The sequence below is a fragment of the Ornithinibacillus bavariensis genome (assembly GCF_050433565.1).
GTDB classification, from domain to species: Bacteria; Bacillota; Bacilli; order Bacillales; family Amphibacillaceae; genus Ornithinibacillus; species Ornithinibacillus bavariensis.
Map to the genome: position 1 here is coordinate 1 of NZ_JBNPWZ010000007.1, position 171,259 is coordinate 171,259.

Below are 171,259 nucleotides of genomic sequence, written 5' to 3' on the forward strand. Positions count from 1 at the left end.
AGGTGTCCTTTTTGTGTGCATAAAAAGAGTGGTATTCACCTGTTTAGGTAAGTACCACTCTTTTTTTATTTACTGGGGTTTTGTCCCAGCCTCTTTTAGTTGCATGAAAACATAGGTTTTTCACACATTTATTACATGCTGTTCATATAGTTACCATATATAATAGCCAAGAGAGGTGAAAAAATGTACTATTCATCTAGTCCAGCAAATCCATTCTTTCCAGCTCGGCAACGTGAACATAAAGTAAAGCTGTTCGGAGAGGGTTATGTTCTTGCCACTCCTGACAAAGCAACAATTTTAATAGGTGTCGTAACGGAAAGCAAAAATTTACAGGAAGCTCAGCAAACAAATGCCACAAAGACCAATACGGTCATAAATGCTTTACTAGAAAATGGAGTTCCACGCCAAAACATCCAAACCTCTGATTATCAAATTGAAATAGATTACGACTTCCAAAACGGTGTACAGGTTTTTCGTGGATACCGGATAACTAATTTACTTCAAATTACTATTGATAGCATCGAAAATGTGGGGAAGCTAGTGGACATTGCAGTAGAAAATGGTGCTAACACGGTCCGGAATATCCAAATGTCCGTCTCTAATCATGAGGAACTTTATAACCTAGCACTTGCAAATGCAATTAAAAACTCCCAGGAAAAAGCAGCAATTGTTGGTGAAACACTTGGTGTCACTATTAATCAAACACCTTTTAAAGTAAAGGAAATAACTGCTAGACGCCCTGAAATTCCACGACCAATGGTGCTAGGACTTTCCACGGAAAGCGCGACTACTCCTATTGAAGCAGGACAATTTAAAATAACTGCTATGATCGAGGCTGATTATCAATTTTCATAACACATAAAGAGGACTGTTCCTTAAAGCTTAGGTGGAATAATCCTCTTTCTATTCGTTCTTAATCCTGCATATGGTGCTCTAGAAAGAATTTATCCTTATTGTCTTCAAATGGGAAAATCTTTAATTCCTTTGCTTCACTTGCATATTTTTCGAAGATTTCACTTAATATATCATTTGGCTTTCTGCCTTCTGTATCTATGCCTAATTTTTCAGCAGAGTCATATATCTTTGCCTCGTGAATTTCCATGACAATCTCATGATGTTTCTTACCCTCTGTCTCTACACCATATTCTTTTGCTTCTTTTATCAGGATAGACCGGTTAATCTCCTTTAAAAGAGAACTTCTATTTTTACCTTCCGTTTTGATTCCTAATTCATTTGCTTTATTTTTAAGCTTGGCATCGATTACTTCCTCAGCTAAGGCGTCCATTTCCTTACCGTTTGAATCGATTCCCAGTTCTTCTGCTTCCTTTTTCACCTTAGCCTGATGAATCTCAGCAGAAAGTTCCTTTGGATTTTTTCCTTCTGTCTTAATACCCAACTCCTCTGCCTTTTTCAGCAGCTTTTTTTCCCTTACTTCCTTTGCTAGCTTAGCAAGATCCTTTCCTTCTGTATCAATTCCCAGCTCTTTTGCGTTGTACTTAATCCATGCCTCATGCCTTTTATGTACACCCTTTTGTGGTTCCTGGCTTTGCTCTTGCTCCTCCTTCTCCTTTTTAATAAAGTCAAACCAACCTTCGTCCATATTTTTCTGGCCAAATACGGTGGAAATTGGCCAGGAGCTGGCAAAGATAAGTGTCACAACCAATAATAATTTTCCTTTCATTACACTCGTTCCTTTCCTTATTTAGTCCAGTAATGCTATCTGTTACTATTTCCTAAAATAAAAAAAGCATGAATACTATTTTTGATAATTTTCTACAAAAAATTATCTTCATATTCCCCCTAGTCGTACTGTCAATTCTTTGTTACTCTTAATGAGAGAAGAAATCGAGAACGTTTTCAAAACGTATCCCAAAACGAACAATCTAGATTTCTACCAGGGGATGGGGGTAATAATGATGAAAAACTTAGTGATACTCGGTGGCGGATATGGGGGAATCAAAGTTGCCTTAGGTGTTCTTGATAAGGATTTACCGTCAGATGTAACACTCACCATTGTCGATCGGAATCCGTACCAATCCTTAAAAACTGAGTTCTACACAATTGCTGCCGGTACAGTAGCTGATCGAGAAGTTCGAAATGATTTTCCCAAGGATGATAGAATAAATTATGTGTATGGAGAAATTGTAAAAATTGATACAGATCACCAATTAATTTTATTCCAGGATCGCTCTGAGCCTTTAGCATATGACTACTTAGTTGTAGCATTAGGTTGCGAAGATAATTATCATGGGATCCCTGGGGCAGATGTGTACACAGAGAGTGTACAAACCTTTTCTAGAGCACGAAAGACTGGTCTTGAGGTAGGAAACCTAAAAGCAAATGGAAAGGTCACCATTGTTGGGGCTGGTCTCAGTGGTGTTGAAGTTGCCTCCGAGATACGTGAGAGTAGAGAAGATCTAAATATTCGAATTTTAGACCGTGGGGGATCTGTATTAAGAGCATTTAATCCAAGAATTCAAGGCTATGTTGCAGATTGGTTTAACAAGAATGATGTCGAGGTGCTTCATCACGCAAATGTAGAGTACGTTGAAAAAGACGGTGTTTGTAATAACGGTGTTTGTTATGTGAATGATGTCACGATATGGACAGCAGGAGTTCGTCCTAATAAGGTCGTTCGAGAACTCCCTTTCCAGAAGGATAATCAAGAGAAGATTATTGTTAATGATTATTTCCAGGTTCCTGAACAAACCAATGTTTATATCATTGGAGATTGTGCGTCATCTATCTTTTCACCGAGTGCTCAGTTAGCTGGTATTCAAGGTGAACAGGTAGCGATAATTCTAAATGCAATCCTTCGTAATCAAGAACCGAAACAGCCGAAGGAAATTCGCCTAAGGGGAACCCTTGGCTCCCTTGGGAAAAATGATGGCTTTGGTAATATGATGAATCAAGCATTAACAGGGATTGTACCAAGACTTGTAAAATCTGGCGTTTTATGGTTGAATAAGCGGCATTAGGGACGGAAGACTTGTAGCAAGGACTACAAGTCTTCTGCTCTTCTACTCGTCCCTTTTCTTAACCCCATCTCTTTTATGATTCATGAACATAATCTCTAATGGTTTATCTGAGCCTGATAAGAACTTATATAAAATAGATGAAGTCAATCGATAGCTTTCCTCAATTTTCTCAGCAACAAAGCTTGTTCTCTCATAAAGAATGGATCTTAAATTGCTAAGCTGACGGTACGACTTTTCCATCATGGCCTCCTGTTTTTCTAAATTATCAATGACCGTATCCTGCTTTTCATTTTGTTCTGTTATTTTGGTTGACATAGAATCATAAAGTTCCACCAGTTCATCCATCTTACCTACTAATTGTTCATTTAAATTTTCATATGCAGCAAGCTGGCCCACGATATCACGATTAGATTGATGGATTCGCGAAATTTCCTCCTTCATATCCTCTTTGACAATGGAATCATGTTGTATTATTTTTTGAAGCTCCAAGTTATTCTTTTCTAACATACCTAACCACTCCCTTGCCTGAGTCATGAAGGAATCCTGTCTTTCACTTGATTGGCTTAGTTCCTGAATCTGTTTGTTTATGCTACCCCACCGCTTATCTTCAGAATACTGATGCTTTTGAAAGGTGATTTTAAAAGACTTTAATGCACGCTCCAATGACTCATGTAATTCCTTTTGATTCGTTAAAAGCTCCCTCATATAGTCGGAATGGAAATAATCCTGATTTTGAGCTTCAATTGGCTTACTGTTCTGAAATAAATTAGGGTGAGAATTTCGATTGATATATACTCCCATAACCAATACATCTCCTATGAATAAGTTCTAAATTTCTTTTAAAAATACATATACCATCATATGAAATAAACTTAGTATACGGGACAGTTATCTATAATCCTTACTTCACAATAGATGCACATTCATTTCAAGTGGAGGGTTTGAATAGCCAACTATATCGTGTGATAGGTGGCTGAGTGATTCGATTTAATAAGGAGCAGAAAAATTTTAAGCCGATAGGAATGATACCCACCGGCCTTCACCTTCTAATCCTTTTGATTTAAATACTCATCCAGCTTCTCACCGTGAACAGAGCTATTCTTAAACTGACTTTTTCGACCATTCCTATGCTCACCATGTGTCTTATTTTCTTTAAACATATTATTAAATTCCTTACCTTTATTGACCATTTTCTTCCCTCCTTTAAAATCACCTTAGTTTTTGAGTAACCTAATAACTTATTCACATTTGCCACCATTAGAAACTATACTCCTTGCATTATTTATGTATAGTATCTCGCTTTACTTACGACAGCCCAAGATTTAACTAATCAATGACCCATCCCATTTCTCGTTCATATGATATGTAGACGAATGAAACTTAAGGGAGAAGTGTATATGGTTAATGAATTATGGGGTGTTAATTCTGCAGCAAGGGTTACACAAGACTTATATAACTGTGTGATTGAAAATCTTGGAAAACCACTATTTTGGGGACGCTTCTTAAATACGGTTCAAAATGTGTCAGATAGATTGACTGAGAGCGAAATACGTTTTCTTCGTCAGAATGGGGTTCGGATTATACCAATTTACAATGACTTCGCTTCCGCTTCTGGATACCGTAATGGAAGAGTGGCAGCTGCTAATGCTATTTTCCATGCACGCCGATTAGGCTATCCAGAAGGGAATATTATTTTTGTCAATACAGAGCGGTCATTTGAAATTGACGAAGCGTGGATACGTGGTTGGGTAGATGCCATTCGTCCAAGTGGATTCCGTCCTGGGATTTATGGCGATCCAAGCTCTGTCACATTTAATGAGGCTTACTGTACTGCGGCATCCAACAATGAAGCTGTTAGTAGACAGCTCATTTTATGGAGTCATGAACCGAAACATGGAACGACAAAAAAGAAGGATGCACCAGCATATAAACCGATAGTTCCGCCATGTATTGCCAATGTTTGGGCATGGCAGTATGGAGAAAATGCACAAGAATGTGCTGTTGATACAAATCTAATTGAACCGAAGTTGTATGAGGCCATTTGGTAAGATGTACAAAGGAAGCCTAACCATTTAACTAGGCTTCCTTCCATCGGCTAATCGTACTCTCTATTCGCTCTACCTAACCAAGCTCCTTCACTACGCTCTTTCCAGCAATACGCCCGGAAAATAGACAGCCACCTAAAAAGGTCCCCTCCAATGAACGATAACCATGCACTCCACCGCCTCCAAAACCAGCTACCTCCCCAGCTGCGAATAAGCCAGGAATTGGATTCCCATGAGAATCCAGTACTCTTGAGGATAAATCGGTTTGTAAGCCCCCTAGTGTTTTTCTACTCAATATATTTAGACGGACTGCAATTAAAGGTCCTTTTTTCGAGTCGAGGATCTTATGTGGAGTTGCTACACGAATCAGCTTATCCCCACGATACTTGCGGGCACCCCGTAGTGCTGTAACCTGTAAATCTTTTGTAAAAGGATTATCCATTTCTCGGTCTCGAGCAACAATTTGCCTCTCCACTTCCACTACATCCAATAAGCTTTCGCCTGTTAACTCATTCATTCTATTGACTAAATCATGTAGATTATCCGCTACAATAAAATCCTCACCCTTGTCCATAAATGCTTTGACCGGAGCAGGTGGTCCGGGCAATATTCTATTTAGCAGCTTACGAATATTTTTTTCCGTTAAATCCGGATTTTGTTCCGAGCCAGATAGAGCAAATTCCTTTTCAATTATTTTTTCTGTTAAAATAAACCAGGAATAATTATAGCCTGTTTTCATGATTGCCTCGAGTGTACCCAACGTATCAAATCCAGGGAAATTTGGTGCAGGAAATCTTCTTCCCCTTGCATCTAGCCAGATAGAAGATGGTCCTGGCAAAATACGAATCCCGTGTTCTGGCCAGATGGAATTCCAGTTCTTAATCCCCTCTGTGTAATGCCACATCCGGTCTCGATTTACAATCCTGCCTCCTGCCCCCTCGGTAATCTCTAGCATTCTCCCATCTACATGGGCAGGTACGCCAGATATCATATGGTTAGGTGGACTACCTAACCGCTTCGGCCAGTTCTTACGAATAAGCTCAAAGTTCGCTCCAATACCACCACTCGCTACAACGACTGCCTCTGCATAATATTCGAAATCACCTTCCACCTCACGTGAGCTCTCCTCTCCACGCTTTACATCGCTTGGAACAAGAACTGCACCACGAACACCAACCACTCGATCATTATCTTGAATGAAATGGTCAACACGGTGTCTTGGAAGATAATTTACAATACCAGTTTTTATATAGTCTCTAAGTTTATTCTCAAATGGAGTGACCACACCTGGACCTGTTCCCCACACGATATGGAATCGGGGCACAGAGTTTCCATGACCATCTGCTATATATCCTCCACGTTCTGCCCATCCTACAACTGGGAAGAATCGAATACCTAAGCTATGTAACCAAGCTCTTTTTTCACCAGCGGCAAAATTCACATATGCCTCCGCCCATTTTCTCCCCCAATAGTCCTCATCTTCTTCACGATCAAAGCCTGCCGTCCCTAGCCAGTCCTGCCACGCTAATTCCTTAGAGTCCTTTATCCCCATTCTCCGTTGTTCAGGGGAATCAACCAGAAATAGTCCTCCAAACGACCACCATGCTTGCCCCCCAAGCGAGCTTTCTGGTTCCTGGTCTACCAACAATACTCTTTTACCTGCATCAGCGATTTCGACGGTGGCAACCAAACCCGCAAGCCCTGCACCAACAACAATTGCATCATACTTCATCTTGTTTTGCCCCCAATTCACCTATCTCGTTATAATGCCTATCTATCATCAGTATAGTATTTCATTCAATAACGAACAATGATATTATTGAAAATTTTTAATATAAAATAAATACCGAATTACTTCTTTATTTTTTTATTTCCAAAGGAATATCTATGGTAAACTTACGATAAATAATTCTTGTATGAAACATCAAAGCAAATTATCACGTCTTATATACGAGATAGAAAGTTAGGAGGAAAAAGAGTGGGCCACTCGAAAGCTTTCCGTCCGACGTACAGTAAGGTAGACCTGGAGATATTACAAGCTAGTCCAAGCCAGGCAATTGAGACTATCATGAATACGTATGGAGATGACATTAAACGACTAGTATTTGCGTACGTCAAAAACGCTGCTGACACAGACGATGTGACACAAGAGGTTTTTGTAACAATTTATCAAAAATTGAGTACTTTTCAAGGTAATTCAACACTAAAAAGCTGGATATACGCGATAGCAATTAATAAATGTAAAGATTACTTACGGAGCTGGCATTCCCGTAATCAACGGTTACGAGAGCGACTGATACAATCCTCGCATACCTCAAAGGAGGAGACCACTACTCCTGAAGAGAAAGCCTTGGAAAAAGATTATGCAAGCGAATTATTTCGTAAGGTTATGGAATTGCCCATTAAGTATCGAGAGGTTATTATACTGTATTATTTTAAAGAGTTTTCCACAAAGGAAATTAGCCAGGTATTAAATATGAATGAAGCAACAGTTCGTACTAGGCTAAATCGGGGACGAGAGAAACTGAAGGAATGCTTTGCTCCTGAAAGAGGTGGTGAAAGCCATGGATAAGCAATTAAAGGATTTAAAATTACAGTTTGAGCAAATACCTACAGCTTTTACAGAAAAGGATAAAGAGGCTATACGTAGTAAAATTGATAAAATCCAACAGAAACCACGGAGAAGAGAAATTCAGCTATTTCCAAAGCTATTAACAGGTTTAGTCGTCACGTTTGCTATTATTATTTTTATCTTGACAATTGATCAACAAGGTCTTTTGAGGAGTGGAAGTAGCCAATTGTCTGATAGCGCTCTCGAAAAATCATCTGATAATAAAGCAGATATGGCACAAACAGAGGCACTGGAAAGTAAAGAGGAAAATTCCATTCACGATAGTTCTACTGAGAATAAATCGTTTGGTAATGATGATAGTGTAAGAGATACGTATCATGAGTCCATTGCATTATCTGAGGAATTAACGAATATTTACCAGGAGTACAAGACAACCTTAGATGACTCCTTATTAGTGGACTTGACCCCGTTTGATGTTTTTAAGCTACACAATTATGCTAATCTACATGATGACTTAGATGTGGTATACGCCTTATATATGAAGGGTAACAATCACTACGTTCCAGACAGGGATACCTTTATGGAAGAAGCGAAAAATGATATCACGGCCAAACAGCAGGTAGAAGAAAACTATAATAAAATGCTTGAGATTAATTCCTATACGGTAGTTTATCTAAACGAGAATGAGGCTCTTGTCGAATACCAACTAGATGATTTGATTGGGTTTAGGCTCTACAAGGACACAGAACTTAACGTATGGAAGGTGTCCTATATGCCAATACAATAATGCTAGAAGCTACTGGCCATTGTCTTCTAACATGCTAGATTAATCCACTTTAATTAAAGAATCCGTAACCCTCATGAATCGAGGATTACGGATTTCTTTATTTTGCACGGGGTGCACTTTCAAAGCCAATTTTCTTATGTGTCCCGTCACAAAATGGTTTATTAGAAGAATGCCCACAGCGACATAGGGAGAAGCTACTTTTAGTTTCAAATACGTTCCCCTCTGCATCTACAAGTTCTACATCACCAGTAATTCGATAAGAGCCATTATCATTTACTTTAATAATTACTTTTTCACTCATTACCTTTCCTCCTTTGTAATCGAATTATAAACAAACTTATATCATAAATACGGGTATAGCTCATACATTAATCTTCAGCTATTACTTGATTATCCATTCGCCCGATATTTTCGATCTCTACAGTTACAATATCGCCATCCTGCAAAAACTTTGGTGACTCCATCCCAAAGGCAACCCCATCAGGAGTTCCCGTCATGATAAGGTCCCCAGGCTGTAAGGTGATTAAATTAGAAATAAATTCAATTAAAAATGGAATATCATAGATTAGCTTTTCTGTATTTGAGGATTGCCTTTCGTCCCCATTCACATAGCAACGTATCGCAAGATTACTAGGGTCGCCAATTTCATCAGGTGTTACCATCCATGGTCCGATTGGGGTGCTACAATCTATCGTTTTACCTTGTAACCATTGTGGTGTTCGCTTCTGTAGGTCACGAGCAGAAATATCATTACCAATGGTATAGCCTGCAATATAATCAAATGCATCCTCTTTTTTTACCCTGGAAGCCGTTTTACCAATAACAATGGTAAGCTCTACTTCATAATCGAGCTTCTCCGTTAATCTCGTCTTATGTATGGCATCATCTGGGCCAATCAACGCATTCGCAAACTTTGCAAATAGCACTGGATACTCAGGAACATCACTATTCATTTCTACAGCGTGATCCACATAGTTCCTACCGACACAAATAATCTTAGATGGTTCTGGAATCAATGTGCCTAAATAAACGATATCACGTGGTAGAATGTCCACACCATCCCAATTATTCGCTAAACAATAGGTATACGCTTCCTGAACACATTCTATCGCCGGATGACCCAACCTAAAAAACGATGTGGGATCCTCTGGTATCAGGATGTCCAGTTCCTCACCATTCTTCTCTTTCCTATACCGATGATATATTTCCTGCACATCTACAATAGTATTTTCTACCACTGCCCCTACTCTTAGTGGAACGTCCTGATTTTTCAATCGATAACTTACTAGTTTCATGCTACACCTCTATCATCCAGTTTCTATACCCGACTCCATTCATACCATTATTATAGGACCACTCCTATAATTTTGCCAATTTTCTTTTTATCATTAATTAAATATGCTTTTTCCTAAAGCAGTAAAGTCCTCTGCTAGTAGCGAGTAAACAATCGTATCATGATACCTTTCTCCATCAAAATCTGTTTGTCTTAGAATGCCTTCCTTTTTAAAACCAAACTTTTCTAATAGCTTTCTAGATCCCTCATTTCCGGCAAAAATATCTCCTACGAGTCTATTAAACTCAAGGGTCTCAAAAACAAATGGAATCATTGTTTTAAGAACCTCTGTCATCACACCTTTTCCTTGAAAATCCTCATGAATGACTGCACCCATCTCTGCTTTCCTATGCCAAAAATCAAGCTTATGTAAGCGAAATTGTCCTATTAGGCTTTGACTATCCTTGTCAATAATCACCCAAGGGATTTCCTGTCTATCAGCGAACTTGGTTAAGGATTTTACAATTGCTTTATGCATTTCCTCTTTGCTTCTAATAGGATTTGCAGTAATAAACCGCATCGTATTTTTATTACTCAAAATAGAAAATAATGCATATGTATCATCTATGGTTACACTTCTCAAAATATAATGGTTGGTTAATAAAGTTGGAATTTCCGTTAAAAGATGTTGATCATGCATAGCTTTTCCTCCATTAATAAAGAGCTTGATGTGATTCAAGCTCTTTACCGTAACTTATTCACCTGCTGTTGAAACCTGCCATAGGACACCGAACTTGTCCTGTACTTGACCATATAGGGGGCTCCAGAAGGTTTGTTGTAAAGGCATTTCTACCTTTCCGCCTTCCTCTAGCTTAGAAAAAACCGCCTTTGTCTTTTCTGTATCGCTGATCATAATCGCTATGGATAGATGATCACCAACCTGATAGGGACTTCCAGGGTGTGTATCTGAAATCATCAATATTGATTTGCCAATTTTTAGGTGGGCATGTAAAAGACGATTCTTTGACTCCTCTGGTATAGGCATGTCCCCTTCTGGTAAATCTCCGAAGGTCTGTAAACTAATTACTTCTGCATCGAGGGCAGCCTTATAGAATTGAACTGCTTCCTGGCCATTTCCGTTTGTAACGAGATATGGATTTATCTCTTGTATCAAAATTACCACTCCTTATTTATATTTCATTCCTCTCTTCATTATATACCAACTTTTGCCAAAATATGTGACTATTTAGTCTATTATTTTTTTATTACACTAACTCTATTATTCATCTATGAAAATAGTACTAAATCCTTTCGTATAATTAGCGCTTTACGAACCGTTACTTTCTTCCTTCCATGGAAATATAGATTAAGTATATTATCTCATTCTTCAGAAAAATAGAGGGTTTTGCCTATTACATCTCGAAAAGATATAAAACTAAAGAGAGGAGGGATTATTATGTGGCAATCGTTAGGACCTGATGTTCAAGACACCTCTTAGAAGAAAGCCTTATAACTGCGTTTCATAAAATAGCTTTTTTCCCACCTAAGAGGTTTCACAAATGCTTTCTATAAAAATTTAGGAGGAGATTTGTTATGAAACTATATTTAGATCCAGGTCATGGTGGTACAGACGGCGGAGCTAGTGGAAACGGGTTGTTAGAAAAAAATGTTAACCTCGATATTGCGTTACGTATTCGCAATACATTATTAAACAGCTATGATAATGTTGAAGTTCGGATGAGTCGAACAAACGACATTACAAAGAGCCTCAAGGCACGCACAGATGAAGCAAATGCTTGGGGAGCTGACTACTATTTATCCATCCATTGCAATTCCTTCAATGGGTCAGCACGAGGATATGAGGATTATATTCACAGTAATTTATCCGATTCATCTTTAACTGCTAGATACCAAGATATTCTCCATACTGAAATTACAAAACTCAATCAATTAACAAACCGCGGGCAGAAGAAGGCAGATTTCCATGTTTTACGTGAGTCTAATATGCCAGCACTGCTTACGGAGAATGGGTTTATCGACAACCCAAATGATGCAAATCTAATGAAGCAGACATCATGGCTTCAAGCAGTAGCACAAGGACATGTAAACGGGTTAGCAATAGCTTTTAACCTCCCTCCAAAACAAAATGGTGGTGGAGAGATTCTGTACAAGGTTATCGCAGGCTCCTTTACTTCAAGGCAAAATGCTGAAGAGCGTGTAGCCTACTTAAGCAGTAAAGGCATCGATTCATTTATCGGTACGGTGAACATTTCTGGAACAACCTGGTACCGAGTTCAAGCTGGAGCATTCTCCAGTCGAGAAAATGCCGAACAACGCTTGCAACAGGTCAAAAATGCAGGAATAACAGATGCCTATATTGTTACAGAACAGAAAACAGCTAGCTTAGAGCCAATTATGAGCGAATAAAACAAATAGATTGGTCATAACTAAAATAACCAACTAAAAGGAAGAATAATTCTGTGTTCAACGGAGGAAATATACGTAGACTCCAGCGGGAGGAAAGGCATCGGTGAGACCTCGCCGTAGGTATAGAGTTTTGAAGGCTAAGAGCGCCACGTTCTCGGACTGCGATTACTCGCCCCACCGAAAATCTTTGTGGCAACGCCTTCGTGACCGACATCCTGTCTGCTCGAGGCTCACCAGCCGCCCGCGGAAAGCCAAGTATATTTCCGGAGCGAGTCTTTACACGAACCTAATTATTTAATTTAATATACTGCACTTTTTCACTGAAATGCTCTAATAGACTGAAACCCAGAAAAAAGCTAAATTCAGTCTAATAGAAATGCTCTATTAGACAGAAACCCAGCAAAAAGTCTCACTCAGTCTAATAGAAGTGCTCTAATAGACTGAAACTCAGAAAAAATCCCAATTCAGTCTAATAGAAGTGCTCTAATAGACTGAAACTCAGAAAAAAGCCCAATTCAGTCTAATAGAATGGCTCTAATAGACAGAAACCCAGAAAAAAGTCTAACTCAGTCTAATAGAAGTGTTCTAATAGACTGAAATTCAGCAAAAAGCCTAATTCAGTCTAATAGAAGTGCTCTAATAGACTGAAACTCAGCAAAAAGCCAAATTCAGTCTAATAGAAATGCTCTAATAGACTGAAACCGAGCAAAAAGCCCAATTCAGTCTAATAGAAATGCTCTAATAGACCGAAACTCAGCAAAAAGCCAAATTCAGTCTAATAGAAGTACCCTAATAGACCGAAACCCAGAAAAAAGCCTTATTCAGTCTATTAGAACTGCTCTAATAGACCATAACTCAGTAAAAAGTCTTATTCAGTCTAATAGAACTGCTCTAATAGACTGAAACTCAGAAAAAAGCCAAACTCAGTCTAATAGAACTGCTCTAATAGACTGAAACCGAGCAAAAAGCCCAATTCAGTCTAATAGAAATGCTCTAATAGACCGAAACTCAGCAAAAAGCCAAATTCAGTCTAATAGAATGGCTCTAATAGACTAAAACTCAGCAAGAAGCCCAATTCTGTCTAATAGAAATGCTCTAATAGACTAAAACCGAGCAAAAAGTCTAACTCAGTCCAATATAGTAGTACCCTGTACTAACCATTTAGAAAAGGCGAGTAAATCTGGAAAGATATAATCTGCTTTACTAGTCACTTTCTCCCTTGTACCGACCAATACCGTCTTTGTCCCCGCTGCCTTCCCTGCTTCAATATCTGGATCACGGTCTCCAACCATATAGCTTCTCTTCAGATCTACATTATGTTTTTCTGCCAAATCAACAAGCATTTTTGGCCCTGGCTTCCGACAGGCACACCCTTCATATGGTTTGTGCGGACAATAGGCAACATCATCAATTCTAGCACCAAATTCAGCTAAATCATCCTTCATCCTTTGATGAACCTCTATAAGTGTCTTCTCTCTCATATACCCTAACCCAACACCACCCTGATTCGTAACTACAAATACCTTAAGACCTTTTTCATTCAATAATCGAATTGCTTCACCAACACCATCTAGCAAAAAGAAATCACGTGGTTTATTCACATATTTTACACGACTTGTTAACACTTCATTAATGACCCCATCACGGTCCAAAAAAATGGCAGATTCCATCAGCTCATCCTCCAACGATTCTCTTTTCTATTATGCCCTAGATTGTTGCATATTTAAAAATTGACAACCTGTCTGAACAAAGGTATTTTCAAACTAACAAATACCTATTAAGGAGAAAAATGCATGACGACATTTACTTATGTTTCCTATATTCATACCTCTGCTGAAGAGCTTTGGAAGGCTTTAACTAGTAGTGCGTATACAGAAAAGTACTTTTTCGGAAGTGCCATCGAATCCGAATGGAAGGTAGGGGCAGAAGTTAAATACCTTCGAGAAGGAGAAACCGTAGACTATGGAAATATCATAACGTACGAGCCATACCATCAGCTTACGTATACATGGACCTCGATCATGGACAAGAATAAAGACAGACAAGAACCAACAAAAGTTACCTTTTTATTAAAACAAATGGGACAAGTTGTAAAGCTTACCTTAAAACACGAAAATTTACTTCCAGAAGATATAGTAGAAGAAGAGGATACATTCCAGGGATTTAATAATGGTTGGCCTGCGATCATCAGTAACCTTAAAACACTTCTAGAAACAGGAGATGTATTAGAACCTGTTCATGTATAGGAAAGAGGAGTCAGCATGTCTATTATTGAAAAGCTAAATATACCAAAATATCGTAATATGGTTGTCATCAATGAACCAGATGACTACCATATATTTAAAGAATATCCAACAACCTTAACAAGGCATCACGATGCCATCTTTATTTTCGTTCTGACACTTGATGAGATGATTGCTCATACAAGATATATTATCGAACATAACGATTTTTTAACCGAGAAAGGCTATCTATTCTTCGCTTATCCGAAAAAGGGCAATAAGCGTTATGAAACTTCCATCCATAGAGATGAGATTTTCCCGGCTTTACATGTCGACGAAGACGGTTATGTCGAAAATAGTGATGTCAAATTCTCACGGATGGTTAGTATGGATGACGTATTTACTGTTGTTGGGTTAAAACGTGAGAAAAGAAAAACAAAGAAATCTACTACAGCCAGTCAATCTGTTGCGGATTATGTTGGACTAGAAACGAATATCGAGGAATTACTTGCTTCCCATCCAGATCAACTCACATTTTATCAAAATCTAACTCCAGGTTATCGCAGGGATTGGGCACGATATATCTTTTCAGCAAAACAACAAAAGACTCGTGATAAACGAACAGAGCAAATGGTAAGCATACTATCCCAAGGCTATAAGACGATTGACTTATATCGGATGAAGAAAAAGTAAAAGCAAATGGCCCCACTGGTAATAAGTAGATCCGTTTTTATGGAGAAGATTAGAACATTGCTATGGGCTTCTGTGGTCGATACAAAATATGTATAACAGATAAGTGTATGTGGAATATTCTTTAACGAACAGAGAGGTTACTTCAAAGAAAGTAACCCTTTTTAATTTTTAAAGTAAAGAATTAAAGTTGCTTTTCAATAATATACATCGTTATAATTGGTACTAGATACTAATACCAACTTATAAAAGAGGTGACTAATTTGGTAGGAGCAAGAATAACAGCAATTGGTACGTATGTACCTGAAAAAAGGCTGACCAATTATGAGCTTGAGCAAATGGTTGAAACAAGCAATGAATGGATTATCGAAAGAACAGGAATTCACGAACGTAGAATTAGCCGTCCCGATGAATTCACAAGTGATTTATGTGAGGCTGCAGTAAAGGATTTAATGCATCGGTATGATAAAAATGTGGAAGATGTTGATATGATCATCGTTGCAACAAGTACCCCAGATTTTCCATTTCCATCTGTTTCAAGTATCGTACAAAACCGCTTAAATATTGCTCAAACAGGGGCCATTGATTTAAGTGCTGCTTGTGCAGGCTTTGTTTATGCATTGCATACAGCCCATAGCCTTATTGCTTCTGGACTTCATAAGAAGATACTTGTAATAGGGGCAGATACTCTCTCCAAAATTACCGATTATACGGATAGAAGTACATGTATTTTATTTGGTGACGGTGCTGGCGCCGTATTGGTAGAAAGGGACGAACAAGCGAAAAGTTTTATTGGATTCCATATGGGAAGTGACGGAAGTGGAGCACAAAATGTATACCGAACTGGTCTGTCTAAAAAAGTTAATGGGATTGAGTTAGTCGATACGCAATATCTCGTACAAAACGGCAGGGAAGTTTTTCGATGGGTTGTAAGAAATATTCCCAAAAGCGTACATCAAATTTTAGAAAAAACACAAACGAGTCTAGAGCAGGTTGATTGGTTTATCCCTCACAGTGCTAACTTACGGCTCATCGAACCGATTTGCGAAAAGCTAGGATATCCAATAGAAAAAACGCTTTATAGCTTGATCAATTTTGGAAATAGCTCTGCTGCAACAATTCCTTTAGCACTTGACCTAGGTATTCGTGATGGAAAAGTAAAAAATGGAGACCGAGTGCTTTTATACGGCTTCGGCTCTGGTTTGGTTCATGCTGGTCAATTGCTAGATATCGATTTAGACGAACAAGTAAATGAGCCAAGACCATTGTAGTAGAAAAAACTTATGAAACCATCTACTTGAGCGAATGGGGCAATAGTAAAAAAAAATGCTCAGATAAATGAATTTTATTTTTTAGAAATTTAATCGAAGCATTATGTTTCTCGTGAACAACCTTGTACGAACAGCTAATTTCAGCGCGTTTATTGAGGATACAGTGGGTTATTGTGTGATTAAAGAGGGAGTACGTATAAGAAACTAACTGTAGTATTAGACAGCTTATCCACGCTGAAGATTATATCCAGCCATTTATATTCCATATTTTTCAACAGGAACCATCATAGCATGATAACTCCTGTTGATTTTTTTATCTTTTGACACAGTCTACCTAAAAAGGAGAGGTGCTCTATGAGGAAATATGTTGCTATTTTAAAGGATAAAAAGAAAGGGGAACTAACAAAGGAATTATTACACAAACACGTTAGCCATTTACAGCGCTTGACTAAGGATAGGAGGCTATTTCTCTGCGGGCCCTTTAAGGATAATGATAGCGCAATGCAAATATTGATTTGTAAAACAATTGATGAGGCAATAAGGCTTGTTGAAAATGACCCATTTATCAAAGAGGGTTATTATGCTACATATGAAGTAAATGAGTTAATGGAAGCAAACGAGGATAATAATTGGTTGATGGATATACCAGTGACTGAAGAAAACGGAACAGTTGGAAATGAAGGTACTCTTCCAACAAACGAGTGAAATGTTAAACACTATTTCCTCTAATTATATTCTTAACCACCTTTTAGGAAAATAAGGTTTCAGAAGGAACAGTTGTAAGACTTCTAACGTCCTATTAGAAAGGGGATGTTAAAGTGAGGATACAAAGACTATTTTTCACTTCAATTGTAGTTGCTTTATTTACTATTAGTGGATGCTCTTTAAAAGGAGAGAAAAACAAAGGAACAGTAACAATAGATAACATTGATGCCGAAGAAGTATTAACATTAGAACCCGATGCTGATATATTTCAGTATGATGGAGTAATTTATAGGACTAACATTGACTGGGTGGAAGAATTATCTTTATCAAAAGGAGAACAAATCGGTGAAATAAAAGTACAAAATGATTCAAATACAGACTTTAAAGATGAAATGGCGAATAAGCTTCCAGTTGGCGCAAAGATTTTTGCCGTAAAGGAAAGAGGAGATATACTAATTGTCGAATCGGAAGGAAAAACACTAAAATACCTTGCGATTGTTGAAGGTTGATAACTTGTCCATTTTATCAAACGAATGCTTTCATTCCATCAAATGATTAACTGTATTACTAAATAAGAAAAGGAAGTCTAAAAGGAAATTTAGTAATACGTCGAATAAAAGGTGTTAGATCTACTTACAAGGTCTTTGAACCATTACTAAAGGAGCTGAAACAGCATGCCGCATGTTAAGAAGCTTTTATTAGATCAGTTTTTAGCAAATGCGAATGACCCAAGCTGGTATCTTCCATTTACCGAAGCAGTTGAAAACCTATCTGAGGAAGAAGCTTTTTGGAAGCCAACTGAAAATAGTCATAGTATTGCTGAGATTATACAGCATCTTATCTACTGGAATGAAACATGGCAAATAAGATTTAAAAAAGCGAATGTCTTAGCAGTAACCCCGATAGAAAATAATGATGAAAGCTTTGTTATCCCAAAGAATAGAAAGTTTACTGAATTAAGAGAGCAATTAGAAGTGGTGCTGTTACAATGGCAGAACCTGCTAACTGAGGAACAACTCGAAAGTGATGTAGTTGGATTCAGCTTATCGGCAAAATGGTATGAGGTACTCGGAAATGCTATTACACATAACGCCTATCATATCGGTCAAATCGTCTATATACGAAAGCTACAAGAAAACAGGGATACCAGGGGCAGATTATAATATTCTTTCATCCATTAAGAATGATGGATTGATAAAAAAACGCTTGGATTTGAACATCCCTAACCTTAGACAGTCCATAAACAGTTGGGTGCCGTTCTTTATCCAAGTGTTTTTGTATGCTATTTCCCACTCTCTTACAGCTTATAATCACCCGATTTTAAAAACACCTGGGAATGATGCAACTTTTTTAAGCATTTAGTACAACCTAAATATGAAATTTGACATATTATTAGAATTATAGTAAATTAGCTAATGTCGAACAATTGATTTTAACATTAAATAAAATATTCGTATTTAGGGGTGTAAGTTATGGAGAATGTATTTGATTACGAAGATATCCAATTAATTCCCGCAAAATGTATCGTTAATAGCCGTTCTGAATGTGATACGTCTGTTACATTCGGTGGGCGTAAATTTAAATTACCAGTCGTACCCGCAAATATGCAGACTATTATAGATGAAAAAATTGCTTTAACCTTAGCAGAAGACGGTTACTTTTATATCATGCATCGTTTTCAACCTGAAAAGCGAATCGATTTCGTTAAGGATATGCAGGAACGTGGATTATACGCGTCCATTAGTGTTGGTGTAAAAGAAGAAGAATATCGTTTTATTGAAGAGCTAAAAGAGCAAAATCTTACTCCAGAATACATCACAATAGACATTGCACACGGACATTCCAATGCAGTCATTAATATGATTCAACATATTAAGAAGCACTTACCTGAAAGCTTTGTTATAGCAGGTAATGTCGGTACTCCTGAAGCAGTACGTGAATTAGAAAATGCTGGGGCTGATGCTACGAAGGTTGGTATTGGACCTGGTAAGGTTTGTATTACAAAAATTAAAACTGGATTTGGTACAGGTGGCTGGCAATTAGCTGCACTTCGTTGGTGTGCAAAAGCTGCAAGCAAGCCAATTATTGCTGACGGTGGTATCCGCACACATGGTGATATTGCAAAATCTGTACGATTCGGGGCTTCCATGGTGATGATCGGTTCACTATTTGCTGGGCACGAGGAATCTCCTGGGGAAACCGTTGAAAAAGAAGGAAAATTATTTAAAGAGTACTTTGGTTCTGCATCTGAATTCCAAAAAGGGGAAAGAAAGAATGTAGAAGGAAAGAAAATGCTTGTTGAGCATCGAGGCTATTTAAAAGACACATTAATCGAAATGGAGCAAGACCTTCAATCATCGATCTCGTATGCAGGTGGAAATAAGCTAGATGCTATCCGCAATGTTGATTATGTAGTTGTGAAAAACTCTATTTTCAATGGCGACAAGGTTTATTAAAATACAAAAAGAAGAGGTGAGCATTTAGGTGCTCACCTCTTCTTTACATTAGTCTACCATTTTTTGAAGCTGGTGTAATTGGAAAGTCCGAACTGATCTTGGTAGGAAACGACGAATTTCATCCTCGTTATACCCAACTTGCAGACGCTTTTCGTCGATAATAATTGGTCTTCTTAACAGTCCTGGATTTTTCTGGATTAATTGATACAACTCTTTCATTGGAAGCTGTTCAATATCAACATCCATCTCCTTGAAAACCTTGGAACGTTCGGAAATGATTTCTTCTGTACCATCTTCTGTTAATCGTAATATACCTTTAATCTCATCGAAGGTTAACGGTTCCGAAAAGATATTACGTTCCTTGTAAGGAATGTTATTTTCTTGAAACCATGCTTTAGCCTTTCTGCAGGATGTACAACTAGGTGTAACGTATAAAGTTACCATGCAATTACTTCCTTTCTCTTTAGAAGAGATTTAAATAATCATCCACAGATAATTTCCTATGGTTCATCCTATGGAGACTTCTCCAATTCCCATATAAATCTATATCACTTTAATTAATTATCTTTAATTCAATATAATTTTATTACAGTTTTAAGGCAGTGTCAACCTGCCTTCCTTTACTCATATCAATTGTTTTCAATTACTATAACAACGAAAAACAAGCATTTGCCCATATTCTTCAGCAACTTCACATTCTCCACTAGTACAGGTCTAACAACTCTTATAGTAAAGCCCTATTGAAAAGTATACCCATAAGGCCCCCAATGTTATGCACGTTTATCTAGAATTGAAGCAAGAAAAATAAATAGTGCTTCATACCATTGTTATTTTATCAGAATAGTACGGAAAAATAATGAGAGGGAAGACCTATTTTATTTCTGAGTTTTTGTCTATTTTTAATGCTTTTATTGGACTTAATTGGGCTTTTTACCGAGTTTCGGTCTATTAGAGCACTTCTATTAGACTGAATTAGGCTTTCTTCTGAGTTTCAGTCTATTAGAGCACTTCTATTAGACTGAATTAGGCTTTCTGCTGGTTTTCGGTCTATTAGAGCAGTTCTATTAGACTGAATTTGGCTTTATTCTGAGTTTCAGTCTATTAGAGCAGTTCTATTAGACTGAATTTGGCTTTCTTCTGGGTTTCAGTCTATTAGAGCAGTTCTATTGGACTGAGTTGGGCTTTTTTGCTGGGTTTCAGTCTATTAGAGCACTTCTATTAGACTGAATTTGGCTTTCTTCTGGTTTTCGGTCTATTAGAGCAGTTCTATTAGACTGAATTAGGCTTTATTCTGAGTTTCAGTCTATTAGAGCAGTTCTATTAGACTGAATTTGGCTTTCTTCTGGGTTTCAGTCTATTAGAGCAGTTCTATTGGACTGAGTTGGGCTTTTTTGCTGGGTTTCAGTCTATTAGAGCACTTCTATTAGACTGAATTAGGCTTTCTTCTGAGTTTTGGTCTATTAGAGCACTTCTATTAGACTGAGTTAGGCTTTATTCTGAGTTTCGGTCTTTTAGAGCAGTTCTATTAGACTGAATTTGGCTTTCTTCTGAGTTTCTGTCTATTAGAGCATTTCTATTAGACTGAATTAGGCTTTCTTCTGAGTTTCTGTCTATTAGAGCATTTCTATTAGACCGAATTAGGCTTTTTGCTGGGTTTCAGTCTATTAGAGCAGTTCTATTAGACTGAATCATGCTCTTTGCTGGGTTTCTGTCTAATAGAAAGTGGAACCAAACATGATTTTCCTTTACTTTCCTGTATTTTCGTGCCTTCCACTTTCAAATATCTCTCATAACCGTTACAATACCAATAGGAATAATTTACTAACGTCTACGTGAGGTGCTTCTAGGGGGATATCATTGTGCGGCTTACAAGAAAAGAAATATTTTCTATACCAAATATCTTATCTTATATAAGACTAATACTCATTCCAATATTCGTGTTTATCTATATCACTGCAGAAAGTGCGCATGATTATTATGTTGCCGCTATTATTATCCTGTTTTCCGGGCTAACGGATATGCTCGATGGATTAATAGCGAGGAGATTCAATCAGATAACTGAGCTGGGCAAAACTGTTGATCCGGTAGCAGATAAACTTACACAAGCTGCCATTGTTGGTTGCTTAATGTTTCGCTACTACTATATGTGGGTATTGGTTGTATTACTAGTTATTAAAGAGCTTTTTATGGGTATTAATGGTCTGATTTTATTAAAGAGAGGCAAAAAATTGGATGGTGCCATGTGGTTTGGTAAAGTGTCAACTGCTGTATTTTATGCGGCTACATTCATCTTAATTGGCTTTCCAGAAATACATCCACATGCTGCTTCTATTCTTATGCTTATTACCGGTATATTTTTAGGGTTGGCATTCATCCTATACATTCCGGAGTTTATGAGACTTTATAGAAGAACATAGGAGGATATTTGATGGATACACACATGAAAAGAGCAATTGAACTAGCTATTCATAATGTTCAGGATGGTGGGCAGCCATTCGGAGCTGTACTAGTAAAAGGTAATGAAGTGATTTCAGAAGGGGTAAATGAGTTACATAAGAATTTCGATATTAGCGGTCATGCGGAATTGCTTGCGATAAGAAGAGCCCAGAAAAAATTAAATACGAACGATTTATCTGAATTCACTATGTATGCTAGTGGAGAACCATGCCCCATGTGCCTAGCTGCTATGTATTTTGTCGGGATTACAAAAATCTTTTACTGTCAATCTGTGGACGACGCTGAAGCTGTAGGATTGGGTAAATCTAAATTTATCTATGCGGAATTGAAGAAGGATAAACAGGAAATTTCGCTTGATATAAAACAAATCCCACTTACAGCGGAGCAACTAAATCCGATGGAGCTATGGAAGGATAAAGAAAACTAAATTTCATAATAGAGTTCGATACGTTTTAAGGGGACAGCATCTGTCCCCTTCCTTTATACCTCTATATCAACCGGTACCGATTCTTTGGCCTGCCTTTCTTTCCATACTGAGTAATTACCTCTACCTCACCTTTTCCCTCTAAATAGTTTAAGTACCGATGAACCGTCTGATAAGCGATTGGTAATGCGTCTTTGACTTCATCAATGGTGACCGCGTCCTCCTGATTTAATAAATGGCCTTTTATGGACATTAGTGTATCTGATTTTATTCCTTTATCAACAAATGCACTATGATGCTCTTTTGTTAGCTTACTTATTCTAAGGTTTAATCGAATTCTTGAGATTAAATCTGGCGCCTTAATTGGCTTTAAGGCAAAGTCGGTAGCCCCGGCCTCCATGAATGAATCAGCCACCTCCTGCCTTTCATCTACGGTTAAGACTATTATCGGTACATGCTGATCTCGCTTTCGGATTGTTTTTGTAGTGCTAATACCATCTCCATGAGGCAAATGATAATCCAGTAACACAAGATCAGGGCGCATTTGTTTAAACAGCTCTACAGCATCCTTGCCTGTTGCCGCTTCTAGTACATTCCACTCTGCATAATGACAAATTTCCTTTAACGTAAACCGAATATTTTCATCGTCATCCACGACTAAGATAGTTATACTCATCTACCTTTTCACCCTTTTCATATAATGGAAGTGTAATGTAAACCTGTGTATAGCTTCCAGGGGAACTATCCACTTGAATTGTTCCTTGATGGTTTTCTACAACTGTTTTCACGAAAGATAGTCCAATGCCAGATGAATTTCTCGTACTAAATCCATCCTCCCATATATCTTGCAGATGGGATGCTTCTATACCTGGACCATTATCAAGAAATTTAAATATAATACTTTCCTCTATTCTCGTAACATCAACAGTAATCTTCCCTGCTTTTCCAGCTAGTGAGGCGATAGCGTTTTCGAGAATGTTCGATACTGCTCTGGAAAATATTATTTTATTTACATAAATATTTGGTATATTATCTTCTATGCTTATATCGATTTCGATATTCTGTTCTGCTAGAATGAGGTGGCTTGTGACATACTCTAATAGCTCTTTTACAGAAATTGGTTGTTTAATATCTTCATATAATATTTCCGAGATCATATCATTCATTTTTTGAATCGATCCACCCATTCGATCTAGGTAGTTATCAATGGATGTTTCCGCCTTATGCTGTAATCGCATTTTGATTAAAGAGGATAAGCCTTCGATTGTCGAGAGTGGAGTCTTCAAATCATGCACCAATGAATTAACCTCTTCATATACCTTCGATTCTACTAACGCAATCCGTGCTGCCTTTAGTGCAGACTCACTTTCCTGTATTTTTTCCATCGCCATAATCTGTTTGTTCAATAAATGAACTAAAAAGGTCAACGTAATTGGAATAACCAAAAAAACAACAAACAGAATAGATGCTAATGTATTTAATAAATAGTTGTTTGATAAGTAGTGGTCAGTAATTTTAAGGCTAACTGCCATATCATCTGTGCCTAGCCCAAGCACTGATAGAGCTGGAATAAGCTGCACCCAGTTCATTGCCATTAAGACAAATAATAGAATGATAGAATAGATGACATAATAGTATTTTTGTTTGGGAATGTAGTTCTGTAAACATAGTAATATAGCTAATGTCAGTAAGTGACCAATATAGGAAAAGTTTTCCAGATGGAGATAGTTGTATATAGCTATCGTTACTAGAACTAAAACAGCGTAGAAATAAAGTCGATATGGATGGTCCTTTTTTACCAGCATGCCATCCGTAACAAGTATTGCCCCAAAAAATATAAAAAAGAAGATAAAGCAGTATTTAGTCATGTAGACAATCGAAGTAATGACCAATTTCCCTCCATCTTTTAGCAAGATACTTGCTTCAATATTTTCAATGACATAGGTTGTCCAGTCTTCTACAATATTTGGAAATAAAATGCCAATAATTAATAGAATTGTTCCAGATAATGTCTTGGTCGATATCTGATTATCATTTAAGCTCATATCATCATCCTTTTTCCACATACCCTTAACGATAAGCTGAATTAAAAGGAACCTCTATATCCATTATCTGATCAATGAGTGTTATTGGTATATGATGCTCCTTTACTATTGCATGTAGTTTATCCATTTTCTTCGTATGAGAGAAACCAATATAGTATGTACAATGGGGAATAACTTCTTCTAGCAGCTTCCAGGTCGTGGAATCATTACGAAGGGAACCAGAAAAATCAACTACGATGACAGAGATCCCATTAGCCTCTGCCTCCTGTACTAAGTGCTTAGAACGTGATAACTCCTCTTGGAAATTCCTCACAGTTTGAGCTAAGCCATTTTTGCTATAGCCAACTACAATGACTACACTCTTATATTCATACAAGTCCGTGTCCAGAGCACGTGGTCGATAATCCGCTTCTAAGTTAAGATTTTCTGCGATGGATTGCATAATCGCCCCTTCTACAGCTTGTCCCGCTGATGTAATCAAGATCCTTTCCTTTGCGATTGGTGCTGGTAAATTCGGGTATGTATTGATTTTAGAAGTGGTGGATCCTATAGAACTAGGAACAAGAATGAGTGCTAGACAAAAGCAAACAAAGGCTGGTAAAAACTTCCTCATGACTGCTCACCTCCAATTGTAATATGTGTTTCTAAGAAGCGTTCCACTGCTCTCTGGAGCATCACCTTACTAATCACAATTCATAGAAAAAAACTCTATTTTGGTAAATGACAAAAGGATAAAGCCATTAACTTTATCCTTAATAATACTATGGAATTACCAGAAATGTTACTATTCTTTCAATTTTGGGTCTAATGCATCACGTAGTCCATCTCCAAATAGGTTAAAGCCTAATACGAATAGAAAGATCGCTAGCCCTGGAAAGGCAACAACCCATGGAGCATGTTGAATAGCTGCACGACCATCACTAAGCATCGCTCCCCATTCTGGTGTCGGTGGTTGTGCACCTAGGCCTAAGAAACTAAGGCCAGCAGCATCTAAAATAGCTGTACCAATCCCTAATGTTGCTTGTACGATAATCGGTGCCATGCTATTAGGCAGTACATGCCCAAACAATATTCTGCCATGCTTTCCACCTATTGCCCTTGCTGCTTCAATGAACTCTGTTTCCTTTACAGATAACACTGCTGATCGTACAATCCTTGCAAATTGGGGTACTCCTACAATACCGACCGCAATCATCGCATTTCGTAAATTTGGACCAAGTACCGCTACTAGAGCTATTGCTAATAGAATACTAGGAAATGCCATCATGATATCAATAAAACGCATAACAATCTGGTCCACCCATTTACCAAAATAGCCAGCAACAGCTCCTAAGAACACACCAACTACCATTGAGATTCCAACAGCGATAAGTCCAATTTGGATTGAAATTCTAGTTCCAAACACGATTCTACTAAAAATATCCCGTCCCAATTCATCCGTTCCTAGTATATGTTCACTGGAGGGTGCTTGATATCGATTGGGAATACTTTGGACTGTTGGATCATGGGTGGCAATTAACGGCGCAAATAAAGCTGTAATCATCAAAATTAGGATAATTATTAAGCCAACAATGGAAGTCTTACTTCTCAAGAGCCGGAACAATGCTTCCATTCCGAGACTTCTTGATTTTGTAGATTTCACTTTTCCCTGCTCAACTTCTACATTTGGAATTGGTTCTATAGACATTGGCTGCACATCCTTTCTTCGTCTTTTACCGAAACAAATTCCATTAATCGTCAAACCTACTCATACTTTATTCTTGGATCTAGATACTTATATAGAATATCCGTAATTAAATTGACGAACACGAAGATAGCTGCAATTACTAAGATCGTACTCTGGACAACTGGATAATCTCGTCCAAGAACTGCTAGATAGACATACCGACCAACTCCCGGCCAGGAAAAAATGGATTCTGTAAGCACTGCACCTCCTAGCAATAACCCAAACTGTAGGCCAACAACTGTTAATACAGGTAAGGAGGCATTTTTTAAGGCATGTTGAAAGATAATAATCGTTTTACGTAAACCCTTTGCATTAGCAGTTCGAATATAATCTTGGCGCATTACTTCTAGCATGCTAGATCTCGTCATCCGAGCAATAATAGCCATCGGAATTGTTGCTAGTGCTATACCAGGCATTAACAAATGCAAAAACGCATCCTTTAAAGCTACCCAGTTTCCAGTAAGGATACTGTCTAATAAATAAAAATTCGTAATGGTGTTTAATTCAACCCCAGTTGTTAGGCGTCCACTTGGAGGGAGAATATTAAACGTAACGGAAAATATCCAAATCATCATTAGTCCTAGCCAAAAAATTGGTAAGGAAACACCGAATAGAGAAACCGTCATACTTATATTGTCAAACCACGAATATTGCTTAACTGCTGCTATAACACCTGCTAATACTCCAATAACAATGGCAATTACCATCGCGAATATCGCTAATTCTATTGTTGCTGGTAGCTTCTGAATCAATTCCACTCCAATACTTTCCTTTGATTGAATGGACTTTCCTAGATCACCTTGCAAAATATGTCCTAAAAACCTACCATATTGCACGACATACGGATCATTTAATCCGAGTTCATTGCGTAATGCTTCTAATTGAGCAGCAGTTGCCTTCTCACCTAATATGCTTCTTGCAGGATCTCCAGGTACTAAGTGAATGAGGGAAAAAGCAAGAATGGAGACTCCGATGAGCACGGGGATTAGCATGAGTAGTCTACTAGTAATGTATTTTAACATCGCTTTATTCCTCCGTTTTCCTTCAATAAAGATGTTGCCTCATAGGGAATATTTACCCTATGAGACAACAATTCTCTAATATCTATTTTTTAATATCTAGTAGATTGAATGGCTCACTTCCTGTTGGGTGTGGCACAAAGTCAACAACACTGCTTTTCGCTGCAAGCGGTGGTGTCGTGTGGGCAATTGGTACCCATGGAGCATCCTCATGGATTATTTCCTGTACCTTTAGATAAAGTTCCGTGCGCTTATCCTGATCCATTTCTACTTGTGCTGCTTTTAAAATGTCATGAACCTCATCACTTTTATAAAAAGCAATATTTCCTGCTGAACCTACAGTCGCATTATCCTTATCTAAAAGAACATATAGGAAGTTATCTGGATCACCGTTATCACCAGTCCAGCCTAAGAATGCCATGTCATGCTCACCGTTTTCTACTGTTGCTAAATGCGTATCCCAATCACTTTCAGTTATTTCCACATTAATATTTACTTCTTTTAGCATTTCTGCAATTGCTTGGGCAGCTAGCTTTGGCTGTGGCATATATGGTCTTGGATTAGAGAATGTGTGAAGGGTAATATCAAAACCATCTGCATAGCCAGCCTCTGCAAGCAAAGCCTTTGCTTTCTCAACATCATAAGCATAAGGCTCAATATCATCATTAAATCCCCACAATGATGGTGGAATTGGATTTTTAGCTTCCTTTCCAACACCCTCATATAATGCAATTAGTTCATCCTTATTAATTGCCATATTGATTGCTTGACGAACCAGTTTGTCTGACATAGGTCCACCTTTATCCATATTCATCGCCATATAGGAAACGTTCATCGAAGGTCTGCGAATAATTTGTAATGCATCATCACCCTCAGCGGTCGCAATATCCTGTGGGTTTAACCCTTCCATGATGTCAATTGTTCCAGCCTGTAATTCCATAAAACGAGCACCATTATCTGGAATCACACGGAATATAACCTTATCAATTTTTGCTACTTCACCAAAATAATCTTCATTTTTTGTAAGGGTAATGCTATCGTCTGGAACCCACTCCTTGAATACAAAAGGTCCTGTTCCAATAGGGTTTTTAAAATAATTATCCCCATGCTCTTCTATTGCATCTGGACTAGCAATTCCAAATGGTGGCATCGCTAATGTCTGTAAGAACGGTGCATTCGGTTCAGATAATGTAATTTGCACTTCATAATCTCCTGTAGCTTCTACCTTTTCAATAATTCCACCCATATCATCCTCAGAAGCCCCAAACATGTAACCGTAGTATGTAAATTCTGCCGAAGTAGTCCAGCGTTCAAAGTTATAAACTACATCCTCTGCGGTGAAGTCAGTGCCATCATGGAACTTAACATCATCTCGTAGCTGGAAGGTCCAAACTAAACCATCATCTGTAACATTCCACTCCGTTGCGAGTGCTGGTTTTACTTCCGTATTTTCTTCAACATAACGAACTAACGTATCATAAATCTGGTTTGTTACATAGATGGATTCACCATCTGTTACCTTTGATGGATCCAACTGAATCGAATCCGCACCACGTCCAAATACGAGTGTTTTTTCCCCGCCACCATTGTCCTTATTGTTTGACTTACTTGTGCTATCTCCACAAGCACTAAGGATCATGGCTACGATTATAAGTAACATAAACAAATATCGTTTCTTCAACTTTATTCCCCCTCATTTGTCATAATAATATTTATGAAACCTAGGATCATTTCATAAAAATCCTAGCTATTTCTAAAAAGCAGCTAGTAACCTATACGATTAAGTAAAATTCCCTTCTGTCACTACCTCTTTAGCAAAGTGACATGCTGCCATCTGACCACCTGTTGACACCAGCTTTAATTCTGGCTCCTGTACTCTACAAATATCCTCTGCAAAAGGGCATCTTGTATGGAATTTACAGCCTGCTGGTGGATTTGCTGGTGAAGGTAAATCTCCCTTTAAAATTATTCGTTCCTTTTCACGATGTGGATTCGTCTCAGGTACTGCTGATAGCAATGCTTGTGTATACGGATGCTTCGGATTACTATACACCTCACCTGCGTCGCCCAGCTCCACTATTTTCCCTAAATACATCACTGCAACCCTATCACTAATGTGATGAACGACACTTAAGTCATGTGCAATGAAGATATAGGTTAAGTTAAATTCAGCCTGTAATTCTTCCATAAGGTTGATAACCTGTGCCTGTATCGATACATCAAGTGCTGAAACTGGTTCATCACAAATGACAAGCTCAGGCTCGAGTGCAAGTGCTCTAGCAATTCCTATTCGTTGACGTTGTCCACCACTAAATTCATGTGGATAGCGCTGTTTATGGTATGAGCTTAGCCCTACAACATCTAATAAATAGTCAATTCGCTGTGTTACTTGCCCTTTTGGCATGCCAAAGATTTTAAGTGGTTCAGCAAGTGTCTGCTCAATCGTTTTTCGTGGATTTAATGAAGCATAGGGATCCTGGAAAATTATTTGCATTTCTCTTCGAAGCTTCCTTAATTGTTCCCCTCGATAATTCGTAATATTTTCTCCCTTAAACCAAATCTCGCCCTCTGTTGGCTCTAACAATTTTAGTGCCATCCTGCCTGCTGTAGACTTTCCACATCCACTTTCTCCTACTAATCCAAGCGTTTCCCCTGAACGAACGGACAGGGATATACCATCCACTGCCTTTAGTAAGGGCTTTTCCTTTGTGAAGAGCTTCTCACTTTTTAATGGAAAATGCTTTTTGATATTTTTCAGTTCTAATAATGCACTCATGTCGTTACCGCCTTCTTTGATTCTTCGTATAATAGACAGCGAACAAAATGGTTTTCGTCAATTTCTTGCAATGTAGGATCAATAGAGAGACAGCTATCCATTACATGCTTACATCTTGGAGCAAAGCTACAGCCCTTCGGTAAGTCACCTAGGTTCGGTGGTAGACCAGTAATTGGTATTAATTTTTCCTTATTTGGAGAAATTTTTGGGATAGAATTCATTAGCCCTAATGTATAGGGATGTTTTCCTTGATCAAAGAGCTTCTTCGTATCTGTAAATTCGGCTGGCTTACCAGCATACATAACCAATACACGATCACAGACCTCTGCTACTACTCCAAGATCATGAGTAATCATGATAATCGCCATATCTAGTTCCTTCTGCATTTTTTTAAAGAGCTCTAATATTTGAGCTTGTATCGTAACATCCAGTGCTGTCGTTGGTTCATCCGCAATTAATAAAGAAGGATTACAAGCAAGTGCCATTGCAATCATTACACGTTGTCTCATCCCACCACTAAATTCATGTGGGTAATTTTTAACACGCTTTGATGGGTCTGGGATACCAACAAGATTCAACAGTTCTATTGCTCGTTCCCTTGCTTGTTTTTTGGTCACCTTCTCGTGCGCTAGAACAGTTTCGACCATCTGTTTTTCCACACTAAATACTGGATTTAATGATGTCATTGGATCTTGAAATACCATCGAAATTTCTTTTCCACGGATTTGTCTCATTTGGTTTTCACTCTTTTTTAATAAGTCCTCTCCCTTAAAGAGGATTTCTCCGTCCACTATTCTTCCTGGTGGACTCGGAATCAACCCCAAAATAGACATCGCAGTAATACTCTTTCCCGATCCCGATTCTCCAACAATCCCTAAGGTTTCTCCTGGCTTCACATCAAAATTTACGCCATCAACAGCTCGGACCACTCCAGTCTTCGTAAAAAAGTGTGTATGTAAGTTTTTAACCTCAAGTAGTGGCTTTACAGATTCCATTTCAGCAACCTCCTTTGATGGCTTTTTCAATAAACTGATAAATCGGAATTATATATATTATACATATCATTTCATCAATTTATGTTTTTTCTCTTTTTTCTCGAAAAAAAAAACAAGCTATCAAAATAAGAAACTTCGATAACTTGTTTTTATCATAATTAGTTTTTAGCAGGAGGCAGCTCTATTCTACTTGTAGCTTTACTTCCTATTCTTTAACAGATAATCGTTTTTTAGCCGTTCGTATATTCGATGTTATCAAGCGATGATTTCTGGCTTTAGCTAGGCCATATATTGGCATATTCCCATACACAGATTCATAATTTCCTTTCGTCACAAAATATGTTTCGTGATAGATGCCAACAGCCTTATTATCACCTACTTTTTTATTAAATTCTCTCCAAGCAGTTACGTGTTTCTGCCCTTTAGCGTAAGCCAGCAAATCCTCAATCGATCTCCAATACGTAATTAAAAAAGTGGTTCGCAGGCCAAAAAAGCTCTCCATCGAAAGGAACCCTAGCTCCTCCTTATTCTCATATAGCTCCCGAATCATCGGTGGCATAGCCTTAAACACAGGGAACCATTTTCGAATGGCTAACCGGTTATTAATTCTCATACCTATAAGAAATACCACTATATCCTCATCATTATCTGTTGTATACCTTCCTGTGTACAGCTTCTTTCCCATCTAGATTCCTCCTCTCATACTAATTTTTTAATTGTATCCTCACACCATGCTATTTCTGCTGCTGTTATCCTTTTTCCATAATCTAATGTAAATAGCCAATACTGTGCATCAGCATTATCAAGTGAATGCTTATGTATGACAGACTCAATACCTCCATATGTGTTTAATTTTTCCTGTAATATCTCGTGATAATGCTGCAAACAGTTAATAGTTCGTTCCTTTTCCTGGTGTCTGCTAAAGAACAGCTTTAATAAAACCTCATTCTTATGAATTGGGATATCCTTCAAAGGTGATTTTAACCATTCTCGAAGCTCCTTCTCACCTTTTGATGTTAGAAGATATTCTTTCTTATCTGGCTTACCATCCTGCTTCGTATCCTGAACAGTTGCCAATCCCTCATCTACAAGTGTCTTTAATGTAGGATAGATTTGGCCATAGCTAATCTTCCAGAAATGGTTTAAGCTTCCATCAATCATTTGCTTAATTTGATATCCCGTTCTGCATTCAGTGGTCAGTAAGCCCAATATCGCGAACCTTGTATGATTATAATTTTTCTTCATCATTACACCTATCCTTTTGATATATATCTATATGATATATTATATAAATATTCCTGATTAGTCAATAATGTTCAAATTATTCATACAAAAATTAACCGCCTTATTTTTATTTACTTTTCTATTATTTGATTGTACTATTGCTTAGGGACACGAAATATTTTTATGGCAAACGACTGGATTTTCAAAGGACGGGGAAACAGCATGGGTGTATTCTTCCAAGAATGGTCTACACAATTTAAAACATATAATCAGAATATTAAGTTAGCAATTTGGGCCAATATCTTTTCACAAATTGGAATGGGCATGTTTATGGTCATTTATAATATCTATATCCAAGAGCTTGGCCTTAGTCACGAGGTTAATGGACAGGTAATTGCTCTTACCTCTCTTGCTACCGCTATTATTCTTGTTCCAGCTGGAATAATGAGTGATAAGCTTGGCAGAAAACGCGTAATGGTTTTTGGGGTACTACTTTCTGGAATGATTTTATTCCTGCGAAGTATCGTGGAGATGCAAACGCTTTTATTAATTACAGGATTTGCAACGGGGATTTTTACAGCCTTCCTACAGGTATCTTCTATCCCCTGGTTAGCAGAAAACTCTAAGCCGAAACAGCGGGTTCACCTATTTAGCCTTCATTCTGCAATTATGACCGCTGCCAATGTTATTGGTAGTTTATTAGGTGGTTTCCTAACTGACTTTTTCCATTTATTTACGACTGAGCTTAGTGCGATACGCTTCACATTAATTATTGGCAGTATCTTTTATATTCTAGCATTCTTCCCAATCGCAAAAATGGTTGAAAACAGAAAGGAAAAATTGCCGAAAAATAAAAAGATACCATTTCGCGAGTTTATACGTGCTAATAAATCGGGCTTCAAGGTCATTATTTTATTTGCAGTTGCGCAATTATTAATTGGTTTTGGTAGTGGACTTGTCATTCCCTATTTAAATCTATACTTTGCGGATCGATTTCTAGCATCTAATTCCATCATTGGGTTAATCATCTCTTTAGGGCAGGCAGCAACTGCTGTCGCAATGTTTATCGGACCTTTAGTGGTAAGAAAGGTAGGAGAGGTTCGAGCAGTTGTTTATCTCCAATTAGCATCACTACCCTTCCTGCTGCTTACCGCTTATACAGAAAGTTTATTGTTAGCTAGTATTGGATTTCTATTTAGGCAGGCTCTCATGAATGCTGGTAACCCAATTCAATCCTCTTTAATGATGTCAAAAGTAAATGACTCTGTTAAAGGGCTGGCTAATTCGATAAATCAAATGGTATTTCAGTTAGGTTGGGCATTTATGGGACCAGTATCTACAGCCATTGTCCTAAAATATGGTACATATTGGGGCTACGCAAATGTCTTTACGATAACTGCAGGGTTATATTTAATTGGATCCTTGTATTTCTTAATCGTATTCCGTTCACTTCAATCAACGGATGAAGAATAGGGACTATAAATCAGTCCCTATTCTTCATAGTTTAATTGTTATTTCAGTCCCATCAGATTCTTTAATATCGATTAGGGTTATCCCACGATAATTTTGAAATTCTTTGATAGTGGTTTTAATTAGTGGTTTAATAAATTGGTTATTTAGCGTGGAAGGTATTCGTGATGAGGTCTTGTCATTGTCACGATGAGTCATCAGTTGCTTCCAAACAAATTTGGAGAAAATGATGGAAACTGCGAAATGTAATGCAAAATAAGGAACTGGAATAATTAGCTTCATAGACCCTTCCGTCTTGATCTTTATTTTTACCATTGTTGCACCTTATTCAACATATACGTCAATTTTGTCGCCATTATTTGTTGAAATATCCACAATACTTCCTTCTAGCTCCTGATCAATTGCTGCTAAAATTAAATCTACATCCAAATCCTTCACATATTTTTCTACTTCTGGAATACTAGAGGCAATACCATGACCGGCTCGAAGCAATACTTGGAAAAGCCTAATCGGCAGGTTTACATTGACCTGATCATTTTCTTCCGATTTAATACGTATTTTTAAGGTTTTATCTAAATAACTAGTAGATTTTGCTGTTGAACCACTTTCTTCCTTTTCTTTTAATAAAGAAATTAACTCTGTTGCCTTTTCTGCGTCAATTTTTCCCTCTTCCATCATTCTAATGACCTTCGCAATTTCTTCTTTCATTTTCCTTTCCCCCTATTCTTTTAATAATTTTATAGCTTCATCAGGAGTAATCTCTCCCTTTTCGAGCATACTGACAATTTTACTTTCATCCATCGCTTTCTTTTGTTCGGAATCATGACCGAGAGCTTTAATGACCTCATTAAGCTTTCCTCTTACTGTTGGATAGGAGATTCCTAGCTCTTTTTCAACTTCCTTTATATTCCCTCTGCTAACTAAAAAAATCTCAATAAATTCAAGTTGTTCCTGTGTTAACAGAGCAAACTTTGGCAGCGAAAACTTATTTTCAATTACTGTATGACAATGGTCACACTGTAATTGAGTAACGGTTAGATGATGTTGACAAATAGGACAGTTCGTTAATACAGGATATGTCATAGTAAATTCCTTTCCTTATTTTAGTTATAATTATATACATTATTTTAAATATGTAAATAAATAAATTAAAAATATTTATTTTTTAATAAAAAATTATTTAATAATTAAACCACAAATCTAAATTTATTAATTTGAAATCAATTCACTTAAACAAATCTCCTCATCATTAATCATTTAGAGATTAATTTCACAATGCCTTAACAATCAATTAATAAATCGTTGGTAAAATTAGCTATATAACATACGCTTGTGGAGGTACGAATTTGATTATTAAAAGGATAAAGAATAATGCCCACAAAGGTAGTAGTTTAAAAAAACGTTTACTAGTACTATTTATCGCTTTACTGACCATTTCTATTATCGTTACGGGCTTAAGCTCCTATTCCATTGCCCGTGATACTACTATTCATTCTATTGAAAGCAGGTTAATACGTGAAACAGAGCTTATGAGTTACATAGCCGACAGTTTAAAGTTCTTGTATATTAGTGATGATGATTATTTTATGCAGCAGCTAGAATTAAACGTCCACAAGCAAAAAGAAAAGCTTGCTATGGACGGGATTACCTCAGATTATTTTTATATCATAGATCAAGAGATTGTTCCCTTCCAAATAAGTAAGAATAACCTACCAACTATACCAGGTTCCTTCATCTCAAAAATAGCAGAGTCGGAAAGGGGAACATTGCATCAGGATATAAATGGAAATGATTACACATTTACCTTTGTAGAAATGGAAGAAATTGGTGGTACATTTGTTTTAATTGTCCCTACAGCATCCTATATGGGGAGCGTTCACACAATGGCCTATCTAATGATTGTCATCATGATAATTAGTATTTTCATTGCAACCATCACTATCTTATTCGTCGTACGCGGCATTTCACAGCCATTACATGTTCTACGAGAAAAAATGCGAGCTGTTCGAGATGGAGACCTTCGGGAAGATTCCAGTTGCATCAAAACGAATATACCAGAGATAGCTTCGTTGCATAAAAGCTATCAAGTTATGATGGAATATTTGCGCTCATTGTTCCATCAGATTACCGAAATTACAACTCATTTAGAAAAAACGGGGCACGAACTGCAATATGCATCAAATGGCACACTAGCTTCTAGCAGAGATTTAATTACTGCCATACATAACGTTAAAATAGGTGCCGAACAAACCGCTAGTAGCTCTGAGGGAAGTGCTAACTCTTTTCAGTTGATGAAGGAAAATATTGTTCAACTAATAGCTCGTATGGAAGCCATTTTTCAAAATGCACAAGATATGACTTCTTCTGCACGTCAAAGTGATAAAAATATGACTGAATTAATACATATGCTTGCTTCCTTTAGGGATGATTTTGCACAGTTAACCACATCCATTAACGATATAGATGATTATTCCAAGTCGATACATCAGTTTGCCGGATTAATTCAAGGTATTGCTGAACAGACAAAGCTCTTATCATTAAATGCAACAATTGAGGCAGCACATGCGGGGGAATCTGGAAAAGGATTTGCAGTGGTTGCTCGTGAAGTAGGAAAACTTGCCGAACAATCATCAATTGCTGCAGACAAGATTACTACTTCCATTAAAAATATGGATGTGATTTCGAAAACTGCGGTAGATGCGTTCCATAAAATCCTCCACAAAACCAATAAGACGATGGATCAGTCAACAGAAGCAAAACAAGAGGTGGACAATCTATTACAAGAGATATATATGCTTAGTGAAGGGCTACAAGATGTACAAGGGGAGTTAAAGCAACTGGAGCTATATTTACCTCCTTTAGAAACGGAGACGTTACGCTTCCAATCCATCTCACAGGAAACCTTAGCAAGCGCTGAGGAAATGCTAGCTAGCAGTAAAAATCAAATAAATCAAGTAGAGAACACACATCGTATTGGTTTACAGCTAATCGACATATCTAAAAAGCTTACCGACAGCACAAAACAATTTACAATCCAATAGAAAAGAGGATGTTTCGTGATGAAACATCCTCTAGCTTATATAGAAAGGGAGATTTAGAGATTCACAAGCTTATCCAAATCGGCCAGATATATAATCCTCTGTACGCTTATCATATGGTTTAGTAAAAATAGTATCCGTATCATTAAATTCTATTACTTCACCATCTAAAAAGAAGGCAGTTCTATCCGAGATTCGTGCAGCCTGTTGCATATTATGCGTAACAATGATAATTGAATAGTTTCTCTTGAGCTCTTGAACAAGGTCCTCAATCTTCAATGTCGACTTCGGATCTAGTGCAGATGTTGGTTCATCCATAAGAATAACGTCCGGCTCGATGGCAAGTGTACGAGCAATACATAAACGCTGCTGTTGTCCACCCGATAGACCATAGGCATTTTCCTTCAATCGATCCTTTACCTCATCCCAAATATATGCACCACGAAGGCTTTTTTCCACTATTTCATCAAGAATTTTTTTATTCCGAATCCCATGGATTCTTGGCCCATAAGCAATATTGTCATAAATGGACTTCGGAAAAGGGTTTGGCTTTTGAAAGACCATACCGACATGTGTCCTTAAATCCTCCACCTTAAAGGCCTTATCCAAAATACTTTTACCCTTATACGTGATAACTCCAGTCGTTCGTACACTAGGAACTAATTCTACCATTCGATTTAATGTCTTTAGATAGGTTGATTTTCCACATCCTGATGGACCTATAATCGCTGTAACCTCTTTTTCATGTATCGTCAGGTTAATCTCCTTTAATGCATGTGTTTCGCCATACCAAAGATTTAAATCCTTCGTATCAAATACAATACCATTAACAGTAGAAGTTGAAATGACTGCATTGGATTGATTTTTTGCCATACTTACATTCTCCTTAACGGTTGCCAGACTCAATTTATGTTCCTCCCTCGTTTAATAACGTTGTTGGAATTTGTTTCGAATAAAAATTGCTACAGAATTTAACAGGAATAATAGAATCAATAAGACTACAATAGTTGCTGCAGCTAAATTTGCGTATTCAGTCACTAATGAAGAGTCAAGTGTCCAATAATAAATTTGCATTGGTAAAGCAGTAAATTTATCAAATATCCCCTCTGGAAAAGGAATAATTAATGCTGGAATTCCAATAACAGTAAGTGGGGCTGTCTCCCCAATTGCTCGTGATAGTGCTAAAATTGCACCGGTTAATATACCAGGTAAAGCGGCTGGCAGGATTATATTTTTTATGGTTTGCCATTTGGTAGCACCCATACCATACGATGCCTCACTAAGATAGCTTGGAACTGCACGAATTGCTTCCTGAGCTGCCACAATAACAATTGGAAGCACTAAAAGAGAAAGGGTTAATCCACCAGCTAATACGATATTTCCCATCTTCATTGCCCGTACAAATATCGTTAATCCCAAGATTCCATAGACAATAGATGGAACACCTGCAAGATTAGCTATATTTGTCTGGATAAAGGATTGTAATCGCCCCTTTCTTGCGTATAGTTCTAAATAAATAGCAGTACCAATACCTAGAATGAGCGTGACAGGGGCAACAACCACCATCATCCATAAGGTACCGAGTATGGCACCCATTATTCCTGCGCGCTCTGGGTCATGAGATTGTCTTCCCGTTAAAAAGCTCCAATCAATCCAGCCGATTCCGTCCACAACAACACGATAAATTAAGACAGCAAGTACAATAAGACCAAATAATGTCGCAAGGAAGAACAAGCCTTTCGCTGACTTATTTTTGACAATCCTTCCATTCATCCTTCTTGATACTTGAGTTGGATCCAAATACCTCATTTTAGTATTCCTCCCTAAATTTACGAGAGACAAATCTTGCAAGTAAATTCATCAAAAGTGTAAATACGAATAGCGTCATTGCTACTGCATATAACGAATAATAAATGGTTGATCCAGCTGCTGCTTCCCCACCCGATACCTCTACAATATAAGCCGTCATAGTTTGCATCGATTCGGCAATATCAAAGGTGAAGTTTTTCGAGCTTCCACTAGCGATCGTAACAATCATTGTTTCACCAATTGCTCGTGAAACGCCAAGTACAAAGGATGCGATAATTCCCGATAAAGCTGCTGGAATGACAACCTTAAAAGTAGTTTCAAGCTTCGTTGCTCCTAAACCTAATGCGCCTTCACGAATCGAATTGGGAACAGAGGTCATTGCATCCTCTGATAACGAAGCAATCATTGGGATAATCATAATTCCCATTACAATACCTGGGCTCAAAATATTAGTAGCCTCTACCTCTGGCCATATGGAACGAATCAATGGGGTAACAAATGTAAAAGCAAAAAAGCCATAGACAATGGTAGGAATACCGGCAAGTAGCTCCAGTAATGGCTTTAACACTCTTCGAACCCTATCTGATGCATATTCGCTCAAATATATTGCTGCCATTATACCAATCGGTCCAGCTACGAGCATGGCAATGATAGATGATATGATTGTGCCATTAATTAGTGGTAATACACCAAATTGAGGATTTTGGCTTAACGGTTTTAACACAGTCCCCGTAAAGAAATCCCATATAGGAACTCGCTTAAAAAATTCAATTGTTTCTGCAAGTAATGTTACTACAATCCCCACAGTTGTCAGAATCGATATAATAGCAAACAAGAAGAGTAGAATTGGAATTACCTTCTCCAATTTTCCTTGAATACTCTTTGATTGTTTATTTTTCTGTATCATTCCTTTAACATCTGCAGCATGGTTAAATTCACTATTAGCTGCCATTGGACAAGGCACTCCTTCCGAGTCTTATAGTCAACAATAAGATGAGAGCCTGTTAGAACTCTCATCTTATTGCATAAGGGGGCTAAACAATATGCCTTATTTTTATTGAAGAGCCTTTAGCTCGTCAACTAGTGAACTAGCTTCTGCCTCAGGGATTGGAGCAAACCCAGTTTCCCCGGCAAATTTATTTGTGTTTTCCATGACATAGATTGCATAGTCTAATACTTCTGGCTTTTCTTTTGCATGATTTACATTTAAATAAGTGAATACTGGTCGAGTAAATCCTGCATAATCGCCATCCTCTGCAATCGTATCGAGAGATGGTTGAACAGCACCTGCGCCAAAGTCAATTCCTACTGCTTTAACTTTGTCTTTATTGCTGTCATAATATCCAAAACCAAAGAAGCCAATTGCATTTTTATCTTCTGAAACTAGTGTTACGAGTGTTGAATATTCTTGTTGTAGATTAATATCGCTAACTAGGTCTTGCTCTTCTAAAATGTTTTCATAAAAGAATTCATACGTACCATGGTTTTCATTTGGACCATACGTTTGAATCTTTTCCTTTGGCCAATCAGCATTAATATCTGACCAATTTGTATACTCACCAAGGAAAATACCTTTGACCTGATCAACGGTTAATTCTTTTGCCCAATCGTTATCCTGGTTTACCACGATAGTTAAACCGTCAAGTGCCACTTTTAATTCCTTAACTTCTATACCAAGCTCATCTGCTTTTGCTTTTTCTTCATCCTTTATTAAACGAGATGCGTCGTTAAAGTTCGTCCCATTCTCTTGTAAGAATTTTTCAAATCCTGCAGAAGTCCCTGCACGACTAACTTCGACTGACACCCCCGGTTGCTCGTTCACCATATATTCCTCTGCTAATCGGGACATTAAAGGAAAAACTGTTCCAGATCCATCAATAACAACACTACCCTCTAATTCTTCTGAACCTTCACTTCCCTTAGAAGTGTTTTCGGATTGATTTTTATTCCCGGAGCTGTTCTCTTCTTTGTCGCTCCCACATGCTGCTAGTATAATGGCTAGCGCTGCTACAAATAGGAACATCACAAACTTTTTGAATCTCATCAAAATTGTCCTCCCCAACGTTCAATTTGTGTTTTTCTGAAGGGCTATCCCTCTTACAGCTTTAAGTATAGGGGAGAATTATTAAGTAAATATGTTGTGATTGTAAAGGGTTTGTAAATAATGTGGATGAATTGAAAAGAGGATAGCCGATCCCTTATAAGTCTATTCTCCTATTCATCGAGATTAAGGTAGACATCCATGGAAAACATGATAAAATTTAAGTAATAATAAAGGGGAAATGTACCATGAACCGTTGGATGAGAAAAATAGCTGTTGCTTTAATTGCCGTATTAACCTTTGGTTTATATACGCCTACTTATTTAATTGCCGACGAAAATAATAATAAGGAAGTAATATCACCAGAAGACTCCAATCGGGGGAACGTCGCTGTCCTTCCGATAAGGCAAGAAGCACAGGAAGAGACAGACATCATTCGTACGTTGACTGAGAAGGCAAAACAACAAAGCTTAAAGAAATTCGGTCCGAAAATTAGTGAAAAAGTAGAAGACGAATTTATGGAAGTAATATTACCAAACATTGAGCTAGCATTAAAGTCAATTGTAAAAGAAGATGAAGCAGCGTACATTTCCATCACAGAACAACCCTCAAACGGCTACGGTGAACGTATCTTCAATCTTCATAATGAACAAACAAATCAAGATATAGCAAAATTTCATGTTCGCAGGGATAATCGCCCACAAGAAGGCTATTGGTTTAATTTTCACTATCATGTTATGGAAGATAACTTTGAACAACATCATGCATTAGGCGAAATATACTATGATAAAAACACACCACCAAAATGGATGGCTTAAAAATCACAAGAACCTCCCAACTTGGGAGGTTCTTTTATACCTTTTCATATAAATTAGTTAGCTGAACATCAAACTCACGCTGTGGCTCATCTAGAGGAAATATTCTAGCCGTTCCATTTTCGTTAACCCGTTGAATGTAGACAGGCTTTCCATTATAGGTAACTTGCTTCATCTCCGGAGATTGAGCAATCTCCTCTGCTCGCATTCGCTGCATAACCTTCCCTCCAAATTAAAGGTGAATTGGCCCCGATTCATTTAGCCCATCCAAATCAACCTCTTGCACATGTTCCATAGAATCAAGCGGAAAAACTTTCGCTGCTTGTTGGTTTACCTCTTGGATAAAAACAGGAATACCGTGATAATTTACATTGACATAAACATCCGCATTCATGATCTCTTGCGCTCTATTTATATCCATTTTTGCCTCTCCTTTTACAGCCTTACACAATTATTGTCAACCACTTTAATGCGTACTATGCAAGGAGAAAATGGGGTTCATTGAGACAATTTACCAATAAAAACTGCGAAGCCATTCTTTTCTTCAGGCATCATTTAAGGGGCACTAGAAAATGTTTCTTTAACCGTAATAGACGGGATTAATTTGGTGACTTTGCAATCCTTAAACTCATCCTCTTCTACTAACCCCAGCTTAAAGGCAGATTCTAATTTTTCTTTGTCCGTTGTTCTTGTTACTATAATAAAATCCTTAAGGTTCATCTCATCTAGTTTCTTCACTGCAATAGCATCATCATAGCTAGTAGATACCCTTATTTGCCTTTGTAATTTGTAATTACCCCGCTGAACTTCCCCTTTTTTCTCTTTTCCATAAGAAGCATCCAAAATGTCATGGAATTTCTTTTTCAAATGATCCATTTCTTGTTTAACTTCCTTTTGCAGCTTATTTAATTCATAATAACGTTTTATTTCCTCTTCCGTAATGGATAACATTCCTTCCATCCCTTATTCCCCCTATCAAAAAATTCTTTCATTCATATCTATGACGACGGAATATGCTTCATGCTAAAAATAGACAAGCCGATGTGATAGAAAGAAAGCATATTTTTTGTTTTAGGGGAATATGAATGGTGAAAAATATGGAGGTGTCATCAATTTGGGACCAAAAATCATAAAAAAAGATTCCTTTCAGCTCATCGGTTATCATCTTTTAACAAACTTACAGAAAATAGGAGAGGAACATATTACTGAAAATATGGTTTCAAGATTAGCTAAAATAAAAGAAAAAATTGAAAATAAAGTTACTGACGATATTTATGTTTTACAACTATATCCGTTTATAGAGGAATTTAACCCCTTTGAAGATTATTATCATATCTTCATCGGCTATGAGGTACAGAAAGTGAGAGGAGTCCCTTCAGAGGCTGATATCTATACGGTTGAAGAAAATATGTATGTCCACACCGAATTTCACGGGAAACGCACCGACACGTATAAGGCCTATGACTTTCTCTATAATAACTGGATGGAAGAAAATCGCTGCATCCCTCTAGGCATGGAACTGGAGATATGGGATAATAATGAAAATCATACAGAAATTTGTATTGCGATTAACAAAATGAAATAATTCTTTTTCTCCTATAAAGCCTTTCTTCCATTGGAAATACTAGCAAAGTGGTCTTTATACCTAGGATAAGCTTCTTATTCTATTCATATAATTTTAAAAAATGGATGAAGGAGTGGAAATAATGAACACGGCCAAGCTTTGGAAGAAAGGCATTCTCCTACTAATGCTAATACTCTTAGCCTTTGCACCATTTACTTCCCTTGAAAAATCACAACCTGTGAATGCCTCAACTGAAACCACCCAGGACCAGTCCCTAGCTGAAAAACTTACTTCCATCTTAACGAACAATTCACTAAATGGCACAACTACAGGAGTTAGCGTGAGAAAAGCGGACACAGGAGAACTACTCTATTCATTTTACGGTGACCATCGCTTACATCCCGCATCTAACATGAAAATACTTACTACCGTAGCTGCCTTAAAAAAGCTCGGACCCGATTATCAGTTTTCTACGGAAGTTTTAACGGATGGCAGAGTACGGGGCAATGTTCTACAGGGCAATCTGTATCTAAAAGGAAAAGGTGATCCCACGCTTCTGAAAGAGGATTTAGATCAAATGGCAGCAAAGCTAAAATCGCTTGGAATTAAGCAGATTAATGGTAATTTAATTGGAGACGACTCTTGGTATGATGATGTTAGACTTTCACAGGATTTGAACTGGTCTGATGAACCATTTTATACTGGGGCTCAGGTTTCTGCTTTAACCCTGTCTCCAAATGAGGATTATGATGCTGGAACTATAATAGTTGACGTACTTCCGGGAAAGAGCGTCGGGGATAAACCAATCGTTACGCTTACACCACAAACAGAATATGTAGAAATTGTGAACAAGGCTGAGACAGTAAAGAAGGATCATTCCAAGACTATTTCAATAGAGAGGGAACACGGTTCCAACCGAATCTTTATCACTGGCGCTATACCTTTAGAAGGGTCTAGTTCAAGATCTTGGGTTTCGATTTGGGAGCCTACAGGATATGCAGTCGATGTGTTTAAAAAATCATTAGAAGAAAATAACATAACCATAATTGGAAGAGGTAGAGCCACTGTGGGTAAAGCACCAGCAAATGCGACCCTACTCACAGAAAGAAAATCAATGCCTTTACATGAATTACTTATTCCATTTATGAAGCTTAGTAACAACGGGCATGGTGAAACACTTGCCAAAGAAATGGGAAGAGCCGTTTATGATGAAGGAAGCTGGGACGAGGGATTACGTGTAATGAAAGAAGTACTTGGAAACTACGGTGTAAATACTAGTACGTTACTACTTCGCGACGGCTCAGGAATGTCACACAAAAATCTGATTCCAAGTAATGAATTATCACAATTATTGTTTGCAATTCAAACTGAGGATTGGTATCCAGCATTTGAGAAGTCATTACCTGTTGCAGGTAATGCAGAACGGCTTGTTGGTGGAACACTTCGCTCTCGAATGCTAAATACAGCAGCAGCCAATAATGTTTTAGCAAAAACGGGATCATTAACAGGTGTTTCCTCCCTATCTGGATATGTGACAACGAAGGACGGTCATAAACTAGCATTCTCCATCATCGTTAATAATTACTTAGGCGCTTCAAGTACGATAACTAAAATTGAAGATCAAATTGCAATAGCACTTGCGGAACACGAGCTGGAATAGGGAATGGTGAGGGCTTAACTCTTTGGGAGTTAGGCCTTTTTTAATTTGGATAAATGACCACTCCTACTAATTAGGACCAAATACCCAAACGACTATAATTTTAATATATAATCATATTGACTAGGTTTTTAATTATATTAATGGAGGTACTTTCATGAGAAAAGGCATCACAAGGCAATTAGGGGTTATTATTATTGGTGTATTTTTAATTTCCTTACTAATAACCTCGGTTTCCAACTATTGGGTTACATATAAGCATACATATGAGGCAGCAGGTATAGAAGCAGTGGGCTGTGCGAATATTACAACTGGTCTAATTAGTCCAGATGATATGGAGGCTCTATTAAATGGTAATATGCAAAAAGCAAAAGAAATACAGGAGAGTATCAACTGGACTGTTGAGCATAAGCATATATTTGAAGACCAGTACATTATTGGACTAGATGGCAAAATTTTAGTAGCAGATAGAAATTTAGAAGACCAAGGTGTTTCTATTGGTGATTCCTTTTATCTAGATAAAAACGTAGTAAAGAAAATTATCGAAACAAAGGAACCAGATTATTCAGAGATATATGAAGAAGCTGGAATGAAACGATTAACTGGTTATGCACCTATTTTTAAAGACAATGACCCCACCCAAGAAGTAATCGCACTTAATGCTATTGACTTTAATGCAAACATTGTTACAGAAAGAACGATTAATTCTGTTAAGAGTAGTGTATTACTTGGACTTATTCCGTTAATTATTGCATGTATTTTTACAATTTTTATCATAGGTAGAAAGACAAAACCACTCTCTACGTTCATTTATTATGCAAAACAAATTGCAGATGGTGACTTAACTGTCGATAAGATAAACGTTAAAAATAAAGATGAGATTGGGCTATTAGCCGAAACCTTAAATCAGATGTCCACAAACCTATCATTAGTCATCCAAGGCTTTAACGAAAGCGCCGATCAAGTGGCAACCTCTTCTAAAGAACTTGTGGAACATGTTAAACAAACAAATGCAACGACCGAGGAAATAGCAGTCACGATGGAAGAATTATCTGTTGGTGTTGAAACACAGGTACGAACAATGGGAGAAACCAGCATAACTATCCGCGAGATGTCAAACGGTATACAGCAAATTGCAGAGAGTGCAAATAATGTATCTAATATCGCACATGAAGCAACTGATAATGCAACAAAAGGAAAGGATTCCGTTATCGTTGCCATTCAGCAAATGAACGAGATTAAACATACTGTAAATGGATTATCACAGATTATTAAAGGGCTGGGAGAACGTTCCAGAGAAATAAACCATATTATTGAAATCATCACCGAAATTTCTGAGCAAACCAATCTTCTTTCCCTTAATGCTTCCATTGAAGCAGCTAGAGCCGGAGAACAAGGACGCAGTTTTGCCGTTGTAGCGAATGAAGTTAAAAACCTTGCCGAACAATCGGAAAAATCATCATCCCAGATTTCAGCTCTAATAAATGCGATTCAGGATGAAGTAGAGACCGCAGTGAATACGATGGATATTGTTACAAATGAAGTTATCGCAGGAATCGGGGTAGTCACTGAGGCTGGAGATTCCTTTGAACAAATAAATAACTATATTCAGGATGTTTCTATAAAGATACATGAGGTTTCATCTGCCGTACAGCAAATGAGTGTTGGAGCTGGTAATATTTCTAACACAATGAATCATATTACTGCTATATCTGAGACAGCTGCGGCCAAGTCCCAAGAAGTCACCTCTAGAACAGAACAGCAAGTTAATCTAATGAATCAGATTAATACTTCTATCCATAATCTCTCTATTGTTGCAGAGCATTCACGTGAGATTATTAGTAAATTTAAAAGCTAAATCCTCAAATTCAGTTCCATGATTAAACCGTTTGAAAAGGTGGTCCCTTCGAAGGTTATATTTTTCAATCTAGCTTTCGGGATATGTACCCCCTTTCATACGGTTATTTCATGTTAGCTATGCATTTTATAATTACTTTTTGTAAGTAAATTATTTATAGTTGCAAAAGGGACAAACACATGATAAGATTACAAATGTTGATAATAAATATATTGAATTAGAGATAATTTATTTCAATATTTTTATCCGTCTTTAATTCAATGATGTACTACATCTAGAGGAGGAATTAATATGTTAAAAATAGCAGTCGTACTAGGTAGTGTGCGTGAAGGAAGAAATGGTGAAGCTGTAGCTAATTGGATGCTTGACTTCGCTTCAAGCCGTAATGATGAAGGTGTGGAATATGAGTTAGTTGACCTTGCTAACTACAGCCTACCATTACTTGGTGCAAAGCTTCCGGAAGCTGGAAAAGAAGAGGCTCAAGCAACTATTAAAGCTTGGTCAGAAAAAATGGCTTCATTTGATGGATATATCTTTGTAACACCTGAATATAATCATGCAGTTGGTGGAGCATTGAAAAATGCATTAGATTACTTAAATGCAGAAGTAAATAACAAAGCTGCAGGTTTTGTTGGTTATGGTAGCCTTGGTGGTACTCGTGCACATGAAAACCTACGTCTAATCTTAGGGGAATTACAGGTTGCAGATGTTCGTACAGCTGTTACTTTCTCACTTCTATCTGATTTTGAAAACTTCAGCGTATTTAAACCTGCTGATTATCATGCAGACAATGCAAATGGTATGCTAGATCAAGTTATCGCTTGGAGCACTGCATTAAAACCATTACGTTCATAATATAAACAACCCCCTCTTAGCATGCTAAGCGGGGGTTTATTACTTATTATTCTAAGCTTTTTTCAAAAACCTGTTCTGCTTTCATTATACATAATGTGCATTATCCTAAAATAAGTCATCAAATAAATCGAACATCTTCTTTTTCTTCTTTTTCTTATAGCCATACGGATTGTACTTTTCATCATACCCATGAGGATGTGTCTTATTTTTATATTCTGGCGTCTCACGAAACTTACGCTCATAGGAATCAAATGTATCCTCATAAAACTGTTGATCCTCTTTCAACCCTGTACTAATCTTTTCTAGTTCACCTCTATCCAGCCATACACCTTTACAACTTGGACAAATATCAATTAAGACATCCCCCTTTTGAACCTCTTTCATTCGTACATTATCACAAATAGGACAGTTCATTTTATCTTCCTCCACATCAGGCTAAATTTTCTTTAATAATTTGTATTTGCTTTAAGGTTCTTCCATCAACCTCTAGTATTTTAAACTTCAAGTTATCTCGTTGCAAAATATCTCCCTGCTGAGGAAAACGAATGAATTCGGTTAGTAAGTATCCTGAAAGTACATCTTCTTCTTCAGGTATCTCCGTATCGAAAATGGAGTTTAGACGGTGTAGCGTGATTTTTCCATCACATATAATTTCTGTATCCGTTAATTTTTCAACCAACTTCTCACTTTCAAGGTCCATTTCATCTTCAATTTCTAACCCGATCATGGCCTCAATAATATCCTCATGTGTAATAATGCCCTCTGTTCCTCCATATTCATCTAAAACAATAGCTAAATGCTTCCGATCCCGTGTCATTTGTCTAAAAATCATCTCAATCGAATGGAATTCAAAGAAAACCATCGGCTCCAAGTCACAAAATGATTCTAGTCTTTTTTCTGGTTCGATAGACCAGGTCAATAAATACTTCGAATGGAACACCCCAATAATATTATCGATGTCCCCTTCATAAACTGGGTATCTTGTATACTGATTTTGAATAACAATATCCCGAACCTCTTCATATGTAGCATCATGAGGAACTGCCACAATATCAATTCGAGGAGTTTTCATAACGTCCTTTACGTTTAAATCCTGGAAATCGAGAACTCCTTTGATACGGTAGGATTCCTCTTGCTTAAATGTCCCTTCTGTACCGGCAATATCTACCATTGCTCGAAGGTCCTCTTTCGATATAGAGACATTGTCGTCGTCATCCTTTGAAAGCCATTTAACTACTAGTCCAGTTAAGCCATTTAATAGAAATGTAAATGGCTTAAATATTATCATAAAAAAGCGAATAATAGGATATACAATATAAGCAATTCGATCTGGAAAAGCAGCAGCTATTGACTTTGGTAGTACCTCTGAGAACACGATAATCGTTACAGTCAAAACAGCTGAAGCAATAGCAATGTTAGCGCCAAGCTCCATCGCTACCATGGTTACTAGAGTAGGTAAAATAATATTAGCAATGTTATTTCCAATCAAAATGGTAGTAATGAATTCACTTGGTTTGGAAACTAGCTCTAACAATTTGGCAGACTTATTGTCATGTTGATTTGCTTTTGTTTGTAGTTTCATCTTATTTGCTGCAGTTAAAGCAGTCTCACTACCTGAAAAGAAAAATGATGCACATAATAAAATGATGATCGCAATGATCACTAGAAAGTTCCCCCTTAGGATTTTCAAACATGAATATAGTAATTAATACTTTTAATATTTCTAATTTAGAACAGAGATCATTCTGGTCCCTATTTACTTATAAATGCTCAATGAACAAACGAATTACATCTGCACCACCTACAAAGGTTCCAATTGAACTCCCAATATTAGCAAAGATGACTACTAAAAGAACACGAGTCACTTTATTGTTCCAAAATCCCTTTAAACTATGAACATCCTCCGTTAGGCTTTCGAAATCTCGGACATTTGGTCTTTTAAACGCAGCTTGAACAAAGCCTGCAAACCAGCCTGCAGCAAGGAATGGTTCCAATGATGTAATCGGTGCTGCAATGAAGGCAGTGACTACAGCAAGCGGGTGTCCAAAGGCAAGTAGTGTACCTAGTGCTGACAACGATCCATTCCATAAAACCCAGCTAATAACCTGGGCAACACCAGCTTCTGCATTTGTCATAAAGGTGTATACAATGAGGGCTATAATGAGAATAGGTATCGACCAGCCAATAAGTCTAGGAATTTTCGATTTTGGTGGTAGCTTGGTGAGAAGCCCTAGGTCATGATCCTTTTTAATTTGCTCCTTGATTCCCGGAACGTGTGCTGCACCTAATACAGCAACTATTTTTTCTCCTGGTGCTTCTTTAATTTTTTGTGCAAGATATTGATCTCGTTCGTCAATTAAAGGTGTCTTTAGCTTCGGGAAGCTTTCTGTAAACTCCTGGAGCATAGAATCAATCATATCTTGGTTTTTCATCTTCTCTAGCTCTTCCTCTGTTATGGTCTCCTTCGTGAAGATGCTCGCTATAACTTGAGTTAACAGCATTGCCTTTCCCTTTAAACCAATGCCGCGCCAGATCCTGGAAAATGTTGTTTGAATATTTCGGTCTGCAAGCACTAAATTTGCTCCAGTTTCTTTTGCAGACTCGATGCCTTGAATCATCTCTTGCCCTGGATTAATCCCAAATTGGCTTGCCATCCGCTTCTGAAAAGAAGAAATAGCAAGATTCATTAATAGCAAGGATGACTTGCCATTCTTAATAATTTGAAAAATGTCTGTATCCTTCCACTTGTTTCCTTCTGTAATCGATTTATATCGTTGCTCATCTAATTCGATACAAACAGAGTCAGGCTGTTCTCTCTCAATCACTTCTTTAACCTGCTCGGCACTGTTTTTCGATACATGGGCAGTACCAATTAAGATAATCTCTTTTCCCTCTATTTGCAATCGTGATATATTTTCTTCGGACATTGGTTACCTTCCTTTGTATCTATATAAATTTAATAATAAACTAGTTTGGAATAAATTTGAATAATTTTACTACTAACTTAGAAAAAACGTAACCGCTTCATTAGGGGTTACGTTTTTCCTAAGTTAGTCTTTCTCATTTATTTCACATCGGAAGGTAATTCATTCGCCACTGTAACCATTGTCTTTCTCTTGTTTTTCGTGGCAAAAATTGTCTAATGTCATCCACATGAAACCCTACCTGTAATCGTTTATCATCAAGCATGATTGGACTTCTTAATAATCTTGGATGTTCATGAATTAGTTCCAACAGCTCTTGTAGTGGAAGGGAATCAATATCCACATTTAATTCTTTATATACCTTTGATCTAGTTGATATAATTTCTTCCGTACCTTCAACCGTTCTTCGCAAGATTTGCTGTAGCTCCTGTACTGTTAAAGGTTCCCTTAAGATATTTCGTTCCACAAATTCTATGTTATTTTTTCTAAACCAATCTTTTGCTTTTCTTGTTGATGAACACGCTGCTCCATAAATCATAACAGTCATCGATCATTCCCCATTTCAACTAAAGTTTTGAAAATCTCATACACTTTTTCCTACATGCCGCTTATACGTTTCAATAAATTGCTTTGGAGAAGACTTCACGGTATACGAGTACACACCACGTATAGTATGTAAGTAAAGAAGGCCAACCCCTTTACTACCGATTTCACGGAAAGACATATCTAAAACTTCCTGAATAGGAAATTCACGATACTCACTCGTAATTTTGCTTTTATATAGACGTAAGTTGCGCCAGTGTTCTAAATCAACCTGTTCCAAACTATCTACCTTACGTTCAATCTTTACATATTCCTGCTCGGCTAATAACTCCACTAAATCCCTCCAGCTAGCGCTTTAGTGACTTATCTCCCGATTCTCTTCTTCCAAGAATCGTATGAAATAATTCATTGCAAATGCAGGCTGCTCTTTAACCGATTTAATATACCGGTCTTTTACGGAATCTACCAAAGCACTACTTTTTTCAATTCGGTTTATAATGAAATCCTCACTTACCTTTATTACTTCTTTGCGCTGTAGCTTCACCTCTCTAGATAAAGCAAAACCAAAGGCACCCATCACCGCATAGATGACTAATGAAAATGTAGTCCTTGTGTCTGGCATAATGAACAACATAAATAACAAATTAATGAGTGAAAACACGATTAACGGAAAAGCCCAAAATGAATATTTTGATATCCTTTTTATGAATGGTGCGATTGCCTCATTTAACGTATCTACTTCTTTCTTGATAAAGCTTGGCATATCAGTTATTGGTAAATAACTCATTAAACATCCCGCCTTCTTAACTATTTCGTTCACGAAAAATCATGATGTATTTTACTAATTCAAGTAAAGCGATTAAGGTACTTGCTACATAGGTCAAAGCCGCCGCATTTAAAACCTTACCTACGCCTTTCTCCTCTTGATTCGTAATCATTCCAAGTGTAATTAATTTATTTCTAGCTCGACTCGATGCGTTGTACTCAACAGGTAAGGTAACGAGCTGAAAAACGACTGCTGCCGCAAAAAAAACAATTCCAATTCCAATTAGACTCGGTATGGAAAAAATGAATCCAGCAATTAATAAAAATGGTGCTAGCTGGGAGCTAATATTCGCCACTGGAAAAAGCTTATGACGAAACACTAGCATGGAATAATGATTCGCATGCTGGATAGCATGCCCAACCTCATGTGCAGCAACCGCCAGAGAAGCGATAGATTTCCCGCGATATACAGGCTCCGAAAGTCGAACAACCTTAGCTGTCGGATCATAGTGATCGGATAATGCTCCTCTTCTTGAAAGCTCAATCCTTACATCAGAGAGTCCTTCACTATCTAAAATTTTCCTTGCTACTTCAACACCTGTCATCCCAGAGGATGAGCCTATTTTAGAACCTTTTCGGAAATTACGCTGTACGAGACTTTGTGCCCACATCGCAAGTCCAAAAGCGATAATTATTAAAAAATCCATTGGATGAAAGAACATGTCTATTCCCCCTAGCTGTTCCTACTCTTATATTCAGACTTGCCAATTTCATCCTAGAATAATACCCTTTTTTTGGAGTATCACTTATCTATACGAAATTACTTTGTACTTCGTTTCACAAATAAAGAAATTTCTAATGATCTTATTTTATTTTTAGTATAAATTATAAATATGAACTGAATATGAACTGAAAAGGACTAGGAACAAAAAATTGTTCCTAGTCCTTTTTTTAGTGCCTGATTGGTATTTTTACTGTGAATGTTGAGCCTACCCCTTCTTCACTGATAACATGAATACTGAACTTATGGATCGATATTATTTTCTTCACGATAGAAAGCCCTAATCCATTTCCATCGATTGAACGGTTTCTAGAACGATCCACTTTATAGAAACGACTGAATAAGTTAGGTATTGCCTCTCCCGGTATTCCAATACCGTAATCTCTAACTAGTACATGAATTTGACCACCAGCAATTTTAATAGCAATTTCGATGGTTCCATTATCATGGGAATATTTTATCGCATTTATAACTAAATTAAGCCATACCTGCTCCATCAAATCCTTATCAGCAAATATTTCAACAGGTTCTAAATCTAGCTCTATGGATAGATTCTTTTTTTCCCACTGTGGCTGGGTTGTTAATATCGATTTTCTTAATTGTTCATCAAGACGATAGGAAACGGGGTGGTATGGATGATGCTCTGAATCCAGTGATGCCATACGTAATAAGTTATCACTTAACCTCGACATTCGTTCAATCTCTTGATAAATAATGGTTAGGTATTCCTTCTGGTCTTCCTTTGGAACTACATCATCCATAATGGCTTTTGTAAATCCTTTTATCGAAGTAAGGGGCGATTGTATTTCATGAGAGACATTACTAACAAAGTCGGCTCTCATCATATCAATTTTTTCTATCTCAGTTGCCATATGATTAAAGCTATCGATTAGTTCCCCAACCTCATCCTGATTTTTGCCTTCCTTTTTCTCCACTCGTACTGAAAAATCCCCTTTAGCAAGCTTTCGTGCAGCATGGGTCAAATTCCTAATGGGTTTTACTAAATAGGTCGATGCTAGAAGAATTAAAAGACTACCAACCATTAACACAATAACTAAAGACATAAAGATTCCTTGTTGAATATCCTCAAACTCATCTTCATAATCAATTCGTGTAATTAGTGCATATTTTTTCCCTGATACGTTAATTGGTACACCTATAATTCTAGCTGACCTGTTATCTTTATCCACCAAAACAACAGGGTCATCAAAGGTATGTCTAAGAATCTCCTCTACATCCTTCTTCCGTATCTGTAAACGATCATCGCCTTCATTCACAAAAAATGTATATTCCCCATTGGTAATAAGGATATTTAAATTCTCATCATCAAATCCCCTAATCAATTCCGGTATGCTTTCTGGTCCTGTTATTTGAATTACCTGGGCAATACCCATGGATATTTTTGATAATTCCTCCTTAAATATTTCTTCTTGATTTAGAGAGAACGGTGTTAAAAAATAGGAAATAAAAATACTGATTATTACTACAGAAATAAATGTCTGTACAATTTTTAAATACAGGCTTCTAAACATCCTTGTCCTCCAGCCTATACCCAAGACCTCTTACGGTCGTAATCGTTATATCTTCAAATACCTCTAGCTGTTCTCTTAACCGTTTTATATGCACATCGACTGTCCGTTCATCACCCTCATAATCATAGCCCCAGATTTTCTCGATTAATTGATTTCGGGTGAATATTTTTCCCGGTGAACTAGCTAGCACAAACAATAACTCACATTCCTTTTTCTTTAATGAAACTGTCTCCTCTTCCGTATAAACAGTTAAACGGTCTTTATCAATAGTAACTGACCCAAGCTTAATTCTATTTTCAATGTTGATATTATAACGCTTTAACAAAGCCTCAACTCGCAGAATCAATTCCACTGGATCAAAGGGCTTTACTAAATAATCATCTGTCCCTGCGCGGAACCCCTTTACCTTATCCTGTGACTCCGCCTTTGCCGTTACCATCAGAATAGGGATGTCTAAAAAGGAACGAATATCTTCTGTGAGTTCATAGCCATCCACATGTGGCATCATGACATCGACAATTGCCAAGTCAATCGTATTTTTTCCTAGAAGATGTAGCGCTTCCTTACCGTCAGCCGCCTCAATCACATGATAATGACTATTCTCCAAATAAAGCCTTATTAATTTCCGTATATGTGCATCATCGTCTACAACTAGGATTGTATTCATGTTTCTTTCCTTCCTCAAACGTATTCTAATGCTAGTTTAGCGGATAGCTATTTAAACGTAAAATAGGAAGTTGTGTTTTTTATATTTCCATCAATATTTTCTCAATGAACTACTAATACTATGACAAAACCATTAAGGAGTGAAAACAAATGAAAAAAAATTACATGAGAATTCTTTTCTCTATCGTATTGATTGCAGCATTATCTGCTTGTGGCACTAACAATAATGATAATGATAATGCTAATCAAGATAACCAAAATAATCATAATAACCAAGATAATCGAGATAAACCAAATCAAAATAATGACAATATCTCAAGCCTTAGTACAGACCAGTCCAGTGATAACTACCCACATACGCAGCCAATACAAACGCAAGAAGCTAAATATAGGTTCCAGGAGATTCCGAATGGACAAGCTCCATCACCGAATACTGGGACAAATAATCTAGAGAAACAAGAACAGCCACAGAACCAGCCTGCTAAGCAGCAACAATCAAATCAAAGTTATTCCCTTAGTAATTTTGAAAGTGATGTTGTTACGTTAACGAACAAAGAACGAGCACAGGCTGGAGTTCCCGAACTACAAATTGACCAAAGCTTAAGTCATGTTGCAAGGGAAAAATCGAATGATATGCAGCGAAAAGGGTATTTCTCCCACACTAGCCCAACATATGGTTCACCATTTGATATGATGCGTGACTTCGGAATTACCTACAAAGCAGCTGGTGAGAATATTGCCCAAGGGCAGACCACACCTGCGGACGTAGTAAATGCTTGGATGAATAGTGAAGGACACCGTGAGAACATCTTAAATCCAAATTTCACCCATATCGGTGTAGGATATGATCCAGATGGACAGCATTGGACACAGATGTTTATTCAAAAATAGGCTTTATGGAATAGGCTGAGGCCAGGACAATAACCCAGTAAATAAAGAAGAGTGGTACTCGCTAAAACAGGTGAATACCACTCAATTTGTGTACACAAACAAGGACACCTTTTGATAAAATTAAAGTTAACGAACAATAATTTTTGGAGGTGTCCGTATGTTTAAACATTTCTCATAGCACTCATTATTAAACCCAAATTTGGGCTAAAAAGTAGTACCAAAAGGTGTTTCAAAATCTAGGTATCGACTACACCCTTTATGAAAGTGTCTTAACGTACATAAATAGCCTGTTTTTCACTTTAAAAATCCCTTCGCGCACAAAACATCCGAAATGTTTGACGGCACCTCTTTCTGTAGCGATTTTCTCATCCTGGAAATAAATAATCCTCGTAGGTTACTTCAACTTATAAAGTCGCTTCTTTTACATTAATGACCAATAGTATCATTTTCGCCATTTAATGGTTTTACTATTTCTCCATCTTTATCTATTACAATACTTTCAGTTTTCTTATCTTCGGTAATAAACAAAAAGTAAGTTAAAAGACCAGTAATAGTAGCCGTTGTTAATATAATCAAACTTCTTTTTTTCATCGTTGACTCCCTTCTCATATGTTTTAAATTATTTGATTGCCGTTACCTTATATGTTTGTCCTTCAATTGGGTTATCAACGACAAAATAGAAATACTTTTTTGTAATACGTTATATGGTGCTCCATGGGAGATAATAAGATTCAGATACGTCCAATGGACTTGAGAGCATAGTGTGCGTATTGACCCCAAACCCTCCTTTTTTAGAGGTGAGTTTAAATTTGATTTAGTCCACCAACCCCATACGAAAAGCCATTGCTATGATTTGTGTTCGATTCTTTGCTCTCAATTTAATCATTAATTTTTGGATATAATCTCGTACTGTAAACTCACTTAAGAACATTAATTCTGCCATTTTCTTATTACTATAGCCTTCTGTGAGTAAATGAAGAACGGCTAATTCTTTTTCTGTAAGATCTAGAGGATATTTGTATCTTTTTCCCATTTGCTTCCGTGCTAAATACATCCCTAAACGATCCCCAACCTTTTCTAAAATATCAAGCTGGAGCTTTGTACAATCAAAAGGTTCTCCACGCTGATCAAGGGTAAGCCATCCGTATAACTCATGCTCATGTGTAATCGGTATAAAAATAATAGAGGACAGTTCAAACATCTCAATGGCTACTTGTTGTACATATGGGTCTGGCTTTTTTAGAAATAATGGCCTTTTCAAAGCAAAAACTGGCTCAGATTCTATTTTCCCCCGTAATAAATGAACCTTCGCTAATTCCTCACCAATCACTCCTGAGAATTCCTTTAACCATGGATTATAGCTTACAAATACACAGCGCTTGAATCCGAATATCTCTTCTACTCTAGCTACTATATAAGGTAAATCTTCCGTTCCATTTCTTTGAATGAGGACCTCACTAAATTTTTCTAATTGCTGCAAATATTTTGGTTTTCTTTCCGTTATTTCCAGGGGATGTTCCACCCAATCTATATAATAGGTTGTTACCTTATGTAACAATTCTTTATGAAAACCTAACAGCGCTTCTTGATTGGATTGTTTTTGCTCAACGAGAACACTCTTAAATGATTCATGAAGTATTTCTAGGAAAATATAAGGATCTGATACTGACATATCATTACTAAACATTTGTACCCAATGATTCAGTTGCATTTCTTCAATTTTAGTATATTTGATCTGTGATGTAACAAAGTCGGTAAATGCTGTGACAAATTGATAGAGTCCTTGCTTCTGATTGGTTTCTATATGTCTATTCTTTTCTATTAATATAGCAGCACAGTTCATGATTTCATCCTGATTAATCTTACTAAATAATAAATACTGGAATTCGATTTCCTTCATAGTAAACACCTACATTTGCATGGGAAATATCCGTAAAAACACCTATTAAACTATGTTTATTATGACACAAAAGTCCTATAAAATGAAATTGAAAGATTTATATTTTAGAGTTATTCAAAGGGGAATGAATATGGATTTCAAAAAAATAATGGTCGCAGGTAGTGGTGTATTAGGTAGCCAAATCGCCTTCCAATCAGCATTTTTTGGTTATCATGTAAACGTATATGATATCAATGAAGCTGCTATTAATGTAGCGAAGGAACGTTTTTCTAAATTAAAAGCTGTCTATGCAGGCTACTTCCAGGATACAGATAAAGCAGAAGCTGCAATTGGTCGTATATCTTTCTACACCAATTTAGCGGATGCAGTAGCAGATGTAGATTTGATGATCGAAGCTGTTCCAGAGGTTGTAGGTATTAAGCAAGATTTCTATCAAAAGCTTGCAGAGGTTGCACCAGAGAAAACGGTATTCGCTTCAAACTCTTCTACCATGTTGCCAAGTCAATTTGCAGCGTTTACCGGTCGTCCTGAAAAGTTTTTAGCACTACATTTTGCTAATTCCATTTGGCAAAACAATACTGCTGAAGTTATGGGACATCCGGGAACTGATTCTAAATATACAGAGCAAGTAACTGACTTTGCTCGCTCCATCGGTATGATTCCTTTCGTACTAAAGAAAGAGCAGCCTGGTTACATCCTTAATTCTTTATTAGTACCACTTTTAGATGCAGGTCTTTCTTTATGGGCAAACGATATTGCAGACCCTCAAACAATTGATAAAAACTGGATGATCTCAACAGGAGCTCCAAATGGTCCATTTGCAATTCTCGATATTGTCGGTATGGAAACACCATACAACTTAAATCTAGCAAAAGCAGAGCTAGACCCTACTTACAAAGCAATTGCAGAAAAACTTAAAACGGAAATGATTGATCAAGGTAAAATGGGAGTGTCTTCTGGTGAGGGCTTCTATAAATACCCGAATCCAGCATTTCTAGAGCCTGACTTTTTAAAGCAAAACTAAATAAAAAGAACAAGTGCGATAGCAAGTTAGTTGGCTTGTTATCGCACTTTTATTTTTATACCTATTTGTATATACGCAATCCTAATATAACTATCGTATTAGTTGTTCACTTTGATTTTCAGGAACGACCAATCCACTCGTTACGCCCGATTTCTTGGGGGAATTACTCTTTTGGCTACCGGTTTTGGATTCTCCATCCAATTTCGGGACGCAATAGCGCTTTTGCTTACCGGTTTTGGCTTCTCCTACCATTTTCGGGACGCAAATCAGCTTTTGCTTACCGGTTTTAGCTTCTCCTACCATTTTCGGGACGCAATAGCGCTTTTGCTTACCGATTTTGGCTTCTCCTACCATTTTCGGGACGCAATAGCGCTTTTTGCTTACCGGTTTTAGCTTCTCCTACCATTTTTGGGACGCAATTGAGCTTTTGCTTACCGATTTTGGCTTCTCCTACCATTTTCGGGACGCAAATCAGCTTTTGCTTACCGATTTTGGCTTCTCTTACCATTTTCGGGACGCAATAGCGCATTTGCTTACCGATTTCGGCTTCTCTTACCATTTTCGGGACGCAATTGTGCCTTTGGTTACCGTTTTTAGCTTCTCCTACCATTATTCGGGTTAAGCTACTATTCTATTTGCAATCCCTAATGTTCATGTCGCAATAAACCATCATTAATAATTCTAGATACAGGAACCATTGTAGCAAACATTCTACCAAATAGTATAATTCAAAAAAATCACTAACAAAATTTGATTTATTATGGTTAAATATAATTAATCATGTTATTAGGAGGAAAAACAAATGGATGGTTTTCATATTGGGGACATGCTAGCGCAGTTGTTTTTTCTTGGTTTTATCGTATTAGTTATCGTACTAATTGTAGGATCAATCCGCTCAAATAGGAAGATGAAAAACCGACTAAATCATATAGAAAAGAAGCTCGATACTCTAATAAACGATAGAAGCGATAATTAGGTACAATTTACCCTTCCCTACTTGTGACTATCGTAGGATTACGAACAATCTATGTTAGGATAAACTAGACCTATGCATGGTAAGTCGTTAGGGTGGGATTTTCACTTCCCTCTGGATCCATTTCATGGTGAAAGGGGGGATGCCTTTGGAATTAGTAGTATCAATTCTGATGTTACTAGTCGCAGCTGGTTCATTTTTGATATCGTTGCTTGCGTTCATTAGGCAGTTAATTGATGATAAGATTAACAAAAAGTGAACCCCCACCCGTGACGGCTAATCACTTTTTTGGGTGAGGGTTCTTTGTTCATTTTAAATGAATAAATGTTCAGAGGGCATTCCACACCTGAACTTCTTAACCATGCGAGCCGGGGATGGTCGGAAACATCCTCGGTTCATCCTATGCAGATTTGCCATTTATTATACATATCCCTCCTTTTTATGTCCACACCTATCTAACATTATTTATTTATTATCCAAAGATATATAATTAACTGAATATTTATGCTATGATTCTAGAGATAATATTTTCTAATTAGAGAGGGATTCGCGATGAAGGATTTTGAATCTACATTACAAAACTATTATTCTAGCTGGAATGAGGGCTTTAAGACAAAGAACGATACGCATATTCGTAACTTTATTTCTGAAAGCTTTGTTGGGTACTGGGCCTTTTCGGGGATTGAAAAACCAGAGGAGTATTTTTTCGACTATGATATTGTTTCCGTTTTAAATCAATACAAGGAAGATACAAAAAAGGAATTTAACGTAATAATCAAAACAGAGCGAAAGAATGGCGAGAACTGTTTGGTTTTTGGCACTGAAACAAGCCTTATCGAAGGAAAGCCTCATCAGGCTAAAGTGATGTATGTTTGGGGCTTAGAAAATGAAGAATGGAAGTTGCAGCGAGAGTACATCGAGATGGAACAATAAGATTTATTTAATAAACTTTTGAATCTGTAAAGGATGAAAAAAATGAAAGCAAAACTAGAAAGAGCAATCTTTCTTCGATCACAAAATAGATTAATAGAATCCAATAGCTTATTACTGGAGTTGGTTAAAGCTCATCCAGAGAATGCAGTAGTTCATTATCAATGCGCTTGGAGCTTCGATGTGTTAGGGAAAGAATCAGATGCTGTTCCTTATTATGAAAAAGCAATTGCTCTAGGATTATCCGGTGAGGACCTAGAAGGCGCATTATTGGGATTAGGAAGTACTTATCGTACGCTTGGTAACTATGAAAGGTCTAAGCTAACCTTTGAAAAGGGAATAACCTTGTTTCCGAACAATCATGCCTTACGTGTGTTTTATGCCATGACTCTATATAATCTGAATCAGCCAAAGCAGGCAATGGAAATACTATTAAATTGTTTAGTTGAAACAACTTCAGATGAAAAGGTAAAACAATACAAAAGAGCAATTCAGTTTTATGCGGACAAGCTTGACCAGGTTTGGGAATAAATCGAGGTTTTAAATTCACTAATTACTGGACGTAAGGGGTAACTAAATGTTTCATCATAAAAGCTTTCGTGCCATTTGGCTTAGCAATGCTACCTCCGAATTAGGAGGGGCTTTACTTACAGCTTGTAACTCCATATTAATCTACCAACTAACTGGCTCAGCAACTGCACTTGGTTCTGTTTGGCTAATCTATTATATCCCTTCATTTTTCATGCAGCTTTTCATTGGTCCTTATATCGACAGGTGGAGCCGAAAATGGATCATGATAGGCTGCCAAATCATACGATTTCTTCTAGCACTAGGGCTACTAATTTCACTATTACTTGATAACTTTACTATCGTATTTATATTGGTTATCCAAATCATTATTGGCTTAATCATGCCTATATTCTCCCCTGCTAATCAAGCAATTTTGCCAACTATCATGGAAAAGGAACAGCTTTCAAGAGCAAATGCCTCATTAGATAGTGTTAGACAAGTTATGGTTATTACGGGGCCGATTGTTTCCGGTGTATTTGTTGACTTCTTCGCATTAGAATGGGTAATTAATATTATTGTTCTTGCCTTTGCAATCAGCACCATTCAGCTTCTAAGCATTCATGAAAACTATCAACGAAGCAAAACTAGAAAACCTTGGCTTCATGAGTTCCAGGAAGGGCTAAAACATTATGGGAAACATAGACTAGTCGTTTGGCTTGGGGTATTTTTTGGATTTGTCCAATTTGGAGTCGGTGTAACTATTGTTACCACGATACCTTATATTACGACAATTCTTGATCAGCCATATTCAGCCTATGGGATATTTATGGCCGGCTTTCCGATTGGTTACCTCATTGGAGCATTTATCAATCAAAAGATAGGCAATTTAAGAGGTTTAGGTATCCTTTTTGCAACTTTATTTATTGGTGGCTGTACATACCTTTCCCTTGGGTTTACACCTTGGTACACACTAGCTGTAATAACCGAACTGATTGCTGGAATAGTGATAGCATTGTTTAATATTTATAACATCACACTTATCCAACAGGTCATTCCCAATGATGTCATGGGAAAAGTAACTTCTGTTCGCTTATTAATCATGCGAACCATGATGCCATTAGGGATATTATTTGCTACGATAAGTGCGGATTTTATTGGAATTCGAGTGTTGTATTTGGTGATTGGAAGTGTTATTTGTATAACTGCCGCCTTCGGATATTGGTATTTGAGTCGGCAGCAATTATCGCAAACTGTGCCATTATAATATTTCCGACATAATTCATGAGTTGCCCATATAAAAGTGCCATGGATCCCCCCATGGCACTCATTCATTTCCAAGTTACTGCAAAACGTTTTATCCGTTCTCCTACTTCATCCCGACACTCTAGAACAGGTTCAAGGTTAAATATAGCCCTATTAATGTGATAAACAAGATAGGAATTGTTAGCAGTATACCCGTTTTAAAATACGTACCCCATGAAATTTTCACACCCTTTTGAGACAAGACATGGAGCCATAATAGGGTAGCTAATGAACCAATTGGTGTGATTTTTGGACCTAGATCGGAACCAATAACATTAGCATAAATTAGTGCTTCACGGATTACACCCGTTGTATTCGTATCCGCTATTGCGATTGCATCAATCATGACGGTAGGAAGATTATTCATGATGGATGATAGGATTGCCGCAGTAAATCCCATGGAAACTGTTGCAACAAATAATCCCTGGTCTGCAGAAAGTTGGATAAGATTAGCTAGTAGCTCTGTTAATCCAGCATTCCGTAATCCAAATACAACAACATACATGCCAATAGAGAAAAAAACAATCTTCCAAGGTGCCCCTTTGATAACGGACACTGTGTTAACTACCTTACTTCTTCTAGCGACTAGTAAAAAGAAAATGGCAATAACCCCAGCAACAACTGAAACTGGTAAATTGATAAATTCACTAATAAAATATCCGACTAATAAGACTGAAAGGACATACCAAGAAACACGGAACAGCTTTTTGTCTTTAATCGCTTCAGTCGGTTCCTTTAATTGGGTAATGTCATACTCTCTCGGAATACTTTTTCTAAAGTAAGTAAATAAAACAAGGATTGTTGCGACTAGTGAAAATAGATTTGGAATGATCATTCTTATTGCATACTCTATAAACCCTATATGAAAGAAATCTGCAGAGACGATGTTGACTAAATTACTCACAACAAATGGTAATGAAGTCGTATCTGCGATAAATCCACTTGCCATAATAAATGGAAAGACCATCTTTTCCTTAAAATTTAGGTTCCGAACCATGGCTAGGACAATTGGAGTAAGTATTAGTGCTGCTCCATCATTAGCAAAAAAGGCTGCAACTATTGCACCTAATATACTTACATAAAAAAACATCCGTATTCCATTACCTTTAGCTATTCTCGCCATATGTAAGGATGCCCATTCAAAGAAGCCAATTTCATCCAATATCAAAGAGATAAGAATGATTGCGACAAATGCTAATGTTGCATTCCATACAATTCTCGTAACCTCTAAGACATCTTGAAAATCAACCACCCCAAAGAGTAGTGCAAGAATAGCCCCTCCACATGCAGACCATCCAATGGATAATCCTTTTGGCTGCCAGATTACTAATGCTAGTGTGGCTATAAAAATAATGATTGCTAGTATAATCGTTGCTGACAAAATAGTTCCTCCTTAAGTTACCACGGGCAGTTCAAGCTCTCTATTCCCAATTCTTAAGGATATAATGATTTGCTTAGAGAATCAATTAATCTTTTTCATAGCGAACCCTTCTCATATACAGTAGGTATTCAGAATTTTATGGTAAAATTGAATTGATTCGAGAAATCTCGTTAATTATCTAGTTTGTTAATTTGATATAAATAATGGAATAAATACATAGGGGGAATACACATGGGGAAGGTTAGTTTCATTTCTGGAATCGTATGTATTGCATTAGGTGGAATATTGTACACGACGGAAAGATTTATTGCTGTTTTTCAATACGGAATAGAGGTTGTTCCAGTAGAACTTAATGGAAGTGGCTCACTTCCAAGCGAACCTAATATGCCAGCTATTTTTGATAACTTTTTTGTTGGATTATTATTATTTCTTGGGCTTGCATTACTCGCATACGGAATCGTTCACACCTACAAAAATAACGTTCCTTTAAAATAATAGCTAAATCTAGTAAGGCATCTTGGTAAACAAACCAAGATGCCTTACTATTTAGTAAATATTAAAATTCTATTAGAAATACCATAAAAGATTTACATTGTGGTAAGGTAAATTATTGATTCTTCGTTTCAACCCCTGTAGCCATTCCCTCTCTTGCTACTTCTATGAAGGATAATATGATTGGGGAAAGCCACTTATCTTTATGCCAGGCCATCTGTGTATATACGTGTAGGTCTGGAATTTGCCATGGAAGGGGAACTAGCTCACCCCGTTCGACTTCGGCTTCTACCGTTATTTCAGGAAGGAAAGCAATTCCTATTTCAGCGATTGCACATTGTTTAATCGCTTCGGCGTTTTGAAATTCTAAATACGTAATACTATCAATACCCTTTTTCTCAAATGACCGGTCGAACATGGTTCGATAGGTACAGCCCTTTTCATTTACTAGGAACACCTCTCCATGAAAGTCTTCCTGTTGGAGTATAGGTTGTTTCGCGAGACGATGATCTGGCGAGACGAAAAAGCGAAATGTTTCTTCCACTAGCGGTTCGACTGTTAGCCCTGTCGAGAGAATGGGTTCGTCCAGCATAAAGACTATGTCTGCTGTTCCGTCGAAGAGCGTTTGCTTAAGCTCTTGATTAGGAACAGAGCGGAAGATAATACGAACCCCGGGATGCTGTAAACGAAATTGCTTAAAAACATTCGGAAGTCGATAGGCACAAAGAACCTCGTTGGCACTTATGGTTAGTGTGCCACTTAAATGTTCATTCTCATGAACGATACTACGAGCTTCATCCAACTTGTCTAGAACGCTCTGGACATGAGTTAAAAACCGTTTACCTGCAGTTGTGAGGACAAGTTGCTTACCTAAGCGATCAAAGAGTCGAACACCAAGCTCTTCCTCCAATGCTTTTATCTGCATCGTGACATTGGAGGGGACGTAGTTTAGCACTTCTGCAGCCCGACTGAAGTTTAAGGTGGATGCAACCATGCGGAACGTATTCAATTGGCGCAATTCCATGACACTCCTCCATTCAACTTTCAATATTATTGAACACTACTTTGATTTTTGTTCACTTTTTTTGAGACTAACACAGCTTTATACTAATAACAAGAAATACATTCATAACGTTTGTATTTCAATTTGAAGGGAGAGACAATGCAATGGATTATGAAATTTTTGATTTAGGTGACGTAACATTACAGTCAGGAGTGACGTTACCAAACGCCTTTCTTGCATATAAGACTTATGGAAAATTGAATGAAAGAAAAGATAATGTGATTGTCTATCCGACTGCATTTGGTGATCAGCATATGCAGAACGAATGGTTGATTGGAGAAGGCATGGCACTAGATCCAAATGAATATTTCATTATTGTTCCAAATCTATTAGGGAACGGGTTATCCTCGTCTCCTAGTAATACGCCTCCTCCATTTGACCGGGAAAACTTTCCGCAGGTTACCATTTATGATAATGTGCAATTTCAATATCGGCTGGTAACAGAAAAATTCGGTATTCAAAAGATTGCTCTTGTAGTCGGATGGTCAATGGGAGGCATTCAATCATTCCAATGGGGAGCAAGTTATCCAGACATGGTGGAACGAATTGCACCTTTCTGTGGAGGGGCAAAGACTTGGCCACAAACTTTTGTTGTTCTTGATGGTATGAAAGCTGCGCTCATGGCGACAGTTGGCTTCGATTCAAGTAAGTTAAACCAGCTGACTTCTAAAGACATGCGTGCCGTTGGCCGTGTCTATGCGGGATGGGGCTTGTCTCAGGCATTTTACCGAGAGGAGCTTTATCAAGTAATGGGATTTGACTCATTGGAAGACTTTGTAGTGGGAGTCTGGGAAGATAGCTTTATGAAGATGGATCCGCATAATGTCCTTGCCATGTTATGGACAGGGCAGTTTGCTGATATTAGTGCGAATCCGACCTATAATGGTGATTTTGATGAGGCGCTTAGAAGCATCAAGGCGCACGCCTACATCATGCCAGGAAGCAGCGATCTATTCTGTACGGCGGACGACAATAAATATGAGGCTAAGCTTATACCGAATGCTACTTTTAATCCTATTGATTCAGTATGGGGCCATTTTGCCGGTCGCGGAATTAACCGTGTCGATAATAAATTTATTGATGCCAGCCTAAAACAATTGTTGGCGACTAGTGTAACGGATAGTTAATAACTGTTCAACAGGATGTTTCTATTAAGTGCAGTGGTGTAGGATTCCGGTACAGAAATTGATGAATTATTGTGGAATGTATGATGGGGAATCAGATAGCTACTTGGATTTTTATAGATCGGTAGATGTCTACAAGGTATCGTAGAGATATATTTCATAGGAATATGTAAAACGAGGATATACTTTATTATTATATAACCGAGGATGCTACTATCATTCTCGGTTATATAATATGTAGAAGAACTTTTTTCCCTTCGGACAAAAAAAGTGAAATCAACTTTGGTAAAATTTTTTCATTATATGTATTGACACGTATATATGTTTAAGTGTATATTAAGGGCATGAATACAACTACGATGCAAATAACATTACAGACAATCGCAGAGCCTAATCGTTTTAACATTGTGGAGCTTTTGAAAAAAGGCCCCCGCTCTGTAAACGAAATTGTTATGGCACTCAACATTGGCCAGCCACAGGTGTCTCGTCATTTACGCATTTTGAGCGAGACAGGAATAGTACGGTCTCGTACGAAGGGACAGATGCGAATATATAGTCTTGAAGCTCAACCATTTCAGGATTTAGATGCATGGTTCGATTCCTTTAGTGTTTTATGGGAGGAACGACTAGATAACTTTGAGGACTATATGATCGACATTTTACGAAAGGAGGATAACTAGCTATATTTTTTCACTTTCCGCATAGGAAGGTAAACAGTAGGTTAACAAGCTAACAAGGGTGAATTTAATTTGAGAAAAAAAACAAAAATTTTCAAGGATCAGGTACGTCGAGAACTTACAATTGAGCGTACAGTAGCAATCCCCCTTCAGTATGCATGGGACGGATGGACGAAGCCCGAACATATTGCTCGTTGGTGGGGACCAAAAGAATGGACATCCACAGTTTACGAGATGGATGTTAGACCGGGTGGTGTTTGGCGCTATCGTTTATGTCCCGATAATGGTGATGGAGAAGAGGCATACTGTAAAGCTATCTATCAAGAAGTTATTGAACCATTAAGACTTGTGTATATAGACTCATTCACTGATAAGAATTGGAACATTGTAGAAAACAGTGAAATGTACACTGTTGTAACCTTTAGTGAGGTAATGGAAGGCTCAGTACTTAGGATTATTACTCGCTTCAATTCCAGTGAAGAGCTAAACAAAGCCGAAGAAATGGGAATGGTTAAAGGATTTACAGATGCCTTTGACCGTTTAGAAGAATACTTAATCTCAAAAAATGGAGGTACGTTATGAACACATTAATCTCAAAGGATGGGACAAAAATTGCTTACAAAAAGCAAGGGTCTGGGCCATCATTAATCCTAGTAGCCTCTGCTGCTGCTGATCATAAAGATGCTGAACAACTAGCTGTAAAGCTTGCAAGTCATTTTACTGTTTATAATTATGATCGTCGTGGAAGGGGGCAAAGCACCGATTCTTCACCGTATGCAGTGGAACGTGAAGTGGAAGATATTGAGGCTCTTATAAATGAAGCTGGTGGCAAGTGCTTTTTGTTTGGAAGTTCCTCTGGTGCCGTGTTAGCAATCGAAGCTGCAAGTAAACTTGAAGACAAAGTCATAAAGCTATTTATGTATGAACCTCCTTTTATTATTGATGATAGTCGCCCACCTGTACCAGCAAATTATGTTCAGCATTTAAACCATTTGATTGAAGAAGGCAAACGAAATGAAGCTGTTGAGTACTATATGAGTGAAGCACTTGGTATACCATCTGAATACTTAGAGTATGTGAAAGCTGATCCTTCTTGGAAATCAATGGAAGGAATGGCACATACGCTAGCTTATGATGGAATGATTATGGGTGAAACTCAATCTGGTAACCCATTACCAGTTGATCGGTGGAAAATGAATGTTCCAACATCTGTTATGGTTGGAGAAAATAGTGAACCTTATTTCCATGACGCTGCTAAGTCACTTGTTAACCTGTTACCTGTAGCTAAATACCAAACACTTTCTGGGCAAGACCATTCAGCAGTTATGATGGCTCCAGACGTACTAGCCAAAGAAATGGTGAATTTTTATCTGAATTCTCATCATGATCTGAATGAGGTGTCTATTTAATATTTTCAGAGGATGATTACCATTAACGGTAGACATATTTTACAGAAAGATATCGCCCTTTTTTGGGAAGACTATTCTAATTTATGAACGGGTACTATTGCGTAATAAGACATACTATGAAGCAGAACTTCCAGTTAATTGGAAGTTCTGCTTTTCTTTATATAAATATTAAACTTTAGCGGTATCTTTTCTTTGAATATTACTATTCAATTAGTTTGTAAAAATAGACTGGTGATACTTAAGCATATCGCTATTTTCTTTTAAAAGTCTAAACCATTAGGAAAATAGTATACGATTACCAATTACCGCTTAAACACCCGATCCCCATCATAACTATAAACCGTCAGTTTATCATCTACATAAGTCTCTATATAAACTTTCCTACCCCACAACTGATAAATATATGGTAGTACGTTTTCCAAATAATGTAGGTCTAGCTCTGTTCCTTCATACCCATGAACCAAATACAACTCTCCATTACGCATATAATCCCCATCCACTACGGTGATGTACGGGAAGCCTCCATTCACTCGCATGGATACTAACTGATCTCGAATTTTTTCATAGTCCTTATCGGATATTCTGTAGTACGCACCTTGTTTTTCAAATAAATACAGGTCCTCTTGTTCGACCAAATCCTTTGTAAGGTAATTTCGGATAAAGGATATATCTGACTCAATCTCACGCACTTCAAATATTTTCTCACGTCCAGAGCCGGCTTTTACACCTCGTTCTAGCATTTCTTCCGTTGGGTTATTATAGCGTTCTTCAATGTCTTCGAATATTTTCAGTCCTAAATAATAGGGATTAATTTGTTGTTTCGATGGCTGGACGACAGCAGAGTTTAGCTTAGCAAATTCGATGGTTTCTTGAGAGCTTAGGTCTAACTCGCGCAGGATGCGTTGGTGCCAGTAGGAAGCCCAGCCTTCGTTCATGATTTTCGTCTCCAGCTGTGGCCAAAAATAAAGCATTTCCTCCCGCATCATTGTTAGTATATCCCGCTGCCAGTCATCTAGCTCACGACTATAGTTTTCAATAAATAATAGTAGGTCCTTCTCAGGCTTTGGTGGGAACTTCTTACGTCGCTTCACTCTTGACTTATCCTCTTTTGGTTTTTCATCTATATCCCATAAATCATCATAATCTGTTTTTACTTTTTTATTGGGAGATTCCTCTTCTTCAAAAACATATTCTGGTAGCTTTGGGCGAACAATCGAAGGGTCAATATGCTCTTGAATGGCTAAGACCGCATCAAGAAACTTTTCCACCTCATCCTTGCCATGGATTAATTCATATTGTGCAATACGTTCAGCAGTGGCTGTCATGCTCTCCACCATATCTCTTCTCGTATTAGAAAAACGCACATTGTTTTTAAAGAAATCGCAGTGTGCTAAGACATGCGCGATAATAAGTTTATTTTGAATAAGACTATTCGTATTTAATAAAAAGGCATAGCACGGATCTGAGTTAATGACAAGCTCATAAATCTGGCTTAAGCCTAGGTCATATTGTAGCTTCATACGATGGAACTGCTTCCCAAAGCTCCAATGCGAGAATCGTGTTGGCATGCCATAGGCACCAAATGTGTAAATGATGTCAGCGGGACAGATTTCATAGCGCATCGGGTAAAAATCTAACCCAAATCCCTCAGCAATTTCGGTAATTTCTTCAATTGCCTTGTGCAGCTCTTTTGTATCGGTCAATGATGATCCCTCCAAATATGCTTTGTATAGTTTATGAAGGAGAAAAGGAATGATGAACAGGATGCACGAATAAAATAAATCGTAACCATTCCTATTTACAAATCGTAACGATTACGATATAATCGTTTTTGACTTTAAAAAAAGGGAGAGTTGTTAGTTGAAAAAAAGCTGGATTATCATTGTTTCTTTAGGAATTATTCTATTATTGGCGGCATGTAGCACTCCATCATCTACTAAGACAAAAGATGATGATACATTAACAATCTATACTTCTATTTATCCACTTGAGGATTTTGCAAAAAAAATTGGCGGAGCACATGTTCAAGTGAAAACCTTAATCCCTGCAGGTTCGGACAGCCATACATACGAACCTACCTCAAAGGAAATATTGAACATTGCAAGAGCAGATGCCTTTATATATAACGGATTATGCATGGAATCCTATGCGGATAAAATTAAAGATACGTTAAAGAGTGAGGATGTTTTAATAGTAGAGGCATCAGATGGCGTGGAAGCGATAAAGCATGCGCATGGGGAAGAGCATGAACACGGTGAAGAAAATCATGATCACGGACATGGGGATGCAGATCATGAAGAAGGTGGGCATGATGAACATGAACACCACCATGGTGACATTGATCCGCATGTCTGGCTAGACCCAGTAAGAGCCGAGGTCCTAGCAAGCAACATTAAGGATGCTCTAATTGAATTACAACCTGAATTCAAAGAGGAATTCGAGCAAAACTATGAAACATTAAAGAATGACTTAGAGGCATTGGATGAAGATTTTCATAACTTAGCATCGCAGAAGGAGAACCCAGAAATGATAGTTTCCCATGCCGCATATGGTTACTGGGAACAGAGCTATGGAATCAAACAAATTCCTATTGCTGGTCTATCTTCAAGCGAAGAACCATCACAAGGTGAATTGACCAAAATTATTCAGCTCGCAAAGGAAAAGAACATTCAGTATGTGATATTCGAACAAAACATTACTCCAAAGGTAGCGGAGGTTATTCGTGAAGAAATTAAGGCTGAACCGCTATATCTTCATAATCTATCAACATTAACATCTGACGATATCAAAAATGGTGAGGATTATTTTAGTTTAATGAAGCGAAATTTAGAAACCTTGGAGAAGGCTTTAAAATAATGTAAAATACCTGTGCTGGATTTTTTCCTGCACAGGTTTTTCTTTATTTGGATTTTACATACTCCAATACTTACTATAAAGACGCCCCATGACTGAATACCCTTCAACCTCCCCCAAGTGGGTTGTCCTTTCCTTTTCTGCCATATTATGTATAATTAACACAAGCATGATATCGTTGAGCGGGTGGGAACCACTTTCCCTTCTGAACACCAGAATAAATGGTGGAAGGAGGGGATGCCAATGGAGACTGTATTATCGATTCTGATGGTACTATTTACAGCTGGAGCTTTTTTAGTAACACTGTTAAACTTCATTCGACAGTTAATCAATGACTTGATTAAAAAAAAGTGAACCCCACCCTTAATCGCTAAAATAACTTAGGGTGAGGTTCTTTCCTGTCCATTGTGTTCAGGAGGGGAACCCACCTGAACTTCAGTATCATGCCCAACCGAGAATGTTCGCGCATTCTCAGTTTTTATTATCCTATTACCTTCTAGCTATTATTATACATAATACGAATCAAAATGTCTAATAGCACTCATTTATAAGATATATACAATTTCATATATCCCCACAACTTACTTGGACCCAACCATCACTTTACACATATTATTCGTAAATTCAACCGGATCATCAACTGGTAATCCTTCAATTAGCAGTGCTTGGTTGAAAAGAATCGTTGTGTATAGATTTAATTTTTCCTTATCATTTTCATATGCTTCCTTCAACGTTTGGAAGATTTCATGGTTTGGATTAATTTCTAATACTTTTTCCGCTTTAATCTGTTGATTATCTGGCATCGCATTGATAACTTTTTCCATTTCGATGGAGATTTCACCATCTGCGGTTAAGCATACTGGATGTGTTTTCAAACGCTTAGACACTCGTACCTCTTTTACTTTGCCAGCTAAGTGCTCCTTCATGTATTCAAAGAGATCTTTGTTTTCAGCTGTTTCCTCTTCTGTTGCCTTCTCTTCCTCTGTATCAATTCCAAGGTCATTGCTAGAAACGGATTTAAACTCCTTCTCTTCGTAGTTCATTAGCATACGAATAGCAAATTCATCAATTTCTTCAGTAAAGTAAAGAATTTCATACCCTTTATCCGCTACAAGCTCTGTTTGTGGAAGCTTGTCTATACGTTCGATGGATTCACCTGTTGCATAGTAAATATACTTTTGATCCTCAGCCATTCTAGACACATACTCTGCTAAGGTGACAAGCTTTTTCTCCTTGGAGGAATAGAACATTAATAAATCCTTTAATGTATCCTTGTTTGCACCGAACTCATTATAAACACCAAATTTTAATTGGCGCCCAAAAGCATTATAGAACTTCTCATAGCTTTCTCTGTCGTCTCTTTGTAGGCTGATAAGTTGTTGCTTAATCTTCTTATTAATATTTTTCTCAATAAGCTTTAACTGTCTGTCATGCTGCAGCATCTCACGTGAGATATTTAATGACAGATCCTCTGAATCAACAAGGCCTTTTACAAAACTAAAGTGATCTGGAATAAGGTCTGCACATTTTTCCATGATTAGCACACCATTTGAATATAGCTCAAGACCTTTTTCGTAATCTTGAGAGTAGTAGTCAAATGGACGATTTTCTGGAATGAATAGAATAGCATTATAACGAATCGAACCATCTACACTTAAGTGAATATGCTTTAGTGGCTTATCAAAGCCATAGCGCTTTTCGCGATAGAAGTTCTCATAATCTTCATCGGTTAGCTCACTTTTGTTCTTCTTCCAAATCGGAACCATACTGTTAATGGTTTCTTCTTCCTGGTATTCTGTATATTCATCATCGTCATCATTCTTCTTGCTTTTCGTAACATCCATTTTAATTGGATAACGAATAAAATCAGAGTATTTTTTGATGATTTGTTTTAAGCGATATTCTTCCAGATACTCATCATAGTTCTCATCTTCTGTATTCTCTTTTAGCTTCAGGGTGATTTCCGTTCCAACGGTATCCTTTTCTACCGGTTCGATGGTATAGCCATCAGATCCCTTTGATTCCCATTTATATGCTTGGTCACTACCTAATGCTTTACTTACCACGGTTACAACATCTGCAACCATAAATGCCGCATAGAAGCCGACACCGAATTGACCGATAATATCATAGCCATCCTTAATTTCGTTTTCAGATTTAAAGGCTAAGGATCCACTCTTAGCAATCGTACCGAGGTTTTTCTCCAGCTCTTCCTCAGTCATACCAATACCTGTATCAATAATTTTTAGTGTACGAGAATCCTTGTCTGCCGTAATTTTAATAAAATAATCACTTTGATTAAAGGTTAAGTTCTCATCTGTGAGTGCCTTATAGTAGATTTTATCGATGGCATCACTTGCATTTGAGATTAATTCACGTAGGAAAACCTCCCGCTGTGAATAAATAGCATTAATCATTAAATCCAATAATCGCTTAGATTCTGCTTTGAACTTCCTTTTTCCCATTCTCCACATCTCCTTTTCTACCTTTATTACTAGAAGTATTAAATGGTCAACTTCATTTTAGCACTCTAACATGTTGAGTGCTAATAATTCTATCAAATAAATACCATATTTATTTTTCTGCTGTCAATAGATTGGTTTATCTCCGCATATTTCCTATACTTTTTGGAAAATTTAAGGGCAGGAGGGATGGCATGGAACACCAATTTTTATCGGTTGAGGAATTTAACAGACAGCTTCAACAGTGGAATGGCCAACAAATTAAAATTACCAAGCACGAAATGGATGATGTTGATAAAATAGTAATGCATTTACAGGATATTTCCTATGACCTAAACACGAGAAGAATTGACGATTATGTACCGAGGTATAATCTATTATTAAAAGGGGATGGGCGGATTGAGACACTAGCTTCTATGAGTAATCAGCCGCTTCCAGCATCGGTTTATGAAATCCCCCTTGAGAATAATACCCTATATGAATATGATGGGGAAAAATTCTTTATAACGACAGAGCGTGGTGTTTATAAGATTGAACAGGTTTATAGTTAATTATCGTAACTTGTATTCGCTTGCCTTTTTGCGAATGGCTTCGTTCTTCTTATGCAGAAACGAAAGTCGTTTATCCTTACCTATTTACAAATAAAAAGCTCCCCCTAGCATTGAATAAGGGGGAGTCGAATTTCCTCAAACACCAACTGCCTCACGTTGAAAGAAATTTTTCATCGCATGATATACATCTCGCTTTTCCTTTAAAATATAGTGACGGAACTTAGGATTCTCAATCGTATTATATGCGCGCATTAGTGTCGAATGACGATTGTAAATATTCACCTCAGCATAGCCGAACATATTAGACACATCCATTATTTCATTGACCAGCCGGATACATTTCGGGTTATCCGAGGTAATGTTCTCCCCATCTGAAAAATGAAAAGGATAAATATTATAGCGGGATGGCTGGTATCTGTCTTCAATTAGCTCTATCGCCTTCTCATATGCTGATGAACAAATTGTTCCTCCGCTTTCACCCTTTGTAAAAAACTCTTCCTCTGTCACTTCCTTCGCTTCCGTGTGATGAGCAATAAAAGCAATATCTACATGCTCATATTTCGTTTTTAGAAAGCGAGTCATCCAGAAGAAAAAGCTTCTCGCCATATACTTTTCGAATGTACCCATCGAGGCACTAGTATCCATCATCGCTAAGACAACGGCCTGTGATTCAGGCTTCACAACTTCATTCCATGTTTTAAATCGTAAATCATCATTATAGATTGGAATTATTCCAGGGCGCCCATCTCTTGCATTTCGCTTTAGTGCTGTTAAAATAGTGCGTTTTTTATCAATATTACCCATTAGCCCCTTCTTTCGCACATCATTGAATTCTATTTTTTCAGTAACAATCTCTGCTTGGTCCTTTTCTTGTAAATTAGGTAATTCTAATTCTTTAAATAGGGCTTCCTCTAGCTCTTCTAATGATACCTCTGCCTCATAATAGTCTTCTCCAGGTTTATCACCTGCCTGCTTTCCACCGCCGAGGCCTTGCTGTCCCTTTGCATTCGGATCCTTGCCAATGACATCTCCTACTTTACTATCTCCATTCCCTTGCCCTACATGCTTTGACTTGTTGTAATTGTAACGAATTTTATATTCGTCTAACGAACGGATTGGTATTTTAACGATATCCCGTCCATTCGACATAACGATACTTTCTTCACTTACTAAATCTGGTAAATTATTTTTGATGGCTTCCTTTACTTTATCCATGTGGCGTTGTTGATCTTGAAAGCCTTTGCGATGGAGGGACCAGTTTTCCTCGGAGACAACAAAGCTGTGTTTACCTTCCTGCATACCTTCCCCTCCTATTCTTTTCGTTAAAAGTAGTGCAATCCTTTTGTGAGGACTACTATACTTTTCTCTATCATATGCAGCTAGGCGCATATTATTGCATTACGAAACGGTTTTTGGTTAACAAAAAGGTAACAAGACTAGCCTTTTTACAGGTTCTTGTTACCTTTTAGTGTATAATTATCGATTTAACAAGCTTCCAACGTAACGTAGCAGCTCATTTGCTGAAACAGAATTATAACCATACTCATCTATCAATCTAGCAATAACCTCATTTATCTTCTTCAGCTGTGATTCATCCGGTGTCTTCGAGGACGTGGTAATTTTCACAACATCCTTTAAATCAGCAAATAGCTTTTTCTGAATGGCTTCCCTTAGTCGTTCATGGGAGTTATAGTCAAATCGTTTTCCCTTTCTAGCGTAAGCCGAGATACGAATGAGGATTTCTTCCCGGAATGATTTCTTCGCATTCTCGGAAATACCAATTTGTTCTTCAATGGAACGCATCAGCTTCTCATCTGGATTCATTTCTTCACCGGTTAACGGATCTCTTAGCTTATTTTTGTTACAGTATGCTTCTACATTATCTAAATAATTATCCATTAAGGATTTTGCAGATTCTTCATAGGAATAGACAAAGGCCTTCTGAACTTCTTTCTTAGCAATCTCATCATATTCTCGCCTTGCAATTGCAATATAGTTCATATAGGTTTCTTTATCTTCCGTTGATATCGAAGCATGCTGATCAAGTCCTTCCTTTATCGATCGCAATACATCTAATGCATTGATGGAAGGTACTTCCTTCCGAATAATCGCTGAGGAAATTCGGTTAATCACATAACGCGGATCAATCCCCTCCATCCCCTCGGTCGGAAACTCCTTCCTTAATTCATCAACATCTACTTGATTATAGCCTTCTACACTTTCCCCATCATACAAGCGCAGCTTTTTTAACAGATCTACACCCTGTTTCTTTGATTCTTTTAATCTGGTTAACACAGAGAAAATGGCAGCCACTCGTAAAGCATGTGGAGCAATATGGACATGGGCCATATCACTTTGCTTAATCATCTTTTCATAGATTCGCTCTTCCTCACTAACGCGTAGGTTGTAAGGGATTGGCATAACGATAATTCGGGAATGAAGTGCTTCATTTTTCTTATTGGAAATAAAGGAGCGATATTCTGATTCGTTCGTGTGCGCAACAATTAATTCATCGGCAGAGATGAGTGCAAACCTCCCTGCTTTAAAATTCCCTTCTTGGGTAAGTGAAAGTAGATGCCAAAGGAATTTCTCATCACACTTCAGCATTTCCTGAAATTCCATCATCCCTCTATTCGCTTTATTTAATTCCCCATCAAATCGATATGCCCTCGGGTCTGATTCAGAGCCGTATTCAGCAATGGTTGAGAAGTCGATACTCCCTGTTAAATCTGCTATATCCTGTGACTTCGGATCCGATGGGCTAAAGGTTCCAATCCCGACACGCTTATCCTCAGAGAAGAAGATTCGTTCCACCATCACATCTTCCACTCGCCCACCATATTCCTTTTCCAGCCTCATCGTATTTAATGGCGAAAGACTTCCTTCGATTCGTATTCCATATTCCTTATAAAAGTCCTCCCGTAAATGATTGGGAATAAGGTGTAAAGGATCCTCTTGCATTGGACAGCCCTTAATCGCATAAATTGCACCTTCATCCGTACGGGAATACTTTTCTAATCCTCTTTTCAACATCGTCACAATTGTTGATTTCCCACCACTAACCGGTCCCATTAATAATAAGATTCGCTTTCGCACATCAAGTCGCTTTGCTGCAGGATGAAAGTACTCTTCAACAAGTCTCTCAATTGCCTCCTCTAAACCAAATATTTCCTCACCGAAGAAATGGTACATCTTCTGACCATTTCGTTCTTCAACTCCAGCTGCTTTTATCATATTGTACACGCGCGAATGCGCTGTCTGGGCAACCTCTGGCCTCTCCTTGACAATTTCCAGGTACTCCGCGAATGTACCCTCCCACTTCAGACGATTTTCTTCCTCTCGATAGCTCTTCACCTTGTTAAGAATATCCATGTTTGTTTTCCCTCCATCTTGGACGCGGTTTATATAGCTTATGCGTGAGGTAGTGTCGTGATGCCGAGAACTTTGTAGGGAGTGATGGCAGCTTCATAAGATGTAATTCACAGCACCAACCACACACCACAACCAAGCTATCCAAAAATTCCCCAAGAAATTCTTGTCAGGATATTGTATAATAGTAAAGGTTTTTTATTGTATTATGTATTATCTCTGTATTAAAATTTATAACAGATTCAGATAGAAAGTGAGATGTTCGTAATGGGACGTAAGTGGAATAACATCAAGGATAAGAAGGCAGAGAAGGACAAAAATACAAGCCGTATTTATGCTAAGTTCGGTCGTGAAATTTATGTAGCTGCTAAGCAAGGGGAGCCTGATCCAGAGGCTAATCAAGCCTTGAAGGTTGTATTAGAACGTGCGAAAACCTATAGTGTTCCTAAGCATATCATCGAAAAAGCTATTGAAAAGGCTAAGGGTGGAGCAGAAGAAAGTTATGATGAGCTTCGTTACGAAGGATTCGGTCCAAACGGTTCAATGCTTATCGTGGATACATTAACAAACAATGTTAATCGAACTGCTTCAGAGGTTCGTGCTGCTTTCGGTAAAAACGGAGGAAATATGGGTGTCAGTGGTTCTGTTGCTTATATGTTTGATGCTACTGCAGTATTTGGTGTAGAAGGTAAAACTGCTGATGAAGTGCTGGAGCTTTTAATGGAAGCAGATATTGATGTTCGTGACGTAACAGAGGAAGAGGACACGGTTATTGTCTATGCAGAGCCTGATCAATACCATGCTGTTCAAGAAGCATTCCAATCCATCGGTATCACGGAGTTCACTGTAGCTGAGTTAACAATGCTTCCTCAAAATGAGGTTACCCTAGATGATGCTGCAAGAGAACAATTCGAAAAATTAGTGGATGTATTAGAGGACTTAGAAGACGTTCAACAAGTTTATCATAATGTTGATTTAAGTTGATTCTATGTATGCACCTGCTGACATTTAGTTGTGCGAATAATGATAATTAACAACCGATAATTTCATTAAAAAATGTAACTATTTAAATAAGATAAAAAACGCTTGGACCTGAGCTAAATTTTGTCCAAGCGTTTTATTATTTTTACGGTTCTTCTTTGATATCTTACTTTCTGCATCTTCGACGAAAGTAATTTTAATCAACAAAGAATGGATCGGGACGCAATAAATAAACCACACGAAAACTGCTAAAAAAAGCTATGCAACCAATTGGTGCTTTTTTTGTTCCATCTTTTGAATCGGATACCATAGTAGGTGGAATAAAATATGCACGATAATTGCAGCAAATATACCTGCTTCCAAAAATGCCCACCCAGCAAATACTCCAACCCAAATATTGCCCAAAATAGTATAAACATACATAGCTGACTTAGGTTCAGTGGAGACCATCTTGATGGAAGGTAAATGTACTAGAGAAAAAAGTATGCTTGAAATTCCAATCGCGATAACCACTGCTGTAATCGTCAATGGTTTAAAAGCAAATTGTAAAAGCCATAAAATGAAACTCATGATTCCCCAGCGAAACATAATTTCTTCGACAAACCCAGCATAAAGAATACGGCTTAAAATACCAATATTATGATAATGTTTTTCAATTTCTAGGTAGTCCTTCGTTGTAATACTTTTCAGCAAGTAAAAATAATACAACACTAAATTTCCAACCGAACATATGACTCCAAAGATTAGGCCATATTTTAAAATACTATATACATTAAATTCTAAAGGAATAATATCTACTTTCGGTACTGCAAATGCCCCGATCGCGCCAAATAAAACAACAATTGCAAAATGAGCAACCAAACGCTCCTTATCGGAAATTTCATCGTTGTTTGGCATTTTCTTCTCTGTTTGAAACATAAAATAAATTCCCGGCAAACAAATAGCTACAGTCAGTAACAATAGATACCAAAACAAGGCAGTCCCCCCTTTTAATGAACTCACTGTTCCTTTTTTATGTTAATAATCATTTATGGTTTATGATAAATTACACTTCTTACTTTAATACCTACACCAATCTTAACATTAACCTCCATTGGATTCATCAGAATTATTGAAATAATTATTTTTCTCAACTGAATAGCACTGTTGTAGATAGCAAGGTTTGATTAAACGATTAATATTGGCTGGTATTATGATAGGTGAGGAGGATTTTTATTAGAAGTGGTCTATTAGTGTTGGTTTCAGCAGAATCTGGGTTTGGTGTCTATTAGATGCGTTCTAATAAACCGAGTTCTTCAATATCTAGGTGGAGCTGTCTATTAGAAGTGTCTATTAGACTAAAGTCAGCTATATACAGGTTTAGTGTCTATTAGATGGGTTCTAATAGACTGAGTTCTGCAAAATCCGGGTTTAGTGTCTTTTAGAAGCGGTATATTAGACTAAAATCAGCTATATCCAGGTTTAGTGTCTATTAGAAGCGGTCTATTAGACTAAAATCAGCTATATCCAGGTTTAGTGTCTATTAGAAGTGCTCTATTAGACTAAAATCAGCTATATCCGGGTTTAGTGTCTATTAGAAGCGGTCTATTAGACTAAAATCAGCTATATCCAGGTTTAGTGTCTATTAGAAGTGCTCTATTAGACTAAAATCAGCTATATCCGGGTTTAGTGTCTATTAGAAGCGGTCTATTAGACTAAACTCAGCTATATACAGGTTTAGTGTCTATTAGATGGGTTCTAATAGACTGAGTTCTGCAAAATCCGGGTTTAGTGTCTATTAGAAGAGCCCTTTAAACTAGAATTCAGTGAAAGTTCATAGGGAGAAGCAGCGCTTCTCCCTTAACTTCAACCAAGTGGACTTAATTATTATCGATAATCCGTTTTAACATCTTACATATTTCCGTTTAAAACCAAGCCTGCCTCTATCTATTTCTTTTTGGATATTCTCGAGGGCGTTTAGGAAACTGCTCTTTTTATTTTCCCGTTTTACTTCTACTATACCGACTTCCTTTGCCGTCTCTACTGCCTTTTCATGACCCGGTAAATAGGAAATTCCTACAGTATATATAAAATTGTTCATCGAGGATTTAGTCCGTTCTGGGGAATCATGAATCGTATTTTTCACCATATTAAGCATATTGGAGATCTTACTTTCAGAAAACGCATTGTCTTTTCGATTTCCTAGCAGCCAGCAATAGCAGCTCCAGCCTGCTGACATTCTAAGTTCATCACCGCTTGCAATCCATTGATCAGCGACCTCTTGTGCAATATCCGACTCTGATAAGGTTACTGCCACTACATAATCAGAAAGCATATAAAAATAAGCATCATCCATCCAACGATCAAAATCCGATACTGTCATGGCTTTGGGGTCTGCTATAATGCCTGCAAAATACATGGCGTCGTAATTACCAGTTGCATAAAGCTCTTCAGCTAATGGTTGATTTATTTTAATTTTCTTTGCCATCGGCTTCATAGCACCTGTAGCCACGCCAAAGAGCGGCTCGTGGGCGCCATTAGACATGTAAATCTTTTTTGTTCGTTCCTTGCCGAGAGCTTCGAGCTCCTGCATCACTGTTTCGAAATCCATAATATTTGCACTTCCTTACCTAATCTATTTGGCTATTTATTGGCTCTTTAAAACTTCTATACTTCTCGATTTTACCATGAATCTTATTGAAGTATACTACACCATTACACCATAATAAATTCTTCATTTTGATCGACAATGATTGTTTACTAATAATCCCAAGATTTCATAAAGCTTCTTCCTTTTATAAAACTATAGATCCATCAGTAGTACCATGTGAACAACATAATACCCCACCAATTAAAGAAAGCACAACCGTCGGATAACAACTATTTTCTTAGCAACTTGACTCACCTTAAGTAGAATTCTGTACATACTAATGGTTAGTGATTGCAATTTTCCTAAAGGATATTATAAAGTTAGTTAGTGACGTTATTTAGGTGAAACCTTTAAAATGAACGAATCATCATGATTCTGGAGGAAGTATAATAATGCCTTATTTATTTTTAGCACTTGCAATCGTTGGGGAACTTATTGGTTCTTCTTTATTAAAAGCATCTGAAGGGTTTTCAAAGCCTTTTCCTACCATTGGTGTAATTATAGCATTTGTTGGATGTTTCTTCTTTTTATCATTATCCTTGAAAACAATTCCATTAAATACTGCATATGCGATATGGTCGGGAATTGGGATTATTGCTACTACCATTATTTCCGTTTTAATTTGGAAAGAGAAAATTAATGCGGCTAGTATTGCCGGAATAATATTAATTATTGTCGGAGTGGTCATATTAAACTTATTTGGACCAGGGCATGGAGAATCAAGTCAGGAGGCAAACAAGGCTATTACAATTAATGAAAGTATCGAATAACAAAAAATTCTTCTTACATAAAGGGAAGGATTTTTTTCTTTATCATTTTATAACAAACCTTAGACCACTAACCTGCTATTTATTCAAAAAATAACCTGTGAAAATTTCATTTTAGTTTGAGCATAACAACTACTCGGTAACGCCCCTTATAGTAAATTCTTTTAGGTGTTCAGCCAACACGCCCGAGAAACATAAAATATGTATTTCATAACACTTCTATGGTCCAACAATTATTAATACAATATCATCTGCTATTGTACGCATAACTGCAAGATGTCCTCCATATGGTTTTTCAATTGGTGGTTGAATCCAATGAATATTTTCATTTTCCTTATGTGTATTATAGAAGTCTCTCACATCTTCTACTAAAACCTCAATATCTGGTTCCTTCCATTCTTCACTATCATGTAAAACAAACTCCGTGTTTCCATCAGTAAATGATAGCCCTACCATATTTGAGCCATTTGTTTGTTGAGAACGAAACAATTCAATCGCACCGAAAGTATTTTTATAAAAATCAACAGAGAAGTCCAAATTTGGGGTGAAAAGCGATACTGCTTGTATGAATTTAATTTTTCCTTTGCTGCTTGAAGTCATGAAATATCCCCCTTTAGTTGCCATTTTAAAATTCCCATGAGTTTAATTCTCCTTTTGTTTCATACAATGTCCATCCTGTTTTACGAAAATAATGATTTATTGATGAATGCTTAGGACATGTAGCACGCACAGGACCTGCATTTATATAGGAAAGCATGTCCTTTAATAATCCTCGATTTCTATGGGTTTTACATATCGCAAATTGATAAAGTGATACACTATTGTCTGTCTTTTTCTTATAAAATCGAAGAGCGCCTACTAAATTATCATCTTTTATGGCGATTAACATCTGGTTTCTCCTAATAGCCGCTTTCACTCCATCAGGACAAACAAATTCTCGATTGTAGATCGTACCACTATCCATGTCTATGTTCTCATCAAAAAATGCCAGTACTTCATTCGTATTCGACTGCACTGCAAGCTTGATGTCTAAAGCATTATTCCTACAGCTTAGCATAATCAGCACCCCTAATCAGAACGTGTGTTCTAATTATACCATAACATTATTTGCTAGGATAGTGGTTTTCACTAAATTTCACCAGCAGCTTCTTATCTTTCTAATGTATTTTCCCAGAAATATTTTTTCTAAAAGAACAATGTCACCTACAAAAATTACTTTGGTTACCCATCACGCCCAGTTTAACAAGGCATTTATTCATTCTTCTACGTAATTTGTGCTCAATCTTGCATTCTCACTATCTATATAATCTAAATAGTCTGCGTTTCTAATGGAGGTTCCAATTCGTGGGGAAATCTATTAATCAAATTTGTGGCTACCCGAAATTTAATTATTTGTTATTATTTGAAAAATTACAAGAATGGCATATAATCTATGTGAATATAAAATATTTTTATTCATATATTCACATAAAGGGGTGTTTGAATGTCTAGGGGATTTAATGAACATGAAAAGCAAGTCATTACCAATTCTCTTATCGAGCAGGGACGGATCCTTTTCAGCAAAATGGGGTTTCAAAAAACGAGCATTCATGAAATTACTCAAAATGTTGGTATTGCTCAAGGGACTTTTTATAAGTTTTTTAGTTCAAAAGAAGAATTATATTTCGCAATCCTAGAAATCGAAGAAGAAAAGATAAGGGAACAATTTGTTAATCTTAAGGTTAGCAACGAAGATCAGCCAAAGAAAATAATTAAAGGCATCCTTCGAAATTTTATTAATGCGATCGAAACAAATCCACTTATACGTGAATTGTATTTTGGAAGTAATATGGAGGAAATGCTTAAAAGACTATCTCCAGAGTTACTAGAAAAACATTTCGCCAAAGATAGTGATGCCATTTTAGCTTTAATTGAAAAATGGAGGGCTTTAGGGATACAAGTGAAGGAAGACCCTGCCATTATTGCTGGTGTACTTCGATCCTTGTTTGTACTCACACTTCATGAAAAGGAAATTGGTGAAGCCGTATATCCTGACACTCTCGAGCTGCTTATTGATCTTATTGTTGATGGGCTCATTGAGGAGGATTGAACATGCTTCAAGTTATTCAAACAAATAAGCTAACCAAAATTTATAAAGGTTTTGAAGCAGTTAAAAATGTTTCATTAAGTATAAATAAAGGAGAAATTTATGGTTTTATTGGTTTAAATGGAGCGGGAAAAACGACAACGATAAGAATGTTACTCGGTATGATTCGACCTACTCAAGGAACTAGCTATATAAATGGAAAAAAGGTCAATCATAAAAATTATAATATCTGGGAAAAAGTAGGATACATGGTTGAAACGCCTTATTCCTATCCTGAACTAACGGTGGAGGAGAATCTTGAGGTTTATCGCCGCCTTAGAATGGTTTCGAGTCCCGATGCTGTTTTAAGAGTGATGAATCTTCTAAATTTAACACAATACGCACGAAAAAAAGCGAAAGATCTTTCCTTAGGGTATGCTCAACGTTTAGGGATTGCTAAGTCCATTCTACATAAGCCAGAAATATTAATTTTAGATGAGCCTGTAAATGGACTGGATCCTGCGGGGATTGTAGAAATAAGAGAATTACTTCAGGACTTAGCATTTAATCAGGGCGTAACCATCTTAATTTCAAGTCATCTCCTTAGTGAAGTTGCTAAAGTTGCTACAAAAATAGGAATCATTCATGAGGGACAGCTGTTACAAGAAATAGAGTCAATCCAATTAAACAAACTGCTTAACCAACGTCTAATAATTGACTCTCTTGATAACAAATCAGCTGCGTCTAAACTGTCATCTGCTGGATATCCTTCATGGATAAATAAGGACGGTCTAATTAAGACCTATAACAAGAAAGCCATAAAACATCCAGAAGAAATATCTCGTTTACTTGTTTACCAAGGCTTTCCTCCAACTAAATTAATAGTGGAAGAGGAGGACTTGGAATCCTATTTTCTAAGAATTATCAGAGAGAAAGGAGAAATGTTGAAATGAGCTATTTTTTTCCTGCATTACAAGCTGAATGGCTCAAGGTTCGAAAATCAAAAGTCATTCGGATAACAGCAGTAGTTTTTACAATTGCTCCGTTAATGGCTGGTTTTTTTATGATTGTATTAAAAAATCCGGAGTTTGCTAACAGTTCAGGATTGTTAAGAGCTAAAGCACAATTTGCTGGAGAAGCAGATTGGACATCGTATTTACGATTACATGCACAAATTATTGCAGTAGGTGGGATTCTCGTCTTTGGATTTGTCACAAGCTGGATATTTGGAAGAGAATATGCTGACCGCACGGCAAAGGATCTCTTAGCACTTCCTTATTCACGAGCAGTTATTGTGATAGCAAAATTTATTGCATCTTTTATAACAAATATCTTACTTAGTGCTTATGTTGTGACCCTTGGTATTATAATTGGCTGGATAATTGGCCTCCCACTATGGTCTTCAGCTATCTTCGTACATGGTCTTTCTATACTACTAGTCGTCACCTTTATAACAATATCTTTATCTACTCCTGTCGCATTCATCGCAAGTTACGGTGGCGGATATTTAGCTCCGTTAGGCTTTGTTATTCTTACAGTTGTTCTATCCCAAATTGTTGCTGTTACTGGCTTTGGTGATTATTTTCCATGGGCTATCCCAGCAATATTTAGTGGTTTAACAGAGGGTGGTGGTGTACTAAGTTTCAATAGTTTATTCATCATTATTATTACCAGTTTGTTAGGGATCTTTAGTACCTTATATTGGTGGATTTTTGCAGATCAACATTAAAACAATTAAGTTATTTACAGCATATCAGTTTATCGATACCGAATATTACCGTTGTACACCCGTTAGTTGTAAATTATCTTATTACCCAAAAAGAAATACTGGTAAAATAACGGTTTCACGACATATCATAAATGGCTTGGTATTAATGAAGTACATTTGCATAAGTACTATCGCTGTATCATTACAGAGGTTGAAAACAAGTCAGTATTAGGAGGTGCAAAACCTTAAGTGATTGAACACTTCCTATTTATACTATTATCTCTTTCTCGAAAACTAAATTACTTATTATAACAAGGACTACTTTTAGCTAATACCATTCAAAAATTGATATCCAATATATACCGCCATTACCCAAATAATTACAGCAGACAACTGATTTAATCGCTTTAAAAATATTCCATTTTGATCATATCGACCAACTATTCTTCCCGTAAGTGCAAGTCCAATAAACCATAGCCAGGAGATCAGAATACATGCTAGTGCAAAGACCAGCTTCTCAAGCCCGTCATAAACGAGTGAGCCTGTTCCGATTACACCAATAGTATCTAGGATTGCATGTGGGTTTAATAAAGATACAGATAGAGCAAATGTTATTTGGCGTTTCGTTGAAAATTGCTGGGTGTTCTTTTCCTTAACAGGGTTACTTTTCCACATAACCCATCCCATATAGAGCAGAAAGAAAAAGCCGGCAAGAAACAATACCTGTCTTAATCCTGCAAAACTAAGGACTACAACAGAAACCCCGCCGACTGCAAGGGCAATCAACATGGTATCACAGATTGCTGCCGTAATAACGGCGGGGAGAGCTTGAAAGAACCTTGAGTGTGTGGCACCCTGGTTGAAAACAAACACATTCTGTACCCCAAGGGGAAGGATTAAACCAAATGCTAGAATGACTCCATGTATAAAAGGTTCCATTGTTCCTCCCTCCTATATTTCTAGCAATCTCGTCTTAAATGGATTTACCCATTCCATTAAGACTGCATGATGCAAGGATTGCTCATCCTCTAGATAGTTTTCAAGAATACGAATCGGGGTACGACCAGCATGCAATAAGAACGTAATAACTGGATCCTGTAATTGACCACGCAACACTTCCTCTAAATATTCCTGAGGAGTCAACCGATTTGCATGTCTATGAAAGCCAGGCATTCGTCCTCCTCCTACTAAACGTTCTAGCCCTAGCTGAACAACTACCTCATACATCGATTGCATGAGTAGCTTCCCCAGAGCCAGGTTACGATAGGCTGGACGAATGCAGATATCCACTACATAAAGTGTATTGCCATCTGGACTATGATTCCGAATATAGCCATCATCTGTCATCTCTTGCCATGTATGGGAGGATTCTTCCTTGTCAAAGTGAACGATTAGTCCCGTCATCGATCCTGCAAGTACGCCATTCACTTCTACACATAACGCGCCTTCCGGGAAAAGTGTCACATGGTTCTCTAGCTGTTCCATATTCCACCAGAGATCAGAAGGAAATGGTGGCGGAAAGCTCTCCCGTTGAATTTGAATAAGCCCTTCGAAATCCTGCCGTATATAATTTCTAACGACTACCGGAACAAATCCTTTCCCATTCTTTAAATAGACCTGCTTTAGATAAAGCATCAGGCTACAGTCCCTTCTTATTTACTAAGATCGGGATATAAGTCTAGACGTCTATCATTCCAAGTTGTTACCGATCCTTTTTCTCGTACTTCATGCAAGAGTGAAAGATCTAAGTCAGCAGTGATTAGCATATCATGGTTGAATTCGCCTTCCATCATGACACCATTTTTTGGAAATGGGATATCATTCGGTGTAATGATAGCTGCCTGTCCATAATTAGCACGCATAAAGTCTACATTCCGTAATGCCCCTACAGTACCAGTAGTGACAACATACACTTGGTTTTCAATTGTTCTTGCATGACTCGTATAACGCACACGATGAAATCCATGTAAATCATCTGTACAGGATGGGGCAAAGATAACATCTGCTCCCATACCACGAACCTTACGCACTATCTCTGGGAACTCCATATCATAACAAGTTAGCAAAGCAATTTTTCCTTTATTCGTTTCAAAAACTCGAATGGAATCTCCAGGTGTAATATTCCATTCATGTTTCTCCGTAGGTGTCATATGAAGCTTCGCTTGTTCCTCCACCCGTCCATCTGGATAGAAAAGAAATGCTGTATTATATAAATTATCTCCTTTTCTTACGACATGTGTTCCTCCAACAATATGCATGCCCGTTTCTTTGGCAAGTCCGGAGAACAAACCTATATATTGATCTGTGAAGGAAGGTAAATCGTCTACTCGGCTTGTTGTACCTTCAGAGATTGATAGCAGCTGCGTTGTAAAAAACTCCGGGAAGAGGACAAATTCTGAATCATATTCTGAAGCAGTACGAACATAGTGAGTAACCTGGGAAGCAAAATCATCAAAGCTATTTATCTTCTCTAAGTGGTATTGAACCGCTGATACACGTATTTTCATTGTTAAAGACTCCTTTTTGATTCATTCTACTAAGCTGTCTGCAAACCCTCGAGCAAGATAAATCAAGGGATTCACTGTCTATTTGTACTATATTTCATTACTTCATACAATACAACCATTATTTGTCCGCTAAAACATACTTTTTTCATTGCAAAAAAAGAAGTCTCCTCCGATTAGAAGAGACCTCCAATATAATACACCTTTGAAATTATTATCGATTACGCATTCCTTCCATAAATGTCCTTGCAGCATGATAAGGATCATCTGCTTGCATAATCCCTGATACTACAGCGACACCCGTAATATTTAGTCGGCTTAGCGCTGCTAGGTTTTCTGTTTTAATACCGCCAATTGCAACAATCGGAATAGTGACAGAATCAATAATTTGTTCAAGCATTCCTGGTGGGAGTACCTTCGCATCTTTCTTTGATTGTGTAGGGAATACTGCTCCTACGCCGATATAATCTGCCCCATAATGCTGAGCAGTCTTTGCTTGTTCCACGGTCGATACGGACACACCGACCAGCATAGAAGAAGGAACAAGACGTCGCACCGCTGCCAGTGGCAGGTCACTTTGCCCGATATGAACCCCATCCGCTTCCACAGCTAAGGCGATATCTACTCGATCATTGATGATGAGCGGAACGTCATAACGTCTTGTTAATTCTCTTAAACGAACCGCCTTCTGAAAAAATAGCTTGCTAGAAGTACTTTTTTCCCTGAGTTGAACCATGGTGACTCCACCCTTGATTGCAGCCTCGACTATTTGCAGCAATCTGTCTTCTGGTACGGATTCTTCGGTTACCAAATATAATGTATAGTCTCGTTTCATGTTAGTCGCACCCTCGCTTCCCATTTTTCTCCACTCATATTCGTTATTTCATCCATCAGTTTTACACGGAATGTACCAAGACCCTCATGGCCAACCAATTGTTCCCTGGCAAGCTCTCCAGCAAGACTCATGACGGACATACCTGCTACTGCAGCAAAAAACGGATTATCAATCGCTCCAGCAAAGCAGGCGATTAAGGATGCAGTCATGCAGCCTGTCCCTGTTACTCTACTCAGCAGAATATCCCCATTTTCAACCGTAATGATATCACTTCCATCAGATATTACATCTTCTTTTCCACTGATGACAGTAACAGCATGAAGCTGTTGGGCTGCTTTTAATACTAAGCTTTCTTTCGTAATAGATATCTCGCCAGCATCTACTCCACGAGTCTGTGCATCTCCACCGACTAAGCTGAATATTTCTGAAGCATTACCACGTACAATCGTGACTTTTACCTTTTTAATAAATTCACGCGCTAATTCGGTTCGAAAGCGGGTCGCACCTACACCAACAGGATCAAATATTACCGGGATCCCTTTTCGATTAGCGGATTGACCTGCTAGAATCATCGCCTGGTACATTGTATTATCAATGGTTCCAAAGTTAATTACTAATGCATCCGCTAGTTGGGCCATATCCGCAACCTCTTCGATTCCAGTTGCCATAACAGGTGAACCCCCAATAGCAAGCGTTACATTAGCACAATCATTAATGGTTACATTATTTGTTATATGGTGAATCAATGGTTGCTTCTCTCTCACCTTTGCAAATAATGGTATTATGTTCGTTTTGTTCATCGATTCGACACCTCTGATTCCATATCAAGATAACCAGCATTTTTATAGAGTTCATAAAAATGGTTTGTTGGCCCATGTCCACTACCGAGGGAGAGACTGTATTGAATGGCAGTAGTGATATATTGCTTGCCTCTTTGAATCGCCTCCTCGAGGTTCATTCCCTTTGCTAGATTTGCAGCTATTGCAGAGGATAGGGTACAACCAGTGCCATGGGTGTTTTTCGTTTCAATTCGCTTCCCTTTAATCCACAGAGTTGTTTCACCATCATAAAACAAATCATTTGGTTCCCCCTGTAAATGCCCACCTTTTAGGAGGACCGCTTTTGCACCAAGGCCAACGATTTGTTTACTCGCTGCAATCATATCTTCTTCTCCCTCAATTACCTGTCCCGTGAGAACCTCTGCCTCTGGAATGTTTGGTGTTACTATAGAAGCTAAAGGAATCAATTTCTCGATTAATGCTTCAATAGCCTCTTTTTGCAGGAGATGACTACCTCCCTTTGATACCATAACTGGGTCTAATACGATATGGAATGGTTTATATTTTTTCATATTTTCGGTAATCATCGCTACGGTAGCTGTTGAAGATAGCATTCCAATTTTCACAGCATCCACTGGAATATCCTCAAAAACAGCATCGATTTGATCCTTAATAATCGATAAATGGATATCTTGTACGGAACGAACCTCCATTGTGTTTTGCGCTGTTACTGCTGTTATGACAGACATGCCAAACACCCCATTAGCAGCAAATGTTTTTAAGTCTGCCTGGATGCCTGCACCTCCACCCGAATCCGATCCTGCTATGGTTAGCGCTGTATTCATCTAATGCTTCCCTCCTGTAAAATCTGTCGTTTAAACTATCTAAGTAGCAAGCTATTTAAATTGGCCAGTCTTGCTTGTAGTAGTTCATCTCCCAAAATAAGTACTCATATTTAGAAGTCATTTGAAAATGTTTTTCTAAAACAGCGAGCTCTCGTTCAGGCTTCCCTGCCGCTAACTCATCCATTAACTCGATTAACCATTTTGCCCCATCTGCAAATGTATCTGAGTCATATGTCTCTATCCACTTTGCATATGGATGGAGTGACAACCGATCACTATATTGCCTGCTTAATAATTTTCCAATCTCCCAGTAATCCCAAGCGCATGGCAACAGACAAGCAACCACCTCAGCAAGACTTCCATTTTGTGCTACATTCAACATATAGTTCGTGTATGCAATATTAACTGGTGTTGGTCTTGTTGCTTCTAGCTCTTCACTGCTGATACCGAATTCAGCCGCAAACTGTCGATGAAGCTCCATTTCAACATGTAATGTATCATGTAATACCTGTGCAAACCTGCCCATTGTTTCTAGATCTTGTGCTTTCAAAACACCTACGGAAAACAGCTTGGCATAATCGATTAAATACACATAGTCTTGCTTTAAATAATGGACGAACTTGTCTCGTTCCAATGTTCCTTTTCCAATTCCCTGTACAAATGGATGGTTATGATTCTTTTCCCATATCGGTTGAACATTAGCATACAACCGGTCTGTAAAGTTCGTTGTCGTCATGACTTTCATTCCCAATTCCTCCTTTAGGCTGATAGCTAGAAATAATCGTTGCCTAGTATTCCTCACCCGAAGATCCTTCTCCATCGAATAGAAAAGCCACCCCCTAATAAAGGAAGTGGCAGAATGAAATAATATATATCATTATTCGCCTACTTCCCTCCGCTAGTTTTAACTAGATCAGGTTCAAAGGGTCTAGAACCGAGGTTCAATCTCAGTCTTCGTGAAGACTCCCCTAGTGCAAACGATAGTTTCACTACTAGGTTATCATGTCTCAACATAATTGCAAGCCGTAACTGCTAATATGAGTAAAAAGTACCCTTATGTTCTACTTATGAAGCTTTCCACCCCATGCATAGGTAAAGATGACTTTTTTCATATTGCATTAACGTAGGATACGCATTACACTAAGAAATAAAAATATTAAAGAGGTTAGAGTGTGAATCGATTGAGAAAGAAAGACATCCATGAATTAATCCATCAGCAAAAAGGGACCCGACTTAGTCGAACGTTAGGGCCTTTTGATCTCATCATGCTAGGAGTAGGAGCAATTATTGGGACCGGTATTTTCATATTGCCGGGAACTGTTGCTGCATTACATGCTGGTCCTGGTATTATTTTTTCTTTTATTATTGCAGCAATTGTCTGCTCTTTTGCTGGAATGTGTTATTCCGAATTTGCTTCTTCCATACCAGTCACAGGTAGTGCCTATACGTATAGCTACACCGTGTTTGGTGAATTAGTTGCTTGGATTGTGGCATGGGCGCTAGTACTTGAGTACGGGCTTGCAGCCGCTTCTGTTGCGACTGGATGGTCAGCTTATTTTGTATCCTTATTAAAAGGATTGCATATTACCATTCCCCATGCACTAACAGGTCCCTTCAATCCAGCAGAGGGAACATATCTTAACCTTCCAGCGATAGTTATCGTACTACTATTAGCTTATCTATTAACCTTTGGTATAAAGGAATCGAATCGTCTTAATAAGATAATGGTCTTAATTAAACTATCTGTAATTGTATTATTTATCGTTGTAGGTGCATTTTATGTTAAATATGATAATTGGCAACCATTATTGCCATTTGGTTGGGATGGCGTGTTTACAGGTGCAGCTCTTGTATTCTTTGCGTACTTAGGATTTGATGCTGTATCTTCAGCGGCAGAAGAGGTGAAAAATCCCCAAAAGACAATGCCTATTGGAATCATTGGTTCATTGTTTATTTGCACTAGTCTATATGTTGTCGTTTCTCTAGTATTAACAGGAATGGTATCCTATACGAAATTAAACGTTAGTGATCCAGTTAGTTTTGCTATGGGACTAGTCAATCAAAATTGGATTGCTGGATTTATTTCACTCGGGGCTATAGCTGGAATGATGACGGTTATTCTTGTGTTTCTTTATGGAGGGACAAGACTACTTTTCGCTTTAGGACGTGACCGACTACTCCCAAAACGCATGAGTCAATTAAATGCGAAGGGGAACTCACCAGTCTTTAGTACTTGGATCTTTTCCTTTTTGATTGCCTTTTGTGCGGGTATCGTACCTTTAGCCAAGCTAACCGAAATGGCTAACATGGGGACATTGCTAGCATTTACCATCATATCGCTTGGTGTGATCTTTTTACGAAAGGACCCTAATATTCCAGCTGGGGGATTTCGTGTTCCGTTCTTTCCGGTCATTCCAATCGTATCCTTTTTGTTATGTCTATTCCTAATGACACAGTTATCAGCACATACATTAATTGCATCAGGAATCTGGTTTGTAATAGGCTTGTTAATTTATGGCTTATATGGCTGGAAAAATAGCTTGATGCATAAGAAAGGGTGAGCAAACCTTTATGGGCGCTCACCCTTTTTAACTTACTTTTCTAATAAAGAATTTCTTAACTGATGAATTTCTTCTTTTTCTAATCCTACGCCATTTATTAAATAGTTTTCCACATTTCCATATTTCTCTTCTATCTCATCAAAAAATGCACGTATATATGCAACACGAGCTTCGTACATCGCTATGACGACATCACGATCAATATGCTCTGGGAAAGCGTAACCGATTTTCTCAAAACTTTTTTCCATAATTTCTAGAGCATTATTCGTATATAAATAATCCTCCTCGATTAATTGACGTGAAACACCAAGTGCACTTAGAAGTAGTGCAGCAACAGCTCCAGTTCTATCCTTTCCCGCCATGCAGTGGAATAAAAGGGCTTTATCAGGTTCATCCAATAAAATCCTAAATATCTTTTCAAACGCTGCCGTTTTCCCCACCATTGCACGGTTCATATTCAGTAGCATTTCACCGGGTTTACTATTAATTAGCTTATCCTCAAATTTTATAATATCTCCAGCTTGCCTTACTGCAGCTTCATCATTCATCAGTGGAATATGAATCCATTTAATCCCAGTGATTTCTGGATCTGGATGGTTCGTTATTTCATCCTGATCACGCAGGTCACAGATATGTTTAATTTCCAACCCCTGCAAGACTTCGATGCCTGCTGCTGTCAATAGGCTCAAATTTCCTGAACGAAAAAGCTTACCTTTTCTAACATGACGGCCATCCTCGGTTATCATTCCACCTACATCTCGAAAATTAAAACTACCTTCCAGCAAAATATCCTTTATTGCCTGTTCCAATTTCCTCTCCCCCATTTTATCTCTGTAGTCTTCACTGCTTCCTATTATAAAAATTATATCTTAATCCCATTAGAAGCGTATGTTCCAAACATATCATAGTGAGGAGAGTTTGGCTATTCCCCTTGGAATCCTTCCTAAGAATAAAAATCAAAATCCAAACGAGACTATAATAAAAGCTCATTTAAAATAAATGCCTAATTCAAGGAGAAGGAGATTACGTATGAAGAAACATTTGATTGTTTCACTTTTAGTTCTATTTATTGTATTATTCTTACATTTACCATCCACTTCTCACGCTAGTTCAACCTCAAACCTATATGAAGTAAAGGGTGGTGATACATTGCCTAAAATTGCTAAACAATTTAGTACCTCCACATACGAACTTAAAATCACAAATGGTCTCCAGTCTAACACCCTACTAGAGGGGCAGAAGCTAATCGTACCAGTGATCCATGAAGTTGCTCCTGGGGAAACCTTACAACAAATAGCTAAAGAATTTCACTCAACCGAGGAGATCATCCAACATGTGAATCGTCTTCCCTCTAAGCAATTACGTCCAGGGCAAATGCTAACAATTAAGCCAAAGCCATTGAACATGGAAGGACAGCATATTGTAATGACTAGAGAGGAATTTCAGGACTGGCTGCTCAACCAGAAGTTCACAAGGGAAATCCATCTCATTCAACAGCATCATACGTGGCGACCTTCCTACAAGCATTTTCATGGTAACAATTATTTTCAAATGTTAAACAGTATGCAGCAGCATCATATGAAAACAATGGGTTGGAGTAATATTGCCCAGAATATCACTACCTTCCCCGACGGAAAAATTGCTCTTTCTCGTCCGATTAATATTGCCCCTGAGGGAACCATTGGGACAAAGGCTAATGAAAATGGCATTGCTATCGAGCATGTCGGAGACTTTGATCTTGGTCATGATGTTATGACACAGGAACAAAGAGATACAATTATATTCGTAACGGCACTGCTAAGCTTAAAATTTTCCTTAGAACCATCTATTGACACAATCACCTATCATCATTGGTGGCACTACAAAACAAAGGAAAGGGTACTCGACAACGCAAAGGACAATGAGGTTAAATCCTGTCCTGGTACTAATTTTTTTGGAGGAAATTCAACAACTCATGCGAAGAATAACTTCTATCCTTTAGTGGAAAAGAAAATGGAAGAGCTACGGGATTTATTTCATAGAAATCAATAAAATTTTATGTACCAGCCCTACATGGATTAATGGCCAGATCCCTTAAACAGGAACTGGCCATTTCCTCTTCATTAATCCTCGAATCGCTTGATAAAGTCTACAAATTTCACTACAAACTTTTGTAAGAATTCAGCAGTGCCTTCATTAGTAATTGCTCCACTCTCATTCATTAGTGTTGCTACATTACCAATATATGCTTCAGGTTGCTGAAGTACTGGTACATTCACACAAGTTAGCATTTGGCGCAAATGATGGTTAGCTCCAAATCCACCGATCCCTCCTGGGGATTGGCTTATGATTGCTGCAGGCTTTCCACCCCATTTATTATCTGTCTTTGGACGAGAGGCTGTATCTAATGCATTTTTTAACACAGCTGGAATCGAACGATTATATTCAGGTGTTACAAATAAAAATGTATCACATTCCCCAATTTTTTGTCTGAACTCGTGTAGCACTTCTGGTGCATTATTCTCATCATCAAAATCCTGATTATAAAAAGGTAGATTACCGATTTCTATTAACTCTGTTTCAAATCCTTCTGGGAAATAGCCCATTACATTTTTAGCAAGCTTTTTAGAATATGATTCCTTTCGAAGGCTTCCTACTAGAACTCCAACTTTTGTCATCTCAATCATCCTTATTCTTGTATTCTGATACAAATTAAATTGTAGAAAAAACAAAATTATAAGTCAAAACATCAGTTTCTCTACTAACGCTAATAGTATCTCTTTCGTTATACGCTTTATGTATTCACGTTACATAACGCCCTAATATATTTGTCAAAATGACAGGTATTGATTATAGTTGTGATGTACGATAAAAGTTAAATAGTTTTACCGGTAAGATTGGTGTCATAATAGACTTAATAGGGAATCTGGTGAAAAACCAGAACTGTACCCGCAACTGTAAATGCTGACGAAATAATCAAAACCACTGTTTATGAACGGGAAGGGATTAGAGTAGGTTATAGCATAAGTCAGGAGACCTGCCAATAGTACATATAGTAATATCTTCTTCGGGAGTTGGGGAGGTATAACGAGGGTAATGATGTTGGTAGCAGTTCAACCACTGCTATTTTTGCTCTTGTTTGTAAACCCATCTTATCGGATGGGTTTTTTTAGTATTGTGAATACTATCTACATTTCACGTCTCTCTCCTCTAACTAGAAGGCCTATTGACAAAACAGGAAAAGAGGAAATAATATGACAGAAAAGTTATCGACGAATGTATCCAGAACAAATCAAACAAAGCTGGTACTGCCACCGGATACAAATCATTTAGGTACTATTTTCGGTGGGACCGTACTTGCTTATATTGATGAAATTGCTGCTATCACAGCGATGAAACATAGTAATCAGGTTGTTGTCACTGCCTCAATTGATACGGTTAACTTTCTTTCATCTGCTCGGGTTGGTGATATTCTGCACCTAGAAGGTGTTGTTATATCGACGGGGAGAACCTCCATGGAGGTGTTCGTAAAAGTAGAATGCCAAAACATTCAATCAGGAGAAAAGACGATTACAACAACAGCAATTCTTACGATGGTCGCTGTTGATCAAGCTGGAAAGCCTACACCTGTCTGTGGGGTTATACCGGAAACCGAGGAGGAAAAGCGACTATTTTTGAGTGCTCCAACTAGAAGAAACAGGCGTCTACAAATAAGTGCAGAAAAGATGAAATAATTTATCAGCATGATTTTTTAGTGATGGTTATGAGGTGGGACACAAGTGTTCTTCAACACTACTTGATCGGTGCGAAAAACGCTTGGAAAACACATTACACGAAACAGTAAATGATCCGACCCTTCGAAATGATTGTTTCGTTATGTCCCATCCTCTATTAAAATTCCTTCCGTTCTCCTTTTAAGAACTTTTTCCATCATTTGAAATAGCGGCGTCTATTTTCTTATCTAGCTCTGCAATTAAATAAAGCTCTTTTTCCCTATCCATATTTCGATAATGATGCTTGTTTCCAGGTTCTTTGTCAGATTCATCTGCTAGATGTACAACTTTTTGAAGAGGGGTGAATTGGAATTCTCCTGTTGGGAGTGCAGAATCCGTGTGAAAAAGAATAGCATGGGCGATTTCTTTGGCAACATGCTTATCCTCTCCCAAACGTACGAGTAGCTTATGTGCACGTTCCGCTCCTTTTATCGGATGGATATCATACTCACGATAAAGTCGGTAATCCCATTTTCCTTCACTATACCATTCATAATGACCAATATCGTGTAGAAAACCTGCCTTTGCTGCTAAATCAGGATTAACACCATATTTTATTGCTAAGTCATATGCATGGTAGGCAACAGAAATTGCATGTGCCATTCCAGAGCGTCTTACATATTTTTGCGTTATCGGATGAAGGTAAATATTGGTTAAGGTTACTGTTCTCATAGATGTCCCCTCCTGACTGATAAAATTATCGATATATTACCATTTGAAGCGATAGAATGCAATTGAAAAAATCCAACCAAAGTAAAGGTAATCATAAAAATTTCACGGTACTAGTTTATTTCCCTAATCCGTGCTGCCACAAACTGCATATCTTCACGAAGTAATGGATATAAATTAGGTCGACGTCTAGCGGCAAGTGGATGATATGCAGCAGTTACAGTGTGTTCGCCCACTAGATGCCACTTACCTCTCAAACCTTTTACATCCAGTTCCGAATTGCGGAAAAAGGCCTGAACCGCAACATTACCAAGACAAACAATCAGCTTTGGATTTTGCTCAGCTAATTGCTCTAATAAATGCTGCATACAAATAGCTCGTGTCTTCTCTTTATCATAGGCTCGAACTGGTTGCCTTTTTAAGATATAGGTGACATAGAGTTGTTTTTTGGTTAATCCTGCTTCATGCGTTGCTTGCTGTAAGGTTTGTCGCGTACCACATACCATAGGATTACCCTTTCGATCCTCACGTGCCCCTGGATTGTCTAGAATAATCATTATTGGAGCTTTCGGGTTGCCTTCACCCCAAATCATTCTTGACCCTTGTCGATATAAGCCACATTCTTGGCATTCGGTTAGGCATGACGGGACAGGGTCCTCTGGCCAAACTTCTGGGCAAAACTCACTCATGAATTATCACACTCCTTAGGTTTAGATTGTCCCTTAGAAACAAATTCACCCAATAAAGAGATACTGATGTAGGATGTCTTTTTACAATGAATTTCTACGTGGATTATCGAGTATGAGGGATTTAGACAACTTTGATATAATAAAGAAAATAAATTGGTTTCAAGGGGTGTATAAAAGTGAGTAAAAAGTGTTTATTAAATGTTGATTATACGAATGATTTCATTGCTGAGGATGGAGCATTAACTTGCGGGAAGCCTGGACAAGCTATAGAAGAATATATTATAAGCCTAACCAAACAGTTTATTGATAACGGAGATGAGGTAGTTTTTGCAATTGATAAACATCTCGAGAATGACCCCTATCACCCTGAAGCAATGCTTTATCCCCCTCATAATATCGTCGGGACAAAAGGAAGAGAATTATATGGTGATCTACAAAATGTGTGGGAAGCTAATAAATCGAAATCGAATGTTCACTGGATGGACAAAACAAGATATTCCGCATTTGTAGGTACTAGTTTAGAGCTTTTCCTCCGTGAAAGAAAAATATCTGAAATACATATTGTTGGCACATGTACTGACATCTGTGTCCTCCATACTGCGATTGATGCATATGGAAGAGGCTTTGACATTGTCATCCACGAAAATGGTGTTGCAAGCTTTAATCAAATTGGACACGAATGGGCATTGCAGCACTTTGTGAATACACTAAATGCAAACGTAGTTAAAAATTAAACGTAAGGTTCATGAAGTTAAGGAAAGAATGAATAATAACCACTCTTTTAGGAGGTACTCCAATGGAAAATACTGATGATAGCTTAACCCTCCATACAGATTTATATCAAATTAATATGGCTGAAACTTACTGGGCAGATAATATCCATGAGCGCAAGGCAGTATTTGATTTATATTTCCGAAAACTACCATTTGGAAATGGATATGCCGTATTTGCTGGTTTGGAAAGGGTAATAGAATTTGTAAAAAACTTCAAATTTAGTGATTCTGATATTCGTTATTTAGCTGAACAAGGATATCGTGAGGATTTTCTTGATTATTTAAGAACGGTACGCTTTACTGGTTCAATTAAGTCTATGCAAGAAGGAGAAATAGTGTTTGGTAATGAACCCCTTCTTCGTGTTGAGGCAGGTCTAGTAGAGGCACAGCTTATAGAGACGGCATTATTAAATATTATCAATTACCAAACACTAATCGCGACGAAAGCATCTCGTATTAAACAAATTGCCAAAAATCATATGTTAATGGAGTTTGGTACGAGAAGGGCCCAAGAGATGGATGCAGCCATTTGGGGAACTCGCGCTGCCTTTATAGGAGGGTTTCAAGCAACGAGTAATGTTCGTGCAGGAAAATTATTTGGTATCCCTATCGCTGGTACGCATGCCCATGCGATGGTACAAGCCTACCAAGATGAATACACTGCCTTTATGAAATACGCAGAACGCCATAAGAACTGTGTTTTCCTAGTGGACACGTATGATACATTAAAATCTGGGGTACCTAATGCGATACGAGTAGCAAAGGAGCTAGGTGACCGTATCAACTTTTTAGGTATTCGTTTAGATAGCGGTGACCTTGCATACCTTTCCAAAAAGGCAAGAAAGATGTTAGATGAAGCAGGTTTTACGGAGGCAAAAATATTCGCTTCAAACGACTTAGATGAACATACGATATTTAGTCTTCATTCCCAGGATGCTAAAATTGATGTCTATGGCGTGGGAACCAAGCTAATTACCGCTTTTGACCAGCCTGCCTTAGGTGCGGTATATAAATTAGTTGCCATTGAAAATGAACATGGTGAAATGGAAGATACGATAAAGATTTCTGGAAATCCAGAAAAAGTAACGACACCAGGGGTGAAAAAGGTATATCGAATTATTAATACGACCAATCATCGTTCTGAAGGGGATTACATCACATTGGAGGATGAGGATCCGAATAAGGAAAATAAAATAAAAATGTTCCATCCTGTTCATACCTATATCAGCAAGTTTGTCACTAAATTCAAAGCTGTTAACCTGCATCACGAAATTTTCCAGAATGGAAAATTAGTCTATGATACTCCGAGCTTAGAGGAATTACAAGCATATGCTGAAAAGCAATTACAGTTATTATGGAATGAATATAAGCGTCCTATAAATCCGGAAGAATATCCTGTAGATTTAAGTATCAAAACATGGGAAAATAAAATGAGAAAGATAGAAGAGGTTAGAAAGAAAATAAAATAGCATTTCATAAAATTATTTAACAGTGGCATCGCTATACCTATGCGATGCCATATTTTTTATACTTTATACGTATCGAATAATTTAAAATAACGTATCATAAGTTGATTATAGAATGATACTACAGCCTGAAGGGAGGAGTTATAGGTTGTTTGATTTCTTACTAGGAGATCAACTAGCGTGGAATATTCCTTTGTTCATGTTGCTCCTTCTCATCGCATTACTTTATAAATGGCTTGTAAAGAATTACTTACATAAAACAATTGTACATAGGAAAACATTTTCCATTTTTCTAGGCTTGGGACTCTTATACCTGGCAATTGGTAGTCCTTTAACGAAGATTAGTGAACTATCCTTTAGCTTACACATGCTTCAGATGAGCATACTTTATTTCATCATTCCGCCGCTTATCATTTATGGAATGCCAGCTTTTAAAGCATTAAACAGATGGCTTCTCCCCCCACAGATCGCTTTAGTAAGCTTTGCTATATTACTTTTTTTGTATCATATTCCAATCGTGATAAACCTTTTATCCGCTTATTCAGCTATTCATAACGGATATGTTACACTATTATTTATCTTATCCTTGCATTTCTGGTGGCCATTAGTTGCACCTGATCCGAAGCATCGTTTCCAAGGAACAGTGAAAAAACAGTATTGTCATTATAATAGCCTCTATATTATGCCAGCCTGTTTGTTATTAATTGTTAGTGCTGTAATCGGCGAGATTAATAATCCATTTCTCACACAAATTACTGCTCATCTATGCCTGCCTTCCGAAACCAACTCCATACAAGTACTCCCTCCATTTTTTAATACTTCATATGATCAAATAACAGCAGGAATACTTATGATAGGAATCCATAAGCTGTCTTTAAAATTAACCATTCATATTAGTAATGATTCATGAAACATTTATCGAAGTTCCTACGTCTAAGTTTTAAACACCAATATAAATTGAGGTAACTGACGATGCGAAAAATGATTTGGTTTACACTTTTACTCCTTTTTATGGCTAGCACTCTTGTAGGCTGTCAATTAACTAATTCCACAGAACGACTAACAACGAATGGTAATTCGGACTCCAAAAAATCGTCCAATACAGAGCTGCGTACAGTCAGTATTTCTAGTTCAAGAGGATTTGCTAACACAAACTCAGACTATTTCATTGAATATGATGATACTTCGACCCTATCTTTTTTTGAAAAACTAACTACTAGTGCTGAAAAAGTTCCTGGGATAGTGAATATGGCTGAGCCTGAATTTGATCTATTCATTACTTATGTGGACGGAAGCACCGAAGGATATCATTTGTGGGTAGGAGCAGACGGGGAAGAAAGCACGTTGATGCATGCTAAGGACACACATACCATCTACGCCATCCCAGAAGATTTGACTTCATCATTAAAAGAATTTGTACAATCAAAATAAGAGGTTCCTGGCATGATAGCAGGAACCTCTATATATTGTGACCTAACCAAAGATCAAAAGATAAATAAATACAATAACCATCACAATTAATCCAAAAGGAACACCCATTTTAGCCCATTCTTTACTGGTAATTCCAAGCTTATTCGCAGATATAATGTTTGGAATGTTACCTGGAATAAGCATTCCACCACTAATAATTAAGCCTAATAATAGAAATTCTATCGTTTGGTAGGACATTGCTGGACTTATTTCTGCAGCAGCTAATGTTGCGTTATCTAAAACCGCTGATATCATATTGATCCAGTACAAAATGGTTGGAGGTAAATCTAATAAATAACGATCCACTAATGGCTCATATCCCGCTCCTAATAATGTTAATCCCATTACAAATAAATAAATTTTAAAGGAACGGATTAGTATTTCTGAGTAGCTCTCTGCATCATTATCCCCATCTAAGCCACGGTCACTCTGACTAGGCTTTAGAACAAAATAAGATACAATACCAATTGCTAGAACAACGATAATAACCTCTAGCCCTATGGATTGAAACAGATAGGAGAAGCTTTCATTCAGTTTGTTTGTCGTTATTGTTGCTAACGGCTCACCAATTGGCGTTAATACGGCCCCTAGTCCAATCGAAAAACAAGCTAGGATAACGGTTCGAATTTCAGTCTTTCGATCCAGCTTCAAGACACTCACGATGGAAACTAGAACAATAGCTGCGATAATTGCTGTAATAACACTTGATAATAGTCCTAAAACAACAATAATAACAGCAAGAAATAAACTTATATTCATTTTTTGACTAACCTTTAAAATGAAGCCTTCGATCGGTTTCTTTAACCATTTAAACAACAGGCCAGCAATTAGAACGGCTAACGTAATAAAGATAGGATCCTTCAATGCCTCTGCAAATAACTCTATATTCAAAACACCACTGACAATTGCAGCTAGTAGCCCCATCACAAATAAAAATGGTTCTAAATTTCGTTCAATAGGTTTTACAAAGAAAGGTAAAAATAATACAAGGAATAAGATAATAATAAGACCAACGGTCATTGACTATGCCTCCAGTTCGTAGATGAAATTTTTGTTGTTAATATAAGGTTAATCAAATAATGAAAAAATATTAGTGAGCGGATTCACATTTAAAAATAGGCTTCCCTTTACATATGTCTAATTTTACCACAACTAACCAGAAGTTTTGTTATTGGAGTCCTTATCCTTTTTCACGATTAAATAATATAAAACTAGAACCGGTGATAATAGAATGGCACAGCATACAAATGCAGTTCTTATTGCCAACTTGGTTGCTATAAGACCAATCACTGGGCCACCGCTAATTTGGCCAATAGCATCTATTTGTCCCTTCACAGAAAAGAATGATGCGCGTGTCTTTGAATCGACGATTAGTTGGTTCAACCAAACATCCACTAATGGCTCCATCGTATGTCTGCAAATTTGGATTAACATATAGAATACAAGCAAACCAATAACCAATGTTGAAAATGCAAAGCCTAGCAATGAACTAATAATGATAAAACTACCGATAAATAATGCTATATAGATTTGTTTTCTTCTCTCATAAATCGTGCTTTTACTAATAAAATGTAGCGTTATAAAGGAAAAAAGTACAATGACGAACTCAATAGCCCCCATAAATATAACTAGTTGTGAATCCGTAAGCTTCAATAGATTTGCAGCATCAATAAAATGTGTCATCCAAAGTCTATCAAAGCCCTCACTATACAGACCAAATAATAAAGCAATTAAAAATAATATCCGCAATAGAAAGCTAGCTTTGGAATATCGAATAATGTTCTTCATATTCTTCTTCAGATGACTCCAGGTAGAATCCCTTTCCTCTTTATTAGCAGGATGAAAGTTCTCTTCCTTCATATAGCGAATTAATAGTACAGCTAATAGCAGCATACCAATTCCACCTAATAGAATTGGGAGATTAACCATAAAGTACCCAACTCCTATACTTAATGGAATTGCTATGATCCGACCTAAATTCCCTGCTCTGGCACCTTTTACAAACGCAGCAGATGCCTCCTTCTCTCCAATCTCATCTGCAATCCATGCTTGCTGGGCACCGCTAGTAAATGTGTACCCTATTCCCCATAACACCTGTGAAATAATTACGGTAACAAACAAAGGGAAAAGTCCCTCTATTAAAAAACCACTCCCTATTAAAAAGTACCCGATAATAATAGATAGCTTCCGACTCTTTAAATCCGCAACAACTCCCGTCGGAATTTCGAATAGGAAAACTGTCAGTTCTAGCACCGTTCCAACTAAAACAAGCTGGAGCGGATCAAGCCTTACAATTTGTACATGATACAACAAGTTTACGGTAAAGATAAATGTAAAAATTAGTGCAGATAAAAAATTGGTATAGATATAGACTTTATAAGGATCTCTATCACGTAAAAACCTCAATTTTTCTACTTCTCCCGATTATTTTTTCATTTAGTATAACACAAATGGGAATAGTTACTATTTTTTAAAAAGGTTGAATAGGGGGGAAATATTAAAGCTGAAGCCTGTTGTGTTATACTCTAATATGGAAAGTTACTAGAAGAAAGAAGGAAGATTAACAGAATGAATTGGTATGAAAAACTACAGACCTATTTTCCAGTTGATGAAATGAAAGCAAAGGAACAGCTTGATGCACTATTAGAAGAAAAAGGGAATATATATGTTAAAGATGAGGGAAAATATCATATTGTCATGTATGCAGAATTTGATACGTTCATTTTTGTCGATTTCTTATTAGTCTCCAAAGAATCAAGGGGAACAGGAATTGGCCATCAAATCATTGAAAAGTTAAAAGCAAAAAACAAACCAATTATTTTAGAAGTTGAAGCAGTTGATCCTAATAGTCCTGACACCGAAAAGAGGCTTCGCTTTTATAAGCGAGAAGGTTTTAACCCAGCAAAAGACATCCAATATCGATTCCAGGCATTTTTATTAAACGATGAGGTACCGTTAGATATATGGTATTGGGCTGACCACTCCATATCCGAAATGGAGATATTTGAATGGATGAAAATGGTCTATTCGGAAATTCACTCCTTCCAAGCAGAGAAAATCTATGGGTGTGTACCAAAACCAACTCATGACGTAATCCAATATGCTGGAAACGAAAATAGCTTGGTTTAAGCCCAAACGAATGAGCCGTAGATTACTATCTACGGCTCTCTTATTTATACTTCCTGAAGTTCACTTGTTAAACATAGTGCTTCTGCGGTGGAAGCTTGAATTTCCTGAACAAGCTCTGGATTTTCTTTCAGTGATATATCATAAGAAGGAACCATTTCTTTTATCTTTGGTTTCCATTCTTCTAAATGCTCTGGGAAGCATTTTTCAATTAACTCCAGCATAATCGATACTGCGGTAGATGCACCCGGAGATGCACCAAGTAACCCTGCCACAGAACCATCAGCAGCATGCACTACCTTCGTACCGAACTGTAGTGTTCCCTTACCACCCGCTTCAGTCTCTTCAATCACTTGAACACGCTGACCAGCAACGACAATATCCCAATCCTCACTTTTTGCATCTGGAATGAACTCGCGAAGCTCTTCCATCCGCTTTTCTTTCGTTAATAAAAGCTGTTGAATTAAGTATTTCGTCAATGCCATGTTTTTTAGGCCTGCACCGATCATATTCACGATATTGTGCATTTTAACCGAAGTAATTAGGTCAAATATAGAACCTGTCTTTAGAAACTTCGGTGAAAATCCTGCAAACGGACCGAATAATAAAGACTTTTTATTATCGATATATCTAGTATCGAGATGTGGTACAGACATTGGCGGAGCACCGACCTTAGCCTTACCATAAACCTTGGCATGATGCTGCTCAACAATTTCCGGCTTATTACATACCATAAATAATCCGCTTACAGGAAAGCCGCCAATACCTTTTCCTTCAGGGATACCAGTTTTTTGGAGCAAATGTAAGCTACCTCCACCTGCACCAAGGAAAATAAATTTGGCATGATGGCGTTCCACCGTACCATTTTGAAGATTCTTTACTTTTAGCTCCCAGGAACCGTCATTGCCACGCTTAATGTTTTTTACCTGATGCTGATAATGAATCGTTACACCTTGATTTTGTAGGTGGGTAAATAACATCCGTGTTAAAGCACCAAAGTTCACATCTGTACCCGAATCAATTTTCGTAGCAGCAATTGGCTCGCTTGATGTTCTTCCTTCCATTATAAGCGGGATCCATTCCTTTAAGGTCTCTGGGTCATCGGAATATTCCATTCCCTCAAAAAGTGGACTTTTTGATAGCGCTTCAAATCTTTTTTTCAAAAAGTTAACATTTTTATCGCCCTCAACTAAACTCATATGAGGAATTGGCATAATAAAATCACTTGGATTTTCAATTAAATTACTGTTTACAAGATAAGACCAAAATTGTCTAGATAGTTGAAATTGCTCATTAATTTTAATTGCTTTTGTTATATCGATTGTTCCGTCTGATTTCTCAGGTGTATAGTTAAGCTCACATAATGCAGAATGCCCTGTTCCTGCATTGTTCCATTCATTAGAGCTCTCCTCACCCGGTTTATCCAGCTTCTCGAAAACGGTAATGTTCCAGTCTGGTTGTAGCTCTTTTAACAGTGATCCTAATGTTGCACTCATCACACCTGCGCCAATCAAGATGACATCTGTTGTACCTTGTTTGTTACTCATGTTATCCTTCCTTATCCCCTAAATATTAGGCAGTAAAGGGTGGGCTCACCCGCTTCTTTTCTGAGAAAAACTCGCATTCGCACGTCTTTCGCGAAGTGTTTGCTTTTCTTATGCTGGCGGGAAAGAATTTTTAACTTTCCTATCTGCCAAAAAGCAAGGCGCCTAAGTAGAACGCCCTTTTCTGTCACAAAAATATCATATAACTATTATAACTATTCTTAAGTCTTTATTTCTACCATTATTATAAACTATTTTATTGCACTTAAAAAGCGAGATATTATTCTCGCTTTTTAAGGACTACGTTTTGAGTCACTTTATTTCTTTTATTTTAATAACGCTCGATCCATATCTTGGATATTTGCTATATCAGTAAAGACGGTAGTTGGAGTCGTTCAGAGATTGGTAATGAAACAGCAATACTTCGAGTAAAAAAATGGACGATTATGTCGTTTCCCAGTCAGCAATTGCTACTAGAAACGAAATAACCGTCCTTCAAATTACGCTAAATTAATGAACTCCTACAGCATCATATGCTGCCATAACTGCCTGTACCTCAACAGATGGCTCTCCATTGCGATCCGGATACAAGTCACGAGCTGCTTGAACTGCTGCTTGGCGCATGTCACTAAAGTTAGAAGAAGCTGTTAAATAATGGGTTAGTGTACGATAGAAGATTTTTTCTGCCTTTTGTTTTCCAATTCCATTAACCGTTACACCATAATGTGTACCACCTTCTGTTATTAAATGAGCTGCTTTATTGTTGATACTACTATTGATGTGTACACCACCATTGTCCTTCTCACCCAAATAGCGATCATTGTAATGATCAGGATAGTAGCCTGTTTCTGTATAACCAGATAGAGGAACTGAACCGGGATCCTTCATATCACGTAGACCATCACCAGGGATATTTGGCGTATAAATATCTTCACCTAATAGCCACAAATCATCTCCTGTTTTATTCTCGATAAATGAACCCATAATATCAGCAAGTGATTCATTTAATGCTCCAGATTCCCCTTCATAAATGAGATCAGCTGTATGTGTAATGACACCATGGGTCATCTCATGTCCAATGACATCCATACCGCCTGAGGTAGAAATCATGAGCTGGCCGTCTCCATCCCCATATATCATTTGTTTGCCATTCCATCCAGCATTATTCCATTTCTCTCCAACATGAACCGTTGAGATTAACTTCATGCCATTATTATCAAGGGAATCCCTATTAAACACTCTTTTATAGTAGTCATACACCTTTCCAGCATTTACATGTGCTGAAACCGCCGCAGGATCATAGAAGAAGCTTGATGAAGTTGTCACCTCAAAGCCTGTAAATCCTAATAAAGCATTGAGTAATAGAAAGGAAAACTCCGGCATACGTTGGGCATGAAATGTGTGAATACCATTTGCTCTTGTATTATCAAACAAATAACGTGCTCCTGTTTCCTTATTTAACGTAGAATTAAACGTTAAGAGGTTACCAAATATGTCCATCCCTCTTGATGTAATTGGTTCAGATGAATCCGATTCTGCTAGAGGAGATATTTCTTGTTCCTCACCAGATGACGCAACAGTGAAACTATTTTTCTGTGAATCTATGGTTGGTGCCATTTCATGAAAGGCATTGTAGCTTTTCATTATTTCACCACTAGTAGCATCTACAAAGTAATGATAATATCCTGGTGCTGGAATAGAAGTGGAAGCTATTACTAAATATGCTAACGTATGACTCCCATTGTCCGGGTACCAGATTAGCTTTGCGTCAATGCCATCATATTCTTTGACTTCTCCAATTTCCGCTTCAATATCACGTTTTGCAACCTCTAATGCTTGATCTTCCGAAAGTGTTGATTCAGATGATAGGATAGACTGTTTACGTTTTGGTGTAACATTTCCAAAGAAGGCCATTACTTGATTGTTTTTGTCTAATGCCACCGTTTGTTCAGATCCATAAATTGGAACACCATGAATCATTTCAACCGTTCTAAAATGATATGTTCCGGTCTCTTTGTCATCTATTTTGTCTATAATTTCGAACTGTTCCTTTGACTTTGTGATTTGTGATTCTACATTTTTAGTGTTTAACGATGCATTTTGTCCTGATACCTGTGTTTGAAGGAATAAATAAACAGTATCCTCTCTACTTAATCCCTTAGGTGCTTCGCTCAAGACATTTACATAAGATGGTGTGTCTACTTCTTGCCCACTAGCGGAAACATTGGTGCCAGGTAATGCTAACCCCGAGAAGGCTAACGTTGCTGTTAAAAATACAGGAAGTGCCCTCTTTTTTAAATCCTTTTTCTTCTTCAACACAATCACCTCTCCTTTTGGTTTTGCTTACACCCTCTATTATTCTTGGGTTTTCCCTAGACAGTCAATTGGGTTATAGAAAACCCTATTAAACTCGCATTTAATAGATTTGAGCTGAAAAAAAGGGTTATTTTCTAGTGTTTTTATATGAAAAATAACCCAATTTACAATTTTCCGCCTATAACCTACGCTTGAATTATACGCTGTTGGAGGTGGATGAAAATGAAAAAAATCATTTTTGGGATTATGAAGACAGGAACGTTAATTCTTTTTTGTTTATTGGCACTTTTTGTTATATCAACGAAAGCATCTGGTGGAGAGCCGTCCCTATTTGGACATCAAGTTAAAGTAGTTTTGTCAGGTTCTATGGATCCTACCTTTAAAACGGGGTCTATCATTTTAACTGAGCTAGTAGGTTCTGATACGACATATAAGAATGGGGATATCATTACTTTTCAACAAGAAGATAGGTTGGTTACGCATCGTATTGTGGATGTCATGGACGTAAATGGTAATCAATTGTTTCAAACGAAGGGAGATAACAACAATGCGGCTGACCGAGATTATGTTCAAGCCCAACATATAGTTGGAAAGTATACTGGGGTCACCATTCCAATCCTGGGATATGTAGTAGGATTCGCAACATCAAAGCTCGGAGCTGCACTTTTATTATTTATTCCCGGCCTATTATTGGTTCTATCAGCAGGTCGTTCGATTTTCTTGGCAGCTAGAGAGCTAGAAGGGAAAAAAGTAAAAGAAACGGAAACCGTTTAATCCCCTATCCTTTGAAATGAAGATATAGGGTTAAAAAATTTAAAATACTAGAGGAGGAAGAAAAATGAGTTTTTCAAAGAAGGTAAGTAAGGGAATACTTACAGCAGCACTAGGATTTTCATTAATGGGAGGAGGAACGTATGCGTATTTCAGCGATACAGTTGAAGTCAATAATACGTTTGCCGCAGGTACATTAGATTTATCCGTTAATCCAGAAACAATCGTTAATGTTACTAATCTAAAGCCCGGCGATGAAATCTCTCGTGAGTTTACACTAACCAATAATGGAACACTAGACATTCACAGGGTATTGTTGAATACGAGTTACGAGGTTAATGATGCTTTAGGTGATAATACAGATGATTTTGCTGACCATATTAAAGTAACCATACTTTACAACCAAAACAATGCAACGGTTCAAGTAATGGAAACAACCCTTAGTGAGCTTTCCAAGATCACACCTGACATTACAGCGGTTGATACATTTGTCGGGGGAGAAAAGGTTCCAAATGGACTAAAGCCAGGTGATATTAACAAAGTTATCGTCTTATTTGAATTCGTTGATAATGGGGAAGATCAAAACCAATTCCAAGGAGATGCCTTACAGTTAAAATGGCAGTTTGTTGCTGAACAGACTGAAGGACAACTGAATGAGGGTTAAAAAGAAGTACAATTACTTATCCCCGAGAAATCTATACTTCTCGGGGATAGCTTATAATTGATCACCAAGAACCTTCGATGCTTTTAAATACTGGTTTGTCTGAATATAGTGTTCAAATAGAACTTTTCCATAGCGCTTATAGTAAATAACATGATTAATCTTAGAAAAATGGGGCAGCGCCTTTTCCTCGAGAAATTTATAATAAGCATCTTTATTTCCTTGCGCTTTTAGTTTTATTATCTGGAATAAAACGATGAAATGCTTACTATCCAATTTTTCTGCTAGGGAAAGGCCTTCTTTTATTTTTTTAAGTAAAATATTCTTTCTTGAAAGATTACCTTCCAAACAAGTATCTAAATAGTTATAAAGATGTAAAAGATGGCTAGGAGATTCTGGTTCATCCAATTGCATCGCTTCCCAATGGCAGTTTTTCGATAAAGCATATTCACCTTTATGAAAATATTCAAAGCCCAGGTTATTTAGTAAGATAGCCTTTTTGGTTGTAAAGCCTAAGGTATCACAATTTTGAATTAACTGATGGTATCGTTCTACAATGTTATCGAAGTCAACGGAATCATCACGACTTAGTTGTAGTAGCATAAACGTTTCTGCATCCATCGACCGTGCATAGTTATTTGTTGCTCGAAAATAACGTAATGCCTTTTCAGCATAATAATAAGCCATGATGTGTGAGCTGATTAAATGGTAGGAAATTGCCAGGTGATAATAATATTCTTCATTCCCGTACTCATCAATTTGTACCTTTTCTAAAAATTGAAGTGGTTTTAAATGACCTCCCTGGGTAACATGAGCACTATCACTAATGTAATAGATTCCGTATATATGATGTAAGAGATTGTATTCATATGGAGTTAGCTCTTGAGATTTTTTTCTAACATTCTCGAGTATTTCAAAAGCCTTTTTATGATTTCGATGTATGATATTGTATCTAGCATGGAGTAATTGGTAGTGGGATATGTAGTAAGATGAGTAGACAAAGGCTATTTCTTCTAATTCATTCTTGATATGTTCGATCATTTCATTTCTGCCCAAAATCATGGATTGATGCCACTGTTGAAGTAACTTTTCTATTCTTTCTACAGATTCTATCTCTTTTTTTATATCTATTGCAAGGCGTTCTGAGAACAGCGTAATAAGCTCTTCAGAATATGCGGTTTTTCCTCGTTCAATTTTACTAATGTGGGTAGTTGTACAGATTCCATCCGCCAGCTGTGCTTGTGTCATGTTATTTTTTTCGCGATAGAATTTAATAATCTCTCCCTGCAGCATCGTATACCTCCTCTAATAGACTATATTTTCGCAATTTTCTATAAAGAATTATAATATATAGGGAGGTAATTAACCATAGGGAAAAAGTAGCGTTGAAACGTACGATTAAATAGCTAATAGCATCATTAAAATTACGATGTACTAAGACTTTTTACATCTTACTTTATAACGGAGGTAAATAATAACACCTATTATTTGTTGTCCCTACTAACGAGTTCCCTTGCAAATTCTAGTAAGGAATAGAAGCTTGTATATTAAGAGAAGTAATCACTTCCTACCTTATAGCAAGCTTTTCCTTCAACTCAATTAACACCTTTTTAAAATTCTCCAGACAAAAGCTGTTAGCTTCCTCTGTACTCGTATAGAATCTTATCCTCTTGCCATTTAATAGAAACGTAATTTATTTCCGGTATCATAATCCATTTATAGCAATCCCCCTCACTTCCCCATCGCATAATACTGGATCAAATATTATTAACAATGGATGGGTGCCATTATACTTTGACAAAGAAGTAATGTTATACCTTCGTTCATCCTAATAAGTTAGATAGATTGCTAGTAGATTTCTTAACTATGATCGAAGACATCTCGACAATGCTGAAATATATACAACACTACTTAAAAAAGTATAAAATAGGTTGTATATCTGAACTATTTCTGAATTTACATAATACTAGTAATTTAAAGGGGGATGGCTAGGTTGAGTCATCAAACCAATCGAAAAATGGTGACTGTGGCTATGATGGTGGCTGTATTTCTCACTGCTATTGATGTAACGGTTGTCAGTACGGCAATGCCACATATTGTTGGTGAATTACAAGGCTTAAGCCTATATAGCTGGGTTTTCGCCATTTATACATTAACCACTAGTGTCACTACTCCTATTTACGGAAAATTGGCCGATCTCTTTGGCCGAAAAATTATCTTCATTATTGGAGTAATTTTGTTTGTACTGGGATCGGTTCTATCTGGACTAGCTCAGTCCATGGAACAACTAATTTGGTTTCGTGCCTTTCAAGGGATTGGCGCAGGGGCAGTAATGCCAGTTACCTTTACAATTATCGGTGATATTTTTCCAGGAGAACAACGCGCTAAGATGCAAGGGCTATTTAGTGGTGTGTGGGGAATTGCTGGATTAATGGGACCGCTAGTTGGTGGTATGTTCGTTGATCACTTTTCATGGAGATGGATATTCTATATCAACGTACCAGTTGGTGCCATTTCACTTATTCTCGTCATTTTATTTTTACATGAGACCGTTGAACGTCAGTCGAAAAAAATTGATTATTGGGGAGCCCTCGTGTTCACCGCCTCGGTTTCTGCACTACTCTATGCGTTATTAAGTGGTGGGACAAAATATGCTTGGGGAAGCACAACGATTATTCTATTGTTGATTGGGTCTGCCATTGGTACTCTTCTGTTCCTTTGGATTGAGACAAAGGTGGAAGAGCCAATGCTACCACTATCCATCTTTAAAATTCGAGTCATTGCCATTTCCAATTTGATTGGATTTTTACTGAGCTTTGTGTTAATTGGAGCTAATGTCTACTTACCAATGTGGATTCAAACGATACTCGGACATAGTGCGACAAGCTCAGGACTAACCTTAATGCCAATGTCCTTAGCATGGCCGCTTGCTGCTACTTTTGGCGGACGCTATATGTATCGAATTGGTTCGAAGCGAACAACCCTGATAGGTGTTATTCTTGTCGCATTAGGGACAGGATGGACCTTGGCCATTCAATTAGACTCTCCATACTGGTACTTTGTCGGCTTAATGATTGTGCTTGGGCTTGGTATGGGATATGCCATTACTCCGACAACCGTTATGATTCAGGCATCCGTTGGTTGGCAAATGCGTGGTGCAGCAACTGCTTCGAATTCATTTGTCCGTTCGTTAGGACAAACGATTGGAATCACCATTTTAGGAAGTATGTTTAATTCGTCTGTTGCTAAATATGCTGCATCCCATCTACCTGAAAATGCAGGTGATGCGGAAACGATTAATAACTTACTTCAAACGAATGGTGAGGCAGGAAATAATTTAACCAATATTCCACCAGAATTAATGGATTTTGTTAATCAGTCCTTAGCACATGGGATTCACCTTATATTTATAGTAATTTTCGTTATTGCTGTTGCGGCATTGATTTCAGCTCTTTTCCTACCATCACATCAGAAGGTATTAGAGCTACAGAAACGTATCGATCAATAAATTAATGAAAAAGGTTAAACCCTGTTTTATAAGGGTTTAACCTTTAATAATTTACTAATAAATTACTCCTATTTCGGTACATCAATAGTAGCTAATACACCCCAACGGAGCCCCATACGCCACTTTCACCTTCCATCTGGTAGCGTTCTAGATTATAGCCAAAATATCTGATCACATCATTAATATATGGAACCCTTAGTTAAAAATCATAATAAACTATCAGGAAATATATTGTAGCTAATGGGATTTATTTTCAAGGAGTGAGAGTATGCCAGCCATAAGCGGAAGTGACTATATCACGCGAATTGACAATCTAAAGGCAAATGTATGGGTGGATGACAAGCCTGTTACTGGGAAAATTTCCGAGCATCCGGCATTTAAAGGAGTTATAAATAGCCAGGCTGCATTATATGACTTGCAGCATAATGATTCTTTAAAGAGTATAATGACCTATACTTCCGAAACAACCGGACAAAAAGTAGGAATGTCTTTTTTACAACCAAAATCAATTGATGATTTGATTAAAAGAAGAAAGATGACACAAGAGTGGGCATTGGCAAGTAATGGCATGATGGGTAGAAGTCCCGATTATATGAATACAGTCTTAATGGCTCTTGCATCCTCCGCTGGCTATCTAAAGGGGAAAGAAAACTGCTATCCGGAACGGTTAGTTGCTTTCTATGAGTATGCGAGAGAAAATGACTTGTCTATGACACATTCCTTTGTAAACCCACAAGTAAATCGGGCTCAATTTTACTTTGAGGATTCGGATGAACCAATTGCCGCAAAGGTTATCGAGACAAATGATGAGGGTATTGTGATAAAGGGTGCACGACTTTTAGCGACTCGAGGTGGCATCACCGATGAAATAGTCGTTTTTTCAGCAGGTGGTATACAAGACAAAGCAAATGGTTTTGCTTTCTCCATTCCAAGCAATGAAAAGGGGATACGATTTATTTGCAGGGAGTCATTCGTAATCGGTGACTCTACATTTAATTACCCACTAAGCTCGCGTTATGAAGAAATGGATACCATTGTTGTTTTTGATCATGTACTCATTCCGTGGGAGCGCGTATTTTATTATAATAACTTACTCGTTTCGAATGAGTTTGCCATGGCAAGCTCATTCCTACCATTTTCCTTGCATCAAGCAATATCGAGACAAATCATTAAAACGGAATTCGTGCTAGGCATCGTTCAATCGATTATTGATTCGATTAACATAGGCGAATACCAGCATGTTCAGGAGAAGACATCCGAAATTATTATCGCCTTAGAAACCTTGAAGGCATTAATTATTAAATCAGAGGTAGAGGCAAAGTTGGATGAATGGGGAATCATGCGCCCAGACCAAAAGACACTTCAGGTGGCTAGTAATATCTTTCCAAAGGTGTATGCACGATTTAATGAAATCATTCAACTAATTGGTGCAAGTGGACTAATATCCATACCTACAGAAAGTGCATTTGAATCACCTTTGAAGAAGGATTTAGATCATTATTTACAGTCTAAATCAGACGACGCCAAGAACCGTGTAAAGCTCTTTCGACTAGCATGGGAGTTATCGATGAGCGCCTTTGGAGCACGTGAGGTACAGTATGAACGATACTTCTTTGGCGATCCCGTAAAACTAGCAAGTCAGCTATATTATTCCTATGATAAAACCCCTTATGTGAAAAGGGTGAGGGATTTTTTAACGGAAGAGTGACGGTTGATTAATGGCTAGAAACGTATCGATTGATAGGGCAAAGGGAACAGGCAAAGGTTCTCCTTCCCTTTGCCCCATCAAATTGGCCAACCGACATGAAAAGAGCCAAGCATAATTTATGGGTTTTTCACATAAAAGCCCTCTACCAATAAGTAAGGGGTAAATGAATCATCACTATTTCCTAAATAATTTTTCCACAAGGATTTGGGACTTCAACCCTTCCTGTCCATCGACAAGTGGTTTCATATCGTTTATGATACAGCCGATGAAATGTTCAACTGCTGCTTCAAATCCTTTCTGGTGCAGGATGGTTGCCCAAGAAGGTGCCGTTTGTATGGTATGTTTACCGTCCTCTAAGATGTCCATCACTTGTAGATTTTGAACCTGAATAATCCGTCCATTGGTAAGTAATCGTAATTGCTCCAAATCCACCCCAGCTTTTCGATGCATCGATATAGTAAATGTTGCTCCATTCTTTCCTTCGAACACATGCTGTGCATATACCAAATGCTGTTCACGATTGATATCTAGCCTTTGATAGGCCAGTGTCACCTCATCATCCTGAAACCATCGGATAAAATCAACTGCATGAATATAATCATCGAGCATAGTAAAACGGTAATCAACTGGACCAATCCCATTCTCTCGATGCTTTTCAAAGGAAAGAGCAGAAAGACTTCCCTTCCTTTCTTTTGCTTCTACATACATTGGTGCAAATCGCCGGTTAAATCCAACCATTAGCTTTCTACCGCTTTTATCACTCAATTCCACTAACCTTTCTGCTTCTTCTAGTGTCGCCGCTAGTGGCTTGTCTACATATACATCTTTCCCGTGCTGTAGAAGGGTAGAGACCACCTCAAAATGCGACTCTGTTGAGCTATGTACAAACACTGCGTCACAAGCCTGAATCAGAGCTGACATAGTAGAAAAATCCTCAATTCGGTATTGCTGACAAATTCTTTTTCGCTTTATCGAATTGGGTGAATATGCACCGACAAACTGCCAGCTTTTTTCGTTTGTTAAAATTGGTAAATATGCTTTTTGTGCTATCCCACCTAACCCTACCATGCCGATTCTTGGCCGATTCATCCCAACCACTCCCCAAAGGATTAATTATATCGCTATATTCTTTCATGTGTATTTTAAAAGAGTATAAGTACTTATATGTACATAGAAGCAGGAGGAACTATTTTTGCATGTGCAGTACACTAAATGCTGATTTAAATACCACAGCACTGGTTAGAATATCTATTTAATACACGCTTGTCCTCCATCATAATAGGTTCACTATATCAATAATTTACCTATCAGCCGCATAAATAATGCCACAATCTTTCCGTACCTTTTCCGTAATTGCTAAGACTTGTTGGCTGATCTCTTTCAGCCGCTTGTATGTTAATTGATCATTGTTCTTAATCATATTGACAAAGCTTTCAACCTCATAATACATATCGAGATGCTGGTGTTTTTCAGTTAAAATGTGCTCACCGGCAGGATCCATCCATGTAATCGTTGAAAGTGTACCAAGATCATCGATGACAAATGTTCCCTCTTCTCCTTGAATTTCTGATGGATTGTATGAGGTTGCTATTTTGGAACATAAGATGGTACAAATAAAATCTGAATATCGTAATACTAAAGTACCGCCACCGTCTACACCGGTTCGAATAATGGAAGGGTAATATGTCGCATCCACTGGCTCTCCAAATAAGGCAACAGCAAGCGCGAGTGGATAAACACCCAAATCAACTAAAGCCCCACCAGAGTAATTTAACGAGAATATATTTGGTTCCTCTCCTTTTCGAACATTATCGTATCGAGAAGAATACTTCGAATAGTTCAGGACTGAACCTCGCAATTTCCCTGCCTTTTCTAGGTTTTCCCGTAGTACTTTGAAACCTGGCATATGTATATTCCGCATAGCTTCTATTAAGAAAACACCATTCTCCTCTGCAGCTGCAAACGCTTGATCCAACTCTTTACGGTTTGAGAAAATGGGTTTCTCACAAATGACATGCTTTTTATGTCGTAAACATAGCATTGCCTGTTCGAAATGCAAGGAATTTGGAGAAGCTATATACACACAATCAATATCACTTTTTACAAATTCTTCAAGACTAGTAAAGTACTCCTTAGCACCGTGACGCTCCGCAAAATCCTTAGCCTTCACGCCTGTCCGGGAATATACGGATTGTAGCGTTAATTCTCCATGTTCCTTTGCAGACTCTATAAAAGCACTCGTAATCCAATTTGTTCCTATTGTTCCTAGCTTCATATAAACCCTACTTTCTTATGGGAAATTTAGTGTATCATCTCTGTATCTCTGATTCTACCTCACTTCTCCATTTAAGAAAACCTCACATGTTCAGCAATAGAAATAGACGCCCCAAAATGGATGAGCGCCTATACTTAGATTTACAGTATACTATTTTTTTGTGAATTCGAATCAATTAAATCAGGGTCATATACACTAGTCATCGGAATATTAAATGTTGTTAGATCCCCATTTTCTTCTCCAAAGCCCTGATTTCGTTTTGTTGATAAAAAGCATCCCGCCTGCTGTACAGGACCAAAGCTAAGGGTGGCTGCTCGGTCCATAACATTAACCTTAAACCCAAGAATATTTACTACCATTGGTGCAAAGTTCACCCAACATTCACGAAAGTCTTTTTCACTTTTGACATCATTTTCATAATTTAGTTTAATACATGTATTATCTAAGGTAGAATATATCACATAATCACAAAATACTTTTTGAAAAATAATCATAACTAGAGAGGTTTTTAGTATGAAGAAATTGGCTATTGTATCGTCTTTATTATTATTATTATCGCTAGGTGTAATTGGCTACTTTTACTATCAAGATTATAAAACAGGTGCAATTGAAGAGCGTGAAGAATTATTAGTAGCAACCACAAATGATTTATTTCATAACAGAGGAATTTATTTAGATGAAATCGAGAGCATTAAAGCCTATAAAGGGACTACAGGAGTTTATCCTTTCAACTATTTCGTAGTCGTTGTTTTAAAGGATAATAGAGAATTTTACTATGAATGGAAGGATAAAGAAAAAAGTAAAGTAAAATATAACGAATCCTTTAATTAAATAGAAGTAAGTAATAAATCTATTAAAGAGAAGCTTCCTTTTTACTATAACTAGCCAGTTCATTAAATGAACAAAAAGCCCTCTGCATCCTGAAATTTAAGATGCAGTGGGCTCAATTTAATAAAATCGCATAAATTTATCAAACTCCGAACAATGGAAGGCTTCACTTTTAGCCTGCTCCGAAGGCTCCATGAGAGTCTACGTCTTATTTCTAGAGCTAATTTCATTCATTGTTCGTTTACTACAATAATTCTGTTAGTTATATCCCCAACTGTTCCCCATTTCACTTGTTGTTCAACAAACTAGCACCCGCTATTCCCGGATGTGTCATTTCATACGGATCAAGGATTAGATTTAGCTGTTCTTCTGATAAGACACCGTATCGTAAGCATAATTCACGGACTGGTTCTCCACTGGATATTGCCTCAGAAGCAATTTTCGCTGCAAGCTCATACCCAATATGTGGATTCACCGCCGTAATAACACCAACACTCTTTTCCACATACTCCTTTAAACGCTCTTCATTCGCTTTTATTCCTCGTAAACAATGATCCGTGAATGTACGGAATGCATTGTTCATGATGCTAATGGATTGTAGCAAATTAAATACAAGTACAGGCTCCATCACATTGAGCTCAAGCTGACCAGCTTCAGACGCAAGGCCAATCGTATGGTCATTGCCAATAACCTGAAATGCTACCTGATTGATTAGCTCTGCCATAACTGGATTCACTTTTCCTGGCATAATGGATGAACCAGGCTGTCTTGCAGGTAATGTGATTTCTCCTAAGCCCGTTCTTGGACCAGAGGCCATTAAACGGAGATCATTGGCGATTTTTGACATATTCATCATACTAATCTTTAATGCTGCTGATACTTCTGTATAGGCATCTGTATTTTGTGTCGCATCGACAAGATTTTCTGTGCCAGTTACAGGTAACCCACTTATTTCGGATAAATACTTTAAGACATTCTCAATATAGCTAGGGTCCGCGTTTAAACCCGTACCTACAGCGGTTGCCCCCATGTTTAGTTCATACAAATGCTGACGTGATTGCTTAATCCGCTTAATATCACGTGAAATAACACGGCCATATGCATCAAACTCCTGCCCAAGGCGAATAGGAACCGCATCCTGAAGATGTGTACGACCCATTTTAATTACATCACTAAATTCATTTGCCTTCTGCTGGAAGACTAGCTGCATCTCTTCCATTGTAAGTGTTAGCTTCTCAATCATATTGAGTACAGCTATATGAATAGCAGTTGGAAATGCATCATTCGTTGATTGGGACATATTGACATGCGTATTCGGACTGCAAAACGTATAATTTCCTTTTTCCTTCCCTAAGAGCTCAATCGCACGGTTAGCAATTACCTCATTCACATTCATATTAATGGAAGTACCTGCTCCACCTTGGATAGGGTCAACAATAATCTGATCATGCCATTTCCCTTCCATTAATTCACTTGCAGCTTGAACAATCGCTTCGCCAACATCGGAATGAAGGCGCTTACTTTCCATATTAGCAAGTGCTGCTGCTTTCTTCACAATTGCCATTGCTTTAATTAGTTCTTCATGAATTCGATACCCTGTTATCGGGAAGTTTTCAACGGCTCTTAAGGTTTGGATACCATAATAAGCATCTGCTGGGACCTCTTTTTCCCCTAAAAAGTCCTTTTCGATACGTGTTTTTTCTATTGTGAGTGTCATATAATATCTCCTCTACATCCACCAATAATATAAGTCTATAAAAACAAAAATCATTGTCTACGAGGCTAATTATAGAACTTCATGAGGAAAAAGCAAGATAAAAATTTCAATTAACTTATTTTTCTAGTTTGTATTCTTCTCGCCTACTTAAAATTAATAAAAAAGAGACAGACAAATGCTGTCCCTCCTATAAATACGGAATCAACCATATCCCCCATACTAGCGTGATTAATGCTGCAAATATCATGGCTAAAGAAGAAAATGTTCCTTCCTGTTTTCCATATTCCATTGCCTTATTCGTACCGACACCGTGTGCACCCATTCCGAGTGCAAGTCCCTTGGCAATAGGTGTTTGAATAGACAGCCATCGAAGTACAGTTGGTCCTACAATACCACCAACAACTCCAGTAATGATTACAAAAACGGTCGTTAATGTTGGTAGACCTCCTATCTCCTTCGACACCTCAATTGCTATTGGGGTTGTGATTGACCTTGGGAGAATCGAGATACTAAAGTCATAGCTAAGACGAATAAGCTTGGACAAAACAAACGTAGAAAAGATAGCTACTAACGTTCCAGTTATGATACTAACTAATATGGTACCGATATTTTTTCGAACTACCGCTATATTTTTATAAATCGGTACGGCAAATGCAACAGTGGCTGGTCCTAGAAGATGTGACAGAACTTTCGAGTACTCCATATACTGGTCTGCTGTTACATGTGTCAAAGATATCATCACAATCAATAAGATTGGAGAAAGTAATAATGGGTGAAAAAATGGGATGTTCCATTTTGAATATACTTTCTTGGAAAGAAGATAGATCAAATAAGTGGCTACTGTATACACGATTATCATCATGATGATCTTCTCCCTTTCCTAACTGCAATTTTATCTGCAGTTAATGCTGTTAAACCCATTACAATGATCGTACTTACTGTGATTAGCACTACTATTTCTAAGCCCTGCAGGCTGATTATTTGTTGATAATTTACAATACCGACAGCTGAAGGAATAAAGAACAATAATAGCTCCGCCATCAACCAGCCCGCTCCTTGTTCCACCCATTCTAGTTTTACAATATGGAAAAGTAGAGCCAAAAATAATAAAAGTAATCCATACATCGATGACGGAATAGGTGATGGAATAATATGCTTTAACATAATTCCTAAAAACAAAAATACATGCAAAAATAATACCTGTATGATAATGACTCCTAGTTTTTTCATGATAAAACTTCCTTTGTGATAAATGCTTTATATTTCATTCACTAAGAGTCATATTACGCCGTTATTTGCCATTCGTAAAATACATATTTGGAATAGTTTTCATTACTTTTAGTTATAGCCTGTCTTGAACAATAAAATCAATAAATGTTCTTCCAGCATGAGAAATATATCTTCCCTTTTTCGTAATAACAGCCAATCTCCACATAATCGTGGGTTTTAAACTGACAATATTAATATCCTTCGCAAATAGACGATTACAGATGGACCTTGGCAATATGGACAACCCTAAATTCGCTGCAACCATCTCAGACATCAAATCCCATTGAGAGCTCTTAAATAATATCTTTGGCTCAAAGCCTGCAGTAATATAAAAGTGGTTACGAATAATTTTATTCAATGCAAATTCTTCATGATAAAAAATAAACTCTTCATCCTTTAGATCCTTTATGTATACCTCTTTACGATTCGCTAAAGGATGATTTTTAGGAACCAGCAGTAGCATCTCTTCCTCCACAATAGGGTATACATTAAAGATAGCTTCATCTACCGGTAGCACGGCAACACCTAGCTCAAACTCTTCCTCCTCCACACTTTTTACGACCCTTGCTCCACCATACTCGGTAATATCTAGCTTAATATTCGGGTAAGCATGGTGAAACTGTGCCATAACCTTGGGAAAAAACAAGCTACCGATGAAAGGCGGTAAGCCAATATTAAGCTGTCCGACTAACAAATTTGTTAAATCACTCAAGGTTAGCTTCATTTCACCTACTAATCCTGTCATTTTACGAGCATACTCCAATACTACATTCCCTGCATCTGTTATATGGCTAGTCTTATTTGTTCGGATAAGCAATGTTGTACCAAGCTCTTCCTCTAATGCCTTAATAGACTTACTCAAAGCCGGCTGAGAAATATGAAGCTGCTCTGCCGCTTTCGTAATACTTTTATATTTGGCCACTTCAATAAAATATGTTAATTGTCTTAGTTCCAAAGCATAACCCCCTCTGTAATTGCAAACAACATGTTACACGAAATATCGTTATTTAACATCTATTACAATTCATTATATTTCTTCCCCAAGTTAGTCTTATTCATCACAGCAAAGGATAGCCCATGTTAAAGACTTCAATGGAATGATGAGGTCGGAGCTTCTTTTTATCAAGTTGTATTAAAATACATCGATCGCCTTATCAGGAATTTGAAATGAATTATGGTAATAACAAACATAGGAAAACAAATTAAAAGGCAAGAGCGCGAAATAATACCGCACACTTGCCCAACTAACTTTCACTAAAAAAATCTATCTAATTCTTTAGGATTACCTTAAAATCCTAGCGACTATGCAACGTGTTAATCGTGTTGTATTTAGATTTAAATTTATAGAGAGTTATTTCACATTTTCTCTCATTATCTAAACTACGTAATCTTCCTATTAATATAACTATTATTTGATCTCAAAATTAACTCTTTTTCCTTTAGAAATATCTGTTGCATCCTGGTTCCTAATTGGACCAATTTCTAGCTCGAAAGGTTTATCCTTCCAAATTTTCTCATACTGTTCTTTGTCCAGTGTATAGATTTGTAGATACTCGCCAGATTTACCAGCATCAATTAGGTCATCATAACTGTAATTAAGCAGCATGCCTTGATCAAACATATATTGCAAACCATCATTAACAGTCAGCTTTGAAGTCATGGATGATAAGCCAATAGCGTCAGAGCCTTTATTATCTAGTGTGAATTTTACTGTCAGTAATACAATTCCATTTTTAAAATCAACAAAACGAGGTGCCTCTACTTCATTTGGTGTAAACTCTGTAAACTGATAGCCATCTAAAGTGACTGTAACATCGCCTAACTTTTCACTCTTTCCAATATTAGACTTTTCCTTCAGCATTTTCTTTACGCCCATGTCATCCGTTGTTACTCTGTCCTTATAAAAAGCTTCATTCGCAGTAACTTTCTCTGCACCAGCAGCATTTAAGCTTAGTGTAAATTGACCAACCTTACCGATTGGATTACCAAAGTCACCCTTTACAGCTTCAGCAGCTGGAACCTCTACTGCTACAGTAGATACATCTAAAGCTTTATCGAAATGCGTTTCACCAAATGGGTATGTATAGTAACCTGTAACAGACTCACCTGCTTTTAATACGTAATCATCTGACGGTGGTAATTTCGAATCAAGCTGCTCTTCTTCCGGCAATAAATCTCTATAATTATTATATGCCTTATCAGCACCAGTAAATGATAGATAAAAAGCAGGCATATAATAAACATCCTTATCCAATTCATTTGTTACTGTATATTTAGCAATGATGACGGCACCATTTGTCTCATCATTAAAAGGAATGCTGAAATCATCATGAAAATCATTAAGTTCAACTACTGTATATTCATCTAATGAAACAGAAACACCATCCATTTCATGAACCTGTGATTCTTTGTTCTCATAGAGAACCTTTGCAGTTCCTTCTGTTTCTTTCTCCATATAAGCAATTAACTCGGAGACATCACTAGCTTCACCTGCAGTGGTCTTAGTTTTATCCTTTTTTGGTTTTTCTTCTTTTGTCTCATCCTGTTTTTCTTCAGAGACACTTTCATTCTTATCTGTCTTTGTTTCTTTCTTGTCGCTCCCACAACCAGTAATAATGAATAATGTTAGCATCATTGTAGCAAGGAGCATCCATATTCTAGCCAATATTTTCCAACCTCCATTTTCAACAAACTGATAACATTCTAACATATCAATCTTTTTAGTAATATAAGGAAAAAGTAGTGATTGATGAGAAAAAAGTTCTATTTCTAAGTCTATTGTCACGCGACTTTTGACTGATAATTGTAGCTAATTAACCCCAATTTATCTTTTTTCTTATTTTTTTTATGAAATTGATAGATTCCATTGACTGATGGCATCATTCTTATAAAGCGCACGAAAATCCTTATGAAAGAAAATAATTAATATTTTGAAATAATGGTATAATAGGGGAAATAATTGTGCGGTGACAAAGATTAGCATTAGTTAACGAGGTGAATAACAATGGAAAAACAATGGAATCGAACAAACACATCAGCTGCAGCTGCGATTTATGGGGCAATTACTTATGGGGAAAACAGTAATTTTTCCTTAGTTGATGTAATGGGGCTTACGGGTCATGCCTTTCGTATTAATATTGACTGTAAAGAGGTCAACGTAGCTGGACCTACCATGTTCCCAGGTGGTTATATTTTGCGTCGCAATTTATGCAATTTAGGATTTATCAGCTGCCTAGCGGATGCGGAAGCACCGGTCTCACCAGAAAATGTTACTCGAACCATTGCATTGATTCAGGATTCCATTGATCGTGGGTATCCAGCAATCGCTTTTGATTTGTTTGTCCCTGAATTTGGTTTGATTTACGGGTATGACGACGAGAAGCAGGTATTCCACGGCAAGGATGCTGTTAACAATGGTACAATTCCGTATGAAAAATTTTCTAATGTCCATTCTGGGGTTCTATTTGCAACTACAATCAGTGAACAGCTTCCTCACTCTAAATATGAACGATTACGAATGGCTCTCGATATGATTGTCGATCATACACTTGGTCGTGAGTGGAATCATATTTTTAAGGATCAGTATAAGATGGGGCTAGAGGGATATGATGCATGGATGAACGTATTAAAACAGCGAAAAGCAGATCCATATGGGCAGGCCTATAATATCCATGTTATTAGTGATGCACGTGAGTTTGCTGTGCAATTTCTAAAAGAACTTGAACAGACTTGGACGGCAGATAACATCGTTGAGAGGACGGTTCGCAAACTTGCTGGAGAAGCCGCTCAATGCTATCAAAAAACGGCAGCAGCACTTATTGAGATGCGTGACTTGTTTCCCTTCCCAGAGGGTGGAAATCCACAAAATCCTGCTCACTCCGATAAAGCAATTGCTTTATTAACGACTGCCAAGCAAGGAGAAGAAGATGGAATCAAGTTACTCGAAAGATTACTTCATTTTATGAAAGCCTATCATTCAGAAGTATGGATCCATTAAGCATGCTATTCACTTGAGAAAAATACGAAGGGGTTAATCGTATGAACATCCCAATTAGCTCGTCAGAAGAATTGAGTATGAAAAGTGTCGCTCTTGATAACCAGACCATGCAATCATTACATATCACCCCACCAACAGAGCTCGTAGAAAAAGCACGCAAAGGGGACCAAGATGCTTTTGGTGAGCTTGTGCGTCTTCACAGAGAAAAAGCACTCGGATGGGCACAATCGATTACAAAGGATACCTTTCTTGCAGAAGATATCGTTCAAGATGCATTAATCCGTGCCTTTCTGAAGCTAGGGACATTAATGGACACGAAGAAATTTCTTCCCTGGCTGAGACAAATTGTTCGTAATCAGGCTTACATGAAAATGCGTCGTGGTGGACCTTACCGAAATGAGCAGCCATTTGCGTTATTTACACAATCGAATGAAGAGGGAACAATCCATGCTCAACGAGTTGATTGGAGTGACGTGGATCAAATCCTCTTCTTTATGTCTCGTTCATCTAGGGAGCACGCAAAGCAAAAAGAACCAATTGCCTATTTATTAAGAGCAGAAATCATGGAAAACATCCGCTCGTTATTACATTGTTTAACAGATAAAGAACGTAGCATTTTTGAAGCACACTTTTTTGGTGAACTTACACCTGTTGATATAGCAGGTTTATTTGGAATGCAGACTGCCAATGTTTATAATCTATTGTCACGTTCAAAACGGAAGGTGCAAAGAGAACGTATCCGTATTTCGATTAACGATTATGTCAAAAATCGCGCTCGTGCTAAGCTACCAGCTAAGAAAATTTTAGCACCCCCACCAGATTTTTAATCATTCAAGAGATCCTTAAATCCGTCATCCGATCAAACAACTAAATGGCTAATTCCCATCCAAGACTGCTTCGATTGTTTATCTTTATGGAAAGGTTAATTTTTTGTGGCTCCCTGCAAAAACTTGCTCGTTTATGTAAGGTTAATAGACGATTTAACAACTCCATTGATAGAACACAAGTTTTCAGTAAAAAGGAGAGGGTTATTATGGTAAACACAGCGAAACCGAAGACAAACAACCACCGCAAGCTATTAAAACAAATCTACGAAATTAAGGAGGGCAAAACGGTTATCGAAACATTGCCCGAGCGTTGTTATGTCTCACAGCGTATGTGTACGTCCTTTCATATGGATTGGGATGGTCATCCAGAGCCAAAGGACGAGAAGTGGATTGGCTTTAAAGTCGTAAACCAAATAAAGCAAATTACCAAAACGGAGATGGACTACCGCTTTAAGCTGATGCCTCACGAAATGATTTGGCTTCAACAGGAAGAGGATCAGAAGTGGCTTGTTGACAGAATGATGCTCGTTCCAGATTTCATTACAGAGGATATCTTTACGAGGGCATTAGAAAAGGTAATGAAAAACCTACGTGTTGACGAATTACCAGCAATTAGTTTTAGAAGAGAAGCAGCTGCTTTAGAAGCACTCCAGTTGCATGTTGGCCATTACCGAGATACAAAGGACACATTAGCGGAGATGGAGGAAGAAGTAAATCGACGAGGCTATCAAATGATTCTGCCTCACCGGGAGATTTATCTTAACCCAGCGATGGATTGCTATCCTGCTCATAATTGTAAAACAGTTATTTGTATAAAAATCGAAAAAACTGGCTGATTAGGTATCCATGATTTTTGAACACATAGGGGGAGGTGATATATATGATTGAACAAATTCTTTATAATCAAATCCCAGTAAAAAATATTCCACAAGCTGTAAAATGGTTCGTTGATGTGCTCGATTTTCAGTTCATCTGGCATATTGAAGATGAACAACTTGCCCAGCTTAATCTGCCTTCTGGGCAAATGCTATTTTTAATAGAAACAAATGATAGCAAGGGTATTAATTTCACCCAAAATGACGCAAAACATGGCGTAATCGGTTTCCACACAAAGGATATTCATGGTCTTTACAATAAATTAAAGGCGAACAAGGTTAATGTCACTGAGATAGTTGATGCAGGAGATAACCTTTTTTTAGACTTTTATGATCTAGATGGTAACCGATTCAATGTCCAATGTGATGCTAGCAAAAAACTATAATGAGAGGTGGACGAAGATGTCAGAACCAAAACTGGTACATAAAAAGTCGTTTCAGGTAGTTGGGTATACTTTCAAAGCTAACCTACAAGAAATTGAAGAGAAGCAGTTAGGTAAAAAAACAACTGAGAGACTGAAAGCAAATGCAGATAACATCCAGAATAAGATCGGTAATCATATTTATCTCATTCAACTGTATCCGATGAAAGAGCATTTCAATGCCCACACAGACCCCTTTACACAAATCATTGGTTACGAAGTATCTGAGCCCTCTGATTTACCACCGGATGCCATCATACACCACGTACCCGAAAATGATTATGTTACCTATACACATCATGGACTAGAATCAGAATTATATAAATCCTATGATTACTTATATGGTAAATGGCTAGGGGAGAGTAACTATCAGACTCTTGGATACGACCTCGAACTATGGGATGAACGTTACAAACCAGAAGATACAGAAAATGAAATTGAGATGTATGTTGCTGTGAAGAACACCTAAATTATTTCAGGGGCAGTGGAAAAAAACAATTCCATATGCCTCTTTTTTAAGGAGACAACTAGCATTAGAGTGGTTCTATTAGACTGATTTCCGGGTTTTACGTTAACTTAGTCTATTAGAGCAGTTCTATTGGACTGAGTTCCGGGTTTTTCGTTATCTTAGTCTATTAGAGCGGTTCTATTGGACTGAATTCAACAGTTTTCGTTAACTTAGTCTTTTAGAGCCATTCTATTGGACTGAATTCCGCGTTTTTCGGTAACTTAGTCTATTAGAGCGGTTCTATTAGACTGATTTCGGCGTTTTTCTTAATTTTAGTCTATTAGAGTGGTTCTATTAGACTGAATTCCATGTTTTTCGTTAACTTAGTCTATTAGAGCCATTCTATTAGACTGAATTCCGTGTTTTTCGTTAACTGAGTCTATTAAAACTGTTCTATTAGACTGATTCCCATGTTTTCCGATAACTCTGTCCATTAGAAACTATCTATCGGACTATAAGCCAAGTTTTTCATTAACCCAGTCTTTTAAAAGTCACGGAGTTTATGTGTAACCTCACCCTATACAACTTCACACTTTTAGGACAATTGAATTGCTACCATTCCTTATCCCAATCGATCTACTTCCAGCTTCCTACCGTGTTCTCATTTATTAGCTCGACGAACTTCCTTGCAGCTTGTGATAAGGGAACATTTTTCAAATAACTTATGCCAATGCTTCTTTTTGGAATGGGCTCTTCCAGCTTCACCTCGTATAAGTCCTCTCTGTCTAAATAGTCCTTTGCAAACTCCTTGATTACGCAGGATATACCGAGGTTTATTTTTGTAAACTCCAAAACCAAATCATAGGAGCCAAGCTCAAATACAGGTGATACCTGATATCCTCTCTCTTTCAGGAAATTTTCCACAAACATACGGGAGTTTGATTTCCTTTCTAGGAAAATTAACGGTAGCTTCATTAAGGTTGCTAGGCTAATTGGTTTTTCGGTTATTTCCTTGTATTTCTCACCACAAACGAATGTATCTTGTATCTCCTTACATGGGGTAACCTGGAGTTGGTCGTCTTGAATCGGTAGGTTACAGATACCTACATCTACTTTTCCAGCTTTAATAAGATTGATGATTTCTGAGGTAGTGCGGTTTAAGATACTTAAATTAATGCCGGGATGTGCTTGGTGAAACCCCTCCAAATAAGGTAATAAGAAATAACGTGAGATGGTATCCCCAACCCCGATACGTAATTGTCCTGTTTTTAAGGTTTTAAACTCGGATAGCTTATCTTCTGCGACCTGGATCATACCGAGTGCTGATTTCACATGCTCACTTAACAGCATTCCTTCCATGGTTAATTCAACACCCTTAGAGGTACGGTTAAATAGCTGAATTGCTAATTCATTCTCTAGCTTGGAGATTGACTGACTAACTGCAGATTGTGTCATATACAATTCCTGTGCAGCCTTCGAAAAGCTTCTATTCTGGCTAACAGTGTAAAAAATACGATATAGATCTAATTTTCCAACCATATTAACACCCCTTATAACAGATATTATAAATATTAATTTTACTTATATCAATCGATAGGTTATAGTTACATAGGATCAAAAAATTGATTACCCACCACACTCTTATTTGAGGAGAGATAATATGGAACGAGTAGTTGGAACTGTAGTTCGTGGACTCCGCGGACCAATCATTAACACTGGAGACAATATAGAAGATATCGTTGTAAATACGGTATTACATGCAGCAGAAACGGAAGGCTTTACTATTGAAGATCGTGACATTGTTACGATTACTGAATCCGTTGTTGCTCGTGCACAAGGAAACTATGCAACGATTGATAATATAGCAGCGGATATAAAAGCGAAATTCGGCGAAGAAACTGTTGGAGTTATTTTCCCAATCCTTAGTCGTAACCGTTTTTCTAACTGCCTTCGAGGAATTGCAAGAGGAACAAAACGTATTGTGTTAATGTTAAGCTACCCTGCTGATGAAGTGGGTAACCATCTTGTCGATATCGATGAACTAGATGTAAAAGGTATTAACCCTTGGACAGATGTACTATCAGAAACTGATTTCCGTAAGCATTTCGGTCATAAGAAGCATCCATTTACAGGTGTTGATTATATCGAATACTATAAAGAATTAATTGAGGCAGAAGGTGCAGCCTGTGAAGTCATCTTCTCCAACAATCCAAAAACTATTCTAGACTATACAAAAAACGTACTAACCTGTGACATTCACACTCGTGCCAGAACAAAGCGCATTCTGAAAAGCAATGGTGCTGAAAGAGTATTTGGCCTTGATGATGTACTTTCTGAATCTATTAATGGTAGTGGATTTAACGCAGACTATGGTCTACTTGGGTCAAATAAAGCGACTGAAGATAGCGTTAAGCTTTTCCCAAATAACTGCCAACCAATTGTCGATGGCATTCAAGCAAAGCTAAGAGAAGTAGCGGGTAAAACCGTTGAAGTAATGGTTTATGGTGACGGAGCATTCAAAGACCCTGTCGGAAAAATTTGGGAGCTTGCTGATCCAGTCGTATCACCTGCCTATACTTCTGGACTTGAGGGTACACCAAATGAGGTAAAATTAAAATACCTTGCAGATAATAACTTCTCTCATTTACGTGGAGAAGAGCTTAAGCAAGCAATTTCGGAATACATTCAGAACAAAAATGAAGATCTAGTTGGTGCTATGGAAGCACAAGGAACGACACCACGTAGACTAACAGATCTTATTGGATCCCTATCTGATTTAACCTCTGGTAGTGGTGATAAAGGAACACCAATGATTTATATTCAAGGATATTTTGATAATTATACGAAGTAATAGATGATAAAAGGATGCACGAACTGATAGCGTGCATCCTTTTCTATTTAAGATGGCAGAAGATACTTCTCCATCATCATTCGATCTCCTTAAAAAATAATGCTCAATTAAACGGTCTAACTACATCTTTATTCCATTCTTCTCATGCTCCAGCAACCATTCCTTCCGCCAAACGCCGCCTGCATAACCAGTCATTTTTCCGTTAGAACCAATCACACGATGGCACGGAATGACAATGCTTATTTTATTTTTTCCATTCGTACTACCCACCGCACGAACTGCCTTCTCATTCCCAACGGAAACAGCAATATCCTTATAAGACTGTACGCCAGCGTATGGAATTTCCGTCAAAACATTCCAAACCTTTCTTTGAAAGTCTGTCCCTTCCAATTCATAAGGAATGGTAAATGCCTGGCGAGTGCCGTTAAAATATTCATCCAATTGGTTATAGCAATCTACGAGTACGGCTGGTGTTTCTGGCTGAAGATCATGCTTCTTTTCTTCATTCTCCGAAAATAAAATAGCTGTTATCGCCTCATGCGTACCCGTTATTTCAATGACACCAATTGGTGATTCGTAGTCTAGTTGATATAATTTAGTCATATAAAGACCTCCAAAGGTAAAATGTAGCATATGCTTGCCAGCCTTCCCAATTAACTGCTATATCCATAATTTCTTCTATAGTTGGTTTTCTGTCTAGTCCTAATTGATTTTTCAATGCATGATGAAGACCGACATCCGCAATTGGGAAGGCAGTGGTTTGATGTAAGCATTTCATCATAACATAATCTGCTGTCCATGCTCCAACACCTCTAATTGCCATTAATGAAGCTTTTATTTGTTGATAATCTTGTTGCTGGAGCAATAATTCCTTTGCTAATTCACCGCTAGTCATAGCTTTGGCAATATGAATCACATATTCAGCCTTTCTGGTAGAGAATTGCAATTTTTTTAGATCCTCAACCTCCAAGGAAGCAATTTTTTCAAAGGTGGGGAAAACCCAAAACGTATCCGCTTCAAAACGTAAACTTTCTCCGAACTGTTCTACGAAGCGTTTCTTTAATGTGTAAGCAAATGTTAAATTAATTTGCTGGCCGATAATTGCCCATACCAAAGCCTCAAATAAATCTGGAATACACATGATTCGTAATCCATAATAATCCTGAACTAATCCTCTCAAGACATTATCCTTACCTGCTATTTGGTAAAACTCCCCTAATTTACAGTCCAAATCAAACCATTCCCAAATATACTCAGCAGCCTTTTTACGTTTTTCACTTGACGGAGCACTTATTGGGAAATCAACCTTTATACATTCATCGCTATATCTAATCTTACATAGAATGAGGGATTCATCCACAGGGATTAATTTATAAAGCGATTCGTTTTTTACTTGATGGAGTATTTCCTGATCCGATCTTTCTAAAAAGACAAGGCACTCTTTAAAATTAAATTCCTTTGGCGGATAAATTTCTATATGTGATGGATAATCAGCCCAATTCATGGTGGAATTCCTTTCGATACTCACTAGGTGAACAGTTTTTTTGCTTTCGAAATACTTTATAAAAATTGGAAGGACTTTGGAACCCTACCGCATAACAGATTTCTAAATTTGTAAGATTCGTACTGGAAAGAAGGTGTGCCGCTTTATCGATGCGTATTTTCTCTAAGTACATACGTGGCGTGTCAGATGTTTCCTCTTTAAAAAGTCGCTCCAGATAAAAGGGACTTAAACCAATGTGATCCGCAATATCCTTCAAAGCAATATTTTGCTTATAATGATTAACTAAAAATGTGGTGACCTTTCGAACTATTTCCATATGTGGCGATTCATCAACCTCTGGTTGGCATCTTTTGCAAGGACGATAACCTGCAGCCTCCACCTTACTCATTTCATAGTAAAATTCAACATTTGTCTTTTTCGGCTTCCTTGATCGGCAGGAAGGACGGCAGTATATTTTCGTCGTTTTAACTGCTGTAAAGAAAAGACCATCATATTTCCGATCACAGGCCATTATTTTTTCCCACATTTCATCAAACGAAAGATTAATATTCGTCACCTAATACCGGACTCCTTCCTTTATCATTGGGTTCATTTTAACAATATCCGAGCCTCATTTCATCCTCATTCTTGCTCTTATGGTCTGTGTTCAATATACTATAGAAAAAAAGTGCCTTTCTCGACCATTTCAGTAAATAAAGGTACGTTGAGACAGGCACTAACCCATATCAATGGTATTCATTATAATGCTCTTCTGTTATAGCCCCCATTTCCAATGCTTTCGTAGGCTTCACTAAGAAAGCGGGGCTAACCGCAAATAAGTAATAGGATAAGACATAGAAGAAGCCAAACACGATAATCTTAGCCCCACCATGATAAATAACAATATTTACAACGACAGCACCAATTATCCCAATAAAAAGGACTCCTAATGAGTAATAGAGAAGGAATTTTGCTGGTCTTCGTACACCGTCGTTTCCCTCTGTAATCGCGAGCTTCATGATTAATTTTTCTTTATATTTATAGCCGATTAGGAACGTAACAAGGTAGATCCCTAACAACAACCAAATCAGCCAGCTTCCCCATAACAGGAAAAACAATGGAATACTACAATAGAAGGACATCATTGCAATCATGATAAATGCATTAATACTGTTAACCAATATGCCACTATGCCCAAATTTAAGCCAGATACATAAAAGAAGAATCACCAGAACTGGAATTGTCATCACAGTTCCAATGAAAACCTTCAGACTCTCTGTAATAGCCCCAAATAAGGGAGCAAAAATAATCGCCAAAACAACCACATTCACTAGGTTAGTTTGAAATATTGGTTTTCTTTTTTTGTTGATGATAACCACCTCTTACGCTAAACACCTATTAAATTACTTTTATTCTATCATTTCCTTATATTACTTTGTGTTTTCTTAACTGAATGACTACCAGTACTTCGTTGGTTGAAGGCATTTTGTATCATTCGTTAAGCATAAACAAGGACAAGGCATTTCAGCAGATTCTTACTTAAATTGTAGAACAGAATCATAATAAGTGAAATGGTTATGTTATCAATCAGCCTCAAGTTTTACTCCATAACAGGTAATTTCTCGGTTGATTGTTCACCTATCCAAATTTCCTTCAAATAATCATTTAGAAAAACCCCATGTGGATCTAATTCCTGCCTTACAGCTAGAAAATCGGGTAGCTTTGGATATAGGGCAAGTAATTCCTTCTGGCTGAGATGATGCATTTTCCCCCAATGTGGCCTTCCTTCATATTTCCGCATAATCGCTTCCATATCATAGAAATATTCTTCATAGGGCATACCTTTATACATATGGAAGGCAATATATGCCGATTCCCTTTGATAGGAAGGGCTAAGCCAACTATCATCTGCCTTAACTGTCCTACATTCTATTGGAAAATGGACGCGATGCTTCTTTTCCTCGATACATTCCCGAATCTCTTGAATGGCCGATTTAAAATGCTCAATGGGGATACAGTATTCAATTTCCCTAAACTTCACTAGCCTTGGTGTTGCAAAAAGCTCATGACTTTTCCCTGCTATCGTTGTTTTTCCAATTGCTCTTGCTGATAGTCTACTAACAAATCGACTGCCCTTAGAAAACAATCTACAAAACTCTGAAAGAATGTAAAATAAATAGTTTTCGAGTAGGAGATTTTGAAAGCGATGAAAATGTAAACGCTCGGGCTTCCTATCTGTAATATTCATCGTTTTAACCTGCACAATATCTGAATAAGGAAATAGATAAAACTCAAAGTGGCGGTTATCGTGAATATACTGATCTAGCTGCTCAACAAGAAGCGGATACAGTATTTTATCACTCTGATATGCATAAACAAGACTTTTTATAATTTTCAGCTTCACCTTAACAATAATTCCTAGACTTCCGAGTGATACGAGGCAAGCCTTGAAATAACGAGCGTTCTGTTGCTCAGACACGGTAAGAATTTCTCCTGATGCTGTCACGATAGATAGCTCTACCACTTGAGTGGAAATATTTCCAAAGTCCAGACCAGTGCCATGCGTTCCAGTTGATATAGCACCTGCAATGCTTTGGACATTAATATCCCCTAAATTTTCTTGGGCATAGCCTGCTTGTCCAAGCTCTTCACCTAATTGAAAAAGCCTCGTACCTCCCAGAACAGTAACCATATGATTGACTTCATCAATTTCCTCAATCCCACTTAGTAAATCAAGCGAAATAAGCCAGTCATTTGTTTCTACTAATTTCGTAAAAGAGTGCCCTGCTCCAACTACTCGAATCCTTTTCTGCTCTTGGACTGCCTCTTTAACAATAAAAACAACTTCTTCGATAGAGGATGGATAAAAGGTTTTCTCAGGAGTACTTTGACTAGTTCGTGCCCAATTTCTCCACCGCTTACCTTGTTCTGTCTTCATTACAGAAAACATCTCCCTTCCCCCCGATAGGTAGGATAGCGTTCTACTATTTCCTGATTCTCAAAGCAAATGATTTCATTAAACCGTTCACAAATTTCTCCTGCCTTTGCTGCTCTGAAAACAATCGGATCTCCAATCTCCAACTTTTCGTCTTTAAAGTAGACAGGGGTTTGCACTTCACCCGCCCCCTCAAATGGAAGTAATTTACCACCAGGCGGATAGACAGGCTTTGGCACTTTATCCTCCCCATGTGGTCCTGATGCAATATACCCACCTCCTAGGCAGGTATAAATATTCGGTGCAGGCTTTCGTACTACTGGTAACGAGAAAAATAGAGCAGGCTGATAGCGGAAATCCCGGTAATAGTCGAACAGCAAAGGCGAGTAAAAGCCAGAACCAGCAGTAAGCTCTGTAACACTTTCATCTGCAGATGTCGTATCAAGACTACCTGTCCCGCCTCCGTTCACGAATACTAGTTGATGTCCTTCCTCTTCCAATGCCTGAACAATCGTTCGTCTGCGTTCTCTAATTTTATGGATGGATTTTCTTTTTAAAATAGTGACAACTCGGTTCTTCATCTTTTGTGATGGCACCTTGTCACCAACACCAGCAATTTGTGCCTCATAGCCCATCACTCCAACAAGCGTTAAACTAGGAGATTCTTTGATTTTCCTCGCTAGCTGAATGACGTCAATCTTGGATTTTAACGGAGAACGTCTTACACCAAAATGCAGTCTACCAAATGAAGTGCTCATATCAATATCAATACATAGATAAAAGACTCCATTAGTCGTTTGATTGATTTTGTTTAAATGGTCAATATGCTGCGTGGAATCGACCATACAAGTAATTTGTTTCCCATTGGCATTAAGCTTGGCAATTTCAGCGAGGGCTTGTTCATCCCAGCATGGATACCCCAACAAGATATCGTCAAAGCCCTGTTCAGCCAGAAAAATAGCCTCATGAGGGCTATAGCACATAAGCCCCTTGAAAAGAGGATTTGCTTTAAAAATTCTTCTTAATACCGGAATCGAGCGTATTGATTTGGTAGCAATTCTAATCGTTTTTCCATTTGCTTTTTCAGCAATCATCCTACAATTTTCATCAAAAGCATTTCCATCCAACAAAAGCGCAGGAAGGGATAACTCCCTCCATAGCATCTTAGGAACCATTTCCATCACCTCATAGATTTATCATAAATGAGGATGCAAAATTAATAAAGCATTATTTTAAAGATTCAGAATACTAGAGATGTCTATAAGGCTGTCATGAAATGGTGAATTACAATAATAGATCGTTATTAAAAATTAGATATCATTTGCTCATTAAATTAATTCCCTAAACAGCTGTTTATAAATTGCAGTATATAGTAAATTGAATGTAAGGAAAAAGCATAAATGGAGGGATTGAGAAAAATGAAAAAGGGGGAAATAAAATCTAGAAAAGCTATTCATATTGCTACACTAATGGGAATCAAGTTGCTTGTAATTCCAGCTAGCATGAATCAGTCATACATTCCATTGCTATTAATTCTAATGGGAGTTAATCTCTTTAATTCTTCATTAGCCACCTTTAACGGCAAAAAAATACCACTATTTCTTTTTCTAGCATTCTTACCATTACTAGTTTACATGGGTATTACTTTATTCAAATGAAACTAACCTGTGTGGCTACATTGGATTAAGGTAGTTATTTCATAAGTGGACGGTTCCTTTTCATTTAGCTAAGCGATACGCTATATACCAAGGAAAGTGCCGTGTCTATGCTTCAGACCCTGGTCTTAATGATTGCATTTTTTGTCATAGACCTAAAAAAATAGACCTCCCTTCATTATTAGCTGCTGCTGAGGTCTATTTATTACTAAAATTAATACAATCTTTCTCTACCTATTTTGTTATTTTTAATTGATAGATGTAGTAGCCCTGTATTAAGTCGCCGCTCCGGCAGAAGCAGCTGATTCATCAGACTTTACACAATCAATAGCGACAACCAGTGCAATCATGATAGACTCCATGTCTTCCTTCAATATCTGTACCTTGTAGCTATCACCCCAGGTGAACCATTCCTTGTTAACCTTACCGACAACTTCACCATGTTGAAGCACTTGAAACTCCATATCCCACCAGTTCCCATGTACTTCAATGCCAGCCGCATCAATAGTATAGCGTGCCTTAAAGAAAGAAAATTCCTTCTTAATCGTTAATACCTCGCGACCATCTACTTCAACAAAAAATTTCGGTAAAAAGCTGAATGTCTTCTTCGTAATAAGTGCAACCTCGGATCTTGTTGGATTCATAATGGAGAAGGTCTTAGGAATTTGCATAAAACTACCTTCCACGTAATAAACATCATCTCCTTCTTCATCCTTCACCGTAAATTTTCCACTTAGACTAAACACCTTCTGCTTGATATATAACTCCCTCATTCTACCTCTCCCTATGAAAAATGTTGTTTAAATTATATCCTTATTTTGTGGTACCTGTCATTATGTAACTTAAGAGCTGTTACGTTAACTCTTAAGCTGTTATTGTTCTTATAACATTATCTTCTAGGTCTATTTGGACCGCTACCAAACATTCTACCGATAAAACCCAACCAATGTTGCGGGCCACTAAACCCATTCATACCTTTGCCGAATGGGAAAGCCCCCATCCCAGGACCAAATGGAAAGCTTCCATTCGTCATCATTTCCATTAATTCGTTCATACCAAGATTCCCATTCCCACCAAAGGGTTTCCCCATCCAATTCCCTTCGTTCGAAAATGGATTAAATCCTGGTCCTATGTTTCTATTTTTCCCCTTCTCCCCTTCACTTTGGGAGAGAATCTCATTAAACCAATTATTTTGTTGAGATGACACCTTTTGCACCTCCCTCAACCAATTGAACTCTTTTCAGCATGGAAGAAAAAACAAATTCCTTTAATGTTATACGTTTACTTGAATGAATAGTTACAGTATCTCATCCTATATCTAGCTATTCCGATCAAACACCGCTAAAATATTCTAAAAATAGAACCCATTTGCCTTATCATATTGATTCCATTGGTTATGGTACCTACATGCCCCATAATTGTTCTCATATTTATTCCTGTGCCTTGTGTTTGCCCTACTTGGTTGAACGGAAAAGAATTCCGTGGTCTACGTCTAATTTGATTTTGGTAGCGAAAATTTGGATTCGGTGCGCCGAACCTTGGTCTTTGCCTTGGAGGAATCCTTCCTTGGTTAGGTGGAAATAATGGCATACCCTATGCCTCCTTTTCTACATAGACATTTATATATACCATATTTCTATGCAAAGAAAATACTTTTGAACTATCCATTAGCCTTATTACTCAACAAAAACAAATTGGGTATTCGGATTTTAGTATGGAACAAATAAATCCTATGATTTCTTATATGGTAAATGGCTAAAGGAGAACAACTATCACACGCTTGGATACGATATCGAACTATGGGATGAACGTTACAAACCTGAAGATATAGAAAATGAAATGGAGATGTATGTAACTGTGAAGCATACTTAATTTATTTTAGGAGGCAGTGGAAGAAACTAATTCCAATTGCCTCTTTCTTTTTAAGGAGAAAGCTAGCATCTTTTTTCGAACCCAGGAACCCCGCTTCATTGGGTCGGAATTGCGGTTATTACGTTGCAATTTCATTAACGAGCTTGGTAGATTGTTTGTTTTGTTAGCAAAAGGTGGTAGGTAGGTTACTATGATATGCATTACGTTTGTCATTAAGGTGACCCTATTACGCTGGTGGCCTTGTTTTTCTTTAGCTTTGTCTATTAGAACGGGGCTATTGGACTGAGTTCCGCGTTTTTCATTATCTTAGTCCATTAGAGCAGTTCTATTGGACTGAGTTCTGCGTTTTTCGTTATCTTTGTCTATTAGAACGGTTCTATTGGACTGTGTTCCGCGTTTTTCGTTATCTTTGTCTATTAGAACGGTTCTATTAGACTGAGTTCTGCGTTTTTCGTTATCTTTGTCTATTAGAACAGGGCTATTAGACTGAGTTCCGCTTTTTTCATTATCTTAGTCTATTAGAGCAGTTCTATTGGACTGAGTTCTGCGTTTTTCGTTATCTTTGTCTATTAGAACGGGGCTATTGGACTGAGTTCCGCGTTTTTCATTATCTTTGTCTATTAGAGCCTCTCTATTGGACTGTGTTCTGCGTTTTTCGTTATCTTTGTCTATTAGAACGGTTCTATTGGACTGAGTTCTGCGTTTTTCGTTATCTTTGTCTATTAGAACGGTTCTATTAGACTGAGTTCCGCGTTTTTCGTTATCTTTGTCTATTAGAACGGTTCTATTGGACTGAGTTCCACGTTTTTCGTTATCTTTGTCTATTAGAGCCTCTCTATTAGGCTGAGTTCTGCGTTTTTCGTTATCTTTTTCTATTAGAGCGGTATTTCCACACTATTTTCCGATTATCCAACAAATGGAAAGGCGGCTTCATAAGAAACCGCCTTTGAAATGATAAGCTGATTAGTAAGGTCCTCTGCTTAGCTGTAACAATATTAAAGTTAGTAAACTCCGTAGCCACCTACAAATGCAGTACCAACGATAATTAATAGGATAAATAGTATCACGATTAAGGCAAATCCCCCACCGTAGCCATATCCTCCTGCAGCTCCACTCATACTTACACCACCTTTACATTTTCGGAACAATGTATTGTATGAATTAGGTTATCCATTGATTGGACGATTGCATCAGATACTAGAGCAGATGGTTATAATTTTTACACAGTTTTTATTTAGATTAATCAGTCTTCCATTGAAACCTTCCCATAATACATTGGTGATACAGCTGGTATTGTGTAATTCTGATTAATGAGTGGGTAGGTCTTCCCGCTATTTCCGTTTCGTACGCATACCTTTTAATAAAGTAATCTGATCTGCATGGAGAAATTGCTCATAAGCTTCACTATTCACAGCATATATTGCAAGTTTTCCTTCGTTATCGTAATGTATTCCCCACCCATATTTCTTTACTAATGGAGATGCTCTAAAACAAGCTTTCGGTTTTTCAAAAAATTGTTTTCTTAATTCGTCTAATTGATCGGATTCAATTTGATTTTTACGTAAATAGGTTTGAAATTGCACATCTTCTTGAGAAAATTCGTATGGATTATTATGGATTAAGTCATATTCTATCGAAGCTATCGTTGGCTTGTTATTTCTTGGTTGAGGCACAATACCTGAATCAACCGTTGAGTCCTCTGAAATGGTAATAAACGTGTTTTTATAGCTCATTAGATTACTCCTTCCTTAATAATTGATTCATGCAAATCCTATGACAAATATACTCTAATGGTATTTTAAATATCGTCACAAATAAATTAATCTATACAAAAGAGAGTACCAGTGAAACAAAAAATAAACAGGGAATTATCACCTATGACGATACCTGTTGTTCAAAGTACCTTAAAGTTACTGACACCTTCTCACTGTTTACACGATTTATTTGACCCGGTTAAGGCTTATTTTCTGTTATTCTTACCCATCTTCTCATTACCGCGTTTAAAGTTTCCCGTAATTTTAGCTAATAATAACTGAACTTCTATTGCATTATCTTCAACCTCTTTAATTTTTGCTATAAGACGTTCTGCCTCAGCATCCTTTACAATTTTAATCTGTTTACCTTCATAAGAGATTATAACTGTTCCTTTTTTCGTTGTTTGATAAGTAAAAGGTTCTTCACCCAATCTATTTCGTTTATCTATTTCGCTCATTACCTCACTCCTAAATTGATAATTTCAATAAATCGTTTATTACAATTTTTCCTTTAAAGATCTATGTAGCAGTATTTTTCAGTCGTGACAGAATATAGACATTCTCTTCTCTACTATATTAGCTGAAGAACTTTATCGTTAACTTTTTGTAGAGCTTTATACCAAATAAGAGAATAAAGAAATAAACCATCGCATTCACTAAAAAAGCTGCTACATTCAAGCTAATATTTACTACATTAAAGGGATTTAGTACAGATAACGGACTAGTGTACCAATATTCAATATCGTAATATGTTAAAAAGGAAATGGGGTAACCTAGAACTTTATCGCCTTCTATATTTTTATCAAATAGAAAAATAGTCAAATAGGATAATAATAGGCTATATAAAAAGATTTTTGTTTTCATTGTCTACACCTCGACACAAGCGCTATACATCTACAAACTAGTTATTACGAATTCCTTGTCATCCTTATCAACGAAACTATTCTCACCACACCAACCAACCATAAACAAAGCACCAATAATTAACATGTACACGGGTACCTTTTTCATAGGTTCACACCCTCATTGCCTATATACGAAGTAAACCATAGATTTGTTCCAAAATTTCGTTAATTATTTAGTTAAACTATCCCACCCTCTTATAAAAGAATTTTAAATCCATTTAACTAAAAACTAATTATTAGGTAACTGGATGTCGTCTCAACTACATTACACTTCAATAATAACACAACATTCAGAGTATTCATCCCATAGTTTTAGTTCAACACCTTACGCTTAAAACAACAAGTAAACGATCACTAACAATTGTTGTTAAATAATTAACAAATCGAAGGATAAACTAAATAAAAAAGGAGTATAGAAATGGCAGCTTACCTATATGAAAAAGAAAATATACAAAGGCTAACTCAATTAAAGGAGCTTGCACCAGAGCAACTAGAAACATTTAATGAATTTAATGCTGCTACCTTTAAAGATGGAGCATTATCGAAAAGGGAAAAAGAAATCATAGCTGTTGCAATTACACATGTAACACAATGTCCTTATTGTATTGACTCCCATACAAAGGCAGCGAAAAAGGCTGGTGTTACACTAGAGGAATTGGTTGAGGCGGTATTCGTTACAACTGCAGTCGAAGCAGGTGGTACGGTTACCCATAGTACTCATGTACACAATGCAAGAGATAAAGAAGCAACAGATGTACTTTATGCCCGTTCTAATTTAAAACATCTTGGCGAGTTAGGAAAATTTGCTCCAGATGGTTTTAAAGGATATCAAGCATTTAGCGCAGCAGCAACAAAGGCTGGAAAATTGAGTACGAAATTTAAAGAAATTATTGCCGTTGCAGTAGCAAACGCGATTCAATGTCCATATTGTATTGATGTTCATACGAAAAATGCAGGAAAACAAGGAGCAACAAGCGAGGAGCTTGCAGAAGCCATAATGGTAGCCTCTGCAGTACGTGCTGGGTCTTCTTACGCTCATATGGCTAATATGATTGAGAGTTATCAAGCATGAGATATAAAGTCAGGAACACTAGCTTGTAATTCATTTAGGGCAGAAAAACCAGCTAGAACCTACCTATTTACAACTTGAAAGACCTCTTTTGAACCATATAAAAAAAGACGATCTCGATGATCGTCTTGCTCACTTATTCACCGATTAGTTTCTAGAATCCAAGTATTCATCTTCATATTTGGTTAACTAGACGGCTGCTGATAGATTAATTGCACAACTCCTGAAGAAGTGAGAGCGAAATATAAATTTCCAAAACGTGCTTACACTTTAGCCCTGGATTGTTCATTTTTATTTTTATATCTAAACCATCCGCTCCAAACACGCTTTACGAGGTTTAATATTTCATGATATTACTTCAGACTTTCATTTAGTATGTTTTCTTCTAATACATCAAATTTATTTCCATATACTTTGGTAATATGCTTTTCTCCCCAATCACAAAGGGCGTTCAATATCCCTTCTAAGCTACGACCATACTCACTTAATTCATATTCCACCTTTGGTGGGACTTGATTATAGACAATCCGATTAATGACTCCGTCTTCTTCCAACTCCCGTAATTGCTGCGTTAACATTTTCTGGGTAATGTTTGGCATTAAGCGTTTTAACTCACTCGTACGTTTCTTTCCGTGGGTTAAATGACATAAAATCACACATTTCCACTTTCCTCCAATGACCTCCAATGTCGCCTCTACAGAGATATTGTATTTCTTCTGCTGCATTTATAAACTCCTCCTAAAGGATAGGCACTAAAAAGTACCTATGTTACTTTTTGGTTTCTATATAACTTTAAAGTGCGTACTTCTCATAAAGAATCTTTTACTACATAATAGCATTTGTGAGTTAAAGAGAACAGGACTTATTTTTTCCAGCTTTCATTTATGTATCTCTTTATCTCATGAATAAAACGAATAGAGGAGGAGAAGAATGTCACTTGATAAAAAACGAAGCACCTTTGCATTGTTGGCTTTAGCGGTCAGTGCATTTGCCATTGGTACCACTGAATTTATTAGTGTCGGGCTACTGCCATTGATTGCTAAGGATTTAAATATATCTGTTACAACGGCTGGCTTAACCGTTTCTATATATGCATTAGGCGTCACATTTGGAGCACCAATACTCACCTCCATAACTTCTAGTATGTCACGAAAATCGTTACTGCTTTGGATTATGGTGGTATTTATTATCGGAAATGGTATTGCTGCAGTTTCTACAAGTATTGGCGTATTGCTCGTGGCACGTGTGATCTCTGCCTTTTCTCACGGCGTTTTCATGTCTATCGGCTCAACGATTGCCGCTGATCTAGTCCCAGAAAACCGAAGAGCTAGTGCGATATCCATTATGTTTACCGGACTTACAGTAGCAACCGTTACAGGGGTACCTTTTGGAACATTCATCGGTCAACAATTTGGCTGGAGAATTGCTTTCATGGTTATTGTTGCTGTCGGAATCCTTGCATTTATTGCCAATAGTATTCTGGTCCCAGCCAATCTACGTAAGGGAGCTCGTACGTCACTTAAAGATCAGCTTAAATTAGTAACGAATGGCCGCTTATTGCTGATATTTATCATAACAGCTTTAGGTTATGGTGGAACCTTTGTTGTCTTTACTTATTTATCCCCATTGTTACAAAATGTCACAGGCTTTAAAGAAGAAATTGTTGCCGTAATTTTACTTGTTTATGGTATAGCCATTGCAATTGGTAACATGCTAGGTGGGAAGCTATCGAATCAAAATCCAATTAAGGCATTATTTTATATGTTTATTGTTCAAGCTATTATCCTATTTATCTTATACTTTACCGCACCATTTAAGATCGTTGGATTAGCGACCATTTTCTTCATGGGACTGATGGCTTTTATGAATGTGCCAGGATTACAAGTATATGTTGTTATATTAGCAGAGCGTTTTGTCCCTACTGCAGTCGATGTAGCGTCAGCAATTAATATTGCTGCATTCAACGCTGGTATAGCACTAGGATCCTTCTTAGGTGGACTTGTTACGGATTCGATTGGGCTTATTCATACTACTTGGATTGGCGCGCTCATGGTACTCGTAGCCGTCCTTCTAACAGGTTGGAGTCAATCACTTGAAAATAAAGGGAAACCTAAAATCAGGTAACTTCCCTTGATTTTATAGTTAATAGAGGTTTTATATTCAACATAATAATTGGAGGAATAAACATGAATAAAAGTTTACAGCAAACAACAACATTGCATAATGGCGTCGAAATGCCGTGGTTTGGTATTGGCGTTTTTAAGGTGGAGGAAGGTCCTGAGCTGGTGAATGCGATCAAGTTTGCCATTAAACATGGATATCGGAGTATTGATACAGCTGCAATTTATGGAAATGAGGCTGGTGTTGGACAGGCAATTAAAGAAGGGATGGAAGAGGCAGGTATATCCAGAGAAGAACTATTCATTACATCTAAAGTATGGAATTCTGATTTAGGGTATGAATCAACTATCCAAGCTTTTGAAACAAGCTTAAGTAAACTTGGTCTTGATTATTTAGATCTATACCTTATTCACTGGCCAGTAGAAGGTAAATATAAAGAGGCTTGGCGTGCACTAGAAACACTTTATAAGGAAGGTAAAGTAAAAGCAATTGGGGTGAGTAACTTCCAGGTTCATCATCTCCAAGATTTGATGAAGGATGCTGACATTAAACCAATGATTAACCAGGTGGAATACCACCCACGTTTGACACAAATGGAGGTAAAAGCCTTTTGCCAAAGCAATGGGATTCAGTTAGAAGCTTGGTCACCATTAATGCAGGGCCAATTATTAGATCAGCCAATTTTAAGTGATATAGCTAAGAAATATAATAAAACAGTACCACAGATTATTTTAAGATGGGATTTACAAAATGGTGTTGTCACGATTCCTAAATCAACGAAGGAGCATCGTATTGTTGAGAACGCCAATATCTTTGACTTTGAACTATCAAAAGAAGATATGAAACGAATTGATGATCTGAACCAAAACCATCGCGTAGGACCAGATCCGGATAACATTGATTTCTAAATGAAGCCTTCCCGATAAATTATAAGATGCTCTCATTAATGAGAGCATCTTTTTTTAATTGTGAGGGATCACCATTTTACCTAATCTCTTTTGTATCACTGCCAGGACTTCTTCAGGTACTTCCCTAACCTTACTATCCTCACCAAGGAAAAGGATCCAATTGGTTAGTTCCGTTAATTCGTCGAGATTATTAACATCTATAAATGTCCTTAAAATAGCCGTGGTTTGGTATGGATTTGTATAAGAAATGGAAACACTTATAGGATGATACTTTTTATATTGGGCAATTGCTTTTGGCCCAAGTTCGAGGACCAGATTAATTTTTTCTCCTTGCTGTCCTAGCTTTTCCAATATCTTTTTCTTACTTAATCTTTTCTTAACAGAGGATAATTCGACATCAGTAAGTTTACTAACAGGAAAAATTTGTCTCTTTTCATCATTTAAGTCAAAGCCTTCAATCAACCAAGAGCCTTTTTCATGGTAAAGATACAAGAGATACATAGAATACGATTTTAACGCTGCCTCCTCCTTGATGGTGATGGTTAAATAGCTATCCAAAAGCAGCGTTTGAATAAGCTTTTCTAACATCGGATCTGGTAAGTCAGACAGATCAAGTAGGTCTGGATTATTCGGGTTGGTTCCTTCAAAAAGGAGGATTTTATTTAAAAGGACAAGGTCATCCTGCTGGTTTTCTGAGATGAGGCCTAGTAATTTCTCAGCTAGTGAGTGACGACTCTTTAAAAAAGGAAGCTGCTGATTTCTGGTTGCCATAAATGCGATAAATAAAGCCTTAATCTCATTATCCGTAAAGCGAACAGCAGGTAAGACAGAATTATTCATGACAAAATAACCCCCGTCCCTCCCAACCTCAGCGACAAGTGGCATCCCCATGGCTTCAATTTCTCGGATATCACGAATAGCAGTTGAGCGGGAGATATTAAATTCTTGCATAATTTCTGAAATAGTAAAGTGGGCCCGGTTGTTAATATATCGCATCATCGTATTAATCCGTTCAACTTTTTTCATTGGAGCCTCCTAAACAGTGTCACTTTTTGACATGATTTAAGGCTATTATAACCTTAGCAAGGAAAAACACAAATCATTTGGATAATTTAAAAAAGGAGGAAGGTATTATGGCAAATTATACCTTAGAAGAAAAAAATGGATTTACGGTTTTAGGAATTGGGACTGAGCTGAAGAGTGACTACACAGACTATGCTGGCATTAACAAGGAAAAGGCAGAATTTTGGCAGGCTGTCAATCAGGATGGAACACTTGATAAGTTAAAATCCATCGCCAAAAATGATTACATCTTTGTCGTGAATGAGGCAGTGAATAATAAGATGATGCATTATGCTGGTGTGATGACAGAGGAGTCTCTACCTGAAGCATCTCGAGCTATCCAATTTCCTCAAGGGGAATATCTCGTTGTAAAAGGGGAAGCAAATACAGATGAAGAGTTAAGCAATAAGCTTACCGGGATTGCCTTTGGGGAAGCGCTGCCTCAAGCAAGTCATGTTGCCTATGTTGGTGGACCAAATACAGCTGTTGTGATGGGAGAACGAGATGGTCTCATCTATGGTGAAATGTGGATTCCAGTTGTGAGGAATTAAGGAGGGATAGCAATGGCTTATGTTGTTGATTTTAAAAATGTATCTACCATTGGTCTAGAGTCGTCGCCTGTAGCAGAAGCACTTGCTGGTTTACGTGCGAATGAAGCCCGCTACTTTATGAACAAATACAAGCATGAATTTACCGTTGTACCTGCTAGCGAGAGCCAGGAGACCCTTGATTATGTGAACCTTATTTTGCAGAAAGAACGAGATATTGCGTTTTCGGCTAAACCGTTAGAAACGTCTCGTTTTCAAGTGGAAAACATCCGATTTGCGTACGTTATTTACGAGGATGGTCTTGTTCTCAATGTCATGTATACCGTTGATGACCCTAAAAAGCGTGCTGTCGGCTTCAAGCTTTCTGAAGGAATGGAAGTACCAACAGAGTTAGAAGGCAAATTTAAGTTTGCAAGACAGAAGTCAAAGCTAGCTGGAACCATACGGGGATCGTTTTTTGTGATTAAAGGTGAGTATGAAAATTAATTAAAAAATTCATGTAGTAATGTAGCTGTATTTAATTAGGCTTTAAATTAGTACAAATCAACAAAAAAGCTTGTAGAGAAATAAGCTAATTTCTCTACAAGCTTTTCCTATGTTATCATATCCAGCCCTTTAAGGGTGGTATATGATAATTATGCTGCTGTACCTTCTACATTAGGACGATTATCTTCTTTAATAAATAATACGGAGATAAACGCGATTCCTAACAATGCCGCTGCAAAGTAGAATCCAGCATTTAATGAACCTGTCATATCAGTTAAAAGCCCCGTAATATATGGTGCAAGGATAGATCCACACATTCCGATAAAGTTGTAAAGTCCAAATGCTGTACCTAATGCATGTTTTGGAGCATTATCAGCAATAACTGCAACTAGAACAGGGTTTGTACTGATTTTACCGAAAATACCGTAACCAATTAATGCTGCATATAGAACCCACATGCTATCGAAAGCAACGATACTTACTGTTGCGATGATTGATAGTGGTATCATCACTAATAGTACAGGACGACGTTTACCCATTTTATCAGCAATCCAGCTGAAAAGAATAGAACCAGGAATAGCTGCCCATGGAACTAACGATGATACAACCGCAACTTCTGTTCCTTCAATACCGCGAGCATGTTGTAAGTAGTATGGAATCCATGTTACAACAACGAAGAATGCGTAAATCGCACAGAAAATTGTAATATAAGCAAAGACCATGTTTTTACTAAATAAATCTTTAATCTTTAATTTTTGACCGCCATTTTCTTGTGCTCTTTCTTCTTTCGATTTAGGCTTGTCCTTAATTACCCACCACATTGCAAGACCAATCAAGACAACTGGAATAGCAATAATGTAGAATGGCGCTCTCCAGCTCATACCAAGAGTACCTACTGTATACGAAGAAATGAAGTAACCGATGGATAAACCGAATGCCATCCCACTATTGATAATTGCACTACCTACTGTAATATGTTTTGCAGGAATTGCTTCAGATGATAGTCCGTATTGAGGACCATAATAGAATCCTTGAAATACCCCAACGAGTAGCCATGCAATCATAAATAATAGAAACGATGGCATCATACCTGTTACGGCAGCAAATACACCAAATAGGATAATTCCTGGAACAAGAACTTTTTTCTTCCCAATCTTGTCTCCTAAAATACCTGATGGTACGTTTAAGCCAGCATAACCGATGAAGAAGATACTACTAATCATCCCTAATTGTGCTGCAGAAAGTCCAAATTCTCCTTGAATGTTGTCCATTACCGGATTAAGAACAGAACGTGTACCGTAAATCGCTACCCATCCTAGAAAGAATACAATAACAGCCTTAATCCAATAGGGAACTAACTCTTTTTTTTCTTTTGGTTCTCCCATGACGTTTCCTCCTACGAGTTTGTTGTTTTATATTGAATTTAAATTACTTTCTCAATTGAAATATACGACAAACGGCATAACTGTCGAATAAAAATGAAAGAGTTTACATTACAAAAACATAAAAATTATCGGATTAAATGTAACGATTGAATAAATATTGAAAAAGCACTGGGATAAAGGAATCGAAAATTTTCCTGAAGTTAGATGAACTTTATACTGGACCTATCGATGTATCCTTTTTCATCGAAGTCATTTATGTGTATGTAATGTAAAAGAGGTTGTCCTAGAATGGCGAATAACCAATTCGAAGACAACCTCTTTATTTCTTTCTATTCTTTTCTTGGAATGGTTTAACCTACTAAAGAAATACCTTTTCTCGTTTAGCGTACGTCCACTTTAGACAGTATAATACTTCTATTGTTCCACTGGTGTGATACTTTTCAGCATGTACCCAAGTCCAGGATAGGTGATAATATATTCTTGCTCTTGCTTTAGTTTTTCTTTTATTTTCCTACGGATTCGAGCAATCCCCACTCGTAAATACTCGACATCATCACGATATTCCGGTCCCCAAACCTCTGTTAGCAATGTTTCATGTTGAACAACTTTATCTAAATTTAATGCTAGAATCTCCATTAAGGAAAATTCGGTATATGTTAATTTAAACTCTTCATTGTTAATCCAGCTTCTTTTACTTGCCACATCTAATGAGAATTCTCCTGTTGTAATGATTGAAGTATTTATCATTTGTTGATCTGCAATGGATGGCTGGCTTCTACGTAATACTGCTTTTACGCGTGCAAACAGCTCATCTAATGAAAATGGTTTCGTCAAATAATCATCTGCTCCAACATTCAATGCTTGGACCTTGTCTTGTGAGTTACTACGAGCAGTTAACATGATGACAGGAACATTCGTAAACTTCCGTAGTTCCTCTAACACATAAAATCCATCATGACCCGGCATCATGATATCTAATAATATAAGGTCTGGAGATATTAAATCATACTTCTCCAATAACTCATCACCAGAGCTTACCGTTGATACTAGATAGCCCATTGATTTTAAGTTTGCTGCTACAAAGCGTAAAATCTTTGGCTCATCATCTACAATACAGATTGTCTGCATTCTCATTTTATACTCCCTCCTCTCCTAAAGGGAAAAACAACGTAAATGTACTCCCTTTACCACGTTCGCTTTCTACTGTAATTTTACCATGATGCGCTTCCATAATCCCCTTACAAATCGACAAGCCTAAGCCCGTCCCACCAGTACGCCTTGTTCCAGTAACATCTACCTGATAAAAACGCGTGAAAATTTTTTCTAGATGGTCTTCCTCAATACCAATTCCATTATCTTTTACCGAAATAATGATATCCGTTGCCGACTGATCAAGTGTTACGGCAATCTTTTTAATCACCTGGTCATTGTAACGAATGGCATTCATCATTAAATTGAGCAGAACTTGCTGGATTCGAATTTTATCCCCGTAAAAATAGACAGGTTCAGCTAGTTTATTTTGAAAGGTTATTTCTAATTGATTTTGTAACTCTTTTGGTATTTGTTGGATTGACTTTTCAATAATCTGATCTCCCCGAACCATATTTCGCTCAATGAACATCGTGCCTGATTCAATCTTTGAGATATCCATCCAGTCACTAACTAAATGCTGGATACGTTCAATATCCTCATGGACTCCCACTAATAATTCCCGTTCAAAATCGGGATCCCACTCGACATCCTCTCGGAGCAATGTTTCAACACTGCCTCGTATATTGGTTATTGGTGTTTTAAACTCATGGGAAGTTAATGAAATCAAATTATCCTTTAACGTGTCAATTTCAGCCTCTTTTGTAATATCCCGTAATAATAAACCTTTTCCGATAATGAGATCGTCAAGGAAAACGGAAAAGCTGTGCAGCATATAGGATTTTACTTTATCATTGCCTTCTTTACGCTCGAGCTTTAATACTGACTCATCCTGCTGAATAAAGCTCTGTAATTCCTCTTTGCTTATTTGAAAGAGTTCCATAAATCGTTTATACATATCTTCCAAATCTAATACTTTGTAGTTCGTATCCGAAAAGACAATTTGCTGGAAAAAGTCATTTACATACTCGATTCCATCCTTTTTATTGAGTAGCATTAATCCTTCTGACATACTTTGTAAAATAGCCTCTAGTTCAGCATGCTTGTTACGGATTTTCTCAAATAAAAACTTGTTCTCTAGCATGATTGCTAGTGAGCTTGCAAATGTCTCTAGAAACTCTTGTTCACTGGTATTAATTGTCTGGCTATTATTTAAATCAACAACTAAAAAGCCCTGTAGGTTCTTACCAATTTGGATTGGCTCCATATGCTGTTTTCCTACTATCCGACTATTTAAATATTGTTGAACGTCCTCAATAGCCGTAATTTCCTTCGGTGTAACCGCGATATTCTGGAAAATAACATGAATGGAATATTCCATAAATGGTGTTATTTGAATGAGACAATGCTGAATAAATTGTGTTAGATCCCGTTCTGTCGATACAGAGGTTATTAATTTATTAACAGCCTTTAATTCTAAATTTTTATTTTCTAATGTTGCCGTTCTTTCTTTTACACGGTCTTCTAAGTCTTTATTTAACTTAATCAGTCGGTTACGGCTGTGCTCCACATCGTCAATTAAACTGCCAAAATGATCATAGAGTTCTACAATTTCTCTTGTACCCTTTGTCGATGGTTGGAATGTCGGTTTATTATTCAGACCCCGGGTGTAGTCTTTATACTGTTTAATATACCGTAGTACATTTTGTAGCGCTTTCTCAAAACGATTCGCAAATAGGAAGCTAACTCCTATCATTAACATCGTAGTTAAAAGAGCAAATAATAAAACTGTGAATATCGCATCCTCATACGTATCACTTAAATATTTTGTAGGTGTACCAATCCACACCTTCCAGCCTATTTTTTCATTTTTGATGAACGTAAAATATTGTTCTTCCCCATTCTCAACTGCAATGTAATCCCCACTATTTTTAGTCGGTAATTGGGAGAGCGTTTGAACAAAGCGTGCGTCCTTAAGATTAACAAGTTCCTTACGCGTATCTACATTAGGATGGACCACAACATTGTCCTCCTGATCTAATACGATTGCAAACCTTTTTTCATCATCGATTCTCGTTTTGATATCATCTGCTAGGGCATTTAGGTCAAATGCTCCTAATACATAGCCAATCATGTCATTATTATCATTCAGGATAGGTACGGCCACTGTTACCAGGATCATATCAGTGCCGCCACGTCCATGAAATACGGAAGATAATACTGGTTGTTTTGTCCGTTTCAGTTCTTGATAATACGGTCGATCACTATAATCAAGATTCTCTCTTTTAACCCCATCTGTATAAAGCTTTGGATAAAAAACAAGTGATTCTCCTGCTTCATTTCCCACATATAAATTGATAAAGCCAGGATAATTCTTTTTTATTTGTTCTAGCTGTTTTTCAATGGAAGTGAGGTCTCGTTCGACAAATAGTGGTTCGATACTAAATGCTAACATTTCAACGACATGCTGGTAGTTTTCAATATAATTATCGATATAATCGTCTAAAAAGACCGTTGTTTGAAACTGCTTCTCTTTATCTTCCTTCACTAACGTATACAACTGAAATATTTGAAATGCACCTAACAGCACAATAGAAACCAGTGTAACGGTTAAAAACGATAAAATAAGCTTCCCTTTAAATGTCCGTGATTTTCTCAGCTTCTTCATGTAGTTCCTCCTTTCCTTACAATAGCATTATTGGATAGGATGATACTAGTTAATTTTTTATGAACATACATTGTAATCGATTATAGCATCATCTTATATGGCACTGTGACTTTTATCTAAATAACCAGTGCTACGATATCTCCTTCTATACACAAATATGGTATTAGTCCTACAAGTACATGTAGTTCTAATACCATATCGATTAATTATGAATTTGTGTACCAGCTTTGCCTTCCATTGCTAAATCTGCTTCATCAAGGGAGCAAATAATTGCTTTTCCACCTAGCTCTGCAAATTTGATAGCTGCTTCCATCTTAGGTCCCATGCTTCCTGCTGAGAATTGGCCTTCTGCTTGATATTGTTTTGCTTCTTCTAAAGAAATTACACCAAGCGCTTTTTGATCTGGCTTACCGTAATTCACGAAAACATTTTTAACATCTGTAAGAATCATAAATGTATCTGCTTTCGTTTCAATAGCTAGACGGAAACCACTACGGTCCTTATCAATAACTGCTTCTACGCCTTGATATGTTCCGTCTTCATTTAAAACAACAGGTATTCCGCCACCGCCACATGCTACAACAATCGCATCTGATTCTACAAGACGTTTAATTGTTGGTGCATCGACAATGGATTGTGGCATTGGTGAAGGAACAACACGTCTCCAGCCACGACCAGCATCTTCTGCTACAACCCAACCTTTTTCCCTAGCAAGTTGTTTTGCTTCTTCTTCATCATAAAATACACCGATTGGTTTATCAGGGTTTTCAAATGCCGGGTCATCTAAAGAAACCTCTGTTTGTGTTAGAATACCTACAACATCACGTTTAAGGCCTACCTTAATTAATTCATTTTTCAATGTTTGTTCCATCATATAGCCAATGAACCCTTGTGATTCTGCACTACAAACATCAAGTGGTAATGCAGGAACAACGTGTTTTGCTTCTTCGTTTTGTCGTAAAATATTTCCTACTTGTGGACCGTTACCATGGGTAATGATCACCTTATGCCCTTGCTTAGCAATTCGCGCAATCACTTCACTACTTTTACGTACGTTCTCTAATTGATTTTCATAGGTTGCTTCTTGTTTTGGTTGTAAGATAGCATTTCCACCAAGGGCAATTACTACTTTTTCTGACATATTGATTTCCTCCTCCACGCTAATAAACCGAATAAAATTCCAAAAATGGTATCTACGCCGGAACTATGTCCAACGGCTAGTAAATCCTCAAGTTTAGTTGGTAATTCATCTATATTCTCTATTAAATGTTCGATAACGCTTATGACAGTTGAACTAAACTGACCATTAGCAGCATAGTACAAATATTCCTTTGCAACATCTGTTGTGATGGACTCATGTTCCACTAACGACAATACAGCTTCATTAAGTGTAGAAGTAAACGAATGACATGCCCCTTGCACCGCGAGTAATCCCACAATATGATCATCACCAGAAGGAGTTAAGCCTTTACCTCTTCCTAGCAAATAGCGAAGCGCGGTGATACAGGCTTCTTTATCTTCTATAAATAAGGAATCTGATAGTTTCATCAGCTGTATATATAAAGGATTGTCTAATGCTTCACTTGCTGTCTTTCCTTGTAGGTAATCTAAAACAAACGATTCAATTGGTACATCTAAACCAGTCATCGCATCATACTTTAGTAAAGAGACTAATAAAGTTTCAATGCTCTTGGACATGGTGTCTATCTCACCAGAAATACGTATGCTATTTTCGTATACGATTGCATTTTCAAATGAGAGAGTAATCGTTCCATTATTGAAGCTTATTGTTCGATCCTTCTTGTTCCAAATAACAGGATATTGGCTATCTATTTCCTGTAATACTTGCCCACATACCATTTTGGATATATGTGCCCCAAACGGAAGTCGGCCATTTTTAGTCGTACCGATATATAACAGTCGTTCCCCGAAGCGAATATTTAACCCATTGCTAAAGACGCTGTGGACATGACCTGTCTTATTTTCTGAAAGAAAAAGAGGAATATTTTTTGCATATTCCTCTATATAAAAGGTTTTGTTCATCTTCTTTTAGATTAGGCCAAGCTTCGTTGCATATGCTTCCAATGCCTTTTCGAAGCATTCTTTAGGAGCGCGAACAGTACCTGCTCCAACCTGTCCAACACCAGCCTCTTTATGAGCTATACCAGTGTTAATTACAGGCTCAATTCCTGTTTCAACTACTTTACGAGCATCGATTCCAAGACATGCACCTTGGAAGTCCCAAGTAGGAATGGTAAAGTTGCTGTTTTGACCCATGCAAATTTCGCTCATTTCTTCACTCGTTTTTAGTGCATCTTGGAAACCACCTGCACCAACAAAACGTGTTACACCAGGAGCTGCAATCATAGCCATTCCACCAACACCAAATGTTTCCGTTATGGCACTATCACCGATGTCTGGGTTTGCATCTTCTTGTGAATAACCAGTAAAGAATAGACCCTGTGGCGTATTAACAGGTGCAGTAAACCATTCATCACCCATTCCACTAATACGAATACCAAAATCCTTACCATTACGGCACATTGCAGTAACAACTGTACCTTCTTGGATTGTTCTTGCACCGTCCATAACTGCCTTACTTGTAGCCATTGCAATATTTAAGAAGAACTGATCTGTATCAGCTAAGAATTGAATAACATCTTTCTTATCTTTTTCACTCATATCAAGCTGTACAATGTATGGGCTAATCTCTTTTAAGAAGATTAGTGATGCTGCAATATTACGTTGGTGGAATTCATCCCCCATTGTAATTGCTTTAGCAATCATTACGTTTAAGTTTAATCCATCTTCTGTAAGCTTTAGAGCTTGTCCAATCGCAGGTCCTAATACATCCTTCATCCAATGTAGACGATTGATAACTTCCTCAGAATATGCACCGAAGCGTAGTACTTTCCCAATACCTTCGTTCATGATACAGTATGCTTCATTACCTTCTGAACGGTTCTCAACAACAAATACAGGCATATTTGCTGAAGTAATTCCACCCATTGGTCCTACTGCATTTACATGGTGACAAGGGATGAAGCGAACTTCACCATTTTCAAGCATGCTTCTTACTTCTTCCTCTGTATCAGCCCAGCCTTCAAATAATCCTGCACCAACACAAGAACCTTGCATTGGGCCAGTCATGTCTTCCCACTTAATTGGGGGACCAGCATGCAATAACACTTTTCCTTCATTTAATACAGCAATTTTCTCTTTCGCTGGAACAACATCAATTAGAAAAGGAGCAGAATTTACAATTTTTTCAACAACTGCTTCATTTGCTTCTGTTACTGAGTTATATTTCATCTTCCATTCCTCCTAGATTTCTTGTTTTAGGATCTCTTCCTTATAGATGGCCTTCCTATTCGAAAACTGTCGACAACCTGTTTTTCGTATACATGCGCATCCATCTCTATTAGAGGGCTGAACATAATTGTTCTTCTTATGTTCAGCCTGTAACCATAAGTCTTAGCTTATTTTAGTAGGCTTAGAATTTTTCTCATTTTTTCATTACCGCCTGCAACTGGTCGCCAGTCAAACTGTACAACACGGCCACCGTAAGCAATAATCGCATCTGTGAAGCTCTTTAATCCAACGTTAATGATGCTAGGCTTATTGTTTAGTAGATTTGTAATATCCTCTGAAACAGTTAAATCAAAGCTTCTTACTTCGCCTTCATAAGGAACTAGTACCTTTTGTGGATCTTCTACTTTTAATCCAACAATGGATAACGCCGTACGAACAGCTTGGTTATTATTATCCTTCACGATAATTCCTGCATCTGCTAATTTCTTGCGTTGATCAGAATAGCTTTGTGGGTCATTTGCTGTACCACAAACCGATGCAACAACATGTAATGTTCTGCCTTGTGATTTTGCCTTTGCAACAGCTTTTTCAATATATGGAAGTAATGCACTTGCCATATCATCATGTGAGCCATAACCAAGCACAAAGTCTAGAACAACTACTGCTGTACTTGGATCATCTGCAGCTTGTTCAATGAAGCGTGCTCTCGTTTCTGGGTCAATCATTGGGTGTGGCTTACCTTGTGTATATTTGTCATCTCCAAGGTCAACTACTTCATGTCCGTCTTGTTTTAATACATAACCATCCACATTCGTAATATGGCTGCCTAAACCAAGTGCATCTGAAATTAATACAGCTGCTTCAGAAGCTAATGTACCACCAGAGAATAAACCTTTTATTGTACGTTGGCCTTCTGCAAGCACCATATTCTCAACCGTATAGTCACCATCTGCATAGTTTTCTTTGATTGGATTTTTCTTTGCTAAATCAACAGCTAGTAATGCTGTTTCTTCCAACGTATAGGCTTGATAAATGTTTCCTTCGTGCTTTGTTGGCTTTTCTCCAAGGAAAATAGCAACGACTGGCTTTGATAGACCGTGAAGTAATGCTTCTACCTCTTTACGCACGGACTCTGCTGGTGGCTTAGAAATAACAACAATAATTTCTGTTTGGTTATGATTTTCTAACGCCTTAATTCCGTCTATCATGGTAATTGCACCAATCGGCTCTTTTAAGTCGCGACCACCTGTACCAATTGCATGGCTAACACCTTCGCCTAAACGATCGATAATTGCTGTTACTTCTTGAATACCCGTTCCGGAAGCACCTACAATACCAATACGTCCTTTATTAATAACGTTAGCAAACGCCATTGGAATACCATCAAGAATTCCAGTACCACAGTCAGGACCCATTACAAGTAATCCCTTATCATGTGCCTTTTTCTTTAATGCAACCTCATCCTCCATGGATACGTTATCACTAAATAAAAATGTATGAAGTCCCATATCTAACGCTTTGTGAGCCTCTTCCGCAGCATACTGTCCCGGTACGGAAATAAGTGCAACATTTGCATCTGGTAATGCCTTTTTTGCTCGATCCCAAGTCCGCACAGTTTCGAACGTTTCAGAAGCACCACTAATCGATTGGTCTTGTAGATATTGATCAACCTTCTGTAATACTTCTTCTACCTTTCCTTCATCATCTGTATCAATCACAATTGCCATATCATTAGACTCTGCAGTTTCTAATTCATCTGTGTATAATCCTGCACCCTTGAAAATATCTTTGTTTGCAGGTGTCCCCATCATAATTTGGACTTTATTAACTCCCTCTGTTGCAGCTACCGCGTTTGTTAGGAGCATAAGGTTAATAGAGTCTTGATAAGAATTCTTTTTAATAATTGTATGAATCACCTTAAATCACCTCATTAAGAAATTTTAGATACCTCACGCCGTCTCGCATTGATAAAACATTGGCGACTATTATTCGTACATCTGGAGTATATAATGGTGTCCATTACAATCGAATAAAATTGTAAGTGTTTACATTACAAAAACCTAAAAACTCTGTAAATCTGTGAGTTTGCAAGACTTGAAGAATTATGTCGTATTAAAAAAACATTAAAAATGAGCATTTCATCTTCCTCAGCTTTTATTTTCATGTATGATTTATAACATGAAATAGCAACATGGGCCTTCACATAGATCGACTTGACAAGCAGTAGGATCTAACAGAAATAATCAACCTGTTGGCTTATCATTGGATCACAGGAGTCAATCATTGGGGCTGGAAGTAACTCTATAGCGAGATTTTAATGAGATAAATAAAACAAAAATAAAGGGGTGGGGATAAGAGTGGTTGCAACATATGTGTATAAAAAAACAAATGATTGTGAAATTAAAGGGGACCTGTATTCGGTTGAAAATGACAATGCACCGTTAATTATCTACATTCATGGTGGTGGATTGGTCTGGGGAACGAAAGAGGACATTTTGAAGGAACAAGTGGCACTGTATAATAATGCCGGCTATCACGTATTCTCCATTGATTATCGTCTTGCTCCCGAAGCAAAGCTTCCTGAAATTGTAGCGGATATTGAAGATGCATTACACTGGGTAAAAAACCAGGAATTATTTTCATTTGACCGTAACCGAATCGGTGTCATCGGTGGTTCTGCAGGAGCCTATCTGGCATTAACGAGTGGTACATTGAAGGTAAAACCAAATGCCATCGTTTCTTTTTATGGCTATGGAAATATTCTCAATGACTGGTATTTAGAGCCGAGCCCTCACTACAGTAAAACCACCATGGTACCTGAAATGTTAGCGAAGCAACTCATTCAGCCTAAGCAAATTTCTTCAGCGCCAATCGAAAAACGTTATGCTATTTATATATTCTGTCGTCAACAAGGGAAATGGTTGGATTATGTGACAGATACCGCTTCAGGTCTAAATAAAGATCAGTTGAAAGAATTTTGCCCAATAGAAAAAGTGGATGAAACATATCCACCAACACTTCTATTACATGGAGATAGTGATGAGGACGTACCTTATGAAGAATCTGTTCAATTCGCAAAGGTATTACAAGAGAATCATGTTCCTCATCAGCTTATTACGATTAAAAATGGGAAGCATGTGTTTGATAATAACATGTCCCATCCGCAGGTAAAGGAAGCATTTGAAAATGTTCTATCCTTTATCAAGAAATACATTTGATTTAAAAACGAATGCATTCGTAAAAGCAGGAGCGAATGCATTCGTTTTATTTTTTTATGGTATATCGCACGGATGATTAACTGGTAAAAATAATCGATGCTGTTAAATATATTTCTTCTGTACAGCGCAATTATTTTCATATGCATTTCTCCACACAATAACCAATTGCGAAGATCACTTCGAGCATGTACAATAAAAGCTATCACATGAGGAGAAAATCGATGAAAATTAAAATTTTATTGTTAATTGTCGTATGCATTGTCATAATTTCTTTTTATTTTATATATCAAAACAGATCCATTGATGAAAGAACAGATGATACCTATATTTACGTTTCACCAGATGGAAGTGATCAAAATGACGGTACCATTTCTAGTCCATTTCGCACATTGAAGCAGGCTGCTCTAAAAGCGACAGCTGGTACTACCGTTTTCGTTCGAGAGGGGACATACTATGAGTCCCTTTATGTAGAACATAGTGGGACAAAATCTAAACCTATTAACTTCAAAAACTATCAGGATGAGAAAGTGATAATTAGTGGAAAACATCTAAAAGAACCTAAGGAAGATACCGCCCTTATTGAAATTCATAATAAGGATTACATTACCATCCAAGGGTTTACAGTCGAAGAGCTTACCACATCACATGAAGATGCTACTGTAATGGGGATTAACGTTTCTGGTACAAGCAGCCATATAATCTTGAAGCAAAACCATGTCCACAGCATTGCAACACATGCCGATGACGGCAATGCGCACGGCATTGCTGTCTATGGCACAGGTAAAATGGAAGATATTCAAGTACTGGATAATACGGTTGAGAATTTGACACTCGGTGCTAGCGAGGCACTTGTTTTAAATGGAAATATTAATGGGTTCCTCATTGCTAATAATATTGTTCGGCAAAATAACAATATCGGTATTGATTTAATAGGCTACGAAGGAACAGCTAGCGATAATGACTTCGTAAGAAATGGAATTGTAGAAAATAACGAGGTCTATAATAATTCTTCCTATGGAAATCCTGCCTATGGAGATGAATACACAGCTGGAGGCATTTATGTAGATGGTGGAAGTAACATTACCATCCGTCAAAATAAGGTCTACGGTAATGATATCGGTATTGAGGCTACATCGGAGCATTATGGTAAAAATGCTAGTGAAATCCATATTACGGACAACGAAGTGTACGACAACGCGTTCACCGGCATATCTATTGGAGGCTATGACGAAAAACGTGGGGGTACCATCGGCTCTATTATCTCCGAAAATATCATTTATGGAAACGACACAAAGGGACTTGAAGGTGGACAGCTGCTTCTCCAATATTATGTAACAGATAATCGAATTGAAAAAAACAAAGTATCAGCCAGTAGCTCCCAGATATTTTTAGTAAATATCCATGAGAAAAACAGCGGAAATACACTATCCCATAACACCTATTTGAATGAAACTGGAGAAGAGGGATTATGGATTTGGAAAGATGAAGAATTTAATAGTTTTTCTTCCTACCAGAGAAGTACGAATAATGACTTGGATTCTAAGTATATAAATGATAAATGACCACTATCGGTAAATTACGAATAGCCATCACATATTCCTTCTTGTGATGGCTATTCGTTTGGTTGATTACTAGAGCTGCTTACGTAGTGTGCTACTATTTTTGATAAATCATCTGTAGCTTCTCATCCTTAAGCACCCTAAAATAATATCAAGCAGCACGAATGGAATTATAGGTTATTTCCATTCGTCTCTATAACTCCCTTATACCAATAATAGCTTTTCTTCTTAATACGACGAAGATCATGCTCTCCCTCTTCATGTTGATTTACATAGACAAAGCCATAGCGTTTTTGGAAGCCATTTAACCAGCTAAGCAGGTCCGTAAACGACCATGTACAATAGCCCATGATATCAACGCCATCACTGATAGCCTCTTGGATTGCTTTTAAATGTACTTGAAGGTAATTAATTCGATAATCATCATGAACAATATCTCCTTCTTCAAGCTTATCATATTCACCTAAGCCATTTTCACTAATTAAAATTGGTAAACTGTATCGATTCGTAATTCGACGAACAGCAATTCGAAGTCCTGTCGGGTCGATATTCCAATCCCAATTGGTTCTTTCCAGATGATCATTTTTGATCGTTTTATAGAGACCCGGTACACCTGTATCTTCGGTTGTCCCTTTCTTTCCTGACGTATTCATCTTCCCTTCAGACACACCGTCCAACGGGTTTTTTTCAAAGGTTGTTGTTTGGTAATAGTTCAATCCCATAAAATCTGGTTTACCTTCTTTTAATAATGTGAAGTCTCCACTTTCAATGGTTGGAGCAACGCCTTTTCTTTCTAAGTAATCCCAGGCTACCTGAGGGTATGTTCCCCATGCATAGATATCCATCCACCAATGAGCATTAACCTCTTCCGCATTTTCCGCGGATAGGACGTCCTCAGGCTTAGGGGATGCTGGATAGGCTGGAGAGTATGCAAAGCTCGGGCCAATTTTCCCATCTGGTACATAGTTACGAAATGCTTGAATTGCACTTGCATTTGCAAGATTCGCATGATGATTAACTTGATAGAAAAGCTTCTCATCCTTTATTCCTGGAGGATGAAGGGCTGTTCTATACCCGAAGCTCGTGAAAATATTTTGTTCATTCAAGCTTACCCAATACTTAACACGATCACCAAAATGCTTGTATAAAGTAACCGCATAATTGGTAAAGTCTTGAATAATCTCGCGGGACTCCCAGCCACCGTATTCATCCTGAAGTGCCTGTGGTAAATCCCAATGATAGATGGTTAAAATCGGTTCAATCTTGTGCTTAATCAGTTCATCAATTAAATCACTATAAAATTGGATGCCTTTTTCATTTACTTCTCCTTTACCCTTCGGAAAAATACGAGACCATGCAACAGAAAATCGATAAGCCTTCAAGCCCATCTCTGCCATCAGACGAACATCCTCTTGATAACGATGATAATGGTCTACTGCGATATCACCAGTCGTACCTTTAAAGGTTTTGCCAGGAATTCGAACAAATTGGTCCCAATTGGAGGGTCCTTTCCCATCTTCATCCCATGCACCTTCTACTTGATAGGCTGCAGAAGCAGATCCCCACAGGAATTCACTAGGAAAAGGTTTTAATTTTTTGTGTATCATATTTTTCTCTCCTATTTATCGATTTTACTCCTTCTTACCATCAGCTCGATGGTTCCTATTATCTGGTAGACAGAGAATCGTGTTTTCTTTGTAAAAAATGATATAACGCTCCAATTAAATTGGAGTCATTTCCAAATTGGCACGGATACACTTGAATGTCTACGCAATCCTCATTCGGTTTCATAACCTTTAGCTTCTCATTAATCTGGTCAATCAGTCCTTCACGTCTACTAATTGCACCACCGATTAATATTTTTTCTGGATCAATAATGTACTGCAAATTATATATTCCAACTGCTAGACGTTTTATGAATTTCGCAATCTCATCCTGTACTTCTAGGTCACCCTCATCCGCCATTTCAAATACGGTTATTCCATTTAGTGTATAAGGGTCCATATTCTTGCGCTTGGCAACCTGCATCACTAATCCCCAAGTAGCAGCAAGCGAGCTCCATGTCTCTCCGATTGGCTGCTCGAAATAATCTTCGAGGATCATATAACCGAATTCGCCACCAAATAGATTACTACCGTGACGAACCTTTTTATTTAAAATGAGCGCTCCACCGATTCCAGTACCAATTACAATACATATATAATCTTGATGCTCTTTAGCTGCGCCAATCCAGCCTTCTGCTAATCCTGCACAGTTTGCATCATTTTCAAGTTCAACCGTAAGCCCTGTTCGTTCTTGAATCAGTTTCTTCATATTAGGGCCATGGATATAGGGAAGAGCGGTTACTCCTTTAATATATCCAGATTCCACATCAACCGCTCCAGGCATACTTAGGGCGATGCCACTTAGTACATGACTTTTTTGAAATTTCTTCACTACGAAATCAATCGCATTTACAAAAGAGTCGATGCCATCTATCGGTGTTGGAATAGAGGATTTTTCTATAAAGTGGCCTGCTTTATTCATAAGAGCATATTTTATTGCGGATCCACCAACATCAAAAACTGCATAATAGGTCACCAAAAAACCTCCTAACACCATACCAATCTAGTTGTTATTTTTCAAAAAGGGAAAGCAGGAATCGATAGAATTTTACCAGAAGGTTAGTTCGTACCGCAGGACTCTCTGACAACTAGCTCTGATTCCGTAAACACAGGCTTTAGCTTTGATTTTCCCTCGATGAGATCATTTAGCATATAAGCAGATAGTTTACCAATTCTCTCCTTATCCTGTTTCACTGTCGTCAGCTTCGGGTCACTATACCGGCAAGCAGCTATATCGTCACAGCCAATAATGCGAATATCCTTGGGAACCTGTAAGCCCTCTTCCTTAATAGCCCTTAGCGCACCTAAGGCCATTAAGTCTGATGCAGCAAAAATAGCCTCCGGATAATCCCTTAGCTTTAGCATTTTCTTCATGGCGATATAGCCACTTTCCTCCTGGAAATCACCGTATTCTAACCATTCTTCTCTTATTTCAAGTCCAAACTGATTCATCGCATCCTTGAATCCCTTCAATCTGTAATTAGAGATAACAGACTCACGCATCCCACCGATATAGCCGATTTTTCGAAGGGAATTCAAATAAAAATGCTCGACCACTTTTCTTGATAAACTCACATTATCCGTCATAACATAGCTTGCTCTCGGGCCCATTAGCTCAATATCAATGCCAATACAAGGGAAACCACTTTCCGCAAGCTCAAATGTAGCATCCTCTACTTCCTCACCAGCAATAATCAAACAGCCGTCCACGTTGAAATGCTTACACCTAGCCAAATAACTCCCTTTATCCTGCAAAAAGTATTCATTGGAAAACATTAAGATATCATAACCTAATAACCCAATATTTTTCTTAAAGGTTGTAATAACCTCATTGAAGTATGGATGTGTCATATCAACATTAATCTTTCCCGCATATATAAGACCAATGAGATTCGACTTTTTCGTTGCCAGTGATCGAGCTGAGAAATTAGGTGCATAGCCCATTTCATTAATTACAGTCATGACCTTATTCTTTGTTTTCTCACTGATTCCCCCATAATTATTAATCACCTTTGAAACGGTCCCTTGTGAAACACCTGCCATCTTTGCAATGTCTTTTATCGTTAAATTCATCTTGTTACCCCTTTTATTCTGTCAAAATATCTTTCCTATTGCTAGATTACTAAGAGTTATAGAATGAAACAATAGTTAGACAGGAAAATTCATTATTTAACAGACCCTTCCGTTATACTCGAAATAAACAATCGATTAAATAATAGGAAGATAATTAATAACGGAACCGTTGCCCAGAATACACCTGATAAAATCATGCCAAAGTCAACATGCTGTGTATTGCTTAGCTGTGCTAGTGCTACCTGAATCGTATACATTTCTGGATCTCTTAAAACGGTAAACTGCCACAGGAATTCTCCCCAAACTGCTGTGAAGACAATGATTCCAAGCGTGGCAAATGCCGGTAGGATAATTGGTAAGACAATTCTCCAGTAGATTCGGAAGTTCGAGCACCCATCTAATTTCGAAGCCTCTATTAATTCATCTGGTACTGCTCCCGAGATGTATTGTCGCATCAGGAATATCCCTAATGGATTTAAAAAGAATAAAATCATTACTCCTGGTAGGGTATCCAGAAGTCCTGCCTTCGAGATTAAAAAGTACTGCGGAATTAACCCTAGCTGTGGCGGGATAATCATCGTTACTAATATGGCAATAAACAATATGTTCTTACCCGGGAATTTAAATTTCGCAAACGCAAAGCCAGCTAACGAACTGATAAATAGAACCACAATCGTAACGACAGCACATAGAATAAATGAATTCCACATGCCACCAAAGAAATCAATTTGACTTAATACTTTTTTAAAGTTTTCAATAAGCATATTTCCTGGTGTAAGTGTCGGTGGAATTGAGTTATATGCGGCACTTGGCCGTGTCGCCATTACAAACATCCAATAAAAAGGAAAAAGAGAAAGAATAGATGCAATGAGTAAAAATACGTAAACAGAGATTCTACCTACGGAGAGCTTTTTTCGATTTTTTCTCGCCTGTTTACTCATTTCATGACACCTCGCTTTTTCCTTCCAATGCCTTGCGTCAATCTTAGATTAATCACGGCAAATATCGTAATGATAACTAATAGAATAATCGCAGTTGCAGATGCTGTTCCAAATGATTGTAATCGAAAGGCATCACGGTACAGATACATAACAATTGTCATTGCCTCATCCCTTGTAAATGCATCCGCTCCTAAGAATACAGTCGGCTCAGAGAACAGCTGCATCGCACCAACCGTTGATGTGAACACGGTCAGAATGATAAATGGCTTCATCATTGGAATCGTAATATACCACAGCTGCTGAAATCTATTCGCACCATCAACCGTCGCTGCTTCATATAAATCATTAGGAATACTTTGAATTCCTGCCAAATAAATAATCGTATTGTAGCCCACCCATCGCCAGAATACCATGAGAGAAATGGCGATTTTCGTTCCCCATTCAGACGCAGCCCAAGCGATTGGATCAAGCCCAAAGAAATGGGTTAATACATAATTAGCAAGTGAAGACTCATGATTACTGAATAACACACTAAATATAAGGGCAACAGCAACCATGGAAGTTAAATAAGGCATAAATATCGTGACACGAAAGAATCCTTTCAATTTAAGAAAAGCCATATTTAGTAGGTATGCTAGAATAAGTCCGACAATTAATTGTGGCGCAGTGCCCATAATTCCCATCACAATGGTGTTGTAAACCGATTTCCAGAATAAGGGGTCCGTTAACACCATTTCAAAATTAGCTAATCCATTAAATGTCATCGGGCTTAACCCATTCCATTTCTGGAAAGCGAGGTAAATACTAAAAAGTGCAGGATACAGACCGATTAGTGCAAAAATGATGAAGAAAGGGGCTATATATAAATAGCCTGAAATCATATCTTTCTTTTGTTCAGACCGGTATTTTTTTCTTTTTAAGATAGGTTCTTCCTTACCGATAGACTTCATGTTCATGCCTCTTTTCCATTTCAAGGTTGTATGGTGCCCGTATGCAAATTCAAGCTGCAATCACCATTCACCAAAAGAGCTTTTGTACAGATAGCCGGCCTATCCTTTTCATGTGTAGAATGGTATGTTTAGGCCGGCCACAGTAAATTTTAACTATTTTACTAGATTAGTAGATTAGCGTTTCATTAGATCTTCTGCACGTTTCACAGCTGCTTCCCATTCTTTCTCTGGATCGGCACCTTCATTTTGTACATTTTTCAATGCATTCAATATCTCATTATGAACTGGGAAGTACTTTTCGCCTTTATATGGGATACCTGCAATATCTTGTGTCGCTTGTGCGAATACTGGTGCTGTTGCTTGACCACCGAAGAAATCATCGGCATTTGTCTTGAACTCATCTTGATCATATACCGATTGAGCTGAAGGGAATAATCCATGGCTTTGGAAGGACTTCAGCTGATTTTCCGGTGATACAAGCCATTCAACAAAGTCGTATGCTGCTTGGGCATTCTTTGTTTCACTTGGCACAGCAATATAGGAACCGCCCCAGTTCGCAGCAAAGTCTGTTGGTAATGTCGCTACTCTCCATTTACCAACTGCATCAGGCGCGTTTCCTTCCATCCAACCTTTTAACCAGCCAGCACCTAGCTCTGCAGCAAATTCTCCCTTATTAACCGCATTTGCCCACTCAGGACTCCACATTTCATATTTACCGACTATTCCTAGATCATTCAGGCGAACAGCGTAGTCATAGGCTTTCTTTACTTCACTGTCCTCACCAAGATTTAATTCATTGTCTGGTGTTAAATAAGCTGTTTCAGCAGCATCTAAATAGGCTCTGAATGCCATTTCGATACTATCAACAAAGGGCATTCCCGTTTTTTCCTTCACTTTTAATCCTGCTTCTTCAAATGCTTTCGGTGAATTAATTAGTTCCGCCACCTCTTCAGGCTCCGTTGGAAGCCCTGCTTGCTCAAACAAGTCAACTCTGTAGTACAAAGCTTTCGGTCCGATATCTGTTGGTAGCCCGAATAAGAAGCCCCCATCATTGTTTTCTCCACTTTTCCATTTCCAGTCTAAATATTGGTCCTGTATATCCTTTGCACCAAGATCATATAAGTTGTTGAATCTATCTTGTGCTACTTTGAAACGATCAAACTGGTCAATTTCCAGCATTGCGATATCAGGTGCACCGCTTCCAGCAGACAATGCAGTAAACAATGCATCATGATGGTCGGCTGTTTCAGATGTTTTCACTTTAATTTTTATGTTTGGGTTTTTCTTCTCGTATTCTTTTACAAGCTCTTCATATCCAGTTGCACCAAATGTCCAAAAATTCAAGGTGATTTCTTCTTTATCACCACTTCCACCCTTACCACTAGCATCTTTATCACTACATGCTGCTAATGAAAGTGCAAATAATACGGATAAACTTAGAACGAACCATCGTTTCATACTTTTCACATCGATAACCCCCTATAATAAAAAATATTGGTCTTCCTATATAAGCTACTTACTTGTCTCATTCTAGTGATGAGCACCTCCCTACCTAATTTAAGGTTTTGTTTCATGGAAACCGGTTTCTATTAAACTCAAAAAAATAATTAGGTAACCGCTTACAAAATATTATATGTTCAAAATATACAAAAATCAATCTATTTTTTAGGTATTTTTTTGAAAATATTTAATACTTTTTAGGGAGTTCGCTTATTAATATACTAAATTATTACAATAATAATGCAAAAAGAGAGTTTTTGTGAGTAGAATAATTTCAATTTGTCTAATCCTATCGAAACCGTTTTCGTTAATCAGAAAGGGCAGAGATTAAGATGGTTATCTAATCCAAACTTTACGAATATGATAGCATCTATCCTACATCCCAATACTTCGTTAATCTTCAGAAAAGGATTAGAATACAAACGGTTGGGGACAAAATTAAAATGAGTCCGGTAAAATACCGAACTCATTTTCAGCAGCTACCTGACAAGTAACCCCGCCTAATGTCTTAGGGGTCAATTCACCTACAGGCTTTTTTGTACCAAGCTTTAAATAAAGAATGGGAAAAATGGTCCGAATCTTCTTATCCCAAAGAAAGGAAACCCAAATAACCCAAATGGTCCTAGGAAGGGGAATAACCTACTTTCGTTACTTTCATCCATCGTGTGTGGCGTTTGAGAATGCCCCGCTCTCGGCATAATGAGGTACATTTTCTCCCTGTCAAAGCTATGAAGTATTCCCTGGTAAACAGAACCATCATTTAGTTCAACCTGAATAAACTGGTACAAATGTTTTCTGCATTTGCTGTGATGTTCATTCAAATCCCTTTCAGTAAATGCATCATTTTGATTACTATACGGTTGCATAAAACAGACCTCCTCTTATTCACTCCCCCTATAACGTATTCTTTCACTAGGCGGATTGTTACCAAAATGTCTTTATTTATTATTGGAGATTTGGCACATACTTCCGGACTTTCGGTAGAGCTACCATGGAGTGAATGAGCAGAGTTCTTTAGTAAGGGTCTATACGGATACACTAAAAGCCATCACAATTTTTCCCATGTGATGGCTCCTTTTTCATTCATGATGCTATTAAATTAGTAGGTTCCACCATATGGCTGGTACGGATAATTTGGATACGTCGGATAGGGATACGGGTTTGGCTGATAACCCGGGTACCCATAATTAGGATACGGATTATACGGATAGGGACCATGTGGAGCATGCATTGACCCTGCAAGCCCACCCAAGAATGGTGGTCTTCCATGAAAACCTCCTTGTGGTCCATGCGGTTGATAACCATGTCCACCACCGTAAAAGCCCTGATTATCATGCATACCTTGTGGTACATGGGTGGCATGTTGTATATTAGAACCTTGTTGGCCATAGTGCCATTGATGGGTTCTCATCGTTTCCTCCTGACTTAAATCCTGTTCTACAGGCAGAGGCATTGGATTTGCCTGATTCCATTCATTATTCATAACGCTTCCCCTCAATTCTTCGTTTTTTCATCCCTTTAGCATATGCAAATGCCTACATTAGCTATTGGGCAGCTGTCCGAGGAATGGATTATTACTTAAATTTATTGGGGATAGGAGAGCTTTGTTTTTTTGTTACTTTTTCAATTTATTGTTAATGAAAATTTGTCAAAGTCATCGAACATGTTTTGTAAAAATTCAATATTGAAGTGTTTTCCTTATCCTTTTGCCCCTCTTTAACCTACCAGTTGACTCTACCTGTATTTTTCAAGTTGATAATATAGGTGCCGAAAAATTCGAAAACAAAAATGGAGAGGTAATAACATCCTCTCCACTATATAGCTTGAAAGTTATTTCAGAACCCCAAACAGGTTCAATTGATCCAATATAATAGATTTATATTGTTCCATCTCATAGCCTGAATTATTTACTTTCACCTTATTTATTTTCAAGGCTTCCACTATTTCCGCTTCCATTGCCCTTCTTGCCTGTAAAACCTTCAAGGTTCCTTCAAATCCCTCGTAGCCATGTTCTTTCCCATAACCCTGGTTTGTGTAATAGTCTATAAACCCAGATGACCATTCCTTTGGTCTTTCTTTATACGCTTTTCTAAAAGAAAATTCAAGGTCATCTTGATCCACGTAAAATAATACTGGGTTTAATCTTTCGATGATGTTTTCTAATTTGAGAACATAGTCCATAACCTTTTCCTGTTTCTCGCCATATTTTACCATTCCAATGGTTACTGGATTTTGGATAAAGCAACATTCAAAGATATAGGTTTTATCTTCACGGAATGCTTGTTCGGCGAATTCAGCCCACTTATCCGTAATTAACTCGATATTCTGGTCGAGTGGTAATTCGTATATATCATGTTTGAAAATTGTATTCATTAGCTCATCTGAAAATGAACCATGTTCGTTCATGATTTTTCGATATGGTAATAAATAATCGTTACCCTTTTTCTCAACTCTTTTAGTGAAAATATCTTTAAAATCTCCACTATTCAATAGCAAACTTTCAAACTCCATTTGATTAAAACAAGCTACACCATCGTAATCAGCCGGGTGGTCTAAATTTCCTTCTAGAATTAATTCTGCATTTCTATTATTTTCACGCAAACTATCATGGATAAGACTTGCGGTGGTTGATTTATCAAATCCAGGTAAACCTTCTACAATAATTAATTTTGTATGCATATAAGTATTTAATCCTCCTAAGTGTTCGGACATTCATTACGCTAGATACGATACTTATAGGAACTACTCCATTAATACCACCCCTTATCGTTGTGAATATAGTATTCTATATTCAACAATGAATATCCTTCTTTGGATTGATATAGTTAGTTTAGGAGGATTTCACTTGGCCTGTTTTTCTATAAAAAGTCGTTAAGGGATAGTATATTTTATATTTTTGATCTGATATTGGAATTTTAGATCAACTAGGACGACGTCTTCTGTTTACACTCGCTTAGCCATTTGATATCGACAGGTTCAACAGTATTCACTTCTTCTTCCGTTATCCCTATCTTGTCCCTTGCTCTGCTCATCAGTTTTTCGGCTATTCGTCTCTTCCTTGCCAAGCAACTCTGAACTGCAGCATATTGAAAGCCAAGTGCCTCACGTAGGTGTCACTTTGAACGGTATTTTGCGCATATTTTAAATACTATTTTGCACGAGATGAAATATAAAAATCTATCTTCATGTAAAAGATAGATTTTAA

Annotated in this window: 177 protein-coding genes and 2 riboswitches; of the genes, 68 read left to right on the forward strand and 109 right to left on the reverse strand. The window is 37.6% G+C overall.

All coding sequences use genetic code 11. The annotated features are described in order from the left end of the window. Positions 1 to 183 precede the first annotated feature (183 nt). Positions 184 to 855 (forward strand): SIMPL domain-containing protein, encoded by a 672-nt coding sequence (locus tag HNR27_RS12515; RefSeq protein WP_429339974.1) that lies wholly within the window; start codon positions 184 to 186, stop codon positions 853 to 855. Positions 856 to 913: 58 nt separating this feature from the next. Here HNR27_RS12515 and HNR27_RS12520 read toward each other — a convergent pair whose 3' ends face one another. Then, entirely contained in the window at positions 914 to 1,681 is a 768-nt protein-coding gene (locus tag HNR27_RS12520; RefSeq protein ID WP_429339975.1) for a hypothetical protein, read from the reverse strand. 235 nt (positions 1,682 to 1,916) lie between these two features. Here HNR27_RS12520 and HNR27_RS12525 point away from each other — a divergent pair, with 235 nt between their 5' ends. Continuing rightward, positions 1,917 to 2,978 (forward strand): NAD(P)/FAD-dependent oxidoreductase, encoded by a 1,062-nt coding sequence (locus tag HNR27_RS12525; protein ID WP_429340112.1) that lies wholly within the window; start codon positions 1,917 to 1,919, stop codon positions 2,976 to 2,978. A 42-nt stretch (positions 2,979 to 3,020) separates the two neighbouring features. Here the strand turns inward: HNR27_RS12525 and HNR27_RS12530 are convergent, their stop codons facing one another. Further along, the gene (locus tag HNR27_RS12530; protein WP_212920180.1) at positions 3,021 to 3,779 is read right to left on the reverse strand and encodes a hypothetical protein; all 759 of its coding nucleotides are present in this window, start codon (positions 3,777 to 3,779) and stop codon (positions 3,021 to 3,023) included. A gap of 245 nt (positions 3,780 to 4,024) precedes the next feature. Then, positions 4,025 to 4,168, reverse strand: coding sequence for a hypothetical protein (locus HNR27_RS12535; protein ID WP_212920179.1), 144 nt, complete (start codon positions 4,166 to 4,168; stop codon positions 4,025 to 4,027). Positions 4,169 to 4,375: 207 nt separating this feature from the next. On the opposite strand from HNR27_RS12535, the gene HNR27_RS12540 reads away from it, so the two are divergent. Next, complete coding sequence (locus HNR27_RS12540) at positions 4,376 to 5,026, forward strand: glycoside hydrolase domain-containing protein (RefSeq protein WP_212920178.1); 651 nt, start codon at positions 4,376 to 4,378, stop codon at positions 5,024 to 5,026. Positions 5,027 to 5,099: 73 nt separating this feature from the next. Here the strand turns inward: HNR27_RS12540 and HNR27_RS12545 are convergent, their stop codons facing one another. Then, entirely contained in the window at positions 5,100 to 6,755 is a 1,656-nt protein-coding gene (locus tag HNR27_RS12545; RefSeq protein WP_429339976.1) for an FAD-binding dehydrogenase, read from the reverse strand. Positions 6,756 to 7,001: 246 nt separating this feature from the next. Between HNR27_RS12545 and HNR27_RS12550 the strand changes: the two genes are divergently transcribed. Further along, positions 7,002 to 7,595, forward strand: a complete 594-nt coding sequence (locus tag HNR27_RS12550; protein WP_429339977.1) for a sigma-70 family RNA polymerase sigma factor — start codon at positions 7,002 to 7,004, stop codon at positions 7,593 to 7,595. Continuing rightward, the gene (locus HNR27_RS12555; RefSeq protein WP_429339978.1) at positions 7,588 to 8,382 is read left to right on the forward strand and encodes a hypothetical protein; all 795 of its coding nucleotides are present in this window, start codon (positions 7,588 to 7,590) and stop codon (positions 8,380 to 8,382) included. The genes HNR27_RS12550 and HNR27_RS12555 overlap by 8 nt, the downstream gene beginning before the upstream one ends. A 97-nt stretch (positions 8,383 to 8,479) precedes the next feature. Here HNR27_RS12555 and HNR27_RS12560 read toward each other — a convergent pair whose 3' ends face one another. From HNR27_RS12560 to HNR27_RS12575, 4 genes are all read right to left on the reverse strand, one after another. Continuing rightward, a complete protein-coding gene (locus HNR27_RS12560) occupies positions 8,480 to 8,683 on the reverse strand; it encodes a CDGSH iron-sulfur domain-containing protein (RefSeq protein WP_212920174.1) in 204 nt (67 codons plus the stop codon). Between the two features lie 67 nt (positions 8,684 to 8,750). Beyond that, entirely contained in the window at positions 8,751 to 9,677 is a 927-nt protein-coding gene (locus HNR27_RS12565) for a fumarylacetoacetate hydrolase family protein (protein ID WP_429339979.1), read from the reverse strand. Between the two features lie 93 nt (positions 9,678 to 9,770). After that, complete coding sequence (locus tag HNR27_RS12570) at positions 9,771 to 10,355, reverse strand: GNAT family N-acetyltransferase (protein WP_429339980.1); 585 nt, start codon at positions 10,353 to 10,355, stop codon at positions 9,771 to 9,773. Between the two features lie 54 nt (positions 10,356 to 10,409). Further along, positions 10,410 to 10,829 carry a VOC family protein gene (locus HNR27_RS12575; RefSeq protein WP_429339981.1) on the reverse strand — a complete coding sequence of 140 codons (420 nt, stop codon included), beginning with the start codon at positions 10,827 to 10,829 and terminating at the stop codon, positions 10,410 to 10,412. A 419-nt stretch (positions 10,830 to 11,248) separates the two neighbouring features. Here HNR27_RS12575 and HNR27_RS12580 point away from each other — a divergent pair, with 419 nt between their 5' ends. Further along, positions 11,249 to 12,082 carry an N-acetylmuramoyl-L-alanine amidase gene (locus HNR27_RS12580; RefSeq protein ID WP_429339982.1) on the forward strand — a complete coding sequence of 278 codons (834 nt, stop codon included), beginning with the start codon at positions 11,249 to 11,251 and terminating at the stop codon, positions 12,080 to 12,082. Positions 12,083 to 13,209: 1,127 nt separating this feature from the next. Here the strand turns inward: HNR27_RS12580 and HNR27_RS12585 are convergent. Continuing rightward, entirely contained in the window at positions 13,210 to 13,752 is a 543-nt protein-coding gene (locus HNR27_RS12585; RefSeq protein ID WP_212920169.1) for a D-glycero-alpha-D-manno-heptose-1,7-bisphosphate 7-phosphatase, read from the reverse strand. Positions 13,753 to 13,875: 123 nt separating this feature from the next. On the opposite strand from HNR27_RS12585, the gene HNR27_RS12590 reads away from it, so the two are divergent. The 7 genes from HNR27_RS12590 to guaC all read left to right on the forward strand — a co-directional run bounded on the left by HNR27_RS12590 (position 13,876) and on the right by guaC (position 19,426). Next, positions 13,876 to 14,328 carry an SRPBCC family protein gene (locus HNR27_RS12590; protein ID WP_212920168.1) on the forward strand — a complete coding sequence of 151 codons (453 nt, stop codon included), beginning with the start codon at positions 13,876 to 13,878 and terminating at the stop codon, positions 14,326 to 14,328. Between the two features lie 15 nt (positions 14,329 to 14,343). Then, positions 14,344 to 14,997, forward strand: coding sequence for a YdeI/OmpD-associated family protein (locus tag HNR27_RS12595; RefSeq protein WP_429339983.1), 654 nt, complete (start codon positions 14,344 to 14,346; stop codon positions 14,995 to 14,997). A 260-nt stretch (positions 14,998 to 15,257) separates the two neighbouring features. Then, positions 15,258 to 16,265 (forward strand): ketoacyl-ACP synthase III, encoded by a 1,008-nt coding sequence (locus tag HNR27_RS12600; RefSeq protein WP_429339984.1) that lies wholly within the window; start codon positions 15,258 to 15,260, stop codon positions 16,263 to 16,265. A gap of 354 nt (positions 16,266 to 16,619) precedes the next feature. After that, complete coding sequence (locus HNR27_RS12605) at positions 16,620 to 16,970, forward strand: YciI family protein (RefSeq protein ID WP_429339985.1); 351 nt, start codon at positions 16,620 to 16,622, stop codon at positions 16,968 to 16,970. A 113-nt stretch (positions 16,971 to 17,083) separates the two neighbouring features. Next, entirely contained in the window at positions 17,084 to 17,479 is a 396-nt protein-coding gene (locus HNR27_RS12610) for a hypothetical protein (RefSeq protein WP_429339986.1), read from the forward strand. 165 nt (positions 17,480 to 17,644) lie between these two features. Continuing rightward, on the forward strand, positions 17,645 to 18,133 hold the full coding sequence (locus HNR27_RS12615) for a DinB family protein (RefSeq protein WP_429339987.1): 489 nt from the start codon (positions 17,645 to 17,647) through the stop codon (positions 18,131 to 18,133). A gap of 309 nt (positions 18,134 to 18,442) precedes the next feature. Then, positions 18,443 to 19,426 carry a GMP reductase gene (guaC, locus tag HNR27_RS12620; RefSeq protein WP_212920162.1) on the forward strand — a complete coding sequence of 328 codons (984 nt, stop codon included), beginning with the start codon at positions 18,443 to 18,445 and terminating at the stop codon, positions 19,424 to 19,426. Positions 19,427 to 19,474: 48 nt separating this feature from the next. Here guaC and spxA read toward each other — a convergent pair whose 3' ends face one another. Further along, the gene (gene spxA / locus HNR27_RS12625; RefSeq protein ID WP_212920161.1) at positions 19,475 to 19,870 is read right to left on the reverse strand and encodes a transcriptional regulator SpxA; all 396 of its coding nucleotides are present in this window, start codon (positions 19,868 to 19,870) and stop codon (positions 19,475 to 19,477) included. A 1,415-nt stretch (positions 19,871 to 21,285) separates the two neighbouring features. Between spxA and HNR27_RS12630 the strand changes: the two genes are divergently transcribed. Beyond that, entirely contained in the window at positions 21,286 to 21,843 is a 558-nt protein-coding gene (locus tag HNR27_RS12630) for a CDP-alcohol phosphatidyltransferase family protein (RefSeq protein ID WP_212920160.1), read from the forward strand. 11 nt (positions 21,844 to 21,854) lie between these two features. After that, positions 21,855 to 22,310 (forward strand): nucleoside deaminase, encoded by a 456-nt coding sequence (locus HNR27_RS12635; RefSeq protein WP_429339988.1) that lies wholly within the window; start codon positions 21,855 to 21,857, stop codon positions 22,308 to 22,310. A gap of 61 nt (positions 22,311 to 22,371) precedes the next feature. Here the strand turns inward: HNR27_RS12635 and HNR27_RS12640 are convergent, their stop codons facing one another. The 10 genes from HNR27_RS12640 to HNR27_RS12685 form a co-directional block, all read right to left on the reverse strand. Continuing rightward, positions 22,372 to 22,983 (reverse strand): response regulator, encoded by a 612-nt coding sequence (locus tag HNR27_RS12640; RefSeq protein WP_429339989.1) that lies wholly within the window; start codon positions 22,981 to 22,983, stop codon positions 22,372 to 22,374. Continuing rightward, on the reverse strand, positions 22,955 to 24,352 hold the full coding sequence (locus tag HNR27_RS12645; protein ID WP_429339990.1) for a sensor histidine kinase: 1,398 nt from the start codon (positions 24,350 to 24,352) through the stop codon (positions 22,955 to 22,957). Before HNR27_RS12645 ends, HNR27_RS12640 begins: the two co-directional genes overlap by 29 nt. Before the next feature lie 25 nt (positions 24,353 to 24,377). Further along, positions 24,378 to 24,965, reverse strand: a complete 588-nt coding sequence (locus tag HNR27_RS12650) for a DUF6305 family protein (RefSeq protein WP_429339991.1) — start codon at positions 24,963 to 24,965, stop codon at positions 24,378 to 24,380. Between the two features lie 171 nt (positions 24,966 to 25,136). Next, positions 25,137 to 26,039, reverse strand: coding sequence for a nickel transporter permease (gene nikC, locus HNR27_RS12655; protein ID WP_212920155.1), 903 nt, complete (start codon positions 26,037 to 26,039; stop codon positions 25,137 to 25,139). 56 nt (positions 26,040 to 26,095) lie between these two features. Further along, positions 26,096 to 27,100: an ABC transporter permease gene (locus tag HNR27_RS12660; protein WP_212920154.1), complete on the reverse strand. Its 1,005-nt coding sequence runs from the start codon at positions 27,098 to 27,100 to the stop codon at positions 26,096 to 26,098. Positions 27,101 to 27,182: 82 nt separating this feature from the next. Continuing rightward, a complete protein-coding gene (locus HNR27_RS12665) occupies positions 27,183 to 28,778 on the reverse strand; it encodes an ABC transporter substrate-binding protein (protein WP_429339992.1) in 1,596 nt (531 codons plus the stop codon). Positions 28,779 to 28,877: 99 nt separating this feature from the next. Continuing rightward, the gene (locus tag HNR27_RS12670; RefSeq protein ID WP_212920153.1) at positions 28,878 to 29,873 is read right to left on the reverse strand and encodes an ABC transporter ATP-binding protein; all 996 of its coding nucleotides are present in this window, start codon (positions 29,871 to 29,873) and stop codon (positions 28,878 to 28,880) included. Further along, positions 29,870 to 30,868 (reverse strand): ABC transporter ATP-binding protein, encoded by a 999-nt coding sequence (locus tag HNR27_RS12675; RefSeq protein WP_429339993.1) that lies wholly within the window; start codon positions 30,866 to 30,868, stop codon positions 29,870 to 29,872. Before HNR27_RS12675 ends, HNR27_RS12670 begins: the two co-directional genes overlap by 4 nt. 205 nt (positions 30,869 to 31,073) lie before the next feature. Beyond that, positions 31,074 to 31,553, reverse strand: a complete 480-nt coding sequence (locus HNR27_RS12680; protein ID WP_429339994.1) for a DUF4188 domain-containing protein — start codon at positions 31,551 to 31,553, stop codon at positions 31,074 to 31,076. Between the two features lie 14 nt (positions 31,554 to 31,567). After that, the gene (locus tag HNR27_RS12685; RefSeq protein ID WP_429340113.1) at positions 31,568 to 32,113 is read right to left on the reverse strand and encodes a PadR family transcriptional regulator; all 546 of its coding nucleotides are present in this window, start codon (positions 32,111 to 32,113) and stop codon (positions 31,568 to 31,570) included. A gap of 201 nt (positions 32,114 to 32,314) precedes the next feature. On the opposite strand from HNR27_RS12685, the gene HNR27_RS12690 reads away from it, so the two are divergent. Beyond that, positions 32,315 to 33,565, forward strand: a complete 1,251-nt coding sequence (locus HNR27_RS12690; RefSeq protein WP_429339995.1) for an MFS transporter — start codon at positions 32,315 to 32,317, stop codon at positions 33,563 to 33,565. 24 nt (positions 33,566 to 33,589) lie between these two features. Here the strand turns inward: HNR27_RS12690 and HNR27_RS12695 are convergent, their stop codons facing one another. The 3 genes from HNR27_RS12695 to HNR27_RS12705 are packed head-to-tail and all read right to left on the reverse strand — an operon-like array spanning position 33,590 to position 34,645. After that, on the reverse strand, positions 33,590 to 33,877 hold the full coding sequence (locus HNR27_RS12695) for a hypothetical protein (protein WP_429339996.1): 288 nt from the start codon (positions 33,875 to 33,877) through the stop codon (positions 33,590 to 33,592). Positions 33,878 to 33,886: 9 nt separating this feature from the next. Then, a complete protein-coding gene (locus HNR27_RS12700; RefSeq protein WP_429339997.1) occupies positions 33,887 to 34,270 on the reverse strand; it encodes a hypothetical protein in 384 nt (127 codons plus the stop codon). A 12-nt stretch (positions 34,271 to 34,282) separates the two neighbouring features. Continuing rightward, positions 34,283 to 34,645: a DUF2089 domain-containing protein gene (locus HNR27_RS12705; RefSeq protein WP_429339998.1), complete on the reverse strand. Its 363-nt coding sequence runs from the start codon at positions 34,643 to 34,645 to the stop codon at positions 34,283 to 34,285. 263 nt (positions 34,646 to 34,908) lie between these two features. On the opposite strand from HNR27_RS12705, the gene HNR27_RS12710 reads away from it, so the two are divergent. Further along, positions 34,909 to 36,603, forward strand: a complete 1,695-nt coding sequence (locus HNR27_RS12710; RefSeq protein ID WP_429339999.1) for a methyl-accepting chemotaxis protein — start codon at positions 34,909 to 34,911, stop codon at positions 36,601 to 36,603. Between the two features lie 69 nt (positions 36,604 to 36,672). Here the strand turns inward: HNR27_RS12710 and pstB are convergent, their stop codons facing one another. The 4 genes from pstB to HNR27_RS12730 form a co-directional block, all read right to left on the reverse strand. Beyond that, complete coding sequence (gene pstB, locus HNR27_RS12715; protein ID WP_429340000.1) at positions 36,673 to 37,473, reverse strand: phosphate ABC transporter ATP-binding protein PstB; 801 nt, start codon at positions 37,471 to 37,473, stop codon at positions 36,673 to 36,675. 51 nt (positions 37,474 to 37,524) lie between these two features. After that, positions 37,525 to 38,409, reverse strand: a complete 885-nt coding sequence (gene pstA, locus HNR27_RS12720) for a phosphate ABC transporter permease PstA (protein WP_212920146.1) — start codon at positions 38,407 to 38,409, stop codon at positions 37,525 to 37,527. Between the two features lies 1 nt (position 38,410). After that, positions 38,411 to 39,361 (reverse strand): phosphate ABC transporter permease subunit PstC, encoded by a 951-nt coding sequence (gene pstC, locus HNR27_RS12725; RefSeq protein WP_429340001.1) that lies wholly within the window; start codon positions 39,359 to 39,361, stop codon positions 38,411 to 38,413. A 102-nt stretch (positions 39,362 to 39,463) separates the two neighbouring features. Further along, entirely contained in the window at positions 39,464 to 40,453 is a 990-nt protein-coding gene (locus HNR27_RS12730) for a PstS family phosphate ABC transporter substrate-binding protein (protein ID WP_429340002.1), read from the reverse strand. 245 nt (positions 40,454 to 40,698) lie between these two features. Between HNR27_RS12730 and HNR27_RS12735 the strand changes: the two genes are divergently transcribed. After that, positions 40,699 to 41,268, forward strand: coding sequence for a YpjP family protein (locus tag HNR27_RS12735; RefSeq protein ID WP_212920143.1), 570 nt, complete (start codon positions 40,699 to 40,701; stop codon positions 41,266 to 41,268). Between the two features lie 34 nt (positions 41,269 to 41,302). Here HNR27_RS12735 and HNR27_RS12740 read toward each other — a convergent pair whose 3' ends face one another. The 3 genes from HNR27_RS12740 to HNR27_RS12750 all read right to left on the reverse strand — a co-directional run bounded on the left by HNR27_RS12740 (position 41,303) and on the right by HNR27_RS12750 (position 42,225). Beyond that, positions 41,303 to 41,482, reverse strand: a complete 180-nt coding sequence (locus HNR27_RS12740; RefSeq protein ID WP_429340003.1) for an H-type small acid-soluble spore protein — start codon at positions 41,480 to 41,482, stop codon at positions 41,303 to 41,305. Positions 41,483 to 41,497: 15 nt separating this feature from the next. Next, positions 41,498 to 41,686 (reverse strand): H-type small acid-soluble spore protein, encoded by a 189-nt coding sequence (locus HNR27_RS12745; protein WP_212920141.1) that lies wholly within the window; start codon positions 41,684 to 41,686, stop codon positions 41,498 to 41,500. Between the two features lie 134 nt (positions 41,687 to 41,820). Next, positions 41,821 to 42,225 (reverse strand): hypothetical protein, encoded by a 405-nt coding sequence (locus HNR27_RS12750; protein ID WP_429340004.1) that lies wholly within the window; start codon positions 42,223 to 42,225, stop codon positions 41,821 to 41,823. A gap of 121 nt (positions 42,226 to 42,346) precedes the next feature. Here HNR27_RS12750 and HNR27_RS12755 point away from each other — a divergent pair, with 121 nt between their 5' ends. From HNR27_RS12755 to HNR27_RS12770, 4 genes are all read left to right on the forward strand, one after another. After that, positions 42,347 to 42,850, forward strand: coding sequence for a GyrI-like domain-containing protein (locus HNR27_RS12755; protein ID WP_429340005.1), 504 nt, complete (start codon positions 42,347 to 42,349; stop codon positions 42,848 to 42,850). Positions 42,851 to 42,971: 121 nt separating this feature from the next. Beyond that, positions 42,972 to 44,489 carry a D-alanyl-D-alanine carboxypeptidase/D-alanyl-D-alanine endopeptidase gene (dacB, locus tag HNR27_RS12760; RefSeq protein ID WP_429340006.1) on the forward strand — a complete coding sequence of 506 codons (1,518 nt, stop codon included), beginning with the start codon at positions 42,972 to 42,974 and terminating at the stop codon, positions 44,487 to 44,489. A 154-nt stretch (positions 44,490 to 44,643) separates the two neighbouring features. Beyond that, on the forward strand, positions 44,644 to 46,344 hold the full coding sequence (locus tag HNR27_RS12765; protein WP_429340007.1) for a methyl-accepting chemotaxis protein: 1,701 nt from the start codon (positions 44,644 to 44,646) through the stop codon (positions 46,342 to 46,344). Positions 46,345 to 46,635: 291 nt separating this feature from the next. Then, positions 46,636 to 47,199 carry an NADPH-dependent FMN reductase gene (locus HNR27_RS12770; RefSeq protein ID WP_429340008.1) on the forward strand — a complete coding sequence of 188 codons (564 nt, stop codon included), beginning with the start codon at positions 46,636 to 46,638 and terminating at the stop codon, positions 47,197 to 47,199. 105 nt (positions 47,200 to 47,304) lie between these two features. On the opposite strand, the gene HNR27_RS12775 is transcribed toward HNR27_RS12770, so the two are convergent. From HNR27_RS12775 to HNR27_RS12815, 9 genes are all read right to left on the reverse strand, one after another. Next, entirely contained in the window at positions 47,305 to 47,613 is a 309-nt protein-coding gene (locus HNR27_RS12775; protein ID WP_429340009.1) for a TFIIB-type zinc ribbon-containing protein, read from the reverse strand. Between the two features lie 16 nt (positions 47,614 to 47,629). Next, positions 47,630 to 48,862: a hemolysin family protein gene (locus HNR27_RS12780; protein WP_429340010.1), complete on the reverse strand. Its 1,233-nt coding sequence runs from the start codon at positions 48,860 to 48,862 to the stop codon at positions 47,630 to 47,632. A gap of 97 nt (positions 48,863 to 48,959) precedes the next feature. Then, a complete protein-coding gene (locus HNR27_RS12785) occupies positions 48,960 to 50,126 on the reverse strand; it encodes a TraB/GumN family protein (protein WP_429340011.1) in 1,167 nt (388 codons plus the stop codon). 142 nt (positions 50,127 to 50,268) lie between these two features. Then, on the reverse strand, positions 50,269 to 50,670 hold the full coding sequence (locus HNR27_RS12790) for a Spx/MgsR family RNA polymerase-binding regulatory protein (RefSeq protein WP_212920132.1): 402 nt from the start codon (positions 50,668 to 50,670) through the stop codon (positions 50,269 to 50,271). 36 nt (positions 50,671 to 50,706) lie between these two features. Next, positions 50,707 to 51,000, reverse strand: a complete 294-nt coding sequence (locus HNR27_RS12795) for a hypothetical protein (protein WP_429340012.1) — start codon at positions 50,998 to 51,000, stop codon at positions 50,707 to 50,709. Between the two features lie 21 nt (positions 51,001 to 51,021). Beyond that, on the reverse strand, positions 51,022 to 51,453 hold the full coding sequence (locus HNR27_RS12800) for a DUF5392 family protein (protein WP_429340013.1): 432 nt from the start codon (positions 51,451 to 51,453) through the stop codon (positions 51,022 to 51,024). A 16-nt stretch (positions 51,454 to 51,469) separates the two neighbouring features. Further along, positions 51,470 to 52,153, reverse strand: coding sequence for a zinc metallopeptidase (locus HNR27_RS12805; protein WP_212920129.1), 684 nt, complete (start codon positions 52,151 to 52,153; stop codon positions 51,470 to 51,472). Positions 52,154 to 52,382: 229 nt separating this feature from the next. Continuing rightward, entirely contained in the window at positions 52,383 to 53,744 is a 1,362-nt protein-coding gene (locus HNR27_RS12810; RefSeq protein ID WP_429340014.1) for a sensor histidine kinase, read from the reverse strand. Then, positions 53,737 to 54,411 carry a response regulator transcription factor gene (locus tag HNR27_RS12815; RefSeq protein WP_212920127.1) on the reverse strand — a complete coding sequence of 225 codons (675 nt, stop codon included), beginning with the start codon at positions 54,409 to 54,411 and terminating at the stop codon, positions 53,737 to 53,739. Before HNR27_RS12815 ends, HNR27_RS12810 begins: the two co-directional genes overlap by 8 nt. 149 nt (positions 54,412 to 54,560) lie before the next feature. Here HNR27_RS12815 and HNR27_RS12820 point away from each other — a divergent pair, with 149 nt between their 5' ends. Then, positions 54,561 to 55,301: a CAP domain-containing protein gene (locus HNR27_RS12820; protein WP_429340015.1), complete on the forward strand. Its 741-nt coding sequence runs from the start codon at positions 54,561 to 54,563 to the stop codon at positions 55,299 to 55,301. 426 nt (positions 55,302 to 55,727) lie between these two features. Here the strand turns inward: HNR27_RS12820 and HNR27_RS12825 are convergent, their stop codons facing one another. Beyond that, on the reverse strand, positions 55,728 to 55,892 hold the full coding sequence (locus HNR27_RS12825; protein ID WP_429340016.1) for a hypothetical protein: 165 nt from the start codon (positions 55,890 to 55,892) through the stop codon (positions 55,728 to 55,730). 223 nt (positions 55,893 to 56,115) lie between these two features. Further along, positions 56,116 to 57,201, reverse strand: coding sequence for a LuxR C-terminal-related transcriptional regulator (locus HNR27_RS12830; protein WP_429340017.1), 1,086 nt, complete (start codon positions 57,199 to 57,201; stop codon positions 56,116 to 56,118). A 130-nt stretch (positions 57,202 to 57,331) separates the two neighbouring features. Here HNR27_RS12830 and HNR27_RS12835 point away from each other — a divergent pair, with 130 nt between their 5' ends. Beyond that, a complete protein-coding gene (locus HNR27_RS12835) occupies positions 57,332 to 58,225 on the forward strand; it encodes a 3-hydroxyacyl-CoA dehydrogenase (RefSeq protein WP_429340018.1) in 894 nt (297 codons plus the stop codon). Between the two features lie 90 nt (positions 58,226 to 58,315). On the opposite strand, the gene HNR27_RS12840 is transcribed toward HNR27_RS12835, so the two are convergent. Together HNR27_RS12840 and HNR27_RS12845 are read right to left on the reverse strand one after the other, a co-directional pair. Beyond that, on the reverse strand, positions 58,316 to 58,579 hold the full coding sequence (locus HNR27_RS12840) for a hypothetical protein (RefSeq protein ID WP_429340019.1): 264 nt from the start codon (positions 58,577 to 58,579) through the stop codon (positions 58,316 to 58,318). Further along, the gene (locus HNR27_RS12845; RefSeq protein ID WP_429340020.1) at positions 58,554 to 58,784 is read right to left on the reverse strand and encodes a hypothetical protein; all 231 of its coding nucleotides are present in this window, start codon (positions 58,782 to 58,784) and stop codon (positions 58,554 to 58,556) included. The genes HNR27_RS12840 and HNR27_RS12845 overlap by 26 nt, the downstream gene beginning before the upstream one ends. Positions 58,785 to 59,027: 243 nt before the next feature. Between HNR27_RS12845 and HNR27_RS12850 the strand changes: the two genes are divergently transcribed. The 5 genes from HNR27_RS12850 (at position 59,028) to HNR27_RS12870 (ending at position 61,902) form a co-directional block, all read left to right on the forward strand. After that, positions 59,028 to 59,201 (forward strand): DUF4083 domain-containing protein, encoded by a 174-nt coding sequence (locus HNR27_RS12850; RefSeq protein ID WP_429340021.1) that lies wholly within the window; start codon positions 59,028 to 59,030, stop codon positions 59,199 to 59,201. 145 nt (positions 59,202 to 59,346) lie between these two features. After that, entirely contained in the window at positions 59,347 to 59,457 is a 111-nt protein-coding gene (locus HNR27_RS12855; RefSeq protein WP_244853432.1) for a putative holin-like toxin, read from the forward strand. 293 nt (positions 59,458 to 59,750) lie between these two features. Next, on the forward strand, positions 59,751 to 60,131 hold the full coding sequence (locus HNR27_RS12860) for a DUF4440 domain-containing protein (RefSeq protein WP_429340022.1): 381 nt from the start codon (positions 59,751 to 59,753) through the stop codon (positions 60,129 to 60,131). Between the two features lie 42 nt (positions 60,132 to 60,173). Beyond that, on the forward strand, positions 60,174 to 60,659 hold the full coding sequence (locus tag HNR27_RS12865; RefSeq protein ID WP_429340023.1) for a tetratricopeptide repeat protein: 486 nt from the start codon (positions 60,174 to 60,176) through the stop codon (positions 60,657 to 60,659). Between the two features lie 46 nt (positions 60,660 to 60,705). Next, on the forward strand, positions 60,706 to 61,902 hold the full coding sequence (locus tag HNR27_RS12870) for an MFS transporter (protein ID WP_429340024.1): 1,197 nt from the start codon (positions 60,706 to 60,708) through the stop codon (positions 61,900 to 61,902). A gap of 120 nt (positions 61,903 to 62,022) precedes the next feature. Here HNR27_RS12870 and HNR27_RS12875 read toward each other — a convergent pair whose 3' ends face one another. Beyond that, a complete protein-coding gene (locus tag HNR27_RS12875) occupies positions 62,023 to 63,321 on the reverse strand; it encodes an arsenic transporter (RefSeq protein WP_429340025.1) in 1,299 nt (432 codons plus the stop codon). A gap of 231 nt (positions 63,322 to 63,552) precedes the next feature. Here HNR27_RS12875 and HNR27_RS12880 point away from each other — a divergent pair, with 231 nt between their 5' ends. Continuing rightward, the gene (locus HNR27_RS12880) at positions 63,553 to 63,816 is read left to right on the forward strand and encodes a hypothetical protein (RefSeq protein WP_429340026.1); all 264 of its coding nucleotides are present in this window, start codon (positions 63,553 to 63,555) and stop codon (positions 63,814 to 63,816) included. A 112-nt stretch (positions 63,817 to 63,928) separates the two neighbouring features. Here the strand turns inward: HNR27_RS12880 and HNR27_RS12885 are convergent, their stop codons facing one another. Beyond that, complete coding sequence (locus HNR27_RS12885) at positions 63,929 to 64,837, reverse strand: LysR family transcriptional regulator (RefSeq protein WP_429340027.1); 909 nt, start codon at positions 64,835 to 64,837, stop codon at positions 63,929 to 63,931. A gap of 143 nt (positions 64,838 to 64,980) precedes the next feature. On the opposite strand from HNR27_RS12885, the gene HNR27_RS12890 reads away from it, so the two are divergent. From HNR27_RS12890 to HNR27_RS12905, 4 genes are all read left to right on the forward strand, one after another. Further along, on the forward strand, positions 64,981 to 66,003 hold the full coding sequence (locus HNR27_RS12890; RefSeq protein WP_429340028.1) for an alpha/beta fold hydrolase: 1,023 nt from the start codon (positions 64,981 to 64,983) through the stop codon (positions 66,001 to 66,003). A gap of 341 nt (positions 66,004 to 66,344) precedes the next feature. Next, positions 66,345 to 66,680 carry an ArsR/SmtB family transcription factor gene (locus HNR27_RS12895; protein ID WP_429340029.1) on the forward strand — a complete coding sequence of 112 codons (336 nt, stop codon included), beginning with the start codon at positions 66,345 to 66,347 and terminating at the stop codon, positions 66,678 to 66,680. Positions 66,681 to 66,749: 69 nt separating this feature from the next. Next, a complete protein-coding gene (locus HNR27_RS12900; protein WP_212920113.1) occupies positions 66,750 to 67,259 on the forward strand; it encodes an SRPBCC family protein in 510 nt (169 codons plus the stop codon). Then, positions 67,256 to 68,086, forward strand: coding sequence for an alpha/beta fold hydrolase (locus HNR27_RS12905; RefSeq protein ID WP_212920112.1), 831 nt, complete (start codon positions 67,256 to 67,258; stop codon positions 68,084 to 68,086). Before HNR27_RS12900 ends, HNR27_RS12905 begins: the two co-directional genes overlap by 4 nt. A 302-nt stretch (positions 68,087 to 68,388) precedes the next feature. Here the strand turns inward: HNR27_RS12905 and HNR27_RS12910 are convergent, their stop codons facing one another. Continuing rightward, positions 68,389 to 69,789 carry a SpoVR family protein gene (locus tag HNR27_RS12910; RefSeq protein WP_429340030.1) on the reverse strand — a complete coding sequence of 467 codons (1,401 nt, stop codon included), beginning with the start codon at positions 69,787 to 69,789 and terminating at the stop codon, positions 68,389 to 68,391. Between the two features lie 157 nt (positions 69,790 to 69,946). Here HNR27_RS12910 and HNR27_RS12915 point away from each other — a divergent pair, with 157 nt between their 5' ends. Further along, complete coding sequence (locus tag HNR27_RS12915) at positions 69,947 to 70,942, forward strand: metal ABC transporter solute-binding protein, Zn/Mn family (RefSeq protein WP_429340031.1); 996 nt, start codon at positions 69,947 to 69,949, stop codon at positions 70,940 to 70,942. Positions 70,943 to 71,520: 578 nt separating this feature from the next. Here HNR27_RS12915 and htpG read toward each other — a convergent pair. After that, on the reverse strand, positions 71,521 to 73,404 hold the full coding sequence (gene htpG / locus HNR27_RS12920) for a molecular chaperone HtpG (protein ID WP_429340032.1): 1,884 nt from the start codon (positions 73,402 to 73,404) through the stop codon (positions 71,521 to 71,523). A 191-nt stretch (positions 73,405 to 73,595) separates the two neighbouring features. Here htpG and ymzB point away from each other — a divergent pair, with 191 nt between their 5' ends. Continuing rightward, positions 73,596 to 73,952: a protein YmzB gene (gene ymzB, locus HNR27_RS12925; RefSeq protein ID WP_212920108.1), complete on the forward strand. Its 357-nt coding sequence runs from the start codon at positions 73,596 to 73,598 to the stop codon at positions 73,950 to 73,952. A gap of 135 nt (positions 73,953 to 74,087) precedes the next feature. Here the strand turns inward: ymzB and yhbH are convergent, their stop codons facing one another. Together yhbH and HNR27_RS12935 are read right to left on the reverse strand one after the other, a co-directional pair. Next, entirely contained in the window at positions 74,088 to 75,251 is a 1,164-nt protein-coding gene (gene yhbH, locus HNR27_RS12930; protein WP_429340033.1) for a sporulation protein YhbH, read from the reverse strand. 177 nt (positions 75,252 to 75,428) lie between these two features. Then, on the reverse strand, positions 75,429 to 77,324 hold the full coding sequence (locus HNR27_RS12935) for a PrkA family serine protein kinase (protein ID WP_212920106.1): 1,896 nt from the start codon (positions 77,322 to 77,324) through the stop codon (positions 75,429 to 75,431). A 264-nt stretch (positions 77,325 to 77,588) separates the two neighbouring features. On the opposite strand from HNR27_RS12935, the gene HNR27_RS12940 reads away from it, so the two are divergent. Next, entirely contained in the window at positions 77,589 to 78,305 is a 717-nt protein-coding gene (locus HNR27_RS12940; RefSeq protein WP_429340034.1) for a YebC/PmpR family DNA-binding transcriptional regulator, read from the forward strand. Positions 78,306 to 78,560: 255 nt separating this feature from the next. Here the strand turns inward: HNR27_RS12940 and HNR27_RS12945 are convergent, their stop codons facing one another. Together HNR27_RS12945 and HNR27_RS12950 are read right to left on the reverse strand one after the other, a co-directional pair. Continuing rightward, the gene (locus HNR27_RS12945; protein WP_429340035.1) at positions 78,561 to 79,277 is read right to left on the reverse strand and encodes a CPBP family intramembrane glutamic endopeptidase; all 717 of its coding nucleotides are present in this window, start codon (positions 79,275 to 79,277) and stop codon (positions 78,561 to 78,563) included. Positions 79,278 to 80,184: 907 nt separating this feature from the next. Beyond that, a complete protein-coding gene (locus HNR27_RS12950) occupies positions 80,185 to 80,892 on the reverse strand; it encodes a DNA alkylation repair protein (protein ID WP_429340036.1) in 708 nt (235 codons plus the stop codon). Between the two features lie 431 nt (positions 80,893 to 81,323). On the opposite strand from HNR27_RS12950, the gene qacH reads away from it, so the two are divergent. Continuing rightward, the gene (gene qacH, locus HNR27_RS12955) at positions 81,324 to 81,701 is read left to right on the forward strand and encodes a quaternary ammonium compound efflux SMR transporter QacH (protein WP_429340037.1); all 378 of its coding nucleotides are present in this window, start codon (positions 81,324 to 81,326) and stop codon (positions 81,699 to 81,701) included. Positions 81,702 to 81,917: 216 nt separating this feature from the next. On the opposite strand, the gene HNR27_RS12960 is transcribed toward qacH, so the two are convergent. After that, on the reverse strand, positions 81,918 to 82,298 hold the full coding sequence (locus HNR27_RS12960) for a VOC family protein (protein ID WP_429340038.1): 381 nt from the start codon (positions 82,296 to 82,298) through the stop codon (positions 81,918 to 81,920). A 25-nt stretch (positions 82,299 to 82,323) separates the two neighbouring features. Further along, positions 82,324 to 82,755, reverse strand: coding sequence for a GNAT family N-acetyltransferase (locus HNR27_RS12965; protein WP_429340039.1), 432 nt, complete (start codon positions 82,753 to 82,755; stop codon positions 82,324 to 82,326). Between the two features lie 426 nt (positions 82,756 to 83,181). Here HNR27_RS12965 and HNR27_RS12970 point away from each other — a divergent pair, with 426 nt between their 5' ends. Genes HNR27_RS12970 through HNR27_RS12980 form a run of 3 tightly spaced genes read left to right on the forward strand, consistent with a single transcriptional unit; the run spans position 83,182 to position 85,492 of the window. Beyond that, positions 83,182 to 83,787, forward strand: coding sequence for a TetR/AcrR family transcriptional regulator (locus HNR27_RS12970; protein WP_429340040.1), 606 nt, complete (start codon positions 83,182 to 83,184; stop codon positions 83,785 to 83,787). Positions 83,788 to 83,789: 2 nt separating this feature from the next. Continuing rightward, positions 83,790 to 84,716 carry an ABC transporter ATP-binding protein gene (locus HNR27_RS12975; RefSeq protein WP_429340041.1) on the forward strand — a complete coding sequence of 309 codons (927 nt, stop codon included), beginning with the start codon at positions 83,790 to 83,792 and terminating at the stop codon, positions 84,714 to 84,716. Beyond that, positions 84,713 to 85,492 (forward strand): ABC transporter permease, encoded by a 780-nt coding sequence (locus tag HNR27_RS12980; RefSeq protein ID WP_429340042.1) that lies wholly within the window; start codon positions 84,713 to 84,715, stop codon positions 85,490 to 85,492. The genes HNR27_RS12975 and HNR27_RS12980 overlap by 4 nt, the downstream gene beginning before the upstream one ends. A gap of 303 nt (positions 85,493 to 85,795) precedes the next feature. Here HNR27_RS12980 and HNR27_RS12985 read toward each other — a convergent pair whose 3' ends face one another. The 7 genes from HNR27_RS12985 to tenA all read right to left on the reverse strand — a co-directional run bounded on the left by HNR27_RS12985 (position 85,796) and on the right by tenA (position 91,179). Beyond that, the gene (locus HNR27_RS12985; RefSeq protein WP_429340043.1) at positions 85,796 to 86,410 is read right to left on the reverse strand and encodes a LysE/ArgO family amino acid transporter; all 615 of its coding nucleotides are present in this window, start codon (positions 86,408 to 86,410) and stop codon (positions 85,796 to 85,798) included. 12 nt (positions 86,411 to 86,422) lie between these two features. Next, entirely contained in the window at positions 86,423 to 87,106 is a 684-nt protein-coding gene (locus HNR27_RS12990; protein ID WP_429340044.1) for a GNAT family N-acetyltransferase, read from the reverse strand. A gap of 17 nt (positions 87,107 to 87,123) precedes the next feature. Next, a complete protein-coding gene (locus tag HNR27_RS12995; RefSeq protein WP_429340045.1) occupies positions 87,124 to 87,978 on the reverse strand; it encodes a carbon-nitrogen hydrolase family protein in 855 nt (284 codons plus the stop codon). A gap of 211 nt (positions 87,979 to 88,189) precedes the next feature. Beyond that, positions 88,190 to 88,810 carry a thiamine phosphate synthase gene (thiE, locus tag HNR27_RS13000; RefSeq protein WP_429340046.1) on the reverse strand — a complete coding sequence of 207 codons (621 nt, stop codon included), beginning with the start codon at positions 88,808 to 88,810 and terminating at the stop codon, positions 88,190 to 88,192. Further along, the gene (gene thiM / locus HNR27_RS13005; protein ID WP_429340047.1) at positions 88,807 to 89,610 is read right to left on the reverse strand and encodes a hydroxyethylthiazole kinase; all 804 of its coding nucleotides are present in this window, start codon (positions 89,608 to 89,610) and stop codon (positions 88,807 to 88,809) included. Before thiM ends, thiE begins: the two co-directional genes overlap by 4 nt. Further along, positions 89,607 to 90,434: a bifunctional hydroxymethylpyrimidine kinase/phosphomethylpyrimidine kinase gene (gene thiD / locus HNR27_RS13010; RefSeq protein WP_429340048.1), complete on the reverse strand. Its 828-nt coding sequence runs from the start codon at positions 90,432 to 90,434 to the stop codon at positions 89,607 to 89,609. Before thiD ends, thiM begins: the two co-directional genes overlap by 4 nt. A 55-nt stretch (positions 90,435 to 90,489) precedes the next feature. After that, positions 90,490 to 91,179: a thiaminase II gene (gene tenA, locus HNR27_RS13015; protein ID WP_429340049.1), complete on the reverse strand. Its 690-nt coding sequence runs from the start codon at positions 91,177 to 91,179 to the stop codon at positions 90,490 to 90,492. 128 nt (positions 91,180 to 91,307) lie between these two features. Beyond that, positions 91,308 to 91,414, reverse strand: a riboswitch (TPP riboswitch). 192 nt (positions 91,415 to 91,606) lie between these two features. Here tenA and HNR27_RS13020 point away from each other — a divergent pair. Then, positions 91,607 to 92,995, forward strand: a complete 1,389-nt coding sequence (locus HNR27_RS13020; protein WP_429340050.1) for an APC family permease — start codon at positions 91,607 to 91,609, stop codon at positions 92,993 to 92,995. Between the two features lie 32 nt (positions 92,996 to 93,027). Here HNR27_RS13020 and HNR27_RS13025 read toward each other — a convergent pair whose 3' ends face one another. After that, the gene (locus tag HNR27_RS13025) at positions 93,028 to 93,804 is read right to left on the reverse strand and encodes a tyrosine-protein phosphatase (protein ID WP_429340051.1); all 777 of its coding nucleotides are present in this window, start codon (positions 93,802 to 93,804) and stop codon (positions 93,028 to 93,030) included. A 220-nt stretch (positions 93,805 to 94,024) separates the two neighbouring features. On the opposite strand from HNR27_RS13025, the gene HNR27_RS13030 reads away from it, so the two are divergent. Then, entirely contained in the window at positions 94,025 to 95,026 is a 1,002-nt protein-coding gene (locus HNR27_RS13030; RefSeq protein ID WP_429340052.1) for a LysM peptidoglycan-binding domain-containing protein, read from the forward strand. 71 nt (positions 95,027 to 95,097) lie between these two features. Here the strand turns inward: HNR27_RS13030 and HNR27_RS13035 are convergent, their stop codons facing one another. After that, the gene (locus tag HNR27_RS13035) at positions 95,098 to 95,652 is read right to left on the reverse strand and encodes an NADPH-dependent FMN reductase (RefSeq protein WP_429340053.1); all 555 of its coding nucleotides are present in this window, start codon (positions 95,650 to 95,652) and stop codon (positions 95,098 to 95,100) included. A gap of 203 nt (positions 95,653 to 95,855) precedes the next feature. Next, a riboswitch (cobalamin riboswitch) is annotated at positions 95,856 to 96,033 on the forward strand. A 195-nt stretch (positions 96,034 to 96,228) separates the two neighbouring features. Between HNR27_RS13035 and HNR27_RS13040 the strand changes: the two genes are divergently transcribed. After that, positions 96,229 to 96,708 (forward strand): acyl-CoA thioesterase, encoded by a 480-nt coding sequence (locus HNR27_RS13040; protein WP_429340054.1) that lies wholly within the window; start codon positions 96,229 to 96,231, stop codon positions 96,706 to 96,708. Between the two features lie 180 nt (positions 96,709 to 96,888). Here the strand turns inward: HNR27_RS13040 and HNR27_RS13045 are convergent, their stop codons facing one another. Both HNR27_RS13045 and HNR27_RS13050 read right to left on the reverse strand, forming a co-directional pair. Continuing rightward, on the reverse strand, positions 96,889 to 97,419 hold the full coding sequence (locus HNR27_RS13045; protein ID WP_429340055.1) for an HD domain-containing protein: 531 nt from the start codon (positions 97,417 to 97,419) through the stop codon (positions 96,889 to 96,891). 110 nt (positions 97,420 to 97,529) lie between these two features. After that, the gene (locus tag HNR27_RS13050; RefSeq protein ID WP_429340056.1) at positions 97,530 to 98,105 is read right to left on the reverse strand and encodes a uracil-DNA glycosylase; all 576 of its coding nucleotides are present in this window, start codon (positions 98,103 to 98,105) and stop codon (positions 97,530 to 97,532) included. A gap of 176 nt (positions 98,106 to 98,281) precedes the next feature. On the opposite strand from HNR27_RS13050, the gene HNR27_RS13055 reads away from it, so the two are divergent. From HNR27_RS13055 to HNR27_RS13070, 4 genes are all read left to right on the forward strand, one after another. Continuing rightward, entirely contained in the window at positions 98,282 to 98,839 is a 558-nt protein-coding gene (locus HNR27_RS13055; RefSeq protein WP_429340057.1) for a cysteine hydrolase family protein, read from the forward strand. Positions 98,840 to 98,901: 62 nt separating this feature from the next. Next, on the forward strand, positions 98,902 to 100,347 hold the full coding sequence (locus HNR27_RS13060; RefSeq protein WP_429340058.1) for a nicotinate phosphoribosyltransferase: 1,446 nt from the start codon (positions 98,902 to 98,904) through the stop codon (positions 100,345 to 100,347). A gap of 145 nt (positions 100,348 to 100,492) precedes the next feature. After that, on the forward strand, positions 100,493 to 101,254 hold the full coding sequence (locus HNR27_RS13065) for a cytochrome c oxidase assembly protein (protein WP_429340059.1): 762 nt from the start codon (positions 100,493 to 100,495) through the stop codon (positions 101,252 to 101,254). A gap of 62 nt (positions 101,255 to 101,316) precedes the next feature. Then, positions 101,317 to 101,775 (forward strand): YhfM domain-containing protein, encoded by a 459-nt coding sequence (locus HNR27_RS13070; protein ID WP_429340060.1) that lies wholly within the window; start codon positions 101,317 to 101,319, stop codon positions 101,773 to 101,775. Between the two features lie 42 nt (positions 101,776 to 101,817). On the opposite strand, the gene HNR27_RS13075 is transcribed toward HNR27_RS13070, so the two are convergent. Further along, positions 101,818 to 102,834, reverse strand: coding sequence for a DUF1646 family protein (locus tag HNR27_RS13075; protein WP_212920078.1), 1,017 nt, complete (start codon positions 102,832 to 102,834; stop codon positions 101,818 to 101,820). A gap of 132 nt (positions 102,835 to 102,966) precedes the next feature. Further along, on the reverse strand, positions 102,967 to 104,220 hold the full coding sequence (locus HNR27_RS13080; RefSeq protein WP_429340061.1) for an MFS transporter: 1,254 nt from the start codon (positions 104,218 to 104,220) through the stop codon (positions 102,967 to 102,969). A 162-nt stretch (positions 104,221 to 104,382) separates the two neighbouring features. Here HNR27_RS13080 and HNR27_RS13085 point away from each other — a divergent pair, with 162 nt between their 5' ends. Beyond that, the gene (locus HNR27_RS13085) at positions 104,383 to 104,943 is read left to right on the forward strand and encodes a GNAT family N-acetyltransferase (protein WP_212920076.1); all 561 of its coding nucleotides are present in this window, start codon (positions 104,383 to 104,385) and stop codon (positions 104,941 to 104,943) included. Positions 104,944 to 104,987: 44 nt separating this feature from the next. Here the strand turns inward: HNR27_RS13085 and HNR27_RS13090 are convergent, their stop codons facing one another. After that, the gene (locus HNR27_RS13090; protein ID WP_429340062.1) at positions 104,988 to 106,487 is read right to left on the reverse strand and encodes a malate:quinone oxidoreductase; all 1,500 of its coding nucleotides are present in this window, start codon (positions 106,485 to 106,487) and stop codon (positions 104,988 to 104,990) included. Positions 106,488 to 106,994: 507 nt separating this feature from the next. After that, entirely contained in the window at positions 106,995 to 108,803 is a 1,809-nt protein-coding gene (locus tag HNR27_RS13095; protein ID WP_429340063.1) for a M4 family metallopeptidase, read from the reverse strand. Positions 108,804 to 109,022: 219 nt separating this feature from the next. Here HNR27_RS13095 and sipW point away from each other — a divergent pair, with 219 nt between their 5' ends. Together sipW and HNR27_RS13105 are read left to right on the forward strand one after the other, a co-directional pair. Further along, the gene (gene sipW, locus HNR27_RS13100; protein ID WP_429340064.1) at positions 109,023 to 109,574 is read left to right on the forward strand and encodes a signal peptidase I SipW; all 552 of its coding nucleotides are present in this window, start codon (positions 109,023 to 109,025) and stop codon (positions 109,572 to 109,574) included. Positions 109,575 to 109,638: 64 nt separating this feature from the next. Beyond that, positions 109,639 to 110,235: a TasA family protein gene (locus HNR27_RS13105; protein ID WP_429340065.1), complete on the forward strand. Its 597-nt coding sequence runs from the start codon at positions 109,639 to 109,641 to the stop codon at positions 110,233 to 110,235. A 51-nt stretch (positions 110,236 to 110,286) separates the two neighbouring features. Here HNR27_RS13105 and HNR27_RS13110 read toward each other — a convergent pair whose 3' ends face one another. Then, positions 110,287 to 111,525: a helix-turn-helix domain-containing protein gene (locus HNR27_RS13110; RefSeq protein ID WP_429340066.1), complete on the reverse strand. Its 1,239-nt coding sequence runs from the start codon at positions 111,523 to 111,525 to the stop codon at positions 110,287 to 110,289. A gap of 700 nt (positions 111,526 to 112,225) precedes the next feature. On the opposite strand from HNR27_RS13110, the gene HNR27_RS13115 reads away from it, so the two are divergent. Together HNR27_RS13115 and hpaB are read left to right on the forward strand one after the other, a co-directional pair. Continuing rightward, the gene (locus tag HNR27_RS13115; protein WP_429340067.1) at positions 112,226 to 113,740 is read left to right on the forward strand and encodes an MDR family MFS transporter; all 1,515 of its coding nucleotides are present in this window, start codon (positions 112,226 to 112,228) and stop codon (positions 113,738 to 113,740) included. A 268-nt stretch (positions 113,741 to 114,008) separates the two neighbouring features. Next, positions 114,009 to 115,448, forward strand: coding sequence for a 4-hydroxyphenylacetate 3-monooxygenase, oxygenase component (gene hpaB, locus HNR27_RS13120; RefSeq protein WP_429340068.1), 1,440 nt, complete (start codon positions 114,009 to 114,011; stop codon positions 115,446 to 115,448). A gap of 174 nt (positions 115,449 to 115,622) precedes the next feature. On the opposite strand, the gene HNR27_RS13125 is transcribed toward hpaB, so the two are convergent. The 3 genes from HNR27_RS13125 to HNR27_RS13135 form a co-directional block, all read right to left on the reverse strand. Then, positions 115,623 to 116,537, reverse strand: coding sequence for a Gfo/Idh/MocA family protein (locus tag HNR27_RS13125; RefSeq protein WP_429340069.1), 915 nt, complete (start codon positions 116,535 to 116,537; stop codon positions 115,623 to 115,625). A gap of 211 nt (positions 116,538 to 116,748) precedes the next feature. Next, positions 116,749 to 117,723, reverse strand: coding sequence for a Gfo/Idh/MocA family protein (locus HNR27_RS13130; RefSeq protein ID WP_429340070.1), 975 nt, complete (start codon positions 117,721 to 117,723; stop codon positions 116,749 to 116,751). 140 nt (positions 117,724 to 117,863) lie between these two features. Continuing rightward, positions 117,864 to 118,082, reverse strand: a complete 219-nt coding sequence (locus tag HNR27_RS13135; RefSeq protein ID WP_429340071.1) for a hypothetical protein — start codon at positions 118,080 to 118,082, stop codon at positions 117,864 to 117,866. 154 nt (positions 118,083 to 118,236) lie between these two features. Here HNR27_RS13135 and HNR27_RS13140 point away from each other — a divergent pair, with 154 nt between their 5' ends. Continuing rightward, a complete protein-coding gene (locus HNR27_RS13140) occupies positions 118,237 to 118,554 on the forward strand; it encodes a hypothetical protein (RefSeq protein ID WP_212921831.1) in 318 nt (105 codons plus the stop codon). A 283-nt stretch (positions 118,555 to 118,837) separates the two neighbouring features. Here the strand turns inward: HNR27_RS13140 and aspA are convergent, their stop codons facing one another. The 5 genes from aspA to HNR27_RS13165 form a co-directional block, all read right to left on the reverse strand. Further along, positions 118,838 to 120,268 carry an aspartate ammonia-lyase gene (gene aspA / locus HNR27_RS13145; RefSeq protein WP_429340072.1) on the reverse strand — a complete coding sequence of 477 codons (1,431 nt, stop codon included), beginning with the start codon at positions 120,266 to 120,268 and terminating at the stop codon, positions 118,838 to 118,840. A gap of 187 nt (positions 120,269 to 120,455) precedes the next feature. After that, the gene (locus tag HNR27_RS13150) at positions 120,456 to 121,130 is read right to left on the reverse strand and encodes an LrgB family protein (RefSeq protein WP_429340073.1); all 675 of its coding nucleotides are present in this window, start codon (positions 121,128 to 121,130) and stop codon (positions 120,456 to 120,458) included. After that, positions 121,127 to 121,498, reverse strand: a complete 372-nt coding sequence (locus HNR27_RS13155; RefSeq protein WP_429340074.1) for a CidA/LrgA family protein — start codon at positions 121,496 to 121,498, stop codon at positions 121,127 to 121,129. Before HNR27_RS13155 ends, HNR27_RS13150 begins: the two co-directional genes overlap by 4 nt. Positions 121,499 to 121,610: 112 nt before the next feature. Beyond that, entirely contained in the window at positions 121,611 to 122,492 is an 882-nt protein-coding gene (locus tag HNR27_RS13160; RefSeq protein ID WP_429340075.1) for a LysR family transcriptional regulator, read from the reverse strand. Positions 122,493 to 122,945: 453 nt separating this feature from the next. Beyond that, positions 122,946 to 124,205 (reverse strand): DUF5068 domain-containing protein, encoded by a 1,260-nt coding sequence (locus tag HNR27_RS13165; RefSeq protein WP_429340114.1) that lies wholly within the window; start codon positions 124,203 to 124,205, stop codon positions 122,946 to 122,948. A gap of 336 nt (positions 124,206 to 124,541) precedes the next feature. Between HNR27_RS13165 and HNR27_RS13170 the strand changes: the two genes are divergently transcribed. From HNR27_RS13170 to HNR27_RS13190, 5 genes are all read left to right on the forward strand, one after another. Next, entirely contained in the window at positions 124,542 to 125,534 is a 993-nt protein-coding gene (locus HNR27_RS13170) for a hypothetical protein (protein WP_429340076.1), read from the forward strand. A 41-nt stretch (positions 125,535 to 125,575) separates the two neighbouring features. Beyond that, the gene (locus tag HNR27_RS13175) at positions 125,576 to 126,361 is read left to right on the forward strand and encodes an RNA polymerase sigma factor (RefSeq protein ID WP_429340077.1); all 786 of its coding nucleotides are present in this window, start codon (positions 125,576 to 125,578) and stop codon (positions 126,359 to 126,361) included. Between the two features lie 206 nt (positions 126,362 to 126,567). Beyond that, positions 126,568 to 127,197: a hypothetical protein gene (locus HNR27_RS13180; protein WP_429340078.1), complete on the forward strand. Its 630-nt coding sequence runs from the start codon at positions 126,568 to 126,570 to the stop codon at positions 127,195 to 127,197. A gap of 44 nt (positions 127,198 to 127,241) precedes the next feature. After that, positions 127,242 to 127,622, forward strand: coding sequence for a VOC family protein (locus tag HNR27_RS13185; RefSeq protein WP_429340079.1), 381 nt, complete (start codon positions 127,242 to 127,244; stop codon positions 127,620 to 127,622). Between the two features lie 16 nt (positions 127,623 to 127,638). Continuing rightward, a complete protein-coding gene (locus HNR27_RS13190) occupies positions 127,639 to 128,127 on the forward strand; it encodes a GyrI-like domain-containing protein (RefSeq protein ID WP_429340080.1) in 489 nt (162 codons plus the stop codon). A 615-nt stretch (positions 128,128 to 128,742) separates the two neighbouring features. Here HNR27_RS13190 and HNR27_RS13195 read toward each other — a convergent pair. Continuing rightward, a complete protein-coding gene (locus tag HNR27_RS13195) occupies positions 128,743 to 129,645 on the reverse strand; it encodes a LysR family transcriptional regulator (protein ID WP_429340081.1) in 903 nt (300 codons plus the stop codon). Positions 129,646 to 129,766: 121 nt separating this feature from the next. On the opposite strand from HNR27_RS13195, the gene HNR27_RS13200 reads away from it, so the two are divergent. Beyond that, positions 129,767 to 130,957: a coenzyme F420-0:L-glutamate ligase gene (locus tag HNR27_RS13200; protein ID WP_429340082.1), complete on the forward strand. Its 1,191-nt coding sequence runs from the start codon at positions 129,767 to 129,769 to the stop codon at positions 130,955 to 130,957. 120 nt (positions 130,958 to 131,077) lie between these two features. Here the strand turns inward: HNR27_RS13200 and HNR27_RS13205 are convergent, their stop codons facing one another. The 6 genes from HNR27_RS13205 to HNR27_RS13230 all read right to left on the reverse strand — a co-directional run bounded on the left by HNR27_RS13205 (position 131,078) and on the right by HNR27_RS13230 (position 136,550). Continuing rightward, complete coding sequence (locus HNR27_RS13205; RefSeq protein ID WP_429340083.1) at positions 131,078 to 131,560, reverse strand: methylated-DNA--[protein]-cysteine S-methyltransferase; 483 nt, start codon at positions 131,558 to 131,560, stop codon at positions 131,078 to 131,080. After that, positions 131,553 to 132,461, reverse strand: a complete 909-nt coding sequence (locus HNR27_RS13210) for a DNA-3-methyladenine glycosylase 2 (protein ID WP_429340084.1) — start codon at positions 132,459 to 132,461, stop codon at positions 131,553 to 131,555. The genes HNR27_RS13205 and HNR27_RS13210 overlap by 8 nt, the downstream gene beginning before the upstream one ends. Further along, positions 132,448 to 132,987, reverse strand: coding sequence for a bifunctional transcriptional activator/DNA repair enzyme AdaA (locus HNR27_RS13215; RefSeq protein ID WP_429340115.1), 540 nt, complete (start codon positions 132,985 to 132,987; stop codon positions 132,448 to 132,450). The genes HNR27_RS13210 and HNR27_RS13215 overlap by 14 nt, the downstream gene beginning before the upstream one ends. A 199-nt stretch (positions 132,988 to 133,186) precedes the next feature. Beyond that, complete coding sequence (locus HNR27_RS13220; protein WP_212921813.1) at positions 133,187 to 133,819, reverse strand: hypothetical protein; 633 nt, start codon at positions 133,817 to 133,819, stop codon at positions 133,187 to 133,189. A 221-nt stretch (positions 133,820 to 134,040) separates the two neighbouring features. Further along, on the reverse strand, positions 134,041 to 135,378 hold the full coding sequence (locus HNR27_RS13225; protein ID WP_429340116.1) for a D-arabinono-1,4-lactone oxidase: 1,338 nt from the start codon (positions 135,376 to 135,378) through the stop codon (positions 134,041 to 134,043). Next, complete coding sequence (locus HNR27_RS13230; RefSeq protein ID WP_429340085.1) at positions 135,378 to 136,550, reverse strand: amino acid deaminase/aldolase; 1,173 nt, start codon at positions 136,548 to 136,550, stop codon at positions 135,378 to 135,380. The genes HNR27_RS13225 and HNR27_RS13230 overlap by 1 nt, the downstream gene beginning before the upstream one ends. Before the next feature lie 243 nt (positions 136,551 to 136,793). Between HNR27_RS13230 and HNR27_RS13235 the strand changes: the two genes are divergently transcribed. After that, a complete protein-coding gene (locus HNR27_RS13235) occupies positions 136,794 to 137,033 on the forward strand; it encodes a hypothetical protein (protein ID WP_429340086.1) in 240 nt (79 codons plus the stop codon). 272 nt (positions 137,034 to 137,305) lie between these two features. Here HNR27_RS13235 and HNR27_RS13240 read toward each other — a convergent pair whose 3' ends face one another. The 7 genes from HNR27_RS13240 to HNR27_RS13270 form a co-directional block, all read right to left on the reverse strand. After that, positions 137,306 to 137,803 (reverse strand): LURP-one-related/scramblase family protein, encoded by a 498-nt coding sequence (locus tag HNR27_RS13240; protein WP_212921810.1) that lies wholly within the window; start codon positions 137,801 to 137,803, stop codon positions 137,306 to 137,308. 116 nt (positions 137,804 to 137,919) lie between these two features. Then, positions 137,920 to 138,237, reverse strand: coding sequence for a hypothetical protein (locus HNR27_RS13245; protein WP_429340087.1), 318 nt, complete (start codon positions 138,235 to 138,237; stop codon positions 137,920 to 137,922). A gap of 134 nt (positions 138,238 to 138,371) precedes the next feature. After that, positions 138,372 to 138,620, reverse strand: a complete 249-nt coding sequence (locus tag HNR27_RS13250; protein ID WP_429340088.1) for a hypothetical protein — start codon at positions 138,618 to 138,620, stop codon at positions 138,372 to 138,374. 1,283 nt (positions 138,621 to 139,903) lie between these two features. Continuing rightward, positions 139,904 to 140,020 carry a YjcZ family sporulation protein gene (locus tag HNR27_RS13255; RefSeq protein ID WP_429340089.1) on the reverse strand — a complete coding sequence of 39 codons (117 nt, stop codon included), beginning with the start codon at positions 140,018 to 140,020 and terminating at the stop codon, positions 139,904 to 139,906. 213 nt (positions 140,021 to 140,233) lie between these two features. Then, complete coding sequence (locus HNR27_RS13260) at positions 140,234 to 140,635, reverse strand: DUF6157 family protein (RefSeq protein WP_429340090.1); 402 nt, start codon at positions 140,633 to 140,635, stop codon at positions 140,234 to 140,236. A gap of 227 nt (positions 140,636 to 140,862) precedes the next feature. Beyond that, the gene (locus HNR27_RS13265) at positions 140,863 to 141,114 is read right to left on the reverse strand and encodes a hypothetical protein (protein ID WP_429340091.1); all 252 of its coding nucleotides are present in this window, start codon (positions 141,112 to 141,114) and stop codon (positions 140,863 to 140,865) included. Between the two features lie 118 nt (positions 141,115 to 141,232). Beyond that, positions 141,233 to 141,520, reverse strand: coding sequence for a hypothetical protein (locus tag HNR27_RS13270; protein ID WP_429340092.1), 288 nt, complete (start codon positions 141,518 to 141,520; stop codon positions 141,233 to 141,235). Positions 141,521 to 141,979: 459 nt separating this feature from the next. On the opposite strand from HNR27_RS13270, the gene HNR27_RS13275 reads away from it, so the two are divergent. Beyond that, a complete protein-coding gene (locus HNR27_RS13275) occupies positions 141,980 to 142,633 on the forward strand; it encodes a carboxymuconolactone decarboxylase family protein (protein WP_429340093.1) in 654 nt (217 codons plus the stop codon). 350 nt (positions 142,634 to 142,983) lie between these two features. Here the strand turns inward: HNR27_RS13275 and HNR27_RS13280 are convergent, their stop codons facing one another. Further along, on the reverse strand, positions 142,984 to 143,355 hold the full coding sequence (locus HNR27_RS13280; RefSeq protein ID WP_212921802.1) for a winged helix-turn-helix transcriptional regulator: 372 nt from the start codon (positions 143,353 to 143,355) through the stop codon (positions 142,984 to 142,986). 205 nt (positions 143,356 to 143,560) lie between these two features. Here HNR27_RS13280 and HNR27_RS13285 point away from each other — a divergent pair, with 205 nt between their 5' ends. Together HNR27_RS13285 and HNR27_RS13290 are read left to right on the forward strand one after the other, a co-directional pair. Then, positions 143,561 to 144,754, forward strand: a complete 1,194-nt coding sequence (locus HNR27_RS13285; RefSeq protein ID WP_429340094.1) for an MFS transporter — start codon at positions 143,561 to 143,563, stop codon at positions 144,752 to 144,754. 62 nt (positions 144,755 to 144,816) lie between these two features. Further along, positions 144,817 to 145,659 carry an aldo/keto reductase gene (locus tag HNR27_RS13290; RefSeq protein ID WP_429340095.1) on the forward strand — a complete coding sequence of 281 codons (843 nt, stop codon included), beginning with the start codon at positions 144,817 to 144,819 and terminating at the stop codon, positions 145,657 to 145,659. A 54-nt stretch (positions 145,660 to 145,713) separates the two neighbouring features. Here the strand turns inward: HNR27_RS13290 and HNR27_RS13295 are convergent, their stop codons facing one another. Next, positions 145,714 to 146,685 carry a helix-turn-helix transcriptional regulator gene (locus HNR27_RS13295; RefSeq protein WP_429340096.1) on the reverse strand — a complete coding sequence of 324 codons (972 nt, stop codon included), beginning with the start codon at positions 146,683 to 146,685 and terminating at the stop codon, positions 145,714 to 145,716. A gap of 107 nt (positions 146,686 to 146,792) precedes the next feature. On the opposite strand from HNR27_RS13295, the gene HNR27_RS13300 reads away from it, so the two are divergent. Then, positions 146,793 to 147,272: a GyrI-like domain-containing protein gene (locus HNR27_RS13300; RefSeq protein WP_429340097.1), complete on the forward strand. Its 480-nt coding sequence runs from the start codon at positions 146,793 to 146,795 to the stop codon at positions 147,270 to 147,272. Positions 147,273 to 147,284: 12 nt separating this feature from the next. Next, positions 147,285 to 147,755, forward strand: a complete 471-nt coding sequence (locus tag HNR27_RS13305; RefSeq protein ID WP_429340098.1) for a phage tail protein — start codon at positions 147,285 to 147,287, stop codon at positions 147,753 to 147,755. Positions 147,756 to 147,904: 149 nt separating this feature from the next. Here the strand turns inward: HNR27_RS13305 and HNR27_RS13310 are convergent, their stop codons facing one another. The 7 genes from HNR27_RS13310 to fdrA form a co-directional block, all read right to left on the reverse strand. Beyond that, complete coding sequence (locus HNR27_RS13310; RefSeq protein ID WP_429340099.1) at positions 147,905 to 149,140, reverse strand: MFS transporter; 1,236 nt, start codon at positions 149,138 to 149,140, stop codon at positions 147,905 to 147,907. Between the two features lie 414 nt (positions 149,141 to 149,554). After that, positions 149,555 to 150,274, reverse strand: a complete 720-nt coding sequence (locus HNR27_RS13315; RefSeq protein WP_212921795.1) for a response regulator transcription factor — start codon at positions 150,272 to 150,274, stop codon at positions 149,555 to 149,557. A gap of 1 nt (position 150,275) precedes the next feature. Next, positions 150,276 to 152,897 carry a sensor histidine kinase gene (locus tag HNR27_RS13320; protein WP_429340100.1) on the reverse strand — a complete coding sequence of 874 codons (2,622 nt, stop codon included), beginning with the start codon at positions 152,895 to 152,897 and terminating at the stop codon, positions 150,276 to 150,278. A 202-nt stretch (positions 152,898 to 153,099) separates the two neighbouring features. Further along, a complete protein-coding gene (arcC, locus tag HNR27_RS13325; protein ID WP_429340101.1) occupies positions 153,100 to 154,038 on the reverse strand; it encodes a carbamate kinase in 939 nt (312 codons plus the stop codon). Further along, positions 154,023 to 154,940, reverse strand: a complete 918-nt coding sequence (locus HNR27_RS13330) for an oxamate carbamoyltransferase subunit AllH family protein (RefSeq protein WP_429340102.1) — start codon at positions 154,938 to 154,940, stop codon at positions 154,023 to 154,025. Before HNR27_RS13330 ends, arcC begins: the two co-directional genes overlap by 16 nt. A gap of 6 nt (positions 154,941 to 154,946) precedes the next feature. Then, positions 154,947 to 156,209 (reverse strand): YlbE family protein, encoded by a 1,263-nt coding sequence (locus HNR27_RS13335; RefSeq protein ID WP_212921792.1) that lies wholly within the window; start codon positions 156,207 to 156,209, stop codon positions 154,947 to 154,949. A gap of 167 nt (positions 156,210 to 156,376) precedes the next feature. Then, a complete protein-coding gene (fdrA, locus tag HNR27_RS13340) occupies positions 156,377 to 158,125 on the reverse strand; it encodes an acyl-CoA synthetase FdrA (protein ID WP_429340103.1) in 1,749 nt (582 codons plus the stop codon). Between the two features lie 441 nt (positions 158,126 to 158,566). Here fdrA and HNR27_RS13345 point away from each other — a divergent pair, with 441 nt between their 5' ends. Both HNR27_RS13345 and HNR27_RS13350 read left to right on the forward strand, forming a co-directional pair. Then, positions 158,567 to 159,427 (forward strand): alpha/beta hydrolase, encoded by an 861-nt coding sequence (locus HNR27_RS13345; protein ID WP_429340104.1) that lies wholly within the window; start codon positions 158,567 to 158,569, stop codon positions 159,425 to 159,427. A 221-nt stretch (positions 159,428 to 159,648) separates the two neighbouring features. After that, on the forward strand, positions 159,649 to 160,989 hold the full coding sequence (locus HNR27_RS13350; RefSeq protein ID WP_429340105.1) for a right-handed parallel beta-helix repeat-containing protein: 1,341 nt from the start codon (positions 159,649 to 159,651) through the stop codon (positions 160,987 to 160,989). A 167-nt stretch (positions 160,990 to 161,156) separates the two neighbouring features. Here HNR27_RS13350 and HNR27_RS13355 read toward each other — a convergent pair whose 3' ends face one another. The 9 genes from HNR27_RS13355 to HNR27_RS13395 form a co-directional block, all read right to left on the reverse strand. Continuing rightward, positions 161,157 to 162,593, reverse strand: a complete 1,437-nt coding sequence (locus tag HNR27_RS13355; RefSeq protein WP_429340106.1) for a glycoside hydrolase family 1 protein — start codon at positions 162,591 to 162,593, stop codon at positions 161,157 to 161,159. Between the two features lie 58 nt (positions 162,594 to 162,651). Beyond that, a complete protein-coding gene (locus tag HNR27_RS13360; RefSeq protein ID WP_429340107.1) occupies positions 162,652 to 163,566 on the reverse strand; it encodes an ROK family protein in 915 nt (304 codons plus the stop codon). Between the two features lie 83 nt (positions 163,567 to 163,649). Continuing rightward, complete coding sequence (locus tag HNR27_RS13365) at positions 163,650 to 164,663, reverse strand: LacI family DNA-binding transcriptional regulator (RefSeq protein WP_212921786.1); 1,014 nt, start codon at positions 164,661 to 164,663, stop codon at positions 163,650 to 163,652. A 92-nt stretch (positions 164,664 to 164,755) separates the two neighbouring features. Beyond that, entirely contained in the window at positions 164,756 to 165,604 is an 849-nt protein-coding gene (locus HNR27_RS13370; protein ID WP_429340108.1) for a carbohydrate ABC transporter permease, read from the reverse strand. After that, positions 165,601 to 166,554 carry a carbohydrate ABC transporter permease gene (locus HNR27_RS13375; RefSeq protein ID WP_212921784.1) on the reverse strand — a complete coding sequence of 318 codons (954 nt, stop codon included), beginning with the start codon at positions 166,552 to 166,554 and terminating at the stop codon, positions 165,601 to 165,603. Before HNR27_RS13375 ends, HNR27_RS13370 begins: the two co-directional genes overlap by 4 nt. Positions 166,555 to 166,728: 174 nt before the next feature. Further along, positions 166,729 to 168,012, reverse strand: a complete 1,284-nt coding sequence (locus tag HNR27_RS13380; protein ID WP_429340117.1) for an ABC transporter substrate-binding protein — start codon at positions 168,010 to 168,012, stop codon at positions 166,729 to 166,731. Between the two features lie 590 nt (positions 168,013 to 168,602). Further along, positions 168,603 to 168,920: a hypothetical protein gene (locus tag HNR27_RS13385; protein ID WP_429340109.1), complete on the reverse strand. Its 318-nt coding sequence runs from the start codon at positions 168,918 to 168,920 to the stop codon at positions 168,603 to 168,605. A 233-nt stretch (positions 168,921 to 169,153) separates the two neighbouring features. Continuing rightward, entirely contained in the window at positions 169,154 to 169,537 is a 384-nt protein-coding gene (locus HNR27_RS13390) for a hypothetical protein (RefSeq protein WP_429340110.1), read from the reverse strand. A gap of 347 nt (positions 169,538 to 169,884) precedes the next feature. After that, positions 169,885 to 170,733 carry a P-loop NTPase family protein gene (locus tag HNR27_RS13395; protein ID WP_429340111.1) on the reverse strand — a complete coding sequence of 283 codons (849 nt, stop codon included), beginning with the start codon at positions 170,731 to 170,733 and terminating at the stop codon, positions 169,885 to 169,887. Between the last annotated feature and the right edge of the window lie 526 nt (positions 170,734 to 171,259).

What these genes read in the sequence shown, in the direction of transcription:
- HNR27_RS12515 (WP_429339974.1), top strand. Translation starts at nt 184, where the DNA reads ATGTACTATTCATCTAGTCCAGCAAATCCATTCTTTCCAGCTCGGCAA.
- HNR27_RS12520 (WP_429339975.1), bottom strand. Translation starts at nt 1,681, where the DNA reads ATGAAAGGAAAATTATTATTGGTTGTGACACTTATCTTTGCCAGCTCC.
- HNR27_RS12525 (WP_429340112.1), top strand. Translation starts at nt 1,917, where the DNA reads ATGAAAAACTTAGTGATACTCGGTGGCGGATATGGGGGAATCAAAGTT.
- HNR27_RS12530 (WP_212920180.1), bottom strand. Translation starts at nt 3,779, where the DNA reads ATGGGAGTATATATCAATCGAAATTCTCACCCTAATTTATTTCAGAAC.
- HNR27_RS12535 (WP_212920179.1), bottom strand. Translation starts at nt 4,168, where the DNA reads ATGGTCAATAAAGGTAAGGAATTTAATAATATGTTTAAAGAAAATAAG.
- HNR27_RS12540 (WP_212920178.1), top strand. Translation starts at nt 4,376, where the DNA reads ATGGTTAATGAATTATGGGGTGTTAATTCTGCAGCAAGGGTTACACAA.
- HNR27_RS12545 (WP_429339976.1), bottom strand. Translation starts at nt 6,755, where the DNA reads ATGAAGTATGATGCAATTGTTGTTGGTGCAGGGCTTGCGGGTTTGGTT.
- HNR27_RS12555 (WP_429339978.1), top strand. Translation starts at nt 7,588, where the DNA reads ATGGATAAGCAATTAAAGGATTTAAAATTACAGTTTGAGCAAATACCT.
- HNR27_RS12560 (WP_212920174.1), bottom strand. Translation starts at nt 8,683, where the DNA reads ATGAGTGAAAAAGTAATTATTAAAGTAAATGATAATGGCTCTTATCGA.
- HNR27_RS12565 (WP_429339979.1), bottom strand. Translation starts at nt 9,677, where the DNA reads ATGAAACTAGTAAGTTATCGATTGAAAAATCAGGACGTTCCACTAAGA.
- HNR27_RS12570 (WP_429339980.1), bottom strand. Translation starts at nt 10,355, where the DNA reads ATGCATGATCAACATCTTTTAACGGAAATTCCAACTTTATTAACCAAC.
- HNR27_RS12580 (WP_429339982.1), top strand. Translation starts at nt 11,249, where the DNA reads ATGAAACTATATTTAGATCCAGGTCATGGTGGTACAGACGGCGGAGCT.
- HNR27_RS12585 (WP_212920169.1), bottom strand. Translation starts at nt 13,752, where the DNA reads ATGGAATCTGCCATTTTTTTGGACCGTGATGGGGTCATTAATGAAGTG.
- HNR27_RS12590 (WP_212920168.1), top strand. Translation starts at nt 13,876, where the DNA reads ATGACGACATTTACTTATGTTTCCTATATTCATACCTCTGCTGAAGAG.
- HNR27_RS12595 (WP_429339983.1), top strand. Translation starts at nt 14,344, where the DNA reads ATGTCTATTATTGAAAAGCTAAATATACCAAAATATCGTAATATGGTT.
- HNR27_RS12605 (WP_429339985.1), top strand. Translation starts at nt 16,620, where the DNA reads ATGAGGAAATATGTTGCTATTTTAAAGGATAAAAAGAAAGGGGAACTA.
- HNR27_RS12615 (WP_429339987.1), top strand. Translation starts at nt 17,645, where the DNA reads ATGCCGCATGTTAAGAAGCTTTTATTAGATCAGTTTTTAGCAAATGCG.
- guaC (WP_212920162.1), top strand. Translation starts at nt 18,443, where the DNA reads ATGGAGAATGTATTTGATTACGAAGATATCCAATTAATTCCCGCAAAA.
- spxA (WP_212920161.1), bottom strand. Translation starts at nt 19,870, where the DNA reads ATGGTAACTTTATACGTTACACCTAGTTGTACATCCTGCAGAAAGGCT.
- HNR27_RS12635 (WP_429339988.1), top strand. Translation starts at nt 21,855, where the DNA reads ATGGATACACACATGAAAAGAGCAATTGAACTAGCTATTCATAATGTT.
- HNR27_RS12640 (WP_429339989.1), bottom strand. Translation starts at nt 22,983, where the DNA reads ATGAGTATAACTATCTTAGTCGTGGATGACGATGAAAATATTCGGTTT.
- HNR27_RS12645 (WP_429339990.1), bottom strand. Translation starts at nt 24,352, where the DNA reads ATGAGCTTAAATGATAATCAGATATCGACCAAGACATTATCTGGAACA.
- HNR27_RS12650 (WP_429339991.1), bottom strand. Translation starts at nt 24,965, where the DNA reads ATGAGGAAGTTTTTACCAGCCTTTGTTTGCTTTTGTCTAGCACTCATT.
- nikC (WP_212920155.1), bottom strand. Translation starts at nt 26,039, where the DNA reads ATGTCTATAGAACCAATTCCAAATGTAGAAGTTGAGCAGGGAAAAGTG.
- HNR27_RS12660 (WP_212920154.1), bottom strand. Translation starts at nt 27,100, where the DNA reads ATGTTAAAATACATTACTAGTAGACTACTCATGCTAATCCCCGTGCTC.
- HNR27_RS12670 (WP_212920153.1), bottom strand. Translation starts at nt 29,873, where the DNA reads ATGAGTGCATTATTAGAACTGAAAAATATCAAAAAGCATTTTCCATTA.
- HNR27_RS12675 (WP_429339993.1), bottom strand. Translation starts at nt 30,868, where the DNA reads ATGGAATCTGTAAAGCCACTACTTGAGGTTAAAAACTTACATACACAC.
- HNR27_RS12680 (WP_429339994.1), bottom strand. Translation starts at nt 31,553, where the DNA reads ATGGGAAAGAAGCTGTACACAGGAAGGTATACAACAGATAATGATGAG.
- HNR27_RS12685 (WP_429340113.1), bottom strand. Translation starts at nt 32,113, where the DNA reads ATGAAGAAAAATTATAATCATACAAGGTTCGCGATATTGGGCTTACTG.
- HNR27_RS12690 (WP_429339995.1), top strand. Translation starts at nt 32,315, where the DNA reads ATGGGTGTATTCTTCCAAGAATGGTCTACACAATTTAAAACATATAAT.
- HNR27_RS12695 (WP_429339996.1), bottom strand. Translation starts at nt 33,877, where the DNA reads ATGGTAAAAATAAAGATCAAGACGGAAGGGTCTATGAAGCTAATTATT.
- HNR27_RS12700 (WP_429339997.1), bottom strand. Translation starts at nt 34,270, where the DNA reads ATGAAAGAAGAAATTGCGAAGGTCATTAGAATGATGGAAGAGGGAAAA.
- HNR27_RS12705 (WP_429339998.1), bottom strand. Translation starts at nt 34,645, where the DNA reads ATGACATATCCTGTATTAACGAACTGTCCTATTTGTCAACATCATCTA.
- pstB (WP_429340000.1), bottom strand. Translation starts at nt 37,473, where the DNA reads ATGGCAAAAAATCAATCCAATGCAGTCATTTCAACTTCTACTGTTAAT.
- pstA (WP_212920146.1), bottom strand. Translation starts at nt 38,409, where the DNA reads ATGAGGTATTTGGATCCAACTCAAGTATCAAGAAGGATGAATGGAAGG.
- pstC (WP_429340001.1), bottom strand. Translation starts at nt 39,361, where the DNA reads ATGGCAGCTAATAGTGAATTTAACCATGCTGCAGATGTTAAAGGAATG.
- HNR27_RS12730 (WP_429340002.1), bottom strand. Translation starts at nt 40,453, where the DNA reads ATGAGATTCAAAAAGTTTGTGATGTTCCTATTTGTAGCAGCGCTAGCC.
- HNR27_RS12735 (WP_212920143.1), top strand. Translation starts at nt 40,699, where the DNA reads ATGAACCGTTGGATGAGAAAAATAGCTGTTGCTTTAATTGCCGTATTA.
- HNR27_RS12740 (WP_429340003.1), bottom strand. Translation starts at nt 41,482, where the DNA reads ATGCAGCGAATGCGAGCAGAGGAGATTGCTCAATCTCCGGAGATGAAG.
- HNR27_RS12745 (WP_212920141.1), bottom strand. Translation starts at nt 41,686, where the DNA reads ATGGATATAAATAGAGCGCAAGAGATCATGAATGCGGATGTTTATGTC.
- HNR27_RS12750 (WP_429340004.1), bottom strand. Translation starts at nt 42,225, where the DNA reads ATGGAAGGAATGTTATCCATTACGGAAGAGGAAATAAAACGTTATTAT.
- HNR27_RS12755 (WP_429340005.1), top strand. Translation starts at nt 42,347, where the DNA reads ATGAATGGTGAAAAATATGGAGGTGTCATCAATTTGGGACCAAAAATC.
- dacB (WP_429340006.1), top strand. Translation starts at nt 42,972, where the DNA reads ATGAACACGGCCAAGCTTTGGAAGAAAGGCATTCTCCTACTAATGCTA.
- HNR27_RS12765 (WP_429340007.1), top strand. Translation starts at nt 44,644, where the DNA reads ATGAGAAAAGGCATCACAAGGCAATTAGGGGTTATTATTATTGGTGTA.
- HNR27_RS12770 (WP_429340008.1), top strand. Translation starts at nt 46,636, where the DNA reads ATGTTAAAAATAGCAGTCGTACTAGGTAGTGTGCGTGAAGGAAGAAAT.
- HNR27_RS12775 (WP_429340009.1), bottom strand. Translation starts at nt 47,613, where the DNA reads ATGAACTGTCCTATTTGTGATAATGTACGAATGAAAGAGGTTCAAAAG.
- HNR27_RS12785 (WP_429340011.1), bottom strand. Translation starts at nt 50,126, where the DNA reads ATGTCCGAAGAAAATATATCACGATTGCAAATAGAGGGAAAAGAGATT.
- HNR27_RS12790 (WP_212920132.1), bottom strand. Translation starts at nt 50,670, where the DNA reads ATGACTGTTATGATTTATGGAGCAGCGTGTTCATCAACAAGAAAAGCA.
- HNR27_RS12800 (WP_429340013.1), bottom strand. Translation starts at nt 51,453, where the DNA reads ATGAGTTATTTACCAATAACTGATATGCCAAGCTTTATCAAGAAAGAA.
- HNR27_RS12805 (WP_212920129.1), bottom strand. Translation starts at nt 52,153, where the DNA reads ATGTTCTTTCATCCAATGGATTTTTTAATAATTATCGCTTTTGGACTT.
- HNR27_RS12810 (WP_429340014.1), bottom strand. Translation starts at nt 53,744, where the DNA reads ATGTTTAGAAGCCTGTATTTAAAAATTGTACAGACATTTATTTCTGTA.
- HNR27_RS12815 (WP_212920127.1), bottom strand. Translation starts at nt 54,411, where the DNA reads ATGAATACAATCCTAGTTGTAGACGATGATGCACATATACGGAAATTA.
- HNR27_RS12820 (WP_429340015.1), top strand. Translation starts at nt 54,561, where the DNA reads ATGAAAAAAAATTACATGAGAATTCTTTTCTCTATCGTATTGATTGCA.
- HNR27_RS12825 (WP_429340016.1), bottom strand. Translation starts at nt 55,892, where the DNA reads ATGAAAAAAAGAAGTTTGATTATATTAACAACGGCTACTATTACTGGT.
- HNR27_RS12830 (WP_429340017.1), bottom strand. Translation starts at nt 57,201, where the DNA reads ATGAAGGAAATCGAATTCCAGTATTTATTATTTAGTAAGATTAATCAG.
- HNR27_RS12835 (WP_429340018.1), top strand. Translation starts at nt 57,332, where the DNA reads ATGGATTTCAAAAAAATAATGGTCGCAGGTAGTGGTGTATTAGGTAGC.
- HNR27_RS12840 (WP_429340019.1), bottom strand. Translation starts at nt 58,579, where the DNA reads ATGGTAGGAGAAGCCAAAATCGGTAAGCAAAAGCGCTATTGCGTCCCG.
- HNR27_RS12845 (WP_429340020.1), bottom strand. Translation starts at nt 58,784, where the DNA reads ATGGTAAGAGAAGCCGAAATCGGTAAGCAAATGCGCTATTGCGTCCCG.
- HNR27_RS12850 (WP_429340021.1), top strand. Translation starts at nt 59,028, where the DNA reads ATGGATGGTTTTCATATTGGGGACATGCTAGCGCAGTTGTTTTTTCTT.
- HNR27_RS12860 (WP_429340022.1), top strand. Translation starts at nt 59,751, where the DNA reads ATGAAGGATTTTGAATCTACATTACAAAACTATTATTCTAGCTGGAAT.
- HNR27_RS12865 (WP_429340023.1), top strand. Translation starts at nt 60,174, where the DNA reads ATGAAAGCAAAACTAGAAAGAGCAATCTTTCTTCGATCACAAAATAGA.
- HNR27_RS12870 (WP_429340024.1), top strand. Translation starts at nt 60,706, where the DNA reads ATGTTTCATCATAAAAGCTTTCGTGCCATTTGGCTTAGCAATGCTACC.
- HNR27_RS12880 (WP_429340026.1), top strand. Translation starts at nt 63,553, where the DNA reads ATGGGGAAGGTTAGTTTCATTTCTGGAATCGTATGTATTGCATTAGGT.
- HNR27_RS12885 (WP_429340027.1), bottom strand. Translation starts at nt 64,837, where the DNA reads ATGGAATTGCGCCAATTGAATACGTTCCGCATGGTTGCATCCACCTTA.
- HNR27_RS12890 (WP_429340028.1), top strand. Translation starts at nt 64,981, where the DNA reads ATGGATTATGAAATTTTTGATTTAGGTGACGTAACATTACAGTCAGGA.
- HNR27_RS12895 (WP_429340029.1), top strand. Translation starts at nt 66,345, where the DNA reads ATGAATACAACTACGATGCAAATAACATTACAGACAATCGCAGAGCCT.
- HNR27_RS12905 (WP_212920112.1), top strand. Translation starts at nt 67,256, where the DNA reads ATGAACACATTAATCTCAAAGGATGGGACAAAAATTGCTTACAAAAAG.
- htpG (WP_429340032.1), bottom strand. Translation starts at nt 73,404, where the DNA reads ATGGGAAAAAGGAAGTTCAAAGCAGAATCTAAGCGATTATTGGATTTA.
- ymzB (WP_212920108.1), top strand. Translation starts at nt 73,596, where the DNA reads ATGGAACACCAATTTTTATCGGTTGAGGAATTTAACAGACAGCTTCAA.
- yhbH (WP_429340033.1), bottom strand. Translation starts at nt 75,251, where the DNA reads ATGCAGGAAGGTAAACACAGCTTTGTTGTCTCCGAGGAAAACTGGTCC.
- HNR27_RS12935 (WP_212920106.1), bottom strand. Translation starts at nt 77,324, where the DNA reads ATGGATATTCTTAACAAGGTGAAGAGCTATCGAGAGGAAGAAAATCGT.
- HNR27_RS12940 (WP_429340034.1), top strand. Translation starts at nt 77,589, where the DNA reads ATGGGACGTAAGTGGAATAACATCAAGGATAAGAAGGCAGAGAAGGAC.
- HNR27_RS12950 (WP_429340036.1), bottom strand. Translation starts at nt 80,892, where the DNA reads ATGGATTTCGAAACAGTGATGCAGGAGCTCGAAGCTCTCGGCAAGGAA.
- qacH (WP_429340037.1), top strand. Translation starts at nt 81,324, where the DNA reads ATGCCTTATTTATTTTTAGCACTTGCAATCGTTGGGGAACTTATTGGT.
- HNR27_RS12960 (WP_429340038.1), bottom strand. Translation starts at nt 82,298, where the DNA reads ATGACTTCAAGCAGCAAAGGAAAAATTAAATTCATACAAGCAGTATCG.
- HNR27_RS12965 (WP_429340039.1), bottom strand. Translation starts at nt 82,755, where the DNA reads ATGCTAAGCTGTAGGAATAATGCTTTAGACATCAAGCTTGCAGTGCAG.
- HNR27_RS12970 (WP_429340040.1), top strand. Translation starts at nt 83,182, where the DNA reads ATGTCTAGGGGATTTAATGAACATGAAAAGCAAGTCATTACCAATTCT.
- HNR27_RS12975 (WP_429340041.1), top strand. Translation starts at nt 83,790, where the DNA reads ATGCTTCAAGTTATTCAAACAAATAAGCTAACCAAAATTTATAAAGGT.
- HNR27_RS12980 (WP_429340042.1), top strand. Translation starts at nt 84,713, where the DNA reads ATGAGCTATTTTTTTCCTGCATTACAAGCTGAATGGCTCAAGGTTCGA.
- HNR27_RS12985 (WP_429340043.1), bottom strand. Translation starts at nt 86,410, where the DNA reads ATGGAACCTTTTATACATGGAGTCATTCTAGCATTTGGTTTAATCCTT.
- HNR27_RS12990 (WP_429340044.1), bottom strand. Translation starts at nt 87,106, where the DNA reads ATGCTTTATCTAAAGCAGGTCTATTTAAAGAATGGGAAAGGATTTGTT.
- HNR27_RS12995 (WP_429340045.1), bottom strand. Translation starts at nt 87,978, where the DNA reads ATGAAAATACGTGTATCAGCGGTTCAATACCACTTAGAGAAGATAAAT.
- thiE (WP_429340046.1), bottom strand. Translation starts at nt 88,810, where the DNA reads ATGAAACGAGACTATACATTATATTTGGTAACCGAAGAATCCGTACCA.
- thiM (WP_429340047.1), bottom strand. Translation starts at nt 89,610, where the DNA reads ATGAACAAAACGAACATAATACCATTATTTGCAAAGGTGAGAGAGAAG.
- thiD (WP_429340048.1), bottom strand. Translation starts at nt 90,434, where the DNA reads ATGAATACAGCGCTAACCATAGCAGGATCGGATTCGGGTGGAGGTGCA.
- tenA (WP_429340049.1), bottom strand. Translation starts at nt 91,179, where the DNA reads ATGAAAGTCATGACGACAACGAACTTTACAGACCGGTTGTATGCTAAT.
- HNR27_RS13030 (WP_429340052.1), top strand. Translation starts at nt 94,025, where the DNA reads ATGAAGAAACATTTGATTGTTTCACTTTTAGTTCTATTTATTGTATTA.
- HNR27_RS13035 (WP_429340053.1), bottom strand. Translation starts at nt 95,652, where the DNA reads ATGACAAAAGTTGGAGTTCTAGTAGGAAGCCTTCGAAAGGAATCATAT.
- HNR27_RS13040 (WP_429340054.1), top strand. Translation starts at nt 96,229, where the DNA reads ATGACAGAAAAGTTATCGACGAATGTATCCAGAACAAATCAAACAAAG.
- HNR27_RS13045 (WP_429340055.1), bottom strand. Translation starts at nt 97,419, where the DNA reads ATGAGAACAGTAACCTTAACCAATATTTACCTTCATCCGATAACGCAA.
- HNR27_RS13050 (WP_429340056.1), bottom strand. Translation starts at nt 98,105, where the DNA reads ATGAGTGAGTTTTGCCCAGAAGTTTGGCCAGAGGACCCTGTCCCGTCA.
- HNR27_RS13060 (WP_429340058.1), top strand. Translation starts at nt 98,902, where the DNA reads ATGGAAAATACTGATGATAGCTTAACCCTCCATACAGATTTATATCAA.
- HNR27_RS13070 (WP_429340060.1), top strand. Translation starts at nt 101,317, where the DNA reads ATGCGAAAAATGATTTGGTTTACACTTTTACTCCTTTTTATGGCTAGC.
- HNR27_RS13075 (WP_212920078.1), bottom strand. Translation starts at nt 102,834, where the DNA reads ATGACCGTTGGTCTTATTATTATCTTATTCCTTGTATTATTTTTACCT.
- HNR27_RS13085 (WP_212920076.1), top strand. Translation starts at nt 104,383, where the DNA reads ATGAATTGGTATGAAAAACTACAGACCTATTTTCCAGTTGATGAAATG.
- HNR27_RS13090 (WP_429340062.1), bottom strand. Translation starts at nt 106,487, where the DNA reads ATGAGTAACAAACAAGGTACAACAGATGTCATCTTGATTGGCGCAGGT.
- sipW (WP_429340064.1), top strand. Translation starts at nt 109,023, where the DNA reads ATGAAAAAAATCATTTTTGGGATTATGAAGACAGGAACGTTAATTCTT.
- HNR27_RS13105 (WP_429340065.1), top strand. Translation starts at nt 109,639, where the DNA reads ATGAGTTTTTCAAAGAAGGTAAGTAAGGGAATACTTACAGCAGCACTA.
- HNR27_RS13110 (WP_429340066.1), bottom strand. Translation starts at nt 111,525, where the DNA reads ATGCTGCAGGGAGAGATTATTAAATTCTATCGCGAAAAAAATAACATG.
- hpaB (WP_429340068.1), top strand. Translation starts at nt 114,009, where the DNA reads ATGCCAGCCATAAGCGGAAGTGACTATATCACGCGAATTGACAATCTA.
- HNR27_RS13125 (WP_429340069.1), bottom strand. Translation starts at nt 116,537, where the DNA reads ATGAATCGGCCAAGAATCGGCATGGTAGGGTTAGGTGGGATAGCACAA.
- HNR27_RS13130 (WP_429340070.1), bottom strand. Translation starts at nt 117,723, where the DNA reads ATGAAGCTAGGAACAATAGGAACAAATTGGATTACGAGTGCTTTTATA.
- HNR27_RS13135 (WP_429340071.1), bottom strand. Translation starts at nt 118,082, where the DNA reads ATGGTAGTAAATATTCTTGGGTTTAAGGTTAATGTTATGGACCGAGCA.
- HNR27_RS13140 (WP_212921831.1), top strand. Translation starts at nt 118,237, where the DNA reads ATGAAGAAATTGGCTATTGTATCGTCTTTATTATTATTATTATCGCTA.
- aspA (WP_429340072.1), bottom strand. Translation starts at nt 120,268, where the DNA reads ATGACACTCACAATAGAAAAAACACGTATCGAAAAGGACTTTTTAGGG.
- HNR27_RS13150 (WP_429340073.1), bottom strand. Translation starts at nt 121,130, where the DNA reads ATGATGATAATCGTGTATACAGTAGCCACTTATTTGATCTATCTTCTT.
- HNR27_RS13155 (WP_429340074.1), bottom strand. Translation starts at nt 121,498, where the DNA reads ATGAAAAAACTAGGAGTCATTATCATACAGGTATTATTTTTGCATGTA.
- HNR27_RS13170 (WP_429340076.1), top strand. Translation starts at nt 124,542, where the DNA reads ATGGAAAAACAATGGAATCGAACAAACACATCAGCTGCAGCTGCGATT.
- HNR27_RS13175 (WP_429340077.1), top strand. Translation starts at nt 125,576, where the DNA reads ATGAACATCCCAATTAGCTCGTCAGAAGAATTGAGTATGAAAAGTGTC.
- HNR27_RS13180 (WP_429340078.1), top strand. Translation starts at nt 126,568, where the DNA reads ATGGTAAACACAGCGAAACCGAAGACAAACAACCACCGCAAGCTATTA.
- HNR27_RS13185 (WP_429340079.1), top strand. Translation starts at nt 127,242, where the DNA reads ATGATTGAACAAATTCTTTATAATCAAATCCCAGTAAAAAATATTCCA.
- HNR27_RS13190 (WP_429340080.1), top strand. Translation starts at nt 127,639, where the DNA reads ATGTCAGAACCAAAACTGGTACATAAAAAGTCGTTTCAGGTAGTTGGG.
- HNR27_RS13195 (WP_429340081.1), bottom strand. Translation starts at nt 129,645, where the DNA reads ATGGTTGGAAAATTAGATCTATATCGTATTTTTTACACTGTTAGCCAG.
- HNR27_RS13200 (WP_429340082.1), top strand. Translation starts at nt 129,767, where the DNA reads ATGGAACGAGTAGTTGGAACTGTAGTTCGTGGACTCCGCGGACCAATC.
- HNR27_RS13205 (WP_429340083.1), bottom strand. Translation starts at nt 131,560, where the DNA reads ATGACTAAATTATATCAACTAGACTACGAATCACCAATTGGTGTCATT.
- HNR27_RS13210 (WP_429340084.1), bottom strand. Translation starts at nt 132,461, where the DNA reads ATGAATTGGGCTGATTATCCATCACATATAGAAATTTATCCGCCAAAG.
- HNR27_RS13215 (WP_429340115.1), bottom strand. Translation starts at nt 132,987, where the DNA reads ATGTGGGAAAAAATAATGGCCTGTGATCGGAAATATGATGGTCTTTTC.
- HNR27_RS13225 (WP_429340116.1), bottom strand. Translation starts at nt 135,378, where the DNA reads ATGAAGACAGAACAAGGTAAGCGGTGGAGAAATTGGGCACGAACTAGT.
- HNR27_RS13230 (WP_429340085.1), bottom strand. Translation starts at nt 136,550, where the DNA reads ATGGTTCCTAAGATGCTATGGAGGGAGTTATCCCTTCCTGCGCTTTTG.
- HNR27_RS13235 (WP_429340086.1), top strand. Translation starts at nt 136,794, where the DNA reads ATGAAAAAGGGGGAAATAAAATCTAGAAAAGCTATTCATATTGCTACA.
- HNR27_RS13240 (WP_212921810.1), bottom strand. Translation starts at nt 137,803, where the DNA reads ATGAGGGAGTTATATATCAAGCAGAAGGTGTTTAGTCTAAGTGGAAAA.
- HNR27_RS13250 (WP_429340088.1), bottom strand. Translation starts at nt 138,620, where the DNA reads ATGCCATTATTTCCACCTAACCAAGGAAGGATTCCTCCAAGGCAAAGA.
- HNR27_RS13255 (WP_429340089.1), bottom strand. Translation starts at nt 140,020, where the DNA reads ATGAGTGGAGCTGCAGGAGGATATGGCTACGGTGGGGGATTTGCCTTA.
- HNR27_RS13260 (WP_429340090.1), bottom strand. Translation starts at nt 140,635, where the DNA reads ATGAGCTATAAAAACACGTTTATTACCATTTCAGAGGACTCAACGGTT.
- HNR27_RS13265 (WP_429340091.1), bottom strand. Translation starts at nt 141,114, where the DNA reads ATGAGCGAAATAGATAAACGAAATAGATTGGGTGAAGAACCTTTTACT.
- HNR27_RS13270 (WP_429340092.1), bottom strand. Translation starts at nt 141,520, where the DNA reads ATGAAAACAAAAATCTTTTTATATAGCCTATTATTATCCTATTTGACT.
- HNR27_RS13275 (WP_429340093.1), top strand. Translation starts at nt 141,980, where the DNA reads ATGGCAGCTTACCTATATGAAAAAGAAAATATACAAAGGCTAACTCAA.
- HNR27_RS13280 (WP_212921802.1), bottom strand. Translation starts at nt 143,355, where the DNA reads ATGCAGCAGAAGAAATACAATATCTCTGTAGAGGCGACATTGGAGGTC.
- HNR27_RS13285 (WP_429340094.1), top strand. Translation starts at nt 143,561, where the DNA reads ATGTCACTTGATAAAAAACGAAGCACCTTTGCATTGTTGGCTTTAGCG.
- HNR27_RS13290 (WP_429340095.1), top strand. Translation starts at nt 144,817, where the DNA reads ATGAATAAAAGTTTACAGCAAACAACAACATTGCATAATGGCGTCGAA.
- HNR27_RS13295 (WP_429340096.1), bottom strand. Translation starts at nt 146,685, where the DNA reads ATGAAAAAAGTTGAACGGATTAATACGATGATGCGATATATTAACAAC.
- HNR27_RS13300 (WP_429340097.1), top strand. Translation starts at nt 146,793, where the DNA reads ATGGCAAATTATACCTTAGAAGAAAAAAATGGATTTACGGTTTTAGGA.
- HNR27_RS13305 (WP_429340098.1), top strand. Translation starts at nt 147,285, where the DNA reads ATGGCTTATGTTGTTGATTTTAAAAATGTATCTACCATTGGTCTAGAG.
- HNR27_RS13310 (WP_429340099.1), bottom strand. Translation starts at nt 149,140, where the DNA reads ATGGGAGAACCAAAAGAAAAAAAAGAGTTAGTTCCCTATTGGATTAAG.
- HNR27_RS13315 (WP_212921795.1), bottom strand. Translation starts at nt 150,274, where the DNA reads ATGAGAATGCAGACAATCTGTATTGTAGATGATGAGCCAAAGATTTTA.
- HNR27_RS13320 (WP_429340100.1), bottom strand. Translation starts at nt 152,897, where the DNA reads ATGAAGAAGCTGAGAAAATCACGGACATTTAAAGGGAAGCTTATTTTA.
- arcC (WP_429340101.1), bottom strand. Translation starts at nt 154,038, where the DNA reads ATGTCAGAAAAAGTAGTAATTGCCCTTGGTGGAAATGCTATCTTACAA.
- HNR27_RS13330 (WP_429340102.1), bottom strand. Translation starts at nt 154,940, where the DNA reads ATGAACAAAACCTTTTATATAGAGGAATATGCAAAAAATATTCCTCTT.
- HNR27_RS13335 (WP_212921792.1), bottom strand. Translation starts at nt 156,209, where the DNA reads ATGAAATATAACTCAGTAACAGAAGCAAATGAAGCAGTTGTTGAAAAA.
- HNR27_RS13350 (WP_429340105.1), top strand. Translation starts at nt 159,649, where the DNA reads ATGAAAATTAAAATTTTATTGTTAATTGTCGTATGCATTGTCATAATT.
- HNR27_RS13355 (WP_429340106.1), bottom strand. Translation starts at nt 162,593, where the DNA reads ATGATACACAAAAAATTAAAACCTTTTCCTAGTGAATTCCTGTGGGGA.
- HNR27_RS13365 (WP_212921786.1), bottom strand. Translation starts at nt 164,663, where the DNA reads ATGAATTTAACGATAAAAGACATTGCAAAGATGGCAGGTGTTTCACAA.
- HNR27_RS13370 (WP_429340108.1), bottom strand. Translation starts at nt 165,604, where the DNA reads ATGAGTAAACAGGCGAGAAAAAATCGAAAAAAGCTCTCCGTAGGTAGA.
- HNR27_RS13375 (WP_212921784.1), bottom strand. Translation starts at nt 166,554, where the DNA reads ATGAAGTCTATCGGTAAGGAAGAACCTATCTTAAAAAGAAAAAAATAC.
- HNR27_RS13380 (WP_429340117.1), bottom strand. Translation starts at nt 168,012, where the DNA reads ATGAAACGATGGTTCGTTCTAAGTTTATCCGTATTATTTGCACTTTCA.
- HNR27_RS13385 (WP_429340109.1), bottom strand. Translation starts at nt 168,920, where the DNA reads ATGCAACCGTATAGTAATCAAAATGATGCATTTACTGAAAGGGATTTG.
- HNR27_RS13390 (WP_429340110.1), bottom strand. Translation starts at nt 169,537, where the DNA reads ATGAATAATGAATGGAATCAGGCAAATCCAATGCCTCTGCCTGTAGAA.
- HNR27_RS13395 (WP_429340111.1), bottom strand. Translation starts at nt 170,733, where the DNA reads ATGCATACAAAATTAATTATTGTAGAAGGTTTACCTGGATTTGATAAA.